The organism is Mesorhizobium sp. B2-5-7 (genome assembly GCF_006440875.1).
Classification (GTDB): domain Bacteria; phylum Pseudomonadota; class Alphaproteobacteria; order Rhizobiales; family Rhizobiaceae; genus Mesorhizobium; species Mesorhizobium australicum.
On record NZ_VFUO01000002.1, the window covers coordinates 758,038 to 982,044 of the forward strand.

Here is a 224,007-nt window from a genome sequence, read left to right on the forward strand (position 1 = left end):
CTTGGTCTTGCGGCCCGAAGCCGTCTCGACGATCAGTTCGAAGATCTCCCGGCCCATGCCGGCAATGGTCTTTTCGCCGGAGGCAATGACGCCGCAATTGACGTCCATGTCCTCTTCCATCTGGTGATACATGGTCGAGTTGGTGGCGACCTTGATCGAGGGGGTCGGCCGGCAGCCGAAGCAGGAGCCGCGGCCGGTGGTGAAGACGATGACATTGGCGCCGCCCGCGACCTGACCGGTGGCAGAGACCGGGTCGTAGCCGGGCGTATCCATGAACACCAGCCCATTGCCGGTGACCTTCTCGGCGTAGCCGAAGACGCCGTTAAGCGGCGTCTGGCCGCCCTTGGCGACCGCGCCCAGCGACTTTTCCAGGATGGTGGTTAGGCCGCCGCGCTTGTTGCCAGGCGACGGATTGTTGTCGATCGAGGCGCCATGCTTGGCGACGTGATCCTCCCACCATTTCACGTAGCCATCGAGCTTCTTGGCGACCTCGGGGCTTGCGGCGCGATAGGCGAGCAGGTGCTCGGCGCCATAGATTTCCGTCGTCTCGGAGAGGATGCCGATGCCGCCGACGCCAGCGAGGATGTCGACGGCCGCACCCAGCGCCGGATTGGCGGTGATACCCGACATGCCATCGGAGCCGCCGCATTGCAGGCCGACGACGATCTCGCTGACGGGGATCGGCTCGCGCTTCAACTGACCGACTTCCTCGGCGATCTCGGCCAGCACGCCCATCGCCTTTTCGACCGATTTGCGCGACCCGCCGGCATCCTGGATGTTGAAGTGGCGCTTGCCGGCGGCGGCACCCTTCTGGCCGTAAAGCGTGAGCTGGTTGACCTCGCAGCCGAGCCCGACCATCAGCACGCCGCCGAAATTCGGGTGGCGGGCATAGCCGGCCAGCGTGCGGTGCAGCACCATCATGCCGTCGCCGGTGCCGCTCATGCCGCAACCCTGGCCATGGACGATGGGCACGAAGCCATCGATCCCGGGATATTTCGGCAAAAGGGTCCGGTTGGCGGTGTCGGCGATCGAATGGCAGACGGTGGCCGAGCAATTGACGCTGGCGATGATGCCGATGAAGTTGCGCGTGCCGGCGCGGCCGTCGGCGCGGCGATAGCCCATGAATGTCCGGGCGCGGTCCGCTTCCGTCGCATGCTCGGCCTCGCTTGGCGGCACCACGGGGAGGCGGCCGGCCTCGAAGACCAGATTGTGCGAATGGACATGCTCGCCGGGCGCGATGTCCTGCGTGGCGCGACCGATCGCCTGAGCGTATTTGACCACGGCTTCACCCGCGGCAATCGGCTTGATCGCCACCTTGTGGCCGGGCTCGATGACGGTGACGGCGAGCGCACCGCCCGGCAGCGCGGTGCCGATCTCGATGCGCCCATTGGCAACGGCGACATTGTCGGCGGGGGACAGAAGAATGGTATTCGAGACGTTCACGGGCGGTTTCCTGGGTGATCCTGGGATGCGCGGATTGACACGCGCTTGTTAAGAGTTAATGTCTTTTATCGTGAAAAAACAGTTTTGCGTCAATTGTTTTTTCACGGCGGTTCCGCCTGGGTAAGTGGTGGCGCTGCGGACGATGGAACGTCATATTGCGCTTCAAGCCGGCCGCCGCAAGCGCTGGCGTGCAACGGGTCAGGGGATGTCGAAGAGCAACAACGTCTACAAGGACGCCTATAACCGTTGTCTGAGGCTGCTCGATGAGACGCGCAGCCTGCCTTCGGAACCGGAACTTGGCGCGTTGCTGGGAGTCAGCCGCACCACCGTGCGCAGCATTCTTGCACGCATGGAAGAGACCGGGCTGATCGCCTGGAACAAGCGCGCCAAGACGGTGCTGCGCGACCCACGTGCGGATGATTTCTTTCCCGAGGAAGAGACCGACACGCTGGCCGAGATCATCGAACGGTCGTTCATGCGCAGGCTGCTGGCCGGCGGCGCCGAGGCCGGCATGCAGATCAACGAGCTCGAACTGGCGCGCGAGATCGGCGTCGGCACCACCAGCGTACGCGAGTTCCTGATCCGCTTCTCCCGCTTCGGCCTGATCGAAAAACGCCGCAACAGCCATTGGGTGCTGAAAGGCTTCACGCGGGCCTTCGCGCTGGAACTGACCGAGATCCGCGAAATGTTCGAATTGCGCTCGGCCGCCGCCTTCACAGCGCTGCCGCAGGACAGTCCGGTATGGGGTGATCTCGATCGGCTGGAAGGGGAACACCGCGTTCTGGCACGCGAGATCGCGACGCGTTTCAATGAGTTCTCGGAGCTGGACGAGCGCTTGCACCGGCTCATTCATCGCGCCTCGCGCAACCGCTTCATCGTCGATTTCTACGACGTCATCGCCATGATCTTCCACTACCACTACCAGTGGAACAAGGCACAGGAACGCGAGCGCAACGAAGTCGCGATCGGCGAGCATCTTGCCTATATCGAGGCGCTCAAGTCGCGCGATCTCGGCAAGGTCGATGCCGCCTGCCGCAAGCACCTGAAGTCGGCCCGCCAGACATTGCTGACCTCCATCCCGGAAAGCCGGCCATCCCAAAAGAACTGATCCTGCCGTGTTGCCGCAGCATGGAATTGACGATTTTCGACCTCTGGCTGCCGTGGTAGGGATAGTCATCGATTTGAAGAGGCAAATGGTGAACCGCCGGGAGAGACGCTGGAGCATGCCGGTCGCGCTTGTCGCGGCCTGTCTGCTGTTGCTCCAGTCGACACTTGGTACGTTCGCCTTCAGCATCAGGCCTGATACCGCGCAGCTCGATGCCTTCGGCAACGTGATCTGTACCCATGACGGCGCCACACAGCTTCCCGGCGGCGACCAGCACCCGTCCCATCCGCCGGCCTGCTGCACACTCGGCTGCAGCATGTTTTCGCCGGCCTTTGCGCCGCCGGCCGATGCCGGGCTTGCGCTTGCGTCCCTTTCCTTCGAGACCGTCGCCTTCGTCTTCCCGGCGACCACGCATCTCGACTTCGCCCGCGAACGCTCCCCATCGAACCCGCGCGCGCCGCCATTGGCGGCTTGAGCCTGCTTGCTTGCGGAACGTTTCGCGAGCGTACTCATCCAAGATCAAGCATTCGCGACCAGCGACGGCGCGATCATCACGTCATGGAGCAACCATGTCCCATTCTTTCCGTATATCGGCGGGCACTTTGTTCGGCCGCACCCTGTCTCGCTTCAAAGCCGATCTCGGCATTGCCGCGTTGGCCCTCGCGCTTGTCTTCCTGGGCGCCCAGGCCGTCCTGGCGCATAAATTCAAGGTCGGCGATCTCGAAATCGAACATCCCTGGTCGCGCGCCACGCCGGCCGGCGCCAAGGTGGCCGGCGGCTATTTCACCATCGTCAACAAGGGCAGTACACCAGACCGGCTGCTGTCGATTTCCTCCGACGTCTCGGAAAAGGCCGAGCTGCATCAAATGGGCGTCAAGGAAGGCGTCATGACCATGCGGCCGGTGGATGGTGGCCTGGAAGTCCCGGCAGGCGGCAAGGTGGCGCTGGCGCCGGGAGGCTACCACCTGATGTTCATCGGCCTGAAGCGGCAACCCAAGCAGGGTGAAAAATTCGCCGCCACACTGACCTTCGAGAAGGCCGGCACGGTTAATATCGAGTTCGCCGTCGAAGGCATGGGCGAAATGGGCGGCATGGACGACCACGCCAATTGATCGCGCCGATCACCAATTTTGAAATCAGAGGGACCATCATGAACAAGTATCTTTTGGCGGCCGGCGCGTTTCTCGTGCTGGGGACAAATGCCGCCTTCGCGCACATCACGCTGGAGACCCAGGAGGCGGCAGTCGGCTCGACCTACAAGGCTGTACTGCGCGTGCCGCACGGTTGCGACGGCAAGGCCACGACGGCGGTGCGCGTGCAGATCCCGGAAGGGGTGATCGCGGTGAAGCCGATGCCCAAGTCGGGCTGGACGCTGCAGACCAAGAAGGGCAAGTACGAGAAATCGTACCAGCTCTACGGCCAGGCGGTTGCCGATGGGGTCAAGGAAGTCGACTGGAGCGGCGGCAATTTGCCGGATGAATTCTACGACGAGTTCGTCTTCCGCGCGACGCTGACGGCCGACCTGCCCGCCGGCCAGAAGCTGTACTTCCCGGTGGTGCAGGAATGCGGCGATGCCGCGGCCCGCTGGATCGAGATTCCGGCGGCCGGACAGGATGAGGACGCGCTGGAGAACCCGGCGCCCGGCATCAAGCTCACGCCGAAGAAATAGCTTTGTCCCTGGCGCTCTGCTTGTCGGAGCGCCGCATCCCCATGGCATGGCATGATCGCAATACCTTCCTGGATAGCCGATACGAACAGCAAGCTCGTCGGCTGGATTGCCGGCGGGCTGCTCGCCGCGGCCATGGCGTTCATCGTCATGGCCTCGACAAGCCCGGCCCTTGCCCATGCGGCGCTGATCAAGACCGATCCGGCCGACGGTGCGGTGCTGGCGCAGGCCCCGGCGCGGTTCTCGCTGACCTTCAGCGAGCCGGTCTCGCCGCTGGTGCTGACGCTGGTGACGCCCGACGGCACCCCGGTTCCGCTGACCGACTTCCGTCTCGGCGACCAGACGGTCGAGATCGACAATCCGCGGGCGCTCAAATCCGGCACGCACGTGCTGAGCTGGCGTGTCATTTCCGCCGATGGCCATCCGGTCGGCGGCTCGCTGCTGTTTTCCATCGGCGCGCCAAGCGAGCCGCCGACCGTGTCCGAGGCGACTGACTGGCCGCTGCGGTCGGCGATCTGGATCGGCAAGGTTTTTCTCTACATAGGCCTTTTCCTCGGCATTGGCGGCGCGTTCGCCTTTGCCTGGCTGGCCGGGGATGGCCGTGCCGGCCAGCGCTTTGTCGCGGCCGCGATCTTGTGCGGGCTGGTGGCGGCGCCCTTGTCGCTGGGCTTTCAGGGTCTCGATGCGCTGGGGGGGCCGCTCTCCCATCTGGCGCAGCCGGTGATCTGGCGCACCGGGCTCGGCACCAGCTTCGGCTGGACGGTGCTGATCGCCCTGGTCGCCTTGGGACTTGGCCTGCTGTCGCTGGCCGGACCGCGCGCGGCCGCCAGGCCGCTTGCCCTTGCCGGGCTGGCTGGCGTCGGCGTCGCACTCGCCGCCAGCGGCCATGCGAGTGCGGCCGAGCCGCAATGGCTGATACGGCCGCTGGTCTTCGTGCATGGCGTCGGCATCGCTTTCTGGGCCGGCGCCTTGGTGCCGCTCGGTCTCGCGCTGAAGCGTCAAGCGGCGGGCGCCGTCGAATTCCTGCACCACTTCTCATGGGCAATCCTGCCTGTGGTGGCCTTGCTTGCCGCGGCAGGCATCGTGTTGGCCGTGATCCAGGTGCAGATACCCTCGGCGCTGGCCGACACAGCCTATGGCCGGCTGCTGCTGGTCAAGCTCGCGTTGCTGGTCTTCCTGTTCACGCTCGCTGCCGTCAATCGCTGGAAGCTCACTGCTTCGGCCGAGGCGGGAGCGACCGAGGTGCAACGCAGGCTCACCCGCTCGGTCGGCGTCGAAGTGCTGATCGTGCTGGCGATCTTCGGGGTCGCCGCGGGCTGGCGCTTCACGCCGCCGCCACGAGCACTGGCGATCGCGGCGGCGCAGCCGGTTTCGGTCCACATCCACGCGCTGCAGGCGATGGCCGATCTCAGCATCACGCCAGGCCATGCGGGGCCGGTGGTCGCCTCGATGATCATCATGACCGGCGATTTCGGACCGCTCGACGCCAAGGAGGTGACGCTGGTGCTGTCGAAGCCCGATTCCGGCATCGAACCGCTGAAGCGCGCGGCGACCAGGCCCGGCGACGGCAGCTGGCGTGTCGACAACCTCATCATCCCGGTACCCGGCCGCTGGATGGTGCGCATAGACATCCTGGTCTCGGACTTCGAGATGGTGAAGATCGAGGCGCCGGTCGACATCAGACCGTAACGTCCCAGCCACACAATTGGGCGAGGCGGTTGACGCGGGCCTGAAGGGCCGTCAATCATTCAAGCAACAATGAGCGCAAGCTCGAAAACACCAGATCCGAAAGCAGGGAAGAAACGATGGAAAAAGCCGAAATCGGCCTGATCGGCCTTGGCACTATGGGCTCCAACCTGGCGCTGAACATCGCCGAGCACGGGCACCGCATCGCCGTCTTCAACCGCACAAGGGCACGCACCGACGCTTTCGTCGAGAATTCCGGTGCGCTCAGGGACATGGTCGTCCCCTGCTACAGCCTGGAGGAACTCGCCGCCGCGATCCGGCCGCCGCGTCCGATCATCATCATGGTGCTGGCCGGCAAGCCGGTCGATGAGCAGATCGAAGCGTTGCGTGGCGTGCTGTCCGACAACGATATCGTCATCGATGCCGGCAATGCCAATTTCCGCGATACGATGCGGCGCTTCTCCGAGCTCTCTGGCTCGGGTTTGACCTTCATCGGCATGGGTGTCTCCGGCGGTGAGGAGGGCGCGCGCCACGGACCCTCGATCATGGTCGGCGGCACGGAAGACTCCTGGAAGCGCGTCGAGAAGGTGCTGACCGCGATCTCCGCCAAGTTCAAGGAGGAACCTTGCGCCGCATGGCTCGGCACCGACGGCGCCGGGCATTTCGTCAAGACCATCCATAACGGCATCGAATATGCCGACATGCAGATGATCGCCGAAATCTACGGCATCCTGCGTGACGGCCTGGGCATGGGGCCGAAGGAGATCGCCACGGTATTTTCCAACTGGAACAAGGGCCGGCTCAATTCCTACCTGATCGAGATCACCGCCAAGGTGCTCGCCGCCGACGATCCGAAGACCGGCAAGCCGGTGGTCGACATCATCCTCGACCGCGCCGGCCAGAAGGGCACCGGCAAATGGTCCGTCATCGAGGCGCAGCAGCTCGGCATTCCGGCAACCGCGATCGAAGCGGCGGTGGCGGCGCGCGTGCTGTCGTCGATCAAGGACGAGCGGCAGGCGGCGGAAAAGGCCTATGGCAATATCGGCGTGACCAGGATTTCCGGCGACAAGGACGCGCTGCTGAAAGACCTCGAACTGGCGCTGTTCGCCGGCAAGATCGCCGCCTACGCGCAGGGCTTCGCGGTGATGAGCGGCGCTTCGAAGGAGTTCAACTGGAACCTGCCGATGCCGACCATCGCCAAGATCTGGCGCGCCGGCTGCATCATCCGCTCGCAGATGCTCGACACGATGGCCGAGGCTTTCAGTGGTGGCGCTTCCACCAACCTGCTGATGGCGCCTGCCTTCATCAGCCTGATGCAGGAGGCGCATCCGTCGCTGCGGCGCGTCGTGGCGAGGGCTTCCGAAGCCGGCGCGCCGGTGCCTGCACTGTCTTCGGCTCTTGCCTATTTCGACAGCTACCGCCAGGGCCGCGGCACCTCGAACCTGATCCAGGCGCAGCGCGACTTCTTCGGGGCGCATGGTTTCGAGCGCATCGGCGAGCAGGGCGCGTTCCACGGACCGTGGGGCAGCGGCGCGGCTGGCTAGATCACGCTATGAAGACATCCGGCTTAGCTTGGCTGCCGTGCCGGAATACTCACCGCTCCACATGTGGCTTCTCGATTCCGGGGATGCCGCCGACCTGTTGGGCAAGAAAATCGACCAGCAGCCGGACCCGGGCGATGCCCGCCCGTTCGGGGACGATCAGCATGCTGAGCGGAACCGAAGGCAGCGCATAGTCCGGCAGAATCGCTTCAAGCCGGCCGGACGCCAGGAGATCGCCGACAAGCCATTGGTGGGCGGGCGCAATGCCGCGTCCGGCGAGCAGGGCTTCGCGTGCGGCAAGCCCGTGGTCGACCCGGAGGCGCCCTGCAAACGGCACTGTATGGCGGTTGCCGTCTGGTCCTTGCAGCACAAGGGTGTCGCTGCCGGCAACGTTTGACATCCGGATACCTTCGTGATCGGCCAGGTCCCCGGGACCTTCAGGCCTGCCGCGTTCAGCGAGATAGTCGGGCGCCCCCACGAGCAGTCGCCGGGATTGGCCGAGCGCTCGCAATTTCATGGAACTGTCGGTGAGCGGGCCGAGACGAAGCGCGATGTCGACGCCTTCCATGACGAGGTCGATGCGTTCGTCGGTGAGGCTGAGATCGACGCCGATGTCGCGATAGCGGTCCTGAAACGCGAAGATAAGCCGGCTGACATGCAGCACCCCAATGGCGGCGGTGCAGGAGAGCCGGATCGTGCCCGCGGGCGCCGCGCGCGTGCCGCGAACCTCGTCGCCCGCCTGTTCGACAAGGCGCAGGATCTGCACGCTGTCTGCATAATAGCGGCTGCCCTCATCGGTCATCGTGACACGCCGGGTGGTCCTGCTGAGCAGGGCGACGCCGACGGCCTCCTCCAGTTCCCTCAAATGGCGCGTGACTGTCGACTGGCCGATCCCGAGTTCACGCGCGACCGCCGACAGACTGCCTCGTTCAGCAACGCGCACAAAGGTGCGCATGCGCTCGAGCGTGACAGCTGATTTATCCATTAATCGGCAGAATATTATGCATTCTCGACATGTAGCGGATGATGCGGCTGTTGGCTATCTCAGGGTCAATGTTTCCAACAGAGGATCGACGAATCATGAAAGTCCTACTTGTCTTTGCCCATCCCGAGCCACGGTCGCTCAACGGCACGCTGCGTGACGTCGCCGTCAAGGAACTCAAGGCTCAAGGCCACGAGGTTCGGGTGTCCGACCTCTATGCGGACGGTTGGAAATCGGAGGTCGACCGCGCTGACTTCCCCGAGCTTTCGCCAGACGCGCGGCTGGTGCCGGTGGGGGCCTCCAAACAAGCATACGAGTCCAATGCTCTGACCGCAGACGTCAAGACCGAGATCGAGAAGCTGCTTTGGGCCGACGCGCTGATCCTGCAGTTTCCGCTGTGGTGGTTCACCATGCCGGCGATTTTGAAAGGCTGGGTCGATCGGGTCTTCGCCTACGGCTTCGCCTACGGCGTCGGCGAACATAGCGACAAGCGATGGGGTGACCGGTACGGCGAGGGCACACTCGCGGGCAAGCGAGCGATGCTGATTGTGACAGCCGGCGGTTGGGAGGATCATTATTCCCCGCGCGGCGTCAACGGACCGATCGACGACCTGCTGTTCCCGATCAATCACGGAATCCTCTATTATCCGGGGTACGACGTGCTTCCGCCGTTCGTGATCTACAGCGCGGACCGTCTCGATGCAGCTGGCTTCGAGCTTGTCGCCGAGCGCCTGCGCGAACGGATGCGGACACTGGCGACCACTGCGCCTATTCCCTACCGGCGGCAGAATGGTGGCGATTATCTGATCCCGAGCATGCGGCTTCGTGCCGAACTAGCCGATCCGGGAGCAACCGGCTTCGGACTTCATGTGAACCGCGGGGCTACCGACCAGAACGGTTCCTGGTTTGACGGGATGCATGTGGACTTGCCCGATCAGATCCGGGCAGACGCTCAGTCAGAGCGCCTATAGGCCACGACGCCCTTCGGTTCGCTCAGGCTCTGCAGCGAGCCGGGCGCGGCGCCGCCGATCCAGCCGAGCACCGAGCGGGCGAGTTCGGACCCGGCCAGGCGGAAGTCTTCGTTGACGACCAGCAATTCATGCCTGAACAGATGCAGCAGTTCCGACGACTGCTTCGACACCACGTCTACGTCGCGGCCGAGCTTCAGGCCGGCGTCCTCGATGCCGGCGACGATGGCGAGGGTCGCGGCGGCGGCGCTGCTGACGATGCCGTCCGGCCTGATGTCGCGCCGCATCAGCTGCGCGGTCCTCGTCCTGATCTGTTCGATCGAATGGTCGATCGAAACGGTGTTGAACGGCACCTCGCTGGCGCCGACTTCGCTCAGCGCATCGGCAAAGCCGTCGACCGTGTGGCGGTAGTAGCTCAAACCCACCGGCGGCGTCACCAAAGCGAGCCGGCGGCGGCCCAGGCCGGCGAGATGGCGCACCGCCTCGGCCGCGAAGGCGTAATTGTCGAAATCATGATAGGGATGCACGAGCCCCATATCGGTGCGGCCGTGGGTCGCGAAGGGAATGCCGCGCTCCAGCATGTAGCGGGCCCGGGGATCGTTCGGCTGCGTGCGTGAAATGATGACGCCGTCGGCGGAGCCGGTCTCCACGAGATAGCGCACCGGATCCAGCGGATCCTGCGAGCGCGAATAGGGCGTGACGATCAGGTGGTAGGGCGTGTCGGCGATGACTTCCGTGACGCCATAGATGATGTCGGAAACAAAGCTCATGAGTTCGTGCTCGGTGTTGAGCACGAGGCTGATGACATTGGTCTTGCCGGTCCTGAGGCGCACGCCGGCGCGGTTCGGCCGATAGCCGATCTGCTTGGCAACGAGCTGGACTCGGCGCCTGGTCTCGGCGCCGATCTCGGGCGCGTCCTTCAAGGCCCGCGAGACGGTGGTGACGCCGAGCCCGGTCATGAAGGCAAGCGTCTTCAGCGTCGGCCGCTCCTGTGCCGTCGCCTCGTCACCCTTGGCCGTGCGCTGTCTGTTCATCCGTCCCGCCCATCAGGCGCATAGCAGCCGCCGGGCAGCCCGGCAATGTTGCGGCCGCTCCCCATGGCGCGTCACCTGCAGTGGAAGTAGTATACTGAAACGTTACAGCTTGTCACGATCGGTGTAAACGGGCGCGGGCGGACGCAAAAAGACGCCGTCAACCGCGAGGCGAAAAAGCGTTGGGATTCAGAGGGAAGCGTGCTCTTGGCAAGTTTCTTGCTGCTTTTGCCTAGAGGGCGGTGCAGTTTTGCATATTGCGTCGCACAATGCCGCGGCAGCGAGATGATTTTGTTCGCAGCTCGAAAAATGTCAAAGTGACACTTGCCGGAAGGGTTGCGTATCGTCTTCAATTGCCGTATCGAAAATCTGTAACGTTTCAGATTTCTGGGAGGAAGCCGAAATGCGATACAAATTCCTGACCGCTGCCTTTGCCGCGACGGTTGCTTTCAACTTTGCCGGGCCGGCGGCCGCGACCGATCTGGAAGTCACCCATTGGTGGACCTCCGGCGGCGAGGCGGCGGCGGTCGCCGAACTCGCCAAGGCATTCGACGCCACCGGCAATCACTGGGTCGACGGCGCCATCGCCGGATCCGGCGGCACGGCGCGGCCGATCATGATCAGCCGCATCACCGGCGGCGATCCGATGGGGGCCACGCAGTTCAATCACGGCAGGCAAGCGGAAGAGCTGGTTCAGGCTGGCCTGATGCGCGATCTCACCGATGTCGCCACCAAGGGCAAGTGGACGGAAGTGGTACGGCCCAAGAGCCTGCTCGACTCTTGCACCATCGACGGCAAGATCTATTGCGTGCCGGTCAACATCCATTCCTGGCAGTGGCTGTGGCTGTCGAACGCGGCGTTCGAGAAGGCCGGCGTGCCGGTGCCGAAGAACTGGAACGAGTATGTGGCCGCCGCTCCGGCGCTGGAGAAGGCAGGCATCGTGCCGCTCGCGGTCGGTGGGCAGGCCTGGCAGGCATCGGGCGCCTTCGACGTGCTGCTTGCCGCGGTCGGCGGAACCGACACCTTCCTCAAGGTCTACAAGGACAAGGACGCCAAGTTCGCAGCCGGTCCTGAAGTCGCCAAGGTGTTCAAAGCGGCCGACGATGCGCGCAAGATGGCCAAGAACACGAATGTGCAGGACTGGAACCAGGCTACCAACATGGTCATCACCGGTAAGGCCGGCGGCCAGATCATGGGCGACTGGGCGCAGGGCGAGTTCCAGGTCGCCGGCAAGACCGCCGGCAAGGATTACACCTGCCTTCCCGGCCTCGGCCTGAACGAGGTCATCGCTACAGGGGGCGACGCCTTCTATTTTCCGCTGCTCAAGGACGCCGACAAGGCCAAGGCGCAGGAGGTGCTGGCCGAGACGCTGCTCGATCCCAAGACCCAGGTCGCCTTCAACCTCAAGAAGGGCTCGCTGCCGGTGCGCGGCGACGTCGATCTCAACGCGGCCAACGATTGCATGAAGAAAGGCCTCGCTATCCTGGCCAAGGGCGCGGTCATCCCATGGACGGACCAGCTGCTCTCGCAGGACAGCCAGAAGCAGAAGGAGGACCTGTTCTCGGAGTTCTTCGCCAAGCCCGACATGAGCCTCGAAGAGGCGCAGAAGCGCTTCGCCGACATCATCGCTTCGGCTGATTGACGACCGACGAGCCGTCCGCTCCCGACCTTGCCAGGCAGGGCCGGGAGCCAAGGCGTGCTGACTTTCCGCCCTTATCCGATCCAGCACGGCTGTACCGATGAGCAAGAGCGAACGCCCGAGCCAACTCTTCCGCAATCTCAACGCGAAGGTCGCTTCGATCCCGATGATCCTCACCGCAATGGTGGTCTTTGTCGGCGGCACCGCGTGGACGGTGCTCTACTCCTTCACCAATTCGAAGCTGCTGCCGCGGCTGAATTTCGTCGGGCTCGACCAATATTACCGGCTGTGGGCGACGCCGCGCTGGCTGATTTCGATCGAGAACCTCTTGATCTACGGTGTGATCTCACTGGTGTTCTCGCTGGTGATCGGTTTTCTGCTGGCGGCCCTGCTCGACCAGAAGATCCGTTTCGAGGACACGTTCCGCACCATCTTCCTCTACCCCTTCGCGCTCTCCTTCATCGTCACCGGCCTTGTCTGGCAATGGCTGCTCAATCCGGATTTCGGCGTCCAGGGCGTGGTACGAAGCCTTGGCTGGACCAGCTTCGATTTCAATCCGCTCTACAATTCCAGCATCGTCATCTACGGCATATCGATCGCGGCGCTTTGGCAAGGCACGGGGCTGATCATGTGCCTGATGCTGGCGGGCCTGCGCGGCATCGACGAGGACATCTGGAAGGCCGCACGGGTGGACGGGATTCCCATGTGGAAGACTTATCTGTTCATCATCATCCCGATGATGCGGCCGGTTTTCATCACCACGCTGGTGATCATCGCGTCCGGCATCGTCAAGGTCTATGACCTCGTCGTCGCGCAGACCAGCGGCGGGCCGGGCATCGCCTCCGAAGTGCCGGCCAAATACGTCTATGACTACATGTTCTTCGCCCAGAATCTCGGCCAGGGCTTTGCCGCCTCGACCATGATGCTGCTGTCGGTGATGATCGTCATCGTGCCGTGGGCCTATCTCGAATTCGGAGGCCGCAAGCGTGTCTGATCATGCCGTCTCCTTGTCCGCCACGTCGTCAAACCTCCGGGCTGGCGCCTCCGGCCCGAGCGGACCAAAGCCGCGGCACATGTTCTCGCGCCGTAACATTTTCCTGTACGGCACGCTCATCGTGGTGGCGCTCTACTATCTCCTGCCGCTCTATGTGATGGTCGTCACCTCGCTGAAGGGCATGCCGGAGATCCGCCTCGGCAACATTTTCTCGCCGCCGCTCGAGATCACCTTCGAGCCCTGGGTCAAGGCGTGGTCGCAGGCCTGCACCGGCCTCAATTGCGACGGGCTCTCGCGCGGGTTCTGGAATTCGGTGCGCATCACCGTTCCCTCGGTGATCCTGTCGATCGCAATCGCCTCGGTGAACGGCTACGCGCTGGCCAACTGGCGCTTCAAGGGCGCCGACACCTTCTTCGTCATCCTGATCGTCGGCGCCTTCATTCCCTATCAGGTGATGATCTATCCCATCGTCATCATCCTGCGCGAGATCGGCCTCTATGGCAGCCTTACCGGCCTGGTGATCGTGCATTCCATTTTCGGCATGCCGATCCTGACGCTTCTGTTCCGCAATTATTTCACATCCATGCCGGAGGAACTGTTCCGGGCGGCGCGCGTCGATGGCGCCGGCTTCTGGGGCATCTACCTGCGCATCATGCTGCCGATGTCACTGCCGATCTTCGTCGTCGCCATCATCCTGCAGGTGACCGGCATCTGGAACGACTTCCTGTTCGGCGTCGTCTACACCCGTCCCGACACCTATCCCATGACGGTGCAGCTCAACAACATCGTCAACTCGGTGCAAGGCGTGAAGGAATACAACGTCAACATGGCCGCCACCATCCTGACCGGGTTGGTGCCGCTGATCGTCTATTTCATTTCCGGCAAATTGTTCGTGCGCGGCATCGCCGCCGGCGCGGTGAAAGGGTGATGGCGATGGCGGCGAACGGCACCAGCGTTTCGATCCAGGACCTGTCGCTGAACTTCGGCGCGGTCTCGGTGCTGCAGACGCTCAATCTCGATGTCGCCGAAGGCGAGTTCATCGTGCTGCTCGGACCCTCCGGCTGCGGCAAGTCGACCTTGCTCAACTGCATCGCCGGCCTGCTCGACATTTCGGAAGGCCGCATCTTCATCAAGGGCAAGAACGTCACCTGGGAAGAGCCCAAGGACCGCGGCATCGGCATGGTCTTCCAGTCCTATGCGCTCTATCCGCAAATGACGGTGGAGAAGAACCTGTCCTTCGGGCTGCGTGTCGCCGGCATCGCCAAGGACGAGATCGCCAAGCGCATCGCGCGCGCCGCCGAGATCCTGCAGATCGAGCCGTTGCTGCAGCGCAAGCCGGCGGCCCTTTCCGGCGGCCAGCGCCAGCGCGTGGCGATCGGACGGGCGCTGGTGCGCGATGTCGACGTCTTCCTGTTCGACGAACCGCTGTCCAATCTCGATGCCAAGCTGCGTTCGGAGCTGCGTGTCGAGATCAAGCTTCTGCACCGCAAGCTGCAGAACACGATGATCTATGTCACCCACGACCAGATCGAGGCAATGACGCTGGCCGACCGCATCGCGGTGATGAAGGGCGGCGTCATCCAGCAGCTCGACGCGCCGCAGACCATCTACAACCGCCCGGTCAACCGGTTTGTCGCCGGCTTCCTCGGTTCGCCTGCGATGAATTTCGTCGAGGGGCAGCTGGAGACCGGCACGACGGCGGTGTTCAAGACCGGGGATTTGGCCATCCCGCTCGAGCGCTATGGCTTCGATGGCGCCGGCAACAAGAGCGGGCCTTGCGTGTTCGGGATTCGCCCCGAGCACGTTGCCTTTGGCGAGGCCGCGAATTCCATGCCCTTCGCCACCGATGCCGCCGTCGAGATCGTCGAGCCGATGGGCTCCGATACGCTGGTGTGGACGAAGCTCGGCGGCCGCATTTTTTCCTTCCGTGTCGAGGCGGAAAAAACGCTGCGCAATGGCGACCCGATCAGGATCGGCTTTGATCCTGCCCGCGCCTCGCTGTTCGATACTCCATCCGGCAACCGCATGTAGCTCCCAAGAAAACCATCCTCCCAAGGACAATCCCCAAGCAGAACGGACAGAGACGATGAACTGGTCATTCCAACTTTACAGCGCCCGCAATTTCTTGCCCTGGACCGATGTGCTCGAAATGCTCGGCAAGCTCGGCTATGCCGAGGTCGAAGGGTTCGGCGGCGTCTATGACGATCCCAAGGCCTTCCGCGCCGAGCTCGACAAGAACGGCCTTGCCATGCCGACCGGGCATTTTTCCATCGATGCGCTGGAGAATGATTTCGACGGTGTGCGCCGGATCGCCGAAACGCTCGGCGTCAAGCTTTTGATCTGTCCCTATCTGATGGCCGAGGACAGGCCATCCGACGCCGCCGGCTGGCGCGCCTTTGGCGAGCGCCTGGCCAAGGTCGGCGAGGTCGCGTCGAAGGCCGGCTATGGCTTCGCCTGGCACAACCATGATTTCGAGTTCAAGACACTCGCCGACGGCTCGGTGCCGCAGGACCATATCCTGTCGTCCGCGCCCAATATAGGCTGGGAAATGGACGTCGCCTGGGTAGTGCGCGGCGGCTCCGACCCGCTGCCCTGGATCGAAAAGCAGGGCCAGCGCATCGTCGCCGTCCATGTCAAGGACATGGCGAAGGCGGGCGAGGGGCTGGATGAGGATGGCTGGTCGGATGTCGGCCACGGCACGATCGATTGGGCCGGCCTGATCAAGGTGCTGCGGGCCAAGAGCGCGGCGAAATACTTTGTCATGGAACAGGACAATCCCAACGACATCGAGCGCTTCGCCCGCCGCTCGATCGCAACCGTCAAGAGCTACTAGGAACAACCACCATGGCAAAGAAGCTGGGTACTGGGAAATTGGGTGTTGGCGTCATCGGCTGCGGCAACATCTCGAAGGCGTATTTTTCGCTGGCGCCGTTGTTTCGCGGCATCGAGATGCGCGCCTGCGCCGACATCAACATGGACGCGGCCAGGGCGCGGGCGAAGGAATTCAAGCTGCGCGCCGAGACCGTCGAGGATCTGCTCAAGGCCGACGATATCGACATCATCGTCAACCTCACCATTCCGGCCGTGCATTACGAGGTGTCGAAGCAGGTGCTCGATGCCGGCAAGCATGTCTATTCCGAAAAGCCGTTCGTGCTGTCGCTCAAGGAGGGCCAGGACCTCAAGGCGCGGGCGCAGAAGAGGGGGCTGCGCATCGGCTCGGCGCCGGACACGTTCCTCGGCGGCGCGCACCAGCTGGTGCGCGAACTGATCGACGAGGGGAAGCTTGGCAAGATCACCAGCGGCACCTGCCACGTCATGGGCCACGGTATGGAGCATTGGCACCCCAATCCCGACTTCTTCTTCCAGCCCGGCGCGGGACCAGTGCTCGACATCGGACCGTACTACATCACCAATCTCATCCAGCTGATCGGGCCGGTGAGGCAGGTGGCGGCCTTGGCGACGACCCCCGCCAAGGAACGGACCATCAGTTCAAAGCCGCGCGCAGGCGAAAAAATCCCGGTCAACACGCCGACCACCATCCATGGCCTGCTGGAATTCGAGAACGGCGCCGTGGTGACGCTGAACACCAGCTGGGATGTGTGGGCTCACGGCCACGCGCCGATGGAACTCTATGGCGAGGCCGGGACGGTGTTCGTGCCGGATCCGAACTTCTTCGGCGGCGACGTGCGCTTCACCGAAGAAGGCAAGCCGGTCAAGAAGCTGCCGAAATGGAAGCATCCGCTTGGCGTTCCCAATGAGATGCATGGCCAGGGCATGATGGCCAATTACCGCACGGCGGGCCTGGCCGACATGGCGCTGGCGATCGCCGAAGGGCGACCGCACCGCTGTTCAATGGAGCTCGCGCTGCATGCCGTCGATGTCATGACCGGCCTCCTGCGCTCCGGCGAAACCGGCAAGTTCGTCGCCATGCAGACCACTTGCGAGCGTCCGGCCGCGCTTGGCGTCAAGCAGGCCAAGGAGCTGCTGGCCAAGAAGACGTAGTCGCATGGATTATCGATAATTTTGCCTTACCCCTCTCCCCGTTCCTCCGGGGAGGGGGTAAAGGATGGGGTACGGGCATGCTCATCGCCTCTGCGATGACGGTGCCCTGTCCGTTCAAATTCGAGGATTTCCCCATGCCCTATATCGCCGCTGAAAACCGCTACGAGAAAATGATCTACAACCGCTGCGGTCGGTCCGGCCTCAAGCTGCCGGCGATCTCGCTCGGGCTGTGGCACAATTTCGGCGACGACACGCCGCATCGGACCAAGCAGGCGATCGTGCGAAAGGCCTTCGATCTTGGCATCACCCATTTCGACCTCGCTAACAATTATGGGCCGCCGCCCGGCTCGGCCGAGACGGCTTTCGGCGAGATACTGCGTACTGATTTTGCCGCCTATCGCGACGAACTGATCATCTCGACCAAGGCCGGCTACGAAATGTGGGCCGGCCCCTACGGCGAATGGGGCGGGCGCAAATACATGCTGGCCAGCCTCGACCAGAGCCTGAAGCGGATGGGCCTCGACTATGTCGACATCTTCTATTCGCACCGCTTCGATCCCGATACGCCGCTCGAAGAAACCATGGGCGCGCTCGACCATGCGGTGCGTTCGGGCAAGGCGCTCTACGCCGGCATCTCGTCCTACAATTCGCAGCGCACCCGCGAGGCCGCCGACATATTGAGGCAACTCGGTACGCCCTGCGTCATCCATCAGCCGAGCTATTCGATGCTGAACCGCTGGGTCGAGGAGGACGGACTGCTCGACACGCTCGAGGGGCTCGGCGTCGGCTCCATCGTGTTCTCGCCGCTGGCGCAAGGCATGCTGACCGACAAATATCTCGGCGGCATTCCCGATGGCAGCCGGGCCTCCCAAGGCAAGTCGCTCAAGACAGCTTTCATCAACGACCGCACCATTGCCAACATCAAGGCGCTCAACGCGATCGCCGGCAAGCGCGGCCAGACACTGGCCCAGATGGCCTTGGCCTGGGTGCTGCGCAGGGGCCGGGTTACTTCGGCGCTGATCGGCGCCAGCCGGCCCGAGCAGGTCGAGGATTGCGTCGGCGCGCTGAAGGTGCTCGACTTCAGCGACTCCGAACTTGCCGAAATCGATACATACGCGCGCGAGTCCGACATCAACCTGTGGGCTGCTTCCGCCGAGCGCAAAGGCCCGCCGAGGAAATAGCTGAAGCCGGCTAATAAAGGCTGGCGGAATTGCTGGCGCCGGCCTTCGCGGATGAAGTCAGGTCAGGGCGTGGCCGGCCTCCCTGAGGCGGCGTTGATCGCCGCGTGGGTCGGCAGGCCAACGGTGCCGGGCACACCCTTGGCTACCCTCGTCGAGATTTCTGCCAATGTGCCCGCGCGTCATCGATTGGCCCGGGACAACAACAGAAGAGTAGCAAAGAGGGCGGTTCGTCGCTATCTGAATGGGATCGGGCCGTTTGCATGCGCAGACAGCCCGCCAACAGTGCAGGACAAGTGGAACAGGACCATGGCGGCAAGGGATGTGCTGACGAAAAACCAGTTGTGCGTGCTCGAGAAACTCGAGATCGCCAGCGGGCCGCTCAGCGCCTACACCTTGCTCGATCAGCTTCGCGAGCGCGGTTTTCGCGCCCCATTGCAGGTCTATCGCGCGCTCGACACGCTGGTGAAATCAGGTTTCGTGCACCGGCTGGAAAGCATTAATTCCTTCGTCGCCTGCGCCGAGCCGCACGACCATAGCCACTCGATGACCGCCTTCGCCATATGCGATACTTGCGGGCAGGTGACCGAAATGTCTGATCACGACGTCGACCACCGGCTGAACGAATGGGTCAACTCGACCGGCTTCGCCGCCAAGAAGGCGGTGATCGAATTTCGCGGGACCTGCGCGAAATGTTTGGCGCAAGCGGCCTGAGGGCCTCGCTAGCGCGTCAGTGTGCCTCGTCCCAGTTGTTGGCGGCCCGCGCGTCGACATGCAGCGGCACCGACATCGAGACCGCCGGCATCGCCGCGTTTTCCATGACATGGCGCACGACGGGGATCGTCGCCTCGACTTCCGCCTCGACCGTTTCGAAGATCAGTTCGTCATGCACCTGCAGGAGCATGCGGGCCGACAGCTTGGCCTTGTCCAAGGCTTCCTCCATGCGGATCATGGCGCGGCGGATGATGTCGGCGGCGGTGCCTTGCAGGCGGGCGTTGATCGAGGCGCGCTCGTTGAACGCGCGCAGCGACGGGTTCGAGGACCTGATGTCGGGATAGTGGATGCGGCGGCCGAAGATCGTTTCGACGAAGCCGTGCTCGCGGGCATAGGCCTTGGTCTCCTCGATATAATCGCGGATGCCGGGAAAGCGCTCGAAGTATTTCTTGATGTAGGCGCTCGCCTCCTCGCGCGGGATCGACAGCTGGTTGGCGAGACCGAAGGCCGAGATGCCATAGATGATGCCGAAATTGATCGCCTTGGCGCGGCGGCGCACTTCCGACGGCATACCCTCCACGGGCACGTTGAACATTTCAGACGCTGTGATGGCGTGGATGTCGGCGCCATCCGCAAAGGCCTGCCGCAATTGCGGGATTTCAGCGACATGGGCGAGCACGCGCAGTTCGATCTGGCTGTAGTCGGCTGACACCAGCCGGAGGCTCTTGTCGGTGATGAAGGCGGTCCGGATCTTGCGGCCTTCAGCCGTGCGCACCGGAATGTTCTGCAGGTTCGGGTCGGAAGACGACAGACGGCCCGTCGTCGTCGCGGCGAGCGCGTAGGAGGTGTGGACGCGTTTCGTGTCGGGATTGACGAAGCCGGGCAGGGCGTCGGTGTAGGTCGATTTCAGCTTGGTCAGCTGGCGCCAATCGACGATCTTACGCGGCAGTTCGTGCCCTTCCGCGGCAAGGTCTTCGAGCAGCTGCGCCGAGGTCGACCACTGGCCGGTCTTGGTCTTGGAGCCGCCGGGCAGGCCCATGCGGCCGAACAATATGTCGCCGAGCTGCTTGGGTGAGCCGATGTTGATGCGCTCGCCGATGAGCAGGTAGATTTCCTCCTCGAGCCGGGCCGCACCTTGCGCCAGTTCCCCCGACAGCCGCGACAGGATCTGCCGATCGACCGAAATGCCGCGCTGTTCCATGCGCGCCAGCACCGGCACCAGTGGCCGCTCCAGGCGTTCATAGACCGAGACCAGGCCCTTGGCGGCAAGCCGGGGCTTCAGCACCCGCCACAGCCGCAACGTCACGTCGGCATCCTCGGCGGCGTGAGCGGTCGCCCTGTCGATATCGACCTGGTCAAAACCGACAGAGTTCTTGCCGGAACCGGTCACGTCCTTGAGTTGAAGAGGTTTATGGCCAAGCCATTTGTCGGCAAGGGCATCCATGCCGTGGCCATGCGGCGTGCCGGCGTCGAGCACGTAGGAGATCAGCATGGTGTCGTCGAACGGCGCGACATCGATGCCGTAGCGGCTCAGGATGACCAGATCATATTTCAGGTTCTGCGCGATCTTCAGCACCGACCTGTCCTCGAACAGGGGTTTGAGGACCGCCAGAGCCTCGCGAAGCGGAACCTGGTTTTCGAGCGTGCCGCCGCCAAGCAGGTCGCCATTGCCGCTCTTATGGGCGAAGGGAATATAGCCGGCGCGGCCAGGCGCTGTGGCCATGGCCAAGCCGATCAGTTCGGCCTGCATCGGATCGGTCGAGGTGGCCCTGACGTCGAAGGCAGCGATACCGGCCTCCCGCGCCTCCGCGACCCAGGCTTTCAGCGTCGCGATATCGCGGATGCACTGATAGGCCGCGGTATCGATCTTGGCGGTCGCCGCTCTCTCCAGCCGCAATGCGGCCAGGAGGGATGGGGTGTCACCTTGTTTTGGCGTCTCCGTCGTCTCGATTTCAGCAGCCTGGCCAGGCTCGGAGCCCGTCCCGTTCCGGGCAACGGGCGGTGTTCCGGCGCCGACATCGGGGCCATGGGCGTTATCGGCGCGTTCGACGGGCACCGCGACAGCCTGGACGTCGCCGGCCTCGGTGCCGGTCGCTTCCGCCACACGACGGGTCAGCGAGGTGAATTCCATGGTCTTGAGGAAGCCGATCAGCTTCGGTCCGTCGGGGGCATGCAGGACGAAATCGTCCAATCCTTCTGCCACCGGCACATCGTTCTTCAGCGTCACCAGCTGGCGCGAGATGCGCGCCTTGTCGGCGTTGGCGATGATCGATTCCCGCCTTTTCTCCTGCTTGATCTCGCCGGCGCGGGCGAGCAATCCGTCGAGGTCGCCGAACTGCTCGAGCAGTTGCGCCGCGGTCTTTGGCCCAATGCCGGGCACGCCAGGCACATTGTCGACGGAGTCGCCCGTCAGCGCCTGCAGGTCAATCATCTTTTCCGGCGGCACGCCCCATTTCTCGACGACTTCGGGGATGCCGATCTGCCGGTCCTTCATCGGGTCGTACATGCCGACGGTTTCGCCAACCAGCTGCATCAAGTCCTTGTCGGAGGAGATGATGGTGGTGTCGCCGCCGGCCTCGCAGGCCAGCCGGCAATAGGTGGCGATGAGATCGTCGGCCTCGAAGCCTTCCATCTCGACGCAGGGCAGGTTGAACGCCCTGGTAGCCTGGCGGATCAGGCCGAACTGCGGGATCAGATCCTCGGGCGGAGCCGAACGGTTGGCCTTGTATTCGGGATAAAGGTCGTTTCGGAAGGTTTTCGAGGAATAGTCGAAGATGACGGCGAAATGCGTCGGCACAATGCCCACATCGGTGTTGCGCGCATCCTGCATCAGCTTCCACAGCATGTTGCAGAAGCCGGAAACGGCACCGACCGGCAGGCCGTCCGACTTGCGGGTCAGCGGCGGCAGCGCGTGATAGGCGCGGAAGATGTAGCCGGAGCCGTCGATGAGAAAGAGATGATCGCCTTTTTTCATGCGGGCAGGGATAGCGCGGCGCGATGGCTTGGTCCATGCCAAAGACAGCGCCAGATACAACACCCTGACAGATCGCGACCCTGACGGATCAAAGGCATACAGGCCCGCTCACGGGCACGTTACAAAAGTGTAACGTTGACGCCCTTGAATCGCCACGTTCACAGACCCAAATACACGTCATCGGCAGTTTTCGCCGAAGTCCGGAGCAAGGCCCGTCCCCCGCCTATACCGGACAATTGCGGCAGCCTATCCCCCCTCTCCGGGCTGCCGCATCGTTTCGAGTAAAAGGCCGCCGTGGTTCCCCCTCCACCACGGCGGCATTTTTTTGCCCGCGGCGGCCATCCGGGTCGTGGTCCAATCGTCCCGGGCTTTTCGTTTCGCCGCTCTGCCTTTACGGTTCCGACACTGAACCGAAAGGCTATTGCAAATGTCCGCAGTCTCCCCCGTCCTCAACCGTCTCGACAAGAATCTCGACCAGAGCCTGGAACGGCTCTTCGGCCTGCTCGGGATCAAGTCGATCTCCACCGATCCAGCCTACGCCGCCGACTGCCGCAAGGCGGCGGAATGGCTGGTGGCGGAACTCAAACTGATCGGCTTCGACGCCAGTGTGCGCGACACGCCCGGCCACCCCATGGTGGTTGCGCATCATGATGGGCCGGCTGGCGCGCCGCATGTGCTGTTCTACGGCCACTACGACGTGCAGCCGGTCGACCCGATCGAATTGTGGGAAAACGATCCCTTCGCCCCCGCGATCAAGGAGGTGGGACCTGGTCACAAGATCATCACCGGGCGTGGCTCGGCCGACGACAAGGGCCAGCTGATGACCTTCGTCGAGGCATGCCGTGCCTGGAAACAGGTGCACGGCAGCCTGCCGTGCCGGGTCACCATCCTGTTCGAAGGCGAGGAGGAATCCGGCTCGCCCTCGCTGAAGCCGTTCCTCGAGGCCAATGCCGAGGAGCTCAAGGCCGACTTCGCGCTGGTCTGCGATACCAGCATGTGGGACCGCGACACGCCGTCGATCTGCGTCGGGCTACGCGGTCTGGTCGGCGAGGAGATCACGGTGAAGGCCGCCGACCGCGACCTGCATTCGGGCCTGTATGGCGGGGCTGCCGCCAACCCGATCCGCATCCTAGCCAAGGTACTGGCCGACATCCACGACAAGGACGGCCATATCACCATCCCGGGCTTCTATGACGGCGTCGAGGAAACCCCCTCGCAGGTGCTGAAATCATGGGAGACGCTGGGCGAGACGGCCGAGACCTTCCTTGGGCCTGTCGGCTTGTCGATCCCATCGGGCGAAAAAGGCCGCTCGGTGCTGGAACTGACCTGGGCGCGACCCACCGCCGAATTCAACGGCATCATCGGTGGCTATACCGGCAAGGGTTTCAAGACGGTCATCGCGGCGGAGGCCTCGGCAAAGGTCTCGTTCCGCCTTGTCCACAAGCAGGATCCGGCCAAGATCCGCGCGGCCTTCCAGAAATTCGTCAAGGAACGCATCCCGGCCGATTGTACGGTCGAATTCCATGCTCATGGCGGCTCACCGGCAATCCAGCTCTCTTACGACTCCCCCTTCCTGGCCAAGGCCAAGATGGCGCTTTCCGACGAATGGCCAAAGCCCGCGGTGACGACCGGCAGCGGCGGCTCCATTCCGGTGGTGGGCGACTTTCAGACCTATCTCGGCATGGAATCGCTGCTGGTCGGGTTCGGCCTCGATGACGACCGCATCCACTCGCCCAACGAGAAATACGAGCTTAGCTCCTTCCACAAGGGCCAGCGCTCCTGGGCGCGCATTCTGGATGCGCTGACACGCTGAGCGCGGAAAACACGTTTTCTTGTTGATTTTTCACTGGATCGCGGCGAGGACGGGTAACGCCGCGACCCGGAGAAAACGATGAGCGATATCCGCTTCCATAAAAACGATCTGCCCGACCTTTCGCATTACGATGTCGCGGCGGTGGCGATCGATACGGAGACGCTTGGCCTCAACCCGCACCGAGACCGGCTCTGCGTGGTGCAGATCTCGCCTGGCGACGGCAGCGCCGATGTCATCCAGATCGTGCCGGGCCAGAAGGAAGCACCAAACCTGGTCAAGCTGCTGGCAAACGACAGGGTGACCAAGCTGTTCCACTACGGTCGCTTCGACCTCGCCGTGCTCTACCACGCGTTTGGCGTGATGGCCGAGCCGGTGTTCTGCACCAAGATCGCCTCGCGGCTGACGCGCACCTACACCGACCGGCACGGGCTGAAGGACATCTGTTTCGAGCTTCTCGGCGTCGGTCTGTCCAAGGCGCAGCAATCGTCGGATTGGGCGGCCGAAACGCTGTCGCCCGAACAGCTCGAATACGCCGCCTCCGATGTGCTCTATCTGCATCGTTTGCGCGATGCGCTGGCGGGACGGCTGGCGCGCGAGGGCCGGACGAAGGAGGCGGACGCCTGTTTCCGTTTCCTGCCGACGCGGGCCAAGCTTGACCTGATGGGCTGGGGCGAAGAGGATATCTTCGCTCACAGTTGAGAAAAGGGATGAGATGGCGGACAGAAAGCCGATATCGACCGCGCCGACCGACGGCTCCAAGGTCACCGTCACCTGGAAGGACAGCGACGGCGTCCTCAATGAATCCATAGCGCAATACCGCGACGGCGGCTGGTGGGTCTACACCGACAGCCATACCCAGAAGAAGGTCGAGCCGACCAGCTGGCGGCCCGCTGCCAGCGACGACGACGACCAGTGAGCGCCGCTGGCGAGGCCGGCTGCTTTCGACTAGCCTGAAGCCGTTGATATCGGGCCGATTCGGAGCCTTCCGCTCCGCACCCGCCCTCTTGCACGGAGGAACCCGCCATGGGTGTCGAAAGCCTTCTCGTCTTCATCCTCATCGGTGCCATCGCCGGCTGGCTCGCCGGTCTCATCGTTTCGGGTTTCGGCTTCGGCCTGATCGGCAACATCATCGTCGGCATTATCGGCGCGTTCATCGCCGGCTGGTTGTTTCCGCGCATCGGCTTCTCGATCGGCGGTGGCATCATCGCCTCCATAATCCACGCCACGATCGGCGCCATCATCCTTTTGGTTCTGGTCAGGGTGCTGAAACGAGCCTGAGGTTCGGCACGACAAAAGGCGCGCCATGAAGCAGAATACGCTCTATCTCATCATTGGCGCGCTCATCGTCGTGGTCGTCGCGCTGGGCGTCTACGTCTACCGCGAGCAGGCCAGGCCGAAAGGCGTCGAACTCAAGATCGACGACAAGGGCATTTCAATCCAGCAGAACTGAACCCGCCGGGATCCAGGAGCGTGACATGGGGGCTTCCGACGCGTGGCAGAGCGGAGAGCGGCCCAGGATTACCGTGGCGGAATGGGAGAGGCTGAACCGGCCGCCACGACGCGAGGCGTTGCTGCGCTATTACTGGCGGACTTTTCGCTTCCTGAGGACATCCGCGCCGGTCAGCGAATTGCAGGGACGACAGCAATCGTTCCGTGACGCGATCGTCGCCAGCGTTGCCTTCAACCGGCCTGATGTGATCGCATGGCAGATCCACCTCGTGCGCCGACACCTGGCCGAGCACGAGAGCTATATCGTCTTCGACAACAGCAAGAAGGAGGAGGCGAGGGAAGCCATCCGCGACCTCTGCCTGCGCCAGCACGTCCCCTATGTAGCGTTGCCGAGGAACAGGCTGACGGTCAGCAGATCGCACGGCCAGGCGCTCAACTGGATCGTGCGCAATTTCATGACCGGCTTGGCCCCGAAGGTCTTCGGCTTCATCGACCATGACATCTTTCCGACGGAATCTTTTTCAATCCGCGACCGGCTGAAGGGCAAGAGCGTTTACGGCAGTGTCCGGCGCGACACTCCGACGCCGGGCGGCTGGTTCTTGTGGCCCGCCTTCTGTTTTTTCGACGGAAGCCTGTTGCGGCAGCGGCTGGATTTCGCGCCGAGCTACAAATTCCGTATGGACTCGGGTGGCGGCAACTGGCCGCTGCTCTACCGCACGATCGACCAGGCGCTGGTCAGATTTACCGAGAACAAGTTGCTGCGCTGCGGCGAGGGCGATGACGAGCACGAGGATTTCTTCATGTCGGTCGACGGCTGGCTGCATGTAACCAATGCCTCGAACTGGCGAAGGCAGCCGGTTGACAGGCGCGAACAACTTGTCGCCTTGTTGCGGCAAGCTGCGGGTCCTGACCATCTGGATGTGAAGTTCGAGCCGATCTAGAAGGATCGGGGTCCGTCGACCGCTCGAACAATGTCGTTGCGGTCACCTGCGAGGAGCAGGCGCTGGCCTTCTATCCGCCGGCGTCGATTGTCGGAACGGCAGGCTCGGGGATCGAGCCAGGCTTCGGAGAGAAGAGGATTAACAAATTCCTAACGGAATTCAGAGGTTTGGCCGAAGGCCTGCTTAACCCGCCCTTAAATCGCCGCATCTACTCTTCAACCCGAGCGCCATTGGCACCGGGGACATCAAGCGCAGCGCATGGCGAACCGCAGAGACAGTCGCATCGAGCCCAGCTTCGAGGGACCGCCGCGAGCGAGATCCCAGACGGGTCTTTCGGTGAGCGAGGAGGACCGCGTCGTGCCGAGCAACCGCAAAGCCTCCGCCAAACGCAAATCATCGAAGGCGAAATCGCCGCGGGGGAGGCGCGGCGGAGGCGGGCGCGGGCTGTTCGGCGTGCTCGGCCGGCTGTTCTACTGGTGCTTTGTGCTCGCCATCTGGGGTGGCATCGCCGTGGCCGGCGTCGTCATCTACTACGGCGCCAAGATGCCGGCGGCCACGACCTGGTCGATCCCCGATCGAGCGCCCAACATCAAGATCGTCTCGGCCGATGGACAATTGCTGGCCAATCGCGGCATGAGCGGCGGCGAGGCGGTCGGCCTGCACGAAATGTCCGCCTATATTCCCGAGGCGGTGATCGCCATCGAGGACCGCCGTTTCTATTCGCATTTCGGTGTCGATCCGATCGGCCTGTCGCGCGCCATGGTCACCAACCTCATCGGCGGGCATTTCTCGCAAGGCGGTTCGACGCTGACGCAGCAATTGGCCAAGAACCTGTTCCTGACGCCGGACCGTACACTGGAGCGTAAAGTGCAGGAGGTGCTGCTGGCCCTATGGCTCGAGCACAAGCACAGCAAGGACCAGATCCTCGAAATGTACCTCAACCGGGTCTATTTCGGCTCCGGCGCCTATGGCGTCGAGGCGGCCTCGCGGCGCTATTTCGGCAAGAGCGCGCGCGACGTCACGCTGTCCGAAGCCGCCCTGCTTGCCGGCCTCTTGAAGGCGCCCTCGCGGCTGTCGCCGGCGCGCGATCCCAAGGCCGCCGAGGAGCGTTCGCAGTTGGTGCTCGGCGCCATGCGCGAGGAGGGCAAGATCAGCGAGAAAGAGTTGAAAACGGCGCTCAGCGCACCGGCGACGCGCTCGCCATCCTACTGGACCGGTTCGGAAAACTATGTCGCCGACACCATCATGGAAGAATTGCCCGACCTGATCGGCGACGTGCGCGGCGATATCGTCATCGATTCTACCGTGGACCTGAACCTGCAGAAACTTGCCGAAAAGTCGATACGCCGGCTGATCGACGACAGCCGCAAGAAGCTCAACGTCACCCAGGGCGCGCTGGTATCGATCGACGATTCCGGCGCGGTACGCGCCATGGTCGGCGGCTACGACTATTCGACCAGCCAGTTCGACCGTGCCTCGGAGGCGCGCCGGCAGCCGGGCTCGGCGTTCAAGCCGTTTGTCTATATGGCGGCACTTGAGGCCGGCCGCACGCCTGACAGCATCCGCAACGATGCGCCGATCAAGATCGGCAACTGGACGCCGGACAATTACGGCGGCAAGTACTTTGGCAAGGTCACCTTGGCGACAGCGCTGGCAAAATCGCTGAACTCGGTTGCCGCGCAGCTGACCATGGAAGTCGGCCCGAACGCGGTGGTGGAAGCCGCGCACCGCATGGGCATCCAGTCCGACCTGCAGGCCAACACCTCCATCGCGCTCGGCACCTCGGAAGTGACGCCATTGGAGCTGACTTCGGCCTATGTGCCCTTCGCCAATGGCGGCTACAAGCCGGACATCCATTTCATCCGCCGCGTGACGACGTCAGACGGCAAGGTGCTCTACGACAGCGCCGGCGGCAGCGCACCGCGCGTGATCAAGCCCGAGATCGTCGGCATGATGAATTCGATGATGACCGGCACGGTCGAGGTCGGCACCGCCAGGAAGGCGGCTTTCGCCTGGCCGTCGGCCGGCAAGACCGGCACCAGCCAGAATTCGCGCGACGCCTGGTTCGTCGGCTACACCGCCAATCTGACCACCGGCGTATGGTTCGGCAATGATGACGGCACGGCGATGAAGAAGGTCACCGGCGGCGCGCTGCCGGCGCAGGCCTGGCACGAATTCATGGTCGCCGCGCATGAGGGCGTGCCGGTGCGGCCGCTGCCCGGCACCTGGAAATCGACGCCGGCCGACACCATCGTCCCCGACGAGATTCCCTCTGCCAGCAACAACCAGCCGGCACCGGTTCCGTCGGCGTCCGTCGGCCAGCAGGCGCCAGCCGCGCAGGCCGCGGCACAGGCGACGCCAGGGCCGGTCCGTGCGGCGCGGCCTGCCCAGACCGTCGATGCCGATGGCTTCGATATGCCGGCGGATGACGGCACCACCGCTTCGGTCGGACATCCGGTGCCGCCAGGCAGCGTCGGCGGTCGGCTCAAGAAACGGCAGACGTCGATCCTGGATATCCTTGGCGGCGGCTGAGCAGCCGGCTGGCGGCGTCAATCCGCCTCTCGCCACCTCGGCGGCATTCGGCTACATGTCCAGCCCGGAGACCGCGACATGACCGAGACCGACACCAGAAAAACCATCGTGCTGACCGGCGCCAGCCGCGGTATCGGCCATGCCACTGTCAAGCGCTTTTCGCGCGAGGGCTGGCGCGTCATCACCTGCTCACGCCAGGCCTTTGCCGAGGATTGCCCGTGGCCGGCAGGGCCGGAAGATCACATCAAGGTCGATCTCGCCGACCAGGAGGATGTCGGCATCGCGGTCTCGGAAATCCGCCATCGGCTGGAAGCACATGGTGGCCAGTTGCACGCGCTGGTCAACAATGCAGGCATTTCGCCCAAGCTCAAGGACGGCAACAGCCGCATGAACTCGATCGACACGCCGATGCATGTCTGGCGCGACGTGTTCCAGGTCAATTTCTTCGCGCCGATCATGCTGGCGCGCGGCCTGTTCAAGGAATTGGCGGCGGCCAAGGGCTCGATCGTCAATGTGACGTCGATCGCCGGCACCCGCGTGCATCCCTTCGCCGGCACCGCCTATGCGACGTCGAAGGCCGCGCTCGGCTCACTGACGCGCGAGATGGCGCATGATTTCGGCCCGCACGGCATCCGTGTCAACGCCATCGCGCCAGGCGAGATCGACACCGCGATCCTGTCGCCGGGTACGGAAAAAATCGTCGAGACCATCCCACTGCGGCGCCTGGGCACCACGGCTGAGGTCGCCGACATCATCTTCTTCCTGTGCTCGAGCCAAGCGTCCTACGTGACCGGCTCGGAAATCCACATCAATGGCGGCCAGCACGTGTGAACTGGTCGAGCCAAGGCCCGCTCATCTGGCCAGGGTGACAACAGCCTTCGCAGTTCATTCGTGGCTTGATCAACGCGCCTGTGGGCAGCGCCGGCTCAGGCAGCGGACGGTTCAGCGACCCGCGGCTTGTGGCCAAGCACCTCTTCGACAATGCCGCGCGCGATCTCGCGTTCGCCCATGATCACCGTATCGGCGCCGAGCCCCTTGAGATGCTCGACCTCGGCGTCGGAGTGGGCGCGGGCGACGACGTTGATGTTGGGATTGGCGGCGCGTGCCCGCAGCACGATCTGGCCGGCCTCGAACGCGTTGGGAATGGCAAGGATCAGCCGCGTGGCGCCTTCGGGATTTGCGGCGGCGAAGACTTCGGCGTTGGCGGCGTTGCCGGCGACGGTTTCGATGCCGTCTGCTTTCAGCTTCGCCAGCGTCTTGTCAGCATCCTCGATGACCAGGAAAGGCCGTGCTGCTTCTTTCAACGCGGCGCCGACGAGGCCGCCGACGCGGCCGTAGCCGATCAGGATGGCATGACCGGTGAGCACCGTCCTTGGTGGCGGGCCGTCTTCCTTTTTGGATGCCACGGCGACCGAGGCGACATGGCCCGGTTCCGTCGCAGGACCAACCGGCTTGGCGTCCGCCGGCGGCGCCGTCCTGGCAGCGCGGGCCTCGAGCCACGGCTTCATCCAATCGATGACCAGGAACATCAGCGGGTTGAGCACGATCGACAGGATGGCGCCGGCCAGGATGAGGTCCCGTCCCTGTTCGGGCAGAAGCTTCAGCCCGACGCCGAGTTCGGCCAGGATGAACGAGAATTCGCCGATCTGGGCGAGGCTGGCCGAAATCATCAAGGCCGTGGCCAGCGGATAGCCGAAGGCGACGACGATGACGAACGCCGCCAGCGACTTGCCGATGACGATGATGGCCAGCGTCGCCAGGATCGGCAGGCCGTTGCTGAACAGGCTGAGGGGGTCGAACAGCATGCCGACGGAGACGAAGAACAGCACCGAGAAGGCATCGCGCAGCGGCAGCGATTCTTCCGCGGCGCGGTGGCTGAGCTCGGATTCGCTCATGATCATGCCGGCGAAGAAGGCGCCCAGCGCCAGCGAGACGCCGAACAGTTTTGCCGCGCCGAAGGCGACGCCGAGCGCTATTGCCAGCACCGAGAGACGGAACAGTTCGCGCGACCCGGTATGGGCGACATAGTGCAGGATCCAGGGAATGACCCTGCGGCCAACCACCAGCATGACGACGACGAAGGCGGCGACCTTCGCCAGCGTGATGCCGACGACACCCCAGATGCCGTAACTGGCCGGCAGCGCCAGCAGGCCGCTCGAATGGGCCTCGGCCTGTTCCTGGCCGCCGAGTACGCCGGCAAGGGCCGGCAACAGCACCAGCGCCAGCACCATGGCCAGATCCTCGACGATCAGCCAGCCGACGGCGATGCGGCCGCGCTCGGTCTCGATCAAGCGGCGTTCCTGAAGCGCGCGCAGCAGCACCACGGTCGAGGCGACCGATAGCGCCAGGCCAAACACCACGCCCGCCCCCATCGACCAGCCGAGCATCCAGGACAGCCCGGCGCCGAGCGCCGTGGCAAAGCCGATCTGGACAATGGCGCCCGGCACGGCAATGGCGCGGACCGACAGAAGGTCCTTCAGCGAAAAATGCAGGCCGACGCCGAACATCAGGAGGATGACGCCGATTTCGGCCAATTCGTTGGCAAGGCCGGCGTCGGCGACAAAACCGGGTGTGTTCGGCCCAACCAGCACGCCGGCTACGAGATAGCCGACCAGTGGCGGAATGCGGAACCGATTGGCGAGGGCGCCGAAGACGAAAGCCAGCCCCAGACCGGCGACGATGGTGGCGATAAGGGGCGTGTCATGCGGCATTGTCTATGGAGCGCCTTTCAAGCCAGCGATGTCGGATATGCGCCGCCCTAAGCCGCCGCCTGTTTGCAATATGGTGGACGGGGTGTCGGCGATGCAACCCGCAAAGCCGCGAATCAACGTCGAGACGGCAAAAATCTGACCGGCAGCTGAGTGACTGCCGGTCAGGTGCCTGGGATCAGTGGCGACCGTGCTGCGACCCGATAGGCGCCTTCGCCGCGCGTGGTCAGGCTGCCTGCAGCAACGCCTCGATCTCGAAAATGGCGTGGTTGGTCATGGTCTTCGGGATTTCGGCCGTCACCTTGTCGCCAACCTCCTTATGCAGCTTCTTGCGCATCGCGCCGAGCACCATGGGCGGGGCGACAAGCACAAGGCTGTCGAATGCACCCTCATGTGCAAGCTTGTAGAGGCGGGCGGCAATCTCCTCGGCGAAGCGTTCCTTGCCGATGCGATGCCAGTCGGTCTCCTCGACCGCGCTGCGATGCACGGATGGGCCGTCATTGTATCGACCGGGGCTGTCGCTTCCCTGTTCGCGTGTGGGCGGGTTCTCCTGTTCCATCACCTGCACGACTTCAAGGTTGGGAAACTTGGTGTCGCCGGCGTTCTTGAGCAGGAGCGCCTTTTCGCCGTCGGCCACCAAAACCCAAATGCCATGCTTCAGTTTGATCGTGTTCATAGGGACGCTCCTTGTTGAGTGGTGGCTATACCGGGAACGCATTTTGACCCGTCAACGTTCCACCCGAAGGGAGGACCGAGTGGCCGTGCAGACAGGCGCTGAAGACGAAATCACCACCGGACGACTTAATCTACTGAATTGGTAGAAATTAGAAAAAACTGTTTTGTGGGATCGGTCGCCGGCAGCTAAAAGTGCCTGAAATCAAGGCGCGTTTCAGCAGCCCGGGCGCTCCCGGTGCGTGGGCATGGAATATTTTTCTCCCGCCCTTCGCGGTTGCGGAAAAGCGATTGCCTGCCATCACCGGATGCGCGAGTGCTTTGCTTCTGCTTTTTTGCGCTTGGGCGTAAAACTGCGACCCTGTCCCCGGATCTGCTTTGTCATGTCGCAAGCCACCACCAAGCTCAACGCCTTCCCCGTCTTCATGCGGGTCGAGGGCGAAGCCGTGGCCATTGTCGGGGGCGGCGAGGAGGCTTTGGCCAAGGCGCGGCTGATCGCCCAGTCGAGCGCGGTCCTGCACATCATCGCTGGGGATGCCGAACCGGATCTGTTGGCCTTCATCGCCGAGACGGGCGCGAACCATATGCCCGGCGCGTATGATGCTTCGCAGCTTGAAGGCGCCGTGATGGTGTTTGCCGCCAGCGGCGACGAGGCGCTCGACCGTCGCGTCGCCGCCGACGCGCGCCGGCTGGGCATTCCCGTCAATGCCGTCGACCGGCCGGACCTCTGTGATTTCTTTACTCCGGCGCTGGTCAACCGCGCACCGGTCGCCGTGGCGATCGGTACCGAAGGCGCGGGCCCCGTGCTTGCCCAGATGCTGCGCAGCCGCATCGACCGCATGCTGTCGCCCTCGCTCGGGCCACTGGCAGCGCTTGCGGCGTCGTTCCGCAATGCCGCCGAGAGATTGCCCAGGGGCAATGTACGTCGCCGTTTCTGGAGCGACTTCTTCGGCGGAGCGCCAGCACGCGCCGTCGAGGCCGGCGAATTTTCCCAGGCGCGCGAAGCCGCCACCGATCTGCTGTTGTCCGACGCGCCCATTCGCGGCCACATCGCCCTGGTGGGCGCCGGTCCCGGCGCCGAGGACCTCCTGACCCTGCGGGCGCATCGTCTGCTGATGGAGGCCGATGTCATCGTCCATGACGCGCTGGTGCCGGAGGCGGTCGTCGCCATGGGCCGCCGCGATGCCGAGCGCCTGCCGGTGGGAAAGCGCAAGGGCTGCCATACCAAGAGCCAGGCCGAAATCAATGCGTTGCTGGTGGATCTCGGTCGTCAGGGCAAGCGCGTCGTGCGGCTGAAATCGGGCGATCCGCTGGTGTTCGGCCGCGCCGGCGAGGAGATGGCCGCGCTTCGTGACGCCGGCATTGCCTATGAGGTGGTTCCAGGCGTCACAGCGGCCTTTGCCGCTGCCGCCGATTTCGAACTGCCGTTGACGCTGCGCGGCGTTTCCTCCTCGATGGTGTTCACCACCGGCCACGATCTCAAGGGCAATTCACTGCCGGATTGGGCCAAGCTCGCGATTTCCGGCGCTACCGTTGCCGTCTACATGGGCCGCTCGGTCGCGGCCGAAGTTGCCGGCCGGCTGATCGAGGCGGGCTTGTCGCCGGACACGGCGGTCGCCGTGGTCGAGAATGCCAGCCTGGCGAATCGCCGACGCTTCCACGGCACGCTTGCCGACCTGCCGTCGCTGGAAGCGCGCGCCGATCTGTCGGGCCCGGTCATGACCATCATCGGCGACGCCGTCGCCGGCGCCAATTTCGAGCGGTCCGAGCCGCTCGCGGCACACAGGCACGAGAGCGTGCCCGTAGCAGCCGCCGAGGGAGTTCAGCCATGAAGATACTGACCGCCAATCGCCTCGGCGACGGCATTGCCGTGTGGTACGCCGATGGCGGCTGGGCCGAGACGGTGGACCATGCGGACCCTGCCCACGACAAGGCGGCCGAGGATCGGCTGGAGGCGATCGGCGCCAAGGCCCATGCCGACAATGAAGTGGTCGACGTCAATCTGATCGACGCGGACATCGTCGACGGCGTTGTCGAGCCGGTGCGGCTGCGCGAGAAGATCCGCGCCGCTGGCCCGACCATCCGCAACGACCTCGGCAAGCAGGCCGAGCGGGCGGCATAGCCAGGACACCAGGTGAACGGGCGGACGCGCCCTGAAAGACGAAGCATGTACCGTTACGATGAGTTCGACCACGATTTTGTCCAGGCCCGCGTCGCCGAGTTCAGCGACCAGGTCGAGCGCCGGCTGTCCGGCGAGATTACTGAGGACCAGTTCCGGCCGCTCCGGCTGATGAACGGCGTCTATCTGCAGCTGCACGCCTACATGCTGCGCATCGCGGTGCCCTACGGCACGCTGAACGGCAAGCAGTTGCGCATGCTCGGCCACATCGCCCGCAAATACGATAAGGGCTACGGCCATTTCACCACGCGCCAGAACATCCAGTTCAACTGGCCGGCGCTGTCGGACATTCCAGCGATTCTGGCGGACCTGGCCAGCGTGGAGATGCACGCCATCCAGACCAGCGGCAACTGCATCCGCAATGTCACCGCCGATCATTTTGCCGGGGCTGCCGCCGACGAGGTCGCCGATCCGCGTCCCTATGCGGAAATCCTGCGGCAGTGGTCCTCGGTGCATCCGGAATTCTCGTTCCTGCCGCGCAAGTTCAAGATCGCGGTGACAGGAGCCGAGCGCGATCGTGCCGCCATCCAGACGCACGATATCGGCCTGCACCTGAAGAAGAACGCCGCCGGCGAACTCGGCTTCGCCGTCTATGTCGGTGGTGGCCAGGGCCGCACGCCGATGGTGGCGAGGAAGATCCGCGACTTCTTGCCCGAAGCCGACCTTCTCTCCTACTGCACGGCGGTCCTGCGTGTTTACAATCTCTATGGCCGCCGCGACAACAAGTACAAGGCGCGCATCAAGATCCTGGTCCACGAGACCGGCGCCGAGGAAATCACCCGGCAGGTCGAGGCCGAGTGGCAGGAATTGAAGGACGCGGAGCTGAAGCTGCCCGAGGCGGACATCCGCGCAATCGAGGCTTATTTCGCACCGCCGGCGCTGACCGGGCGGCCGGACGGCGACGCTGCCGTCAAGGTGGCGCGGCTGGATTCCAAGGGCTTCTCGGACTGGCTCGACCAGAACGTGGTGACGCACCGCCACCCCGACTACGCGGCGGTGACGATCTCGCTCAAGGGTATCGGCGAGGTGCCGGGCGATGCGACCGACAGCCAGATGGAAGCGGTCGCCGACATTGCCGAGAAATATGCCTTCGACGAGCTTCGCGTCAGCCACGAGCAGAACCTGATCCTGCCGCATGTGGCGCGTGCCGACCTCAAGGCGGTCTATGACGCGCTGGTCGACATCGGGCTGGCGACGGCTAATTCCAACCTGATCTCGGACATCATCTCGTGCCCGGGCCTCGATTATTGCGCGCTGGCGACGGCACGCTCGATCCCGATCGCACAGGAAATCTCGCGCCGCTTCGCCTCGCTGGAGCGGCAGCGCGAGATCGGCGAATTGAAGCTGAAGATCTCCGGCTGCATCAATGCCTGCGGCCACCACCATGTCGGCCATATCGGCATCCTCGGTGTCGAGAAGAAGGGCTCCGAACTCTACCAGGTGACATTGGGCGGTTCGGCCGACGAGAACACTTCGGTCGGCGAGATCATCGGCCGTGGCTTCTCTTCGGAAGAAATCACCGACGCCATCGAGCAGATCGTCGACACCTATCTCGGCCTTCGGCTCAACCCGCAGGAAAAATTCATCGACGCCTACCGCCGTGTCGGTCCCGCGCCGTTCAAGGAGGCGCTCTATGCTGGCGAAGCCAAGGCCGCTTGACCATATTGCCGATGTCGATGACGGCATCGCCGCCAAAGCGGCGGGGTTTGACGCGCTCTACGGTCATCTCAGCCCGATCGAGATCATCGAACGATCGGCCAACGATCTGTTTCACGACGAGATCGCCGCCGTGTCTTCGTTCGGCGCGGATTCGGCGGTGCTGCTGCATATGATCGCCAAGATCGACCGCACGCTGCCGGTCATCTTCCTCGATACCGGCAAGCATTTCGAGGAGACGCTCGGCTATCGCGACGCGCTGGTCGCCGATTTCGGATTGACCAACATCCGGGTGATCAAGCCGGACGAGGCGGCGCTCGAACGGATCGACCCGACCGGCAATCTGCACCAGAACAACACCGATGCCTGCTGCGACGTGCGCAAGGTCGAGCCGCTGGCACGTGGCGTCGCACCCTTTCGCGCCTGGTTCACGGGCCGCAAACGCTTCCAGGCCTCGACACGGGCCGCACTTCCGGTGTTCGAGGCGGTCGGCCCTCGCATCCGCATCAATCCGCTGGCGCACTGGACGACGTCGGACCAGGCCGACTACATGCGCGCGCATGCGCTGCGCGAAAACCCGCTGGTCGCCTATGGTTATCTGTCGATTGGCTGCTTTCCCTGCACGCAGCCGGTGCAGCCGGGCGAGGATGCGCGCAGCGGCCGCTGGGCCGGCCACGCCAAGACCGAGTGCGGCATTCACCTGTCGGGACTGGAAGTGTCGCTGACCGACGCATCACTATAGGGTATGTTGCCATTCAGGTGAGGCCGGGCTGCAAACGGCGGCTTCCTGCGCTTCCGGTGCTCACGGACTGCAAGTACGTTCCGCTCCGGTTCTCGCAAGCCGCCGTTTTCGACACAGCCTGACCTGAATTTCAACACACGCTCGAGCTCTTCGAATTTTAGGAATTTTGATGACTGGACTGACGACACCGGAGACCCGGCTCTGGACCCCGGAGGGTTTTCGCGAGGACGAGTGGAGCCATGCCGAGAGCGCCGACGCGCTTTCCGGCAATGGCCGATTCATCCTGCCGCTGCAGGCGTTCCTCGATCTCGACCCGGAGGTGCGCCGCTCGGCGAAGGAGCGGCTCGGCGTCGTGCTGCAGCCCGGCGACCAGCTCGAGAAGATCGCCGACCTGCTCGACCAGCTGTCGCTGGTGGCGCTGGCCTTCCCGGCTTTCGGCGACGGCCGCTCCTTCTCCAAGGGCGAACTGCTGCGCAGCCGTTATCATTTCACGGGCGCGTTGCGTGCCACCGGGCAGGTCCTGGTCGACCCGTTGCCGCACATGCTGCGGCTTGGCTTCGATGAATTCGAGATCTCGAATCCAGTGCTCATGAAGCGCCTGGAAGAAGGCCGCACCGGCGGGTTGGGGCTTTATTACCAGCCGGCCGCCATAACGGAGACCAAGGGACCGAAATATTCCTGGCGGCGCCTTCGCAACAGCTGACGCTTTTTCTAGCAAGGTCGAAGGCCTCTACTCCAAAAACTGGTCGTACCAATTGTGCGATTTGCGCTTTTCCTCCCGGCATCTTGCTCTTAGGATATCGCTGTTATTTCGCAACCCGAAATAAATGGCCACAAAGGGAGGAACCGGGAATGGCTGGCAAGAAGATATTGATGCTCGTTGGCGAGTTCAGCGAGGAATACGAGATTTTCGTCTTTGAACAGGCCATGCATGCCGTCGGCCATACCGTGCATGTCGTTTGCCCGGACAAGAAGGCGGGCGATGTGCTGAAGACATCGCTGCACGATTTCGAGGGCCACCAGACCTACACCGAGAAGCCCGGACACGATTACATCCTCAACAAGACGTTTTCCGAGGTGGATCCGGCCCAGTACGATGCCGTCTACGCGGCGGGCGGGCGCGGTCCCGAATACATCCGTATCGACAAGCGCGTGCAGACGCTGGTGCGGCACTTCCATGAGACAGGCAAGCCGATCTTCACCATCTGCCATGGCGTGCAGATCCTGATCGCGGTCGACGGCGTGGTGCGGGGCAGGGAAGTGGCGGCTCTTCACTATTGCGAGCCGGAAGTCACGCTGGCCGGCGGCATCTATATCGACGTCGCGCCGAATGGAGCCCATGTCGACGGCAATCTCGTTTCGGCCAAGGGCTGGCCGGGCCTGTCCAATTTCATCCGCGAATGCCTGAAGGTGCTGGGCACGGAGATCCGCCATGGCCAGATCCTGATGCGCGACGAGCGGCAAGCGGCCTGAGAAAGGTTTGGGAAATACCGCCGCGCGCTGGCGCGGCGGTATGCTCTACGCCGCCATCCGCGCTTCGCGGAACGACACCAGTTTGTGGCTGCTTTCGTCCCACAAGGCCAGTTTGACGCAGCGCAGGCTCTCGAGGAGCGTGACGCGGCCGATGCCGCGCAACTCGGGATAATCCCGCAGCACTTCCTGCAGCCGGTAGCCGGGCACCTTGGCGGAGAGGTGGTGGACGTGGTGAACGCCGATATTGCCGGTGAACCAGTTCAGCACCGGCGGGAGGTCGTAATAGGACGAGCCGTGCAGGGCGGCGCGCTGGAACTCCCATTCCTCATCCTTCGCCCATTCGGTCTCCTCGAACTGGTGCTGGACATAGAACAGCCAGATGCCGGCCGAACCGGCGAGAATGACGATCGGCAGATGGACGATCAGGAACGCGCCGGGGCCGATGACCCAGATGAGGATGGCCGCGGCAAGCGCGATGCCAAGATTGGTGGTCATTGACGACACCCAGGGCGTCAGGCCGCCACGCATCATGCCGATAGGCAGCCTTTGCGAGAAGATGAACAGCCAGATCGGCCCCAGGCCGAACATCACCAGGGGATGACGGTAGAGGCGATAAGCCAGGCGACCCCGCCAGGACATCCGCCGGTATTCGGCGACGGTCAGCGTCCTGATGTCGCCCATGCCGCGTTCGTCGAGATTGCCGGCGCTGGCATGATGGGTGGCATGGGCACGCCGCCAGCAGTCGTAGGGCGTCAGCGTCAGGATGCCCAGCGCGCGGCCGATCCAGTCATCGGCAATGCGATTGGCAAAGAAGGAGCCATGGCCGCAATCGTGCTGGATCATGAAAATCCGCACCAGGAAGCCGGCCGCGGGCAGGATCAGCACCAGTCCCCACCAATGACCATAGGCATAGGCAGCGGAAGACAGAGCCCACAGAGTGGCGAAAGGAATGAGGGTGATGGCGAGTTCGAGTGTGCTACGCCGCCTGTCAGGCTTCTTGTAGCGCGCCAGGATCTTGAGCCAGGCGCGCTTGCTGTTGGCAGCTGCCTCGGGGGAAATCATGTTCATCAGGAAGCATAGGCAGGGTGTGCCGCCACCGCAAGCCAATGATCACGCAAAGTTACTGTGCGTAATTGTCGCGTAAAGCCCGGGCGGTCCTACTGCCGTCGCCAGCCGGCGTCGCCATCCTCGACCCGGTCGAGATGCTCGAGCAATTGCTCAAACCGGTCCGGGATGTCAGGTTCGATGCGGAAGGCTGGCAAGGTGCGCAGAAAGCGCGTCACTGCCTCGGCGCCGAACTGGCGCCGAACCTCCGCAGCGAGCCTTTCTCCTTTTTCAAGCTTGTTGCGGGTCATCATTTCAAAAATCCTGCGTCGGCTCCGAAACTCCCCCAGCAGCGGAATGGTTCCCGCATCACCGCCTCGTGGCAAGCAAAGCCGGCAAGTACGGTAAAATTTGAATTAAAATCGAAGCGTCCCCACCGTGCTTTCCTGGTCGGGTCGCAGGCGCCTGCGGTCTCTTTCCCCTTGATTTTTGGCCTGCGAACCTCGATATCGGGCACAAAATCCATACCATTCGAGATGACGGGAAACGGCGATGAGCGACCAGGCAAAAGACGAACGCACGCCCAATGAAGCCGAGGCGGCCGAGGCCAATGCCGAGCGCACGGAAGGCAGCACCGATGGCGACTACGAAGCGCTTGTACGGCTGCTGAAGGAAAATGAAGAACTGAAGGACCGCGCGCTGCGGGTCGCGGCCGAGATGGAAAACCTGCGCCGCCGCACCGCGCGCGACGTGCATGACGCGCGCACTTATGCGGTGGCGAATTTCGCCCGCGACATGCTGTCGGTGTCGGACAATCTGCGCCGCGCCCTGGATGCCATTCCGGCCGAGGCCAAGGCATCGGGGGATGCCGGCTTCAAGGCGCTGATCGAAGGCGTCGACCTGACCGAGCGCGCCATGCTGTCGGCGCTGGAGCGGCATGGGGTCAAGAAACTCGCTCCCGAGGGCGAGAAGTTCGATCCCAATTTCCACCAGGCAATGTTTGAAGTGCCCAATCCCGATGTTCCGGCCAACACCGTGGTCCAGGTCGTGCAGCCGGGCTATTCGATCGGCGAGCGGGTGCTGCGCCCGGCCATGGTCGGCGTCGCCAAGGGTGGTCCGAAAATCGCCGCCGACGCGCCGGTCGAGCCAGGGCCGGTCAATGAGCAGGCCGAGAAGGATGCGTGATTAGTGGGGTAGCGATAGAGAGTTGTGAGTAGCAAGGACTGGGCCGGGTAGGCGCCTGCTTCGCCAATTGCCATTCACTACTGACTACTTCACTACTCACTCCATGAACCCGATCGCCCTCCTCGACTATGCCGGCGTTGCGGTCTTCGCGGCGACGGGGGCGTTGGCGGCGTCGCGCAAACAGCTCGACATTATCGGCTTCCTGTTCCTGGCCAGCGTCACCGGCATCGGCGGCGGCACGCTTCGCGACGTCATCCTCAATCTGCCGGTTTTCTGGGTCGCCAACTCCAGCTACGTGCTGATCTGCGCGGCGGTCGCTGTGCTGGTTTTCTTTGCCGCGCACCGTATCGAATCCCGCTGGAAATGGCTGCTCTGGCTCGACGCCATCGGGCTAGCCGCTTTTTCGGTGATGGGTGCGGCCAAAGGACTGGCCATTACCGGTTCTCCAGTCGTCTCCGTCATCACCGGCGTGCTCACCGCCACGTCCGGCGGCATCCTGCGCGATCTGCTGGCCGGCGAACCCTCGGTGCTGCTGAGGCCGGAAATCTATGTTACGGCCGCTCTCACGGGCGCTGCCATCTTCACGGCTGGCGACGTCACAGGATTGCCGCCGATCGTTTCAGAGCTGGCCGGCTTCGCCGCGGCGTTCGCCGTGCGCGGCGGCGCGCTCCGTTTCGGCTGGACCTTTCCAGCCTACAAGAGCCGGCCCGGCCGGCGGCCGGAAGACATTCCGTGAGGAGAGGGAGTAGGGGAGTGGTCAGTAGTCGCCGAAGCGCGAATCGTGTCGTCTTGACTACTGACTACTGACTACTGACTAATCGCTCACGCGGCGAAGCGCTGCGCTTCCCCGCCATAATAGTTGACGTAGCGGGCACCGATCTCCTTGACCGGCATCACGACGAAAATGTCGACCGTGGAGAATTCGCGGTCGATGACGCAACCATCGCCGATGCGAGCGCCGACCCGCAGATAGCCCTTGACCAGAGGCGGCATCGCCGCGATCGCCGCCTTGGTGTTCACCGCCTCGATCGGCATCAGATCCATGGAGCAATAGCGCCCCGACACAGCGCGCACGTCCCAGGCCGAGTTGGTGCGGCAGTGATGGGCAAGATAGGTGAGCGCCTCCGCATGCGCGGCCGGCACGGTGCCATGGAACGAGGCGCAGCCGGTCATCACCCCGATCTCGTAGTGATTGATGTACGCCCAGATGCCTTGCCATAGCGCTTCGATGGTGCGCTTCGAACGGTATTCCGGCAAGACGCAGGAACGGCCGAGTTCAAGGAAACGCTGGCTGGGATGGCGGGCGATGAGCTTGGTCAGCTCGAATTCGCCTTCGGAATAGAAGCCTCCGGCGGTTGCCGCGATTTCTTGCCGCAGCAAGCGATAGGTGCCGACGATACGGCGGTGCTCAGGGCCGGAAAGCGTGGTGTCGAGGACGAGCAGATGGTCGCAGAGCGGGTCGAAGCGGTCGGCGTCGCGGCGGTCCTGCGCCTGGAACAGATCCTTCCTGGCGCCAAGCTCGTCATAGAATACACGGTAACGCACTTCCTGCGCGGCCGCGATTTCGGCCTCGTTGCGGGCGAGCCGCACTTCGAGATTGCCGATACGGCCGAGCGCCGCGCCCTTTATGACGGAATCGACATTACGTCCGGCGAGCAAGGCGCTGCTGGCGTTCGGCCGAGTGTCACATTCCGGCATAACTGTATGCACGAGTGATTCTCCTTCGAGCCATCCCTCTCGGCACGGGGATACGGTGTAGGTGCAACAGGATTGTGACAGTACCGTGATACGGCGTCGCGGGCAATACTTCGTCGGCTGGCGAAAACGGTCAACCGGCTACGTTGCGTCACAAGACCCCAGGCGCGTCGCGTTCGCGGGCGCCGAAAATGGGCTGGTTTTTGGCGGCCTTGACCAGCCACGCACCCCGGAAAAAGCTGGCTCAAGCGGCGACCTGGCCCTCGACGGCACTGACCAGCGCATCGGGGTCGAGCGGCTTGGTGACGAAGCCGCTGGCGCCGTGGGCGAGCACCGCATGGCGGGTCTTTTCCTGGCTGTCGGCCGACAGCACCATGATCGGCACCGGCGGCACGGAGGCCTCCTCTTCATGGCGGCGGATCGCGGCAATGGCGTCCAGTCCGTCCATGACGGGCATATGAAGATCCATCAGCACCACGTCGAAGCGGTGCTTGTGGCCGGCACCGGTGACCGCCTCGACGGCGGCCTTGCCGTTGCCGACCACCTTGACGCGATGCCCGGCCTTCAACAGCGTCGCGCGGGCCAGCATGGCATTGATGTCGTTGTCCTCGGCGATCAGCACGGACAGGCCCTGCTGGCGTTCGCCTGAGGCACGAAGCGCCGGTGCGCGGCGTTTTTCCGGCTGCGGCTGGGCCAGGACCGGTGCGTGGCTGCTCAAAAGGACACGCAAAAGTGTTCCTCCGCGCACTGGCCGGGCAAGGAAAGTCGCGTAGCCGCTGGCACGAAACTCGCCCAGCATGCCGCGGTCGGTGGGTGCGATCAGCGTGACGGCTTCGCAATCGGAAAACCCATGCTGGCGAAGCCGCTTGAGCAGCCTTCCGTCACTCTCTTCCATGGCCGCGTCGACCAGAAGCACGTCGCAGCCGTCGGCAAAGGATGCGGCCTGAGCCACGGTGGTGGCGATTCCGGCCGCGCCGCCATTGGAGCGGATGGTGCGGGCGATGGCGTCGGCCTCGACGGTGTTCTTGGAGACGATCACGGCGCGTCGCCCGGCAAGCGCGTTCAACCGGCCCTGCGGCGGCTCGGTGGCTGATGTGGCGGGAATCTCGAAGACGAATTCCGATCCCTGGCCAAGCCGGCTGGAAACCGAAATCGTGCCGCCCATTGCGGCCACCAGGCGCTTGGAGATGGCAAGTCCCAGTCCAGCACCGCCATGCGTGCGCGTCGAGGTGCCGTCGGCCTGCTCGAACTCCTCGAAGATGCGCTCCATGTCCTCGTCGCGCAGGCCGGGACCGGTATCGGCGATGGTGAAGCAGATGCGGTCGCTGGTCTCGGTTCGGGCGCGCGCGACGCTGACCAGCACGCCCCCACTGTCGGTGAACTTGATGGCGTTGCCGATGAGGTTGAGCAGCACCTGCCTGACCCGGCCCGGATCGGCGGTGATCAATTGCGGCACATCCGGTTCGACATGGCAGCCGAGGCCGATATTCTTGGCGAAGGCGCGCGCGGCCATCAATTCGATGATGTTGTCGGCGATCTCGCGCACCGACATGGGCTGCGGTTCAGGATCGAAGCGTCCAGCCTCGATCTTGGAATAGTCGAGCAGGTCCTCGATCAGGGCAAGCAAGGCGCTGGCCGAGGTCGAGATGGCGCCGACATAGGTCTGCTGCTCCGGCGAAAGGCTGGTGTCGGCGAGCAGCCTGGCCATGCCCATGATGCCGTTCATCGGCGTGCGGATCTCATGGCTGACGGTGGCGAGGAAGCGCGACTTGGCCTGGCTCGCGAATTCGGCCCGCTCGCGCGCGGTGATCATGGACGACTCTGCGCGCTTGCGTGCTGTGATGTCGCGGGCGATGGCGCGATGCGAAACGGCACCGCTGTCCTTTTCGCGCACCGACAGCTCGATCCAGGAGAACCAGCGCGGGCCCGTCGGCGTGCGGATGGCAACGTCGGTGGAACTCAGGCATTCATGATCCGAGAAAGCCGCATCGGGAACGATACCGACCTCGATGCCGAGTTCGGCCAACGTCTTGCCGGCAAGATCGCGCGGATCGGTTTCGACGAGGTCGGCGAACACCTTGTTGGCGTAGACGATGTAGCCGTCGCGGTCGCGATGGATGACGAGATCGCCGAGCGCGTCGATGAGACCGCGAAAGCGCTCCTCGCTTTCCTGCATCTCCCACATGCGGTCGGCCAGCGTCTCGATCTCGGCGCGGTTACGGGCGGTGGTTTCGTCGAGCAGGACGGCAGTGCGGCGTACGCTGCGTCTGGCGCGCAGATGCATGGCCAGGCCAGCAAGGCCGGTTGCCAGCAAGGCAAGGCTGATGAAGACTGGCGCCCCCGTCAGGGATGAGAGGCCGGCCAGCAGCATGACGGCAACGAAGGTCAGGATCGGCAGGCCTTCGCGCTTGGCCGGTTGCTGATCAGGGACAAGCGGCGGCGCGGCGATAAACCGCCGCGCCGATACCGGCGGTTGCACCGATGCCGCATCGATGTCGTCGCCGGCGTCGGCCTGTTGGCTGTCGGATTCCGCGATCATGCGAAATCCTTTGCCAGACAGAGATTATGGAAAATTGCGGGGGATCGTTCGAATTTTAGCGGATCGGGCGTTTTTGGCCCGGCGGCGACGGATTTGCCAGCCAATGTGGCAATTCCGCCCGGCGCCTGCCACCCCTGAACCGGGTCACATGTCGACGACGACGCGGCCGCGGATCTTGCCGTCGACGATGTCGTGTGCCGCACCGATGATGCCGTCGAAGCCGATGGTCGTGGACAGGCTGGCGAGCTTGTCCACATCGAGATCGGAGCCGATGCGCCGCCAGGCCTCGAGGCGCACGGCTTTCGGCGCCATCACCGAATCGATGCCGAGCAGGGAGACGCCGCGCAGGATGAAGGGGGCGACACTCGACGGAAAATCCATGCCGCCGGCCAGGCCGCAGGCCGCGACCGCGCCGCCATAGGAGGTCATCGACAGCACATTGGCCAGCGTGTGGCTGCCGACCGAATCGATGCCGCCGGCCCAGCGCTCCTTGGCCAACGGCTTGGCGGGCTGGTTGAGCTCGTCGCGCGATATCACCTCGGCGGCGCCGAGGTTGATCAGATAGGGGCTTTCGGCGTTGCGGCCGGTCGACGCGATGACATGGTAGCCGAGGCTGGACAGGATCGAGACCGCGACCGAACCGACGCCGCCCGCAGCACCCGTCACCACGACAGGTCCGCGCTCAGGCAGGATGCCGTGCCGCTCCAGCGCCATGACGCAGAGCATGGCCGTGTAGCCGGCGGTGCCGACCGCCATGGCATCATGCGCGCTCATGCCCTCCGGCAGGGGCACCAGCCAGTCGCCCTTGACGCGGGCGCGCCCGGCATAGGCGCCGAAATGGGTTTCGCCAACGCCCCAGCCATTCAGGATGACCTTGTCGCCCTTGCGCCAGTCGGGATTGGAAGAGGAGATGACGGTCCCGGCAAGGTCGATGCCCGGCACCAGCGGCCATCGACGGATCACCGGCGCCTTGCCCGATATCGCCAGTCCATCCTTGTAGTTCACCGTCGTTGCCTCGACCGCGATGGTGACGTCGCCCTCCATCAGATCGGCGTCGGTGAGATCGGTCACGGCGACCGACTGCTTTTTCTCGGCATCGCGCGAGACGAGGATGGCTTTGAAGGTTTCGGTCATCTTTTTCTCCGCGAACTTGCTCGGCGTGACTGTGCGGCGATGGCCGCGCGGGGTCAATCCTCGGAAGGCTTGGCGTTCGGAGGCGTGGGTTCATGCCGCCAGCCGATGAGTTCGTCGAAGACGACCAGGGCCGCGCCCACCGAAATGAAGGCGTCGGCAAGGTTGAAGACGGCGAAGGACCAGACCGGCGTGTGGAACAGGATGTAATCGATGACGTGGCTATGGACGGCGCGGTCGATCAGATTGCCCAGCGCGCCGCCGATGATCAGGGCAAAGCCGGTGCGGGCGATGACATGGCCCGATGGCGTGCGCGTGGCGAGGTAAAGCACGAAAGCGACGACCAGCACCGCGATGACAACCAGGCCGATGTCGCCGAAGGAGGAGAACATCGAGAAGGCGATGCCGGTGTTGTAGGTGCGGAACAGCGCCAGGAAGGGCAGGAGGTCGAGCTTTTCCTGGAAGGGCAGTCCGGCTTCGACCAGTGTCTTTATCCACTGGTCGAGCGCGATGGCCACGATGACGAGCAGCGCGTAGGGAGACCATGATTTCACGATTGGGCAACCCTCATTGCTGGTCCGAAATTGGTTCGAGCTTCAGCGCGCCGCGCCGGATCTCGAACAGCATGATGCCGGTGGCGACCGCGAGATTGAGCGAATCGGCACGGCCCGCCTGCGGAATCCTGAGCAGCCTGTCGCAGCTTGCCGCCAGGCTTTCGGGCAGGCCCTGCTGCTCATTGCCCATCATCAGCAGCACCGGCCCGCGGGAAAAATCGACCGAGCGGTAGTCGACCGCGCCTTTCAGATGCGTGCCGGCAACCAGCCCTGAAAAGCCGCCGCGCCAGGCAAGGAATGCCTCCGTCGTTGCCTTGGCCACCGGTATGGCGAAGATCGACCCCATGGTGGCGCGCACCGTTTCCACTGAAAACGGATCGGTGGTGTCGCCGACCAGGATGACGCCCTTGGCGCCGACGGCATCGACGGTGCGGATGACGGTGCCGAGATTGCCGGGATCGCGCACCCGGTCGAGCGCCACCCAGACATCGCCATTGTCGGCACGGATGTCCTTCAGGGCCAGGAATTTCTGCGAGAAGACGCCGACCACCATTTGCGGATTGTCGCGGCGGGTGATGGCGACAAGCACCTTTTCCGATACTTCGAGCACGGTGCCGCCGGCGGCGACCGTGCGTGCCGCGACCTTTTCCACGGCCGCGTTGCCGCGTCCGGCCTTGGCGAAAACCAACGTCCTGATCTGCCAGCCCAAGTCGAGCGCATCGATGACCAGCTTCAGCCCCTCGGCCATGAAGGCGTTCTGCTGGTCGCGGAATTTCTTCAAGGCAAGAGCCTTGATGTCCTTGACCAGCGGATTGGCAAGGCTGGTGACTTCCTTCACCTGACCGGGCGCGCCGGCATGCCGTTCGTTCATGTCAGGCCACCCAGCGCGAAAACAGTGACGTCGAAAGCGCCCGGCCGGCGGACTTTTCACGGATGATCAGCTCACCCGATTCAACCCTGCCGCCCATGCCGGCAAAAGTGTCGCGCATGAGAGCATGGATGGCGAAGAAGGAGGCGCGGATCGAATAGGCGGTCAGCACCACGGCAAGCGGTTTCGGGGTCAGGATCGATCGGCAGAGATCGGTCAATGCCGGCAGGTCCTCGAATAACTGCCAGACCTCGCCCTTGGGGCCGCGGCCATAGGCGGGCGGATCAAACAAAACGATGTCATAGCGGCTGCCGCGGCGCTCCTCGCGCTCGGCGAATTTCACCGCGTCTTCGACGATCCAGCGGATCGGCTTGTTGCCAAGTCCTGATATCTCCTGGTTTTCGCGAGCCCAGCCGATCGCCTTCTTCGAGGCGTCGACATGGGTGACCTCAGCGCCGGCGCGCGCCGCCACCAGCGAGGCAAGGCCGGTATAGCCGAACAGGTTGAGTACCTTGACTGGCCGCCTGGCGGCCGCGATCAGCCCGGCCATATGGTCCCAGTGCGACGCCTGCTCGGGAAAGACGCCGACATGGCGAAACGAGGTGAAGCGGCCGAGATAGTCGATGCCGTCATGCTTCATCGGCCAGGTTTCGCCGAGCGGCGTCCTGGGAAAACGCCAGCGGCCGATGCCTTCCTCGTCGGTGTCGCCGGTGAAGATCGCGTCGGCACGCTCCCAGTCCCTGGCCGGCAGAGCCTTCTGCCAGATCGCCTGGCCCTCGGGCCGCACGATGCGATAGGGTCCATATTGTTCAAGCTTTTGTCCAGCGCCGCTGTCGAGCAGCGCGTAATCCGCGTTGGGTGCCACTTCGAGGATTACCGGAAGTTGCTCAGCGGGCAGGACGCCGCCGCGACGGGCAAGGTTGCGGGGCGTGGATTTCGGTGCGGGCTGGTCCGGCTTCAGGTCTTGCCGCGGCCTGACCTCCGGCCTGGCCACGCCGCGGCCTTCCGGTGGACGCGATTGCGCGGCTTCGCCTTTACCCGGCTGGTGCGGGCGGCCGTCGCGGCGTTTGTCGCGAAAAGACTTCAAGAGACAGCTTCTCCGGCGGTTCGGCCCGCTTCTGCCACAGCTATGCCCATCGGCGCAACAAACCCGCGCGACATTGCGATAGCAACGATTGGAGCAGTTGCGGCGATTGGGGCGATTGCGGATGGCTTAGCCGCCACGCCCGATCGAAAGCAGTGCGACAACCAGCGAAACGAAGCCGGCAGCCTTGGCCGCCGTGACGGCCATGTGGCCGGTTTCCCAGCGCAGCCGTATGGCTTCGAAATTGTCTGGAATTGGCCCTGGCACCCAGGTGGCGAGAATTTTATTGGCCGGTTTGACGAGAACGAACCAAAGCACGAGGGATAGCGCATAGAGCAAGGTGGCGGCGAGTGCGAACCAGAACGCCGGCCGATCCTGGCGCAGCAGCCACGCCAGCAGTCCCGGGCAGATGATTGCCGCGATATCCAGCGGCGCGCCAATGATTGCGAAGAGCAGGAACTGGCCGTTGAAAACGGTGGCCTCGCGCCAAAGCGCCGGGGACCATCGGGTGAGCCGGGGCGCCGATTCCAGAACGTGGGCGAAAGACGGCCCGAGGCTGAGCGCGGCGACCATGGTGGCCAAGACAGACCAGAACAGCAGGAAGCCATATAGTCGCATGACGCAACAACGGTTCCCGGCCGAAGCCGTTCCGAACGGCCGCACTTGCCATTGCCGCGGCCCCAGCCCTATCGTTTGGCGCTCCGGCACTGCGGGCCGATTAGCGGGCAAGCGTTGGCCGACGGACAACTGGCCAATTAGGAACAGAAATGAGCGCGTATTGGATCGCCGTGGCGTCGGCCGAACATGTCCGGCGCGGCCGCAAGGGCGGCTTCATGCAGGTCAACCATGGCAAGGCGGCACCGCTGCGCCGCGTCAGGCCCGGTGATAGCATCGTCTATTATTCGCCGACCACGGTTTTGGGGGAGAAAGACGGTCTGCAGGCGTTCACGGCGATCGGCATGGTGCGGGAAGGAGAGCCCTATCAAGGCGACATGGGCGGCGGCTTCACGCCGTTCCGTCGCGATGTCGACTGGGCGCAGGCACAGGAAACGCCCATCAAGCCATTGCTTGAGAGGCTGGAGTTCACCTCAGGCAAATCGAACTGGGGTTACCCGTTGCGCTTTGGCTTGTTCCCTATCAGCGTGGCAGACTTCGCTTTGATCGCGGAGACGATGGGCGCCAAACTCGCCTCGACTAGCCCCTGAGCGCCTTGTAGACGGCAATGCCGGCGGCCAAGTCCTCCAGCGCGGCACCGACCGACTTGAACAGCGTAATCTCGTCCGGGCTGCCGCGACCTTCCTTTTGGCCGCGCGCCAGTTCGTGCAGGTCGGCGACGATGGCTTGTGGTTTCAGCACGCCTGAGGCCAGTGGCTGGACGATGTCGCCGGCTTCCTTGGTGGCGCCGGCGCGGGTGTCGACATAGACGCGGGCGCGCATGACCGCGTCGTCATCGCTTTCGCGCATCGCAGGCGTAAAGCCGCCGACCAGGTCGACATGGGTTCCCGGCCGCAGCAACGTGCCCTTGATCAGCGGCGTGGTGGTGATTGTCGCCGAGGAGACGATGTCGGCCTGGCCAAGCTCGGCATCGAGATCGGTCGCGGCGCTGGCCGCGAAGCCCTCGGCGCGCAGATCGGCCGCGACTTTCTCGGCGTTGGCCGGGGTGCGGTTCCAGATGCGGATGGTCTTGATTGGCCGCACGGCGCTGTGCGCCTTGGCCAGGAAGGGCGACAGCGCGCCGGCGCCGACCACGAGCAGCCGCGAGGCATCGTCGCGGGCGAGATAGGACGCCGCGAGGGCCGAGGCGCACGCCGTGCGCCACTGCGTCAGCCGCTGGCCGTCGATCAGGGCTTCCGGCTCGCCGGTGCTGCCATCGAGCAGGAGATAGAGCCCCATCACGGCGGGCTTGCCGACGGCGTTGTTGTCGGGAGAGACGGTGACGATCTTGACGCCGATATGGCCGCCGGCGGAACGGCCCGCGGCGTGAAAATCGGTCCATGCGGGCATCAGCAGCAAGGTCGACGCCGCGCCGTCAGGCCTTTCGACCGTGTGATGATGCCTGACCGGCTGCACCGCGCCCTCGCGAAATGCCGTGCGCAACGTCTCGACCAGTCCAGGAAAGGTCAGCGCACGATCGACCTCAGCGGCCGAAATGGTCAGCATGAAAAGCTCCGTGAAAAGAAACGCGCCGACCTGCGGCTCAATTGGTCGGCTTCGGCAACGCCGACCCTTGGGCCGACCCTTGGGCTCACGCCTGCGGCACCGAGGGCGTGCGGCTGACTGCCTGGCGCAGGTTTTCGGCCTCGACACCGCGCTGGCGCGCCAGTTTGCGGTAGTGGCCCTGCTTCACCCATGTCGCCAGGCTGCCGACGACCATGCCGATGGCGAGCGCCAGGAACAGGAAGATGAACAGCGGCAAGGTGAGCGTCAGCTTCGGATTTCCGGGATTGAACGGGTCCAGCGTGAAGGCGACGAGTTCGCGGTTGGCGACTGCCAAAGCGATCAGGATGGTCGCCAGGGGCACGAAGACCACGATGAGTATGAAGCGATTGAGCATGATGTTTTCCGTCGCAAGCGGGCCGATAAGGCCGTCCAGCGCTGACGCGCCTACTTGCCGCCGTTCAGCCTTTCACGCAACTCCTTGCCGGTCTTGAAGAACGGCACCCATTTCTCCTCGACCTCGACGGATTCGCCGGTGCGCGGGTTGCGGCCGGTGCGGGCAGGTCGGTTCTTCACCGAAAAAGCGCCGAAACCGCGCAATTCGACCCGGTTGCCCTCGGCAAGCGCGTCGGTGATTTCATCGAAGATCGCGCCGACGATGTTTTCGACGTCGCGCAGGAAAAGATGCGGATTGCGCGTGGCAATAATCTGCACAAGCTCGGACTTGATCATCAGACGGGTCCCCGTGAAAGCAGTTCGGCCAAAATTATCAGGATGATTTTATTTGCTTTTTTAGCTGTCCCAACGCGTCTCAAGGGTGCCAGACGGAAACGAGACCGTCAAGAAACAAGCGGTCGGCGCCAAGTTCATGGATCACGTCGCCGCCGGAGTCCGGCAGGCCGAGCGCGCCGGCGATCGTGCGTGCCATCGCCTTCGAGAACAGGAAACCGCCGCGCCGTTCCGTGTCCTTCCACTCGACCACCTTGAGCTTGGCATCGACACCCTTGGTCGCCAGCCAGTCGATCGCCACGGACTCGCCGCCGACGGCGTCGATCAGCCCGTTGGCAACACCCTGGCGGCCAGTGAAGATCGAACCGTCGGCCAGCGCCAGCGCCTGTTCGTGGGTCATCTTGCGACGTTCGGCGACGATGCCGACGAACCAGTCGTAGCTGTCCAGAATGAGCTTGCGGACCATGGCGCGCTCGTCGTCATTGGTCGGCTTGAAGGGCGAGGGTGAGGCTTTCAGCGGCGAGGACTTGACCTCCTCCAGCTTGACGCCGAGCTTGTCCATCAGGCCGCTGACGTCGGGATACTGGATCAGCACGCCGATCGAGCCGACGATCGAGGTCTTGCGGGCGACAATATGGTCGGCGGCACTGGCGATCATGTAACCCGCCGACGCGGCGAGCGTGCCGACCTCGGCCACGACAGGCTTGTCGGCGGCCAGCTTGCGCACCTCCTCGTAGATCGATTCCCCGCCGACGGTGGTGCCGCCAGGAGAATCGACCACAAGGATCACGCCTTTTACTTTCGGCGACTGGCGAATAGCCTCCAGCCGCTTGATCAGTTCGTCGTCCTCGGTGATGGTGCCTTCGATCCTGACCTTGGCGATGTGGTCGACGGCGGAGCCGCCGAAATCGTCGCCATAGAACCAGGCCGACACCGCAATCACCCCGAGCGCCACGATGCCGAAGGCCGCGACACGCCAGAAAGTCAGCTTGCGCCGCAAGCGGCGGCGGTCGATCAGGTCGTCGGCTCTCAATGCCATCGTCAGCCTCACAGTCATCGGGAAGAGACGCTTTTAGACCATGATGTCTTGATCGGGAAGCAGTTCCGTTCCGCACATGGCGCGGCAATCCGCGCGCGGCGGTCCGTGTTGTCTGTTTTGTGACTGGCCTGTGCGGGCGACGCAAGGTAAGTGGGAAGAACTTCGGTGGTGAAAAAAGACGCAAGGGCGTCTATTTCTGCTATGAAGCACTGGCTGTTGCGCTGACCCGGGTTTCGTTTGTGCACGGCAGCTGTCACATTTTTGCGGTTTTCGTCGGCTTGTGCTTGCGCGAGGGCGCTGGCGTCCCACCTATAGGCGGTGCTCCCGGGGCAGGGTTTTAGAAGAAAGCAGTCATGTTAGCGCGACCGAATGAACCGACCAGCCCGGAGACGGAGTTGGCTCCCCCGGCGGATGACTGGACGCGGGGCGAAGCTTTCGACCGCGCCCAGCGTCATTCACGCCGCGTGCGCGTACTCAAATTCGCCGTGCCCTTGGCCGCGGCATTGATCGCCGTCGCCTTCCCAGTCTATTCCTACCTCGCCGCGCCCGTTTCCGTCGCGGTGCAGGCCGAAGGCACCGCCTTCTCGAACGGTAAGCTGGTGATGGCCAATCCCAAACTCAATGGTTTCACCAAGCAGAAGCAGCCCTATTCGATGACGGCGCTGCGCGCCATCCAGGATGTGAGCGCGCAAGGCATCATCGAACTCGAAGGCATCGACGCCAAGGTGCCGATCGCCCCCGACAATGTCGCGGCGATTAAAGCCTCGCGCGGTACCTACGATCGCGACGGCAATACGATGAAGCTGAACAGCGACGTCACCATCAGCACCACCGACGGCATGCAGGCCAAGTTCAAATCCGTCTTCCTCGACATGGGCAAAGGCACTATGAAGACGGATGATCCCGTCGATGTCAGCCGTGGCGGGTCGCAGATCAGGGCGGATTCGATGTCGGTCCAGGACAATGGCAAGATCCTGGTGTTCGAGAACAAGGTTCGTGTCAACATCGATCCCGCCGTTCTGAAGGCGGCTGAGGCAAAGGGCGAAGAAGCGAATGTGGCTCAATAATTCGACACGGCTTGCGGCCGCAACTTCGGCGCTGTTCCTGCTCAGCCTGGCGCCGTCGCTGGCGCAGTCGGGAGCGGCCAGCCAGGTGTCGGGTCTCAAACTGGCCGGCGACAAGCCGATCCAGATCGAAAGCGACAAGCTGGAAGTCCACCAGGCCGACAGCGTCGCGATCTTCACCGGCAATGTCACCGTCGTCCAGGGGCCGACGCTGATGAAGGCCGGCAAGATGATGGTCTACTACGTCAAGGACCCCAATGCGGGCGCCAAGGGCGCCGAAGCCGCCGGGGCGGCAGCCATGACCGGCTCGGCCAACATCGATCACCTGGAGATCTCCGACAAGGTCTACATCAAGTCGGATCAGCAGGTCGCGACCGGCGATCAGGGCAGTTTCGACATGAAGAGCCAGGTGCTGGTGCTTTCGGGCAAAAAGGTCGTCCTTTCGCAAAACGACAATGTGCTGGTCGGCTGCAAGCTCACCGTGCAGATGAAAACCGGGCTGGCCCAGGTCGATCCATGTGCTGGGCAGCGTGTGCAGATGTCGATCACGCCGCCGCCGAAATCGGGAGCGACGAACCCCTGATGGTCAGCCTGTCGTCGCTGACGGCACGTCTTCCGGGACGGGCCGCAGGTAAGCTTTCGGCGCCGGCCACGGTCGACAAGGCGAAGTTCAAGGGAACCTTGATCGCCAAGGGTCTGACCAAGAGCTACAAGGGCCGCAAGGTCGTCAGCGGCGTCACGCTTGGCGTGCGCGCAGGCGAGGCCGTCGGGCTGCTCGGCCCCAACGGCGCCGGCAAGACGACCTGTTTCTACATGGTCACCGGCCTGGTGCCGGTGGATGAAGGCACGATCGAGATCGACGGCTTCGACGTCACCTCGATGCCGATGTATCGTCGCGCGCGCCTCGGCATCGGCTATCTGCCTCAGGAGGCCTCGATCTTTCGCGGGCTCAATGTCGAGCAGAACATCCGCGCCGTGCTCGAAGTGGTCGAAAAGGATCGCAAGGTCCGCGAGCGCAACCTCGACGAACTGCTTGAGGAATTTCACATCAGCCATCTGCGCAAGGCGCCATCCATGTCGCTCTCGGGCGGCGAAAGGCGGCGCCTGGAAATCGCGCGCGCGCTGGCGACGCGCCCGGCCTACATGCTGCTCGACGAGCCCTTCGCCGGCATCGATCCGATCGCCGTCGCCGATATCCAGCAATTGGTGCGTCACCTGACGGCGCGCGGCATCGGGGTCCTCATCACCGACCACAATGTGCGTGAGACGCTCGGCCTGATCGACCGCGCCTACATCATCCACGCCGGCCAGGTGCTCACTCATGGCCGCGCCGACGAAGTGGTGGCAAATCCCGACGTGCGGCGGCTTTATCTCGGCGAGGGTTTTACGCTCTGAGCGTGAAATTTGTTTTCTGATACGATTTTTTGCGCGCCGGCGACCTGTTTTCCGCGATTTTGCTCCGGGATAACGCTCCGGTAAGCGGGTTTTGCTAGGCTTTGCCTTGACAAGCAAAAGCCGGGCCAGTTTCTATGGCCGGCCGTGAAATTGATTTCCGGAAGTTGGGGACGCGTAGAGGAGGCGTTTGAAACCGAACCATGGCATTGGCGGCCAAACTACAGCTCCGACAGTCGCAGTCGCTGGTGATGACGCCGCAGCTGATGCAGTCGATTCGGCTGCTGCAGTTCACCCATACCGAGTTAGAGCACTTCATCGACGAGGAGATCGAGCGCAACCCGCTTCTGGAGCGCGCCGAGCCGCAGGATGATGCCGCGAGCGACCAGGCGCAGAAGCTCGACGTAGAGCCGCAAGCGGCCGCCGATGGTGACTGGTTCGAGAACGAGGTGGGATGGAGTGCCGAGGCCATCTCGGAAAAGCTCGATACGTCCCTGGAAAACCTGTTTCCCGACGATCCCGGCACCAGCGAGCGATTGGGCCCCGACCTGACGGCGCAATGGAAATCGGCTTCGGGCAGTGGAGGCTCCTCGTCCGAGGGGCTCGACGCCGGCGACATGGCTGCGAGCGGGATCACGCTGCGCGACCATGTCGGCGAGCAGGTCGCGCTCGCCTTCATCGATCCCGTCGCGCGGCTGATCGCCGGAGAACTTGCCGATGGGCTCGACGAGACCGGCTATGTCAGGGCCGATCTGGCGGAGATCGCCACGCGGCTTGGCACCGACGAGGTGGCGGTGGGCAAGGTGCTGGCCGTGTGCCAGACCTTCGAGCCGGCCGGCCTGTTTGCCCGCGACCTCGCGGAATGCCTTTCGCTGCAGCTTGCCGTGCGTGACCGTCTCGATCCGGCCATGAAGGCCCTGGTCGCCAATCTCGAACTGCTGGCGCGCCGCGATTTCCAGACGCTGAAGCGGCTCTGCGGCGTCGACGAGGAGGATTTGCTGGACATGCTGGCCGAAATCCGGGCGCTCGACCCGCGGCCGGGCATGGCGTTTTCTGGCGGCGCCAGCGATGCGATCGTCGCCGATGTCGAGGTGCGGGCGGCCAATGACGGCAGCTGGACCGTCGAACTCAATGCCGAAACGCTGCCGCGCGTGCTCGTCGACCACATCTATTTCGCCCAGGTGTCGCCGCACGCGAAGAACCAGGCGGAAAAGGATTTCCTGGCCGAGTGCCTGCAGAACGCCAACTGGCTGACACGGAGCCTCGACCAGCGGGCCAAGACGATCCTCAAAGTGGCCTCGGAAATCGTGCGCCAGCAGGACGCCTTCCTGGTCCATGGCGTGCGCCAGCTGAAGCCACTCAACCTGCGCACGGTGGCAGACGCCATCGGCATGCACGAATCGACGGTCAGCCGGGTGACCGCCAACAAATACATGCTCACCCCGCGCGGCGTGTTCGAGCTGCGCTATTTCTTCACGGCCTCGATCGCGGCATCGGGTGGTGGCGATGCGCATTCCTCGGAAGCGGTGCGTGATCGCATCAAGCAAATGATCGACGAGGAGAAGCCCGTCGATGTGCTGTCGGACGATGCTATTGTCGACATGCTCAGGGAAAGCGGCGTCGATATCGCCCGGCGCACGGTCGCCAAGTACCGGGAAGGCATGAATATTCCCTCCTCGGTACAGCGCCGGCGCGAGAAACGGGCGCTCGCCAGCGCCGGCCGCTAGGCGTTCACGATTTCCACAGCTTTCAAGTTTCATTGACAAGCCACGGTGAAGTGGCTAGAAGCCCGCCCGCATGAGACGGGCTCGATGCCCGCTAGCGGATGGTCCGTCACGACAATGACCCGGGACGGTCAAGAAGGCGGCTTGTGATCAACCGGAAAGTTCGGATTTAAATCGGCGCGAGTGACGCCGCAAAGCTTGTGCGCACGGATCACGAGTATAAACTCGGGCCAGTTTGAAGCCTGAGCAAGGAAGGTCAGTTTTCAGATGAATCTGCGCATTTCGGGAAAGCACATGGATATCGGCGATGCGTTCCGTACACGCATCAACGATCGTGTCGGTGAAGCGATCGGCAAATATTTCGATCGCGGCTTCGCGGGGCATGTCACCGTCATCAAATCGGGCTCGCGCTATTCCGCGGATTGCATGATCCGGCTGGATTCCGGCGCCTCGCTGCAGGCCACCGGCGATGCCCAGGACCCGACACTCGCCTTCGAGGCCGCGGCCGATCGGCTGGAGACCCGGCTTCGGCGATACAAGCGCCGTCTGAAATCGCACAATTCAGGCAATGGCAACGGCGAGTTGACCGACATCGCTTACACGGTGATGGCACCGCTTGCCGATGACGATGAGGAAATCCCGGAGGATTTCGCACCGGCCATCGTCGCCGAATCGACCATGACGCTGAAGACCATGTCGGTGGCCTCGGCGGTCATCGAACTCGATACCAAGGACAGTCCCGTGCTTGTTTTCCGCAATGCCGGAACCGACCATCTCAACATCGTCTATCGCCGGCCCGACGGAAACATCGGCTGGATCGATCCGTCCACGACCAAAGTCGCACAGGGATAAAAGCCAGCCGCACGAGGGGTGGGGACTGGCGCGGCAGGCGAACAAGGATTTTCAAGCATGGATCTGAGCGATCTTATCAGCGTTCCGGCGATTTTGCCGGCGTTGAAGGCGAACTCCAAGAAGCAGCTACTGCAATTGCTGTCCGAGCGGGCAGCGACGATTTCGGGCATTCCGGAACGGGAGGTGTTCGACACCATCCTGCAGCGCGAGCGCCTGGGCTCGACCGGCGTCGGCAACGGCATCGCCATCCCGCACGGCAAGCTCGCCGGCGTGAAGCGCATCGCCGGCGTTTTCGCCCGGCTGGAGACGCCGGTCGATTTCGAATCGCTGGATGACCAGCCGGTCGATCTGGTGTTCCTGCTGCTGGCGCCCGAAGGGGCGGGTGCCGATCATCTCAAGGCACTGTCGCGCATCGCGCGCGTGCTGCGCGACGCCGACACCGTGGCCAAGGTCAGGGGCACGCGCGACGCCGCGGCGATCCATGCGCTTTTGTCGGATACGCAGGCCTCGCACGCGGCCTGAAGCCATCTTTTTAAATATTGTACCAAGGGCCGCCATGAGCGGCCCTTTTCAGTTCAGCCAACCAATTGTCTTTAATGAATGGCGACGGTGGTCAGGTCGTTTTCCATGGCGCCGGCCAGCGCGCGGTCACGCGCGTCGGAAAGCAGGATCGGCTGGCCATTGGCCCCAAACAGGGCCCACAGCTCCATGCCGGGAGCGATTTCACCGATGTTGGGGAAGCGGCCGAGCAGTTCGTCGCTCGAGACCTTGCGCAGATAGGCGACAGAGCCTTCGCCGAGATGGGCGAATTCGCCGCTGGTCATGGTGATGGTTTCGTCAGTTCTGGTCATTTCAAGCCTCCTTGGCGCGAGGACGCCGCTCAAGGCCATCCCGCATGAGAGCCATCGGTGAAGATCAGTCTTTCACCGATATGTTTATTTTCCGTACCAGCCGTTCCGACTCCGGCCGATCAAGGTCGATCGACAAAAGGCCGTTCTTCAGCTCCGCCGCGATCACACGCATGCCGTCGGCCAGCACGAAGCAGCGCTGGAACTGGCGTGCGGCAATGCCGCGATGAAGGAATTCGCGCTCGGTATCGTCGGTCTGGCGACCGCGCACGACCAACTGGTTTTCCTCCGTTGTCACATCGAGATCGCTTTCGGCGAACCCGGCGACGGCGAGTGTAATGCGCAGCCTTTCGGCCTTGCCGTCGGCACCGCTCAGGCGCTCGATGTTGTAGGGAGGGTAGCTGTCACCGGACTTCGCCAGACGCTCCAGGGTCTTTTCCATGGCGTCGAAACCCAGGAGAAGCGGGCTGGAGAAAGGCGTCATTCGGCTCATGTTACACTGTCCTCTCAAGAGCGACATAAACTGGAAAAACCCAAATGGCATTTTTCCCGATGGTCTTGATATGGTCCGCCCCGCGACCAAGTTCAAGCCACCAAAAGACCCGCCCAAGGAGACCATGTCGCGGACCCACGGAAATAGCCCAGGATCATCGTGGACTCACAGGAATAATCGACATGGCGCTTGAATCGACGCGCGGATGCAAGGAGAAGCGCGCAGGCCGGAACCGTCCCCCGTCAAGCGGTTCAGCAGCTTTGCAGCCGGTTGGCGTCTTTCGGGCGCAGGACCGGCCCGGTGAGCTGATGGCCAGCCAAACAAGGAATTGAAATGCCCCAACCACGCAAGATCATCATCGACACCGATCCCGGCCAGGACGACGCCATCGCCATTCTGCTGGCGCTTGGCAGTCCTGAACTGGAGATCGCCGGCATATCGGCCGTCGCCGGCAACGTGCCGCTGAAGCTCACCGAAAAGAACGCCCGCAAGATTTGCGAACTGGCCGGCCGGCCCGAAATCAAGGTCTACGCCGGCGCCATCCGTCCGTTGGCGCGCGAACTAGTCACGGCCGAGGAGGTCCATGGCAAGACCGGCTTGAACGGACCGGATTTGCCCGAACCGACAATGAAGCTGCAGGACCAGTATGCCGTCGATTTCATCGTCGAGACGCTGATGAAGGAAGAGAGCGGCACCATCACGCTCTGCCCGCTCGGACCGCTCACCAATGTTGCGCTGGCGCTGATCCGAGAGCCCCGGATTGCGCCGCGCATCAAGGAAATCGTGCTGATGGGCGGTGGCTTCTTCGAGGGCGGCAACGTCACGCCCACGGCCGAATTCAACATCTATGTCGATCCGCATGCCGCCGACGTCGTCTTCCGGTCCGGCATCCCGATCGTGATGATGCCGCTCGATGTCACCCACAAGGCGCTGACCACGTCCAAGCGCATCGAGGCGTTCCGCAAGCTCGGCACCAAGGTCGGCATCGCCGCCGCCGAGATGTTGGAATTCTTCGAGCGCTATGACGAAGGCAAATACGGCACGGATGGAGGGCCGCTGCACGACCCCTGCGTCATCGCCTATCTCCTGAAGCCCGACCTGTTCAAAGGCCGCCATTGCAACGTCACCGTGGAAACCGCCTCCGAACTGACCATGGGCATGACCGTGGTCGACTGGTGGGGGGTCACCTCCAGGGAAAAGAACGCCATGGTGATGCGCGACATCGACCATGATGGGTTTTTCGCGCTGCTGGTGGAAAGGCTGGGGCGGCTTAACTGACGTTTGGAATCGCCGACAAGCGCGCGGTGTCACCGGCGCGCGTTGTCACCCATTGAGCAATCGATAGGTGTCGACGCCGCGCTTGTGGTGTTGACGTTCAATAGGAACGAGTGAGCCAACAAGATGCGGTCGCTCGACGTCGTCGTCGATCGAAATCCGCGTGTTGCCGTCATCAAGGCGCACGTCGTAGGTGTAGTATAGATTGTGACCTACCATGGCATACGGGCTGACAGGTTTCACTCTGATGTATTCTACCACGGCCATCACGCGTTGAGTGGTGACGACCGGATTGGCCTGGAGCCCTACAACCGCAATGGATTTCATCAGTGCAAAGGCGCAAAAGAAAGCGGTGCCGATCACTGCGTCGCTGTACTCGTATTGCCAAATAAGCAAGCGATCCCGAAAGGAAACGTTTGATTTGCGCATAGTGAAGAGTTGTGCAGCAGCGTACAATTCTTCAATATGTCTCCGCAAAAATTTATGGAGAAGGCGCTTTCGCCGTTACTTTGCCTTCGAAAACGCCAGCCACAGGCCGCCGCCGACCATGAAGCTGCCGCTGATCCGCGACAGGAGCTTGATGCGGCTGGCTGACAGCATGCGCCCGGCGCGGCCGGCGGCGAGCGCATAGGTCGAGTCCGACATGGCGGCGAAGATCATGGCGGTCAGGCCCATGATGACGATCTGCAGTGGGTAGTTGCCGGCGGGAGAGATGAACTGCGGAAAGAAGGCGCCGAAGAAGATCAGCGTCTTTGGATTGCTCAGCGCCACGGCCAAGCCCTGCAGGAAGAAGCCGCCGCGTGGTTTGCGGGCGGTTCCGTCGGCGTTCAGCGTGCCCTTCGAGCGGAACATCTGCACGCCCATCCAGATCAGGTAGGCCGCGCCGATCAGCCTGACCCACTCGAACCAGTGGCCCATGCCCGAAATCAGCGTGTTGAGGCCGATGCCGACGATGACGATCATGACTGCTAGGCCGGCTTGCGTGCCGACGACGTTGGCGAGGCCGGCGCGGGAGCCGTGGCGGATGCTGTTGGCGATGATCAGGGTCACCGTCGGCCCAGGCACCAGGATGATCACGATGCAGGCAAGAACATAGGCGGCGTAGAGTTCCAGCGACATGATTTTCCTCGCAATGCCGCCATCGCGGCCTAGCATGCAACAATCAATGCATGACGGCGAGGACGACGCAAGCCGGCGCGCCGGTCTGGCTCAGGCTCCGGCGGGCCAGGGCAGCGTCGTCTCATAGGCAGCCGCAGCCTTCAGCACGGCGAGGTCGCCGCGTGGCCTGCCGACCAGCTGCATGCCCATCGGCCGGCCCCTGTCGTCGAAGCCGACGGGAACATTGACCGCCGGGCAACCGCCCAGGGTGGCGAAGGCCGAAACCTGCATCCAGCGATGATAGCTGTCCATTGCCCGCCCCCCGACCTCGCGCGGCCAATGGGTGCCGACATCGAACGGAAAGACCTGCGCAGTCGGCAGCGCGATGAGGTCGAAGCGGTCGAAGATCGACAGCAGCGTGCGGTACCAGGAGGTTCGGACGACCGAGGCCGCGCGTATCTGCGGCGCCGTCAGCCGCATCGCGTTTTCCACTTCCCATACGGCTTCCGGCTTCAGCAGGCCACGCCTGGCGGGGTCGTCATAGTGTACTTTCAGGGCGCAGCCGCTGCTGGCCTGGCGCAGCGTCACGAAGGCCTGCCAGAGTGTCTCGAAATCGAAATCCGGTCGCAAGGGCTCGGTCAGGAAAGATACATCCGTGAACCGTGCGAGTGCTGCCTCGCATAAGTCGAGGATGCCGGGCTCGATCGGCAGATGGCCGCCGAGATCGCCGAGCCAGGCGATACGGCCACCGGTCGCCGCCGTCGCCAGGCCTTCGAGGAAGGAGCCTTGCTTCTCATAGGAGAGAGGCGCCTGCGGATGGTAGCCGGCCTGCACGTCGAGCAAGAGCGCCATGTCGGCGACGTTGCGGCCCATCGGCCCCTCGACGCCCATCTGCGCGTGGAAGACCTCGAAGTCGGGACCGCTGGGCACGAGCCCCTGTGACGGCCGGAAACCGTAGACGTTGTTCCAGGCCGCCGGGTTGCGCAGCGAGCCGCCGAAGTCGCTGCCATCGGCGATGGGCACCATGTCCAACGCCAGCGCCACCGCCGCTCCGCCGCTCGAGCCGCCGGCGGTCAGCGCCGGATCGAAAGCGTTCAGCGTCGGCCCGAAAACATTGTTGTAGGTGTTGGAGCCGAGCCCGAATTCGGGAACGTTGGTCTTGCCGATGATGATGGCGCCGGCGTCGCGGATGCGTTCGACGAAGAAATCGTCTTCCCGCGGCACGAAATCGGCGAAGATCGGCGAGCCGAACGAGGTCCTGAGGCCGGTGGTCGAGGCAAGGTCCTTGATGGCGATGGGTAGGCCAAAGAGCGCGCCGGTGCCATCGGTCCGGCTGATATCGGCGGCATCGGCCTCGCGCTGTATGTCGGCACGGTCGCGCAACGAGACGATGGCGTTGACCAGCGGGTTGACCGCATCGATGCGATCGAGGAACGCCGTCACCACCTCGCGCACGGAGAGCTTCTTCCGGCGGATCGCACCGGCAAGTTCGACAGCCGACAGGCGGCAGATGTCGCTGGCCGCCGGTACGGCATGCTTCGTGCGGGGACGCATCATTTCAACCGGCCTCTTGCAGCGCCTGGTCGACATCCTTGGCCAGTGGGATCGCCGGTTGGGCGCCGGGCTTAAGGCAAGCCAGCGAGCCGGCGGCGCCGGCACGCGCCAATGCCTGTTCGAGCGTGAGGCCCGACGACAGGCCGGCGGCGAAATAGCCGCAGAAAGTGTCGCCGGCCCCGACCGTGTCGACCGGCGTGATCTGCAAAGCAGGGAGGGTCAGGAATTCGCCTGGCGTTGCCGCCATCACGCCGTCGCCGCCGAGCGTGACGACGATGATGCGTCCAGTCTTGCTGGCATAGTCGCGCATGCGCGCTGCACGATCGCGGCCTTTCAGGGCAAGGGCTTCGCCATAGAGGTCGAATTCGGTTTCGTTCGCGACCGCATAGTCGGCCTTGCCGAGGAAGGCGGCTGCCCCGCCATGGAAAGGGGCCGTGTTGAGGACAGTGATCGCGCCGGCCACCCTTGCCTGGTCGAGGGCCGCATCGACCGTCGCGAGCGGAATCTCGTGCTGCAGCAGCACGACGTCGCCCTTTGTCAGAAAAGCCTTGGAGAGGTCGCCGGGCACCACGGAAGCGTTGGCGCCGGGCACCACGGCGATAATGTTTTCGCCGTCATCGCCGACCATGATCAGCGCCGTGCCGGTCGAGGCAAAGGTCTCTCCCACGCCCGACAGGTCGACCTTGGCCTCGCGCAGCAAAGCCAGTGCCTCGGGGGCGAAATTGTCCTTGCCAACGGCGCCGACCATGCGCACCTGAGCGCCGGCACGCGCGGCGGCGAGTGCCTGGTTGGCGCCCTTGCCGCCGGGGGCCGTCGTAAAGCTGGAACCGCTCACCGTCTCACCGGGGCTCGGCAAGCGGTCGACACTGGCGATAAGGTCGAGGTTGATCGAACCGACTACGATAATCAAGAAATGCCTCCTGCTGATGCGCGGAAGCTATCCTGCCAAGCCGTTCGATGCCAGACCACGCGAATGGTCCAGCGTGATTTGCCGCGTCATTCACAAAGCACAGTGACGATGCCCTGATAGTTGCCGGCGGGAAAGATACCGCTCGACTTGGTGGCGGTGAGGTCGATCTGCACGGCGTGGGTGCCATTGGCGACCCTTTGCGGCACGCCACCATTATTGTCGACCCCCGAGCCATCGAGGCGGAAGACCGAGGCGAAGGTCACGTTGGTGCCGCCGCCGCTCGGCGCGGACGAGAATGCGGCAGGCGCCGATGCTGAAACCGAATAGCAGTCCAGCAAATTGAGCAGCGAGCACAGCAGGGAACTTGCCACCACGGTGGCGCTGGCGCTTGATCCGCCTGCCTGCTTGGAGCCCAGTATGCCGATGGCCGGATTTGCGGTCATCGTGCCCGATGCCCCGACCATGATGGTGCAGGTGCCGATGATCGCGGCCTGCGCCGGAAGGCAGCAGCCGGCGAGCGCGGCCATCGCGAGCAGCGCGCGGCTATTTCTTCTTCTTTTTCTTGCCATCGCCGCTTCCGGTTCTGATGCTCCAGCCTTCGTTGGCCCATCCGGGTGACGCGGCCACGGGCGTAGGTGCGCTGGCGGCCACGCTCGCGGTCGGCCCGTCACCGCCCAGGCCCATCTTGAGGAGCTTCAGCTCCAGCTGCAGGCGCTCGACCTCAAGCTCGTAGAGGCGGCTGCAATCGACGCGCTTCGGCGTACGCCCGATCGGAATCACCACGCGGCCGTAGGTGGCGACGTCGTTGTTCGCCTGATTGTTGCCTCTGATGACGCCCAGGTCGAGATAGGCACCGGTGCCCGATACGGCGGAGCGGCAGGTGGTTCCGTCGGAAGCGTGGACCTCATCCTGCCCTTGCGGCAAGGTCACGCCGGGCAGGTTGAAGCCGCTCTCATTCTGATTGAGGTTGTAGACATCCTCGGCCAGAACCGGCGAGATCCCTGCCCAGGTTGCCGCAAACGCGACTGTCAGGACTTGCGGTGCCCAAAAAACTTTCCGCATATCTGTGCCCTTATCTGCGTCTGTTGATTGGGAAAGGGGATGCTCTCGGTACAGATACGCACTTTACGCTCGGCAGCGCCGCCGAAGGGCACGACCACAAGGACAGGACGGGAAGCCTGCGAGCCCAGTTGGAAAACGCTCGGAGAGATCTTGGCATCCACTGGCTGAAAATTCTGATCGTAAACGTGGATTTCGACCTTGATCTTCTGGCCGTAGGGATTGGCGGGAAACACGCGGATCGCGAAGGCGTCGGTGAAACTGTTGACCTCACCCCGCATCGGCGACATCGACTGGGCGTTGGCGGCAAGGGCCGGCAGGCCGACGGCCAGCGCCGCCGCCAGGATTCGTGCATGTTTCAAGGACCCCTCCTTCGCGACGGCTATTCGCAGCGCAGTGTTACCGTTGCCTGATAGTTTCCGGTGGCGAAGCGGTTGCTGCCGCCCTTGGTGCCAGCGAGATGGACCGAGACAAGGTCGGCGCCGGGGACAGCGAGGGCGGTGGCGGCCCCCGTTTCAGCGGTCGTGTGGGCGCCGCTGGCCGAATAGGTCGGTGTCCAGGTGGTGGCGGTGCTGTCGGCGGCGGGCACGGTGGTGAGGGTCACCGGATCGACGCTAAGTGAAACACCTCCGGTGGTGGTGAGCGTGACTGTTCCAGCCGAACCGCCGCTGTTGTGGGAGCTCAGCGACTGAAGGTCGGCGCTCACCGTCATGGTGCCGTTGGTGCCGACGACAAGCGTACAGGTCGCGGTGACCGTGCCATTGAAGATGACATTCTGCGTTGTGGCCATCGCCGCGTGGTTCAGGCACGTGACCAGCAAGGCTGCACCAAACACGGTGCGGAACAACTTCATCGAGATTCTCCTATTAAGTCGGATCGCCCGAATTAATATGGGTCATCATCGCTTTATCGTGGTTAATTTAGCGTAAACTTAAATAAGATATCGAAATAACGCTCGTGAAGAAACCGGCGGTTGTCCACGGTTGTATCCAGAAGTTTCAAAACCAAGCGCAATAATACTGCGTATTTCCAAATATAAGTATATTCTCCGGGGCAGGAAGAAAAAATCGACATTTCACGACGAAATCTGCCCCGCCTCCCAGCCGAGGATGGCGCGCTTGCGGGTCAGGCCCCAGTGATAGCCGGTGAGATCGCCTGATTTGCCGATGGCGCGGTGGCAAGGCACCACGAAGGAGAGCGGGTTGGCGCCGTTGGCGGCGCCGACCGCGCGGCTGGCGCTCGGCGCACCGATGCTGGCCGCGATCGAGGAATAGGTACGGGCCTTGCCCATCGGAATCTGGAGCAGCGCCTCCCAGACGCGGACCTGGAAGTCGGTCCCGATCATGACGACATGAAGCGGCTGATCGGCGCGCCACAGCGTCGGCTCGAAGATGCGCGCGGCATAGGGCCCTGTCGCTTCCCTGTCCTCGATATAGAGCGCGTTCGGCCAGCGGCCGGACATGTCGGCAAAAGCGGTGCGTTCCTCGCCCCCGTCGCAGAAGGCGAGGCCGGCAAGCCCGCGGTCGGTGGCCATGATCAAGGCAGTGCCGAACGGGGAGGTGTGATAGCCGTAGCGGATGGTGAGGCCAGCGCCGCGCGTCTTGTAGTCGCCCGGTGACATAGCCTCATGGGTGACGAACAGGTCGTGCAGCCGGCCGGGGCCGGACATGCCCAGTTCGAAGGAGGTTTCGAGCAGAGGCATGCCGGAATCGAGCAGCCTGCGCGCATGGTCCAGCGTCACCGCCTGCAGGAAGGCCTTGGGCGACAGGCCGGCCCAGCGGGTGAAGAGTTTTTGCAAGCCGGTCGGCGTCTCGCCGACCTCCTCGGCCAGTTCTTCCAGCGATGGCTGGTCGCGATAGTCGAGACTGATCTTTTCGATGGCGCGGCGTACGATTTCGTAGTCGCTGCCCTCAGGCGTGATGTCCTTCTTGAGGACTGCCGTGTGTGTGCTCATGGACTGTCTCCTTGGGCTGGAATATCGCCCCTCGGGGCGCCGATCGCCACCCGAAACCTGCCTTCTTGCAGCACTTGCCCAGATAGACTCGGGATTCGAGCCAGGGAGCCGCTGATGGCTGGCGAAAAAGTCCATCTGACAGGGGCAAAAGAGACCTTGCTCATGACACTCTACGGCAAGGCTTTCCCGGAAATTCCCTGGAATTGCTTTTAGCGCGCCTTGGCGGTCGCCAGCGCGCGCGAGAAGGCGGTGGCGAAGCTCTCGCGCGAATCGGGGTCGAGGAAGCCGCCGATCGGCACGTTCTGGCCTTGTGCCTCCACGGTCATTCTGATGATGCCGATCTCGGCGTGCCGGGCGATCGAAAACCGTACCCAGAACGGATTGAAGCGATGCGCTTCCGACCTTCCCGAGGGGGCCGTCTTGCGAATGTCGAGGCTGGTGCGCGAGACCGACACTTCCTCGCGGGCGCGTGCAGCCCGGTAATTGACGCGGAAGGCGATGTAGACGGCCACCACGTCGAGGCCGAAGAAGCCGAACACCGGCCAGGCACCGCGCGACAGGAAAAACGCACCCGTCACCAGCCAGCCGACCATCAGTGCGCCCATCAGGATCAGGAAGCCCGTCCTGCCCAGCGACCGGTGCGGGGTCAGCAACGCGTGAAAGAAGGGCTCGTCAGCCTGAAACGAGGCGTTTGTGTCACTCATGACAGACTATTATAGGAGGGAAATGGCGCGTCCCAAGTCCAATGAGTCTTCCATGCCCGAAAAAGAGCTGCCGGCCGGACGCCGTGATGGCTCCAATGCCAAGGCGCGCCCTCGGCCGGCGCGGCGCTCGTCCCGCTACAGCCCGGCTGAAGTGCATGAGATTTTCCGGCGTTTTTCGGTGCAGCGGCCGGGGCCGAGGGGCGAACTCGAACACGTCAATGCCTTCACGCTGCTGGTGGCGGTGGTGCTTTCGGCGCAAGCGACCGATGCCGGTGTCAACAAGGCAACGCGGGCTCTGTTCAAGGTTGCGGACACGCCGCAAAAGATGCTGGCGCTCGGTGAAACCAAGGTCGGCGACCATATCAGGACCATCGGTCTCTGGCGCAACAAGGCCAAGAACGTCATCGCCCTATCGCAGGCGCTGATCCGCGACCATGGCGGCGAGGTGCCGGATGACCGCGATGAACTGGTCAAGTTGCCCGGTGTCGGGCGCAAGACCGCCAATGTCGTGCTCAACATGGCCTTCGGCCAGCATACGATGGCGGTCGACACGCATATCTTGCGCATCGGCAACCGGCTTGGCCTGGCGCCCGGCAAGACGCCGGAACAGGTAGAGCAGGGGTTATTGAAGATCATCCCGGACGAATATATGCGCCATGCGCATCACTGGCTGATCCTGCACGGACGCTATGTCTGCAAGGCGCGCAAGCCGGATTGCCCGGCCTGCGTCATCGCCGATATTTGCAAGGCAGAGGTGAAGACGACCAGCATTCCGGCGCCCCTGGTGCCGATCGCCCCGCTTGAAACTGTCGCCGCCGAAGATCAGGCGCCGTAGCCGCGCGCCATCGCCGCCGCGAACACCGGGATCAGGCTCGGCCGGACTATCAGAAGAACGACTATCTCGGCTGGATCGGCCGCGCCAAGCACCCGGATACCAGGCGAAAGCGGCTCGACCAGATGCTGGATGAATTGCAGCGTGGTGGTGTCTACATGAATATGGTTTGGCACGGCTGAAGTTCTGCTTCGATTACTAGGCCTTCCCTGGATGATGGCGCGTATCGCCCTGGCCCTTGCACCGCACCAGCGATTTGCTAAGCGCTGAGGATCAGCGAGGCATATCGTCATGAAAAATCCGCACGGTGTTCCGGTCATCGAGACCGAGCGAACCATTCTAAGGGCGCACCAACTGGAGGATTTCCACGCCTATACCGCCATGTGGGCCGACCCCGTCGTCACCCGCTTCATCGGCGGCAAGCCGCGCACGCGTGAGGAAAGCTGGATGCGCTTCCTGCGCCATGCCGGCCTGTGGTCGCTGCTTGGCTACGGCTTCTGGGCCATCGAGGAGAAAGCGACCGGCCGTTTCATCGGTGAGGCCGGGTTCCACGATCTGAAGCGCGACATGGAGCCGTCGATCGAAGGCATCCCCGAGGCGGGGTGGGCGCTCGCACCGGCCGCGCACGGCGCCGGCCTTGCCACGGAGATCGTCAGCCGCGTGCATGGCTGGGGCGACGAGACGTTCGGACGTGCCAGAACCGTCTGCATCATCGATCCCGAAAATACGGCTTCGCTGAACGTCGCCAGGAAGTGCGGCTATATCGAGCTGACGCAGACCCTCTACCATGATGCGCCGACCATGCTGCTGGAGCGGCTGCCCTGAGGGGTGTCAGGCGAGGCGAGGGCGCCGACAATCACCCGGCCAGGCGCTACAAACGCGCAATCCGGACGGAAAACCGCTGCACACCTTGACCTGCCGCAACCGGCCTTGGGCGCGCAGCTTCCTTACAGGGGCGGCGAGCGGAAGTTGGAGGCCTTTCCGACGCCATAACCGCGGAGCTAGGGCTAAGCCTCCGTCGCGAGGCTCGCCTGCTCCAGCATGGAGGCATCCTCGCCGAAGGCGCGAGTGGCGCGGGCCGCCGCCTCGAGCAGCGGGCGCTTCATGCGCTCAAGGAACGCAGCGTCGACGCGCGTGCTTGGACCAGCCAGCGTCAAGGCGCCAAGCAGCGCGTGTCCCGGCCCGAAAACCGGCGCCGAGACGCCTGCCGTTTCGGGGTCGCGGTCACCCACAGCGAGACAATTGCACGTTTTGCGGATGGTTTCGTAGGGTTCGCCCTGCTGTCCCGAAAACGCCGCCAGCACGCGCCCGCCCGAACCGGCCAGCAGAGGCAATACGTCGCCTTCGCGTATCGTGTAGCGGATCGGATGCTTGGATTCGACCCGGTAAAGACAGGTGCGCACGTCTCCTGAGCGGACGTAGAAGGCAACACTCTCCCAACTTCGTTCGGAGAGATCGCGCATGATCGGCAACAGGATGTCCACCGCCACCACCGAACGCTGGTAAAGCGCGCCCAGCCGAAAGGCGGCGGGTCCGACGCGATAGCGCCCATCGTCCAGGCGCTCGAGCAGTTGCCCGCGCAACAGCGAATTGGCGAGCCGCAGGATCGTGCTTTTGTAAAGACCGGTGCGCATCGCGATTTCAGCAAGACTTAGCGAGCGGTCGGCCGTGCTGAAGGCATCGAGGATGGCGATCGCCCGGTCGAGTGCCGCAACACCTTCGACGGAGGTACGCCGGATTTCCGCATCAGCCGAGTTGCCTGGTAAGTCCATTGCGGTTCCCAATTCGGTGAAGCCCGAGCGGAACCACTCTGTCGCGCCACCGGACCGTTCTGTCCAGTAGAATGTCGTTCCTGTTGACGGAACAAGGTAAAATCTGCTTGAACTTGATCACGGGTCTGTGAACAGGCGCGTTTTGGCAGGCACCGGAGGAGGTGTCGTGATCTGGAGGAATCCCATGCTGAACAGACGCAGATTTTTGATGAGTACGGCGGCGGCTGGCGCGGCCGGGCTGGTGGCATCGCATTTCTCACCCGCCTTCGCCGAAGGTGCGCCTCAAGTCCAGATCTTCGTGCCGGCGGCACCTGGCGGCGGCTGGGACCAGACGGCGCGCACGATGGATCAGGTGCTGCGCGGCGAGAAGCTCATCTCCGGCTCGCAGATCACCAATGTCGGTGGTGCCGGCGGCACGGTAGGGCTGCCGCAGTTCATCAATCAGTGGAGCGGCAAAGGCAATGCGCTCATGGTCGCGGGCATGGTCATGGTGGGCGCCATCATCGCCAACAAGGCGGCCAACAACCTGACCCAAGTCACGCCCATCGCCCGTCTCACCGGGGAATTCGAGGCGCTGGTGGTGCCGGCGGACTCGCCGTTCAAGACGGCCGCCGATTTCGTCGCGGCACTCAAGGCCGATCCGACGAAGGTTCCTGTCGCGGGCGGCTCGGCCGGTGGGTCCGACCACATCCTGTTCGGCCTGATCGCCAAGACGGTCGGCGTTCCGGCTCCCAGCCTCTCCTATGTACCGTTCGCGGGCGGCGGCGAAGCTCTGTCGGCATTGCTCGGCAACCAGGTGGCGGCCGGCATTTCCGGCTTCGGCGAGTTCTCCGAGCAAGTCAAGGCGGGCGCGCTCAGGCTGCTCGCCATTTCGGCCGACAAGCGCCAGGACGGCATCGACGCGCCGACGCTCAAGGAAGCCGGCATCGATGTGGAACTGTTCAACTGGCGCGGCGTCTTCGCGCCGCCCGGCATTTCCGACGCCGACAAGGCGGCCATGATCACGCTGGTCGAAACCATGGCCAAGAGCGATGCATGGGCGACCGAATGCAAGAACCGCAACTGGACGTCCATCCTGCTCACCGGCGACGACTATGCCAAATTCGTCACTGAGGATTCGGCTCGCATCGAGGCCATCCTCAAGGACCTCGGTCTCGCCTGATTTCCCCCAAGGGGGCGGCTCGTGCCGCCTCCTCCTTTTCTCGACGCATCGATCGCATGCGGCCATGCAGCGTGAAGGTACGACGAAGCCGGCTGCTGGAGGCGGCTGTTTTGGCCACCAGATCGTAGCCATCCATAGCGGGGAGGACATTCATGAGCACCACCGACCAGCAGGCAGTGCCGCCGCGACTCGCCGTACCGGAATTGTTGATCGGCGTCGGCCTCCTGGCCTGCGCCGGGGCCGTGGCCTGGCAGACGCTGGCGATCCCGGTCTCGCCGCTCTATTCCAAGGTTGGTCCGACCGTCTTTCCCTATCTGACCATGGTCGGCCTGATTGTGCTTTCCCTGCTGCTCATCCTCGCCGCGCTTCGCGGCGGCTGGCAGCCGGAGGAGGAAAAGGAAACGCCGACCGACTGGAAGGCGATGGGCTTCGTCGTCATCGGTCTGCTGGCCAATCTTGTGCTCATCCAGCCGCTCGGTTTCACCGCCGCGTCGGTCATCATGTTCGTTCTCGTCTGCTACGGCTTCGGCAGCAGGCATACGCTGCGCGATGTGCTCATCGGCCTGGTGCTGGCGCTGGCTGCTTATTTCGGCTTTGCCAAGGCGCTCGGCGTCAACATCGGCGCTGGTGTCGTCGAGAACCAGCTGAACATGGTGATCGACGCGTTCACCAGCACGCTGGGAGGCTGACGCCATGGATACGCTCGGCCATCTCGCACACGGTTTCGCGGTCGCTTTCAGCCCGACCAATCTTTTGTGGTGCCTGCTCGGCACGACGCTTGGCACCGCCATCGGCGTGCTGCCTGGCCTTGGGCCAGCACTGACCATCGCGCTGCTCTTGCCGATCACCTATCAGGTGGCGCCGGAGGCGTCCTTCATCCTGTTCGCCGGTATCTATTACGGCGCCATGTATGGCGGCTCGACGACGTCGATCCTTCTCAACACGCCCGGCGAGAGCGCAACCATCGTGACGGCGCTGGAAGGCAACAAGATGGCCCGCTCCGGCCGCGGCGGCGCAGCACTCGCCACCTCGGCGATCGGCTCTTTCGTCGCTGGCACACTCGGCACGCTGGGCGTCGCCTTCCTGGCGCCTATAGTGGTCAAGTTCGCGCTGGCCTTCGGCCCGGCGGAGTATTTCTCGCTGATGGTGCTGGCATTCATCACTGTTTCGGCGGTGCTTGGGTCGTCGTCTGTGCGAGGCCTGACCAGCCTGTTTGCCGGCTTTGTAATCGGGATGATCGGCGTCGATCTGCAGACGGGCCAGCCGCGCTTTACTTTCGGCATGACCGAATTGCTCGACGGCGTCGACGTCATCATCGCCGCCGTCGGCCTGTTCGCGGTTGGCGAGACGCTCTACATGGCCTCGCGCCGCTATGCCGGCAAAGACGAGATCGTGCCGCTGAAAGGCTCGCTCTACATGACGGCGGCCGAATGGGGGCGTTCGTGGAAGGCCTGGCTGCGGGGAGCGGCGATCGGCTTTCCGATCGGCGCCATGCCGGCCGGCGGCGCCGAGATCCCGACCTTCCTGTCCTATGCCATCGAAAAGAAACTGTCGAAGCACAAGCAGGAGTTCGGTACGGTCGGCGCCATCGAAGGCGTTGCAGGGCCGGAAGCCGCCAACAACGCGTCCGCCGCCGGCGTGCTGGTGCCGATGCTGACGCTTGGGCTGCCGACCTCGGCGACGGCGGCGATCATGCTGTCGGCCTTCCAGAGCTACGGCATCAACCCGGGGCCGTTGCTCCTGACGACACAGGCCGACCTTGTCTGGGGCCTGATCGCCAGCCTGTTCATCGCCAATGTCATCCTGGTTATCCTCAACCTGCCGCTGATCGGCCTGTGGGTGCGGCTGCTGAAAATTCCCGCGCCGCAGCTTTATGCCGGGATCCTGGTGTTCGCCACTGTTGGTACCTATGGCATCTCGCAGTCGCCGATCGATCTCGTCATCCTCTATCTCCTGGGCGCCGCGGGCTTCCTGATGCGGCGGTTCGATTTTCCGACCGCGCCCGTCATCATCGGCATGATCCTGGGACCGCTCGCCGAAACCCAGTTCCGCCGGGCGATGACCATCTCGAACGGCGACTGGTCGGTGTTCTACAAGCATCCGTTGTCGCTGACCCTGCTGACGCTCGCCTTCATCGGCCTGGTCGGGCCGCATGTCTGGGCCTTCATCGAAAACCGGCGGCGGCGCGGTCCCGAACATGTGCCGGGCGATGCCTGAGCGATCTGAAAAGATATGACAGACTTGCTTTCCGGTATCCGCGTCCTCGACCTGACCAATGTGCTCGCCGGGCCTTACTGTGCCTATCAGCTGGCCTTGCTGGGAGCCGACGTGATCAAGGTCGAGGGGCCGCAAGGCGGCGATCTGGCGCGCCAGCTCGGCGGCTCTCCAAAGCTCAACAATGCCGGCATGGGCGCATCCTTCCTGGCCCAGAACGCCGGCAAACGATCGGTCATGCTCGACCTCAAGAAGGACACGGATCGCGGGCGCTTCCTGGACCTGGTCGCCAGCGCCGATGCGCTGGTGGAGAATTTTCGGCCCGGCGTGATGAAACGCCTCGGGCTTGACTACGAGATGCTGAGGGCGGTCCGCCCGGGCCTCGTCTATTGCGCGATATCGGGTTTCGGGCAGAGCGGGCCGATGCGCGACAACCCGGCCTATGACCAGATCATCCAGGGTCTTTCCGGGATCATGAGCATAACCGGCACGCCGGAAACCGCGCCGCTGCGCGTCGGCTATCCCGTCGCCGACACGCTGGGAGGCTTGGTCGGCGCGTTCTCGATCGCCGCGGCGCTGGTCAGGCAGAAGACATCGGGCGAGGGCGCGTTCCTCGACGTGTCGATGCTCGAATGCACGCTTTCCGCGCTTGGCTGGCCTGTTTCCAATTACCTGACGGCAGGGGTCGATCCCAAGCCGATGGGCAATGAGAACATGACGGCGGCTCCCTCCGGCGCCTTCCGCACCGGCGACGGGCTCATCAACATCGCCGCCAACAAGCAGGAGCAGTTCGTGACGCTGTGCCGGCTGATCGGACGGCCGGAACTGGCGTCGGACCCGCGCTTTGCCGAGCGCGAGACCCGCAAGCAGAACCGTGCCGCGCTCAAGGTCGAGATCGAGGATGCTCTGGCAAGCGATCCGGCGGCAATTTGGGAAGAGACGCTCAACCGAGCCGGCGTGCCGGCGGGCCGGGTACTGACGATCCCGCAAGTGCTGACCGAACCACAAGTGCTCGAACGCCAGGTGACGGCTCGTTTCGAGGATGTGGCTGGCATGGATGGGCCGCTGACCGTCCTGCGCGGCGGGTTCATGGTAGACGGTACGGCACCGTTGCCGACGCGGCCGCCGCCTGTGCTGGGCGAGCACATGGACGAGGTGTTCGCCAGCCTGCCGCCGCGCGCCAAGGCAAAGGCCCTGACATGAGCGGCGTGGAGAAGAAAACAGGCCGCGCGCGCGGCGAGGAATGGTGGCAGACCGGCATCATCGAGATGAGCCCCGGTGTGATCCGGCTGCGCGGCTACGAGATCCAGGACCTGATCGGCCGCGTCAGCTTCCCGGCTGTCATCTGGCTGATGCTGCGTGGCGAATTGCCCAGCGAGGACGAGGCGGCACTGCTCGGCATTGCCTTGGGGGCGGCCGTCGACCACGGGCCGCAGGCGCCGTCGATCGCCATCGCCCGCATGGCGGCGACCTGCGGCGTCGGCATCAACAGCGCCATGGCCTCGGCCATCAACGTGCTGGGCGACGTGCATGGTGGCGCCGGCGAGCAGGCGCTTTCCTTCTATGGCGATATTGCCGTGGCGCTCGATGGCGGCATGGGCCTCAACGAAGCGGTTTCGACACGTCTCGACCGGCTCTTCGGGCAGGAGAAGGGCTATGTGCCGGGGCTTGGCCATCGCTTCCATCCTGTCGATCCGCGCGCGCCGCGCCTGCTGGAACTGGTCAGAGATTTTGCCGCGCGTGGCGTGGTCAACGGCCGCTTTGCCGACATTGCCGAGGCGATCGAGGCCGACGTCGCGCGGCGCAAGGGCAAAAAAATCCCGCTCAACATCGATGGCGCCACCGCCGTCATCTATGGCGAACTCGGCTTTCCGCCGCCGCTGACGCGCGGACTCTTCGTGCTGTCGCGTTCCGTCGGCATCCTGGCGCATGCCTGGGAGCAATCTCAGCAGTCCGAGCGCAACAAGGGGCCGCTGCCGCGCGAATGGCTGTGGGCCTATAGCGGCCCGCCGGCACGGCCGCTTCCTGAAGATGAGGGCGCGGACAATTGAGGCTTATGCCTGCTCGAGCGGCGCGGGTCCGGGAAACTTCAAGGTGTTCACCAGCGTCGAGAGATCGGGCTCGTCGATGAGCATCGCGGCGTCGGCCGGCGCCAGCCAGGCCCGCTGCCGCCGCTTGGCTTCCTGCCAATCGGCAAGCTCTTCCGTCACTTCCAGCAGAAACACGACGACGTCGACGCGGACAAAGCGGTTGGCCAAGCGTTTCCAGTAGGAATAGGTGCCCGCCGGCTGCTTCAGCGTCTTGCCGAGCACGCCGGCTTCCTCCAGTGCCTCGATGGTGGCTGCCTTGCGTCCGCTCTTGCCTTTCATCGGCCATCCCTTGGGCACGATGAAGCGTCTCGTGGTTCTCGATGTAACCAGCATCACCTCGATGCCGCCATGCGCATTCAGCCGGAAGGGGATCGCCGCCACCTGGCGGATCCTTTCGCCTTTACTGGCCAGGCGTACGGCCTTCTTCTTGGTGGCTGCCATCTCAATAATCCAGTCGCTGCAATGCCCCTTAACGTGCTGCGACGCCTTTGCAAAATCCAAACTGCCGCAGGGGCACCTGAAGTGCCCTATCATGTAAGTCGGCTAAATAAAAGAAGCTGCCGTTCGTCAGCGGCAGGTGCTCACGGCGGTGTTGCCGATTATCTGCGTCTGGCAGCTCGGCCTAACCTGCGGCACGACCGGCGGCGGTTGCTGGACGATGATGCGATCCTGGGCACGATACTGCTGTTGCTGCTGCTGAAACTGCTGCCGCTGAACCCGGTTTTGCAAGGCCTGCAGATCGTTCTGCTGGATGACTGTGTTGTTTCTGACCGTGGGATTGAGCACCTGCGCGGAAGCGGGCATCGCAAAGCCGGCGCAAACCGCTCCAGCCAGCACCACCAATCTTGATATCATCGATGAACGACGCGCACACATCCATCTATTCCTGCAAAAAAATCTCATCACACCAGATATATAGGGCTTTTGCCCGACGATGCCATGCGAGAATGCCGATCACCCTCACACCAACCGCGCCCGCTCAAGGGCTGCCACCCGCGCAGGCTGCGTGTTTCCGGCAAGGAAGAAGGGTCGGTTGCAGGTTTCAACTTTTTTCCACCAAGGAGTGGGAGATCGAAGGCCGCTTCGGCGCGGCGGAGAATCTGCTGGCACCCCCTGCATTGCACTTGACGGAGGCGATCGATTCGCCGCTCTATCGGGTCGGCGCCGGCCTCGAGCTGAATTGCGTCGATGGCGTCGGCATGTCCGTCAGGTATAATGGCGCCTTCGGGGAAACGGTCAAACAGAATGCAGTCAGCGCGTCTTTCAAGGTCAGTTTCTAGGCTGGCTCGAGGCGGAGCCGGGCGGGAGAGATCTTGATGAGGAAATACGCGTATTTTGCAGCAGTGCTGGGTGCTGCCTGCATCGCAGGCCTGCCGGCCATGGCGGCGCAAACCAAGGGCGACAAGGTGGCGGCAACGCCGCCCGCCGCAGCTGACGTGCCGAAACTGCCGGGTGGTGCTTCGGCCTTGTCCGAAACCCATGGCGACTGGACGGTCAATTGCCAGATATCGGGCACGAACAAGGTCTGCAGCCTGTCGCACCAGCAGTTCAACAAGCAAAGCAACCAACGGCTTTTGGCGATCGAGCTGTCGAGCAAGACCGGCGAGGATGCGACCGGAACGCTTGCCCTGCCTTTCGGTCTGGCGCTTGCCAAGGGTGTCGCGCTGACCATCGACGATCAGAAGCTCGACGGCAGCCTGCCGTTCAGCACCTGCCAGGTGGTCGGCTGCCTGGTGCCGGTGGCGTTCGATGCCAATGTCACGCCGCTGCTCAAGAACGGCACCACGCTCAAGATCGATGCGTTCGCGGCCGACACGGGGCAAGTCGTAAGCTTTTCCATTCCGCTCAATGGCTTCGGCGGTGCGCTTGCTCGCACGGCGGAGCTTTTGGCCAACTGACGGCTTGGCTCACCGCAAGCGACAGGGTGTTGGCGGCAAACGCTTCCGCCGGCACTTGTCAGACGACGATGGTTTTCAACCGCTCGGCGATGAGCGCGGCAAGCCGTGCCGCCACCTCGTCCTTGGTCATTTCAGGCCATTCCTCGACGCCGGCCTTCGACACGATCCGCACCCGGTTGCGATCACCCCCCATCACGCCTGAAGGACCGATGCCGCTTTGGTGCGACACATCGTTGGCGACGATGAGATCGGCCCCTTTCTTCGTGAGCTTGGCCTCGGCGTTGCGCAACAGATCCTGCGTTTCGGCGGCAAAGCCGACGACCAGGCCTGGTCGATGCTTGTGATGGCCGACACCCGCCAGTATGTCGGGGTTTTCGACCATGCGCAGCACCGGCGGGCCTTCGCCCACGACCTTCTTGATCTTCTCACCGGCTGAATTCTCGGTGCGCCAGTCGGCAACGGCGGCGACGAACACCGCGGCGTCGGCGGGCAGAAGCTGTTCCACAGCGTCGCGCATTTCCTGCGCCCGTTCGACATGGAGGGTCTTCACTCCGGCCGGATCGGCGATGGTGACGGGACCGGAGACGAGGCGCACATCGGCGCCGAGCCTTGCCAATGCCGCGGCGATGGCGTGGCCCTGCTTGCCGGACGAGCGGTTCGCGATATAGCGCACCGGGTCGATTGGCTCGTGCGTCGGGCCCGACGTGACGATGATCTTGCGCCCCGCCAGTGGCCTGGGGCCGGCATCGAGCAGCGCCTCGACCGCGGCGACGATCTCAAGCGGTTCGGCCATGCGGCCTTCGCCGGCCTCATTGCTCTCTGCCATCTCACCCTTGGCAGGGCCGACGAAGGTGATGCCGTCCTTGCCCAAGCTCGCGCGGTTGCGGCGGGTGGCGGGATGCGACCACATCCTGGGGTTCATCGCCGGGGCCATCAGCACCGGCTTGTCGGTGGCGATGAGCACGGTCGAGGCCAGATCGCTGGCATGGCCATTGGCGAGCTTGGCCATCAGGTCGGCGGTGGCGGGCGCCACCACCAGGAGGTCCGCCTCGCGCGACAGCCTGATGTGGCCGACATCGTGCTCATCATTGCGGTCGAACAGGTCGATGAAGACATGGTCGGCGGAGAGCGCACCGACCGAAAGCGTGGTGACGAACTCCTGCGCCGCCGATGTCATGACGACGCGCACCGCCGCGCCGCGCTCGCGCAGCCGGCGAATGAGATCGAGCGCCTTGTAAGCGGCGATGCCGCCGCCGATTATAAGCAGGATGCGCTTGTTGGAAAGCGTGCCTCGCGGCAAGCTCTTGCCTGCTAATGCTGACGCCGGGGTCGGGGTGCCTTGCGAAGTGGCCAGTTTGTGCAGCGCTTTCTCGATCTGGTCGAGACGGCCAACAGGGCCGACCTGGCCGTGGACGGCGGCCCGGATCATCACCCGCGCCTGTTCTTCCATGGAGCGATCGTTTTCCGCCGCCAGGCGGCGCAGCAACTCCTTGACCTCATCGTCCAGGTTGCGGATCGTGATGCTGGCCATGTGATTGCACTCTACTCATCCTACTTGATGGCGATGATAGCAATGCAATCAAATTGCCGCAAGCAGCTGGCTTGCCGCGATTGCGGGTCTAATGAAGCTTCCAGGCAATGTAGACCAGCGTCAGCGCGATCACCCATAATGCAACACGGCCGGAACGGCTGTAGCGCGCTTCGGCCTTGCCTATAGCGCGGGCGGTCGCCTCATCGAAGCGCAGGCCGTGCTCGGCCATCAGGTCGATCTCTCGCGACAGCCGTTCCGTACGGGCCGCGAGTTCCGGCGCCTGGCGGATCAGCGTCAGTATTGCCTTGCCGCCGTCGCGCGCGTCGGCCAGCAGGCCGCGCGGCCCGAGGTTCCCGGCTATCCAGCCGCCGACCACCGGTTCGGCGGTCTTCCACATGTTGAAAGCCGGATCGAGCGTGCGCGCCACGCCCTCGACAACCACCATGGTCTTCTGCAGCAGGATCAATTCCGGCCGTGTCGCCATGTCGAAGAGTTCGGTCACCTCGAACAGCAGCGTCAGAAGCTTAGCCATCGAAATAGTTTCGGCGGGTTGGCCGTGGATCGGCTCGCCGATGGCGCGGATCGCCTGCGCGAAGGCAGAGACATTGTGCTGGCGCGGCACATAGCCGGCCTCGAAATGGACTTCGGCGACGCGCAGATAGTCGCGTGTGATGAAGCCGTAGAGGATTTCCGCGAGGAAGCGGCGCTCCTTCTTGCCGAGGCGCCCGGCAATGCCGAGATCGACGGCGACGATGGTGCCGTTCGCCTCGACGAACAGATTGCCCGGATGCATGTCGGCGTGGAAGAAGCCGTCGCGCAGCGTATGGCGCAGGAAAGACTGGATGAGGTTGGTGGCGATTGCCTTCAGGTCATGGCCGGCGCTTTGCAGGCCGGCGATGTCGTTCATCTTGACGCCGTCGACCCATTCCATGGTCAGCACGTCGCGGCCGGTGCGTTCCCAGTCCACCGAAGGGACGCGAAAGCCAGGGTCTTCCCTGGTGCTTTGGCCAAGTTCCGAGAGCGCGGCCGCCTCGAGGCGCAGGTCCATCTCGATCCTGGTGGTCTGCGCCAGCGTCTCGGTCACCTCGACCGGCCTCAGCCGGCGCGACGACGGTATGTATTTCTCCTGCAGGCGGGCGGCGAGGAAATAGCTTTCGAGGTCCTGGAAGAAGCGGCGGCGCACGCCCGGCCGGATGACCTTGACCGCTACCTTCCTGGCGACGCCACCATCGACGGTTTCAGCGGCATGGACCTGGGCGATGGAAGCCGCGGCGACCGGGTCGCCGAACTGCTTGTAAAGATCGCCGAGTTTGCGCCCGAGCGAGGCTTCGACGGCGGCCACCGCTTCGGCCGTCGGGAAGGTGTGCATCTTGTCCTGCAGCATGGCGAGATCGAGCGCCATGTCGTTGCCGACGACATCGGGCCGCGTTGCCAGGAACTGACCAAGCTTGACGTAGGATGGGCCGAGCCGGACCACCGCCTTGGCCAGCCGATCGCTGCGCTCATAGGCGAGCGCGCGGCGGCGGGTGAACAGCCGCGCCAGCCGCCAGCCGAATTTCGGCAGGCCGGATAGTTCCTCGCCGGGCAAGGCGGCAACGACGCCCTCGCGCACCAGCACCCAACCGGCCCGTACGAGCCGGAACGCCGCGCTGACGGTGCTCATGGCCGCGTCCGCCCTACCGGTTCATCGAGCTGGCGCAAGGCTCGTCGCGTGAGGAAGATCGGCGACGGCTTCAAAGCTTCCAGCCCGAATGCAGGGCCGCTATGCCGCCGGAATAGTTGCGGAAGGAGACGCGGTCGAAGCCGGCCCGAGAAATCATCGCCGCGAAGTTTTGCTGATTGGGGAATTTTGCGATCGATTCGACCAGATAGGAATAGGGCTCGCCGTCCCCGGTGACCAACTTGCCGATCCTGGGGATGGCATTGAACGACCAGGCTTCGTAGACCTTGTCGAGCAGCGGCATCTCGACCTCGGAGAACTCCAGGCACAGGAGACGGCCGCCGGGCTTCAGCACGCGCAATGCCTCGCCCAGGGCCACGTCGATATGCGGGACATTTCGAATGCCGAACGCGATGGTGTAGGCATCGAAGCTGGCGTCAGGGAAGGGCAGTTCCTCGGCATTGGCCTCGACGAAATCTGTGTTGCCGGACAACCCCTTCTTATCGGCCCTGTCGCGACCGACGGCAAGCATCGAGCCGTTGATGTCGAGCACGGTGGCATGGGCATGGCCATGGCTGGCATCGACGATGCGAAAGGCGATGTCGCCGGTACCACCGGCAACATCGAGCACGCGCCAGCCCGCGCGCTTAGGCGGATTGAGCCAGGCGACCATGGCATCCTTCCACAGCCGGTGCAGGCCAGCAGACATCAAATCGTTCATCAGGTCGTAGCGGTTGGCGACCTTGTGGAAAACATCGTTGACCAGGGATTGCTTCTCGCCTTCCCCTACACGCTTGAAACCATAGGAGGTTTCCATGCCGCCGGCGGCCGTGGCTCTCTCAACTGACATTTTTTTGATCCGTCATAAAACCGGCGGGACCATAGCCGATCGATGATGCGGGCGCTATTGTTTAAGGCGCGGTGTTCAGCCGCGCTTCCAGGTGGTGGGTTTCAAGACCTGGACTGACCGACGGGATGTTTGAATGCCTCTGAAAGCGGAACTGCACTGCCACATCGAAGGGGCAGCGGCGCCCGATCTCGTCATTCGCCAGGCGCAGAAATACGGCAAGGACACCTCGCCTTATATCCAGAACGGTTCTTTCGTCTGGCACGATTTCACCTCCTTTCTCGCCGCCTATGACTTCTCCGCCGACCTGTTCCGGACCGAGGAGGATTATGCGCGGCTGGCCGACCACTATCTGACCAGCCTGGCCCGCGATGGCGCCATCTACTCCGAGGTGTTCACCTCGCCCGACCACGCGACGAAAGCCGGGCTGTCATCCAAGGCCTACACCGATGCGCTCGGCGAAGGCATGCTGCGCGCCAAGGCAAAGACCGGCATCGAGGGCCGCATGATCGTCACCGGCGTGCGCCATGTCGGTGTCGAGTCGATCGAGCGCGCGGCACGCTTCGCGGCGCGTTGCGGCCATCCGCTGGTTACCGGGTTCGGCGTCGCCGGCGACGAGCGCATGGGCGAGATGGAGGACTATGTCAGGGCTTTCGAGATCGCGCGCGAGGCCGGGCTCGGCATCACCGTCCATGCCGGCGAATTGACGGGCTGGGAAACCGTCCAGGCGGCACTCGACCATATCCGCCCGTCGCGCATCGGCCATGGCGTGCGCGCCATCGAAAACCCCGACCTTGTCCGGCGCATCGCCGACGAGGGTGTCGTGCTGGAATGCTGCCCCGGCTCCAATATCGCGCTCAAGGTGTTCGACAGTTTCGCCGACCATCCCTTTCCCGCCCTGCAGGCGGCCGGCTGCAAGGTGACGCTCAACTCCGACGACCCGCCCTATTTCTGGACCTCGCTGAAGCGCGAATACGATATCGCCGCCGAACATTTCTCGATGAGCGAAAAGGCGCTTGCCGCCGTCACCAGGACCGCCATCGAAGCCGCCTTCGTCGACAGGAAGACCAAGACAGCGCTTCTTGGTCGGTTGGACGCGAAAGTTCGATGAACAGTGAGTAGTCAGTAGTCGGTAGTGACGGTGCACGCATCGAGCGGTTGAAGGCCGGCGCTTTCACTGACGCAGGGACTCGCAAATCGGCTCACTATTCACTACTCACTGTTCACCACTCACTATTCCGTCGGAGCACATCATGAAGGGCGTCACCGTCGTCGATCATCCGCTTGTCCAGCACAAGCTGACCATCATGCGCAAGAAGGAGACCTCGACGGCCGGCTTCCGGCGGTTGCTGCGTGAGATATCGCTGCTGCTCGGCTATGAGGTCACCCGCAATCTCGAACTGACGACGACAACGATCGAAACGCCTATGGAGACGATGGAGGCTCCGACGCTGGAGGGCAAGAAGCTGGTCTTCGCCTCGGTGCTGCGCGCCGGCAACGGCTTGCTCGAAGGTTTGCTCGACCTGGTGCCGGCGGCCCGCGTCGCCCATGTCGGCCTCTACCGCGATCATGAAACGCTGGAGGCCGTCGAGTATTTCTTCAAGGCGCCGAGCGACCTCGCCGACCGGCTGGTCATCGTCGTCGACCCGATGCTGGCGACAGCCAATTCGGCGATCGCGGCGATCGACAAGTTGAAAGAGCGCGGCGCCACCAACATCCGCTTCCTGTGCCTGCTGGCGGCGCCCGAAGGCATCGAGCGCTTTACCAAAGCGCATCCGGATGTTCCGGTCTTCACCGCGTCCATCGACCGCCAGCTCAACGAGAAGGGCTACATCATGCCCGGCCTTGGCGATGCCGGCGACCGCATGTACGGGACGAAGTAATACCCGAGCAATGTGCTTGGTATTTTTTACCAGGCGTTTACGCAAAGACGTGGTTCCGGCGCGCGTTAAAGCGGCAAACACCATCCGGCGCTAATGATCAGCTCTTCACAAAGGCCGATCCATGCTGCGCAAGCTTCTCATTCTCAGCGTCTTTGCCGGTGCGTCGGCATCGATCCCGGTCGTCTACCAGTCGAATCCGCGAATATTCGAAAACCTGCTGAAATCGGCGGTGACGGCCAAGCCAGCGGCCGAGACGCAACCGGATGTCAGCCTGGCCTCCGTTCCCGACAAGCCGGTAGCGCCGCTGCCGACCGGCCGGAAGGTCGTGGTCGCGGCGGACGGGCGCGGACACTTCTCGTCGACCTTCAGGCTCAACGGCCGTCAAGTCGACGGCATGATCGACACCGGTGCGACGCTGGTCGCGGTCAATATGTCGACGGCACGCCGGATCGGACTGTCGCTCAATCCCTCCGATTTCAGCCACGAAGTCAACACCGCCAACGGCACCATCAAGGCAGCCGTGGTGACGATTGATCGTCTGCAGATCGGCAGCATCAGCGTCGAAGGTGTGCAGGCGATCGTACTCGACGACAGGGCACTGCGCACCAACCTGATCGGCATGAGCTTTCTCAACAGACTCGGCAAATACCAGGCCGAAAACGGCACATTGCTGCTGGTTCAGTAGGTCCACTCAGCCACGCGGCAGAATCCGCCGGATGACCGACTTGTCGGCGGCCGGCTTCGAAGCGCCGATCGCATAGGCTGAAAGCACGGTCGCGGCTGCCGTCTCGGCATCGGACGGTGAGCGGGCGTGGATCAGCGCCAGCGCATCTCCGGCGCGTACTTCCGCGCCTATGGGCAGCAGCCTGGTGATGCCGACCGAGGGGTCGATCCTGTCGTCGGGCCGGGTGCGCCCGCCGCCCAGGCCGACGACCGCGAGACCGATGTCGCGGGTGGCGATGCCAGTGACGAAACCCTCCGACGTCGCCTTCACCGCGATTTCCGTTGCTGCTTCCGACAGATATTTCTCTGGCTTCTCGATGAAATCGGCGGGGCCGCCAAGCACCGTCACCATGCGCGCGAAGGTGGCGGCTGCGCGGCCGCTGGCGAGTGTCTCGGTGGCGCGGCGCATGCCGTCCTGGTTCGACGACACCAGTCCCGCCGACTGCAGCATTTCGGCTGCCAGCGCCAGCGTCACGTCCTCCAGCCGCCGGTCGCGCAGGCGGCCGGTCAGGAAATCGACGGCATTGCGCACCTCGACGGCATTGCCGGCGGCGGAGGCAAGCGGTTCGTTCATGCCGGTGATTAGCGCCGAGACTTTCAGTCCGGCGCCGCTGGCGACCTCGACGAGGCTATTGGCAAGCGCGGTCGCATCTCGGGATTTCTCCATGAAGGCGCCATTGCCGACCTTGACGTCGAGCACCAGCGATTGCAGGCCCGCCGCGAGCTTCTTCGACAGGATCGATGCGGTGATCAGCGGCACGGACTCCACGGTTCCGGTCACGTCGCGGATGGCGTAGAGCCGGCGATCGGCAGGTGCCAGGTCGGCGGTTTGGCCGATGATGGCGCAGCCGGTTTCAAGCACGGCTTTGCGGAACAGCGTGATGTCGGGTTGGCTGATATAGCCGGGAATGGCATCCATCTTGTCCAGCGTGCCGCCGGTATGGCCGAGGCCACGGCCCGAGATCATCGGCACATAGGCACCGCAGGCGGCAACGATCGGCGCCAGCATCAGCGAGACATTGTCGCCGACACCGCCCGTGGAATGCTTGTCGGTGACAGGGCCTGGCAAATCCGACCAGTCGAGCACGTCGCCGGAATCGCGCATGGCCAGCGTCATCGCCACCGCCTCGTCGCGGTTCATGCCGTTGAAGAACACCGCCATGGCAAAGGCCGCGACCTGGCCGTCGGTGACGGTACCCGACGTCACGCCGTCGATGAAGGCGGCGATCTCGTGAGGCGCCAGCCTGTGGCCGTCGCGCTTGTGACGGATGATTTCCTGTGGAAGCATCAGCTCTCCAGCAGCCCGTCACGGAACACGCGCTGCAGCACCGTTGCCAGCCGCGATCCGCCAACCGGCGCCATGTCCTTGGTTTCCTGGTGCGAAAGCTCGGCTCCGGTCATGCCGGCGGCCAAATTGGTGATGACCGAACAGGCAGCGACGCGAAGGCCGAGGAAACGCGCGAGAATCACTTCCGGCACGGTCGACATGCCGACGGCGTTGGCGCCCATGATGCGCGCCATGCGGATTTCGGCCGGCGTCTCGAAGCAGGGGCCCGAGAACCACATGTAGACGCCCTTGTGAAGCGCAGTGCCGGTCGCCTTCGCCGCGCCTTCGATCGCGTCGCGGATGCCGGCATCATAAGCTTCGGTGAGGCCGACGAAACGGCGGTCGCTGGGCTCGCCGATCAGCGGGTTGGTGCCGGAGAAGTTGATATGATCAGTGAGCAGCATCACCGAACCCGGCGGCATATCCGGATCGACCGAGCCGGCCGCGTTGGTGAGGATCAGTTTCGTGATGCCGATGCCGGCGAGCACTTCCAGCACCGGACGCATCGCCGCGGCGTTCCCATGCTCATAGTAGTGGGCGCGGCCGGACAGCATAAGCACGGGAACGCCGGCAAACAGCCCGGCGACCACTTGGCCGGCGTGGCCGCTGACACCGCTCCCGGGAAAGCCGGGCAGGTCGGCATAGGAGACGCGGATCGGATTCTCGATCCGGTCGACCAGGCCGCCCAGGCCCGAACCCAGCACAAGCGCGGTCGACGGCGCCAGGCCGTCCAGCCTTTCGATAAGGTGGTCGACCGTTTTTTGCGTCATATCAGCCAGCTCTTCATTTCAGAATGTCGCCGCGGAAGCCGTAGGGCAGCATGTCGCCCATGGTCACGGTTTCGGCCACGCCGGTGTTGTCGCAGAGATAGAGCTTCGTTTCCGGGCGGCAGAATTCGGCCAGTCGCTGGCGGCAGCCGCCGCAAGGCGAGCATTTGGCCATGCGTTCGGCAAGGACGGCGATTTCAACGATCTTGCCGCCGCCGCCCATGACATAATGGCCAAGCGCGGTGGTCTCGGCGCACCAGCCTTCCGGATAGGAGGCGACCTCGATATTGGCGCCGGTGAAGACGCGTCCGTCCTCGGTGCGTATGGCGGCACCCACCGGGAACTTGGAATAAGGCGCATAAGCCTTGGCCATGGCAGCCTTGGCCGCTTCGAACAGATCATGCGACATTCAGGTGTTCTCTCCGATGATCGTGTCCAAAACCCGGCGCTTCGTCTGCGCCGAACTGTCGACCTTTAGCGTTCCTTGACATAGGGCACGCCGCCGGCGCGCGGCGGGATGGCCTTGCCGATGAAGCCGGCAAGCAGGATGACGGTGAGGATATAGGGCAGGGCCTGCATGAACTGCACCGACACCTTGCCGACTATGGGCAGCGGCGTTCCCTGCAGGCGGATCGACGCCGCGTCGAGGAAGCCGAACAGCAGACAGGCGAACATGGCGTTGACCGGCTTCCATTTGGCGAAGATCAGCGCGGCCAGCGCGATGTAGCCCTTGCCCGCGGTCATGTCCTTCACGAAGCCGCCATTCTGCACCATCGAAAGATAGGCGCCTGCAAATCCGGTCAGGATGCCCGTGCAGATCAGCGCGCGATAGCGCAGCCAGGCGACCGAGATGCCGGCGGTGTCGACCGCGGCCGGATTCTCGCCGACCGCGCGCAGCCTGAGGCCAAAACGCGTGCGAAACAGCACCCACCAGGTGAACGGCACCATCGCAAAGGCGAAATAGACGAGGATTGAATGGCCGGAGATCAGTTCGGCATAGATCGGACCGATGATCGGCACGCCCCTGATTGCATCGGCGCCGGGCCAGATGATCGCCTCGAATCGTTCGCCCGGTTGCAGCGCCGGCGTGCGGCCACCCTGCTGGAACCATGCCTGGCCGAGAATGATGGTCGATCCAGCGGCGACGAAGTTGATCGCAACGCCCGAAACGATCTGGTTGCCGCGATGGGTGATCGAGGCAAAGCCGTGCACCAAAGCGAAGGCGACAGAGATCAGGATCGCCATGCCGAGACCGATAAGCGCCGAATGGAACACGGAGGCAGCGGCAGCACCCGCGAAGGCGCCGACCAGCATCTTGCCTTCGAGGCCGATGTCGAAAATGCCGGCCCGCTCCGAATAGAGGCCGGCGAGGCAGGCAAGCAGCAGCGGCACCGACAGGCGGATGGTAGAGTCCAGCACCTGGATGATCGCGTTGAAGATATCCATCTCAGGCGCCCTTCCCGTTGACAGCCTGCATGCCCACCGATTTCGGGCTGAACGAGGCGAACAGAGCCTGGATATAGGGCCTGAACATATGCTCCAGCGCGCCGGCGAAGAGGATGACCAATCCTTGAATGATGACGATCATGTCGCGGCTGATTGCCGGCATCTCGAAGGCGAGTTCGGCGCCGCCCTGGTAAAGCATGCCGAACAGGATCGCCGCCAGCACGATGCCGACCGGATGCAGGCGGCCCATCAGCGCCACGGCGATACCGACGAAACCGGCGCCAGAAACGAAGTCGATCGCGACATTGTGCTGGTCGCCCATCACCGGGTTGAGCGCCATCATGCCGGCCAGCGCGCCCGAGATCATCATCGCAGTGATGATGATGCGGGTTTCCGAAATGCCGGCATAGCGGGCCGCTTTCGGGCTGTGGCCATAGGTGCGCATCTCATAGCCGAGCTTGGTACGCCAGATCAGCAGCCAGACCAGGAAAGCCATCACCAGCGCCAGCAGGAAGCAGATGTTGAGCGGGGCCGAGCGGATCTTGGCGCCGAACAATTCGATGATCCAGTTCAGTTTCGGCAGCTCCGCGCCGGCGAGGAAGTTACGCGTCTGCGGCGCCTGCGACCCTGCCGGCTTCAGCGGGCCGACCAGCAGGTAGACCATGATCGAGGCGGCGATGAAGTTGAACATGATCGTCGTGATGACGATGTGCGAGCCCCGCTTGGCCTGCAGATAGGCGGGAATCAGGGCCCACAATGCGCCCACGAGCGCCGAAGCGACGATGGCCAGCGGAAATGTCAGCCACCAGGGCAGTGTGCTGTCGAAGGAAAGGCAGACGATGGCGATGCCGAGGCCGGCGATGTAGGCCTGCCCCTCGGTGCCGATGTTGAACAGTCCGCAATGCGCCGCCACCGCCACCGAAAGCCCGGTGAATATGAAGGTCGTGGCGTAGAAGAGGGTGAAGGCGATGCCGGTGCCCTTGCCGAAGGCGCCTTCGACCAGGATGACGGCGGCACGGAAGGGGTTTTCGCCGACCAGCATGACGACGAAGCCAGCGACGATGAAGGCGACCGACAGGTTGATCAGCGGGATCAGCCCGTAGTCGGCCCAGGCCGGCAATTTGGCGTAAGGCGTGCTCATTGCGCCGCCTCCCGATGCTCGACACCGGCCATCAGCAGGCCAAGCTCGCCTTCGGTCGCGTCGGGGCCGCGCTCGCCAACGACCCGGCCGGCAAACATCACCAGGATGCGGTCGGAGAGCGAGCGGATCTCGTCTAGCTCGACCGATACCACCAGCACCGCCTTGCCCTGGTCGCGCATGGCGATCAGGCGCTTGTGGATGAACTCGATGGCGCCGACGTCGACGCCACGCGTCGGCTGGCCGACGATCAAGACGCCGGGGTCCTGCTCTATTTCACGCGCGAGCACGATCTTCTGCTGGTTGCCGCCGGAAAAATTGGCCGTCTTCAGGCGCGGATTGCCGGGACGAATGTCGTATTTCTCGATCTTGCCCCTGGCATCGTCCATGATGGCATCGATGTTGAGAAACGGTCCCCTGAGGTAACGGGGATCGTCGTGGTAGCCGAGGATGGAATTCTCGTTCTCCTCGAAGGCCAGCACCAGCCCGACATGGTGGCGGTCTTCCGGTACGTGGGCGAGGCCACGGTCGCGCAATTCGCCGGGATCGGCCTTGCCGGTGAGATCGATCGGCTTGCCGTCGAGCGTCACGGAACCGGAAACGGCATGCCTGATGCCGGAAATCGCCTCAAGCAACTCGGATTGCCCGTTGCCGGCAACGCCGGCGATGCCGACGATCTCGCCGGCGCGCAAATCGAAGGAGACGTCGTCGACCATGGTGACGCCACGGGAATCCCTGACCGTCAAGTTCTTGACCGCGAGCTTGACGGCACCGGCCTCGGCTTCGCCCTTTTCGACCCTCAAGAGGACACGCCGCCCGACCATCAGTTCGGCCAGTTCCTCGACAGTGGTTTTCCTGGTCTCCCGGGTCGCCACCATCGTGCCCTGACGCATCACCGACACGGTGTCGGTGATGGCCATGATCTCGCGCAGTTTGTGGGTGATCAGCACCACCGTCTTTCCCTGTTCCTTCAACTGCCTGAGGATGCGGAACAGGTGGTCGGCCTCGGCCGGCGTCAAAACGCCTGTCGGCTCGTCGAGGATCAGGATTTCGGCGCCGCGATAAAGCGCCTTCAGGATTTCCACGCGTTGCTGCAGGCCGACCGGCAGTTCTTCGATAATCGCATCGGGATCGACTTCCAGCCCGTATTCGCGCTCCAGCCGGTCAAGCTCGGAGCGCGCCTTGGCGATGCTGCTCTTCAGAAGCGCATCGGTTTCGGCGCCGAGGATGATGTTCTCCAGCACGGAGAAATTGTCGACCAGCATGAAATGCTGGTGCACCATGCCGATGCCGAGCGCGATCGCGTCGTTGGGTGTCTTGATCGATGCCGGCTTGCCGCCGACGCGGATCTCGCCGCTGTCGGCCTGGTAGAAACCGTAGAGGATCGACATCAGCGTCGACTTGCCGGCGCCGTTCTCGCCGACGATGCCGTGGATGGTGCCGCGCGCGATCTCCAGATTGATGTCGCGGTTAGCGCGCACCGCGCCGAAACTCTTGTTGATGCCGATCAGTTCGATTGCGGCTTGCGCCATGCAGCCTGTCCCACTCTTATTTTTTTATCGCTTGGTCAAAACGCCTAGCATGGCACTCCGCCCATGCCAATTGTCCGGAGCAGCATCCACTCTCGACAAATCCCCGCGCGCTTGTCAATTTCGAACGTGGCCGAAGCTCTCACATTCGCTACTATGGCGAGGTCGATTTGACGTTGCGGCGCAAGGTGTCGCGGTACAAACTGGGGACTTTGCATGATCATGCCCGCCGACCGGCTGACGACGCTGGAAATCCGCGCCGCGGAGCAGGAGAAGACCATCGAGGAACTGTCGGGCCAGATCGCCGAGCAGTGGAAGGTGATCGAACGCATGCAGCGCAAGCTTGATGCGCTGACAGACCGCTTCCTGGCGCTTGAAGAGCAGGCGGCACCGGATGTGCCGGTGACCAAGCCGCCACACTGGTGAGGAGAGGGGGAGGGCACGGATCATGGCCGGTGAGAGCGATCGTATCGCAAGGGCCGGCGACTATGTGCTGGGCCTGATGAACGATGCCGAGCGCGAGCGGGCCGAGCGCGATCTCGAGATCGACCCTGCGTTCCGCGACGCGGTGGTGCAACTGGCCGAGCGCATGCATGTCTTCGATCGCGCCGAAAAACCAGCCGGCGTCAATCATTGGGAACTGGTTACGCAGCGACTCGCCGAATTGCCGCAGATGCAAGGCGTTGGCCTGGGCGGCAATGATGCCAAGTCGCCGACAGTGATCCGAAGCTTGTCCCGTCAGCCGTACGGCGTTGGTGTGCATTCGCTTGGCGGTAGGCGTGGACTTGTCGTCATGGCCGGGCTGATTGCGGCCTTCGCGCTCGGCTATCTCCTGGGCACATTGTGATGGAGCCGGCGCGACATCAGCATCATCGTGTCGCCGTCCTGCTCGCACAGCTCGATCGTGTCCCAGCCCGAGCGCCGCGTAGAACTCGCGCGCTTGCCAAGTGTAGAGGTAGAGCGTCTCGACGCCGGCTGACGCTGCATGCGCTTCGATCGCCTCGACCAGCGCGGTGCCGGTTCCCTTGCCTCGATGGCCGGCGTCGACGACAAGCCCGGCCAGCCACGGTGTCAGATCATGCGCCGGTTCCAGTTCGTGGCGGACCAGCAGGCAGGTGCCTATCGGCACATCGTTCACACGGGCAACCAGAGCCTTTTCGAGGCCGTCGCTGGTCAGCAGGTTGCGGAGCCCTGCCGCATCCTCTTCCAGCGTCCTTCCCGTGCCCTCGAAGAAGGCGGCAATCCGCAGTCGCGCGACGACTTCGATGTCATGCCCGCGCATGGGTTCGATCGTTGGCTGCATTCCTCGCTCCATGCCATTTGCGAGCTTCGTTCAATCGGCAAAAGCAAAACCGCCGGGCTTTCGCCCGGCGGTTGCAGATCATGGCCGTACGCTGCCGCCGATCAATAGGGGCAGGCGTTGTCGGCTGTGTAGTCGTGCACCTTGACCGTGCCGGCGATGATGTCGGCCTTGGCTTTTTCGACGGCCGCCTTCATTTCGTCGGTCACCAGTGCCTTGTTGTTGTCGTCCATGGCGTAGTCGACGCCGCCTTCCTTGAGGCCGAGATTCTCGACGCCACCCTTGAAGGTGCCGTTCTTGCCATCCATGAAGGCGGTGTAGACGGCAACGTCGACGCGCTTCAGCATCGAGGTCAGCACCTTGCCGGGCTGCAGGCCGTTCTGGTTGGAATCGACGCCGATGCCGAGCTTGCCGGCATCGGCCGCCGCCTGCAGCACACCGACGCCGGTGCCGCCGGCGGCCGCGTAAACCACGTCGGCGCCCTGGTCGATCTGCGTCTTGGCGATCTCGCCACCCTTGGCCGGATCGTTCCACGCCGCCGGCGTATCGCCAGTCATGTTCTGGATGACGTCGGTCGCGCCAGCGGACTTGGCGCCGCCGACATAGCCGCATTCGAACTTGCGGATCAGCGGGATGTCCATGCCGCCGACGAAGGCAACCTTCTTCGACTTCGACGCCATCGCGGCCATGATGCCGACGAGATAGGAGCCTTCATTCTCCTTGAACACCAGCGAGCGGACATTGGGCAGGTCGACCGCATCGTCGATGATGGCGAAGTTGAGGTCCGGGTATTCGGCCGCGACCTTCTTCAGCGCATCCTCCCAGGCAAAGCCTGCCATGACGATCGGGTTGTGGCCGTCCTCGGCGAAGCGGCGCAGCGCCTGCTCGCGCTGCGAGGCGTTGGACACTTCGAACTCGACATAGGCGACGCCGGTCTCGGTCTTGAATTTTTCGGCGCCATGGTAGGCAGCCTCATTGAAGGATTTGTCGAACTTGCCGCCCAGATCATAGAGGATGGCCGGCTGGACATCCGCGGCGAAAGCCGGAAGAACCATTGCGGTTGCGGCCAGAAGGCCGAGAACGATACGTTTCATGTGATCCACACCCTGTCGGTTATTTTTTCCGTTGCACACCGCCTGCAGCCCGGTTCTCCGGCAAGCAAACGACGTTAGCCAGGAGTGTATTGCCCTCCCGCTCCCGGGCAATCTGGCACGGCCCGAAACAAAATTCACGCGGAATTTTGACCTTTTGGAAAAGCGTGCCACGGGCAAGCCACGCCGCGATCCGATCTTGCGTGCAGCTTTCAGCAGCCGGCCGGAATGGTGCGGGAGATGGGTTCAGTTCGCGGCGAACTGTCCCGTGCGCCGCTGCCGCCGATAGCCGATGGCGTACAGCAGGAAGGCCAGCACCGCGAAGACGGCAAAGCCCGGCTGGTTGAGCACCCAGGCGATGACTGTGTCCCACAGCAGCGGACTGGCCTTGGCGCGGACGAAGGTTTCGAAGGCGGCCCGCGTGTCCGGCGAGACGGCCAGCCAACTGGCGTTGAGCGGGGTCAGCACAAGGGCCGAAGCCGCCACCGTGCGCGTCGTGTCGAGCACCGCCATGATGACGGAAACCGATAGCGCGACCATGGCCGCAAGACGAAAGACGAAGCGAAACATCAAGGCTCTCCCCCGGTTCCCCCTGGACGCTGACCAGAAGACCGCCGGCACATGTCCGAACAGAAATAGAATGCGTGCGGTTCAGCTGCAATCGCGATACGCGAATTTAAGGCCCGCGCTTTTCTGGGCCCTATGCGACCGGCTCGCGCCTGGGGCGGTGAACGAGCCAGACGGCAAGAATGCCTCCGGCAATGGCGCCGACCACCAGCCCGGCCAATCCGATGAAGGCGGCAAAGTAGCCGCAGCCGCCCTCGAAGCAACTGACCTCGGCGACATCGGCGATCACCGAGCCAGCCAGGAAGCCGCCAACCGCGCCAATGATCGCGCCCAGGACGATGCCGAGCAAGGCAGCCACGATGGAAACGAAGACCGACGGCGCTTCGATCCGCGACCTGGCATAGACGCCCTCGGCGCCGGACCCACGGCGCAGCAGATAGATGCAGAGCAGGCCGATGGCGATTTCGACGCCGCCGATAAGCAGGCTCCTGGCGGAAAAGACGAAATCGGGCACGGCGAGCACATAGGCCTGCCTCGCCAGCACCCAGGCGATGGTCGCCACCTGCCAGATGATGAACTGGCGCGGGAAGCGCGCCGAGCGGCCAAAGGCAAGGCCGAGCAAATAAAGCCCCCACAGGATGGTGATGATGTCGACGGCAAGCCCGCCAAGGAGGAAATAGAAAATCCTGTCCGGCAGGCCGGAATTGCCGGTCAGCCACCAGGCGGAGGCCAGGCCGTAGACCGACCACGCCATGACGAAGATGAGCCAGCCCACCGGCACGTAGGACAGCCCGCTGTCCGGGCGCCCGATTGGCGCCTGCCCCGGCATCCCGCCGCCCGGTTGTTCACTGCCTGATGTCATGCCCGGACGATGCCCCCCCGCAAAGCCTCCGTTTCACTCGACAGGTGGCCCGCGACGAAGTCAAGCGCGGCCGGCCTTGCGGGCTCGCCTGTGCACATCATTCGGGGCGTCGGCACCTCGAAACGGATGCCGCGGCGGCCTCGCGAAGCGCTGTGTGGCCGGCAAAGCGAATAGACTGTCGTTATGGCTTGGCATTCGGCGCGGGATCGACTAGATGAGCCCCGCGCCTGTTGCTTTGACGGCTCAGGTGCCGGGGAGAGGTGTCCGCTGGTTGGCGGCACCCATAGCGCGGAAATCGCTACTCCTCCCTGAAGGGACTGCATTGTCCCCAACCCGCGCGGCGAAACCGGCCGTCGCGAAAAATGCAAGGACGGAGAGGTGGCCGAGTGGTTGAAGGCGCACGCCTGGAAAGTGTGTTTACGGGAGACCGTAACGCGGGTTCGAATCCCGCTCTCTCCGCCAGTTCCCTTTTCGCCGGGCGCTTCTGGGTGCAGTCTAGCATACTAGCATCTCGACTATCGAACCTTAATCCGTCTTCTCGCCGGTCCGACGGAGTAGCAGTCATGGCCGGTGGATCAGGATGCAAGATTTCCGGCGCACTCAGGCGTGCGTTCCGCAAAAGGTCCTGTTTGCTCCGGAACCTCCCGGCTCGCGATGCGTTACCCGGCGTCTCATCATAGATCCCCGCCAGGATTTTCTCCGAGAACCCGCGTCCAATCAGGAGCCCGCTTCATGCACGACAAGCTGTTTCATTCGCCCGTCGCACTGACCGTCGGTCTCGGCTTCAAGCGCGAAATCGCCTCGCTGGCCGAAATGCACGATTTCCTGACCAACTGGACGACCTCCCGACGTGGTCCGCTTTATCGCAATGCCGTCGAGGCGTGCAGCCTGGCCTTGGAAGGCTGCATCACGAGGGACGAGGCGCGCCATGCGCTTGTTGAATTCGCGGAAGCCACCGGTATTCTCTGGCCCGAGATCGAGCCGGTCATCGTGGCGCGCGCCGTCGCACGCGGCCATGGCGGCTACGCCGCCTGATCGTTCGAGCTGTCATTGCGATGGCCGGTTCGTACGGCCGCTCCCCCGAAAGCCCGGCTTGGCCCTCCGAGCCCGGCTTTTCCGTTCCATCTTGCGGAGGGTCCGCAGACCAGGCCGCGGTCAATCGCACCAACTCGATGAGATGACGAGCGATGCTTCGAAGACATGGCGCCCGCTCTCGTCGCGCACCTTCACGGTGATGGCCGTTCGGTCGTTTTCGATCATCTCGTCGCGAATGATGTCGGGCAGGATAAGGATTGCCTCGCGCCGCAGACGCTCGCGCGAGTCGAACACCTGACCATGGTCATCCACCGTCAGGCCATCGCCATTGTAAAGGTCGAGAAAGTATCTGGGCATGATGCGGCCGGATCCCGAGCTGATGAAATTTCCAAAAGAGACTTGAGCGACAATTCGCGGGCTAAGCCGTTGTTCCATCAGAGATGATCTTCGTTGGCGAATAAGCGCCTTCTAACAAATGTTAATGCCCGCCGGCGCCCGACGACCTAGTGCTTCGGTAGCCGCCCCTTGCTTCGACAGTTGGCGATCGGCTCTGAGCCCTTTCGCTGGAGATAGCGGTGCTGGAATCCCTGTATCTGAATCTCGCCCAGCACGACGCGCTTTCCGATGCCGAAAAGGCGCTGCTGGCTGAGGCCATGACTTTCGAGCGGCATTTCGCGGTCGGGCAGGATATCGTCGCATCGGGCGCGCGGCCCACCTATTCGACCCTGATCCTCGACGGTTTGGCGGCGCGCTACAAGGTGCTCGAGAACGGCGGCCGGCAGTTCACCTCGCTGCAGGTACCTGGCGATTTCGTCGATCTCCACGCCTTCCTCCTGAAGACGATGGATCACGGCATCGTTGCCATGTCGCCCTGCCATGTCATGTTCGCCGATCACAGCCGGCTTCGTGCCATCACCGAGGAAGCGCCGCATCTGACGCGGCTGCTGTGGCTGGACACGCTGGTCGACGGCGCCATCCATCGCGAGTGGATCGTGGCGATGGGCCGCCGCTCCAAGACCTCACACCTGGCCCATCTCCTCTGTGAGCTTTTCGTACGGCTGCAGGTGGTGCAGCGCACCAACGGCATGAGCTTTCACCTGCCGCTCTCACAGGCCGAGCTGGCCGATGTGCTCGGTCTTTCCGTCGTACACATGAACCGCGTCATCGGCGCCTTGCGCAAAGTCGGCGTCGTCACTTGGGCAAATCACACGGTGACCATCCTGGATTGGCACAGGCTCCAGGAAATCGCCGAGTTCGATCCGACCTATCTCAGCCTGACGCGGGAGCCGCGGTAGAGCGTTCCCAGCAAGGCCGCAAAGCGCGGCGGCATATCCTTCCCGGCAATCCGCGTCGACAAGCTGCTCTTCGACGGCGAGCCGCGCCGGAAACCTTTATAGAATTCCTATTTCTTTCCCATCCGCCCCGTCTCGAACCTTTATGGCGATCGGGTCCATATTCACGTCGAGCAAAGCCGTCGACGCCGCCTAGTGCGGCGCGCCGTCTCACAGTATTGCCCCCTGTCTTTGGCAGGAGACCAGTAAAAAATTGGAAGCAAGGAAAACAGAATGGACACCATTGTTCTTGGGGTCGGGGCTTTGTTCTTCGGTCTGTCCATCGTCTACGTCAAAGTTTGCGACAGGATTTAGGCTGAAGGATCGAACCATGCTTGTCGATTACATCCTCGGCGGTGGCGTGACCTTGTTCCTGCTCGCCTATCTGACATACGCCCTCATTCGTCCAGAACGCTTCTGAAGGCAGGGAAAGCCACAGCCATGACACTGAACGGATGGATACAGATCCTCCTCTATTGCGGGATCCTTGTTTTGCTGGTGAAGCCGCTTGGCTTCTACATGCACCGCGTCTTCAATGGTGATCGCACGCCGCTTTCACCGATCCTCGGCCCGCTTGAGCGCGGGCTCTACCGCATTTGCGGAACCAGCGAGCGCGAGGAGCAGCACTGGACCACCTATGCGGTGGCTCTCCTGCTGTTCAACCTGGCGGGCTTCCTGGTGCTCTATGTCCTGCAACGCCTGCAAGGCAGTCTGCCCTACAATCCGGTCGGCATGAGCGCGGTCGACCCAGCGCTCGCCTTCAACACCGCCGCCAGCTTCATGACCAACACCAACTGGCAGAACTACGGCGGCGAAAGCACGATGTCCTATCTCGTGCAGATGGCCGGGCTGACGGTCCAGAATTTCGTTTCGGCCGCCACCGGCATCGCCATTGCAATCGCGCTGATCCGCGGCTTCGCCCGGGCGTCGGGCAAATCCATCGGCAATTTCTGGGTCGATATGACGCGCGCCACACTTTATGTGCTCTTGCCGCTCTGCGTCGTGCTCACCCTGGTCTATGTCTGGCTCGGCATGCCGCAGACGCTGGGGCCTTACGTCGACGCCACGAGGCTTGAGGGCGCCAAGCAGACCATCGCGCTGGGGCCGGTCGCCTCGCAGGTCGCCATCAAGATGCTCGGCACCAATGGCGGCGGTTTCTTCAATGCCAACGCGGCACATCCCTTCGAGAATCCCGACGCCATCTCCAACCTGATCCAGATGCTGTCGATCTTCGTCGTCGGCGCCGCATTGACCAACGTCTTCGGCCGCATGGTCGGCAATCAGCGCCAGGGCTGGGCGATCCTCGCCTCAATGGGCGTGCTGTTCATCGTTGGCGTCGCCGTCTGCTACTGGGCGGAAGCCGCGGGCAATCCGCTGGTGCATGCGCTGGGCATCGACGGCGGCAACATGGAAGGCAAGGAGACCCGCTTCGGCATCGCGCTCTCGGCTTTGTTCGCCGTCATCACGACGGCCGCTTCCTGCGGCGCGGTCAACGCCATGCACGATAGCTTCACCGCGCTCGGCGGCATGGTTCCGCTCATCAACATGCAACTCGGCGAGGTCATCGTCGGCGGCGTCGGCGCCGGCTTCTACGGCATGCTGATGTTCATCCTGATCGCCGTCTTCGTTGCCGGCCTGATGGTCGGCCGCACGCCCGAATATCTCGGCAAAAAGATCGAGGCGAAGGAGGTCAAGATGGCGATGCTGGCGATCCTGTGCCTGCCGCTGGCGATGCTGATCTTCACGGCGATCGCGGTGGTGCTGCCGAGCGCGGTGGCGTCGATCGCCAATGGCGGGCCGCACGGCTTCTCCGAGATTCTCTACGCCTACACCTCGGCGGCGGCCAACAACGGTTCGGCTTTCGGCGGCCTCAGCGGCAACACGCCCTGGTACAACATCACGCTCGGCATCGGCATGCTGATGGGCCGCTTCCTGGTCATCATCCCGGCGCTTGCCATCGCCGGCGCGCTGGCGGCGAAGAAGACCGTCCCCGCCTCAGCCGGCACCTTCCCGACCGACGGTCCGCTGTTCGTCGGGCTGCTGGTCGGCGTCATCGTCATCGTCGGCGGCCTGACCTTCTTCCCGGCGCTCGCCGTCGGACCTGTCGTCGAGCACCTGGCGATGATCCATGGACAGACATTCTGAGGCAGACATGTCCTGGTTCAGCAACAAGCGCCGCAATATCAGGCATCGGGCCGATCCGGGGAAGGAGGGGCTGCCGCCTCCCTTCCCGACCATGTCGACGTTTCTTGGGCTTGCCGCCGCCATGATCGCGCTTTGGCTGCTGGCCTACGGGCTTCCTCATCTTTTTTCGGCATCCGACCAGTCGCCGCCGCACACCAACACTGAAGCCGGAGCTTCAAAATGAGTCAGTCAAAGTCAGCCAGCATCATGGATGGCGGCATCCTGTGGCCCGCCATCGGCGGCGCCTTCCGCAAACTCGATCCGCGCACGCTGGCCCGCAACCCGGTGATGTTCGTCGTCGCCGTCGTCTCGGCGCTGACATCGGTGCTGTTCGTCAAGGACCTCGTCACCGGCGGCGGTGATTTGCTGTTCACGCTGCAGATCATCATCTGGCTGTGGTTCACGGTGCTGTTCGCCAATTTCGCCGAAGCCGTCGCCGAAGGGCGCGGCAAGGCGCAGGCGGATTCGCTGCGCAAGGCTCGCACCGAAACCCAGGCCAAGCTTTTGACGGGCGAGGACCGCACCAGGTTCAGGCTGGTACCCGGCACCAGCCTGAAGGTCGGCGATATCGTTCTCGTCGAAACCGGCGACATCATCCCGTCCGATGGCGAGGTGGTGGAGGGCGTCGCCTCAGTCAACGAGGCGGCGATAACGGGCGAATCCGCGCCGGTGATCCGCGAATCCGGCGGCGACCGATCGGCCGTCACCGGCGGCACGCAGGTGCTGTCGGACTGGATCCGCGTGCGCATCACCGCCGCCGCGGGCCACACATTCCTCGACCGCATGATCTCGCTGGTCGAAGGCGCCGAGCGCCAGAAGACGCCCAACGAGATCGCGCTCAACATCCTGCTCGTCGGCATGACGCTGATCTTCGTGCTGGCCACAGCGACCATCCCGAGCTTTGCCCACTACTCGGGTGGCTATATTTCGGTGACCGTGCTCGTCGCGCTGTTCGTGACGCTCATCCCGACCACGATCGGCGCGCTGCTGTCGGCCATCGGCATTGCCGGCATGGACCGGCTGGTGCGCTTCAATGTGCTGGCCATGTCGGGTCGCGCCGTTGAAGCCGCCGGCGACGTCGACACGCTGCTCCTCGACAAGACCGGCACCATCACGCTCGGCAACCGCCAGGCGACGGAATTCCGCCCGGTCAAGGGCGTCAGCGAGCAGGAACTGGCGGACGCGGCACAGCTTGCCTCGCTCGCCGACGAGACGCCGGAAGGCCGCTCGATCGTGGTGCTGGCCAAGGAAAAGTATGCCATCCGTGCCCGCGACATGGCGACATTGCATGCTGCTTTCGTGCCCTTCACCGCGCAGACCCGCATGAGCGGCGTCGACATCGACGGTTCGTCGGTACGCAAAGGCGCGGTCGATTCCGTGCTCGCCCATGTCAGCCAGACGACATCGGCCAGCCGCGCGACGCGCCCGAACAGCGACACGATCAGGGATTTGCAGGCGATCGCCGACGACGTCGCGAAATCCGGCGGCACGCCGCTGGCGGTCGAGCGGGACGGGCGCCTGCTGGGTATCGTGCACCTCAAGGACATCGTCAAAGGCGGCATCCGCGAGCGTTTCGCCGAGCTGCGCAAGATGGGCATCCGCACGGTCATGATCACCGGCGACAACCCGATGACGGCAGCCGCCATCGCGGCCGAAGCCGGCGTCGACGACTTCCTTGCCCAGGCGACACCGGGGGACAAGCTGAAGCTGATCCGCGACGAGCAGGCCAAGGGCAAACTGGTCGCCATGTGCGGCGACGGCACCAACGATGCGCCAGCCCTTGCGCAAGCCGATGTCGGCGTCGCCATGAACACCGGCACGGTCGCTGCTCGCGAGGCCGGCAATATGGTCGACCTCGACAGCGATCCGACCAAGCTTATCGAGATCGTCGAAATCGGCAAGGCGCTGTTGATGACGCGCGGCTCGCTGACCACCTTCTCGATCGCCAATGACGTGGCCAAGTATTTCGCCATCATCCCGGCCATGTTCGCCGTCTTCTACGTCGCGCCCGGCCAGACCACAGGTCCGCTGCAAGCGCTCAACATCATGCATCTGGCGACACCGCAGAGCGCCATCCTGTCGGCCATCATCTTCAACGCGCTGATCATCATCGCCCTGATCCCGCTGTCGCTGCGCGGCGTGAAGTACCGGGCGATCGGCGCGGGTGCGTTGCTCAGCCGCAACCTTCTCGTCTACGGTCTCGGCGGTATCGTCGTGCCGTTCGTCGGCATCAAGATAATCGACATGGCCGTCACGGCCCTTGGCCTTGCATAAGGATCATTCCGATGCTCAAGCAGATCAGACCCGCGATCATCATGATCGTTTTCTTCACCGTGCTGACCGGGCTCGTCTATCCCATCGGGATGACCGGCATCGCCCAGGCGCTGTTCCCGCGCCAGGCCAATGGCAGCCTGATCGAGAGGGACGGCAAGGTGATTGGCTCCGAACTGATCGGCCAGGCCTTCGCCAGCGACACGTATTTCCACGGACGGCCGTCGGCCGCCGGCAACGGCTACGATGCCAGCGCCTCCGGCGGCTCCAACCTCGGCCCAACCAACCCGAAGCTGATCGAGCGCATCAAGGGCGATGCGGAAAAGCTGAAGTCTGAGAACCCGCACCAGCCGGTTCCGATTGACCTGGTGACGACGTCCGGCAGCGGCCTTGATCCGCAGATCAGTCCCGAGGCCGCTTATTTCCAGGTTCCGCGCGTGGCCAAGGCAAGGCGCATCGACGAGGCCAAGGTCAAGGCGCTCGTCGACGGCCAGGTGGAGGACCGGGAATTGGGCGTGCTCGGCGAGCCGGCGGTTAATGTGCTGGCCCTCAACCTGGCGCTGGATGCCGCGAAGTAGGTGATGTCCGGCGCCAGGGATCGACACGGTCCCCGGCGCCATTCATGATCGGACCCGATGCCGGACGACAGAAGCTACGTCGAAAACAGACCATCTCCCGACGCGCTGCTAGAGCATGCCGAGCGGGAAGGGCGCGGCCGTCTGCGCATATTCCTGGGCGCGGCACCTGGTGTCGGCAAGACTTACGAGATGCTGATGTCGGGTCGTGCCAGGGTGGCCGACGGTGCCGACGTGGTGATCGGCGTGGTCGAGACGCATGGCCGCAAGGAAACACAGGCCCTGGTCGAGGGGTTTGAAGTCATTGCCCGCCGCAGGGTCGACTACAAGGGGCGCGTCCTCGACGAGATGGATATCGATGCCATCCTTGCCCGGCGTCCGGCGCTGGTCCTGGTCGACGAACTCGCCCACACCAACGCGCCCGGCAGCCGCCACCCCAAGCGCTATCTCGATGTCCAGGAAATCCTGGCGCGGGGCATAGACGTCTATACGACGCTGAACATCCAACATGTCGAAAGCCTGAACGATGTCGTCGCCCAGATTACCCGGGTCAGGGTGCGCGAGACGGTTCCAGACTCCATCATCGACCAGGCGGATGATGTCGAGATCATCGATCTGACGCCCGACGACCTGATCAAGCGGCTGGAGGAGGGCAAGGTCTATTTCCCCAACACCGCGCAGCGCGCCGTCGAGAACTATTTTTCGCCCGGCAATTTGACGGCGTTGCGGGAACTGGCGCTGCGCCGAACCGCCCAGCGCGTCGACGAGCAACTGCTCAACCACATGCAGTCCCACGCCATCCAGGGTCCGTGGGCGGCGGGGGAGCGGGTTCTTGTCTGCGTCGATGCCCGTCCGGGCGGGGCAGCCCGCATTCGCTACGCACGCAGGCTGGCCGACAGGCTTCGTGCGCCATGGACGGCGCTTCATGTCGACACGCCTCGCTCCGCCGGCATGTCCGAGGACGACAAGGACAGGCTCGCCACACTGCTGCGCCTCGCCGAGCAGCTCGGTGCCGAGGTGACGACCATCCCGGGCCAGAGCGTCGCGCAGGACATCGTTCGCCATGCGACGGCCAACAATTTCACCCACATCGTGGTCGGCAGGCCGACCCGGTCGCGCTGGCGCGAACTGATCGAAGGGTCGCTCACCTATGATCTGATCCGCAATGCCGGCGACATCAGCGTCCATGTCATCTCCGGAACGGAGCGGGACACCGAAACGTCTTCCAGGAGAGTGAACGCGGCAGCCGAGGAAAGGCATTTCCAGGCCAAGCCGTATTTGCTCGCCACGGCTTACGTTGCCGGATCATTGGCCGTCAGCACCGTTCTCGACCAGTTCCTCGACGTTCGCAATCTGGCGATCGTCTTCCTGCTCTCCGTGCTGACGTCGGCGGTGGCTGGTGGTCTCTGGCCGGCGCTTTACGCCTGTTTCCTCAGTGTCCTTGCCTTCAACTATTTTTTCCTCAAGCCACGCTACACGCTGACGATCCGCGATCCCGAGAGCATCGTCGCGATTGCCGTCTTCGTCGCCGTTGCCGTCATCGCCAGCAACCTGACGGCGCGCGTGCAGCGTCAGGCCGCCGCCGCCCGCTCGCGGGCGCGGGCAACCGAGGACATCTATCTGTTCTCCAAGAAGCTCGCGGGCGCCGGCACGCTCGACGACGTGCTCTGGGCCACCGCCTTCCAGATCGCCTCGATGCTGAAGCTGCGCGTGGTGCTGCTGCTGCCGGAAGACGGCACGATCACCGTCAAGGCAGGCTATCCGCCCGACGACACGCTGGCCGAGGCCGACATTGCCGCCGCACGCTGGGCCTGGGAGCACAACCGTGCCGCCGGACGCGGCGCCGACACGCTTCCTGGCGCCAAGCGCCTCTATCTTCCCTTGCGCACGGGACGCACCGCAATCGGCGTGGTCGGCCTCGACAATGACAAGCAGGGCCCGCTTCTGACGCCCGAGCAGCAGCGGCTGCTCGACGCGCTGGCCGATCAGGCGGCGGTGGCGATCGAACGCATCCAGCTCGTCGCCGATGTCGACCGCGCCAAGCTCGCGGCCGAAGCCGACCGGCTGCGCTCGGCGCTGCTGACCTCGATTTCGCATGACCTGAAAACGCCGCTCGCCGCCATCATGGGCGCGGCCGGCACGCTCAAGGAATTCGCGCCCGACCTCCCCGAGCAGGACAGGGCCGAGCTCCTGTCGACCGTGATCGACGAATCGGAGCGGCTGAACCGCTTCATCGCCAACCTGCTCGACATGACCAAGATCGAATCCGGGGCGATGGAGCCGAACTACGCCCTCCATTATGTCGGCGATATCGTCGGCACGGCGCTCGACCGTGCCCGCAAGATCACCAGCGAGCACAAGATCGAGGTCGATATTCCGCCCAACTTGCCGATGCTGCGGCTCGATCCCGTGCTGTTCGAACAGGTCCTGTTCAACCTTCTCGACAATGCCTCGAAATATTCGCCGCCCGGCTCGACGATCCGCGTCCAGGCCTGGGCGGACAATGGCTCCGTCATCGTGCGGATCATGGACGAGGGACCGGGCATTCCGGCGCAGGACCTGGAACGCGTCTTCGATACCTTCTACCGGGTGCGCAAGGGCGATCAGGTGCGCGCCGGCACCGGGCTCGGCCTGTCGATCTGCCGTGGCTTCGTCGAGGCGATGGGCGGCACGATCGCGGCCACCAACCGGACCGACCGCCCCGGCGGCGCCTTCACCATCAGGATGCCGGTGCCGGCGCAAGCGCGCGATATCGGCAACCGCGGCGACGAGCCCGGCATGGATCAGCCTCGATGACCAATTCGAATGTCAGGATACTGGTCGTCGACGACGAGCCGCCGATCCGCAAGCTGCTGCGGGTCGGCCTTGGCAGCCAGGGTTACGCGGTCAGCGAGGCGCCGAACGCCAAGGCGGCGATCGAGCTGATGGAACAGGAGACGCCGGATCTCGTGCTGCTCGATCTCGGCCTGCCCGGCATGGGGGGCCATGAACTCCTGCGCAAATGGCGGGAGGAGGGCGTCGACGTTCCCGTCGTCATCCTCTCCAGCCGTACCGACGAGGCCGGCATCGTCAGCGCGCTCGAACTCGGCGCCGACGACTATGTCACCAAGCCGTTCGGCATGAACGAACTGGTGGCACGCATCCGGGTGGCGCTGCGCCACAAGTTCCAGCAACAGGGTGAGAAGCCGATATTCCAGAGCGGTGACCTCAGCGTCGATCTGGTCAAGCGCGTCGTAAAGGTCGAGGACAGGGAGGTAAAGCTCTCGCCGAAAGAGTACGACATACTGCGCATCCTGGTGCAGCATGCCGGCAAGGTGCTGACCCACCACTTCATCCTGAAGCAGATCTGGGACGACTCGACAGACGTGCAGTACCTCAGGGTCTATGTCCGCCAGCTCAGGCAGAAGATCGAAAAAACCCCCGACCAGCCGCGCTACATCACCACCGAGACCGGTGTCGGCTATCGCCTGCGTGTCGAGTGAAATAGCCTGTCCGATAAACCTGCGTCAGCCGATCGCCTCCAGAGGCCGATTTGCCGCCGCCGATATCCGCAAGGCGGCGAGACAGCCCAGAATGCCGAACGGCACGAAGGCAAGGAACAGCCAGCTCGCGACATTGGCCGCCGCGTCGTGATTCAGGCCTTGCGAAAAGCCGCTGGCATTGGCGACGATGCCGGCAATAGCGGCGCCCACGGCATAGCCGATGCGCTGCATGGTCGGCACCGCCGCCGAGGCGATGGTCTGCTCGTCGTCCGGTGCGGAGGCGACGATGACGCGGGTCAGGAACGGCCAGGCAATGCCGAAGCCGCCGCCCTGCAGCAGGGCGCAGACCAGGATCAGCGGGATCGAGCCCAGCGGTATCGTGTAGGCGAAGCCGGCGATGCCCGCCGCGATCATCAGCGCGCCGCAGACAATGATCAGCCTTTCGCGCCGCGGCGGCGCGTTGGCGACGAGGATCGACAGGATCGACCAGGCGATCGATTCGGCGGCGATGATGTAGCCGGTGGTCAGCAGCGGAATGTCGTGCAGGCTGGTCAAGAGCAGCGGCCCGTAGACGCCGAAGGAGCAGGTCGCGATGGAAAAGGCGGCCACCATCGTCATGCCGGCGCCGACCGGCGTGCGCCAGGAGAACAGCCGCGCCGGGAACAGCCTGGAGCGCGGCTTCAGCGCGTCTACGTAGAAAAACAGCGCGAGGCCCGTCAGGCCCAGCACGATCAGCAGCGAGGAACGCAACAGGGCGATGTCGACGCCGGCCGAGGCGACCAGCACCACGGCGACGGCAAGACAACCAAGCGCCACGAAAGGGAAGGGCGGCGCCTTGCCGGCACTCGTGCTGGGTTTCTTCGCCTCCGGCGTGTTGAGTACGAGGAAGCTTGCCAGCGCCATGGCGGTGCCGCCGAGTGTGAAGACGCCGAAGGCCCAGCGCCAGGACAGCAATTCGGTCATAACAGCGCCGAGCAACGGGCCGCTGAACGCGGCGACGCCCCAGATAGCCGACATGATGCCGAAAAGCTGCGGCCAGATGGCACGCGAAAACAGCCGCTCCACGGAGACGAAGGCCAGCGACACCAGCGCGCCGCCGCCGAGGCCCTCGATCAAGCGGCCGGCAAGGAACAATTGCATCGAGGGCGAGGTGGCGCAGATCAGCGCCCCGGCGGCATAAAGCAGGGCCGCGACCACCATGTTGGTGCGCAGCGGAACATAACTCACCAGGCGTCCGGCGGCGGCACCGGCGACGATGGCGCCGAGTTCGTAGATCGCCAGGGACCAGCCGACGAGCTGTACGCCGGCCAGTTCGCCGACCATGGCCGGCATGACCGTCGCCACCATCGTCTCATTGGTGGCGTGCAGCAGGATGCCGAGGCTGATGAAGCAGAAGCGGGCGAGATCGCCGCTTGCCCACAATGCGCGCCAGTCGACCTTGTTGCTGGTGATTTCAGTCATGTTCACCCCTGCCTTTGCCTATCTCGCTTGTAGCGCATGGCGCCAGAGGCCAGTGCGGGCTTCCGGCAGGACCATAAGGATCGACAGCGCCGTACCAGGCGCTGCCTACCCAAGGGCAGGCTTCTAGAACCTCAAGTATGGTTGAGTTCAAGCGGCTTTTTTGCAGACGTTCGCGAAGCCTCTCAATTTCGCCATCCACGGGCGGAGCAGCCGCGTAGCGGCGTCGCGAAGACCCGAGGATCCATGCCGCGACCTAGCTGAGGGGTGCAGCGGTGCTGGGTCCTGGACCGCTGCAGCGCTTCGGAGCCCCGGCATGGATCCTCGGGTCTGCGCCGCGTCGCTACGCTCCTAGCTCCGCCCGTGGATGACGAATCGCTGCGGAAGCCGCCCTCATGGCCCAGTCAATTCTCGGTGCTGCGCAACTGGAATTGGCTGACGCCGATGGCGAGATTGATGCCGGTCTGCGTCTGCAGGCTGAGCGGCTGCAGGGTAAAGGCCTGCGAGGAGCCGCCGACCAGGAGATTGGCGCCGGCGCCGACGGCGGCGGTCACTTCGGCGCTGGCGCCGATATAGTCGCCCGCCAATGCACCCGGCGCGTAGATGTTCTTCAGCGGCGTCAGCACCAGCCAGCGCATCACCGCCTGCTTGGTCGTGCCGATATCGAGTCCGTATTTGTTGACGGCGCCGAAATAGGCTTCCGGCGCGAAGCTCTTGTCGGCCGGGGTGAAGGTGCAGCTCAAATCCTTGCTCGAGCCGAAGATGAAGCCGGTGCCGCCCGATATGGCGCATTCAAGCGCACCGAGTTCGATACCCTGGTCCTGCGCTCGTGCAGCGCCCGCAAGCATGATCGTGGTCGCGGCAGCGGCGATGGCTGTCCTGAACATGGCGGTCCCCTCAAAATCAAACGGCGCGGAACCATACTATCTGGTTCCGCGCCGCAGGGTGAGGGTCGTGGGAGCGCGTGGCTCCCTGCAATCACTTGAGCGAGTGGATCAGCTCCAGCGAGGTGACGGCGACCGCCAGGTTGACGCCGGTCTGCGCCTGGACGCTGAGTGGCTCCAGCATGAAGGCGCTCTCGAAGCCACCGACCAGCAAGTTGGCGCCGCCACCGGTGACGACGCTCGCCTCGGCGTTGACGCCGTAGTAGCTGCCGGCAAGGTCGCCCGCGTCACGGTCGCGGGTCGCGGCAAACACCGCCCAGACCAACTGGCCCTGGTGCGTCTTGCCGAGATCGACGCCGAGCTTCGAGATGACGCCGGTGTAAATTTCAGACGGCCCGTGATGATAGGGCCGGAACACACAGGACACGCCCTTGTTGGAGGTCACGAGATAGCCGGTGCCGCCATCGATGGTGCAGTCCAGCGTGCCGAGCTGCAACCTGCCGGCGCTGGCCGGGGCGGCAGCGAACATTGTCGTTGCAAGGGCGGCAGCGCAGACGAGTTTCTTGATCATGGGAGGGTCCTTTCGCAATCAGTCTTCAGTAACGTCTCGAGCGCCGCGACCGTTCCGCCGAAAACTTGGCGCGAACAAGGCGAGGGTTAACGGCTTGTCGCGGGGGTTAATACAGGGTTGCCGGATTGGCGGCGATCTTCAACGCCGCGTGTCCTTTCGGATACGCACGATGCAGTGCGCACCTTGCCGTGGGCCTGATGAGCCGACGTCAGCTGACGCGGGCGAGGCCGTCCTTGGCCGGCTGGTAGCTGGGGTTGAGGCGCACAGCCTCGCGATAGGCCTTCGCCGCCTTTGCCTTGTCGCCGCGCCGTTCGTAGATCAGCGCCTGGTTGGCCCAGGCCTCGGCGTTCTGGCCGTCGAGCTTGATGGCCATGTTGAAATCGGAGAAGGCGTTATCCTCGTCGCCGGTCGCCAGATAGGAGAGGCCACGGCCGTTGTAGGGTTCGGCGGCGTCGGGGGCCAGCGAGATAGCGGTCGAGAAATCCTCAATGGCGAATTTGTGCTGGCCCTGGCTCTGATAGATCAGGCCGCGATTGTGATAGGCGCGGGCGTCCGTCGTGTCGAGCTGGATCGCCTTCTGGAAGTCGTTGAACGCATCCTGGGTGCGGCCCGCCTTACGGTAGAGATTGCCGCGGCCGATATAGGCGGCGTCATAATTGCCGTTGATCTGGATCGAGCGATTGTAGTCGGCAAGGGCTGCTTCCTGGTTGCCGAGGAAACGCTGGATGAGGGCCCGGTTCGAATAGGCCTGGTAGAAATTCGGATTGAGCTGGATGGCCTGGTTGAAATCCTTGAGCGCCGCCTGATACTGGCCGCCGCGGCCATAGGCCGAGCCGCGGACATTATAGCCTTCCGGATCCTGGGGATTGCGCTGGATGACCGCCGACAGCGAGGAGATATTCTCGCTCGACCCTTGCGCCTTGTCGATGTTGTTGAATTCACCGGCCGGCCCCGATGTCTGGCAGCCGGCAAGCATCAGTCCGGAAAGCAGGGCCGCTGTCAGGGCGAAACCACGCAATGCGGTCCCGCGCTCCACGCTTGTTGCGTTCATGTCTGCCCTGTCCTCACTTGCGCCGTCGTTCAGGTCCGGTTCCCCCCTCCGGGCCGGTCACATCAAAATAAAAGGGTGGCGGCGATTCCGCATCGCGCCACCCTGGTATCCTTCGAAAAGGACGAAATATTGGCGATAGTCAGCGCGGCGGACGCGCTGCACCGGCGGCACCGCCAGCAGCGACCGGACGTGGGGTCATTGGCAGCAGGCCTTCGCGCTGTGCGCGCTTGCGGGCCAGCTTGCGGGCGCGGCGAACGGCTTCGGCCTTTTCACGGGCGCGCTTCTCGGAAGGCTTCTCGTAGTGGCCGCGCATCTTCATTTCGCGGAAAATGCCTTCGCGCTGCATCTTCTTCTTGAGCGCGCGAAGCGCCTGATCAACGTTATTGTCGCGGACGAGTACCTGCACGGGCAATCCTGTCTTTCGGGTTTGATATCAACAGGCAAGCAGCCATAGCCGCAAGCCTCCGCGGCGCTCGACACCACGAATTGTGGCGGCTGATAGCAGAATCAAGCCTCGCTGTCCACAGTCGAAATGAGAGACGACAGCCAAATTGCCACGTCGCCTTGAGATAGTGTGCCCGTTACGCCGTCGCCAGGTGCAGCCGCTCGAAATCCTCGAAGAACTCACCGTAGTCGCAGGTGATCTCCTCGTCGACGGCGATATCCCGGGTCGCGGTCGCACCGCCATATTGCGAAAAGTCGGTGTTCGGTGTCGCCGAATGGTTCATGAAGCGGCCATTGTCGACCTCGTAGACCATGAAACCGGGCTTGTCCGGGCTCGGATAGGCATAGCGGTCGAGCAATTCCTTCAGGGGCTGGGGTGCGGCCTCATATTTGTCCATCGGAATCAGCCGGTCGAAATCCGGATCCAGGCGCCAGATCGAGGCGCCCTTCCGGATTGGTTCGGCGGCGAACATGCCGACGCCTTCGATTGCGCTCTGGGCGACATAGGTTCGGACCAGCATCATGGTTTCACAACCCGTCTTGGCAAGAAGACCCGTTTCGACAGGAAACGGAATCGCCAAATCGCGCCGAAAAAGCAAGAGCGGCGGCCTGCGTCACAACGACGAACAGGCCCGTTCACCGCAAAAATCCTTCACGTCCGGTTGATCGACACACCGCCATCGGCAAACAACGCGGTACCCGTGGTGAAGCTCGAGGCGTCAGAGGCAAGGTAAAGCGCCGAGCGGGCGATCTCTTGCGGCTGGGCCATGCGTTTCAGGGCATGGAGGCCCTCGACGAAGGCGCGGGCCTCGGGTGTGGTCGTCGTCGCACCGGGTGTGTCGGTGCCACCCGGCAGCAGCGCGTTGACGCGCAGTCCCTTCGGTCCATATTCGGCGGCCAACACCTGCGTCAAACCGATCAGGCCTGCCTTGGCGGCAGCGTAGGCGGCCATGCCGGGCATGCCGGCGGTGTAACCGACAAAGCTCGATGTGAAGATCAGCGAGCCGCCGCCGCGCTCCAGCATGGCCGGTATCTGATACTTCGCGCCGAGAAAGGCGCTGGTCAGATTGGTATCCATCGTCCCGTGCCATGTCTGTGCCGACATGTCGGGGACGGAGCCCATCAGTCCGACGGAGCCGGCATTGTTCAATGCGATGTCGAGGCCGCCGAAGCTGCCGACCGCCAGCTCGACGAGGGCTTTCGCATAGGTCTCGTCGGTGACATCTCCCGCGAGAGCGACGGCCGTGCCGCCGGCGTCCTCGATTTCGACTGCGAGTGCATCGAGCTCCGCTCGGCGGCGAGCGGAAATGACGAGCCTGGCGCCTTCCTCGGCGAACAGCTTTGCCGTGGCGCGGCCGATGCCGGAACTGGCACCGGTGACGATGGCGATCTTGTTGGCGAGTGCGAGCATGTTTGGCATCCTTGTCCTTCGCGCCAGCTTCGCCGGCGATCGGATGCTTGGTCGCAAATCGGCAGAACAGCAGCCACCCGAAAGCTGCAGAGATCCGCGCCACTACTGCCGCAGCAGCCATGCCAGACGATCCAGCGAGAACGCGTAGCTGATGACGATCAGCAAGGCCATGATGATGGCCGTAATGGTATGGCCCGCCAAATGGAAACCCGCGGCGCCGCCGAACAGGACGATGAATTCCAGCGCCAGCCTGATAGCGCCCGGTACAGGCACCGGTGCCCGGCCCGACCGGCTTGGATCGTTGAGGACCGCGAAGATACCCCATGCCGCGGCTGCGGCGAGCGGCAGGGCAATGGCGAGGACCCAACGCCACGCTTCGTCCGAAAGGCTCCAGCCTGCCGTGCCGAGGCCAAGCAAGGCGGCAAGCTCCAGCAGGAAGCGCAATGTGAGATTCCACCAGGCGTTGCCCATCATCATCCTCCGAACCCCAGCGCCGAGAAGTGTGACTGAAGGCAATCATGGGGGCCAGGCCGGATAGCTCTTTTTCAGCGCGGCGCAAAACGGCAAGCGCCGTCGCAAACAGCGCAAGGGTGGCAGCGCTGTTTCGCTAGTGATACACCTCGCGCGCCGGGGCTTGATGATGAATGCCCGGCTGCCATTTGCGAGGCTGGAACGTGAAGAAATATTCGGTATTCGCCATCGCCCGCGAGGCCATGCGCGGCCACAAGGGCTGGGAGGAACAATGGTCCTCGCCGGAGCCGAAGAAGGAATACGACGTTATCATCGTCGGCGCCGGCGGCCATGGGCTGGCAACCGCCTATTACCTCGCGACCGTGCACGGCATCACCAATGTCGCGGTGCTGGAAAAGGGCTGGCTGGGCGGCGGCAATACCGGCCGCAACACCACCATCATCCGTTCCAACTATCTCTATGACGAGAGCGCCGGGATTTATGACCATGCGCTGAAGCTCTGGGACGGGCTCTCCCAGGAGCTCAACTACAACGTCATGTATTCGGCGCGTGGCGTCATGATGCTGGCGCACAATGTGCACGACATCCAGGTGCTGAAGCGCCATGTGCACGCCAACCGGCTCAACGGCATTGACAATGAATGGCTGACACCCGAGCAGGCGAAAGCATTCTGCCCGCCGCTCAACACCTCCAAGGACGCACGCTATCCGGTGGTCGGTGCGGCGCTGCAGCGTCGTGGCGGCACGGCGCGCCATGACGCGGTCGCCTGGGGTTATGCGCGCGGCGCCTCGGCGCGCGGCGTGCACATCATCCAGAACTGCGAGGTGACCGGCGTCAAGCGGGCCGCCAATGGCGCGGTGACGGGCGTCGACACGACGCGCGGCTTCATCGGCGCCAAGAAGGTTGGCGTCGTCGCCGCCGGACACTCCTCCGTCATCATGAACATGGCCGGCGTGCGCATGCCGCTGGAAAGCTATCCGCTGCAGGCGCTGGTGTCGGAGCCGATCAAGCCGGTCGTGCCTTGCGTTGTGATGTCGAACACGGTGCACGCCTATATCTCGCAGTCCGACAAGGGCGAACTGGTGATCGGCGCCGGCACCGACCAGTATGTCTCCTATTCGCAGACCGGTGGGCTGCACATTCTTCAGCATACGCTCGACGCCATCTGCGAAATGTTCCCGATCTTCACGCGCATGAAGATGCTGCGGTCGTGGGGCGGCATCGTCGACGTCACACCCGACCGCTCGCCGATCCTGGCCAAGACGCCGGTGCCCGGCCTCTACGTCAATTGCGGCTGGGGCACGGGCGGCTTCAAGGCGACGCCGGGGTCCGGGCATGTCTTTGCCCACACCATTGCCAAGGACGATCCGCACCCGATCAACGCGCCCTTCACCATCGAGCGCTTCCGCACAGGCCGCCTCATCGACGAGGCGGCGGCCGCGGCGGTGGCGCACTGATGATGATGGCCGAGGTGGCAGTCGCGGTGCCGCTGATGCTGGCGGGGGAACAGGGCATGTTCCATGTTCCGACGGCGCACGAAGTGCGGCTGCAGCCGATCAGCCGTGCGGGAAACGAGACCGGCTGGCCGTTTTCTGTCGACGAGGGAATGCTCGCCTGCGTCTGGAGTGTCGGCCAGAAAGTGGTGATGTTCTTCGAAGGCAGGCCGCATGGGCTGGATGAAGACGAGGATTTCCAGCCGCGTGGCGTCATCGTTACGACAGATCCGATGCAGCTGACGCTCGGCAACATGGCCAACCGCGATCTGTTCAGCGCGGCGACGAGCGTCGAGGAGCGGCTGCGGCTCGTCGCTCCCTTCATGACCATGGGCCAGAAGCTTTGCGATCAACCGGCTGGCGCGCGCGTCGGCCACGGCGAATTGTAGGAACAAACACGATGCTTCTCATCCGCTGCCCCTATTGCGAGGAAGAGCGCCCGGAACTCGAATTCCGCAACGCCGGCGAGGCGCACATCGCACGCTCGGCCAACATATCAGGCGAGAGCGACGACGACTTCGAGAAGTTCTTCTTCATCCGCTCCAATCCAAAGGGCATTATCTATGAGCGCTGGCGCCACATGCATGGCTGCGCGCGCTTCTTCAACGCGGTGCGTGACACCGTGACTGACAAGTTCGTCATGACCTACAAGGCCGGCGAACCGAAACCCTCCAAGCTGCCCGGAGTAGCGAAATGAGCGGCGCGTTGCGCATTCCCGGCGCCGGACGCCTTAGCCAGGCCAAGACCGCGCGGTTCAGCTTCGACGGCCAGTCCTACGCGGGCATCGAGGGGGACACTCTGGCATCGGCGCTGCTCGCCAATGGCGTGCATCTGGTCGGCCGATCGTTCAAGTACCACCGCCCGCGCGGCATCCTGTCGGCCGGCGCGGAGGAGCCGAACGCGCTGGTGCAGATCGTGCGCGACGACGCGCGCAAGACGCCGAACGTGCGCGCCACCGTGCAGGAGCTCTATGACGGGCTCGCCGCCAATTCGCAGAACCGCTGGCCGTCGCTGTCCTTCGATGTCAGCGCGGTCAACGACCTGGCCTCGCCGCTGTTCTCGGCCGGCTTCTACTACAAGACCTTCATGTGGCCGAAGGCGGCCTGGAAGAGCCTTTACGAACCCAAGATCCGCGAAGCCGCCGGCCTCGGTGTTTCGCCCGACAAACCCGATCCCGACCATTATTCCTCGCGCTACGCCCATTGCGACGTGCTGGTGCTGGGTGGCGGCGCGGCCGGCATCGCGGCGGCACTTGCCGCGGCGGAGACCGGCGTGCGCGTCATCCTGGCCGACGAGCAGGCCGAGTTCGGCGGCAGCCTGCGCTTCGAATCTGGTGCGAAGATCGACGGCCAGGACGGCTTTGCCTGGGCACAAGCGGCGATCGCCAGACTGAGCGCGATGGACAATGTCCGGGTGCTGCCGCGCACCACGGCGTTCGGCTATTACGCGCAGAATTTCGTCGGTCTGGTCGAGCGCGTCAGCGATCACCTGAAGGTCCCCGGCCACGATCTGCCGCGCGAACGGCTCTGGCAGGTCCGCGCCAAGCGCGTGGTGCTGGCCTCCGGCGCCATCGAGCGCCACATGGTGTTTGCCAACAATGACCGGCCTGGCATCATGCTGGCGGGTGCGGCGCGCACCTTCCTCAACCATTATGGTGTCGCGGTCGGCCGGAATGTCGGCGTCTACACCGCCAATGATTCGGCTTACGGCGCCGCGATCGACCTGAAGAAGGCCGGCATCAACGTGGCGGCGATCGTTGATTTGCGTGACAACCCGACCGGCCCGGTGATCGATGAGGCCAGGGCCCTCGGCATCGAGATCAATTTCGGCCGTGCAGTGATCCGCGCCGGCGGCAAGCTACGCGTGTCGTCGATGACGGTGCAGCCGAAGAATGGCGGCGGCGAACGCACTATTCCCGTCGATGCGATCCTGATGTCCGCCGGCTGGACGCCGTCGGTGCATCTGTTCTCGCAATCGCGCGGCAAGGTTGCCTTCAACGACGAGACCAAGCGCTTCGTGCCCGGCACCTACGCGCAGGACTGCGTGTCGGTCGGCGCCTGCAACGGCACCGACGGCCTGACGACGACCGTGGACGAGGCCTATGCGGCGGGCGCCAAGGCGGCGAAAGAAACAGGCGGCAAGGCGTCCAAGGGCGCCAAGCCGAAGGTCGAAGCCTCGGAAAGCTGGTCGCGCGGCATGCTGGGTGCTGGCCCCGGCGCCGGGCCGGACACGACGGTGAAAGCCTTCGTCGATTTCCAGAACGACGTGACCGCCAAGGACATCCGCCAGGCGGTGCATGAAGGCATGCGCTCGATCGAGCATGTCAAGCGCTTCACCACCAACGGCATGGCGACCGACCAGGGCAAGACCTCTAACATGCACGGACTGGCGATTGCCGCCGAAACGCTGGGCAAGCCGATCCCGGAAGTCGGCCTGACCACGTTCCGCGCGCCCTACACGCCTGTCACCTTCGGCGCGATCGTCAGCCACGCGCGTGGGCCGCTGTTCGACCCGACACGCAGAACCGCGATCCATCCCTGGGCCGAGGCGCAAGGCGCGGTGTTCGAGGATGTTGGCCAGTGGAAGCGCGCCTGGTACTTCCCCGAGGCAGGCGAGGACATGCATGCGGCGGTCGACCGCGAATGCGTCGCGGTCCGCAACCAGGCCGGCCTGTTCGATGCCTCGACGCTGGGCAAGATCGAAGTGGTCGGCCCCGACGCGGCGAAGTTCATGGAACTGCTCTACACCAATCCGTGGGAGAAGCTGGAGCCCGGCCGCTGCCGCTATGGCATCATGCTGCGCGAGGACGGCTTCATCTATGATGACGGCGTCGTCGGCAGGCTGGCGCCGGACCGCTTCCATGTAACGACGACGACGGGCGGCGCGCCGCGCGTCATGAACCACATGGAGGATTACCTCCAGACCGAGTTCCCGCATCTTAATGTCTGGCTGACCTCGATCACCGAGCAGTGGGCGGTCATTGCCGTTCAGGGGCCGAAGTCGCGCGACATCATCGCGCCGCTGGTCGAAGGCATCGACATGTCCGACGAGGCGCTGCCGCACATGTCGGTGCGCGAGGGCAAGATCTGCGGCGTGCCGACGAGGCTGTTCCGCATGTCGTTCACCGGCGAGCGCGGTTTCGAGGTCAATGTGCCGGCCGACCATGGCCAGGCGGTCTGGGAAGCGTTGTGGGCCGAGGGCCAGAAGCATGGCGCCGCCGCCTATGGTACCGAGGCGATGCACGTGCTGCGCGCCGAGAAGGGCTACATCATCGTAGGCCAGGATACGGACGGTACGGTGACGCCAAACGATGCCGGCCTCGACTGGGCGGTCGGCAAGAAGAAGGCCGATTTCGTCGGCATTCGCGGCCTGACGCGGCCTGATCTCGTAGCCAAGGGGCGCAAGCAACTGGTCGGCCTGAAGACCAAGGATCCAAAGGTGGTGCTGGAAGAAGGCGCGCAGATCGTCGAGGATCCCAAGCAGGCGATCCCGATGAAGATGCTCGGCCATGTCACGTCGAGCTATTGGTCGCAAAATTGCGGCCGTTCCATCGCGCTGGCGCTGGTCGCCGGCGGGCGTGACCGGATGGGCGACACGCTCTATGTGCCGATGCCGGACGGGGTGATCGAAGTGGAGGTTACCGGCATGGTGTTCTTCGACGAGACGGGAGGGCGCCTCAATGGCTAAGGCTGCTGCAAAGACGGCCACGATGGCTTCATCATCAGCAGAGCGGCGTCCGGCATTGGCCGGGCGCACTGTCTCCGCAACGAGTGTCAAGGTCGAAGTGCTGCCGCCGGCCGAGCGTATCTCGCTGCGCGCCCCGGAGGCTTCAGTCGCCGCTTTGTCGAAGGCGCTCGGCCTGACCTTGCCGAAGAAGCCGAAAACCTCGGCGTCGAAGGGCGGGCGTACGGCGTTGTGGCTTGGCCCGGACGAGTGGCTTGTCATCGACGAGGCCGGCAAGGACCCACTCGCCGATTGCGCAGGAGTTTCCGCCTTGCATTCGTCGGTCGGCATCTCGCATCGCAACATCGCGATTTTAGTCGCCGGTCCGGCGGCGGAAGCCGCGATCAATTCGGGCTGCCCGCAGGACCTGTCGCTCGACGCCTTCCCGGTGGGCGCCGCTTCGCGCACCATTCTCGGCAAGGCCGAGATCGTGCTGCTGCGCACGGCCGACGAGGCCTTCCGGGTCGAGTGCTGGCGTTCCTTCTCGGACTATGTCTTTACTTTCCTGTCCGAGGGAGCCCGCGACGCCGCCGGCTGACCCCGGAACGTTTGCCGCCCGCGTCCGTTGAGCGGCGACAGTCGAGGGAGAGATGCCGATGCCGTCGAAGTCCGCGCCGAAATCGCCGAAAACCGCGGCGGTCCGTTCGCTCGAACATGAGCGGCATTACGAGGCCAACGCCGAAGAGGAACTTGAGGAAGGCCTCGAGGACACGTTCCCGGCCAGCGATCCCGTGTCGATTACCGGGTCGTCCATTCCTGGAGCACCGGCGAAACCCGGCAAGGCCAAGACCGTCCCCGGCCGCAAGACCCGCAAACCCTGATTTCAGAATTTTTGGCTGACGGCCTCTTCCCAAGACCTCCGTGGATGCGATATTCAAAGCGCTTTGGAGAGGAAAAATGCCTGTTAGAGCCGTTGTCTGGGGTGAAAACGTCCATGAACAGACCAATGCCGCCGTGCGCGACCTCTATCCGCTGGGTATGCATGGCACCATTGCCGCCGCACTCAACCAGGACAAGGGCGTCGAAGCGACCACCGCCACCTTACAGGAACCCGAGCATGGCCTGAGCGAGACGCGCCTAGCCGCCACCGACGTGCTTTTATGGTGGGGCCATGCCGCCCACGGCGAGGTCAAGGACGAGATCGTCGAGCGCGTGCAGAAGCGGGTCTGGGAAGGCATGGGGTTGATCGTGCTCCATTCCGGCCACTACTCGAAGATCTTCAAGCGGCTGATGGGCACGCCCTGTTCGCTGAAATGGCGTGAGGCGGGCGAGCGCGAGCGTGTCTGGGCGATCAACCGCGGCCACCCGATCGCGCAAGGCATCGGCGAATGCCTGGAGATCGGCGAGACGGAAATGTATGGTGAGCCGTTCGCGGTGCCGGAGCCGCTGGAGACGGTATTTATCTCCTGGTACGAAGGCGGCGAGGTGTTCCGATCGGGGCTGACCTATCAGCGCGGGGCGGGAAAAATCTTCTACTTCTCGCCGGGCCATGAGACCTATCCGATCTATCACAATGAAGGCGTTCAGCAGGTGCTGCGCAACGCCGTGCATTGGGCGCATAACCCGGCCCCGGCCTGGTCCGGCATCACCAATGCGCCAAACGTGCCGACGGACAAGGCCAAGGAGAAGATCGTCCAGAAAGGCCTGCGCCTGCATGCGGACGGTGACAGGGGGCTGAGCTGATGCACCGCCTGCTCTTGCTCGGCACCGGTTGGATCGCGGCGCATCATATCGAGGAGTTCGGTCAGGTCCCGGGCTGCGCCATCGTCGCATGCGTCGACCACCTGCCGGGCCGCGCGGCGGCGTTCGCAGCCGCCAACAAAATAGGCACTTTCTTTGAAAGCCTCGATGCGGCGATCGCTTGGGGCGAGTTCGATGCCGCCATCAACGCCACGCCCGACCGGGTTCACAAGGCGACGACGCTGGCCCTGCTGGCCGCCGGGAAACATGTGTTCTGCGAAAAGCCGCTGGCGCCGAACCACGCCGATGCGCTTGCGATGAGCGATGCCGCCGAGGCGGCCGGGCTCGTCAACATGGTCAACCTGACCTATCGCAACACTCCGGTGATCCACGAGGCGCGGCGCATGGTGCAAGCCGGCGAGATCGGCGAGTTGCGCCATGTCGAGGCGAGCTACCGGCAGAGCTGGCTGGTCAGCAAGTTCTGGGGCGATTGGCGGATCGACGACAAATGGCTGTGGCGCCTGTCGGGCCGGCACGGTTCGACAGGTGTTTTGGGCGACGTCGGCATCCATATCCTCGACTTCGCGACCTATGGGGCGGCCGAGGATATCGTCAGCCTGCATGCCGATCTGGTGACGTTTCCGAAGGCGGAGGGCGACCGCATCGGCGACTATGTGCTAGACGTCAATGACAGCTTGGCGATAACGGCGCGGCTCGGTTCAGGCGCGCTGGCCACGATCATGGCCAGCCGCTACACGACAGGCCACGGCAATGATTTGTCGCTGGCCCTGCACGGTACCAAGGGCGCGATCAAGGTCGAGACCGACGGCAAGGTTTCGAAACTGTCCGCTTGCCTGGGTGACGACGTCGATCAGCACCGTTGGCGGACGCTGACGCCACCTGGCGTCAAGCACAACGCCCGGCGCTTTGTCGATGCGCTGGACACGGGACAGAACGGCGATCCGTCGTTCCGGCGGGCCGCCGACATGCAAAGGCTGATCGACGCGGCCTTCGAAAGTTCAGCGACCAAGCTGCCGGTCTCGATCGGCTGAAATCATCATCTGGCCGGCTGAGCCGGCCAGAACCGACTCTCCGAAAATCTCAGTAGGCGCTCGGCATGATCCACGGGTTCACCGTGATGCCGAGCCGGGGACCCTTGCCGTCGGTCGTGGCTTCCGTGGAGGCCTTCTTGCCGACCGAGCCGGTCGAAGCGCAATCGAGCTTCACATTGGTCTTGGTGTCGACGCAGGTCGCGGCGGGAACGTGCTTGACCGCGTGGGTGGCGTCGGCGGCAAAGGCGGAGCCCGAAAGTGCCAGCACGGCGGCGAGGGTGAGGAGTGTCTTTTTCATGGTCTGTCTCCGGTTTCGGCGGGTGAATTCTTTTCCGTACATGTACGCTGGTTCGTACAAATACGTCCGTCGATCGCGAAGTTCAAGAGAAAATCGTACGCGTACGGTAGTTTTTTGTTAACCAAGAAACTCGCCGCGGCGGGCTCGGGGCTATGCGGAATCTGGGAGAACAAAGGATATAGCGCTCAGCAGTTGACCGGTGTCTCGGTCAGTGGCGGCACATATTGCGTGCTGAGCGTGGCAAGGGTGAAGTCGCACATCCGCTTCACGAAAGCCTGCGGGTCGCCGAACGGGTAGAAGGGGAAGGTGATCAAAAGCGAGATCGTGCCATGGCCGACGGCCCACAATATGGTGGCGATGGCGCGTGGATCGCCATGCAATTTGCCGGCGGCGACACAGGCCTCGACCCTGCTGATCAGCGCCTTCATTGCGGGGTTGCTTTCCTCCATGTCCTCGTAGCTCCTGCCTTCCGGCAGCTTGGTCTTTTCGGTCATGAAGACGGTGCGGTATTCGTTGGGGTTGCCGAGCCCGAAGGCGGCATATTCGGTCATGACCGCCTGCAAGGCCTCGATCGGATCGTCGGACGGGTGCTCCTCGATGCGTCGGGCGAGCGTTTCGAACGCGTCCTCGGCCAGGGCGAACAGGATGTCCTGCTTGTCGGCGAAGTAGGAATAGACCGACATCGGCGCATAGCCGACCCGCTTGGCCAGCTTGCGGATGGTCAAGCCTTCATAGCCTTCTTCCTGGACGAGCTTGTGCGCGGCCGCGACAAGCTCCGAGCGCAGTTCGGCCTTTTGTTTCTCGCGGCGTTTCCGGACGCTCAGCGGCAAGTCCGTTGCCCTTGTCTGGTTGGTGCCTGGCTAAATTATATACGCTGTACGGAAACGGACAAGGGCGCCGCGGGTTCCCATGCGGCAGGCGTCAGATCGCGCCGACACCGCCATCGATGGCCAGCGCATGGCCGGTCATGAAGGAATTGGCTGGGTCGGCGGCAAACAGGATGGCCGTGGTGATCTCGTCGACTTCCGCCACGCGCTTCATCGGTATGCCACGGGTCAGCTCGGCCAACGCCTCTGCCTCCGGAATGCCGGAGACGCTCACGAAACCGTCTATCATGCCCGTTCTGGTGTGGGCGGGGCAGATGGCATTGATGCGCAGACCCTTGCTGGCATATTCGACCGCCGCCGACCGGGTCAGGCCGATCACGCCATGCTTGGCGGCTGCATAGACCGAAAGCTTCGGCGCGCCCGAAAGGCCGGCGGCCGAGGCAATGTTGACGATGGCGCCGCCCTTGCCGGTCGCCTTGAACTGCCGCTCCATTTGCGGGATCTGGTGCTTCATGGCGTAGAAGACGCCGAGCAGGTCGATCTCGAGCACCCGGCGGGCTTCGTCCGATGGAACCTGCGGCAGGCGCACGAAACTCTGAACGATGCCGGCATTGTTGACGGCGACATCCAGGCGGCCAAATTTTTCCAAGGCCAGCGCCACCAGCGCTTCCGACAGTGCCTCCTCGGCAATGTTGCCTGCCAGCATCGCGGTCCCGGTATCGAGCGTCTCGGCGAAACTCATCAGGGCCGTTTCATCCAGGTCCGAGAGAACCAGCCGGGCGCCTTCGGCGGCAAAGCCCTTGGCGGCGCCACGGCCGAGGCCGCCGGCCGCGCCCGTGATCAGCACCGTGGTTCCATCAAAGCGGCCCATTGCTTAGTCTTCCTTGTCGATCAGCTCGGCGGCGAGGTGCGACAGCAGCTTCACCGCCTCGCCATAGGTCCTGGCTTTTTCCGGATTGGAAGCATTGCCGTCCAGCGCCCGCTTGTAGACACCCTGGCAGATTGCCGCCAGGCGGAAGAAGGAGAAGGCGAGGAAGAACGTCCAGTTGCCGATGCCGGCGAGGCCGCGCCGCCGGCAATAGGCAGCGACATAGTCTTCTTCCAAGGGCAGGCCGAGGGCCGGGCGATCGATGCCGCCAAGGCCGCGAAAGCCGGAGGCATGCGGCAGGCGCCATTGCATGCATTGATAGGCGATGTCGGCGAAGGGGTGGCCCGATGTCGACAATTCCCAATCGAGCACCGCCAGTACCCTCGGCTGGTCCGGCGCAAAGATCAGATTGTCCAGCCGATAGTCGCCATGCACCAGCGATATCAGGCCGTCATCGACCGGCAGGTGGGTTTCCAGCCAGGCGATCAGCCGGTCCATGTCGGCAATGATACCGGTTTCGGAAGCACGGTACTGGCTGGTCCAGCGTGCCAGCTGCCGCTCGAAGTAATTGCCGGGGCGTCCGAAATCGCCAAGACCCACGGCCTTGACATCGACATCGTGCAGGGCGGCGAGCGTGGCGTTCATGGCGTCGTAGATCGCGGCGCGTTCCTCGTTGCCGTACGCCTCCGGCAGTGCCGGATCCCAGAAGATGCGGCCGTCGAGGAAATCCATGACGTAAAACATGCGGCCGATGGGCGAATCCTCGGTCGACAGGTGCAGCATTTCGGGCACTGGTACGGCGGTGCCGGAAAGCGCCTTCATCACACGGAATTCGCGGTCTACCTGGTGAGCCGATTTCAGGAGTTGGCCTGGCGGCTTGGCGCGCAGCACGTAACGGCCGCTTGCCGCCGTCAGGAGATAGGTCGGGTTGGATTGGCCGGATTTGAATTTTTCGATGGCCGCGAGTCCGAAAAAACCCGGGATATGCGCGTCGAGGTAAGGCGCGAGCGTCGCCTGGTCGAGCGCGTTGGCGTCGTTCATGCTGTCTCGGGCTGGCGTTCAAGCAAGGTCAGCGTCAGCCAACGGGCGGTGAGCGCCGGTTTTTTGGAGCCTTCGATCTCGATGGTCACGTCGTGCGCCGTCTGCACCCAGCCCGACGGCCTGACCTTGACGTCGGCCAGCACGAAACGGGTGCGGATGCGCGCGCCGGTCTTCACCGGGGCGAGGAAGCGCAGCGAATCGAAACCGTGATTGACGCCCATCTTGCCGTTTTCCAGCGGCGGCATGGTTTCGAACGTCATCGCCGACAGCAGCGACAGCGATAGGAAGCCATGCGCGATGGTGCCGCCGAACGGCGTTTCGCGCTTGGCCCGCTCCGGATCGCAGTGGATGAACTGGTGGTCGTCGGTGGCGTCGGCGAACTGGTCGATCATGCGTTGCGTGACCACCCGCCAGGGCGAAACGCCGACCTCCTTGCCGACACTGGCCAGAAGCACATCGAGACTGATTGGTTCCACGCTCATGTCCTCCAGTTCACCTCCGGCTTCTGCGGCCGGAAAATGTCATTCCTTGAACAAGGTCAACCCATGCTGCACCGACTGCCCGCCGTCGATCGGAAGGATGGCGCCGGTGACATAGCTGCCTGCACGGCTGCACAAATAGAGCGTTGCGCCGGCAATGTCATCCGGTGTGCCGATGCGGCCGATCGGGACATGGCCGCCGACATGCCTGGCCTGCTCGTCCGTGCCGGTGGCAAATGCGGTCATGCGGCTCTGGAAGGGACCGGGGGCAAAGGCGTTGACGGTGATGCGGCGGCCGGCGAATTCGAGCGCCAGCGTGCGTGTCAGGTGATGAACGGCCGCCTTGGAGGCGGTGTAGGAATAGGCGTCGTCGGCCAGCGGCTGCGTTCCCATCACCGAGCCCAGATTGATCACGCGGGCAGGATCTTCGTCGCTGGCGGCGGCATCGAGCAGCGGCAGCAATTCGCGCGTCAGATGGAAAACCGCGGTGACATTGACGCCGAACACCTTGGCCCATGCCGAATAAGGGAAGCTCTCCAGCGGCGCACCCCAGGACACGCCGGCATTGTTGATGAGGATATCGAGTTTGCCGGTGCGCGCCTTGACCTCGCCGACCAAGGCGGCAATGCCGGCCTCGCTGGAGACGTCGCCGGCAAAACCTTCCGCTTGGCCCGAAGCGCCAAGCCCGTTCAACTCACTGGCCACCTTGATGCAGTCCTCGCCCTTGCGCGAGGCGATCATCACGCTGGCGCCGGCCTTGATCAGCGCGGTCGCCGCCATGCGGCCGATGCCGGTCGCGGCTCCCGTCACCAGCGCGGTCTTGCCGGTGACCGAAAACAGCTCGTCCAGATAGCTCATGACAATCCTCCGCACGGCCTGCGGGCAAACAGTTCGCGTTGACAAGGCTATCCGAAGTACGGTCATCCTTGCCACTGACAAAATGCCCGGCCTGCATGAAGGGTTAGCGACCGATGACGGAGATGAATCTCGGCATGACCGAACGGTTGAAGCCGATCCACGCCCGCGTCGCGGCCATGGTGCGCGACGAGATCATGCCGCTCGACAAGGAATTCCTGAGCGAGGTCGGCAAGGCCGGCGACCGTTGGGTCTACAGCAAGCGCCAGGGGGAGATCCTTGAGGGGCTGAAGAAGACCGCACGGGAGCGCGGCCTGTGGAACTTCTGGCTGACCGGCTCGGAGCGCGGCTACGGCCTGTCCACCGTCGAATACGCCTATTTGGCCGAGGAGATGGGCAAGGCGCATCTGGGCGCCGAAACCTTCAACTGCTCGGCACCCGACACCGGCAACATGGAGGTTCTGGAACGCTACGGCTCGGCCGAGCACAAGCGGGAATGGCTCGAGCCGCTGCTGGACGGAAAGATCCGCTCGGCCTATCTCATGACGGAGCCGGACGTCGCCTCCTCCGACGCCACCAACATTTCCATGCGCTGCGAGCGACAGGGCGGCGACTATCTGCTCAACGGCGAGAAATGGTGGGCGTCGGGTGCCGGTGACCCGCGCTGCGCCATTTACATCGTCATGGTGCGGACCGCCGGCGATGAAGAGCCACAGCACCGCCGCCATTCGATGATCCTGGTTCCCTCGGGCGCGAAGGGTGTGACCAAGGTCCGGGCGATGCAGGTCTATGGCGACGATGACGCGCCGCATGGCCACATGCATCTTCGCTTCGACAATGTGCGGATATCGACGTCGAACCTGATCCTCGGCGAGGGCAGGGGCTTCGAAATCGCGCAAGGCCGGCTCGGCCCCGGCCGCATCCATCACTGCATGCGCGCCATCGGCCAGGCCGAGATGGCGCTGGAGATGCTATGCCAGCGTTCCCTACGCCGCGAGGCCTTCGGCCAGAAGCTGGCGAAACTCGGCGCCAATCTCGACATCATTGCCGAATGTCGCATGGAGATCGAGATGGCCCGGCTGCTCTGCCTCAAGGCGGCATGGATGATCGATCAGGGCGACTCGCGGGCCGCGGCCCCCTGGATCAGCCAGATCAAGGTCATCGCGCCGCGCGTGGCGCTCAAGGTCACCGACGAGGCGGTGCAGATGTTCGGCGCGCAAGGCATCAGTCAGGATACGCCTCTCGCACGCTCGTGGACGCATCTCAGGACGCTGCGCCTCGCCGACGGGCCCGATGCAGTGCATCGGCGGCAGGTGGCACGCATGGAGCTGAAGAAATACACGCATGAAAAGATCTGAGCGCTGCCCGGCAGCGTTGCCGCTGACAAACAAGGAATACCGTCAATGACGATCCCCTCCGAAATGAAGGCGCTGCTCTTGGTCGGTGACGGCTATACGAGCACGCCGAGCGGCAGTGCGCTCGAGGCGATGGAGCCGTATCTCGAGCCGGGCAGCATCCCTGTGCCTGCGCCCGGACCTGGCCAAGTGCTGATCAAGGTCAGCCTCGCTTCGATCAATCCATCGGATGTCGCCTTCATCAAGGGCCAGTACGGCCAGCCGCGCGTTATGGGCCGTCCGGCCGGCTTCGAGGGTGTCGGCACGGTCGTCGCGGGCAGCGAGGAGCCCTATCCCAAGAGCCTTGTCGGCAAGCGCGTCGCTTTCGCCACCGGTCTGAGCAATTGGGGCTCGTGGGCTGAATATGCCGTCGCCGAGGCGGCGGCCTGCATTCCGCTTCTCGATACGGTTCGAGACGAGGATGGCGCTGCGATGATCGTCAATCCGCTGACCGCGATCGCCATGTTCGACATCGTCAAGCAGGAAGGCGAAAAGGCCTTCGTCATGACCGCCGGTGCGAGCCAGCTCTGCAAGCTGATCATCGGGCTGGCGAGGGAGGAAGGGTTTCGGCCTGTTGTCACGGTGCGCCGTGACGAGCAGATCGCGTTGCTGAAACAACTTGGAGCGGCGCATGTCCTCAACGAGAAGGTGCCTGATTTCGAGGCCACGCTGCGCGAGGTGATGAAGGCCGAACAGCCGCGCATCTTCCTCGATGCCGTCACCGGGCCGCTGGCGTCAGCCATCTTCAACGCGATGCCAAAAAGGGCGCGCTGGATCATCTACGGCCGGCTTGATCCCGAGGCAACGATCATCCGCGAGCCTGGCCAGCTGATCTTCCAGCACAAGCACATCGAAGGCTTCTGGTTGAGCGAGTGGATGCGGCAATCCAGGGATCGGCGAGGTCCGGCGGTCCTCGAGGCACAGAAGCGTTTTTCCGACGGACGCTGGTCGACCGACGTGACGGCGGTCATTCCGCTGGCCGAGGCAATGGCGCGAATGCCGGCGGAACTGGCCAAGCCCAACGGCAAGGTGTTCATCCGGCCCTGATGCCGTCTTATGCGGCGCCGGAAGGGCGATCGCAGGCTTTCTGGACGCTTTTTCCAGTTCGGTCGACCATCCTTGACAATCCCCGAAATTGATCGCCGCGTCTTTCGGCCCCTATGCCTCGTCGCTTTGTCCGTGATATGTCGCCGCCATCGAATGCCGGGACGGCGCCAAGGCTGAGGCGTCTTCCCCAATGGCGTGCGGGGTGAATTGATGACGATTTCCAAGCCGGTTTTCGATCGTTTGGGGCTGGGCATATGGATCGGGGCATTCCTGATCGTTCTCGGCCTGGTGCTATGGTCGCCCGGCACGCGCACGGTGACGCAGGCCTATGGATATGGCAGCGAAGCGTTCCTGACCGGGCGGCCGCTGTACAATCTTCAATCCGAGATGGGGTACCTGTATGCACCAGCCTTCGCCGCGCTTTACCTGCCGGTGCTGAAGCTCGGACCCTATCTGGGCGGCGTGGTGTGGCATGTGGTGGGCTTCGCAGCGCTCACCTTCGCGGCGATGCGGCAAGTGCGCAAAATCGGCGGTGAGGAATTGCCATGGCTGCTTTCCTTCGGCCTCTTCCTTGCCCTGCCGATGGCGCTGGGTGCCATCCGCAACGGCCAGGCGACGATCCTTTTGACCGCGGCCTGCTGGCTCCTGACCCTGTCGGCGCTCGAAGGGCGGCGCGCCGAAACCTTCTTCTGGGCTTCGGTCGCCATCATCGCCAAACCGACCGCGATCATCATGCTTTTGCTGGTGGGAGCCCTGCGCCTGCGGCTGATACCCGTGCTCGTGCTGGCAGTGCTGTTGGTACTGGCCATACCGTACGCGTTCGCGCCTGCCGGGTACCTCAACCAGCAGTACGGTGATTTCGCCCGCATGTTGACCTCCATGGCCGTCGACAAGTCCGGCCACTTTGTCCCTACCGACTTCACGGCGCCTTTCACCTCGGCCGGGCTGCCCATGCCTGAGTTCGCCGCCACGATCGTGCGCATCGTCGGGGCATTGCTTACGCTGTCGACCGTCCTCTGGTTCGACCGCAAGCTCCAGCCTGGAATAGCCGCACTGGCGATCTTCCTGGCGGCTGCCTTCTACATGTGCGTCTTCAATCCGCGTGTCGAGCCAAATACCTATGCCATGATCGCCGTGCCCGCCGGCCTCGCTATCGCCACACTGTGGCGGGAGGAGCGTGGCGGCGTCCTGGCCTCGGTGCTGTCGACGGTATTGTTCCTCACAGGTTTGACCAGCGTCGAGCGCCACATGCATGATTTCTTCTACCCTTGGTTCCGGCCGATCGCGGTCACCTTCATCGCCTGTTCGCTGATCTGGTGGTTCTGGGCCAAGGCGCGCGAAAAGATCGTGAGCGTCGGACCCGTTGCACATGGCTGATCCGCGTCAAAAACTCGACATCGTGGCGCCCTTCTTCAACGAGGCGCAATCGGCGCCGGCCTTTGCCGCCCTGCTCGACAGGCTCGAGGAAGCGGTATCAAGCCGTTTCGGCATGGCCGTCCACAAGATCCTGGTCGACGACGGCAGCCTCGACGATGGCGCCAGGCGATTTTCGCAAGCCCTGTCGGGATCGTGGGAGATCGTTCGCCTCAGCCGCAATTTCGGCAAGGAGGTCGCGGTGCTCGCCGGCCTCGACCAGTCGCGGGGCGACATGGTGCTGATCATGGATTCGGATCTGCAGCATTCCATGGATATCAGCTTGAAGATGATCGCCGAGCTGGTGGAAAGCCCAGACATCGACGTCGTATACGCGCAGAACGACCGCCGCGAGGCGAGCTGGCGGCGCAGCCAGCTGGCGCGACTTTTCTACAGCCTGATCAACAGCAGCCAGCGTTTCGACATTCCGGAGAACGCCGGTGATTTCCGCGTCATGCGCGGTCCCGTGGTGCGCGCGCTGACCAGCCTGCGCGACAAGCGGCGCTTCAACAAGGGCCTGTTCGCCTGGGCCGGTTTCCGTCAGAAAGCCATACCCTATTCGCCGGAAAACCGCGCCATCGGCACGTCGAAATGGAGCCGGCTCAACCTGATCGCCTTTTCGCTGGAAGGGTTTACATCGTTTTCCGTCATTCCGCTGCGCATCATCAGCTTGAGCGGGATGCTGGCGGCGCTGGCGGGCGTCGTTTACGGCGCCAAAGTGTTCTTCGAGGTGATGTTCTACGGCGTTGCCGTGCCTGGTTACCCCAGCTTGATGGTCGCCGTCGTGCTGCTCGGCGGTCTCAACCTCACCTTGCTCGGCCTGATCGGCGAATATGTCTGGGTCACGCTGTCGGAGAGCAAGGACCGTCCGGTCTATCTGGTGCGCGATGTGGTGCTCAGCGAGACCGCTCCCGACAAGCCGCCGGGCGCGTCCCGCGGATGACGCGGCGCATTCGCCTGATCGCCGATGACTACGGGCTGGCACCAGGGGTTTGCGCCGGCATTCTCGACCTGCTCGACCGCGGACGCCTGACCGGCACCAGCTGCATGACCGGTTTTCCGGAATGGGCCGAGGCGGCAGCGCGCATAAAGCCGCTGCGCGGCCGCGCGGCGATCGGGCTGCACCTGACCCTTACGGACCAGCCAGCGGTCACAGGCAAATCGAGCCTGGCGCCCGAGGGCCGGTTGCCGCCGCTTCGTTCGCTGGCCCTGCCGATCCTGCGCGGGCGGATCGACGAGCGCGACGTCCATGCCGAACTCGACGCGCAATATAGCCGTTTCGTCGAGGCGCTGGGCCGCAAGCCCGACTTCGTCGACGGTCATCAGCACGTGCATTTCCTGCCTGTCGTGCGCGGCTGGCTGCGGACACGTTTTCCCGACACTGCCGGCAGGCCGGTGCTGCGCGGCGCTCCGGCGCTGAGCGATGCCGCCGCCGCACCGAAAATCGCGGCAATCGCTGCCCTGGCCGCCGGCTTCAACCAATCGATGCAGCGCGCCGGCTTTGCCGTTTTGAAGCCGCTCGCCGGCATCTATGACTGGCGGCAACCCGAAAAGTTCGCCCCCCTGCTGGAGGCTGCCGTCGAGGCGCTGTCGGACCGTGGGCTGTTCATGTGCCACCCCGGCCATGTGGACCAAACGCTCTGCGCGCGTGACCCGATGCAAGGCGTGCGCGAAGTGGAATTCGGCGTTCTGGCTTCGGATGCGTTCGGCGCGAGCCTGGCCCGAGCCGGTGTCGAGATATTGGACGGCAGGGAATGAATGGCGTTCAGCGGCGTTCGACCGGCAGTAAGATCGTCCGTTTTGCGCTGGTCGGACTGGCAAATACGACCATAGACCTTGCCGGTTTTTTCCTGCTGCTCAAGCTGCACGCCCCGCCGCTGTCCGCCAATGTCATCTCGTGGTCGATTGCCGTCGTCTTCTCTTTCGTGGCGAATGGCTTCTGGTCGTTCGAACGCAATCACGCCATTCGGCTGCATGATGCCTTCCTGCGCTTCGTCTCGGCTGGGGCGTTAATTTCGCTCGGCGTGTCCAGCCTGTCGATCGCACTCTTCGCCGGCATCGGCGGTGTTTGGCCGGCAAAGATCGGCGGGGTCATCGTGGCGGCCGTGCTGAACTTCCTTGCCGCGCGTTGGTCGATCGAGGGCCGGCTGCTGAAATAGGTATCTCTATTCCGCCGGTTCCACATTGGTGTAGGCGGCTTCCTCGAGTTCGCGCTTCAGCCGTGCTTCCTCATGGGTCTTCGGCGTGACGAAGCGGCCAAGCAGGAGATAAGCGACCGGGGTCAGGAACAGTGTCGAGATGGTGGCCAGGCCAAGCCCGCCGACAATGACCCAGCCGAGCGCCACGCGTGCCTCGGCGCCCGCGCCGGCGGCCAGCACGAGCGGCACACCGCCAAGTATGGTGCAGATCATCGTCATCATCACCGGCCGCAGGCGGATGGTGGAAGCCTGCTCGATCGCTTCGCGCACGCCCAGGCCCCGATCTCGTAGCTGGTTGGCGAATTCGACGATCAGGATGCCGTTCTTGGCCATGACGCCGACCAGCAGCACCAGGCCGATCTGGCTGTAGGCGTTGAGGCTGGTGCCTGAAAGCAGCAGCGCGAAAATGGCGCAGGCAAGGCCGAGCGGCACCGTCGCCATGATGATGACGGCGCTGACGAAACTCTCGAACTGGGCGGCCAGCACCAGGAGGATGATGACCAGGGCGAAGCCGAAGATGGTGACCATGGCGCTGTTGGTTTCACCCAAAGTCGCAGCCTCGGCCAGGGGCAGGATGCGGCTTCCGGGCGGCAGGAGCGGCGTGGCGATCTGCTCGGCGCGTGTCAGCGCATCGCCAAGCGCGAAATTGCCAGAGAGGTTCGAGGTGATCGCCACCGAAGGCTGCTGCTGTTCGCGCGACAGCGACGGTGGTACGGCGCGCTCGGTCAGGGTGGCGATGGTCGACATCGGCACGAAGCGGCCATCCGCCGTCTTGAGAAAGACATTTTCCAGGTCGGTCGGATCGTTGATCGGATTGGTGGTCGAGACCAGTTTCACGCCGTAGCTGCGGTCGGCGATGTAGACATCGACGACGTCGTTGCCGTCGAGCATGGCTTGCATGGTGTTGGCGAGCCCCGTGATGTCGATGCCGAGATCGGAGGCGCGCTCACGATCTATAGCTACGGCCAGTTGCGGCTGCGTCGGGTCGATCGACAGGCGCGGCGTCTGAAAGCGCTCATCCTTCTGCATTTCGGCGATGATCTTGATCGCTGCATCGCCAAGCGCCTTCCGGTCGTTGCCAACCAGAGCGAATTGCAGGCCGTTGCCGGCGCCGCGGATGCCGAGACTGTTGGGTTGGACCGGGAAGATCCGCACGCTGGGCACCTGCCTGGTCAACTGACTGATCTCGGCCATGATCTCCTGCTGGCTGCGGCTGCGCTCGTCCCACGGCGCCAGCGTCATCACCATGAAGCCCGAATTGTAGGAGCCGTTCTGGCCGGCGTTTTCGAAGGTCGAGCGGATCTCGCCGGAATCGCGCATCGGCTGGATCAGCCGCTCGATCTTCTGCATCTGCTGCGTCGTGTAGTCGAGGCTGACGCCTTGCGGGGCGTTGATACGCAACAGCACGGCGGCGCGGTCCTCGGTCGGCGTCAGTTCCTGGCGGATGGTGCCGAACAGCGCGAAGGCGACGCCGGCAAACAGCACCGCGACCAGAACCACGATCCAGGGCGCGTCGAGGCAAGCGTGCAGCGCGCGCTTGTAGCCGGCATTCAAGACGCCGCCGATGCGAGCGCCGACGCCTTCGCCGCCTTCGTGGTGAAGCGGCGCGCTGGTCAGCATGCGCGAAGCAAGCATCGGGCAAAGCGTCAGCGCGACCACGCAGGACAGAAGCACCGACATCGCAAGCACGAAGCCGAATTCGCGGAACAGGCCGCCGGTCTGGCCGGGCAGGAACGAGATCGGCACGAAGACGGCGACAAGCGTCAGTGTCGTGGCGACGACGGCGAAGAACACTTCCTGCGCGCCGAGCACGGCCGCCGCACGCGGCCCCATGCCTTCGTTGCGGCGTCGCACGATGTTTTCCAAGACGACGATGGCGTCGTCGACGACAAGGCCCGTCGCCAGCACCAAAGCGAGCAGCGTCAGGATGTTGACGGAGAAGCCGGCCAGATAGATGGCGGCGATGGTGCCGATCATGGCGACCGGCATCGACAGGCCGGGGATGAGCGTGGCGCGCCAGTCGAGCAGGAAGATGTAAATGACGATCAGCACCATGGTAACCGACAGCCCAAGCGCGATCTCGACCTCGTGCACCGCACCCTTGACGAAGACAGCGTCGTCGCTGGTGATCTTGATCGACATGCCCTTGGGCAGGTTCTCCTGCAGCTTGGCGACGGCGGCCTGGACACCCGTCGAAATGTCCAGCGTGTTCGATTCCGCCTGGCGGATAATGCCGAGGCCGATTCCGGTCTTGCCGTCCGAACGCAGCGTCGTCTGGCCAACATCGGGGCCGAGCGTGACGGTCGCTACATCGCGGATGCGCGTCGTGCCGCCGATGATGATGTTTTCGAATTCCTCGGGCGTCGTCACGTCGGCCGTGGTGCGGACGATCAGGTCCTGGTTGGTCGTTGTGATCGACCCGGCCGGGGAATCGAAGGCGACGGAGGCAAGCGCCGCCCGGAGGTCGGCGACCGTGAAGCCGAGGCTGGCGAGCTTGTTCTGGTCGACATCGATGCGAAAGATCTTGTCGCGGTCGCCATAAACCTGGACGTCGGCGACGCCGGGCACGGCGGCCAGTTCGTCCTCGATCTGGTCCTGGACCACCACCGTCATGTCCTGGATCGACATGGTGTCCGAAGTCACCGCCAGCCGCATCACCGCGTCGGAATTGGCATCGGCCTTGACGATGCGCGGCGGATCGGCGGTATCGGGCATCTGGTTGGCGACCCGGCCGACGGCATCACGCACATCCGAGGCGGCGACATTGAGATCGACACCGTCGTTGAACTCGATGGTGACGCGGCTCGAGCCGAAGGAGGAGGAAGATGAGATCGACTTGACGCCGGAGACGCGGGCGACGGCGCCCTCGATCGTGTCGGTCAGTTCGCGGTCGACGGTTTCGGCGGCCGCGCCTTCGAAGGTCGTGGAGACCGTGACGACGGCGCGGTCGACGTCGGGCAGTTCGCGGATCTCGACACCGTAGAAGGCAGCGAGGCCGGCAACGGCTATAAGGGTGTTCAGCACGAACGCCATGACCGGCCTGCGGATGAACAGTGCGGTGAAGCCGGTATCGCTGGCGGCGTTGACGGAGCCGGTCATGAGCCTTCCGCGGCGTTGGTGGCGCGCTGCTCCTGGCCCGCGATGCGAACCTCGCCGCCTTCGCTGACACTTTGGGTGCCTTCGGTGACCACCATGTCGCCGCTGTCGATCTCCGCGTCGATCAATACGGTCTCGGTGTTGCGCTGGATGATGCGCACCGGCACGCGCCTGGCCTTGCCGTCCTCGACTTGCCAGACATAGGCGCCGTCCGAACCCCAGAGGATCGCCAGCGGGCTGACGGCCGGATAGGTCTCGCCGGGGAATTTCATGGTGATGGAGAACGACATGCCGGCGCGCAGCGAATCGGCCGGATTGGCGATGGTGGCCTTGACCAGAAGTGTGCGGCTCTTTTCGTCGATATGATTGTCGATCGCCGAAACCGTGCCGGTGTATGCGTTGCTCGGATTGGCGATCGGCGTCGCCGTCAATTGCGCGCCGACCTTGACGGCGGCGGCGAAGCGCTCGGGCACCTGGAAATCGACCAGGATAGAGGACCGGTCGTCAAGCGTGGCTATCGCCGACTGGTTGGTGACGTAATTGCCGGCCGAGATCGGCAGGATGCCGACCGTGCCGGTGATCGGCGCCAGGATCGAGCGGCGCTGCAGTGCAAGCTCGGCATCCTGAAGCGCCAGCTTGGCGCCGGCCAGAACCACTTCGGCATCGGCGACCGCGACCGGTGTCGCCGCGTTGGAGGCACGCAGCGACTTGACGCGGTCGAGCTTGGACTGAGCATCCTGCAAGGCAAGCTTGGCGCGGTCCTGTGCGATGATCTCCGTCTCGGAATCGAGCGTTGCGATGATCCGTCCCTTGTCGACATGAGTGCCGGATTCGACCAGCAACTCGGCAAGACGGCCGGAACTGTAGGGATTGACGGTCACCGAGGCGTTGGCACGGCCGGTGCCGATCGCTTGCAGGCGGTCGTTTATGGTGGCCGTACCGGCAGGCAAGGCGACGACGTTGACCTGCCGGACTCCATTGCGATTGCCAGCCTGTTTCGCGCCGTCCGCACCGCTTCCGGCGGGAGGCGTTGCCGCGTAGGCCCAATCCATCCCCCAGCGCGCCAGCACTGCCGGCGCGCCTGGATAGAAGCGTGCCCAGGCGGCCGCGGCGGCGACCACGATCACAAGCGCAACGACAATTTGCTTCCAGGTCCGCATCGACACTCCGGTTTCAGAAATCGTCGGCCATTCGCAAAGGAACGGCACAGCGACGATGCGGGCGGGCGGCAAAAATCCGGCCACGCCACACCCCGATATCAGCGGTTTATGGCAATTATCACGCAATCGTGCACATTAAATCTCGGTAACGTGAAACCGAGACGGCCGCGAAGCCGATGCAGTGATCCGGAGGATTCTGCTTATCGCAGGCCTTCCATCTCGCGGATGCGCCGGGCGCCGTCGGCCTCGAGTTGCCTTGTGACGGCGCCGATCAGCGTTTCGGCGACGACGAAAAGTGCCGCCGAGGAATCCCATGCGGAAGGCACGGCGGTTCGTCCGGCGATGACATGGCGAGCAAAGCGGGCGATCGGCGACAGCCACTGGTCGGTGAACAGTACGATCTGAACGCCGCGCTGATGCGCCTTCTCGGCGAAGCGGACGAGGCTGTCCTGGTAGCGCCTGATGTCGAAGATCACCAGCACGTCGCGCTTGCCCATGTCAATCAGCCGGTCACGCCACATGCTCTCCTGGCCGGCGAGGTGAAAGACATCGGGCTGGATGACGGCGAGATGGGCGGCCATGTAGCGCGCCAGCGGGTCGGTAAAGCGGCCGCCGATCAGGAATGTCTTGCCACGCCGCTCGGCCAGCCTGGTGGCAATGTCGGCAAGCTGCTTGTCGGACAGGTGCCTGAAGGTCTCGCGCATATTGTCGAGCGTTGCTTCCAGCATGGGCGACACCGTGCCGCCACTAGGCGAGGGCGGGTTGAGCGTTCGTATCGCCGGCGATTGCAATTGCGCCGCCAGTTCATCCTGCAGGCTCGACTGGAACTCGGGGTAATTCTGGAAGCCCAGCCGGGCGACGAAACGCAGGATCGTCGGCGAGGAGACGCCGGCCGCGGATGAGAATTCGGCGACTGTCTTGAGGCCGATCATCGGATAGCTCGCGATCAGCGTCTGCGCTGCGCGCCGTTCGCCGGCGGGCATCGCGCCGATACGGTCGGCAATCAATTCGGCAATGTTGGAAATCATCTTTTCCCCACCCTTGGCCCGCCGACCGTCTTTTCCCCAGATCGCATTTGACAAAGCCAAACAAACTGTATGAAATCATCCACCGGGACGCAATGAAACAAAATACGTAACATACGATACAGCGCTCCCAGGGGACGGCAGGACTATGGAGACAGCGCGGCCCGCCAGCCTTGCATCGTCTGATACCGTGAGGGTGACGAACCCCGGCGGATCGAGCCCCTTCGTGCTGACCTGCGATCACGCTTCCAATTTCCTTCCGGCTGAATTCGGCACGCTCGGCCTTGCCGTCGACGACCTGTCCCGCCATATCGCTTGGGATCCCGGTGCTTTGCCGGTTGCGCTGCGGATGGCGCAGGCGCTCGATGCGACGCTGGTCGAAGCCCGCATTTCGCGTCTCGTCATCGACTGCAACCGGCCGCTCGATGCGCCGGACCTGGTGCCGCCGGTCAGCGAAACCACTGCCATACCGGGCAATACCGGCTTGTCGGAAAAACAGCGCGCGGCGCGGGTCGCCCTGTCATGGCAACCGTTCCATGGCGCCATCGAGCGCATCGTCGAGGACCGGTTGGCGCGCGGCCAGGAGACCCGCCTGGTTTCCGTTCATTCCTTCACGCCGGTCTATAAAGGCCGCAATCGGCCCTGGCATATCGGCATCATCCATGACGATGATCGCCGGCTGGCGTCGCCGCTGATATCGGCGCTGCAACGGCTCTCAGGCATCACCGTCGGCATCAACGAACCCTATTCGCCGGCCGACCGCGTCTATTTCACGCTGGAACGGCATGCGCGCTCGCGCGGGCTACCCTGCGCGATGATCGAAATCCGCAACGATGAAATCTCCGGCGAAACCGGGCAGCGGAAATGGGCGGATATGCTCACGGGCATTTTTTCGGATCTGAAGCCAGAGGAGGCCAAGGGCTCTCGACGAAGCGCAGTCGGAAAGTCAGTTCAATCGGCCAGCTAAGAACCAACAGGGGAACTCTGACATGACAACACCTGATCACTCTGACAAGTCGGAGGACACAAAAATCCTCCACAGTATGGGCTACGCCCAGGAACTAGCGCGCCGCATGAGCGGCTTCTCCAACTTCGCCATTTCCTTCTCGATCATCTGCATTCTGGCGGGCGGCATTACGTCTTTCCCGCTGGCCATGGCGACCGGCAGCGGTTTCGAGGCGACCATCGGCTGGGTCATCGGCGGCGTCTTTGCGCTCGTGGTCGCGGCGTCTCTCGGCCAGATTGGATCGGCCTATCCGACAGCCGGCGGCCTCTATCACTGGTCCTCGATCCTAGGCGGACGCGGCTGGGGCTGGGCCACGGCCTGGATCAACTTGCTCGGCCTGATCTTCGTCGTCGCTTCGGTGAATGTCGGCGTCTACCTGCTGTTTCAGGGGCTCGTTGCTGGCCCGATCTTCGGCTGGGACACATCGGCCTGGGGCTTCTGGCAACAGACGGCGGCAGTCGTCTTGATTACAGTTACCCAAGGTCTGTTCAATCATCTCGGCATCAAGACGACGACGATGTTGACCGATTTTTCCGGCTACCTCATCCTCGTTGTCGCGGTCGTGCTGACGCTGACCTTCCTGATCTGGGGCGCGCATGGCTTCGACCTCGCGCGGCTGACGACTTTCGTCAACACGACCGGCGATCTCGGTGGTGGCTATGTTCCGACGGCCCGCACCGCACTCGTGGCCTTCCTGATTGGCCTTCTCTACCCGCTTTACACGATCACCGGCTTTGACGCCTCCGCGCATACCGCCGAGGAAACGCACAATGCCCGCGTCGCTGTGCCCAGAGGCATGATCCACGCGGTCCTCTGGTCTCTCGTCTTCGGTTTCGTCATGGCGGTCTCCTTCGTCCTTGCCAGCCCCGATCTCGTGGCGACCGCCAAGGACGGCGGCAATGCCTGGTTCAACCTGTTCAACAATCTGCCGGCGCCAACCTGGCTCAAGGCTCTGCTCGGCATCGCCATCGTGCTGTCGAACTATCTGTGCGCGCTAGCAGGGCTCACTTCGACCTCGCGCATGATCTTTGCCTTTTCGCGTGACGGAGGTCTGCCAGGGTCATCTTTATGGAAGCAGGTTTCGCCGACCTGGCGCACGCCCGTCCCGGCCATCTGGCTCGGCGTCGTTCTGTCGATTGCCGCCACGCTCTATTCGCCGGCTTTCGCGGCGCTGGCAGCCGGCTGCGCACTCTTCCTCTACGTCTCCTACGCCATGCCGATCGCGGCCGGACTTCTTGCGGAAGGAAAGAGCTGGACCGAGTTCGGACCATTCCGGCTCGGCATCTGGTCAAAGCCGTTCGCGGTCATCACCGTGCTTGGTGTTCTGGTGTTGATGTATGCCGGCATCCAACCGCCCTTCGACATCTTGATCAACTATGCGATCGGATTGATCGTTCTGCTCGTCGTTTTGTGGTTCGCCGTTGAGAACCGCCGCTTCCAGGGGCCGCCCATCGGCGAGACGGCAATCGCCAAGCGCAGGGCGACCATCGCAGCGGCCGAAAAGGCCGTCGGCGAATCCGCCTAAACAACCAATCAAGCCGTGGCGGGTTCGCTCGCCACGGTTTTTTGTTCTCGTTCATGTGACAAGCCCGAAACGCCAAGCACTGGAGTGCCAAAGGAATGGCCGGAAGTTTCTCGTTCGATCAGTTGAAGAAAGCGGTCTCCAGCGGCGAGATCGACACGGTGCTGGCATGCATTGTCGACATGCAGGGCCGGTTGGCGGGAAAGCGGTTCCTGGCGCAATACTTCGTCGATTCCGCGCATGACGAGACGCATGGCTGCAACTACCTGCTGGCGGCCGACATCGATATGGAGCCGGTGCCGGGCTACAAGGCGGCAAGCTGGTCGAAGGGCTATGGCGACTTCGTCATGAAGCCGGACCTGGCGACGCTGCGGCGCATTCCCTGGCTGGAAAAGACGGCGCTCGTCATTTGCGACGTGCTCGACCACCACACCCACGACGACCTGCCGCATTCGCCGCGCGCCATATTGAAGAAGCAGGTCAAGCGGCTGAGCGAGCGCGGTTATATCGGCTATTTCGCTTCCGAGCTCGAATTCTATCTGTTCAACGAGACCTACGATTCCGCCCGCAAGAAGCATTGGCAGGGGCTCGATACAGCCTCGCCCTATATTGGGGACTACCAGATCGGCATCACTACCAAGGAAGAAGGCGTCATGCGCCGGCTTCGCAACGAGATGGAAGCCGCCGGTATTCCGATCGAGAATTCCAAGGGCGAGTGGGGGCCGGGCCAGGAAGAGATCAATGTGCGCTACGCCGAGGCGCTCGACATGGCCGACCGCCACGTCATCCTGAAGAACGGCGCCAAGGAGATTGCCGAGTCCGAAGGCAAGGCGATTTCCTTCATGTCCAAGTATAATTACGGTCTCGCCGGCAATTCGAGCCACATCCACAATTCGCTGTGGAGCGCGGACGGCAAGACGCCGCTGTTCTTCGACAGACAAGCCGACTGGACCTTGTCGACGCTCGGCCAGCAATGGGCGGCCGGGCAGCTGAAATACGCCAAGGAATTCACCTGGTTCCTGGCGCCCTACATCAATTCCTACAAGCGCTTCCAGGCCGGCACTTTCGCGCCGACCAAGATCATGTGGAGCGAAGACAACCGCACCGCCGGCTTCCGCCTGTGCGGCGAGGGCACCAAGGGCATCCGCATGGAATGCCGCATCGGCGGCGCCGACCTCAATCCCTATCTCGCCTTCGCGGCGCTGATCGCGGCCGGCCTCGCCGGTATCGACGAGAAGCTGGAATTGCAGAAGCCTTTCGTCGGCGACGCCTATCAGGCTTCTCGTTTGCCGGAAATTCCAAAGACGCTGCGCGATGCGACCGAGACGCTGGCGAAATCGAAGATGCTGAAACAGGCGCTCGGCGAGGATGTGCTCGAGCACTATGTCCACACAGCGAAGTGGGAGCAGTTCGAATACGATCGGCGTATCACGGATTGGGAACTGCACAGAGGGTTCGAGCGTTACTAAAGCTGTATGCAGCTTTATTGTTGACAATGTAGTTAATGTAGCTCATATGAAGGCTGCAAACTGCAATTGTTGGGGAGTTCGCAATGTCCAAATATGCGCCGCTGAAGGAATTTCTGGTCGCCCAGAATGCCGACCGTGTGCCTATGTCGTTCGATCAGATCGAAAGCGTGCTTAGTCTGCCGTTGCCGGCATCGAAGCGATACCCCGCGTGGTGGAGCAACAATCCGAGCAACAATCCCATGACCAGGGAGTGGCTCGAGGCCGGCTTCGAGACCGAATCCGTCAACGTAGGCACTGGCAAGCTTGTCTTTCGCCGCGTTCGCAAGATGCCGACCGGTGACGGCGCACCCGCGGTCCGTACGCACCGTCACCCTGGATTTGGTTTCATGAAGGGCTTGATAGCAATCGAGGCCGGGTTTGATGTCACCAAACCGTTCGATGATGAGCCTTGGGATCGGGGTTATCTGGGCGGTGAAACTCAGGCTCAGCATGGCAAACACATGATGCGCAAATGAGTGAAGAGCCGAGCCTGCTGCTGGACACGTGCGCGATGATCTTCATTGCAAACGACAGCAAAATCGACCCTCAGGCAAGCCAGGAGATTTCCGACGCGGCCTATGATGGCCGCCTCTATCTCTCGCCGATGTCAGCATGGGAGATCGGCATCGGTGTGGCCAAGGGCCGGCTCAACTTGCCCATAGCGCCGCTCGATTTCGTAGAGCGATTCATTGAGCGCATGTCCGCGAAACTCAGCGCGATTTCGCCGGCCATTCTGATCGCGTCCTCCAACTTGCCGGGTTCGCCCCATGGCGATCCTATGGATCGAATACTGATTGCCACTGCAAGGGCCTTGGACATGGTTCTTGTGACGCGAGACGAGCCCATCCTTCGCTACAGCCGCAATGGCCATCTGCGTACATTAGCCTGCTAAATGGAGCACCTTTGGAAACCGTAAAACTCAAATCCCCCATCGACGGCTCGATCTATGCGGAGCGGCCGGTCGCTACCGACCAGGCGATCAACGCCGCGGTCGAGCGTGCCAAGGCGGCGCAGGAGAAGTGGGCGCAGTCGCCGATCGTCGAGCGCGGCAAGTACATGCTGGCGATGCTGGAAGCACTGGTCGCGATGACCGACGAGATCGTGCCGGAGATCGCCTGGCAGATGGGGCGTCCCGTTCGTTATGGCGGCGAGTTCGGCGGCGTCAAGGAGCGTACCAACTATATGGTCGAGATCGCGGAAGCGGCGCTCAAGTCCGTGCCGGCCTCCAACCCGAAGGACGGCTTCCGGCGCTATGTGAAGAAGGATCCGCTTGGGGTGGTCATGGTGATCGCGCCATGGAACTATCCCTATCTGACAGCGGTCAACACCATCGTGCCGGCGCTGATGGCCGGCAACGCCGTCATCCTGAAACATGCCGCGCAGACGTTGCTGGTCGGCGAGCGCTTCCAACAGGCCTTCGACGAGGCCGGCCTGCCAAAGGGCGTTTTCCAGAATGTCGTGCTCAACCATGCACAGACGGAAAAACTGCTGGGTTCCGGCAAGATCGACCATGTCAATTTCACCGGCTCGGTCGCTGGCGGCCGTGTTATCGAAAAGGCGGCGGCAGGCACCTTCATGACGCTTGGGCTCGAACTCGGTGGCAAGGATCCGGCTTATGTGCTGCCCGACGCCAAGATAGACCATGCCGTGGCCAATCTGGTCGACGGCGCCTTCTTCAATTCCGGCCAGTGCTGCTGCGGCATCGAACGCGTCTATGTGCACGAAAAAATCTATGACGAGTTCGTCGAAGGCTTCATCGCCGAGACCAGGAATTATGTCGTCGGCAATCCGCTGGAGCAGGCGACGACGATGGGACCGATGGCGCAGGCGCGCTTTGCCGACCTGATCCGCGAGCAGAAGGCCGAAGCGCTGCGCAAGGGTGCCAAGGCGCACATCAACATGAAGGTGGCTAACGACAAGGCCGGCTCGCCTTACCTGGCGCCGGAGGTGTTGACGCAAGTCGACCATCAGATGAGCGTCATGCGTGAGGAAAGCTTTGGCCCGATCGTCGGCATCATGAAGGTGCGCAACGATGAGGAGGCGATCGCTTTGATGAACGACAGCCCCTACGGGCTGACGGCCTCGATCTGGACGCGCGACACCGAGCATGCGGTGGCGATCGGCGACCGCGTCGAGACCGGCACGGTGTTCATGAACCGCTGCGACTATCTCGATCCCGCGCTGGTCTGGACCGGCGTCAAGGACACCGGCAAGGGCGTTGCCCTGTCGGCGCTGGGCTATGACAATCTGACCCGGCCGAAATCCTTCCATCTGCGTGAAGCCATCTAATTTTCGAAAGATAAAAATGTCCAAGCTCATCTCCAAATGGAACTACCCCACCACCGTTCGCTTCGGCGCCGGGCGCATCAAGGAACTGCCGGAGGTGCTCGCGGCCACCGGCATCAAGCGGCCGCTTTTCGTCACCGATCCGGGATTGGCGAAACTGCCGGTCGTCGCCTCGACGCTCAGGATTCTCGACGAGGCCAAGGTGCCCTATGGCGTGTTCTCCGAGGTGAAGCCGAACCCGGTCGAGTCCAACCTCACCGCCGGCATCGGGGTGTTCAAGAGGGGCAAGCATGACGGCGTCATCGCCTTCGGCGGCGGCTCGGCGCTCGACCTCGGCAAGCTGATCGCCTTCCAGGCCGGCCAAGTCAGGCCGGTCTGGGACTTCGAGGATGTCGGCGACTGGTGGACGCGCGCCAACTCTGACGCCATCGCGCCAATCATCGCTGTGCCGACCACCGCCGGCACCGGCTCGGAGGTCGGCCGCGCCGGCGTCATCACCAACGAGGAGACGCATACCAAGAAGGTCATTTTCCATCCGAAGTTGTTGCCGGCGATCGTCATCGCCGATCCGGAGCTTTCGGTCGGCATGCCTTCCTTCATCACCGCCGGCACCGGCATGGACGCGCTCGCCCATTGCCTCGAGGCCTATTGCGCGCCGGGCTACCATCCGATGGCCGACGGCATTGCCGTCGAAGGCATACGCCTGGTGTTCGAGAACCTGCCGAAGGCTTATGCCAATGGCAAAGATCTCGTCGCCCGCGCCCACATGATGAGCGCGGCCGCCATGGGCGCCGCGGCCTTCCAGAAGGGGCTGGGTGCCATCCACTCGCTGTCGCATCCGATCGGCGCGCTCTACGACACCCATCATGGCATGACCAATGCCGTGTTCATGCCATATGTGCTGGCCTTCAATCGCGACTCCATCGAGGAGCGTATCGCCCGGCTCGCCGCCTATTGCGGCATCAAGGGCGGTTTCGACGGCTTCGCCAAGGCTGTTATCAAGCTGCGCAAGGAGTTGAAGGTGCCGCACGCGCTGCCGGGCCTGATCAAGGGGCTCGACATGGACAAGAAGCGCAAGGGCCTGATCGCCGACATGGCGGTGGTCGATCCGACGGCCGGCGGCAACCCGGTCAAGCTGACCAAGAAGGCGGCGCTGACACTGCTCGAAAACGCCATCGCCGGGACGGTCTGAGGCCGGTTCCTGGATGCGGAAGTTGATCGGGAAACGAGGGGAAAGGAGAGGGGAGGGGGCGATATAGGGGCGGATTAATGATTAGCCGGAAAATTAAGTGATGGCTAATTGCTACAGTCCGTTAAAAAGAGTTAACTTTTCACGCTGCGAGGCGCCGGTTTCACAAAGCTTTCATCTGGCTGTCACACGAAAACGATACCGCATCGCAGACGTCCAACGGCGTCAGTTCAATGGAGAGAACACATGTTCAAATTCACGGGGAAAGTGCTTTCCCTTTCGGCCGCGACCCTGATGGTGTCGTCGGTGATTTCGTCCGCCGCTTCGATGGACGATCTCATCAAGGCCGCCAAGGCCGAAGGCCAGCTCACCACGATCGCCTTGCCGCATGACTGGTGCGGCTACGGCGACGTCATCGCCGGTTTCAAGGCGAAGTATCCGGAAATCACCGTCAACGAACTCAACCCCGACGCCGGCTCCGGCGACGAAGTCGAGGCGATCAAGGCCAACAAGGAGAACAAGGGCCCGCAGGCTCCTGATGTCATCGACGTCGGCCTGTCCTTCGGCCCGACCGCCAAGGCCGATGGCCTGTTGATGCCATACAAGGTGTCGACCTGGGACTCGATCCCGGACAGCGCCAAGGATGCCGATGGCGCCTGGTACGGCGACTATTATGGCGTGCTGTCGTTCATGGTGAACAAGGACCTGATCAAGGAATCGCCGAAGGACTGGGCCGATCTCCTCAAGCCCGAATTCGCCAACGCGGTCGCCGTCGCCGGCGATCCGCGCGCTTCGAACCAGGCCATCCAGGCCGTCTACGCCGCGGGCCTTTCCGGTGGCGCGGCTGCTGGTGAAGCCGCTGGCACCGCCGGCCTCGACTTCTTCAAGAAGCTCAACGCCGCCGGCAATTTCGTGCCGGTTGTCGGCAAGCCGGCAACGCTTGCCCAGGGCCAGACCCCGATCCTGATCAACTGGGACTACAACGCGCTCGCCGGTCGCGACACGCTGAAGGGCAACCCGCCCGTCGACGTCATCGTGCCGAAGACCGGCGTTGTCGCCGGTGTTTATGTGCAGGCGATCAGCGCGTTCGCGCCGCATCCGAATGCAGCCAAGCTGTGGATGGAATATCTCTATTCCGACGAAGGCCAGATCGGCTGGCTGAAGGGCTATTGCCACCCGATCCGCTTCAATGATCTTGCCAAGAACGGCAAGATCCCCGCGGACGTTCTGGCCAAGCTGCCGCCGGCGGAATCCTACGCCTCGGCCGCCTTCCCGACGCTCGACGAGCAGGGCAAGGCGAAGGAGACCATCAGCAAGAACTGGGACGCCGTTGTCGGCGCCAACGTCAAGTAAGGCTTGAAATCCACCGGGCGGCCGCGAGGCCGCCCGGTTTCCCCTCGAAGACGGTAGCCGGCGCATGACCGATCTTACGCTTTCAAATCAGTCCGTCACCACCAAGCCCGCGCCGCCGAACGAGGCGACCACTTTCCGCTTTCCGATGCAGTGGATTGGCGTGGCGCCTTTCTTCATCTTTGTCCTGATGTTCCTGATCCTGCCGACGATCTATCTCGTCCTGGGCGCTTTCCAGAATGGCGACGGTCAGCTGACGCTTGATAATATACTGCAGCTGGTCAGCGATCCCTCGATCAGCGCTTCCTACTGGGTTTCGATCAAGATCAGTTTCTGGTCGGCTGTCATCGGTGCCTTTGCCGGGCTCGCGATTGCCATCGCCATCGTGCGCGGCGGGCTTCCCAACTGGACCCGCTCGGCGACCCTGACTTTTTCGGGTGTCGCCTCGAATTTCGCCGGCTTGCCACTGGCCTTCGCCTTCCTGGCGACCCTCGGCCGCGTCGGCATCGTCACGACGCTTCTGCGTGACGTTCTCAATGTGAACATCTACGCGATGGGCTTCAACTTCCTCACGACATCGGGCCTGATCGCGGTCTATCTGTTCTTCCAGATTCCGCTGATGGTGGTCATCATCGTGCCGGCCATCGACGGCTTGAAGAAGGAATGGGGCGAGGCCGCCGCCACACTCGGGGCCACCCAGTCGCAGTATTGGCGCATGGTGGTCATCCCGGTCTTGTGGCCGAGTTTCCTCGGCACCGTTATCCTGTTGTTCGCCAATTCCTTCGGCGCCATCGCCACGGCTTATGCGTTTGCCGGCCCGGCACTCAACATCGTTCCCATCAAGCTCTATTCGCAGATCAACGGCGACGTGCTGCACAACCCGCAGCTCGGCTATGCCATCGCCTTCGGCATGATCGTCATCACGGGCTTGGCTAACGTCTTCTACATCTGGTTCCGGACCCGGTCCGAAAGGTGGCTCAAATGAAGTCGGGCAAATTCTGGGCCTGGGTCGTCTTCATTGTCGGCGCGGCCTATTTCTTCATTCCGCTGATGGCGACTGTCGAGTTCTCGTTGCGCATGCGCCGCGGCGTCCATTCCTTCGATGCCTACCAGATCGTGCTGGGCGACGCTCGCTTCCAGTCGACCTTCCTGTATTCGGTGGTAGCGGCCGTCTTCACCATCATCCTCGGCGTGCTGATCGTGGTGCCGGCGGCATACTGGATCCGGCTGCGCCTGCCGCAGCTCAGGCCGATCGTCGAATTCATCACGCTGTTGCCGCTGGTCATTCCGGCCATCGTCATCGTGTTCGGCTATATCAGGATGTACGGCTCGAATTCCCCGCTGCCGTTCCTGGGCAGCAATATGGGCGCCAATGCGCTGCTGGTGATCGGCTATGCGACGCTGGCTCTGCCCTACATGTATCGCGCCGTCGATACGGGGCTGCGCACCATCGATGTGCGGACATTGACCGAAGCAGCGCAGATCCTGGGCGCCGGCTGGGGCACGATCATTGGCCGGGTGATCCTGCCCAATGTCCTGATCGCCGTGCTGTCGGGCGCCTTCCTGACCTTCGCCATCGTCATCGGCGAGTTCACCATGGCGAGCCTTCTCAACCGTCCGGCCTTTGGCCCGTATCTGCAAAACGTCGGCGCCAACCGCGCCTATGAACCGGCAGCCCTTGCCATCATCGCCTTCGCCATTACCTGGGGCTGCATGTCGCTCATCCAGATCCTGTCTCGCTTCGCGCCGAAATCGGCGAACCGCCCGAATTGATCGAAAAGCACTGACCTGAGAGAAAAAGCCATGGCCGAGCCATTCCTGTCCATCCAGCATGTGCGAAAGTCCTACGGGTCCAACACCGTGGTGCAGGATTTCAGCCTCGACGTCGAGCCGGGCGAGTTCGTCTCGTTCCTGGGGCCATCCGGATGCGGCAAGACGACGGTGCTGCGCATGGTCGCCGGCTTCGAGGAGCCGTCGGCCGGCAAGATCGTCGTCGCCGGCAAGGACATCACGCGGCTGAAGCCCAACCAGCGCAACGTCGGCATGGTGTTCCAGGCCTATGCGCTATTCCCGAACCTGACGGTGGCGCAGAACATCGCTTTCGGGTTGAAGGTTGCCGGCATGCCGAAGGCCGACGCGGACAAGCGCGTCGCCGAGATGCTCGACATGATCAGGCTGCCGCAGATGGCGGACCGCTATCCCTACCAGCTCTCCGGAGGCCAGCAGCAGCGCATCGCGTTGGCGCGTGCTATCGCGCCGAAACCAAAGCTCCTGCTGCTCGACGAGCCGCTGTCGGCGCTGGACGCCAAGGTGCGTGTGTCGCTGCGCGAGGAAATCCGCTCGATCCAGAAGAAGCTCGGCATCACCACCATCTTCGTCACCCATGACCAGGAAGAGGCGCTGTCGATCTCCGACCGCATCGCCGTCATGTATGGAGGCAAGGCCGAGCAGGTCGCGACGCCCTTCGAGATCTACAACCGGCCAGCGACCAAGTTCGTCGCCAATTTCGTCGGCACGCTGAACGTGCTCGAAGGCAAGGTCACCGACGCCGCCTCCGGCAAGGTGCAGGTCAATACGCAGGAAGTCTCGCTCAAGGGCAAGCTCAACGGCTCGAAGTCCGGCGACACGCTGTCTCTGGCGCTGCGGCCCGAGGCGATTTCGCTCGGCCGCCAGCCCGGCCGCGACTCCAGCCTGACCGGAGAGATTTCCGAAGTGCACTTCCTCGGCTCGGTTATCCGGGTCCGTGTCGGCATCGGCGGCAACACGGTGTCGCTCGACACTTTCAACAACTCCGCCACCCCGCCGCCCGCAGTCGGGGAGAAGGCCGAGATTTCGTTCTCGTCGAGCGATATGCTGGTGCTGCACTAGGTAGTCCGCTGTCGGAAGGCGTCCCAAACGGGCGCGCTCCAGCCATCGGGATTTCTCATGCTGCCGACGGCGACACGGCCCGTGCCAGAGGTGTCCCTGTTGTTTCACGACCATGACTTTGGCACTGCCAATCGCCTCGTTCGGCGGCTACGATAGAGCATGGCTCTTTTCGAACTGACGCTTATCCTCCTGTTGATTGCAGTCGCGCTGACGGCGCTGTCGCGGCGGCTGCAAGTTCCCTATCCGTCGCTGCTGGCGCTGGCGGGCGCGGGCATCGCCTTCCTGCCCGGCATGCCCACCATCGAAATCGACCCGGAACTGGCGCTGGCCTTGTTCATCGCGCCGGTGCTGCTCGACGCCGCCTACGACACCTCGTTGCGCGATCTCAATCGCAACCGGCTGCCGCTCGCCCTGCTGGCCTTGGGGGCGGTCGTTTTCACCACCGCAGCGGTTGCGCTGCTCGGCTGGAAGATGGCAGGCCTGCCGATCGCCGCGGCCGTCGCCCTTGGCGCCATCGTAGCGCCGCCCGATGCCGTCGCGGCGTCGGCCGTGCTCGGACAATTCAAGGTGCCGCACCGCATCACCACCATCCTGCAAGGCGAGAGCCTGCTCAACGATGCAACCGCGTTGCTAATCTACCGTATCGCTGTCGCCGCCGCACTCGGTCCGTTCCTGTTGAGCAGCGCCGCGCCCATGGTCGTCTTGTCGACCGTTGGAAGCCTGCTGGCCGGCTATGTACTCGGCCGGCTGTCGCTTGCCACGCTGAGCCGCATCGAGGACGCCGCCAGCGGTACCGTGGTGCAGTTCGCCGGTACGTTCGGTGTCTGGATCCTGGCGGACAGGTTGGGTCTGTCGGCGATCATCACCATCGTCGTCTACGCCATGACCATCGCGCGGACCGCGCCACGCCGAATGTCGGCGAGAAAGCGTGTCAGTTCCTATTCGGTCTGGGAGACGGCGGTGTTCGTGCTCAACGTGCTGGCCTTCGTGCTGATGGGTCTGCAGGCGCGGTCGATCGTCGGACGGCTCGCCGGTACGGGAGAGCTCGACGCATTCGTCTTTGCCGCGGCTGTGCTGGCGGTCGTCATCGTTTCGCGCCTGATCTGGGTGCTGGGCTGCGGTGCAGTCATCAGGTGGTTTGCCCGCTTTGGCGGCGCCGAGCATCAGCCGGATACGCCGTCCTTTCGCGGCGGCGTGCTCATCGGCTGGTGCGGCATGCGGGGACTGGTAACCCTTGCCGCGGCATTCGCCTTGCCGGTCGAATTTCCTGCTCGCGACCCGATCGTGCTCGCCGCCTTCACGGTCGTGCTCGGCACCCTGGTGCTGCAAGGAATGAGCCTGAAGCCGCTGCTGCGCGTCCTGAAGCTGGATCCCGACGAAACGGTCGACCGGGAGGTAGCGAAGGCGCGCGTCGTGGTCATGCAGGCCGCGCTTGATGTATTGAGCGGCAAAACCTCGAGCGCCGCAGCCGCGGTGCGCGAGCAATATGCCGCCCAGCGCAAGATCGCCAAAAATCCCGAGGATGCCCAGGCCGCGACCGAATATGACAGGCTGCGTCTCTATGCCATCAAAAGCCAGCGCGATGCCCTGGAGGAGCTGCGCCGCAACGGCACCATCGGTGACGAAGCCTATCACCGTCTGGAGGAAGAGATCGACTGGACGGAACTTGCGGCATCGCCGGCAGGCCGGTTCCAGCCGCTGACCACCGACTAGCAGATACCGCGTCTCGGCCGCTGCCCTGCTGGCCCAAGCCCCGTCCGTCCTCCTGCACATTGCAAGCGATCGGCCGAACCGTTACTGCCAACACCGAAAAGTGAGCCGGATAAGCAATGAAGCTGGTCAGCTACAACATCCAGTACGGATTCGGCAGCGACGGGCGCTACGATCTTTCGCGTGCGGCACGCCTTGTCGCTGGCGCCGACATCATCGCCTTGCAGGAGGTCGAGCGGCACTGGCAACGCAGCGATTTCGACGACCAGCCGGAGCGGCTTTCCCAATTGCTGCCTGGGTATCACTGGGTCTACGGCCCAGCCTTCGACATGGATGCCAGCGAGCTGCGCGACGGCCGCCTGGTCAATCGCCGCCGGCAGTTCGGCACCATGGTTATGTCGAAGCTGCCGATCGTCTGGTCGCGACTGCACGCGCTGCCGATGCGCCGCACGCTGCGGCCGCTCAACACCCGCAACGCCGCCCTCGAATGCATGATCCGCACGCCGGCCGGGCCGGTCAGGGTGCTGTCGCTGCATCTCGCGCACATCGCGGCGGAAGAGCGGCTGGAGCAGATTGACTATCTCATGGCCGAGCACCGCCGGGCACCATCGGAAGGCGGACCGTGGAGCGGCGCGGACGACGAACCTTCGCGGAACTGGACACATGGGGAAGTCGAGCCGGAAAATCCGCTGGCGACGATCTGGATGGGCGATTTCAACATGGAACCCGGCAGTGCCGAATATCGCCGCGTTGTCGGCAGCACGCCCTATCATCGGGGCGCTGCCTATCTCGACGGCTTCGTCGATGCCGCTTCTGTCGCCAGCGAGCCGGTAGCGGATTTCCATACGCATGAGAAGATCATCGACGGCAGGCTGGCAAAGCGCCGGCTTGACCATTGCTTCGTCGGCGGCATGTTGGCCGGGCGTGTGCGTTCGGTTGGATCAGACATGGGCGAGGTGGCTTCCGACCACTTCCCGGTCCGGGTCGACATCGATCTCGAGACGCCCTTCGGCTTGGGAGGTCGATGAGCTCCCCATGACGCTTTTCGTCTTCTTCGCGGTGCTTGCCGCGGCCGCCATGCACGCGATCTGGAACGCACTGGTCAAGGTGCATCTCGACCGCTTCCTGTCGATCACGCTGATGACGCTCGGTATGGGCACTGCTGCCCTCGTCGTGCTGCCCTTCGTCGAGTTGCCGAAGGCGGAGGTCTGGCCCTACATCATCGCTTCGGTGATCTTCCACATGGGCTATCGCACCTTCCTGATCGGCGCCTACCAGGCCGGCGATTTCGCCCAGACCTACCCGCTGGCGCGTGGCACGGCACCCCTGCTGGCCGCGATTGGCGGCATGTTCGTCGTCGCCGAAGTGCCGGCGCCGCTTGCCATCCTTGGCATCCTGCTGTTGTCGGCCGGCACGCTGGTGATGTCGTTTCGCGGTGGCGCGCATCTGGAGAAGCTGAACCTGCGCGCGGTCGGCTATGCGCTGGGCACGTCGATCTTCATCGCCAGCTACACGCTGTCCGACGGCAGCGGCGCGCGGCTGGCGGCAACGGCGCAGAGCTATGCCGCCTGGCTGTTCATCTGCGATGCATTTGGGGCGCTGGTGCTGTGCCTCGTTTTCCGAGGGCCCAAGGCGCTGCCCGTTCTGGCGCGCGACTGGAAAACGGGACTGTTCACCGGTGTGCTTTCCGGCGCCGCCTACTGGATCGTCATGTGGGCGATGACCAAGGCGCCGATCGCCTCGGTGGCGTCGCTGCGCGAGACCTCGATCCTGTTTGCCATGATGATCTCGGTCTACGCCCTCGGCGAAAAGATGACAGGCTGGCGCGGCGCTGCCGCGCTCAGCATTGTTGCAGGCGTCATCGCGTTGAGGATGGGTTGACCTCTCAGCCGAGCACCGTCATTACCTGGCCGCGCCGCTCCGGACTGAAGCGGATGACGACGATGATGCAGACGGCGACCACACCGGCAAAAAGCGCCAGCGCATAGCCATAGCTGCCGCCGGGGGCTTCGGCGATCCCGGCCTGATATGGACCGCCATAGGAAGCGGCGAGATTGCCGGCCTGATAGATGAAGCCGGGCAAGGTGGCGCGCACCGCACCGGGAGAAAGCTCGTTGAGGTGGACCGGGATGACACCCCAGGCGCCTTGCACCGCGACCTGCATGACGAAGGCGCCGATGGCCAGCATGAACGGCGTTGAACTGTAGGCCCATAGCGGGATCGCCGGCAGGGCGATGATGCAGGCGAGTGTAATGGCGTTGACGCGGCCGATCTTCTCTGACAGCGCACCGAATGCCAGGCCGCCGACGATGGCGCCGATGTTGGCAACGATGGTGATCCAACTCACCGTGTGTGGGTCAAAGCCGTGCTGTTTCTTCAAAAAGGTCGGGTAGAGATCCTGCGTGCCATGGCTGAAGAAGTTGAAGAACATCATCAGCACGACAGCATAGAGCGCGACGCCCCAGTGCTTCTGCAAGGTCTCCAGCATCCCCGGTCGAGCGGTTTTCTGCGCCTCGACGAAGGCAGGAGATTCCGGCACATGCGAGCGGATGAACAGGACGATCAGCGCCGGGACGAAGGAGAGCAGGAACATGGCGCGCCAGCCGATCGTGTAGCCGCCGATCGTCTGTTGGTAGAGCAGACCATAGACCACCGCCGCCAGCAGGTAGCCGGCCGGATAGCCGCATTGCAGGATGCCCGAGACGATGCCGCGGGCGCTCGGCGGGACGGATTCCATGGCAAGCGAGCTGCCAAGGCCCCATTCGCCGCCCATGGCGATGCCGAACAGCGCGCGCAGCGCCAGGAAGATGCCGAGATTGGGCGAGAAGGCGGCGAGCGCCCCGATCACCGAATAGCTGACGATGTTGAGCATGAGAATGGGCTTGCGCCCGTATTTGTCGGCTAGCATGCCAAAGAAGAACGCGCCGATGAAGCGCGTGGCCAAGGTCAGGAACAGTGCCTTTGAGACTGCCGGGACATCCGTCTGGAATTCAGTCGCAATATCGGTGAGCAGGAATGTCAGAAGGAAGAAATCAAAAGCATCGAGGGTCCAGCCCAGGAATGAGGCCAGGACGGTTTTCTTCTGCTCTGTAGTGAGGTTCAAGGCGTCCTCCTTTGCATCCCCCAAAGAAACGATATGTCGCCTTGTCGGCAAAAGAGAACAGCGATCGGCCGGCTTTCGAAAAGCCGGCGGTCACTTTTTCGTAAGATCGAGATCGAAGACCATCAATCCGTCCGTGCCGCCTTCGAGAGCCGCGACCAGCCGGGCGCCGGCACGCTGATGCGCTTCATGCACGAGGTAGGCGTCGCGCGCCGCGGTATCGCGGAAATCGATGGTGAAGCCATAGGTGAACCCGCGCGCGAAAGGCTCTGGGCTGACATTGGTGCTGAACTGGACCGTGTCCATGCCTTCGACCACCTGTCGCAACGCCTCGAGGTCGGCGTGGATGGCCGTGCGCTCGGTCGACGACACATCGCTACGAAATCTGGCGAAAACGCAGTGCCTGATCATTTTACCACTCCCTAAGCAGCACGATTGCCGGAAAACACCGCCGGCGGCAGCGGCTCGCGGCCGAGGATCAGGTCGGCACCCTTTTCGCCGACCATGATCGTCGGCGCATTGGTGTTGGAGGAAGGCACGCGCGGCATCACAGACGCATCGCAGACGCGCAGCCCCTCGATGCCGCGCAGTCTCAGGTCCGGCGTCACCACCGCCATCTCATCATGGCCCATGCGGCAGGTGCCGACAGGATGGTGATCGGTCTTGGAGGTGCGGCAGGCATAGTCGATCAGCTCATCGTCGCTGGCGAGCGACGGGCCGGGCAGCACCTCGCGCAGCACGTAAGGGGCAAGCGCCTTCTGCCGCATGATCTCGCGCGCCAGCCGCAGCCCTCTCAGCGACATGTCGCGGTCATAGGGATCGGACCAGTAGTTGGGGTCGATCAGCGGGTGGTCGGCGGGATCAGCGCTTTTCAGCCGCACCGTGCCGCGCGAGCGCGGGCGCAGGAAGGCCGAGTTCAAGGTGACGCCCGGGTTTTTCAGCTTCTCGACGCCAGCCTCGATGCCGGAGCCGAGGCCCAGATGGAACTGGATATCGGGCGAGGCGGCGGTCGGGTCGGCGTACCAGAAGCCGCCGGTCTCGAACAGGCTGGAGGCCACCGGCCCCTTCTTCAACAGCAGATATTGCAGGCCAGCCCAGGCCGTGCGGTGCAGCTTGGCGTAATTGTCATAGGTGTGGTCGCCGGTGCATTCGGCGATGACGAACAGGTCGAGATGGTCCTGCATGTTGGAGCCGACGCCGGGCAGGTCATGCACGGGCGTGACGCCGACCGATTTCAGATGGTCGGCCGGGCCGATGCCCGACTGCATCAAAAGCTTAGGCGAACCGATGGCGCCGGACGAGACGATCACCTCGCGGTCGGCGCGCAGGATTTTTGTCTCGCCGCCCGGCCTGTCGACCACCTCGACGCCGATGGCGCGACCGTTCTCGACGACGATGCGGGTGACCAGTACGTCGGTCCTGACGGTGAGGTTCTTGCGAGCGCGGATCGGCCTGAGATAGGCGACCGAGGCGGAGGAGCGCCGGGCATCCTTCTGGGTCAGCTGGTAATAGCCGACGCCTTCTTGGGCAGCGCCGTTGAAATCCGGATTGAAGGGAATGCCCATCTCCTGGCCGGCGCGGAAATAGGCTTCGCAGATCGGCAGCGGCGCAATCGGGTTCGAGACGCCGAGCGGGCCCTGGTCGCCGTGGAAATCGTTGGCGTAGCGCTGGTTGTTTTCGGCCCGTTTGAAATAGGGCAGCACGTCGCGGTAGCCCCAGCCGGCCAGCCCTTCCTCCTTCTCCCAGGCGTCGTAGTCGCGCGCATTACCGCGCGTGTAGATCTGGGCGTTGATGGAGGAACCGCCGCCGACCACCTTGGCCTGAGTGTACCAGAAGATACGGTCGTTCATGTGCCTTTGCGGCACGGTCGACCAGCCCCAGGACGCAATGCCCTTGGTCATCTTGGCAAAGCCCGCCGGCATGTGGATATAGGGATGCCAATCCTTGCCACCGGCTTCGAGCAGCAGCACGGAATTGGAGGGATCCTCGCTCAGCCGGTTGGCCAGCACGCAGCCGGCAGGGCCGGCGCCCACGATGATGTAGTCGGTCATTGTCTCATCCGTTCATAGCCGAGGCACGGAAAGCGCGCCGTCGACATTGATGATCGAGCCGGTCGAAAAGCCCAGTCTCCCGGCAGCGAGCGCGGCCACCATGGCGCCGATGTCGGACCCTTCGCCCCAGCGTTTCGCCGGCACCAGGCCGCTGTCTATCAAAGCGTCGTATTTGGCGGTCACGCCCGCCGTCATGTCGGTGCGGATAATGCCCGGCCGCAGCTCGAACACGCCGATTTTTTCCGGGGCGAGCCTGAGCGCCAGATTCTTCACCCACATCGAAAGCCCTGCCTTCGACATGCAATATTCGGAGCGTTCCGGCGAGGCCATCTCGGCGCTGACCGATGTGATGGTGATGATCGATTTCGCATCATCGCTGGGCTGGCGGAGCATCGCCTTGGCGACCGCCTGGCTGAGGAAGACGGTGCCCCGCAGGTTGACGCCGAGCGCGCGGTCGAAATTGTCGGGTTTGAGGTCCAGCAGGTCGCCCCGCACCACGGCGCCGACGCCGGCATTGTTGACCAGGCAATCGATGCGGCCGAAGGCGCGCATGGCGGTTTCGACCAAGGCGGCGTGGCTGGAAAGATCGGCGATGTCGCAGCTGACATAGGCGAATTTGGCGCCGCGTTTGGCGACGTCTTGCGCAAGCTCGTCAGCGGGTTTCGCGGCAACATCGGCGACAAGGATGTCAAAGCCGGCATCAGCGAGTGCCTGAGCGCAGGCAAGACCAATTCCGCGCGCGCCGCCGGTGACGATGGCTGCGGGGCGGGTCATCGGATACTCATCCTTATGTCAGCGCCGCCCCTCATCGCCCTGCCGGGCACTTCTCCCCGTATAGTGACGGGGAGAAGGACGCTGTTATCGCCTGCTTCACCATGCGCCAGCATTGCAGAAAAAGCGCCGAGATTGCGGCCAGCGTGCTTCTCCCCGTTTACGGGGAGAAGGTGCCGGCAGGCGGATGAGGGGCGGCGCTGACCGATCATGCGGCGAGGTCCGTCTTGCGGATGTGCTCGGCGACGCGCAGCGCCTGGGCGGCGATCGACAGCGCCGGGTTCACGGCGGCCGAGTTCGGCAGAAAACCGGCGTCGACGACGAACAGGTTCCGGTGATCGAAGGCACGGCAGAACGGGTCGAGCGGCGACGTCGCCGGATCATCGCCCATTTTCACCGTGCCGCACTGGTGCGAGGGCGTGCGTTTGTCGAAAGGGCGCGACAGCACCACGGGATAGCCGCAGGCGCGAAAATTCTCGCGCATCACCTTGGTCAGCCCGTCGAGCGACTGCATGTTGGAGCGCCGCCATTGCATGACGATGTCCTTACCGTCGACCATGATGCGGCTTTCGGGGTCGGGCAGGTCCTCGCACATCAGGTACCAGTCGACGGCATGGCCGGCCATGAAATCGAGCGCGAATTTCGGCACCCGTTTCACATTGGCTTTGAGCATGTTGCCGTCGATCTTGCCGAGAAGCTGGACATTGCCGAGCGGCTTGCCGCCCTTGCCGCCCGTGAGATAGTAGTCGTTCAACATCAGCGTCTTCTGGTAGACGGCATCGTTCCTGCGGCGCGGATCGATCGCCAGCATGGCGCTCGAATTGTGGTTCATGAAGTTGCGACCGACCTGGTCGGAGCGGTTGGCCAGGCCTTTGCCGCCCCCCTTGCCATTGCTGGGAGAGGGCGAGCGCAGCAGGATGACCGCTGAATTGACCGCACCGGCCGACAGGATGACCAGTCTTGGCGACAGTTTTTTCAGCTCGCCGTTCTGGCGGTAATGAACCGCTGATATGGTTTTACCGTCCGGAGAAGTATCGAGATATTCGACATGGGCGCCGGTTTCGAGCTTGATGTTCGGATCGTTCAGTGCCGCTGCCAGCGGTGCGGTCTGGGCGTCCATCTTTCCCTGGCCAGTGTTCGGAAAAGCGTCCCAGCCGGTCCTGCCTTCCCCGAGCCAGGTGTCGATGTCGACGCCGAGCGGCAGCGAGGCCGGATGCAGGCCCAGCCGCTTGAGCTCGGCACGGGCACGGGCGATCGGCGCCTCGTCGGGCACAGGCTTATAGGCATAGGGTACCGAGTGGAACGGCTCGGTCGGATCCTCGCCGAGCGTGCCGCGCACGCGGAAAAGCTGCTCAGCCCTGGAATACCAAGGCTCGAATTCGTCATAAGAAAACGGCCAGGCCGGCGAGACACCGCCGAAGTGCTCCATGGCGGAGAAATCCTCTTTGCGGTAGCGGATCAGCACCGCGCCGAAGAATTTCGAATTGCCGCCGACATAGTAGTAATTGCCCGGGTTGAATGCGGCGCCACCGGCCTCGCGCCACATCTCCTTCGGCCGGTAGTGGCCGTCGACGAAGATCGAGCGCGTGTCGCGCGCATGCGGCGTTGCCGGCAACGGCTCGCCGCGTTCCAGCATCAGGATCGAGGCGCCGCTGCCGGCCAAGCCGGAGGCGATCGTGGCGCCGCCGATGCCGGAGCCGATGATGACGATATCCGGGTTTGTCATGGCCTAAAGGTCTTTGTTCTGATGCATGTCGTTGCCCCAAAACCGGACCCACTTTTGGGCGACACACATCAGCGGATACGGCTCTCGGTCGCCGGATCGAAGAACACTGCCTTGGTCAGGTTGAAGGCGAGCGGCGTGTTGGTGCCGGGCTGGATGTTGGCATCTGCGCGCAGCCGCGCCACCACGCCTTTGCCGCCGAGATTGGTGACCGCGAAGGTATCGGAGCCGGCCGGCTCCACAACCTCGATATGGCAATCGGCGGTGGCGATTTGCGAGGCGTTGCGCTCGGCGCCTTCCGGATCGGTGAGCGCCTCCGGACGAACGCCGAAGATGACCGGCTTGCCCTTGAACGCCGACAATCCGGCAGGGGCGTTGGCCATCGGCAGAGTAATCGGCTGGCGTGCCTCGCGATCGAGCACGACGGCCAGGTCGCCACCATTGCCGTCGATGGTCGCCGGGATCAGGTTCATCGCCGGCGAACCCATGAAGTCGGCGACGAAGACATTGCTGGGGTTGTTGTAGATCTCGGCCGGCGTGCCGAATTGCTGCACCTCGCCATCGCGCATGACGGCGATTTTGGTCGCCAGCGTCATCGCCTCGATCTGGTCGTGGGTGACATAGACGATGGTTGTGCCGGTGGTGGCATGCAGGCGCTTGATCTCGATGCGCATGTCGACGCGCAGCTTGGCGTCGAGGTTGGACAGCGGCTCGTCGAACAGGAACAGCTTGGGGTCGCGCACCAGCGCCCGGCCCATGGCGACGCGCTGGCGCTGGCCGCCCGAAAGCTGGCTCGGCTTGCGGTTCAGCAGATGGCCGATCTGCAGCACCTTGGCCACCTTGTCGATCGCCTTCTGGCGTTCGTCGGCCGGCACGCCGCGCATCTCCATGCCGAAGGAGATGTTCCCGGCGACCGTCATGTTGGGGTAGAGCGCGTAGCTCTGGAATACCATGGCGATGTCGCGCTTGGACGGGTGCAGATCCGTGATGGTGCGGCCATCGACGCGGATATCGCCGGAGGTGATGGTCTCCAGTCCGGCGATGGTGTTGAGCAAGGTGGATTTGCCGCAGCCGGAAGGACCGACGAGCACCAGGAAGCCGCCCTTTTCCAGTTCGAGATTGATCCCCTTCAGGATCTCGACCTGGCCGAAACGCTTCCTCAGACCATCAATTTCCAGAAAAGCCATTGGGTTATCCTTTGACCGCGCCCGCCATCAGGCCACGCACGAAGTAGCGGCCGGCGAGCACGTAGACGAGAAGGGTGGGCAGTGCCGCGATCATCGCGGCCGCCATGTTGACGTTGTATTCGACGACGCCTGTCGAGGTGTTGACGACGTTGTTGAGCGCCACCGTCATTGGCATGGCGTCGCCGGTGCCGGCATAGGCGGAGGCGAACAGGAAGTCGTTCCAGATGTTCGTGAACTGGTAAATGACGGTGACGACGAAGATCGGCATCGAATTCGGCAGCATGATGCGCCGAAAGATCTGGAAGAAGGAGGCGCCGTCGACCTGCGCGGCCTTGACCAGTTCGGTCGGGAACGCCTCGTAATAGTTGCGGAAGAACAGCGTGGTGAAGCCGATGCCGTAGACGACGTGGACGAACACCAGGTTCACCGTCGGGTTGCCGAGGCCGAAGCTGGTTCCGACCGTGTTCTGCAGCGTCACGCCGAACCGGCCGAGGCTGCCCAGGATCGTCGCCATCGGCAGCAGTACCGACTGGAACGGGATGAAGCAGGCAAACAGCATCAGCCCGAATACCAGGGTCGCGCCGCGAAAACGCCATTTGGTCAGCACGTAGCCATTGAGCGCACCGAGCATGGTCGAGATCAGCACGGCCGGAACCACCATCTTTATGGAGTTCCAGAAATAGCCCTTGATGCCGGCGCAGGTGAGGCCTACGCAGGTCTCACCCCAGGCCTTCAGCCAGGGGTCGAAGGTCGGCGCCTTTGGCAGCGCCAGCATGTTGCCGTTCTGGATCTCGTCCATGGTCTTGAACGAGGTCACCAGCATGACGAACAGCGGCATCAGGTAGAACAGCGCGAACAGCGCCAGAAGCCCGTAGATGACGATGCGATTGACAATCTTGACGTTGACGCCGCCGCTGACCCGGCGGGCGGGAGTGGTCACGGCGCTCATCGCGACTTCTCCCTGAGTTCCGAATAGAGATAGGGCACGATGATGGCGACGATGGTCATCAGCATGATCACGGCGCTGGCCGAGCCGACGGCCATTTCGTTGCGCTTGAAGGTGTATTCATACATGAAGTTGGACGGCAGCCAGGCCGAGCCGCCGGGACCGCCGCTGGTCAGTGCCACGACCAGGTCATAGGATTTGATGGCAAGGTGCGCGAGCACGATGAAGGCCGACAGGAAGATCGGCCGCAAGAGCGGAATGACGATGCGGCGATAGAGCTGGAAGGTGGTGGCGCCGTCGATCTGCGCCGCCTTCATGATCTCGCCGTCAATACCGCGCAGGCCGGCCAGGAACATCGCCATGATGAAGCCGGAGGCCTGCCAGACGCCGGCGATGACCACGGTGTAGATGACGAAATCCTTGTTCTTGATCCAGTCGAAATGGAAGCTCGTCCAGCCCCATTGATGCAGCGTCTGTTCGAGACCTAGGCCGGGGTCGAGGAACCATTTCCAGGCAACGCCGGTGACGATGAAGGAGAGCGCCATCGGATAGAGGTAGATGGGGCGCAAAACGCCTTCGCCGCGAATCTTCTGATCGAGCAGGATGGCCAGGAACAGGCCGAGCGCCAGGCAGATCAAGATGTAGAGAAAGCCGAAAATGCCCATGTTGGTGATCGACGTGTACCAGCTCGATGGCGGGTCGGTGTCGAAGGTCCAGCCCCACAATCGCTGATAGGCGCGTGCGCCTGTTATGGCATAGGACGGGAAGGTCTTGGAGTTGGTGAAGGACAGATAGATCGTCCACAGGATGAAGCCGTAGACGAAGACGATGGTGATGGCGAAGCTCGGCGCCAGCACGATCTTGGGCAAGGCATCCTGCAGGCGCGAGCGCACCGAGGTGCGCGACCGCTCCGGCGTCAGCTTGATCTGGGTTGTCGCTACACTGCTCATGGGGTTCCTCCCGTCGGCATCCGGCCGATCGGCCTCACGGACCGGACCTTCCCCGCCGGAGCGGGGAAGGTGTTTGTGGCCGGCGCTTACTTGGCGTCGTCGATCGCCTTGACCAGTTCGGTCACGGCTTCGTCCGAGGTCTTGATCTGACCGTGGACAAACTTCGAGATGACGTCCTTGTAGGCATTGGCGACAGCCGGAGGCGCGCCATAGCCCTGGGCCAGCGAGCCGAACAGCGTGCCGCCTTCATTGGCCTTCTTCAGGTCGGCGATACCCTTCTTGCCGCAAGCGTCGAAGTCGGTGTCAGGCACGTCGGTGCGGGCCGGAACCGAACCCTTGACGACGTTGAAGGCCGACTGGAAGCTCTTCGACAAGGTGGCGGTGGCCAAAGCGATCTGGGCGGCCTTGCGGTCGTCCGGAACGTTGAACATGCCGAACATGTCGGAGTTGTAGATCACCGAGCCGTCGGTGCCCGGGAAGCGATAGCAGAGGAAGTCCGTACCCGGTGTCTTGTTGGCGGCGTGGAACTCGCCCTTGGCCCAGTCGCCCATGACCTGCACCAGCGCATCGCCCTTGATGACCATGGCGGTGGCCAGGTTCCAGTCGCGGCCAGAGAAGTTCGGGTCGACATAGGTGACGAGCTTGGCCAGATTGTCGAACGACTTCTTCATCGTGTCGGACTTGAGCGACGCGTCGTCGAGGTCGTTCATCGCCTTCTTGTAGAACTCAGGTCCGCCGGTCGACAGCACGACGGAATCGAACATGGTCGCTTCCTGCCAGTTCTGGCCACCAAGCGCGAGCGGGGTGACCCCGGCCGCCTTGGCCTTGTCGAGCAGGGCGATGAAATCGTCGAAGGTCTTAGGCTCGGTGCCGCCGATCTTGTCCATCACCGCCTTGTTGATCCACAGCCAGTTGACGGAGTGGACGTTGACCGGAGCGGCAACCCACTTGCCGTCATAGACGGAGAACTTCTGCAGCGCGGCCGGAACCGACTTGTCCCAGCCTTCCTTCTTCGCCGTCTCTGTGAGGTCGCCCATCACGCCGGCAGCGGCATAGTCGAGGACGGTGTAGCCGAGCATCTGCGAGGCGGTCGGATAGTTGCCGGCCGCGACCATCGCCTTCAGCGCGGTCATGGCGGCATCGCCGCCGCCGCCGGCCACGGGAACGTCCTTCCAGGCATAGCCTTCCTTGGCCAGATCGCCCTTGAGCACGTTGAGAGCAGCCGCTTCGCCGCCCGACGTCCACCAATGCAGCATCTGCACTTCCTTGACGTCCTCGGCATGGGCCGCGAAAGCCAGGCCCGAAGCGAGCGCCGTTCCGATAAGCAGTTTGCGCAACATGTACTTCCTCCCTTGTTGCATTACACGACCGGTGGCAGCCCACCGGGTTCTTCCCAACTCAGCCGACCCACCAACCGGTGCGCTGGCCGCGATGAAACTGGATTGTCTTTTCCTCGGTATAGTCCTCGACAGCGCGTTTGCCGAGTTCGCGGCCCAAGCCCGACTGCTTGTAGCCGCCGAACGGCAGTTCTGGATAACCTTCCATGAACGTGTTCACCCAGACAGTCCCCGAACGCACGCCCCGCGCCACCGACATGCAGGTGTCGATGCTGGCGCTCCACACACCCGCCGACAGACCATAGGGCGTGTTGTTGGCGATGCGCAACGCCTTTTCAATCGATTCAAAAGTCAGCACCGAGAGCACCGGCCCGAACACTTCCTCGCGCGCGACCGTCATGTTTTCGGTGACGTTGCGTAAGATCGTCGGATCGAGATATTGGCCGGCATTGGAAGGGCGTTGCCCGCCGCCGCTGTAGATACTGCCGCCCTCGCTCGCGGCAGCCGCGACGTAACCCGTCACCTTGGCCAGATGGTCTGACGAAATCATCGCGCCGACCTTGGTTAGGTCGTCGAGCGGATCGCCCACGGTTACCCTGGCGGTCAATGCCTTCACGGCGCCCAGGAAGTCGTCGGCGATCGCCTCATGCACGATCAGCCGGCTGCCGGCATTGCAGCACTCGCCGGCGTTGAAGAAGCCGCCGAATACCGCGGCATCGGCAGCCGCTTTAAGATCGGCATCGGGGAAGACGATCTGGCCGTTCTTGCCGCCGAGTTCCATCGAAACTCTCTTAAGGGAATTCGAGGCCGCGGCCATGGTCATCTTGCCGACGCGGGTGGAACCGGTAAACGAAACCATCTCGACCAGCGGATGGCTGACCATCGGCGCGCCGACATCGGCGCCGAGACCTGCGAGGATGTTGACGACTCCAGCGGGAACGCCGGCTTCCAACAGGATATCGCCAAGCACGAAAGTCGAGGCCGACGTCATTTCGCTTGGCTTGACCACGGCCGTGCAGCCGGCGGCGAGCGCGAAAGGCAGTTTCTGGCTGACGATGAGGAATGGGAAATTCCACGGCGTGATGATCGAGACGACGCCGATCGGCTCACGCAGGACGACGCCCAGCATGGCATCGCCAAGATTGGCGTAGCTTTCGCCGTGCAACGTTCGGGCCAGTGAGGCGGCATAGCGCCAGATGTCGACGGCGCCGCCGATCTCGCCGCGCGCCTGGGCGATCGGCTTGCCGGATTCCAGCGCATCGAGCCGGGCGATGTCTTCCAGCCGGATCTCGATCAGGTCGGCGGCCTTAAGCAGGATCGCGGCGCGTTCGGACGCTTGCATGCGCGGCCAGGGGCCGGTCTCGAAGGCCCTGTGCGCCGCCTGCACCGCGGCTTCCACTTCGGCGGCACCCGCCTGAGCATAGTGTGAAACCATGAAGCCGTGGCCGGGGCTCTTGCGTTCCAGCATGCGGCCATCGCGGGCATCGACATGCTTGCCGTCGATCAGAAGCTTGTATGCCTTGGGGGCCACGGAGGCCTCGGCAGGCATGGAAATCTTCAGAGGTGCATTCATGTGATTTCCACTCTGTCCTACGAACGCGAAAACACGGGCTTCTGCTTGGTCTTGAAGGAGCCGACGCCGGCCTTGAGATCGCCGGTGAGCGCCATGAAGCCGCTGGCCAAGGCTTCTGTCGCAGCGGCACTTTCCTCGCCTTCCGCCACCGCAATCATCAGCTTGGCGGCTTCGGTGGCCAGTGGTCCGCGTTCGGCGATTTTTTCAGCCCAGATCCTGGCTTCATCCGACGCCTTGCCGGTTTCGACGACGCGATCGACGACGCCTAGCGCAAGCGCTTCCGGCGCCAGAAAAATCTCGCCACCGACAGCCATGCGACGCACCGTCTGGGCGCCGAAGCGACGCACCGCGCGCTGCGTGCCGGACCAGCCGGGGACAACGCCGATCGAGGTCTCGGGGAAGCCGAGCTTCACCTGCGTTTCCGCGACGCGGAAATCACAAGCCACGGCCAGTTCCAGCCCGCCGCCGAGCGCATGACCGGACAGAACGGCGATGGTCGGTTGCCGCAGCCGCGCCAGCCGGTCGAAGACACGGTGGCCGTAGCGCACCCATTGCACCTGGAAATCGGCGGCACTCATGCTCCCCCAGGCCTCGACGTCGCCGCCGGCGCAAAATCCCTTGCCTTGGCCGCATATGAGGACGACGCGGACATGCTGAGCGCTTTCCGCCTCGTCCAGCGCCGCTTCCAGCGCGCGCAGCATCGGGATATCGAGCGCATTGAACTTTTCCGGACGGCGCAAGGTGACAATGCCGATCGCGCCATCCTGCTCGAAGGTGACGAGGCGCTCAGCCATGCGCGCCTCCGAGCGAGGCGCCGCCATTCAGCGACAGGCCGATCGGCCGATCCTGGTAGAGTGCCGCCGGCGTCACCTTGAGGTCGTTGGCTACGTTGAGCGGGATCTCGGCCTGCGCCAGCACATCGCGCTCGAGGTCGATGCCCGGCGCCAGTTCCATCACCATCAGCCCATCGGGCGTCAGCTTCATGACGCAGCGCTCGGTGACATAGGTGATGTCCTGTCCCTGCGCGACGGCGCGCTTGCCGGAGAAGGAGATGTGCTCGACCTCCTCGACGACTTTCTTGACCTTGCCTTCCGCGTCGATGCGGATGCCGCCATTGGCGAGCGACAGCTTTGCCCCGGCATTGAAGAAGCCGGAAAAAACGATCTTCTTCGCCCGTGACGTGATGTCGACGAAGCCGCCGGCGCCGGCGGTGACATGCGGCCGCGCCGAAAGCCTGGACACGTTGACCGAGCCGTGGCGGTCGATCTGCAGGAAGGAGAGCAGCGAAGCGTCGAAGCCGCCGGCCTGGAAATAGGTGAACTGGTGCGGCGAGGGCATGATCGCCTCGGCGTTGGAGGCGCAGCCGAACTTGAAGTCGAGCAACGGCACGCCGCCGACCGCGCCCTGTTCGATCAGCCAGGTGACCTTGCCGTGCTGGCCTTCTTCCAGAAGAATACGCGGCACGTTGGCCGAAATGCCGAAGCCGATGTTGACGGCCATGCCGTCGCGAAGCTCCATGGCGACCCGGCGCGCGATCACCTTTTGGACATTCATCTCGGCATTGCGGAAGCTCGACAGCGGCCGGAAGATCTCGCCGGAGATTGCGGGATCGTAGGGCGTCAGCGTCGTCTGCAACTGATCCGGCGCAATGACGATATGGTCGACCAGCACGCCCGGCACGCGCACATCATGCGGCTTCAACGTGCCGTTCTCGACGACGCGTTTGACCTGCGCGATGACGATGCCGCCATTGTTGCGGGCGGCGAGCGCCTGCTCCAGCCCGCCGAGATAGGCCCCCTCATGCTCGTAGGTAAGGTTACCGCGCTCGTCAGCCGTGGTGGCACGGATGATCGAGACCTGCGGCACGATGGCGCGGAAGTAGAGCCATTCTTCGCCGTCGAATTGCTGCACCGACACGATCGGCTCGGCGGCGGCGGCGTTCATGGCGCAGCCCTGGTGGCGCGGGTCGGCGAAAGTGTCGAGGCCGACCTTGGTCAGCACGCCCGGTCGCTTGGCGGCGGCCTCTCGGTGCATGTCGAACAGGATGCCGGACGGCACGTTATAGGCGGCAACCGCATTGTCGCCGATCATCTTCCAGATTTGCGGCGGCTCGGCGGAGGAGGGACCTGACGGATAGGAGCCGCACAGCGTACGCTTCAAGAGGCCGGGCTTCGCCAGATGATCGATGCCCTTGATGCCATACATGTCGCCGGCGGCGATCGGGTGCAGCGTGGTGATATCCTTCGGATGGCCCTCGCCATCGAAGCGTTCGCCGATCGCGGCGAGCACGGCGTCTGGACAGCCGAGGCCGCTCGACGAGGACACCGAGACGACCATGCCGTCCTTGATCAGGCTGGCGGCCTGCGCCGATGAGACGACCTTGCTCAATTCATGCTCCCGAGTTTCGGGTCGATCTTGACGGTCCTGCCGGAAGCCGCCGATAGCAATGCCGCCTCGGCCGCGGCGAGCGACCAGATGCCGTCTTCTCCGGTGGCGGAAGGCTGGCCCTCGCCACGGACCGCGGCATGGAACCCGCGTACCGACCTGGCGTATAGATCCTCGCGGTCGAAGCTCAACTGTTCTTCGCCGCTGGCGGTGCGCAGGAGGACCGAGCCGGCCGGCTTCTGCGTCATCACATCGCGGGCGATGAGCGAGCCCTGCGAGCCGTGCACCTCGAAGCCGGTGTCGGCAAACCTGGTGGTGAACCCCTCATGCGATTGCGCGATAAGGCCCGATTTGAAGCGCCAGACGCACATGGCGCCATCTTCCAGCCCGCTCCCGGCCATGCCGGCGGATTGCGTGAAAGCGGAAACCTCGACCGGATCGTCGCCAAGCACGAAGCGCAGCGTGTCTGCATCGTGCACGGTGATGTCGAGCACCACCCCGCCGCCCGCCTCGGGCCTGGCGATGCGCCAGCCCTGCAGGTTTTCGGGCAGGTAGACGGAATGGAAGACACGCGCGGCAATGGGGTTGCCGATGCGGCCCGCGGCAACGGCGTCGCGCATGGCACGGTGCACGCCGGCATTGCGCAGATGATGATTGGTACCGAGCACGATGCCAGCCTCCTTGGCCGAAGCGACCATCTTGCGCGCGTCATCGCTGGTCAGCGCCAGCGGCTTCTCGCACAGCACATGCTTTCCCGCCTTGGCGGCGGCCAGCGCCTGTTCGAAATGCAGTTCATTGGTGGTGGAGATGTAGACGGCGTCGATGTCCGATCCGAGCAAAGCGTCGAGATTCGATACGGCGGCTGGAATGCCATTTTCCCTTGCATAGGCCGTGGCGCGTTCCGCGCTGGAACTCATGACAGCCGCGATCTCGCCATCGGGTTGAGCGCGAATGGCATCGATCATGAATTGCCGGGCGATCGTGCTGGCGCCGATCAGCCCCCATTTGACGCTCATGTCGCGGTTCCCGCTGCCACGGGCCTTTTTCGCGTGCGGCGATCCGGGCCGCAGCTTTCCCTGACCACGAGATTGACGGCGCCGACATGATCCTCGGCCCGCGTGGTGCGCGACTGGATCATCTTGATCATGACGTGGGCCGCGCGTTCGCCGAGACCGGCGGAGTCCACCGCTACGCTGGTCAGCGGCGGCATATAATGTTCGGCCTCGACCACATCGTCGAAGCCGACGACAGCGAAATCCGCGCCCGGCTCAAGTCCGCGCTTGCGCAGCGCCAGCATGACGCCAAAGGCAACGGCATCGTTGAAGCACAGCGCCGCGGTCGGCGGCTCGGCCATTGCCAGCGACGTTTCCAGACAGGCCATGCCGCCCTTGCGGTTGGTCTCGCCCTCGATGATAAGCGCATCGCGGGCGTCGATGCCGAGCGTCTCGCAGGCCTCGCGAAAGCCGCCCAGGCGCTCATGATAAACGACGAGGTCGGACGAACCGCCGAAGAAGGCCAGGCGGCGATGCCCCTTGCCGACGAGATGCGAAGTCGCGAGATAGGCGCCCCGATGATTGTCGGGAGCAATCACCGGAATGCGGCTTTCAGGCAGCCGGCGCATGGCGAAGGCAATCGGCAGACCGGCTATTTCCAGCCGCCGGAACGCCCCTGGCGTCGTGCCGCGCGCCGGGGAAACGATGAGCCCGGCGACGCCCTGTTCCATCAGAGACTTCAGCACTTCTTCCTGGCGCACCGGATTTTCGGCAGTGTTGGCGATGAAGGGCACGATGCCGGCCGACTGGAAGACCCGCTCCATGCCGACCGCCATCTCGGCGAAGAACGGATTGGTGAGGTCGTTGATGACCATGCCGATGACGTTGGAGTGGGCCTTGCGCAGATTGGCGGCGCCGCGGTTATAGACATAGCCGACATCCTCGATCGCCTTGCGCACCTTGACCGCGGTTTCGGGGCGGATCAGGCCGCTGCCCTGGAGCACGAGCGACACCGTCGATTTGGACACGCCTGCTTCGCGGGCGATGTCGAAGATCGTCGCCTTCGGCCGGCTGGCCATCCAGATATCCTCCCCGGTTTTTTCAATCGAATTTATTGGAACGTTCTAATCCTTGCTCCGAGGATGAGTCAATCAGGATTTTTCTCTAGCAAGAGCAGCAGGTCATATGTGGTCAAACGATTGCTACCCAAGGGGTCGTTGTGTGCAACGCAGCATCGCTGGCCGTCCATCTCAAACCTTAAAGGTTCTTGATTTATTGGAACGTTCCATTTAGGAGACACGAAAGGGAGAGATCCATGGACATTGCCTTGCCTGGCGAGGGTGGCCGCAGCACACCCTACGCGCTTGTCGGACAGCCGGTCCAGCCGGTGACCGGCGCGCGGTTTTCGCGCATCGCCTATGCCGCCGCGCATGTCGTCGCCGATCCGCTGGGAATGACAGATCCATGGTCGCGGCCCGTTGTCGATTGGGACAGGACGATGGCGTTTCGTCATCATCTATGGCGGCTCGGCTTCCGCATCGCCGAGGCAATGGACACGTCGCAGCGCGGCATGGGTTTCGATTGGACGAATGCGCAGGAATTGATCCGCCGTTCAATCGCGGAGGCGCGGACCGTCGCTGGCGCCGATCTCGCCTCGGGTGCGGGCACCGACCATCTGGCGCCGTCGAAGGCCCGGACGGTCGACGACGTGGTCGCCGCCTATGAGGAGCAGTTCGCTTTCATCGAAGGCCAGGGCGGCAAGGCGATCATGATGGCCAGCCGCGCGCTGGCGGCCGTGGCGAAGGGGCCGGACGATTACGCCCTGGTTTACGACCGCATATTGGGCCAGGCCTCCGGCAAGGTCGTCCTGCACTGGCTGGGCGACATGTTCGATCCGACCTTGAAAGGCTACTGGGGCAGTGACGATTTCGAGACCGCGCTCGATACGGTGATCGGCATCATGGAGCGCAATGCCGGCAAGGTCGAAGGCATCAAGATATCGCTGCTCGACGCCGGCAAGGAAGTGGCGCTCAGGAACCGGCTGCCGGACGGCGTGATGATGTTCACCGGCGACGACTTCAATTATCCCGAGCTGATCGCCGGAGACGGCAAGCGGCACTCGCATGCGCTGCTCGGCATTTTCGACGCGATCGCACCGGTCGCCAATGCCGCGCTGGCGAAGCTGGCTGCCGGCGATCGTGCCGGCTACGACGCGCTGATGGCGCCGACCGTGCCGCTGTCACGAAAAATCTTCGAGGCGCCGACTGAATATTACAAGGCCGGCATTGTCTTCATGGCCTGGCTCAATGGCCACCAGGACCATTTCTCGATGGTCGGCGGCATGCAGTCGGCGCGCGGCATCCGCCATTATGCCGACGTCTTTCGCCTCGCCGACCAGGCAGGATTGCTGGCCGACCCCGACCTTGCCATTTCGCGGATGAAAAACCTGTGTGCCGTCGCGGGGGTCTAAACGCGTTTCGCGATCGGATCACCCGTCGTCCATTCCGGTGAGCGCCAGGACGCTCGCGCCATTATGCAAGGTCCGAATATCTGGGTTGGATGGTGGGCGTGACAGGGATTGAACCTGTGACCCCTGCAATGTCAATGCAGTGCTCTCCCGCTGAGCTACACGCCCATCCGAAGCCGCGCATACACCATTTTTGGTCAGGCGCGTCAATAGCAGGAAAAGAGGAAAAACACGTCTTCCCGCCGCGGCTGTGGACCGACGCCGGCGGCTTGCGAAAGGCGGTTCAAGCCGCCTGCAGCATCTTCTCGACCTCGTTGACCAGATCGCGCAGGTGGAAGGGCTTGGACAGCACCTTGGCGTCTTTCGGCGCCTTGGAATCCGGGTTCAGCGCGACGGCGGCAAAACCGGTGATGAACATGACCTTGAGGTCGGGATCGATTTCGGTGGCGCGACGCGCCAGTTCGATGCCGTCCATCTCCGGCATGACGATGTCGGTCAGAAGCAGCGAGAACGGTTCCTCGCGCAGCCGCTCATAGGCGCTGGCGCCGTTGTCGAAATCGCTGACCTGATAGCCGGCGCGCTCCAGCGCCTTGACGAGGAACCGACGCATATCGTCGTCGTCTTCCGCCAGAAGAATGCGTGCCATGTTATCCCGTCCGAATCACCCGCCGGAGACTGCCGTGGGGCAGGCCCGTTAACCATCCTGTATATGAGGAGGTGAGAGTAAACATCAAGTGAACGCGGACGCGCCTGACCCACATTTGCCCAGCCGCACGACCGCCGAAATGCTGGACATGCGGCCAGCAAGGTGGCAGTTTCATGCCATGATGCACTGGTGTTTTCGGGTTCGTTCAAATTGAAGACGGCAGCCGAGGATTTTTCGGTCTTTCCACCCTTCGAAATCCGGTCGGGCGCCGAGCAGCGCGTCCCCTTCCTTTTCAACTCGCCGCATAGCGGCCGCTACTATCCCGAACGCTTCCTTGCCATGGCAAGGCTCGATCGCAATGCCATCCGCCGCTCGGAGGATTGCTATGTCGACGAGTTGTTCGGCGGCGCCGTGGCGCTCGGCGCGCCGCTGCTGGCGGCGAATTTCCCGCGCGCCTATCTCGACGTCAACCGCGAGCCCTGGGAACTCGACCCGCGCATGTTCGCCGAGCCGGTGCCGTCCTTCTGCAACATCCGCTCCGCGCGCGTGGCCGGCGGGCTCGGCACCGTGCCGAAGCTGGTGGGCGAGGGGCTCGACATCTATTCGGGCCGCTTGCCGCTCGCCGAGGCGGTTGCCCGCATCGAGGCCGTCTACAAGCCCTATCACGAAACGCTGAAGCGGCTTTTGACCAGGACCCACGCCCGGTTCGGCTTTGCCGTGCTGATCGATTGCCATTCGATGCCGGCGAGCATCCGTGTCGGGGACAACGGGCTGCGGCCGGATTTCATCATCGGCGACCGTTTCGGCATCTCGGCCACCGCGGCCCTGACCGAAACCGCGATCGGCCTGTTGACCGCGATGGGCTATACGGTTGCCCACAACAAGCCTTACGCCGGCGGGTTCATCACCGAGCATTACGGCCGTCCGGCGCGTCATTTGCACGCGCTGCAGATCGAGGTCAATCGCGGGCTCTACATGAATGAGCGGACATTCGAGAAAGCCGCCGGCTTCGACGCGCTGGCCGACGACCTGACGCGGTTTTCAGCCGACCTGATGGCGATGCCGGACCATCATTTCATCGATCTGCCGCTGGCCGCGGAGTGAAGACCACGCCTTGTCTCATGCGTGCCACCGCCCAAGATTTTTTGTGTGCTTCTTTGGACGGCCCGCTCCAGGAGCGGCCGTGAAAAAAAGACCGCATCGTTTGCACGATACGGTCGAAGTCTAGGGAGGAAACGCCCAAGGAGGGCATGGACAGGAAACCCTGTCCGAGATTGAGGGTATTGTGCAGCGCACAAATGTCAAGCGACGTTTAGGCTTTTTTAATTCAGAGTGATGTGGAAATTGCGTTTCGATGACGTGGGAGTGACATTCCGGCAACAATTGTCGCGACGGATAGATCGATAGACAAGCTTGTCTTGGCGGGGAAGTCGCGGCAAGCCCCGGCTCGGGCGCGCTGCAAAGCGGGAGAATCAGTTGGACATCAGCATCGATTTCATGCGCCGTATCGCGCAAGCGGCGGCGGCGGAGACCTTGCCGCGCTTCCGCGCCCAGGGCGCGGTCGCCAACAAGGAAAAAGGCAGTTTCGATCCGGTCACGGAGGCCGACCGCGAGGCCGAGCGCGCTATCCGGGCGCTTATATCGGCTGAGTATCCCGACCACGGCATCCTGGGCGAAGAGCACGGCAGCGAGAACATCTTCAGCCGGCATGTCTGGGTGATCGATCCGATCGACGGCACCCGTGCCTTCATCTCCGGCCTGCCGGTGTGGGGGACGCTGGTCGGGCTGACGGTCGATGGTGACGCGGTCGCCGGCATGATGGCGCAGCCCTTCACCGGCGAGCTGTTCTACGCCAACGCCTCCGGGTCACATTATGAGGGGCCGGGAGGGCCCCGCAAGCTGACGACCCGCAAGACGACGAAGCTGGCCGAGGCCACGTTGTTCACCACAACGCCGGCCCTGTTCAAGGGCGAGGCACGCAATCGCTACGACGCGTTCGAGCGGCAAATCCAGCTCGCCCGTTATGGCGCCGATTGCTATGCCTTCGCCATGATCGCCTCGGGGAGCGTCGACATCGTCGCCGATCCTGGATTGAAGCCCTACGACATCGTGGCGCTGATCCCGATCATCGAGAAGGCAGGCGGGGTCGTCACCACCTTCGACGGCGGGCCCGCGGAGAATGGCGGCGATGTTCTAGCGGCCGCGACACCGGAGCTTCATGCCGCCGCCATGGCTGCCCTGCGCGGCTGACATCGCCTCCGGTCGGCGGCTCTCGACCGCTGGAATGCCGCCAGCGTACGCCCATAGGTCTGCCTGAACGCCGCCAGCGCCTCCTTCCTGAAAAAGGGAGTGTCAGCTACACCCTCTCGCGGAAGAGCCGCGGCCCGTCAGGCTGTCGGGTCATCTGAGCCGGGGACGAAGGCGTCGAAGGCAGCGAGGAATTGTTCGCGGTAGAGATCGGCTTCCTGCAGGATTTCGTGCTTGGCACCGTCGATCATCAACAGCGAACCCAGCCGTAGATTTCTCGCATATGCCTCCACCGCCCTGGTCGAGACGACCTGGTCGGCGCCGGCGGCGATGATCAGCAGCGGCACCTGAATGCGGGCCATGAAGTCGGGGTCGCTGATGGCTGCCGACGCCTTCGCCGCCGCCTGCAGCCAGCGGATCGTCGGGCCGCCGAGCGCCATTTGCGGATATTCTTCATAAATGCGCGTGTTACGGCGATAGCGTTGCGGATCCGATGTCACCTTGTTGGCTTCGAAGGGCAGCGTGTGTCTCGGCCTTGGACCCCAGGCGGCATAGAGCCAGCCGAGCCCCAGGGCGCAGAAAAACGAACAGATCCGGCGCACCGTCCCTATCGAGACCGGCAGGTCGGGCAATGTCAGGAACGGCGCGATCAGCACCATGCGCCGCACGCGGTTTACCATCGACGGCGCGGCAAGCAGCGCGATCACAGCGCCGGCCGAATGGGCGAGGATATAGTACGGTCCGCGGCAGTCCGGCAGCACGATCTCTTCGAAGAACTGCTCCAGGTCAGCCGTATAGTCGCGGAACGACCTGACATAGCCACGCTGGCGATCGCGGATCAGCCTGTCCGAACCGCCCTGACCGCGCCAGTCCAGGATGGCGACACCAAAGCCACGCGCGGCAAGGTCACGGATGGTCTCGAAATATTTCTCGATGCACTCGTTGCGGCCGCCAAGCAGCACCACGGTGCCCCGCATCGGCCGCGCCACCGCGGCGAACAGGCCATAACGTATTTTCTTGCCGTCACGCGTGGTGAAAAAGCCGCCGGTGGCGTTTTCCGGTCGCGGATTGCCCTCGGTTTCGTGGAAGAGCGGAGTGTCGTGAAAAAGATCCGTCATTCGGCGCTTTGTGCTCGGCGTCCTTGCGCGCCAGCCGGTCGCGGCTGGCCTCGTCACGGTGATAGACGCCAACACATCAAAAGCAAAGCAAATCCGGGTTATGGAGGACTGCGACGGGTAAGGCCGGAAGCGGCTTTGAGCGCGCTTCCGGCCCCTGTCGATCCGGGAGGAAGGGACGTTAACACCCGGTTCGGCCTCGTTGCGGCACCTTCGCAGATCCGGCGCCGCCAATCCTTGATCTTGAAAGCCACTTTAGCGCTGGCTGTCTGAACGGGCGCCGAAGCACCGGTTCATCTGCCGTTCATTAAAGGTTGGCTGCCTCGTTCTTTTTTGCCGTCAAACGAAACTTGAAATGCTTTCGAGCGCTCCCCAGATGTGGGTTGCGGTCGCCAATCGGGGCCGCTGGTCCTCCCGAAACGCCGCTCGCGGGTTTCGCACCGACCATACGCAAACCATGTTGCTCAACAGGAGAACACCTCATGCGTCACGTTGATTTCTCCCCGCTTTACCGTTCGACCGTCGGCTTCGACCGTCTCTTCACCATGTTGGATTCGCTTGCGCAGCCCGACGGCGCGCAGACCTACCCGCCCTATAACATCGAGCGCACCGGCGAGGATTCCTACCGGATTTCGATGGCCGTCGCCGGCTTCTCGGACGAGGAAATCTCGATCGAAGCTCACCGTAACGTGCTGACCGTGAAGGGCGAGCGCAAGGACGAGGGCACCGGCGAGGGTTCCGAACTGCTCTATCGCGGCATTGCCTCCAGGGCGTTCGAGCGCCGCTTCCAGCTTGCCGATCACGTTGAAGTCGTCGGCGCCGCGCTGAAGAACGGCCTGCTCTTCGTCGACCTCAAGCGCAACATTCCCGAAGAGCTGAAGCCGCGCAAGATCGCGATCACCTCGGCTCCGGCCAAGGCCAAGCAGATCGAGGCCAAGACGGCAGCCTGACGACCGCATAAAATCTAAAGTCTCCTCCCGAGACGGAAGCGGCGCCGCGAGGCGCCGCTTTTTTGTCCGAAGATTGACTGTTATCCGGCGATCAGCTGGCCAAAGCGGTCGACTTCCTCAGTCGTCGTGGCAAAGCTGGTGACGAAGCGATAGAGCAGTTCGTCCTCGCCGATATGGCCGTCAAAACCATGCGGCCTGTGCCAGTCATAGAAGGCCGCGCCTGCCGCCTGCAGCCTGTCTGCTTCGGTTTTCTCGATCACCGCGAACACCTCATTAGCCTGCGGCAGCCAAGCGAGCTTTGCCGTGGCCGAATCCTCGATCGCCGCCGCCAGGCGCGCGGCCATGGCATTGGCATGCCTGGCGGTGTCGAGCCACAGCCCGTCCTTGAAATAGGCTTCGAACTGCGCCGCGACGAAACGCGACTTCGAAAGCAGCTGTGCGGCACGCTTGCGCAGGAAGGCCAGTTCCTTGGCACGGTCGAGGTCGAACAGCACGATCGCCTCCGCGCACCAGCAACCGTTCTTGGTACCGCCGAAGGACAGGACATCGACCCCGCGTTTCCAGGTCATTTCGGCCGGCGTGGTGTCGAGCGCGGCCAGCGCATTGGCAAAGCGGGCGCCATCCATGTGCAGTGGCACGGAATGCTGTTTGGCGATGGCCGAGATCGCGTCAATGTCGTCCAGACCATAGACGGTGCCGACCTCGGTCGACTGGGTGATCGAGACCGCCATCGGCCGGCCCCAATGAACGACCTCGCTTGCGAAACGGCCGATCGCCCTGCCCAGATTGGGCGGGTCGATCTTGCCCAGGGGACCGTCGACGGCGTGCAGCCGCGAGCCGCCGGAAAAATACTCCGGCGCGCCACATTCATCCTCGATGACATGCGATTCTCGGTGAGCGAAGGAAATGCCGCCCGGTTTGTTGAAGGTGGTCAACGACAGCGAATTGGCGGCGGTGCCGGTTGCCACGAAGAACACCGCGACCTCGCGTTCGAATATTTCACTGAAGCGCTGATAAACCGCCTCGTCGAGGGCGCTGTCACCATAGGCGGTGGCAAAGCCGCCAGCCGCGGCCGACAGGCCGGCAACGATATTGGGATGGGCGCCTGCCCAATTGTCGGAAGCGAAGAACATGTATCTGCCTGTGTTGGGGAAATCAGCCGGAGTTGACCGGTTTAACGCGCCGACCGCAAGGGCCAGGCGCCGGAAAACCGTTGAAGCCAGCCAACGTGGCGGCAAGCCTAGCCGATTTAAGCTTACGTTTTTCCTCAACTCCGCGTAATTTTGTGTCGCTAAAGCTCCAAGTTTTTTGTGAATCGGTCTTGTGCGCGTTTGGGAATTCTGCCATAAAAATTTAGGACAGTAGTGCTGTCTTATTTTGTCGCACAAAACAGGCCGGATTGGCGTAACATATTGGCCTCTCCGGCTGTTGCCGCGAGCGACAGGTGGACGGCCGGACGCTGGCCTGTACGATACCAGATGCGAAGCATGCGAAAAGCCGCATGGTTCGAAAAGGATTTCGCAAGACGTGCCGCAAGGATCAGGGTGAGCCAAGCGCTTGCCGAGGCAAACCAGCGCTTGAAGGGCTGGAATGGAGGACAGGACAATGACGGAATTGACGCTCTCTGCGACGAACGGCCAGGCCGCGCAGACGAAAGCGGCCGCCGTCAAAAATACCTCCGCCAAAAATCGCGCGACTGCCGGCGGCTTGACCGCCCAGGGCCTCTACGATCCGCGCAACGAGCATGACGCCTGCGGCGTCGGCTTCATCGTCAACATGAAGGGCGTAAAGTCGCATCAGATCGTCAAGGACGGGCTTGCCGTGCTCGAGAACCTGACGCATCGCGGTGCCGTCGGCGCCGATCCGCTGGTCGGCGATGGCGCCGGAGTGCTGGTGCAGCTTCCGGATCTTTTCTTCCGTGAGGAGATGGCGGCCCAAGGTATCGAACTGCCACCGGTAGGCCAGTACGGCGTCGGACACTGGTTCATGCCGCAGGATGCTGCCCTTCGTGCACATATCGAGGAGATCATCGCCGAATCGGCGCAGTCCGAAGGGCTGCCGCTGCTCGGTTTCCGTGACGTGCCGGTCGACAATTCGTCGCTATCGAAGGCGCCTGACATCGTCGCGTCCGAGCCGTTCCACCGCCAGGTCTTCATCGGCCGCACGGCCGACATCACCGACGACGAGGAATACGAGGCAAGACTTTATCTGCTGCGCAAGGTCATATCGGGCCGCATCTACGCGGAGAACGACAACAAGGACATCGGCGCCTACTGCGTGTCGCTGTCGGCGCGCACCATCGTCTACAAGGGCATGTTCCTGGCTTATCAGGTCGGGGCCTACTACAAGGACCTCAAGGACCCGCGTTTTGAGACCGCGCTGATCCTCGTCCACCAGCGCTTCTCGACCAACACCTTCCCGTCGTGGAAGCTGGCGCATCCCTACCGCATGGTCGCGCATAATGGCGAGATCAACACGGTGCGCGGCAACAACAACTGGATGGCGGCGCGCCAGGCGTCGGTCGATTCCGAACTGTTCGGCAACAACATCTCGAAGCTCTGGCCGATCTCCTATGACGGCCAGTCCGATACCGCCTGTTTCGACAATGCGCTCGAGTTTCTGTTCCAGGGCGGCTACAGCCTCAGCCACGCCATGATGATGCTGATCCCGGAAGCCTGGGCCGGCAACAAGCTCATGGATGCCGATCGCAAGGCCTTCTACGAATACCACGCCGCGTTGATGGAGCCTTGGGACGGGCCGGCGGCGGTCGCCTTTACCGACGGACGCCAGATCGGCGCCACGCTGGACCGCAACGGCTTGCGCCCGGCACGCTATATCGTCACCGATGACGACCGCGTCATCATGGCTTCCGAGGCCGGCGTGCTGCCGGTGCCGGAGGAGAAGATCGTCCAGAAGTGGCGGCTGCAGCCCGGCCGCATGCTTTTGATCGACCTTGCCAAGGGCCGCATCGTCCCCGACGAGGAAATCAAGTCGGAGATCGCGACCAAACACCCCTACAAGACCTGGCTTGCCAATACGCAGCTCATCCTGGAAGATTTAAAGCCGGTCGAGCCACGCGCGCTGCGCAAGGATGTCAGCCTGCTCGATCGCCAGCAGGCGTTCGGCTACACCCAGGAAGACACCAAACTATTGATGTCGCCGATGGCGACCACCGGCCAGGAAGCCGTGGGCTCGATGGGCACCGACACGCCGATCTCGGCGATGTCGGACAAGTCGAAGCTGCTCTACACCTACTTCAAGCAGAATTTTGCCCAGGTCACCAACCCGCCGATCGACCCGATCCGCGAGGAACTGGTGATGAGCCTAGTGTCGTTCATCGGACCGCGGCCGAACATCTTCGACCTGGTCGGCAATTCGCGCCGCAAGCGGCTCGAAGTGCGCCAGCCGATCCTGACCAATGGCGATCTCGAGAAGATCCGCTCGATTGGCCACACCGAGGACCGTTTCGACACCAAGACGATCGACATCACCTATGGGTCGAGCGAGGGTGCTGCCGGCATGCAGGGGGCCATCGACCGGCTGTGCGAGCGGGCGGAGGCGGCAGTCGCCGGCGGCTACAACATCATCATCCTGTCCGATCGCCAGCTCGGACCGGACCGCATCGCCATTCCGGCGTTGCTGGCCACGGCCGCCGTGCACCACCATCTGATCCGCAAGGGGCTGCGCACCGCGGTCGGCCTGGTCGTCGAATCGGGCGAGCCGCGCGAGGTGCATCATTTCTGCTGCCTTGCCGGCTACGGCGCGGAAGCGGTCAATCCCTATCTCGCCTTCGACACCTTGCTCGACATGCACAAGCGCGGCGAACTGCCCGAGGAGGTCGACGCCTACGAAGTGGTGTCGCGCTACATCAAGTCGATCGGCAAGGGCATCCTCAAGGTGATGTCCAAAATGGGCATCTCGACCTATCAGTCCTATTGCGGCGCGCAGATCTTCGATGCCATCGGGCTGAAGACCGATTTCGTGCAGCAATACTTCACCGGTACCGCGACACTGATCGAAGGCGTCGGACTGGATGAGGTCGCGGGTGAAACCGTCAGCCGTCACACGGACGGTTTCGGCAGCGATCCGGTGCTGCGCAACAGCCTGGAGGTCGGTGGCGAATACCTGTTCCGCATGCGCGGCGAGGCGCATATGTGGTCGCCCGACGCGGTCGCCACCTTGCAGCACGCCGTGCGCCAGGGATCGTGGGAGACGTTCAAGGACTATTCGGCGCAGATCGACAGCGAGACGGCCCGCGCCCAGACCATACGCGGCTTGTTCAAGATCAAGCTGGCGGATGAGACCGGCCGCACGAAGGTCGCCCTCGACGATGTCATGCCGGCGGCCGACATCGTCAAGCGCTTCTCGACCGGGGCGATGTCGTTCGGCTCGATTTCCAGGGAAGCGCACACCACGCTGGCGCGTGCCATGAACCAGATCGGCGGCAAGTCGAACACCGGCGAGGGTGGCGAAGAGGCCGATCGCTATCTGCCGCTGCCAGGTGGCGGCAAGAACCCCGAACGTTCGGCGATCAAGCAGGTCGCGTCGGGGCGTTTCGGCGTGACGGCGGAATATCTCGTCAACTCCGACATGATGCAGATCAAGGTGGCGCAGGGCGCCAAGCCCGGCGAGGGCGGCCAGTTGCCCGGCCACAAGGTCGACGCAACCATCGCCAAGGTTCGGCATTCGACGCCGGGCGTCGGCCTGATCTCGCCGCCGCCGCACCACGACATCTATTCAATCGAGGATCTGGCGCAGCTGATCTACGACCTGAAGAACGTCAATCCGGCGGCCGACGTCTCGGTCAAGCTGGTGTCGGAGGTTGGTGTAGGCACGGTCGCGGCCGGCGTTGCAAAGGCGCGCGCCGACCACATCACCATCTCTGGCTATGATGGCGGCACCGGTGCGTCGCCGCTGACCTCGCTCAAGCATGCCGGCAGCCCGTGGGAAATGGGTCTTGCCGAAACGCACCAGACGCTGGTGCTGAATGGCCTGCGCTCGCGCGTGGCGCTGCAGGTCGATGGCGGCCTGCGCACCGGGCGCGACGTCATCATCGGCGCGCTGCTCGGCGCCGACGAGTTCGGCTTCTCGACCGCGCCTTTGATCGCGGCCGGCTGCATCATGATGCGCAAATGCCATCTCAACACCTGCCCGGTCGGCGTCGCGACGCAGGATCCGGTGCTGCGCAAGCGCTTCAAGGGTACGCCCGAGCACGTCATCAACTTCTTCTTCTACGTGGCGGAAGAGGTTCGGGCGCTGCTCGCCGAAATGGGCTTCACCCATATCGACCAGATCATCGGTGACGCCGACCTTCTGGAAAAGCGTGACGTGATCCAGCACTGGAAGGCGCGCGGGCTCGATTTCTCGAAGATGTTCTACAAGCCCGATGCGCCGCATGAAGCGGTGCACTGGACCGAGCGGCAGAAGCATCCGATCGACGATGTGCTCGACCGCAAGCTGATCGAACTGGCCAAACCCGCGCTGGAGGCCAAGCAACCGGTCAAGATCGAGGTCGACATCCGCAATGTCGACCGTTCGACGGGCGCCATGCTGTCGGGCGAGGTCGCCAAGCGCTTCAAGCACAAGGGCCTGCGCGAGGACACCATCCAGGTAAAACTCACCGGCACGGCCGGCCAGTCCTTCGCCGCCTTCCTGGCACGTGGCATCTCGTTCGAGCTCGTCGGCGCCGCCAATGACTATGTCGGCAAGGGCCTGTCGGGCGGGCGCATCGTCATCCGGCCACCGGAAGAGGCAAGGATCGTCGCGGCCGACTCCATCATCGTCGGCAATACGGTGCTCTATGGCGCGACCGAGGGCGAGGCCTATTTCGCCGGCGTCGCCGGCGAGCGCTTCGCGGTGCGCAATTCGGGCGTCGCTGCGGTCGTCGAGGGCGTCGGCGACCATGGCTGCGAATACATGACCGGCGGCGTCGTCGTCGTCATCGGCAAAACCGGCCGCAACTTTGCCGCCGGCATGTCGGGCGGTGTCGCCTATGTGCTGGACGAAGCAGGTGATTTCGCCGAGCGCTGCAACATGGCCATGGTCGAGTTGGAGCCGGTCCCAGAAGAAGACGACCTGATGGAAAAGCTGCTGCACCATGGCGGCGACCTCGACCACAAGGGCCGCGTCGACGTATCCGGCGACATGACCAGTCATGACGAAGAACGGCTTTACCAGCTGATCTCGAACCACGTGCACTATACGGGTTCGGTGCGCGGCCGCGAGATACTCGACGACTGGGCTATTTTCCGGCCGAAATTCCGCAAGATCATGCCGGTCGAATACCGCCGCGCGCTGATCGAGATGGAACGCATGCGCATGGGCGTCGCGGCCGAATAGATTTGAGAATTGCCGGGGGGCCCAGGCTTCCCGGCCCCTTCATCGACAGTTTGACCTCGGGCTCAACGTTGCCACGGCTGCCTCAAGAGGTTAACGGGTGCGGCGAAAACCGCACCATCTGGACAGCAGGAACTGGACTATGGGCAAGGTAACAGGCTTTCTCGAAATCGACCGGCAGGTGCACAAGTACCAGCCGGCCTCCGACCGCATCCGGCATTTCCGCGAATTCACGCTGCCGATGTCAGACAAGGAAGTCGAGAAACAGGCCGCGCGCTGCATGGATTGCGGCATTCCGTTCTGCCATGGGCCAACGGGCTGTCCGATCCACAACCAGATCCCCGACTGGAACGACCTCGTCTACAACAGAGACTGGGATAACGCGATCCGCAACCTGCACTCGACCAACAATTTCCCGGAGTTCACCGGCCGCATCTGCCCCGCGCCTTGCGAGGAAGCCTGCACGCTGAACCTCGAGGACATTCCGGTCGCCATCAAGACGGTGGAGCAGGCGATCGCGGACAAGGCTTACGAGACCGGCCACATCAGGCCCTATCCGCCGGAGAAGAAGACCGGCAAGCGGGTCGCCATCATCGGCTCCGGCCCAGCCGGCATGGCGGCCGCCCAGCAGCTTGGCCGCGCCGGTCACGACGTGCATGTCTATGAGCGCGAGAGCCGCCCCGGCGGGCTGATGCGCTACGGCATCCCCGACTTCAAGATCGAGAAGCATTATATCGACCGGCGCATCGAACAGATGCAGGGCGAGGGCGTCACTTTCCATTGCGGCGTCAATGTCGGCATCGACAAGCCGGTGGCTGAACTCCTCGCCGAACATGACGCCGTGCTCTATTGCGGTGGTTCGGAAACGCCGCGCGCTGCCGGCATTCCCGGCGACGATCTCGGCGGCGTGCATGACGCGATGCCCTATCTGGTGCAGCAGAACCGCCGCGTCGGCGGCGAACCGATCCAGTCGGTGGCATGGCCGTCGCATCCAATCATCGCCGGTGGCCAGCACGTCGTCGTCGTCGGCGGCGGCGACACCGCGTCCGACTGCGTCGGCACCGCCTTCCGCCAGGGTGCGGTGCGCGTCACCCAGCTCGACATCCGTCCGCAGCCGCCCGAGAAGGAAGACAAGCTCTCCGTCTGGCCCTACTGGGCGACCAAGATGCGCACCTCGTCCTCGCAGGCCGAGGGCGCCGAACGCGAATTCCAGGTGGCGACGCTCGAATTCATCGGCGAGGAAGGCCAGCTTACAGGCGTGAAGTGCTGCGAGGTCGACGACAAGCGCAAGCCGATCGCCGGCACTGAATTCGTCATCCGCGCCGATCTCGCCTTCATCGCCATCGGCTTTGCTGGCCCGGCGATGGCGGGCGTTGCGGCGGAACTCGAGGGGGAGATGAAGATCACCACCGACAGCCGCCGTTCCAGGAATGTCGAGGCCAATGACCGCGATTACAGGACGAGCGTCGACCGGCTCTACGCGGCGGGCGACGTACGCCGTGGCCAGTCGCTGGTCGTCTGGGCGATCCGCGAAGGCCGCCAGGCGGCACGCTCGATCGACGAGGCGCTGATGGGGACGACCGTCCTGCCGCGTTAAGGGCTGATCGCCGTGGTGGTGTCGGACGCTGCCGCTGTCGCCGGACTTGCCTTCGGCGGCCGGGAAAAGTCGTCGGCGCGGCCTGGGGAAGCCTCCGGCGCCTTGCCCTCGATCACCAGCCTTTCGCCAGGAAGAGCCGGATTGGCCTTCGGCGGTGGGGCGGCGCCGAGCAATTCTGTGCCGCCGTCGAGCGCGGGATCGCTGAGCAGCATGGGTTGGGTGCGATCGATGACGATAGGCGCGGCCGCCGGAGCGGGGGTCTCGACCGGTGCGCCCGCCGGCGCCGTCGTCGGTGCCACGCTTCCCGGCGCGGCCAGTCCAAGGATCTTAAGCAGCGGCTTTTCGGTGTAGAAGGCGAGCTTGCGCTTGCCGGCTTTGGACACGTTGATGCCGTCATCGGCGCGCAGTCGCACCGGCTGACCGTTCATGTCGGGGCCAGAGGTGACGAAGGCGCCGTTCTCGTCGACGAAGCCGTCCCAGACATCGACGAATTCGCCGCCGTGGCTTTCGGCGGCCTTGTGGTAGATGTCGTTGAAGGCCAGCATGTCGGAGGTCATCTTCGGCACCCGGAAGGCAGGCATGCCGACCCACAGGAAAGGCACCTTGGCGGTGGCGATTGCCTTGCCGAGCTCATCGGTGCGGCGCTCGTATTCCTTCGTCCAGTTTTCGGAGCGGGGCTGTTCGCGTACGTCGCCGACCTTCATCTGCTGGCGGTCGTTCGACCCGAGCATGACGACCACCGCGGCGGGTTTTTCGGTGTCGATCAGCGATTTGATCTGTTCGGGCCAGTTGTAGAAATCATCGCGCACGAAGCCTGACGAGCCATTGCTGCGGACCACGATCCTGACGCCGGTATTCTCGGCGAAGGCTTCGTCCAGACCCTCGGCGAGGCCGGCCGCCATGAAGTCGCCGACCACCAGGACGGTGCGGGCGTCCGGCGCTTTTTCGACCACGGGCGTTGCCGGCTCCTCTGGTGGGCGAGGCGCACGCGGTTTCTTCTTCGGCTTAGGTCTCGCCTTCTGGATGTCCTGCGGCGGCTCGACCCGCTCGCTGCGGCGCGGAAACAGAAGGTCGCGCAATGACCAGCCCCGGCTTTGCTGCGGCTGTTCCTGCGCCATGGCTGGGGCATGGACAGCTCCGGCCACGGCAATGGCGAGCACGGCGAAGGCCAGGATCAGCACCGGCATGCGACGGACGAACGTCCCGATGCGCGTAGGCCAAACCAATCGCTCCCTCCCTACTCAACTTCGTCAGGCTCTATTTCTGCCTGAGCCATTTCAGCACTTCCAAGCTCGGATAGCCATCCTGGGTCAAGCCAACCTTGGCCTGATAAGCCATGATGGCCGTCTTCGAGCCGTCGCCGATCTTGCCGTCGAATTTGCCGTCGTAAAGGCCGTGCTGGGAAAGTCGCTTCTGCAACTCCTGCCGTTCCTCGAAGCTGAGCTTGGTAAAAGGCCGGTTCCAATCCTGGACCAGGCCGCTGCCACCCGCGATCTCATCGGCAAGCAGACCGACGGCGAGCGCGTATTTGTCGGCATTGTTGTAGGCCTTGATGACCGAAAAATTCCTGACCATCAGGAAGGCCGGCCCGCCACGGCCGTCCGGCACTTTCAGCGTTGCCTTGTCGGTGAGGTTCTTGAACGGCTTGCCGCTGGCGCGGCCCACGCCGAGCGCCTGCCATTGCGCCAGGGTCTTCGACCCGGCGGGAAGTTTGCCGGCCGGCAACGCGACCTCGTAGCCCCAGGTCTTGCCGGCCTGCCAGCCATTCTTCTTGAGCAAATTGGCTGATGTCGCCAGCGCATCGGGAATGGAATTCCAGATGTCGCGCTTGCCATTGCCGTCCATGTCGACGGCATAGTGCTGGTAACTGGTCGGGATGAACTGGGTCTGGCCCATGGCGCCCGCCCAGGAGCCCATCAGGTGGCTTTCGTCGATATCGCCGGTCTGCAGGATCTTCAGCGCCGCTACCAGCTGGGTGCGGGCGTATTTCGACCGTTTCGCGTCGCCATAACCCAAAGTCGCCAGCGAACGGATGACGTTGCGCATGATGTCGTCGCGCTTGAGAATTTCGCCATAGTTCGATTCCATCGACCAGATGGCCAGGAGAACGTAGCGGTCGACGCCGAATCTCGCCTCGATCCTGTCCAGCCAAGGCTTCCATTTCTTCGCCATCTGCTGCCCGACGGCGACGGACTGGTCATGGACGCGGTTGTCGAAATAATCCCAGGCGGGCGCGGTGAATTCGGGCTGGGTGCGGGCCTTTTCCAGCACCACCGGATCGGGCTCGTTGATGCCCCGGAAAGCCTGGTCGTAAACGGCGCCGGAAACGCCACCCGCCACGGCGGTGGCGCGGAAGCCGGCGACCCATTGCCGGAAACCGGCGTCGGCGAAGGCCGGCCCGGTGGGGACAAGCAAAGCGAGCGAGAGGCTGGCCGCCGTCATGACGCTGGCGAAACGTTTTGCGGCATTGCGAACGGACATTTTTTCCTCCTTCTCTGTCCCAGGAAAGACCATTCTTCGCCGAACCGGGTTAGGAATTAGTTTACCATAGGCGTCGCCTGGAACGAAAAGACACCTCGATGCTTTAACCGGCGGGAGTTTCCCTCAGCCGCCCCACTAATCTTCAATTCCGGCGCGAAAATGTCGTGGGACGGGGATTGCGGAGCTGGCCAGCAAACGGATAATTTAAACTATGAAGAGAGTTCGCAAGGCAGTTTTCCCGGTCGCCGGTCTCGGCACGCGGTTTCTCCCGGCCACCAAGGCTGTTCCCAAGGAGATGCTGACCGTCGTCGACAGGCCAGTCATCCAGTATGTCGTCGATGAGGCGCGCGAGGCGGGCATCGAGCATTTCATCTTCGTCACGGGCCGCAACAAGGCGGTCATCGAGGACCATTTCGATATCCAGTTCGAACTCTATGACACGCTGGCACAACGCGGCAAGGACGAGCAGCTTGCCCGCCTGCAGCGGCTGCAGCCGGCACCGGGGCAGACCAGCTTCACCCGCCAGCAGGTGCCGATGGGTCTTGGCCATGCCGTCTGGTGTGCGCGCGAACTGGTCGGCGATGAGCCGTTCGCCCTGTTGTTGCCCGACATGATCATGCAGTCGGAAAAGAGCTGCACGAAGGCGATGGTCGAGCTCTACGAGGAGACCGGCAACAACATCATCGCGGTGCAGGAATGCGACCCGGCGGAGGCTCATAAATACGGCATCGTCGGGCGCGGCGAAGACACGCATCACGGCTTCCGCATCACCGAGATGGTCGAGAAGCCGAAGTCGGGCACCGCGCCGTCCAACCTCTACATCAACGGCCGCTACATCCTGCAGCCCGAGATCTTTAGGATTCTGGAAGGCCAGGAAAAGGGCGCCGGGAACGAGATCCAGCTGACCGACGCGATGCTGAAGCTGGAGAAGCAGCAGGCCTTCTACGGCTACCATTATAAGGGCCGCACCTTCGATTGCGGCTCGCCGGAAGGTTTCGTCGAGGCCAATGTCGCTTTCGCGCTGTGGCGCAACGACATGAACCAGAGCATGGCCGGCGTCATCCGCACGCTGCTCGACGAGATGAAGCCATCAGAACGGCGCGGGGCAGCCTTCTAGGGTATGCCTGATATTCAGGTGATGCCTGCCTGCGAATGGCCGCTCCTACGCTTCCCAGTTCTACTGCGTCGCAGTAGAATTGTGCTCACGTACATAAAGTACGCTCCGCTGCGGTTCTCGGTATCAGCCATTCTCGACTCGGCCCGACCCTGACTCTCGCCATACCTTGGCGCACACGCCTTCAGCGCTGCACCTTCACGCCGACGAAGATGCTGTTGGCGGTGTAGTCGCGGCCGGGCAGGTTACTGGTCAGCTTTTCGGTCCTTACCCTGCTGGTGAGGCCCGCATAGCGGTTCAGCCACCAGGTCAGCCCGGCCTCGGCGCTCAAGATCCTGTCATGGCCGTCAATGCCGACATAATCGCGCCAATCCAGGCCCAAGGCCGCATTCGCGGTAAGATTGGATCGGATCACGCGCTCGCCCGTCAGGCGTCCGGAGTAGAGGATATCGCCGCTTTCGCCCGATGTGGTCGTGGTCTCGACGGTGGTCTTGCCGGTCAAGCCGATGATGGTGTCGCGCTGCGGCGACCATTTGAGGTCGGCATTGACGGTGGCCCCCGAAATCGCTTCCAGGCTGTTGTCGTCGATCGCCTCTCTGAGCCAACCGGCCGAGAATTCGCCCGACAGCTTCTCGCCCATGTCGAGTTGCAAGCCGGCGCGGGCGCCAAGACGCGTCGAGGAGCGCTCGAAGCCTTCATTGTCGATGCGCTGGTCGTAGGCCCGGCGGCCGACCTCGATCTCGGTGAAGGGCGTGAGCGCGGGGGAGATCTCGTAGCCGGTGCGCAAGGTTGCAGTGTAGAGCGTATTGTCCTGATCTTTCTGCGACAGCGAGGTGCCGTCCGAGAGCTTGGCGTCACCATAGAAGTCGTGCGAGACCGCCCCGGTCAACGTATACTGCATCTTGCCGACGGCCTTTTCGACGCCGATGCTGCCGTCGATGGTCTGCCGCAGCGGCTGGGTGCTGACGCCGGCGATGGCATCGGGCGAGGACGCGGATTCCGGCACGGCTTCGTAGCCGAGCTTGGCGATGGCGCGCAAGTCATTGTCGAGGTCGACATTGAGCTGGCCTTCGATGCGGCCCTGCGCGTCGTGAACCGGGTAGCCCGACACGGTTTCACGGAAAATTCCGTAGCCGTCGATGGTCGCGGCGTTTTCACGCCAGTCGGAAGCGGCGGTAAAGCGAAGCGCCGTCTCGGACAGCAGCGCCGATGTGCCGGCACTGCTCGAATCGCCGTTCGTCGTCGCCGTCAGCCCCTGTTCGATGGTCGGCCGGATGATGAAGGAGCCCCATTTGACGCCGGTTGCGGCGAACGGATCGTCCTCGGGTTTCTTGTTCTGACCCTCGATTGCAGCGGTGCGCTCGGCGCCGGGGTCGAGTTTCTGCCTGTCCGCACTGTCGATGGTGAGTGCACGGCGATTGGCCGCTTCCTGATCCGCCGCGATATCGGCGGTGTCGTCCGTCGCGGCCGTCGTGGCGGTGGTGGTTGGATCCGTAGCCGCCGTGGTGTTCTTTTTCTTCTTTTTTTTGTCGGCGACCTTGTCCTTTGCCTTATCGGCCGCATTCTGCCTGGCGGTCGAAGCGCGGCGTGGCTTGGGCGGCGTGGGCGCGTCGGCGGAGGCATCGTCGCCGGCCTGGGGCGGGTCGAAGACGCTGGTGGTCGAGTTCGCGGCGTCCGCGTCGTCAGGCACGGCGCCGGCGCTGGCCGGCAGATAGGTTCGCGCCGGCGCGTTGTCCTGCGCGGCCGCGTTGGCCGCCGCTTGCTGTGCAAGAACCAGGTTTCTCGCCTTGCGCTGCTGGTCGGACAGAATCGCCGATTCCGACACTTCTCCGCGCAATTCCGTTTCCTGGGCATGGAGTGGCGTGGAACGCAGCAAGGCAAGGATGCTGGTCGCCAGCAGCAAGGCGCAGATCGCCTTGCCCTGTCGTCCTCTCAATTTTTCTGGCTGGACCCCGGACATCGCCACCACTGCCTGCGCGGCGCACGCGCGCCATACTTACCGAACCGTAAATGGGGATGGTTAACGGAGGGTTGAGGCCGCGCGCAGGACTGGCTCCAAACGCGGATTCCGCGGGCGCCAATGCGGGTCCGCGTCGTGCCTTCTATTTTGATCCTTGTCGTCGTCCCCAACGACCGCACACATCCGGCCGTCATGCAGAGGCCGTTTCTGTTGGACAGGCGGGCGGCAAAGCGCTAATCGCATCACCCATGCATGCGAGATCTCTCGATAAGAAGCCTCTGGACAGGCAAGCGTCGATCGAATCGGCGCTGAGAACGGTAACAACCGAACAGGCGGGAATCGCGGCCCTTGCCGAGGCGCTTGAGAACGGACTGGCGGCACCCTTTGCCCAGGCCGTCGAGACGATCTCGAAGATCGAGGGCCGGCTCATCGTCACCGGTGTCGGCAAAAGCGGCCATATCGGTTCGAAGATCGCCGCTACGCTGGCCTCGACCGGCACGCCGGCCTTCTTCGTCCATCCCGTCGAGGCCAATCATGGCGATCTAGGCATGATCGCCAGGGACGACGCCATCATCGCGATCTCATGGTCGGGCGAGAGCAAGGAGATGATGGGCATCGTCGCCTATTCCAGGCGCTTCTCCATTCCACTCATCGCCATCACCTCCGGAGAAACCTCGGCGCTGGCGCGCGCGGCCGACGTCGTGCTGCTTTTGCCGCGCACCCCGGAAGCCTGCCCGCACGGCCTGGCGCCGACGACGTCGACGCTGCTGCAACTGGTCATCGGCGATGCGCTGGCGATCGCGCTGCTCGAGGCGCGCGGCTTCACGCCGGACCATTTCCGCACCTTCCATCCCGGCGGCCAGCTCGGCGCCAACCTGACCATGGTCTCCGAGATCATGCGGGTCGGCGAGCAGATGCCGCTGGCTTCGCTCGGCACCAAGATGCCGGAAGCGGTGATGACGCTGTCGCAGAAGAAGGTCGGCTGCGTGCTGATCGTCGACGCCAATGGCGAGTTGGCCGGGATCATCACCGATGGCGATGTCGCGCGCAACCTGCACCGCAACCTGGCCGACGTCATCGTCGACGAGGTGATGACCCGCACACCCAAGACGGTCGACCCGCAGACGCTTGCAGGCACTGCGATCGCGCTGCTCAACGAGCACAATGTCGGTGCGCTGGTGGTGACCAGGAACAACATGCCGCTGGGCGTGGTGCATTTCCACGACCTGCTGCGCATCGGCGCCGCCTAAGATATTGATCTTCAGGTGAGGCCGGCCTGCGAGCGAAGGCTTCCTGCGCTTCCGGCGTAGGCCGGAGCGCACGGACTTAATGTCCGCCCTGCTCGTCGCAAGAGCGACCCCGAAACCCATCGTTCACGACTTGGCCTGACCTGAATCTCAATACTTTAGCACGTTGGCACTCGCTGGAATTCAGACCCGCTCCACCGTCAGTTCCAGATCCGTGTCCGCGGCGCTTGTCACACGAACCTGAGTGCCGGCGGGCAGATCGGGGCCGGAGACACGCCACAGCGTGTCGCCGAGCTTGATGCGGCCACGGCCGTCGCGGATCGGTTCGGCGAGCGTCGCCATCCTGCCGACCATCTGGGCGCCACGGCGATTGAGCAGCGGCTGATCGGTTGGCTGGTCATGTCCGCCCATGAGTTTCTTGCCGGCAAAGGCTGAAACCAGCGACAGCACGAGGAATAGCAGCACCTGGACCTGCCATGTCCAGATGGCGACATCCCAGATCAGCAGCGACACCGCGCCGACGATCAGAGCGGCGATGCCGATCCAAAGCATGAAGAAACCCGGTGCGATGACCTCTACCACCAGCAGCACGAAGCCCAGAACCATCCAGTTCCACGGCCCGAGTTCAGAAACGATGCGGTCGATCATGAGAGTGGCCTATCTCAGTTGTCGGAGGGCCTGACGACAGGCGGACGTGCCGCCTGCCTTTGCGCGCCGGTCGTGCCTTCGCTGCGAAAGACTTCCTTGGCGATTTCGCCGATACCCCCGAGCGAGCCGATCAGCGACGATGCCTCGAAAGGCATCAGCACGATCTTGCTGTTGGTGGCGGTGCCGATCTTGCCCAGCGCCTCGGTGTATTTCTGGGCGACGAAGTAGTTCAGTGCCTGGACGTCGCCCTTGGAGATCGCTTCCGACACCACCTGGGTGGCGCGGGCTTCCGCTTCGGCGGAGCGTTCGCGCGCCTCGGCGTCGCGGAAGGCGGCTTCCTTGCGGCCCTCCGCTTCGAGGATCTGCGACTGCTTGAGGCCCTCGGCGGCCAGGATCTGCGCGCGCTTGTTGCGCTCGGCGGTCATCTGGCGGCCCATCGATTCGATCAGGTTGGCGGGCGGGTTGATATCCTTGATCTCGACGCGGGTGATCTTGATGCCCCAAGGATGCGCGGCCTCGTCGACGACGCGCAGCAGGCGCTCGTTGATGGCGTCGCGGTTCGACAACAGCTCATCGAGGTCCATCGAACCCATGACGGTACGGATGTTGGTCATCGTCAGGTTGAGGATGGCGTTCTGCAGGCCGGCAACCTGATAGGCGGCCTGTGCCGCATTGAGGATCTGGTAGAAAGCGATGCCGTCGACACCGACGATGGCATTGTCGCGGGTGATGATCTCCTGGCTCGGAACGTCGAGCACCTGTTCCATCATGTTCATCTTGGCGCCGATGCGATCGACGAACGGAAAGATGAGGTTCAGGCCGGGGCTCAGTGTCTTGGTGTAACGACCAAAGCGTTCGACGGTATAGTTGTATCCCTGTGGGATTGTCTTGATGCCCTTGAACAGCACCAGTACGACAAGCGCCACCAGAACAACGACCGCAATATCGAAACCACTGAAATCCATCTGGCCCTCCCTCAGAGGCAGGCCACGCGAGCCATTCCCGCGCAACCGGCTTCACCAAAGACTTAAGTGTGTTTCAGGAGCGTTACAATCAGGTGATGAGCGATTGTTTGTGGGTATGCACTCAGCGGTTGAAGGCAAACAGGCTTGCATCCGTGTCTTCAAGCCCGCCAATGGAAGCAGAGATGATCTCGGCGGCGATGCGCGAGAAGGTGATGCCGTTGCCGCCATAACCCATCACGGCATGGATGCGCGGGTGCCTGGGAATGGCGCCGATGTAGGGGAGGCCAGTGGTCGTGGTGCCGAAGGAGCCGGTCCAGGCAAAGTCGGGCCGGGTGTCGAGGTGCGGAAACATCAGGTCGAGTTTTGCGGCAATGCGGGCGCTTTTGTCGGCTATCAGCTTATCGCGCCGCGTCTCGTCAAGGAATTCCTCGTCCTCGCCGCCGCAGATGACCCGGCCATCGGCGGTTGCCCTGACATAGAGGTAGGGATCCGACGCCTCCCAGATGAACGCCGCGCCCGGCCAGAGCTTCCGTGGTTGCGGACATGTCGCAATCGCCCATGTCGAGATGACCCGGTGAGCGGCCGCCGGCACGATGTCGATCAGCTCGTAACCGGTGGCCAGGACAACATGCCGTGCCGTGATGGTGGGGCCGTCCGTGGTTGCCACCACCACCTCATCGGCGCTGTCCTCGATCGCCGTCGCTTCGACGGGAGCGTATAAACGTGCCTTGCGCTCCAGCGCCTTGAGCAGCAGCCCTGCCGTCAGCTTGCGAGGGTCGAGCGCGATGTTGCCATGGCTCAGGATGGCGCCACCCCGATCGATGCCGAATGCTCCGGCCAATGGCGCCGATGTAAGATAGGTCGCGCCGATGCCGGCCATCTGCCGCGCCTCGGCTTCGTCCCGGAGTTCCGATGGGCCGAGCACGGTGCCAGCCAGATAAAGCGATTGGGTGCGGCTTATGCCGCAGTTGATGCCGAGTTCGGCGATGCGGGCGGCAAGGTTGGAAACGGCTAGCCGGGAGCGTCGCCAGGCCTGCCGTGCCTGGCCCTTGCCGATCATCCTCGAGAGCGTTGAAAGCGGCTGGTCGATCTCGAATTGCACAAGCGCGGTTGTTGCCGCCGTCGATCCTTTCAGCGGCCCACGCCGGTCGATGCAGATCACGGCGTGAGCGCCGGCTGTCAGTGCCTCGGCCATCATGGCGCCGCTGATGCCCATGCCGACGATAAGCACATCGGTCTTGACGTCCCGGGTCAGACTGCCAGTCGGTACCGCGGGCGCCCGATAGGCGGACCAGACGGGCCGGCCAGTGCTGAGGTCAAGTTTGCGGAGCATTGAGTTCTCCGGAGGCGCTGCTCAACGCTCCGGAGCTGGTGTTGTTCCGGCATCAAGCCCAGCCTGACAGCTCGCGCCGTACCATCGCTTCGATCACCGCCATGCCTTCAGGGCTATCATTCAGGCATGGTATGTGGGCGAAGTTCTTGCCGCCGGCATGGTGGAAGGTCTCGGCCGCTTCGCGGCCAATCTCATCCAGCGTCTCGATGCAGTCGACTGAAAACCCCGGATTGACGATGGCGATCGACTTGACGCCGTCCTTGGCCAGTTTCTCCACAGTCTTGTCGGTGTAGGGCTGCAGCCATTCTTGCGCCCCGAAGCGTGATTGGAACGTGGTGATCAGTTTTCTTTCGTCCCAGCCGAGCCTGTCGCGCAGCAGCCGCGTCGTCTTCAGGCAATGGCAATGATAGGGATCGCCCTTCTCAAAATAGGGTTTTGGAATGCCGTGATAGGAGGCGATGACCACCTCGGGCTGGAAATCCAGGGTCGCCAGGTGCCGTTCGATCGAACTGGCCAGCGCCTCGATGTAGACTGGCTCATCATAATAGGGCGGCACGCTGCGGACGGCAGGTGCCGCCCGCATCTTCATCAAGGCGCGAAACAGCTGGTCGTTTGCGGTGGCGGTCGTCGTCGCCGAATATTGCGGATAGAGTGGAAAGCTCAGGATGCGATCGCAGCCTTGTGCGACCAGCCTTTCGGCGACGCTCGACGTCGAAGGGTTGCCGTAGCGCATCGCCCAGTCGACGACCACGTTGGGCAGATCGCGTAACGCCCCGGCCAATTTTTCACCTTGTGCGCGGGTATAGGTTCGCAAAGGCGACTCGTTCTTCTCCCGGTTCCAGATCCTGGCGTAGTTGGCGCCCGACTTCTTCGGTCGCGTGGTCAGCACCAGTCCATAGAGGATGGGATACCAGATCGCCTTGTTGAGTTCGATAACGCGTGGATCAGACAGGAACTCCCTGAGATAACGCCACATCGGCCTGAACTCGGTGCCGTCGGGTGTTCCAAGGTTGACCAGCATGACCCCTATCTTGCCGGTCTTGACGGGCGGATGCCCGACCGGTCGTGGGCCAGGGGCTTTCGCGGCTTTGGGATCGACAATAGTGGAAAGCGGCATATGGGTCTCCGAGACGTGAACCTAACGATCCTGCAGGAGCTTTCAATGCCGCGTCTGGCCGCACCTTACAGCATGTCGCGGCGGATAGGATTCGCCCGACCTGCCGTAAGCTTCTGATAATCGAGGACACCTCCGGGCGACATGCATCAGGCCATGGAAATATAAACCCGCCCGGTTCCCCGGGCGGGCGATGTGGCGGAGCTGGACGAAATTACTTCGCCGGGATGGTCAGTGTCGCGCCCGGCATAAGCCGATGCGGCCTTTGGCCCTTGTTCGCCTCATAGATGAGCTTCCACTTGGTCGCATCGCCATAGGCCTTCTTCGCCAGATCCCAGTAGGTATCGCCGGTCACGACGACATGATTGCCGGTGGCTGGTGTGGCTTCAGCGGGCTTTGCCGGCTCGGCGGGCGCGGGCGTCGCAGGCGCAGGAGTGGCCGGCGCGGGAGTGGTCTCGGCAGGCTTCGCCGGTTCGGCAGGTGCCGGCGGGGCCGGTGGTGCAGGCGCGTTTTCCGTCGATATGGCTGGCGGCGTGTTGGCGATATCGCCTGAGTTGGCAGGCAATTCCGGCATTGCCGGTGCAGCCGGTTTGGCAGCCTCGGCCGGTGCCGGCGCTGCCGGTGCGGTCTCCGCCGGCTTTGCTGGTTCGGCGGCGGGAGCTGCCGCTGTCGTCGCTGCGATCTCGGTGATGCGGCCGTCGAGCTTCGGCGTATAGGGCCGGTGCGCGCCGAGATAGTCGGCCACGACCTGTTCGAGGCCAGGGCCGTAATCATAGGCGTTCTTGGCCTTTTCGGCGAAGACCTTGTAGCCATCGCCGCCCTGGCGGACATAGTTGTTGGTGGCGACCAAATAGTCCTTGGTCGGACTTATCGGCGTCCAGGCGCCGTTTTCCATCACCTCCACCGACTTGACGCGGCCGGCATTGGGCGCGACCGATTTGTCGAAGGAATATTTGAGGCCCGCCACCTGCGGGAAGCGGCCGGCGCCGTCCTCGATCTGGCTGAGCCCGCCTTCGAGGCCGGCGACCAGGTCCTTGCCGGAAATCTGGAAGGTCGCCAGCGTGTTTTGAAACGGCAGCACGGTCAGCACCTCGCCCATGGTGACGGTGCCCTTGTCGATGGAGGCGCGCAGGCCGCCGCCATTTGAGATGACGATCTCGACGCCCTGTCCCTTGACGCGGTCGAGGATGGCGTCGGAGACGAGATTGCCCATCGCACATTCCTTGGCGCGGCAGCTTTCGCGGCTGCCGTCGATGACGTCGGTGGTCTCGGCCACTTCCTTGTTCTTCAAGGCCTCGATCGGCGCGCCAAGCTCCTTGATGCGGACGAGCACGGCCGGGTCCGGTGTGATCGACTTGTCGAGATAGATCGGGTCGCCGCTTGCCGATTTGACGACGCCATTGTCGTCGAAAACCACCTTGAACTCGCCGAGATATTTCGAATAGGACGCCGCCTGCACCACCGGCACCTTGTAGCCGCCGGGGTTGTCGACCATGGTCGGGTAGGGACCAGCCGCCTTCGGATCGGTATTGGACAGAAGCGTGTGGCTGTGGCCGCCGACCACGATGTCGATGCCAGGGATCTTGGCAATGACGTCGCGCTCCCTGTTGTAGCCGATATGGGTCACGGCGATGATCTTGTTGACGCCTTCTCCCTTGAGTTTCTCGACCTCGGCCGTGATCGACTTGACATCGTCCTCGATTTTGATGTTGGGGCCGGGGGAGGCGAGTTCGGGCGTGTCGTTGGTGACGGCGCCGATGATGCCGATCTTCTGGCCGCCGACCTCGACGACAACAGACGGCTTGACGCGGTCGCCGAGCTTGGACTGCGCGTTGGCCTTGACGTTGGCGCCGAGCACAGGGAACTTGATCATGTCGAGGAACGGCGCCAGCGCCGCCTCGCCGTCGTCGAATTCATGGTTGCCGAGTGCCATGGCGTCGAACTTCATGTCATTGAGGAACTCGCCTTCGACCTTGCCCTTGTAAGTCGTGTAGAACAGCGAACCCTGGAAATTGTCGCCGGCACTGAGCAGCAACACGTTCTGGCCTTCCAGCTTCTTGCGTTCCTGGGCAATGGCGGTGATCAGCCGGCCGGCGCCGCCGATGCATTCGCCCTTGGTCTCCTCCTCGGCCGAGCAGGTCGATTCGTATTTGTTGTTGCCTTCGATGCGGCTGTGCCAGTCATTGATGTGCAGGATGTTCAGTGTGTAGTCGGCAAAGGTTGCGCCGGCCGACAGGCCAAGCGTCGACGCGGAAAGGGCGGCAATGGCGGCAAGCTTCTTCATCTTCGTCTCCCGGTAGGCTGATCAGAGGCGTCTGGCGCCCTTGCTTGACTGGGTATTACAGCCAGCGTTTCGATCATGTTCCCATCGCGTCCGGGCCGACGCAAGGGGAAATGCGGCGGTATCTCCAGGCGCGAAACCCGGGGTATTTGCCGGCACAAAAAAAGAACGGCGGCCGAGGGGCCGCCGTCTTATGTGACTGGAATGTTCGCCGAGTTCAGGTGCGCCGCGTCAGCACGAAATTCTGGCCGGCGGAGCTGGTGCAGTTGAGCTGGCTGGTCGACACCATCAGGCAATTGAAGCTTACCGGGGTTTGGCGGATCAGCGAGGTGCCGTTGATCTGCACCGACGTGGCGCCGGTCATCGTGTAGCTGCCATCGGCAAGCTTCTGTCCCGTGTCGGTGGCGACGGTCGTGAAGGTGCCGCCGGTGAAGGTCGACAGGCCGGTGCCCTTGGCATCGATCCAGGAACCTTCGACCCCTTTCGGGGCGGCGGCCATGGGCGGCGTATCTGGGCCGCTGGTGGCACAGGCAGCAAGCATCGAGGCAAGGGCGCCCGCCAGGCCTGTCGAAAGAACTTTGCGCGCAATCGTCATATGAAATCCTCTCCAAACGCGTCGTCCCAGAAATCGGGCCGATTTCTGGGAATTGACGCGAACGTCCAAAGTGCCGGGGTATGCTTTAAGCGTTCAACGGACGCACATCGCCACCCCAGGCCGCCTCCCTTCAATCGCCCGATTTCCGGGCGATTGCAAGGCAATGGAGCATGGTCCGGGTGGTGCTATCGGACGAGGATGTTGCGGAATTGCCACGGGTCGCTGCGGTCGAGGTCCTCCGGGAAGAGACCCGGGCGTCTGTCGAGCGGCGTCCAGTCGGTATAATAGCCCTTGACCGGTCCGAGATAGGGCGACTGCACGTCCAGGCAGCGTTTGTAATCCATCTCGTCGGCCTCGACGATGCCGGCGGCGGGATTCTCCAGTGCCCAGACCATGCCGGCCAGGACAGCCGAGGTGACCTGCATGCCAGTGGCGTTCTGGTAGGGGGCCAGCTTGCGCGCTTCGGCGAGTGACAGCTGCGAACCGTACCAGTAGGCATTCTTGTCATGGCCGTAGAGCAGGACGCCGAGCTCGTCGACACCGTCGACCAGTTCGTTCTCGTCGAGCACGTGGTGCACCGGCTGCGGCTTGCCGGCGGCACCGAACATCTCGTCCAGCGACAGCATCGCATCGTTGCAGGGATGGTAGGCGTAGTGGCAGGTCGGGCGGTATTGAACCTTGCCCTTCTTGGAGCGCACTGTGAAGAAATCGGCGATCGAGATCGCCTCGTTGTGGGTTACCAGCAGGCCATATTGCGGTCCCGGCGTCGGGCACCAGGAGCGTACGCGGGTGTTGGCGCCGGGCTGCTCCAGGTAGATCGCGGCCTTTGAACCATGCTTGTGCTTCTTGCCGTTCTTGGGCATCCAGGTCTCATGCGTGCCCCAGCCGAGCTCGGCTGGCTGCAAACCCTCGGAGATGAAGCCCTCGACCGACCAGGTGTTCCAGAACACATCCATAGGCTTGGGCTTCTTGGTCCGCTGGGTGTCGCGCTCGGCGATGTGGATGCCCTTGACGCCGGCCTTCTTCATCAGCTTGGCCCAGCCCTCGCGATCGTCCTGCGATGGCTCGGAGAATTCCATGCCAAGATCGGTGGCGAGGTTGACCAGCGCCTGCTTGACGAACCACGACACCATGCCGGGATTGGCACCGCAGGTGGATATCGCAGTGGCGCCGCCCGGCTTGTCGTGCTTTTCCTTGATCAGCGCCTCGCGCAACGCATAGTTGGTGCGGCTGGCGTTGTCGGCCTTGGCGTCGAAATAGAAGCCAAGCCAAGGCTCGACGACGGTGTCGATATAGAGCACGCCGAGCTTGCGGCAGAGCCGCATCAGGTCCACCGAGCCGGTATCGACCGACAGGTTGACGCAGAAGCCCTGGCCACCGCCATTGGTCAGAAGCGGCGTCAACAGCTTCTTGTAGTTCTTCTCGGTCACCGCTTCCTGGACGAAGGCGATGCCGCGCTCGTCGAGCAGCTTGCGATCGGTATCGCGCGGGTCGAGGACTGTCATGCGCGACTTGTCGAACTTGAAATGGCGCTCGATGAGCGGCAACGTTCCGCGTCCGATCGAGCCGAAGCCGATCATCACCACGGGGCCGGTGATCTCACCGTAAACGGGCCAGTTTTCGTTCGCCATTTTATCGAGCACTCCTTCAACTACGTCCAAAAGCCGGGCAACTGCGTTCAAAAGCTGGGCAACTGCGTGCAAAAACCCGGCATTTTCGCCCAACGGCCATGCGCTACATCACAGATCATTGTCACAAACCAGCGAAAAGCGCCAACCAGCGACTACGCGTCCTTGGCCATTTGGTTAAGGACAGCGATCAGCCGATCGCGATCCGATGTCAGGCCCTTGTAGTCGAGCTGGGCGACATCGAGTGCTTCGAGCTGCGCGGCAAAGGACGCTGCCAGCGTCGCCCGGTCCGGGTGCCGCGCCAGCACGGCGAGCGGGTCGAGATGGATGCGGATGGTGAACAGGATGTCGCGTGAGGCGGGCAGTTTGCGCAGCGTCTGGCGCTCGACCCGGATGAAGGCGTGCGTCTTCACGTCACCGTCGGGGAAACGCGTCGGCCGGCTGATGGCGCGGTCGATGCGCTCGATATTGGACAGCGGATGGTAGAGTGCATCGCCTGATTGGATCGACCAATTGTAGCGTTCGACGGCCTGGCCCTGCAGGCCATCGAACATCCGGTTGATCAGATCGGCCGGCCTTGTGCCTGGGCCGAAGCCCGGCACCGGCTCGTGGATCTGCTGAAGCGGCTTGCCGAATTTTTCGACAAGCGACCAGGACGAGGGAAAGCACAGCGAACCCGCCGCGAGCCGCCAGCCATCTTCGCCCCGCCGCATGAGGATCAGGTCTTCCTGGACCAGCAGCGAGGCCGCGACGAGGGGCGCTCCGGCGAGGCTGGAGGGGATCGTGGGACGGCTCGTCGCACCCACGACCGCAACGCCCGCATCGCTGCGCCGGTGGGTGTCGGGAAATCTTTCCGGCAGGTAAGCGCCGAGCAGTTCGAGCACTTCCTGCTGGGCGTCACGCGTACCGTCCTGCTCGAGGAAGACGCGTTCAGGGATTTCGGCATAGAGCCGGCGCTTTTTAGCGAGGTAGGGCAGCAAATGGCCGTCTACCTCGATCCAGTTCGCGGGGTCGAGCGGCTTCAGCCCGATGGTGAAGAGTTTCGACGAGCCGTCATACGGCGTGTGGGCGGGTAGGGACGTCATGCCTCAGATCAGTTTGACTTCAGATTAGTTTGGCCGGGATCAGCCCGCGCAGCGAATTGCCGACGAACAGCGCCTTGGCGGATTTCAGGTCATTCAAGCTGTAGATCGCTTCACTGGCGCGGCCTTCATCCAGAAGCGCGCCGCGCAGTACGCCAGGCAGCAGGCCGCAATCGAGCCGGGGCGTTGCCAGCACGCCGTCGCCGAAATCGGCGAAGACATTGGTGATCGTGCCTTCGCAGATCTCGCCGCGCTCATTGGCCAGCAGCACCTCATCGGCCTGGGTGACGAGGTATTCGGAGCGGGCATGGGTGTAGGGCTGCCGCCGGCTGGTCTTGTGGCGCAGCAGCATGTTGCTCGAATCGAGCCTCGTCCGCGCCAGCCGCAGTGCCCACACCTTGTCGGCGGCAAGCGGTTCATAGGGCTGCGCCGAGGCGTTGGCCTGGCCATTGCGCGACAGGGCGAGCCGCGTGCGCATGGCGACGGGCGATCGATCGACCGCATCGCTCAGGGCCTCGCCAACCCTTTGCGGATCATAGCTGAAGCCCAGTTCCGCCGCCGAGCCATAAAGGCGGGCAAGATGGCGATCGAGGCGCAGGAAGCCCGAGGCGGGCTCCCAGCGCATGGTCTCGATCAGCTCGAAACCGGCGGTGTCCCCGTCGCGAAACGGGCTTTGAGCAGACACTCCTGGTACTCCTCTTCCGCGACCGAATCGAAGACGATGCCGCCGCCGACATTGTAGACGGCCTCGCCGCTGGCAAAGAGCGAGATGGTGCGGATCGCCACGGAAAAGCGCATCGTGCCGCCGGGCGCGATCCAGCCAATGGCGCCGCAATAGACATCGCGCGGCGTGGCCTCCAGATCGTGCAGGATCTCCATGGCGCGGATCTTCGGCGCGCCGGTGATCGAGCCGCAGGGAAACAGCGCCGCGAATACCTGTCGTATCGAGAGGCCGGGCAGCAGCTTGGCCCTGACGTCGCTCACCATCTGGTGCACGGTCGGGTAGGTCTCGATGCGGAACAGTTCCGGCACCTCCAGCGTGCCGACCTCGCTGATCAGCGATATGTCGTTGCGCAGGAGGTCGACGATCATCCGGTTCTCGGCCTGGTTCTTCTCGTCATTGCGCAGGAAATTCTTCTGCCGCTCGTCCTCGTCCCCGGTTGCGCCGCGCGGTGCGGTACCCTTCATCGGATGCGTCTCGATCATCCCCGCCGCATCGATCTCGAAGAACAGTTCGGGCGAGCGCGACAGGACGATCGGGTCGCCCAGCGCGATCAGGGCGCCATATTTCACGGGCTGGCGTTCGGTCAGCGCGTCGAAGGCGGCGAGCGGATCGCCGGACCATTGCGCGTGCACCGGAAAGGTCAGGTTGCCCTGGTAGCAATCGCCTTGCCTGATGTGCCGATGCAACCGCGAGAACCGCTTCTCGTAGTCCTCGAACGACCACGTTGCCCTTGCGTCGAAGATCGGGCCGTTGGTCGGCGTACCTAGCGGCGGCACCGCTTCTTCATCAGGAGCATCGAAGACCCCGAGGCAGACCAGCGGGGCCCGGCGCCGGCCCGGCAGCAAGGGAACGAGTTTCGATTCGAGCAGGTAACCGGCCTCGTAGGAGAAATAGCCGGCCAGCCATTTGCCGGCATCGTGCGCGGCCTGCGCCGCTTGCAACGCCGCCGGGAAGTCTTTGGGCTCATGCGCAACGATGACATCGGCCGGCCGCTTGAAAACGAGCTGGCGCGCGCTTTCGTCGTTGCGGAAAATTGCTGCGGGCAGGGACATGGGAACCGGGATCGATGGAGCTGACGATCGCTCTATATAGGGGGCCGGGCGCGCGCAATCGAGGGAACGGCACCCTGTCCCTCAAAGCCGACCTTTGCCGGATCGAACCTTGCCGACAAAAGAAAGCGGCGGCGCCCTTGGCGCCGCCGGTCGCATGGCCTCTGTATCCGTCGTTCAGGTATTGCTGGCGGTTCCGGCCGTCGGAAACTGCTTGGCGAATTCGGCCTCGTTGCCAGCGGCGAGCAGCTTGGCCTGCTCGATCCAGCGTTCGCGCGCGATGCGGCCGTCGAAGTTCATCACCTCCTCGATCCGCTTGATGTCGGCTGGTGTCCAGCCGGCGATCTGGGCGTATGTGGTGACGCCTTGCGCCTTGAGCAGCTTTTCGTTGACTGGGCCGATGCCGATCAACCGGCGCAGATTGTCGGGCTTGCCCGACGCCGGCTTGGCCGCTGCCGGTGCGGTCTTCTTTGCAGCGGGTGCTGCCTTGGGCACGGTCGAAGTCTTCGCCGGAGCCTTGGTCGCCGGAGCCTTGGTCGCCGGAGCCTTGGCTGCCGGTGCCGAAGCAGTTGCGAGTTTGGCGGCCGCGGGCTTCGGTGCTGCCTTTGCCGGGGCCGCCTTCGCGGCGGCTGGCTTGGCTGCCGCCGCACCGGATTTTGCAACGGCTGGCGTCGACATCAGGGCTGCCGGTGGCTGACTTGACGCCTTTGCTCCGCCGGTGCCCGACGAGGCCTGGGCCTCGCGCAGCTGACGCTCGAGGTCGGAGCGGCTCTTGCCGCATGCACTGAGTTCGCCGGTCAGGCGGTCGCTGTCGGCGCGCAGCTTGTCGCGCTCGCTGCGGGTGCGATCGAGGTCGCCGCGAAGACTGTCGAGCTCACCGCGCAGGCGCCCCCAGATGAACCAGCCGACCAACACGCCTACCAACAACGCCAGGACCACGTAGAAAAAAGTGCCCATTGTCTCTCTCCAGTCAGATCCGTCTGCCGTGGGTCATGGCCTTCGGCGCAGGACTACTCGATGATGGTTCCGCGGTTCGCGGAACAGCCGGCTTCGGTCAAGCTGTCGGCGATCGGCTTTGCCTGCCCATGGCCAACGGCCGTTGTCGCGTTCGCCTGATCGCCACCGCCGGCTGAGATTTCCCTCGCCGATCCGCATGCGCTCCGGCTGAGCTTAAACGGAAAGCTACCATAGAGCTTGCGGAAAGCTATGGGAAAACGTCGATGTAGAGTTCTTCAAGAACAAATATTTAGGGCAAGAAAAGCGCGGCCCGAACATGCATTCCGGCTAAACTGTTCTTGCCGGGCGAGAGGCGTCTCAATCGTCGAGCGTTTCCAGTTCGTCAATCAGACCGCCGATGACGCCGAGCCCGATCTGCCAGAAGGCCGGATCGGTGGCGTCGAGGCCGAAGGGCGCCAGAAGCTGCGAATGATGCTTGGTGCCGCCGGCACGCAGCATCTCGAAATATTTGTCCTGAAAGCCGCGTTCGGCATTCTGGTAGACGGCATAGAGCGAGTTCACCAGGCAGTCGCCGAACGCATAGGCATAGACGTAGAAGGGCGAGTGGATGAAGTGCGGAATGTAGGTCCAGAACACCTCGTAGCCCTCGCGCAACTTGATCGCCGGCCCCAGGCTTTCGGCCTGCACCTCCAGCCAGAACTCGCCCAGCCTGTCGGATGTCAATTCGCCGTTGCGGCGCTCGGCATGCACCTTGCGCTCGAATTCATAGAAGGCGATCTGGCGCACCACGGTGTTGATCATGTCCTCGACCTTCTGGGCGAGCATGGCCTTGCGCTCGCGCCGGTCGGTGGTCCGCTCTAGCAGCGAGCGGAAGGTCAGCATCTCGCCAAAGACGGATGCCGTCTCCGCCAGCGTCAGCGGCGTCGAGGCCATCAGCGCGCCCTGGCCGGCGGCCAGCACCTGATGCACGCCATGCCCGAGTTCATGCGCCAGCGTCATCACGTCGCGCGGCTTGCCCATGTAGTTGAGCAGCACATAGGGATGAGCCGAGGGTACGGTCGGATGTGCGAAGGCGCCCGGCGACTTGCCCGGACGCACCGGCGCGTCGATCCAGTTGCGGTCGAAGAAGGTGCGCGCGATCTCGGCCATCTCGGGCGAGAAGCGGTGATAGGCCGACAGAACCGTGTTCCTGGCCTCATCCCAGCCGATCACCGCCTGCGGCGTCTCCGGCAAAGGCGCGTTGCGGTCCCAGTGGTTCATCACCTCCATGCCGAGCCAGCGCGCCTTCATCGCGTAATAGCGGTGCGACAGGCGCGGATAGGCCTCGCGCACGGCGGTGGCGAGCGCATCGACCACGCCGCGTTCGACGCGGTTGGCGAGGTGGCGTGAATCGGCAATGTCCTCGAAGCCGCGCCAGCGGTCCGAAATTTCCTTGTCCTTGGCAAGCGTGTTGGTGATCAGCGTAAAGGTGCGCAGGTTCTTGCGGAAGGTCGCGGCCAACGCCTCCGAGGCGCGGCGGCGGACCTCGCCGTCGGCATCCTGCAAGCGATTGAGGGCCGGCTCCAGCGTCAGTTCCTCGCCGTCGATATCGAAGCGAAGATCGGTCATCGTCTCGTCGAACAGGCGGTTCCAGGCGCCGCGCCCGGTTATCGATTTCTCGTGGAAAAGCTGCTCGACACGGTCCTCGAGCTGATAGGGCTTGTCCATTCTGAGATCGAGCACCCACGGGCGGTAATGCCCGAAGGCGGGATCGGCGGCCAGCGCGCCCTCGATCGCCGCATCGTCGATCAGGTTCAGCTCGAGCGCGAAGAACAACAGATGCGCGCTGGCGTCGGTCATCTTCTCCTGGATGTCGCCATAGAGCTTGGCGCGCTGCGGATCGGCGGTATTGCCGGCATAGACGAGGCCGGCATAGGAGACGATGCGGCCGATCAGTTCCTCGAGCGCCTCGTATGCGGCCAGTGCCTCGCCCAGCCTGCCGGTAGTTCCACGCCCGGCCTCGGCGGCGAGCGTGCCTTTCCAGCGGGCCTCGAATGCGACGGCGTCGGCCGCCGCCTTGGCAATGTCACGCTTCAGTTCCGGCGCGTCCATGCCGGCATAAAGGTCGGCGAGGTTCCATTCCGGCAGATCGCCAAGCCCGGCAGCGCCCTGACCGGACGCTGGCGCTGCAATCCGCCGATCAAACATCATGCGCATCGAGATACCTTCTTTGAATCAAATGGCCTGAGTTGAATCACGTGGCCGCAATCACGGAGCCGGACTCAACGGGAATGGAGAAGCCGGTCAAATCCTAAGGAATTCGTTCACCGGGTTTTTTGAAACCTTATTTAGAACCCTGTGCCAAGATGATCCACGGGTTTTCGGGCGCGGGCGAAGCAAGACAGTCATGACAGGTTCCATACTCATAGTCGATGACGATCCCGTGCAGCGCCGGCTGCTCGAGGCCGCGGTGACGCGGTTCGGCCATACCGCGATCGTTGTGGATGGCGGTACCGCCGGCCTCGAAGTTCTCGACGGGCCTGGCGCCCGCGATGTCTCGGTCGTGATCCTCGACCTGGTCATGCCCGGTCTCGACGGCATCGGCGTGCTGAAGGCGATGCGCGAGCGCGACATCAGCGTGCCGGTCATCGTGCAGACCGCGCAGGGCGGCATCGAGACCGTGGTTTCGGCGATGCGCCACGGCGCTTTCGATTTCGTCGTCAAGCCGGCTTCGCCCGACAGGCTGCAGGCCTCGATCTCCAATGCGCTCAAGGTCGAGGCGGTAGAGGGCGAGGTCAAGCGCACGTCGCGCAAACGCGGCGGGCTGCTGACCTTCAGAGACATGATCACCCACAGTCCGGCCATGGACCGGGTGATACGTCTCGGCCAGAAAGCGGCGGCCTCTCACATCCCGATCCTGATCGAGGGCGAGTCGGGCGTCGGCAAGGAATTGGTGGCGCGCGCCATCCAGGGCAGCGGCGACCGCCGCTCGAAACCCTTCGTCACCGTCAATTGCGGCGCCATTCCCGACAATCTGGTGGAATCCATCCTGTTCGGCCATGAGAAAGGCTCGTTCACCGGGGCCACCGACAAGCACACCGGCAAATTCGTCGAGGCGCATTCCGGCACGCTGTTCCTCGACGAGATCGGCGACCTGCCGCTCGACGTCCAGGTCAAGCTGCTGCGCGCCGTCCAGGAAGGCGAGGTCGATCCGGTCGGCGGCCGCTCGACCGTCAAGGTCGACATCCGGCTGATTTCGGCGACGCACCGCAACCTCCTGCAACAGGTCAAGGACGGCAAGTTCCGCGAGGATCTGTTCTACCGGCTGAACGTCTACCCAATCTTCGTGCCGCCTTTGCGCGACCGCCGCGACGACATTCCTCATCTGGTCACGCATTTCATGGAGAAGGTGGCGCCGGCCGACCCGCGCCATCGGCTGAAAGGCATTTCGGCGGCAGCACTTGCGGTGCTGCAGGCTTATGACTGGCCCGGCAACATCCGGCAGCTCGAAAACGCCGTCTTCCGCGCCTCGGTGCTGTGCGAAGGCGATGTGTTGACCGCCGATGACTTCCCGCAGATCCGCGCGCAGGTGGAAGGCACCGTCAATCTCGACGCGGACGACACGTTGGAAGCAAGCAGCGTTGCGCCGCCGCCGTCGCTGGAGCCGCGCGACGAGGACGTCGTGCCCGACGAGACCGCTCCGGCGGCTGTGCCGCCGGCCGGGGTCCAGGCCCGCTTCGGCACGCTGCGGGCGCTCGACGAGCGCGGCAATGTGCGTGCGCTGGCCGATGTCGAGCTCGAAATGATCAAGCTCGCCATCGATCACTACAATGGCCAGATGAGCGAGGTCGCCCGCCGGCTCGGCATCGGTCGCTCGACGCTTTACCGCAAGCTCAAGGAATATGGCATCGACCCGGAAACCGGCCGCGTCGACAGGCTTGCTTCCTGAGCCGCAAGGCAGGCACCAGTTTCCCTCGTCATTATATGGTTCGACAGAGCGCCGTCGACGGATAATGGCGGCGCTCGACGGGGTATTGTTCACGCATTGAGGCCGGCGGTAACAGATCGTGTTCGGCCCAAGCCGGAATCCTGATCTAAACCAGCGGTTTACCAAGAAACCTTGCGGACAATTTTTGACGGGATATCGCCATGGTCTTACCGCATTTTGGCTTCAATAAGCGATGATTAACCATTAGGATCGATATTCGGATGTGAAAACGACACGTCCGTTTGGGCAAATCCGGGGACAAACGGCAGCCTGCAAGGCCTTTTGATTTGAACAGAATCGAACGACTCACAAACGGGCGGCACTATCATTTGAGCGTCTGGCCGAGATGGTTGGCGGCGGTGATTGTCGCATTTGGTTTTGTTGCCGCGGCCGCCACGGGCGCCCAGGCCGAAGTTCGTTCGCTGAAGCTCTACCATCTCCACACGCATGAGAAGGCGGAGATCGTCTACAAGCGCAATGGTCGCTACGTTCCCGAAGGCCTGAGGAAGATCAACATCATTCTGCGCGACTGGCGTCGCAACGAGCCGACCAAGATGGACCCGCGCCTGCTGGATCTGGTCTGGGAGGCGTATCGGGAAAGCGGCGCCACCGATTATATCCAGGTCGTCTGCGGCTACCGGTCGCCGTCCACCAATTCGATGCTGCGCAGCCGCAGCCGCGGTGTCGCCGAGAAGAGCCAGCATATGCTTGGCAAGGCGATGGATTTCTACATTCCCGGCGTACCGCTGAAGAAGCTGCGCAACATCGGCCTCAAGATGCAGGGCGGTGGTGTCGGCTATTACCCGACCTCCGGTTCGCCATTCGTCCACATGGATGTCGGCAATGTGCGCCACTGGCCCGGCATCAGCCGCCAGGAACTGGTCAGCCTGTTCCCCAATGGCAAGACGCTGCATGTGCCGAGCGATGGCCGGCCGCTGCCCGGCTATGAACAGGCGCTGGCCTCCTACAAGTCGCGCAAGGGTTCGGGCACACCGAATATCGAAGTGGCCAGCGCCGGCGGCAGCGGCAAGAAATCCGGCGGGTTCCTCGCTGCCTTCTTCGGCGGCGGTGGCGATGACGAGGCCGACGACAGCGCAGACGTCGAGACCGCTTCGGCCGCACCCGCGCCCAAGGCTAGAAATCTGAAGCCGGCCGCGACAGCCAAGAGCGGCAACCTGCCTGGCATCGCCATCGTGGCCCCCGAGAATGCCCAGCGCGCCGACATTCCGCAGATTGCCGACGAGCAGGCTCCGGAACCGGAGAAGGACACGCCGGAGACAATCATCGCGGCGCTGCCGGCCAAGGAAATCCCGCTGCCCGATTTCGCGCCTCGGCCGAAGGCCGATGTCGGCGCACAGACGCCTGAAAACGTTCCCTTCGCCACGGCGGATGCGACGACCACCACGGAACAGGCCGTGGCGACCGCGCAGGCGCCGGCGAACATGCCTTTCGGCAAGGCCGATCCGGCGGCGCTGGCAGCGGCGGCCGATCCGGCGCAGGTCGCCGTCAACAATATCCCCTTGCCGACATGGCGTCCCGAACGCACGCTGCCGGCGGATCTCGCGCCGCCGCCCAGCAAGGATGTGCTGATGGCGCTGGCCGAAACGGCTGACCAGGGCAAGACCGCGACGGATGCGTTCTCCGTGCTGCCGACGGCGCGTCCCGAGCCGGCCAAGCCGGATGCCGTCAAGGCCGTGCTCGACGAGGCCAATGCCAAGGCCGGCACGGCCGACGAATATCAGCTCGCCTCGCTGGCCGTGGAACCGCGTTCAGCCTTCAACGATCCGTCCGGCGTCGATGCGGCATCGCCGCGCCAGGCTGTTGCCGGCCGGCCGGCCGGTTCGGATCCGGCCGCCGCGATCGGCGCCGGTGTGAAGACGACCCGCAAGGAGGCCAGGGCCACCGCCCGCGATCAGAAGCCTGGCCCCAGGGCCGTGGTGGTTGCCGCAGCGCCGCAGGCCGCCCGCTGGGCACTGACCAGCGGCGAGAACGTCGCCACCGTTTCGAGTGCGACGACCGCGCCGGGTTACGCCTACAACATCGTGCATACGCCGCCGAGCGAGGTCTATACGGCCGGCTTCCAGCAGGACAATCAGGTGGCCGACGCCAATCGCTTTACCGGCAACGCCGTCAAGTTCCTGTCTGTCGCCCGCTTCCAGACGAAGTAACGAACAGGCCGCAGTATGCCGAGGCCGCGCCGGGCGATCCGCGCGGCTTCTTGTTGTCCCAGGGTGCGATGCATGCGGTCTCCGATCCCTGAGGATCACGCGCGGCTGAACTTCTCGTGAAGCGGGAACGGCCCACTCATTTCCGGTTTAGTGTGGGTACGCTCCAACCCGAGGATATTCATGAAAAAGATTCTACTGGCATCAGTTATGGCGCTGGCGGCAGCATCGGCCGCGATCGCGCCATCACAGGCGGAGACCGTTGTCGTCAAGACCGACAATCATATGCACATGATGAAGAAGCACTGCCGCACCAGGGTGGTGACGCACTGGCGGCACCATCACAAGGTGACGGAGACGGTCAAGGTCTGCAACTGATCGCAGTCTGGATTAGCCAGTCAAAAAGGCCCGGTCGACGCTCGTCGGCCGGGTTTTTCATGCCGTGCGGAAAGACGCTATTTCCCGAGTTCGCTGGCAGCGCGTGCGAGCGCTTCGATCTGGTCCCACTTGCCGGCCTTGACCATGTCGTCAGGCGCCACCCATGAGCCGCCGACGCAGATGACATTGGACAGGCTGAGATAGTCGGCCGCGTTCTTGCCGGTGATGCCGCCAGTCGGGCAGAACTTGACGTCCGCCAGCGGCGAGGCAAAAGCCTTGAGCGAAGCGATGCCGCCGGACTGTTCGGCCGGGAAGAATTTCAGGAAGCGAAGGCCGGCTTCGCGCGCGGCCATGATCTCGCCGGGCGTGATGGCGCCGGGCAGCAGCGGAACCTCGCTGTCGGAGGCGGCAGCCAGAAGCTCGCGGGTGATGCCGGGGCTGACGATGAAGCGCGAACCGGCCGCGGCCGCTTCGTCGAACTGGCTGGCATCCAGAACGGTGCCGGCGCCGACGATGGCTTCCTCAACTTCGCCCGCCACTCGACGGATCGCTTCGAGCGCATCCGCGGTCCTCAGCGTGATCTCGATCGCCGGCAAACCGCCACGCGCCAGGGCACGGGCCAGCGGCACCGCATCGGCAACGTTGGCGATCTTCAACACCGGAATGACCGGCTGGCCATTGAGGAGCGACAGGAGGTTCTCGGTCTTGCTGGACATTCGGTCTCTCCTTGTCGGGGGCGTATCGAAGGGAATTTCAACCGATTAGCAGACAGGTATTGCCCTGTCCACGGAACCCATCGCGGCGCGATGTCACGCGTTGCCGCTCAGCTTAAAGGTTCTTTCCCGACAGGGCCATGACAGACGGATCGAACCCGTTTCACTTGAATCGGCTTCTACTAGCGTCTAGTTGCTCTGGCAATGACAACACTGCCCGCGCCATCCCAGCCAGCCCGCGTCGCCGCGCTCTACCGTTTTGCCCGGCTCGATGCTTTCGAGGCGTTGCGCGCGCCGCTTGCGGCCTTCTGCTGCGGGCGCGGCATCAAGGGCACGCTGCTCCTGGCGCATGAGGGCATCAACGGCACCGTCGCCGGCAGCGACGAAGCGATCGCCGCGCTGATCGAACACATCGAAGCGATCGACGGCCTATCGGGTCTCGAGGTCAAGTACAGCAGTGCCGCGGCCATGCCTTTCCACCGCATGAAGGTGCGGCTGAAGCGCGAGATCGTCACCATGGGCGTCGAGACCATCGACCCGGCGGCAAGTGCGGGCACCTATGTGGAGGCGGGCGACTGGAATGCGCTGATCTCGCAAGCCGACACGATCGTCATCGATACGCGCAACGCCTATGAGGTCTCGATCGGCAGCTTCAAGGGCGCCGTCGACCCGGCGACGGCGAGCTTTCGCGAATTCCCGGCCTGGGTGGAAGCGCATCGGGCGGATCTCGAAGGACGCAAGGTGGCGATGTTCTGCACCGGCGGCATTCGCTGCGAAAAGGCGACCGCCTATATGAAGTCACTCGGCTTCGAGGACGTGTTCCACCTCAAGGGGGGCATCCTCAAATACCTTGAGGAGGTTCCAGCGGAGCAGAGCCTGTGGCAAGGCGAGTGCTTCGTCTTCGACGAGCGGGTTTCGGTGTCGCACGGCCTCACCGAGGGTGATGCGGAGCTTTGCCGTGCCTGCCGTCATCCGCTGACGGCAAGCGAGCTGGCTTCGCCTCGATATGCCGCCGGCGTTTCTTGCCCGCATTGTTTTGACGCCCGCTCGGACGAAGACCGGAAGCGCTACGCGGAGCGGCAGCGACAGGTCGAACTCGCGCAAGCGCGGGGCAGGGGACCGCACATCGGGTCCTGATCGAGGGCGCCGGGGCCGGGCAAACCGGGGCACTGTCATTGCAATGTCAAACTTCGGGACCTACGTCTTCGGCGTTCGAAACCTGCCCGTTCGGCTGGGCAAATCCTGGAGGCATCGATGTTCGATCCCAAGAAGCTTCTCGACGATCTGCTCGGCTCGCAAGTTCCCGGTGCTAGCGGCACGGTCCGCGACAAGGCCGGCCAGGCGGTGCAGATGGCCAAGGACAATCCGCTGGCCGCCGGTGCGCTGGCCGCCGTGCTGCTTGGGACCGGCGCCGGCCGGCAGGTGACGGGTGCCGCGGTGAAGCTCGGCGGACTGGCCGCCATCGGTGGTCTCGCCTACAAGGCCTACCAGAACTACAAGGCCGGCAACGCACCGGAACAGGCGCCCGCGGCTGGCGAGCCGGAATTGCTGCCGCCGCCCAAGGACACCGCCTTCCACCCGTCGCAGGCGCCGCAAGGCGAGGATGAGTTCACGCTGACCCTGGTGCGGGCGATGATCTCGGCGGCCAAGGCCGACGGCCATGTCGACGACGAAGAACGGCGGAAGATCGCCGGCAAGCTCAGCCTCGCCGGGATCGGCACCGATGCGGAAAAATTCCTGATGGCGGAGCTGGAGAGGCCGCTCGACCTCGACACGCTGGTGGCCGGCGCCAAGACCGACGCGCAGAAGCTCGAACTCTATACGGCGTCGCGCCTTACCATCGATCCCAACACGCGCGCCGAGCGCGGTTACCTCGACCTGCTTGCCGGGCGGCTCGGCCTGCCGGATCCGCTGATCGACCATGTCGAGGCGACGGTTTCGGCGGCGAAAGTGCCCACGGCCGAGGGTACGCCACCCAATCCGCAGTGGTAACCCGGATTGGCACACAGGCCGCGGAGGCGTTAACCTTTCGTTAACTCAGGAAGCGCATGATTCTACACAGTCGGATCGGCTTTTCCTCCTCCCAAGCCCGGTTCAGATCAGGGCGGTCGCCAATGACCGCCCTTTTTGTCCGTCCTCGCCGGCTGCCCTCCAAATAAATGGGTTCACTTTTCGAGGCCATGTCCCAGTGGCCGCGCTTGCCATCGCTGCCATCATTTGCGATGCCTTCTCCACCCGAACCAAATTTGTAGATCAGGCGAGCACGCACATCGCTGCCGGAGGACATCAGCCATGACCGAGCAAAAGACCGCCATCGTCACCGGGGCCGGCACCGGGATCGGCAAGAGCGTAGCCACGGCATTGCTCAAGGCCGGCTGGAATACGGTGTTCTGCGGGCGCCGCAAGCCGGTGCTGGATGCCGCGATCGCCGAGATCGGGCCGACGACCGAGGCCAGAGCGTTGGCGGTTGCCTGCGACATCAGCAAGGCCGGTGAGGTCGACGATCTGTTCGAGACCGTGGCGGAGGCTTTCGGGCGGGTCGATCTGCTCTTCAACAATGCAGGCATGGGCTACAAGTCGACGCCGATCGACGAGATCCCGGTCGAGGTCTGGAACGATATCGTCGGCGTCAACCTCACCGGATCTTTCTTGTGCGCGCGCGCGGCCTTCGGCGCCATGCGCAAGCAGAAGCCGATGGGCGGCCGCATCATCAACAATGGTTCGGTGTCGGCCTATGCGCCGCGCCCGGGCTCGGTGCCCTATACGGCGACCAAGCACGCCATCACCGGGCTGACCAAGACGCTGGCGCTCGATGGCCGCCCCTATGACATCGCCTGCGGACAGATCGACATCGGCAATGCATTGACCGACATGGCGCAGCCGATGACCGTCGGCGTGCCGCAGGCCAATGGCTCGATATCAGCCGAAGCGGTGATGGATGTCCAACGCGTCGCCGACGCGGTCGTGCACATGGCCAGCCTGCCGCTCGACGCCAACGTGCTGTTCATGACCGTGATGGCGACCAAGATGCCGTTCGTGGGGCGTGGGTGAGCAGCGCGTCCCGGCAGCGCTTTCGCCCGGGCCTCATTTTTCCGCCAGCGGCACGCCGGGCTTGAAGAGTAGAATGGGCCTGATCTCGTAAACGGCGGTCGGATTGACACGACGAAGATCGCGGGCGATCGCGATGGCGTCGTCCCTGGTGACGCAGTCGACGACATAGAGGCCGAGCAACTGTTCCTTGGTCTCGGCGAAGGGCCCATCGATGATCATACCGTCGCCCGGGCCGCGCAAGGTGCAGGCATCCCGTGTCGTTCCCAGACGCGCTGACGGCCCAAGCGTGCCTTCCGCATGAAGCCTGGTGTTGATCTTGAGCAACTCGGCCATCAGCGCCGCATCTTCCTGCGGCGTCAGCGCCTCGATCGCATCTTCCACGTGATAGGCAAGGATTGCATAGAACATGCGAGATTCCCCCATTGGTCCTGATACGGGAATTCGTAGCCGTTTTCGGTATGCCCGCACAGCCTTGGCTACGCGCCTCCGGACGGCTCATGACACCGTCATGGAATGCGGTGGCAAGCTATCCGGCTCGCGCGGCGACGCTGATGCTCACTTGGCCAGGAACGTTCCGATCCTGTCCAGCGCGCGCAAAATGTTTTCCTCGGAATTGGCGTAGGAGAGCCTGACATAGCCTTCGCCGAGAATGCCGAAATCGGGGCCGCCGATCAGCGCCACGCCGGCGTCGTCGAGCAGGGCCGAGGCCAGCTTCTTTGCCTTCCAGCCGGTCTTCGACACGTTGGGGAAGGCATAGAAGGCGCCCTTGGGCGTGATGCAGGAAATATTGGGCAAGGCGTTCAGCCCTTCCACCACGACCTTCCTGCGGCGGTCGAAGGCGCGCATCATGGTGTCGACGTCGTCCTGCGGGCCGTCGATCGCCGCGATGCCGGCGAACTGGCTTGGCGCGTTGACGCAGGACCAGCAATTGACCGCCAGCTTGCGCACCTTGTCGTAGAGGTGGGCGCCCTTGTCGCCGTTCGGCCAGATCGACCAGCCCATGCGCCAGCCGGTCATCGCCCAGGTCTTGGACCAGCCGTTGAGCACGATCAGCCGGTCGCGGATCTCGGGAAAGCCAAGCAGCGAGCAATGCGTCTCGCCGTCATAAGTCATGACATCGTAGATTTCGTCGGAGAGAACGGCCACGTCTGGATGCTTCTCAAGCCCCTTGACCAGCTTCTCGATCTCGGCGCGCGGCGTGACGCCGCCGGTCGGGTTGGCCGGCGAGTTGAGGATCAAGAGCCTGGTCTTCGGCGTGATCAGCCCCAGCGTCTCTTCGGCCGAGAAGGCGAAGCCGTTCTCCTCGCGCATCGGCACGGGAATGGGGGTTGCACCGGTGAACTCGATCATCGAGCGGTAGATGGGAAAGCCGGGGTCGGGATAGAGGATCTCGGCGCCGGGCTCGCCGAACATCAGGATGGCGGCGAACATGGTTGGCTTGCCGCCGGGCAGGATCATCACCGCCTCCGGCGAGACCTCGACGCCGGTGGTCGTCAGCGTGCGCCGCACCACCGCCTCGCGGGTCGCCAGCAGGCCATTGGCCGGCGTGTAGCCATGGTGGCCGTCACGCAGCGCCTTGATCGCCGCCTCGACGATGTGCTGCGGCGTCTTGAAGTCGGGCTGGCCGATGCCGAGATTGACGATGTCGCGGCCCTGGCTCGCCAGCGCCGTTGCCCGGGCCAGCACGGCAAAAGCGTTTTCCTCGCCGAGACGGTCGAAGGCCGAAATCGTGTGGAGCATTTTTCCCGTCCCTGTGGTTCTTACTGTTGGCGAGCGTTTTTGTGAGCGTCCGCCCGCAAAAGTCAAACGGATTGGAGTTTTCGGTGTCGGAAAATCTCAAAGACTGGCAGCCGCGCCCGCGCCCGGAGCGCAAGGTTCTGGAGGGCCGCTATGTCAGGCTCGAGCCATTGAGTGCCGCAACACATGGCGACGGCCTCTACGAGGCGTCCTCCGTGGCCGACGTCGACGGCCGCTTCGCCTGGCTGCCCGACTATCCGCCGGAAACCCGCGCCGCCTTCCAGCCCTGGCTGGACAAGGTGGAGGCGAGCGAGGATCCGCTGTTCTTCGCTATTGTCGACAAGGCAAGCGGCAAGGTCGCCGGCCGCCAGACGCTGATGCGCATCGATCCGACCCATGGCGTCATCGAGATCGGCAACATCTACTGGGGACCCCTCATCTCGCGCAAGCCGGCGGCGACGGAAGCACAGTTCCTGTTCATGAAATACATCTTCGACGAACTCGGCTATCGCCGCTACGAATGGAAGTGCAACAACCGCAACGGGCCGTCGAAGCGCGCGGCGGAACGGTTCGGCTTCAAGTTCGAGGGTATTTTCCGCCAGCATCTCATCGTCAAGGGTGAAAACCGCGACACCGCGTGGTATTCGATCATCGACAAGGAATGGCCGGCTCTGCGCAAGGCTTATGAAGCCTGGCTCGATCCGGCCAACTTCGACGCCAATGGCCAGCAGAACCGCCGGCTCGAGGATTTTCGCGCGGAATTCGGCGCCTAACGGGAGTTTGCCATTTGGCGCATATCCACGATCACAGCGGGCACGATCACGGCGGCGGCCATGTGCATGGGTCGACGGACCAGAAGCGCGTCCTGATCGCGGCCTGCCTGACCGCCGGCTTCATGGTGGCCGAGGCGCTCGGCGGCCTGTTTACCGGGTCGCTGGCGCTGCTGGCCGATGCCGGCCACATGCTCGCCGACGCCATTGCGCTCGGCCTGGCCTGGTATGCCTTCCATCTGGCGGGCCGGCCGGCAACCGGCCAGCTCACCTACGGCTTCGGCCGCGTCAAGACGCTGGTGGCCTACACCAATGGCATCGCCATTTTCGTCATCGCTCTGTGGATCGTCTACGAAGCGTGGGATCGCCTGCTGACACCGGCGCCGGTGCTGGGCGGGCCGATGCTGGTGGTGGCGATCCTCGGCCTGCTGGTCAATATCGGCTCCTTCCTGGTGCTGCATGGCGGCGATAGAGACAACCTCAACATGCGCGGCGCCATCCTGCATGTGCTCGGCGATCTGCTCGGCTCGGCAGCCGCGATCGTCGCGGCACTGGTCATCCTGGCGACCGGCTGGACGCCGATCGACCCGATCCTGTCCGTGCTGGTATCGCTGCTGATCCTGTCCACCGCGTGGTCGCTGATGCGCGCCGCCGCCCACGTCCTGCTCGAAGGCGTGCCGCCAAGCCTCGATCGCGACCTGATCGCCGGGGACATTCAGGCAACGGTCCAGGGCGTGCGCGAGGTGCACCATATGCACATCTGGTCGCTCGACGGGTCGAGCAGCATGGCGACGCTGCATGCCTGCCTCAACGAGGGCGTCGATGCCCATCAGGCGGTCAGCGCCATCAAGAAGCGGCTTGCCAGCGAGCACGGCATCAGCCATGCCACCGTGGAACCGGAATTCGGCCGGTGCGCCGACGATGGCGACGACCATCATCACGAGCATGAGCACGATGCGGCCGCGCATCACGGCCACTATCACTAGGATCGATCGATGACCATTGATCGGACCCTCAGGAGTCCTCCAGCTTTGCAACTCAGCTCGATGAACGACCGCCGTTCCGGTGCGGCATGATGGACCGTGACACGCGCAATGCGGCCATTGCGTCGGTCTGGATCATGCTTCTGTTCGGCATTGCCGCTTTCTACCTGCCGACCGTGATGTTGGCACTCGGCAGTTATTCGACCGTGCTGGCGGGTATCTTCGGCACCGTCTTCGTGCTGGCGTTTTTCCTGGTGTTCTGGTTGCGCGCGCGCACCCAGCGCAAAAATCGGAAGTAAGGGATATCGGACATGCGCATTTTGATCACCGGCGCCGCGGGCATGGTCGGCCGCAAGCTCATCGCCCGGCTGGCCAAGGACGGCACGCTGCGCGGCGAGAAGATCACCGCGCTCGACCTGCACGACATCGTGCCGCCGCAAGCGCCAGCCATGGACGGCGTCAGCGTCGCGCTGCACACGGGGGACCTTGCCGAAGCAGGCGCCGCGGAAAGCCTGGTTGTGTCGCGCCCCGATGTCGTCTTCCACCTCGCCGGCATCGTGTCGGGTGAGGCGGAAGCGAATTTCGACCTCGGCTACCGCGTCAACCTCGACGGCACGCGTGCGCTGTTCGACGCCCTCCGCCTGGCAGGGTTTGCGCCGCGCGTCGTCTTCACGTCGTCAATCGCCGTTTTCGGCGCGCCGTTCCCGGATGTCATACCGGACGAATTCCACCCGACGCCGCTGACCTCCTACGGCACGCAGAAGCAAATGAGCGAAGCGCTGCTGGCAGACTATTCCAGGCGCGGCTTCTTCGACGGCATCGGCATCCGGCTGCCGACGATCTGCGTGCGGCCCGGCAAGCCCAACAAGGCGGCGTCCGGCTTCTTCTCCGGTATCATTCGTGAACCCTTGAGCGGGCAGGAGGCGATCCTGCCGGTGCCGCGCTCGGTCGTGCACACCCATGCCAGCCCGCGCTCGGCGGTGAGTTTCCTGATCCATGGCGCGGAGATCGAGGGCGCAGCCGTGGGGCCGCGCCGCAACCTGACGATGCCGGGTGTCGCCGTCACCGTTGGCGAGCAGATCGAGGCGCTGGAACGGGTGGCTGGATCGCAGGCGACAAGCCTGATCCGCGAGGTGCCCGACGAGACGATCTGGGCAATCGTCAAGGGCTGGCCGACCCGCTTCGAGGCGCGGCGGTCAAGGGAACTTGGCTTCAGTGCCGAAAAGAGTTTTGACGAGATCATCCGCGCGCATATCGAGGATGAGCTGGGCGGCAAGATTCCCGGTCAGTAGCGCACGGTGCCTATCCCATTCCAACGGAATGGTAGGGTCTAAACGCTGCCCGTCAGGCTCGCGGACAGCAGCAGCAGTCCGAACAGGAAGACGAAGGCCGCGCCGCCGATCTCGACGATCGAGTGGATGCGGTTGCCCATGCGGCCGTCGCCGGCGAAATACACCGCCCAGTTCTTGGCGGTCACCGCGAGTGTGGCCAGGGCCGAGACGGTGATCGCGGTTCCGATCGACATTGCCAGCACCGACAGCAGGCCGCCGAGCCAGAGCCCGTTGAGCAGCGCGAAGCTGAGAACGATCAACGCACCGGAGCAAGGGCGGATGCCGACGGCGGCCACCGCCGACCAGGCGGTGCGCCAATCGAAGCGGTCACCCGACAGCAGCGCCGGATCGGGCGCATGCGAGTGGCCACAGGTGTCGCAGACCTCGCCGCTGGCGTGGTCGTGATGCGCATGATCATGCGCGCCGTGGCCGTAATGATCGTGCGAATGGCCATGCCCATGGTCGTGATCGCCATGCCCGTGCAGTGCGTGGGAATGAGCGTGCGCCGCATGGTCGTGAGCGCCATGCGAATGGCCGGCATGGGAATGACCGGCGTGAGCCGCCGACAGGCTGTAGGCCGGGCCCTTGCCAAACAGGCGCAGGACGGCTGGGCCGAGCTTGCGCCACAAAAGCCAGGCGCCAAAGAGGGTGACCAGGGCAAAGCTCATGATCTCCATGAACCAGGCCGCATCGGTCATCGAGATGGTGGTGCCGCGCAGGACGAAATAGGCCAGCAGCATCACCAGGATCGCCGTCAGGCCCTGCAGCAGCGCCGAGACGAAGGACAATAGGATGCCGCGCTTCAGCGCCACTTCGTTGGCCACCATATAAGACGAGATCACCGCCTTGCCGTGGCCGGGGCCGGCGGCGTGGAAAATGCCATAGGCGAAGGACAGGCCGATGAGTATCCAGATCTTGCTGTTGTCCTGGCGCATTGCCTTCATGGCGGTCGCCAGCGCGCGGTAGAATTCCTGCTGCCTCAGATTGATCCACATCAGGATATGGGCGAACGGACCGGTGGTGGGTGCCATGCCGTCATTGACGCCGATGCCGAGCGAACTCTGGGCGTGCGCGGCATTGGCGAAATGCATCATGGCAAAGGCAAGGGCCAACAGGCCGACTGCCAAACGCAGGGACGGTTTCGAACAGTTCCCGATCGGGTTCACCGGATCTATCCTTCTGGCTGACAGGTCAGTTCGAGTTTGGTGGCGAAGATCTTGCTCATGTCGGTGCCTGTCGGATCGTTGAAGAAGGCATCCGTCAGGGTCTTCTGGTTTTCCTTGATCGCTTCGTCCGGGTCCGGCCGGACGACCTTGCTCGTGCAGTTCGACGGCAGGCCTTCCACAGTGATGTTGGAATCCTCGGTGAAGTCGATCGCCGTGTAGAAGGTCGGATCGTAGACGCCGATGTCGATCTTGCCGGACAGCTTGATCGGCGCCTTCGGTTCGGACTCGAACAGGATGATCAACTGGTCATTGTCGAAATTGGCCATCAGATGCGGCGGCGGCGTCATCGCCACGTCCTTGCCGTCCTGCGTGACGAGCTGGAAATAATTGAACTCGGCCAGCGAGGCATGGACGGTGTCGGCGACCTCCTTCAGCTCCTTGTCGTCAAGCTTCAGGTCGGAGTTCTTGTCGAACTCCATCATCACCGTACTCGAAAACAGATCGTCGAAGCGCCATAGATGACGCAATGCTTTCACACTTTGGTGATCCGGGGACAGGATTACGTCGAGGCGCGCCTCGGCGAAGACGTGCGGATGCACCTCGGCCGGTCCTGTCGCGGCACAGATCGCCGCCAAGGCTGAGGCCAGCATGATTGCTTGGCGTTTCAAATGCATTCGCGGTCGCGATTCCTTGGCTTTCGAGAGCGTTGTCGAAGGTTACCAGAAAGGGGGCGAAATTGGGACTGCGGGCGCATGTCACCCAAAAGTGCGCGAGGCTTTGGATAGCGCCACGCATGCAGGAGAGCTCAAAAGCGTGCGGTATCCGGGCCGCTGGGGCAGGTCAGGCGCTCTCGCGCGTCCTGAACCACTGCACCAGGAAATCGACGAAAACGCGGACCTTCGCCGGGAGGTAACGGCGATGCGGATAGACGGCGAAGATGCCGCCGCCCGACAGGATGCGGTCGTCGAGCACCGCCACCAATTGGCCGCTCTTGAGGTCTGGGGCGGCGATGAAATCCGGCAGGATGCAAAATCCAAGCCCCGACAAGGCCGCGGCGCGCGCCGCCATCGGGCTGTTGACCTCGATCGGGCCGGAGACGGCGATGCTTACCGGATCGCCATTGTCGCCCTTGAAGGGCCAGTTGTTCAGTCCGCGGCCATTGGTGTCGACGATGCAGGGCATGTGGCCGAGATCCTGCGGTCGCGTCGGCATGCCATGCTTGGCGATCAGTTCTGGAGAGCCGCAGAGCTTGATCGAAAACGGCGCCAGCCGCCTGGCGATCAGCGACGAGTTCTCCAGCCGCGAGATGCGCACGGCAAGGTCGAAGCCTTCCTCGACCAGATCGACAAAGCGGTCGTCGAGCTGGATGTCGAGCACGATGTCGGGATACTGCTTAGCGAAGTCGATCAGCGACTGGCCGATCGGCGCGTCGGCGAAGGTGCGCGGCGCCGACAGCTTGATGCGGCCGCGCACGTCGCCGGAGGACTCGCGCACGGCGTCGGCCAGGCTATCGACCTCGCGCACGATTTCCGAGGCGCGGCGGTAGTAGGTGTGGCCGGCCTCGGTCATCGAGAACTGGCGCGTGGTGCGGTTCAGCAGCAGAGCGCCGAGCTCGTCCTCCAGCTCGCGCACATATTTCGACAGCAGCGCCTTGGAGCGGCCGATCTTGCGCGCCGCCGCCGAAAAGCCTTCGGCCTCGACGACGTCGATGAAGGCGCGCATGCGGGTCAGTGTGTCCATTGTTCAGGCTCTTTGTGCTGCGTCGAGAAGTTTTCGGCCGAGCCGTATCAGGGCAATGTCGCTGCCGGAAGGGCCAAGCAGCGACAGGCCGAACGGAGCGCCGGCGACCGAGCCGATCGGCAAGGTGATCTGCGGAAAGCCGGAGAGCCCGGCCAGGCATAGAAGATGGAGCGCGCGTTCGCGGTAGGCCTGGAATTGCTCCGGTGTGCTGTCGACATAGGGTGCCGGACCCGGCACCGTCGGCAGGACAAGGAAGCCGTCCTTGCCAAGCAAGGCGCTGAGTTCGCCGCGAAAGGTCAGCCGGCGCACCTTCTCGGCCTGTGCTGTCCGGTCGTCGACCGCACGGCCAAAGCCGAACCGTTCCTCGACGCCGGGCCCGAGCTCGCGCTCGCCGCTGGTGATCCATTCGCCATGCACTGTCCAGGCCTCCTTGGCCTGCAGGCGGCGAAAGCACCAGTAGAGTTCGTCCGGGGACGAGCTGAAGCGCGTCGCTGGCGTCGCCGGCGTGCCGAACACCGTGCCCACCAGCGCCTTCATTCCGGCATATTCGGCGGCCGCCGGCCGGGCGACCATCTCGTCCAGCCAGCCGAGCGCCAGCGGACGGTCCAGGGAATGCTGGTGCGGATCGCGGCCAAGCAACAGCTTGCCGACAGTCTCATAGGTTTCGATGTCGTCGGCGAACCAGCCGAACGTGTCGAAACTCGGCGCCAGTTGCATGGTGCCGTCGAGGGAAATGCGGCCATGCGTGGTGCGCAGCCCGATCAGCCCGCAGAAACTCGCCGGCGCGCGGATCGAACCCCCGGTGTCTGACCCCGTGGCGATGTCGGCCAATCTGCCCGCCACCGCCGCCGCCGACCCCGACGACGAGCCTCCGGTGACACGGTCGGGAGCCGCGGGGTTCACCGGAAACGGAAAATGCGCGTTCTGGCCGAACAGAGCGAAGGCGAGTTCGTCGGTCTGCGTCTTGCCGATGAAGCGCGCACCGGCGTCGAGAATTGCCTGCACGGCCGGCGCCGTGCGCGAAGCGGCGTGGCCATTGGCGAATTTCTGCAAATTGCCGCAACCGGTGCGGTAGCCGGCAACGTCGTAAATATCCTTGACCGCCAGCCGCAGGCCGGCCAGGGGTCCAAGTTCGGCATGCGCCACCGGCATCTGGCGAAGGTCGAGAAAGGCGTTGAAAGGGCCGTGCGTGCCTGTCATCGTTCGATATCCGTATACGGTTGGCCAACATTGTTCGATGGCAGAAATTTTACAACCTGCGATAAGATTTTTATTGATTGTGAAATGCTTCGCTCTTATATCGCGCTTGCCCAAAGTCGCACGTGCCTGTGGGTGTCCGCCGATCCTCGAATGGTGAGGGAAATCGGTAAGGTAACTGGAGCTAACCCCTCCAGTCGGTTTAGCGGCCAACCGCCAGACCGAGGACACCTTGAAGCAACGACGGTGCGGGCCTTTCTGGTTCTCTGCCGGTTGTCCAAAGACCGGGGTTACTGAAGAGGCACACCTTCATTGCCGGCAGTGCGGAACGGGGTTCTCCCAATCCAAGCCAAGGCAGACAAAGCGAACCGAAGCCGGGCAAGGCTAAGGTTCATCGCCGCGAGACGGCGTTTCATGGTTCCGGGGTCTCCACCGGCTGGTTCCATGGATTTTCCGTCCCGCCTTTGTTTGACCGCGTGTTCGCGAGGCCGACAGCCCGCGCCCGCACCCTTGTGCGCGCCGAAAGGCGCGATGGAGAAACCCGATGGCCACACAGCGCATCCTCGACTTCCTCGCCACCCGACGCCCGTCCGGCCCCTGCCTCGTCGTCGACCTCGACGTCGTGCGCGACAATTTCCGCGCCTTCGAGAAGGCTCTGCCCGATTCCAAGATCTATTATGCGGTGAAAGCAAACCCGGCGCCGGAAATCCTGCGCCTGCTTGCTGCGATGGGCTCGTCCTTCGACACCGCTTCCGTTGCCGAAGTCGAGATGGCGATGGACGCCGGTGCGCCGGCGGACCGCATCTCCTTCGGCAACACCATCAAGAAGGAGCGTGACATCGCACGCGCCTACCAGCTCGGTATCCGGCTGTTCGCGGTCGATTGCGTCGAGGAAGTCGAGAAGATCGCGCGCGCCGCTCCAGGCTCCCGCGTGTTCTGCCGCGTGCTGACCGATGGCGAGGGCGCCGAGTGGCCGCTGTCGCGCAAGTTCGGCTGCGTGCCCGACATGGCCGTCGACGTGCTGCGCCATGCCAGGGGCCTCGGCCTCGACGCCCATGGCGTGTCGTTCCATGTCGGCTCGCAGCAGACCGACCTGACCGCGTGGGACCGTGCTCTGGCCGACGCCAAGAAGGTGTTCGCGACGCTCGCGGAAGAAGGCATCGTCCTCAAGATGGTCAATATGGGCGGCGGCTTCCCGACGCGCTATTTGCGTGACGTGCCGGCGGCCCAGGCCTATGGCCAGGCGATCTTCTCGGCGCTGCGCAAGCACTTCGGCAACGCCATTCCCGAGACGATCATCGAGCCGGGCCGCGGCATGGTCGGCAATGCCGGGGTCATCAAGTCGGAAGTCGTGCTGATCTCGAAGAAGGCCGACAACGACAATGTGCGCTGGGTGTTCCTCGACATCGGCAAGTTCGGTGGTCTGGCCGAGACGATGGACGAGGCGATCCGCTATCCCCTCGTCACCCGCCATGACGGCAGCGAGACCGCGCCTTGCGTGCTCGCCGGCCCGACCTGCGATTCGGCCGACGTGATGTACGAGAAGACGCCCTATCCGCTGCCCTTGTCGCTGACCATCGGCGACGAGGTGCTGATTGAAGGCACCGGCGCCTACACGACCACCTACTCGGCGGTCGCCTTCAACGGCTTCGAGCCTCTCCGATCCTACGTGATCTGACGGCTCATTAGAGCTGTTCAGATCATCCCAGGTGGGCGCCCGTCGCCCACTTGGGCTCGCCTGTGGAACATATCTCCGCTCGTGAAGGGATCGCGGAAATGGAAATGTCAGTCGAATTCGTAGCTCATGCGCCGGCCTTCGCCATGGTCGCCGAAACCGCTGCCGACGTGGCGGCGCGCGAAGCCTTGCTCGATCGCGCCATGGGGCCGAAGCGCAAGACCAAATCATCGGAGAAGCTGCGCCGCGGCCGCCGGCCCTCGGAGGGGCTTGCCTTCGTCGCACGCGATGCCTCGGGCGGCGTGGCCGGCACCGTGCGGCTATGGGATGTCACGCTGGGCGAGGGCGGTCCGCCAGCGCTGCTGCTTGGCCCGCTCGCCGTCGACCCGTCGCTCGAGAGTGCCGGCATCGGCTCGGCGCTGATGCGGCATGCCATCGCGGAAGCCGCGCGCCTCGGCCACGCTGCGATCCTGCTGGTTGGAGACGAGCCTTACTATGGCCGCTTCGGCTTTTCGGCCGCCAGGACCGGGGCGCTCGCCATGCCGGGGCCTTACGAACGGCACCGTCTGCTGGCCTTGGAACTGGTGGAGGGCGTGCTTGACGGCGCCAGGGGCACGCTGAAGGCGTCCGGCCGCAAGCTCAAGGCACAGGCGCCGACCTTGGCCGCATGAGGCCTTAAGCGCGACTGCCCTTCAAACGAAACGCCGCCTGAAAAGGCGGCGTTTCGTTTACCTCGAAGTCGCTTCTGGCGGCCGCGCCTGTCAACCGATCAACTGGCTCAGCGCCATGGCGACGGTCATGTCGCCCTCGACCTTTATCTTGCCGGTCATGAACGCCATGGTCGGGTTCAGGTCGCCCGCGATCAGCGAATCCAGATCGTCGAGCGACAGCTTGATGGTGCAGTCGGCGGGAGCGTCCGTGGTCGAGACGGTCGCGCCGTCGATAACGATGACGCCGTCGCTGCCGGTGTCGAACTTCACGGAACGGTCGAAGCCGCTGCTGGCCACGCGCGACTTGATCTTCTCGGCTATATCCTGAACGCTCACGCTGTTCTCCCTGTCTGGTTGCATCTGTCACGCTACGCACTTCGGTCCAGCCGAAGTTCATGCGGCATCACTGGCGATCATGATCGCTGCCGCATATAGCTTCGGATTGACGTTTACGTCAACGCGAATTGCAGGGATTGGCCCCAACGCCGACTGCTCTAGGGCCACCGGCACCGGGCCGATGGCTTAGTGCGCGCTGACCGGCTTGGGAGTCTCGGTCGCCTGGGTGCTGGCATCCTGCCGCCGACGCAGCCAGTTGTCGCGGATCTCATCCTTGCTCAGGAAATTGACCTGGTCGATCAGGACCTCATGGACCAGGGTTGCGCCGACCCGGGTGTTGATCGTGTCGCGGATCGTGGCGCGAAAGGCATCGAGGTCGAGCGTCGCCTTCTTGGTGAAGTCGATCTGGGGGTTGGCGTAGAGATAGGTGTAGACTTGGTCGGTGATGAGCGCCTCGGCCGGGATCGACAGCTTCTTTATCTGCTCCGGCTCGACGGTGTAGACGAGCTTGGCCAGAAAATAGCCGTCGATCTTGGAGTCGTGGATCAGCGGCACCGAAATGATGTCGGTCTTGACGTAGTCCAGCCCGCCCAGCATCGGCTTGGGTTTCTCACCGACGCCCTGTTCACCGGCGGCCTGGAACGAATAGAACACCGCGCCGAGCGTGGCGGCGCAGATCCAGACCGCTATGGCGATGACCTTGATCATTCTGAACGCGAGCCCGGCATTGCCGCGCTCTAACCTTTCATCCTGCCGAACTCGCCGGCGGAGTAGGTGCCGTCGGTCTCGGCGCGCTGGATGGCACTGCGCAGCAGGCTGGCGACCTCGTTGACGGCGCTCAGATGCGCCAGGATAGCGGCTTCGTTCTTCGCCAGCTTCTGGCGCAGCCGGGTCAGGCCCTCGCGGTGCTGCTCGAGGAATTCGGCTTCGCTGCCGCCCTTCATGGCCCGGGTCAGCTCGTAGAGATAGCGGCTCTTGCGGGCGTTCGACGCCTTGAGGTCATAGCTTGTATCGCTGCGGATGCCGGCGGTCTCTTCCTCGACCACCTCCTCGATGCGGCCGATGATGGCGGCAAGGTTTCCAGGCCGCGCGAAAGGAGTCGGTGCGTCCGACGCGGTGGTGCGCGCGGGCAGCTTGGCGGTGAATTCCGAAGAGTCGGCCATGTGTTTCCCAGTCCTAGATCTTGATGTCTGTTTTTTTGGTTGTCTCGTCGCCGGTCATCGACTTGGCGGCTTTGCGCTGCAGCTCCTGGACGAGCGACGTGGACAGACGGGTCTGCTGATCGATCTCGGTTTTTTCCGGCCCATTCGAGACCGGGCCGATCGGAATCTTGCGCTTGCCGTCCATGTAGTGGTCGGCGAGCAGCGACTTGGCGATGCCGATGCCGCCGCGGTCAGCCATGACGTCGGCGACACGCTCGGCGAGCTGCGATTTCCACATGTCGCCTGCGAGACCCGTGCCATAGACGCCCTCGGTGTCCTTGGGCAGCATGTTCTGGATGAAGGTCTGCAGGACCATCGCCTCGAACTTCTTGAACTTCTTGGCCGGGTCGGCTGTTGCGGCGGCCTTGTCCGCCGTCGCGCGCGACAGGATCGAGCCGGCATCGACCGAAGCCGCGGTGTCGACCGAAAACGTGCCGGCGACGCTGCCGGCGCGCTTGGTCAGCGCGGCGCGGGCAGCCTCGATATCCATTGGATCGGCAGCTCGGACGACATCCATCACGATGTCGCTGGGTGGAGAAATCGCCAAGAAGGTCCGCCTTTTGCCGGGTTTCCTTAGCCAGGACCATGCCTCAACAAGCTTGTGGCAGGCTTGCGGGGAGTGGGAAGCCTATTCATCTGCTTTCGGATGCCGCTTCTGCGCGATCAGGTCCAGCCGCTCGCGGTCTGATCTCTCGCGCTCGTCGCGGTTGCGCAGGTCCCTGTAGGCGCGCTCGACCATGTTCGTGCGGGCGCTTGCCGCGGCGATGAGGCCGGCTTCTTGTCTCGCGCCTTCCAGGCTCTCCTCCTGGCGCACGACGGCTTGGGCGATGCGGCGATGATAGAGATCGGGGAACAGGCTGGAGAGGGAATTTTCCTGGTCGAAATGGCCGATCAATTCGCGGGCTTCGGCCTCGGCGGCGCTTGCCGCGGCGACGAAGGTGGCGTGGCGGGTTTCGTGCAGGGCTTTCAGCTGCCCCTGCACCTTGACCAGTTTCCTCAGACGATCCTTGCGCGTGCTCATGTCACCTCGCCAGCGTGAGGTCGACGAAGCCGTCGACGAACAGCGACAGCATGGTGCCGGCGGCGAAATAGAAGATCAGCATGCCGCCGGCCATGACGAAGGGCTGCGAGATGAAATAAATCGGGATCTGCGGCGTCAGCTTGTTGACGAAGCCGATCGTCAGATTGACGAGAATGGCGTAGGCGACGAACGGGCTGCCGAGGCGGATGACCAGGAAGAAAGTGTCCGACACGGTGTCGGTGATGTCGACCAGCGCCGCCTGCGGGTTGAAGAAGACGTTGACCGGCGCGACCGTGTAGGACGCCACCAGGGCGCGGACGATCTCGTGATCGAAGTCGAAGACGAACAGCATCAGCAGCGCCGAGAACGAAATGATGGC

Annotated in this window: 221 protein-coding genes, 2 tRNA genes and 1 pseudogene (2 of these 224 cut by a window edge); 112 read left to right on the forward strand and 112 right to left on the reverse strand. The window is 63.6% G+C overall.

Features of this window, described 5'->3' with window-relative positions; genetic code table 11:
• Positions 1-1,443, reverse strand: the 5' portion of a protein-coding gene (locus FJ543_RS11160) for an altronate dehydratase family protein (RefSeq protein ID WP_140618930.1). The gene continues 63 nt to the left of window position 1, outside the view; the window shows 1,443 of its 1,506 coding nt (coding positions 1-1,443); it begins with the start codon at positions 1,441-1,443; its stop codon lies off the left edge, out of view.
• Between the two features lie 205 nt (positions 1,444-1,648).
• Here FJ543_RS11160 and FJ543_RS11165 point away from each other — a divergent pair, with 205 nt between their 5' ends.
• The 6 genes from FJ543_RS11165 to gndA all read left to right on the forward strand — a co-directional run bounded on the left by FJ543_RS11165 (position 1,649) and on the right by gndA (position 7,444).
• Positions 1,649-2,551 (forward strand): GntR family transcriptional regulator, encoded by a 903-nt coding sequence (locus tag FJ543_RS11165; protein WP_140618928.1) that lies wholly within the window; start codon positions 1,649-1,651, stop codon positions 2,549-2,551.
• Between the two features lie 115 nt (positions 2,552-2,666).
• Positions 2,667-3,023 carry a DUF2946 family protein gene (locus tag FJ543_RS11170; protein WP_140618927.1) on the forward strand — a complete coding sequence of 119 codons (357 nt, stop codon included), beginning with the start codon at positions 2,667-2,669 and terminating at the stop codon, positions 3,021-3,023.
• Positions 3,024-3,117: 94 nt separating this feature from the next.
• Complete coding sequence (locus tag FJ543_RS11175; RefSeq protein WP_140875071.1) at positions 3,118-3,660, forward strand: copper chaperone PCu(A)C; 543 nt, start codon at positions 3,118-3,120, stop codon at positions 3,658-3,660.
• A 38-nt stretch (positions 3,661-3,698) separates the two neighbouring features.
• Positions 3,699-4,217 (forward strand): YcnI family protein, encoded by a 519-nt coding sequence (locus FJ543_RS11180; protein ID WP_015315669.1) that lies wholly within the window; start codon positions 3,699-3,701, stop codon positions 4,215-4,217.
• Between the two features lie 51 nt (positions 4,218-4,268).
• Positions 4,269-5,903, forward strand: coding sequence for a copper resistance CopC/CopD family protein (locus tag FJ543_RS11185; RefSeq protein WP_140875073.1), 1,635 nt, complete (start codon positions 4,269-4,271; stop codon positions 5,901-5,903).
• Between the two features lie 116 nt (positions 5,904-6,019).
• Entirely contained in the window at positions 6,020-7,444 is a 1,425-nt protein-coding gene (gene gndA / locus FJ543_RS11190; RefSeq protein ID WP_140875075.1) for an NADP-dependent phosphogluconate dehydrogenase, read from the forward strand.
• A gap of 49 nt (positions 7,445-7,493) precedes the next feature.
• On the opposite strand, the gene FJ543_RS11195 is transcribed toward gndA, so the two are convergent.
• On the reverse strand, positions 7,494-8,426 hold the full coding sequence (locus FJ543_RS11195; protein ID WP_015315672.1) for a LysR family transcriptional regulator: 933 nt from the start codon (positions 8,424-8,426) through the stop codon (positions 7,494-7,496).
• Positions 8,427-8,521: 95 nt separating this feature from the next.
• On the opposite strand from FJ543_RS11195, the gene FJ543_RS11200 reads away from it, so the two are divergent.
• Positions 8,522-9,394 (forward strand): NAD(P)H-dependent oxidoreductase, encoded by an 873-nt coding sequence (locus FJ543_RS11200; protein WP_140875077.1) that lies wholly within the window; start codon positions 8,522-8,524, stop codon positions 9,392-9,394.
• Here the strand turns inward: FJ543_RS11200 and FJ543_RS11205 are convergent.
• On the reverse strand, positions 9,376-10,425 hold the full coding sequence (locus tag FJ543_RS11205; protein ID WP_140875078.1) for a LacI family transcriptional regulator: 1,050 nt from the start codon (positions 10,423-10,425) through the stop codon (positions 9,376-9,378). The genes FJ543_RS11200 and FJ543_RS11205 overlap by 19 nt on opposite strands.
• Positions 10,426-10,825: 400 nt before the next feature.
• Between FJ543_RS11205 and FJ543_RS11210 the strand changes: the two genes are divergently transcribed.
• The 8 genes from FJ543_RS11210 to FJ543_RS11245 all read left to right on the forward strand — a co-directional run bounded on the left by FJ543_RS11210 (position 10,826) and on the right by FJ543_RS11245 (position 18,949).
• Positions 10,826-12,064, forward strand: coding sequence for an ABC transporter substrate-binding protein (locus tag FJ543_RS11210; RefSeq protein ID WP_140875080.1), 1,239 nt, complete (start codon positions 10,826-10,828; stop codon positions 12,062-12,064).
• Between the two features lie 97 nt (positions 12,065-12,161).
• Complete coding sequence (locus tag FJ543_RS11215; RefSeq protein WP_015315676.1) at positions 12,162-13,055, forward strand: sugar ABC transporter permease; 894 nt, start codon at positions 12,162-12,164, stop codon at positions 13,053-13,055.
• Entirely contained in the window at positions 13,048-13,983 is a 936-nt protein-coding gene (locus tag FJ543_RS11220) for a carbohydrate ABC transporter permease (protein WP_140713180.1), read from the forward strand. Before FJ543_RS11215 ends, FJ543_RS11220 begins: the two co-directional genes overlap by 8 nt.
• Complete coding sequence (locus tag FJ543_RS11225) at positions 13,983-15,086, forward strand: ABC transporter ATP-binding protein (RefSeq protein WP_041163319.1); 1,104 nt, start codon at positions 13,983-13,985, stop codon at positions 15,084-15,086. The genes FJ543_RS11220 and FJ543_RS11225 overlap by 1 nt, the downstream gene beginning before the upstream one ends.
• 55 nt (positions 15,087-15,141) lie before the next feature.
• Positions 15,142-15,888, forward strand: a complete 747-nt coding sequence (locus tag FJ543_RS11230; RefSeq protein WP_015315679.1) for a sugar phosphate isomerase/epimerase — start codon at positions 15,142-15,144, stop codon at positions 15,886-15,888.
• An 11-nt stretch (positions 15,889-15,899) separates the two neighbouring features.
• On the forward strand, positions 15,900-17,057 hold the full coding sequence (locus FJ543_RS11235) for a Gfo/Idh/MocA family oxidoreductase (protein WP_140875082.1): 1,158 nt from the start codon (positions 15,900-15,902) through the stop codon (positions 17,055-17,057).
• Between the two features lie 134 nt (positions 17,058-17,191).
• Positions 17,192-18,238 carry an L-glyceraldehyde 3-phosphate reductase gene (gene mgrA / locus FJ543_RS11240; protein WP_140875552.1) on the forward strand — a complete coding sequence of 349 codons (1,047 nt, stop codon included), beginning with the start codon at positions 17,192-17,194 and terminating at the stop codon, positions 18,236-18,238.
• Between the two features lie 306 nt (positions 18,239-18,544).
• On the forward strand, positions 18,545-18,949 hold the full coding sequence (locus tag FJ543_RS11245) for a Fur family transcriptional regulator (RefSeq protein ID WP_015315682.1): 405 nt from the start codon (positions 18,545-18,547) through the stop codon (positions 18,947-18,949).
• 16 nt (positions 18,950-18,965) lie between these two features.
• Here the strand turns inward: FJ543_RS11245 and polA are convergent, their stop codons facing one another.
• Complete coding sequence (polA, locus tag FJ543_RS11250) at positions 18,966-21,923, reverse strand: DNA polymerase I (protein ID WP_181173957.1); 2,958 nt, start codon at positions 21,921-21,923, stop codon at positions 18,966-18,968.
• A 427-nt stretch (positions 21,924-22,350) separates the two neighbouring features.
• Between polA and FJ543_RS11255 the strand changes: the two genes are divergently transcribed.
• The 8 genes from FJ543_RS11255 to FJ543_RS11290 all read left to right on the forward strand — a co-directional run bounded on the left by FJ543_RS11255 (position 22,351) and on the right by FJ543_RS11290 (position 29,489).
• Entirely contained in the window at positions 22,351-23,736 is a 1,386-nt protein-coding gene (locus FJ543_RS11255; RefSeq protein WP_140875086.1) for a M20/M25/M40 family metallo-hydrolase, read from the forward strand.
• A gap of 78 nt (positions 23,737-23,814) precedes the next feature.
• The gene (locus FJ543_RS11260) at positions 23,815-24,435 is read left to right on the forward strand and encodes a ribonuclease D (protein ID WP_140875088.1); all 621 of its coding nucleotides are present in this window, start codon (positions 23,815-23,817) and stop codon (positions 24,433-24,435) included.
• A gap of 13 nt (positions 24,436-24,448) precedes the next feature.
• Positions 24,449-24,652, forward strand: a complete 204-nt coding sequence (locus FJ543_RS11265) for a hypothetical protein (protein WP_023770648.1) — start codon at positions 24,449-24,451, stop codon at positions 24,650-24,652.
• Positions 24,653-24,759: 107 nt separating this feature from the next.
• A complete protein-coding gene (locus FJ543_RS11270) occupies positions 24,760-25,014 on the forward strand; it encodes a GlsB/YeaQ/YmgE family stress response membrane protein (RefSeq protein WP_015315687.1) in 255 nt (84 codons plus the stop codon).
• A gap of 25 nt (positions 25,015-25,039) precedes the next feature.
• The gene (locus FJ543_RS11275) at positions 25,040-25,186 is read left to right on the forward strand and encodes a hypothetical protein (protein ID WP_015315688.1); all 147 of its coding nucleotides are present in this window, start codon (positions 25,040-25,042) and stop codon (positions 25,184-25,186) included.
• A gap of 25 nt (positions 25,187-25,211) precedes the next feature.
• Positions 25,212-26,126 carry a hypothetical protein gene (locus FJ543_RS11280; RefSeq protein ID WP_015315689.1) on the forward strand — a complete coding sequence of 305 codons (915 nt, stop codon included), beginning with the start codon at positions 25,212-25,214 and terminating at the stop codon, positions 26,124-26,126.
• A gap of 258 nt (positions 26,127-26,384) precedes the next feature.
• Entirely contained in the window at positions 26,385-28,658 is a 2,274-nt protein-coding gene (locus tag FJ543_RS11285; RefSeq protein ID WP_140875090.1) for a transglycosylase domain-containing protein, read from the forward strand.
• Positions 28,659-28,736: 78 nt separating this feature from the next.
• Complete coding sequence (locus FJ543_RS11290; protein ID WP_140661696.1) at positions 28,737-29,489, forward strand: SDR family oxidoreductase; 753 nt, start codon at positions 28,737-28,739, stop codon at positions 29,487-29,489.
• Between the two features lie 95 nt (positions 29,490-29,584).
• Here FJ543_RS11290 and FJ543_RS11295 read toward each other — a convergent pair whose 3' ends face one another.
• Both FJ543_RS11295 and FJ543_RS11300 read right to left on the reverse strand, forming a co-directional pair.
• Positions 29,585-31,369 carry a cation:proton antiporter gene (locus FJ543_RS11295; RefSeq protein WP_140875092.1) on the reverse strand — a complete coding sequence of 595 codons (1,785 nt, stop codon included), beginning with the start codon at positions 31,367-31,369 and terminating at the stop codon, positions 29,585-29,587.
• 223 nt (positions 31,370-31,592) lie between these two features.
• Entirely contained in the window at positions 31,593-32,042 is a 450-nt protein-coding gene (locus FJ543_RS11300) for a host attachment protein (RefSeq protein ID WP_015315693.1), read from the reverse strand.
• A 379-nt stretch (positions 32,043-32,421) separates the two neighbouring features.
• On the opposite strand from FJ543_RS11300, the gene cysG reads away from it, so the two are divergent.
• The 6 genes from cysG (at position 32,422) to FJ543_RS11330 (ending at position 38,088) form a co-directional block, all read left to right on the forward strand.
• Complete coding sequence (cysG, locus tag FJ543_RS11305; RefSeq protein ID WP_140875094.1) at positions 32,422-33,870, forward strand: siroheme synthase CysG; 1,449 nt, start codon at positions 32,422-32,424, stop codon at positions 33,868-33,870.
• Positions 33,867-34,160: a DUF2849 domain-containing protein gene (locus tag FJ543_RS11310; RefSeq protein WP_140875096.1), complete on the forward strand. Its 294-nt coding sequence runs from the start codon at positions 33,867-33,869 to the stop codon at positions 34,158-34,160. The genes cysG and FJ543_RS11310 overlap by 4 nt, the downstream gene beginning before the upstream one ends.
• A 45-nt stretch (positions 34,161-34,205) precedes the next feature.
• A complete protein-coding gene (locus tag FJ543_RS11315) occupies positions 34,206-35,876 on the forward strand; it encodes a nitrite/sulfite reductase (RefSeq protein WP_140875098.1) in 1,671 nt (556 codons plus the stop codon).
• Complete coding sequence (locus tag FJ543_RS11320) at positions 35,851-36,615, forward strand: phosphoadenylyl-sulfate reductase (protein ID WP_023770638.1); 765 nt, start codon at positions 35,851-35,853, stop codon at positions 36,613-36,615. Before FJ543_RS11315 ends, FJ543_RS11320 begins: the two co-directional genes overlap by 26 nt.
• Before the next feature lie 169 nt (positions 36,616-36,784).
• Positions 36,785-37,318, forward strand: a complete 534-nt coding sequence (locus tag FJ543_RS11325) for a DUF934 domain-containing protein (RefSeq protein ID WP_140875100.1) — start codon at positions 36,785-36,787, stop codon at positions 37,316-37,318.
• Positions 37,319-37,467: 149 nt separating this feature from the next.
• A complete protein-coding gene (locus tag FJ543_RS11330) occupies positions 37,468-38,088 on the forward strand; it encodes a DJ-1/PfpI family protein (protein WP_140787889.1) in 621 nt (206 codons plus the stop codon).
• 45 nt (positions 38,089-38,133) lie between these two features.
• On the opposite strand, the gene FJ543_RS11335 is transcribed toward FJ543_RS11330, so the two are convergent.
• Complete coding sequence (locus tag FJ543_RS11335; protein ID WP_140618886.1) at positions 38,134-39,156, reverse strand: fatty acid desaturase; 1,023 nt, start codon at positions 39,154-39,156, stop codon at positions 38,134-38,136.
• Positions 39,157-39,245: 89 nt separating this feature from the next.
• Positions 39,246-39,446, reverse strand: coding sequence for a hypothetical protein (locus tag FJ543_RS11340; RefSeq protein WP_023781176.1), 201 nt, complete (start codon positions 39,444-39,446; stop codon positions 39,246-39,248).
• Positions 39,447-39,684: 238 nt separating this feature from the next.
• Between FJ543_RS11340 and grpE the strand changes: the two genes are divergently transcribed.
• Together grpE and FJ543_RS11350 are read left to right on the forward strand one after the other, a co-directional pair.
• Positions 39,685-40,317 (forward strand): nucleotide exchange factor GrpE, encoded by a 633-nt coding sequence (gene grpE, locus FJ543_RS11345; protein WP_015315702.1) that lies wholly within the window; start codon positions 39,685-39,687, stop codon positions 40,315-40,317.
• Between the two features lie 103 nt (positions 40,318-40,420).
• Positions 40,421-41,053, forward strand: coding sequence for a trimeric intracellular cation channel family protein (locus FJ543_RS11350; RefSeq protein ID WP_140787891.1), 633 nt, complete (start codon positions 40,421-40,423; stop codon positions 41,051-41,053).
• Positions 41,054-41,139: 86 nt separating this feature from the next.
• Here the strand turns inward: FJ543_RS11350 and FJ543_RS11355 are convergent, their stop codons facing one another.
• The 7 genes from FJ543_RS11355 to FJ543_RS11385 all read right to left on the reverse strand — a co-directional run bounded on the left by FJ543_RS11355 (position 41,140) and on the right by FJ543_RS11385 (position 48,806).
• On the reverse strand, positions 41,140-42,015 hold the full coding sequence (locus FJ543_RS11355; protein WP_041163320.1) for a GNAT family N-acetyltransferase: 876 nt from the start codon (positions 42,013-42,015) through the stop codon (positions 41,140-41,142).
• 241 nt (positions 42,016-42,256) lie between these two features.
• A complete protein-coding gene (locus FJ543_RS11360; protein ID WP_140875102.1) occupies positions 42,257-44,551 on the reverse strand; it encodes a PAS domain-containing hybrid sensor histidine kinase/response regulator in 2,295 nt (764 codons plus the stop codon).
• Between the two features lie 144 nt (positions 44,552-44,695).
• Positions 44,696-45,685 (reverse strand): MDR family oxidoreductase, encoded by a 990-nt coding sequence (locus tag FJ543_RS11365; RefSeq protein ID WP_140875104.1) that lies wholly within the window; start codon positions 45,683-45,685, stop codon positions 44,696-44,698.
• A 53-nt stretch (positions 45,686-45,738) separates the two neighbouring features.
• Complete coding sequence (gene lspA, locus FJ543_RS11370; protein WP_140875106.1) at positions 45,739-46,236, reverse strand: signal peptidase II; 498 nt, start codon at positions 46,234-46,236, stop codon at positions 45,739-45,741.
• A 13-nt stretch (positions 46,237-46,249) separates the two neighbouring features.
• Positions 46,250-47,107 carry an RNA methyltransferase gene (locus tag FJ543_RS11375; protein WP_015315708.1) on the reverse strand — a complete coding sequence of 286 codons (858 nt, stop codon included), beginning with the start codon at positions 47,105-47,107 and terminating at the stop codon, positions 46,250-46,252.
• 1 nt (position 47,108) lies between these two features.
• The gene (locus FJ543_RS11380) at positions 47,109-48,191 is read right to left on the reverse strand and encodes a class I SAM-dependent rRNA methyltransferase (RefSeq protein WP_140875108.1); all 1,083 of its coding nucleotides are present in this window, start codon (positions 48,189-48,191) and stop codon (positions 47,109-47,111) included.
• A gap of 126 nt (positions 48,192-48,317) precedes the next feature.
• Positions 48,318-48,806, reverse strand: coding sequence for a DUF1772 domain-containing protein (locus tag FJ543_RS11385; protein ID WP_140875110.1), 489 nt, complete (start codon positions 48,804-48,806; stop codon positions 48,318-48,320).
• A gap of 149 nt (positions 48,807-48,955) precedes the next feature.
• Between FJ543_RS11385 and FJ543_RS11390 the strand changes: the two genes are divergently transcribed.
• On the forward strand, positions 48,956-49,393 hold the full coding sequence (locus FJ543_RS11390; protein ID WP_140875111.1) for an EVE domain-containing protein: 438 nt from the start codon (positions 48,956-48,958) through the stop codon (positions 49,391-49,393).
• Here FJ543_RS11390 and FJ543_RS11395 read toward each other — a convergent pair.
• The 4 genes from FJ543_RS11395 to sppA all read right to left on the reverse strand — a co-directional run bounded on the left by FJ543_RS11395 (position 49,383) and on the right by sppA (position 52,113).
• The gene (locus FJ543_RS11395; RefSeq protein WP_140618875.1) at positions 49,383-50,348 is read right to left on the reverse strand and encodes an ornithine cyclodeaminase family protein; all 966 of its coding nucleotides are present in this window, start codon (positions 50,346-50,348) and stop codon (positions 49,383-49,385) included. The two genes, FJ543_RS11390 and FJ543_RS11395, sit on opposite strands and share 11 nt — an antisense overlap.
• 85 nt (positions 50,349-50,433) lie before the next feature.
• A complete protein-coding gene (locus tag FJ543_RS11400) occupies positions 50,434-50,742 on the reverse strand; it encodes a DUF1049 domain-containing protein (RefSeq protein WP_140875113.1) in 309 nt (102 codons plus the stop codon).
• 50 nt (positions 50,743-50,792) lie between these two features.
• Positions 50,793-51,077, reverse strand: coding sequence for an integration host factor subunit beta (locus FJ543_RS11405; protein ID WP_006200394.1), 285 nt, complete (start codon positions 51,075-51,077; stop codon positions 50,793-50,795).
• Positions 51,078-51,156: 79 nt separating this feature from the next.
• Positions 51,157-52,113, reverse strand: a complete 957-nt coding sequence (sppA, locus tag FJ543_RS11410; RefSeq protein ID WP_140713206.1) for a signal peptide peptidase SppA — start codon at positions 52,111-52,113, stop codon at positions 51,157-51,159.
• 353 nt (positions 52,114-52,466) lie between these two features.
• Between sppA and lptC the strand changes: the two genes are divergently transcribed.
• From lptC to ptsN, 6 genes are all read left to right on the forward strand, one after another.
• Entirely contained in the window at positions 52,467-53,180 is a 714-nt protein-coding gene (gene lptC / locus FJ543_RS11415) for an LPS export ABC transporter periplasmic protein LptC (protein ID WP_140875115.1), read from the forward strand.
• On the forward strand, positions 53,167-53,760 hold the full coding sequence (locus tag FJ543_RS11420; protein ID WP_015315716.1) for an LptA/OstA family protein: 594 nt from the start codon (positions 53,167-53,169) through the stop codon (positions 53,758-53,760). Before lptC ends, FJ543_RS11420 begins: the two co-directional genes overlap by 14 nt.
• Positions 53,760-54,572 (forward strand): LPS export ABC transporter ATP-binding protein, encoded by an 813-nt coding sequence (gene lptB, locus FJ543_RS11425; RefSeq protein ID WP_015315717.1) that lies wholly within the window; start codon positions 53,760-53,762, stop codon positions 54,570-54,572. The genes FJ543_RS11420 and lptB overlap by 1 nt, the downstream gene beginning before the upstream one ends.
• 200 nt (positions 54,573-54,772) lie before the next feature.
• Positions 54,773-56,296: an RNA polymerase factor sigma-54 gene (gene rpoN, locus FJ543_RS11430; RefSeq protein WP_140721166.1), complete on the forward strand. Its 1,524-nt coding sequence runs from the start codon at positions 54,773-54,775 to the stop codon at positions 56,294-56,296.
• Between the two features lie 264 nt (positions 56,297-56,560).
• Positions 56,561-57,145 (forward strand): ribosome-associated translation inhibitor RaiA, encoded by a 585-nt coding sequence (gene raiA, locus FJ543_RS11435; RefSeq protein ID WP_015315719.1) that lies wholly within the window; start codon positions 56,561-56,563, stop codon positions 57,143-57,145.
• Positions 57,146-57,202: 57 nt separating this feature from the next.
• Positions 57,203-57,667 (forward strand): PTS IIA-like nitrogen regulatory protein PtsN, encoded by a 465-nt coding sequence (gene ptsN, locus FJ543_RS11440; RefSeq protein WP_015315720.1) that lies wholly within the window; start codon positions 57,203-57,205, stop codon positions 57,665-57,667.
• Between the two features lie 71 nt (positions 57,668-57,738).
• Here ptsN and FJ543_RS11445 read toward each other — a convergent pair whose 3' ends face one another.
• Together FJ543_RS11445 and FJ543_RS11450 are read right to left on the reverse strand one after the other, a co-directional pair.
• Positions 57,739-57,996 carry a DUF1150 family protein gene (locus FJ543_RS11445; RefSeq protein WP_015315721.1) on the reverse strand — a complete coding sequence of 86 codons (258 nt, stop codon included), beginning with the start codon at positions 57,994-57,996 and terminating at the stop codon, positions 57,739-57,741.
• Positions 57,997-58,060: 64 nt separating this feature from the next.
• Positions 58,061-58,486 (reverse strand): Hsp20 family protein, encoded by a 426-nt coding sequence (locus FJ543_RS11450; RefSeq protein WP_013893014.1) that lies wholly within the window; start codon positions 58,484-58,486, stop codon positions 58,061-58,063.
• 333 nt (positions 58,487-58,819) lie between these two features.
• Here FJ543_RS11450 and FJ543_RS11455 point away from each other — a divergent pair, with 333 nt between their 5' ends.
• Entirely contained in the window at positions 58,820-59,764 is a 945-nt protein-coding gene (locus FJ543_RS11455; RefSeq protein ID WP_015315722.1) for a nucleoside hydrolase, read from the forward strand.
• Positions 59,765-59,809: 45 nt separating this feature from the next.
• Here the strand turns inward: FJ543_RS11455 and FJ543_RS11460 are convergent, their stop codons facing one another.
• The 10 genes from FJ543_RS11460 to FJ543_RS11505 all read right to left on the reverse strand — a co-directional run bounded on the left by FJ543_RS11460 (position 59,810) and on the right by FJ543_RS11505 (position 67,040).
• A complete protein-coding gene (locus FJ543_RS11460) occupies positions 59,810-60,217 on the reverse strand; it encodes a hypothetical protein (RefSeq protein ID WP_181173958.1) in 408 nt (135 codons plus the stop codon).
• Positions 60,218-60,265: 48 nt separating this feature from the next.
• Complete coding sequence (locus FJ543_RS11465) at positions 60,266-60,880, reverse strand: LysE family translocator (RefSeq protein WP_140875117.1); 615 nt, start codon at positions 60,878-60,880, stop codon at positions 60,266-60,268.
• A 90-nt stretch (positions 60,881-60,970) separates the two neighbouring features.
• The gene (locus FJ543_RS11470; RefSeq protein WP_140875119.1) at positions 60,971-62,416 is read right to left on the reverse strand and encodes an amidase; all 1,446 of its coding nucleotides are present in this window, start codon (positions 62,414-62,416) and stop codon (positions 60,971-60,973) included.
• A gap of 1 nt (position 62,417) precedes the next feature.
• Positions 62,418-63,323, reverse strand: a complete 906-nt coding sequence (locus FJ543_RS11475) for a ribokinase (RefSeq protein ID WP_140721175.1) — start codon at positions 63,321-63,323, stop codon at positions 62,418-62,420.
• An 86-nt stretch (positions 63,324-63,409) separates the two neighbouring features.
• Positions 63,410-63,892 (reverse strand): hypothetical protein, encoded by a 483-nt coding sequence (locus tag FJ543_RS11480; protein WP_140875121.1) that lies wholly within the window; start codon positions 63,890-63,892, stop codon positions 63,410-63,412.
• Positions 63,867-64,385 (reverse strand): hypothetical protein, encoded by a 519-nt coding sequence (locus tag FJ543_RS11485; protein WP_015315727.1) that lies wholly within the window; start codon positions 64,383-64,385, stop codon positions 63,867-63,869. The genes FJ543_RS11480 and FJ543_RS11485 overlap by 26 nt, the downstream gene beginning before the upstream one ends.
• Positions 64,352-64,744, reverse strand: coding sequence for a hypothetical protein (locus FJ543_RS11490; protein WP_140618856.1), 393 nt, complete (start codon positions 64,742-64,744; stop codon positions 64,352-64,354). The genes FJ543_RS11485 and FJ543_RS11490 overlap by 34 nt, the downstream gene beginning before the upstream one ends.
• A gap of 20 nt (positions 64,745-64,764) precedes the next feature.
• Positions 64,765-65,235 carry a hypothetical protein gene (locus FJ543_RS11495; RefSeq protein ID WP_140661716.1) on the reverse strand — a complete coding sequence of 157 codons (471 nt, stop codon included), beginning with the start codon at positions 65,233-65,235 and terminating at the stop codon, positions 64,765-64,767.
• A 222-nt stretch (positions 65,236-65,457) separates the two neighbouring features.
• Positions 65,458-66,336: a bifunctional helix-turn-helix domain-containing protein/methylated-DNA--[protein]-cysteine S-methyltransferase gene (locus FJ543_RS11500; RefSeq protein WP_015315730.1), complete on the reverse strand. Its 879-nt coding sequence runs from the start codon at positions 66,334-66,336 to the stop codon at positions 65,458-65,460.
• 209 nt (positions 66,337-66,545) lie between these two features.
• The gene (locus FJ543_RS11505; protein WP_015315732.1) at positions 66,546-67,040 is read right to left on the reverse strand and encodes a DUF2244 domain-containing protein; all 495 of its coding nucleotides are present in this window, start codon (positions 67,038-67,040) and stop codon (positions 66,546-66,548) included.
• Positions 67,041-67,062: 22 nt separating this feature from the next.
• Here FJ543_RS11505 and nth point away from each other — a divergent pair, with 22 nt between their 5' ends.
• The 3 genes from nth to FJ543_RS11520 all read left to right on the forward strand — a co-directional run bounded on the left by nth (position 67,063) and on the right by FJ543_RS11520 (position 68,697).
• On the forward strand, positions 67,063-67,875 hold the full coding sequence (gene nth / locus FJ543_RS11510) for an endonuclease III (protein WP_140875123.1): 813 nt from the start codon (positions 67,063-67,065) through the stop codon (positions 67,873-67,875).
• 74 nt (positions 67,876-67,949) lie between these two features.
• Positions 67,950-68,054 carry a YdeI/OmpD-associated family protein gene (locus tag FJ543_RS11515; RefSeq protein ID WP_140824007.1) on the forward strand — a complete coding sequence of 35 codons (105 nt, stop codon included), beginning with the start codon at positions 67,950-67,952 and terminating at the stop codon, positions 68,052-68,054.
• Positions 68,055-68,163: 109 nt separating this feature from the next.
• Positions 68,164-68,697, forward strand: coding sequence for a GNAT family N-acetyltransferase (locus FJ543_RS11520; protein ID WP_140875125.1), 534 nt, complete (start codon positions 68,164-68,166; stop codon positions 68,695-68,697).
• 182 nt (positions 68,698-68,879) lie between these two features.
• Here the strand turns inward: FJ543_RS11520 and FJ543_RS11525 are convergent, their stop codons facing one another.
• The gene (locus FJ543_RS11525) at positions 68,880-69,644 is read right to left on the reverse strand and encodes an IclR family transcriptional regulator (protein WP_140823877.1); all 765 of its coding nucleotides are present in this window, start codon (positions 69,642-69,644) and stop codon (positions 68,880-68,882) included.
• Between the two features lie 184 nt (positions 69,645-69,828).
• On the opposite strand from FJ543_RS11525, the gene FJ543_RS11530 reads away from it, so the two are divergent.
• From FJ543_RS11530 to FJ543_RS11550, 5 genes are all read left to right on the forward strand, one after another.
• Complete coding sequence (locus tag FJ543_RS11530) at positions 69,829-70,806, forward strand: tripartite tricarboxylate transporter substrate-binding protein (protein ID WP_140661721.1); 978 nt, start codon at positions 69,829-69,831, stop codon at positions 70,804-70,806.
• 152 nt (positions 70,807-70,958) lie between these two features.
• A complete protein-coding gene (locus FJ543_RS11535) occupies positions 70,959-71,495 on the forward strand; it encodes a tripartite tricarboxylate transporter TctB family protein (protein ID WP_140875127.1) in 537 nt (178 codons plus the stop codon).
• Between the two features lie 4 nt (positions 71,496-71,499).
• Positions 71,500-73,023: a tripartite tricarboxylate transporter permease gene (locus FJ543_RS11540; protein ID WP_140618847.1), complete on the forward strand. Its 1,524-nt coding sequence runs from the start codon at positions 71,500-71,502 to the stop codon at positions 73,021-73,023.
• A 15-nt stretch (positions 73,024-73,038) separates the two neighbouring features.
• Complete coding sequence (locus FJ543_RS11545; protein WP_140661723.1) at positions 73,039-74,223, forward strand: CoA transferase; 1,185 nt, start codon at positions 73,039-73,041, stop codon at positions 74,221-74,223.
• A complete protein-coding gene (locus tag FJ543_RS11550) occupies positions 74,220-75,071 on the forward strand; it encodes a citryl-CoA lyase (RefSeq protein WP_140661724.1) in 852 nt (283 codons plus the stop codon). The genes FJ543_RS11545 and FJ543_RS11550 overlap by 4 nt, the downstream gene beginning before the upstream one ends.
• 3 nt (positions 75,072-75,074) lie before the next feature.
• Here the strand turns inward: FJ543_RS11550 and FJ543_RS11555 are convergent, their stop codons facing one another.
• Both FJ543_RS11555 and FJ543_RS11560 read right to left on the reverse strand, forming a co-directional pair.
• Entirely contained in the window at positions 75,075-75,551 is a 477-nt protein-coding gene (locus FJ543_RS11555) for an NUDIX hydrolase (protein WP_015315741.1), read from the reverse strand.
• A gap of 126 nt (positions 75,552-75,677) precedes the next feature.
• Positions 75,678-75,965, reverse strand: coding sequence for a hypothetical protein (locus tag FJ543_RS11560; RefSeq protein ID WP_224596499.1), 288 nt, complete (start codon positions 75,963-75,965; stop codon positions 75,678-75,680).
• A 92-nt stretch (positions 75,966-76,057) separates the two neighbouring features.
• Between FJ543_RS11560 and FJ543_RS11565 the strand changes: the two genes are divergently transcribed.
• Complete coding sequence (locus FJ543_RS11565; protein WP_015315743.1) at positions 76,058-76,390, forward strand: hypothetical protein; 333 nt, start codon at positions 76,058-76,060, stop codon at positions 76,388-76,390.
• A 36-nt stretch (positions 76,391-76,426) separates the two neighbouring features.
• Complete coding sequence (locus FJ543_RS11570) at positions 76,427-77,008, forward strand: invasion associated locus B family protein (protein WP_015315744.1); 582 nt, start codon at positions 76,427-76,429, stop codon at positions 77,006-77,008.
• A gap of 58 nt (positions 77,009-77,066) precedes the next feature.
• Here the strand turns inward: FJ543_RS11570 and coaBC are convergent, their stop codons facing one another.
• From coaBC to ubiE, 3 genes are all read right to left on the reverse strand, one after another.
• Positions 77,067-78,539, reverse strand: a complete 1,473-nt coding sequence (coaBC, locus tag FJ543_RS11575; RefSeq protein ID WP_210243702.1) for a bifunctional phosphopantothenoylcysteine decarboxylase/phosphopantothenate--cysteine ligase CoaBC — start codon at positions 78,537-78,539, stop codon at positions 77,067-77,069.
• Between the two features lie 88 nt (positions 78,540-78,627).
• Positions 78,628-80,202: a 2-polyprenylphenol 6-hydroxylase gene (ubiB, locus tag FJ543_RS11580; protein ID WP_140875129.1), complete on the reverse strand. Its 1,575-nt coding sequence runs from the start codon at positions 80,200-80,202 to the stop codon at positions 78,628-78,630.
• 70 nt (positions 80,203-80,272) lie between these two features.
• Positions 80,273-81,049 (reverse strand): bifunctional demethylmenaquinone methyltransferase/2-methoxy-6-polyprenyl-1,4-benzoquinol methylase UbiE, encoded by a 777-nt coding sequence (ubiE, locus tag FJ543_RS11585; RefSeq protein ID WP_140875131.1) that lies wholly within the window; start codon positions 81,047-81,049, stop codon positions 80,273-80,275.
• 133 nt (positions 81,050-81,182) lie between these two features.
• Between ubiE and FJ543_RS11590 the strand changes: the two genes are divergently transcribed.
• From FJ543_RS11590 to FJ543_RS11600, 3 genes are all read left to right on the forward strand, one after another.
• On the forward strand, positions 81,183-82,157 hold the full coding sequence (locus FJ543_RS11590) for an adenosine deaminase (RefSeq protein WP_140875133.1): 975 nt from the start codon (positions 81,183-81,185) through the stop codon (positions 82,155-82,157).
• Positions 82,158-82,299: 142 nt separating this feature from the next.
• The gene (gene upp, locus FJ543_RS11595; protein WP_015315749.1) at positions 82,300-82,929 is read left to right on the forward strand and encodes a uracil phosphoribosyltransferase; all 630 of its coding nucleotides are present in this window, start codon (positions 82,300-82,302) and stop codon (positions 82,927-82,929) included.
• Between the two features lie 121 nt (positions 82,930-83,050).
• Positions 83,051-83,614, forward strand: coding sequence for a TIGR02281 family clan AA aspartic protease (locus tag FJ543_RS11600; RefSeq protein ID WP_015315750.1), 564 nt, complete (start codon positions 83,051-83,053; stop codon positions 83,612-83,614).
• A gap of 6 nt (positions 83,615-83,620) precedes the next feature.
• On the opposite strand, the gene deoA is transcribed toward FJ543_RS11600, so the two are convergent.
• The 6 genes from deoA to FJ543_RS11630 all read right to left on the reverse strand — a co-directional run bounded on the left by deoA (position 83,621) and on the right by FJ543_RS11630 (position 89,862).
• The gene (gene deoA, locus FJ543_RS11605; RefSeq protein ID WP_015315751.1) at positions 83,621-84,940 is read right to left on the reverse strand and encodes a thymidine phosphorylase; all 1,320 of its coding nucleotides are present in this window, start codon (positions 84,938-84,940) and stop codon (positions 83,621-83,623) included.
• Complete coding sequence (locus FJ543_RS11610; RefSeq protein WP_140875135.1) at positions 84,940-85,749, reverse strand: purine-nucleoside phosphorylase; 810 nt, start codon at positions 85,747-85,749, stop codon at positions 84,940-84,942. The genes deoA and FJ543_RS11610 overlap by 1 nt, the downstream gene beginning before the upstream one ends.
• Positions 85,750-85,762: 13 nt before the next feature.
• On the reverse strand, positions 85,763-86,155 hold the full coding sequence (gene cdd / locus FJ543_RS11615) for a cytidine deaminase (RefSeq protein ID WP_140618828.1): 393 nt from the start codon (positions 86,153-86,155) through the stop codon (positions 85,763-85,765).
• Between the two features lie 65 nt (positions 86,156-86,220).
• Entirely contained in the window at positions 86,221-87,192 is a 972-nt protein-coding gene (locus tag FJ543_RS11620; protein WP_015315754.1) for an ABC transporter permease, read from the reverse strand.
• A gap of 1 nt (position 87,193) precedes the next feature.
• Positions 87,194-88,333: an ABC transporter permease gene (locus FJ543_RS11625; protein WP_015315755.1), complete on the reverse strand. Its 1,140-nt coding sequence runs from the start codon at positions 88,331-88,333 to the stop codon at positions 87,194-87,196.
• Positions 88,330-89,862 (reverse strand): ABC transporter ATP-binding protein, encoded by a 1,533-nt coding sequence (locus tag FJ543_RS11630; protein WP_140875137.1) that lies wholly within the window; start codon positions 89,860-89,862, stop codon positions 88,330-88,332. The genes FJ543_RS11625 and FJ543_RS11630 overlap by 4 nt, the downstream gene beginning before the upstream one ends.
• Positions 89,863-90,078: 216 nt before the next feature.
• Between FJ543_RS11630 and FJ543_RS11635 the strand changes: the two genes are divergently transcribed.
• Both FJ543_RS11635 and FJ543_RS11640 read left to right on the forward strand, forming a co-directional pair.
• Entirely contained in the window at positions 90,079-90,285 is a 207-nt protein-coding gene (locus FJ543_RS11635; protein WP_123151274.1) for a SlyX family protein, read from the forward strand.
• Positions 90,286-90,307: 22 nt separating this feature from the next.
• Positions 90,308-90,706, forward strand: coding sequence for a hypothetical protein (locus FJ543_RS11640; RefSeq protein WP_140618821.1), 399 nt, complete (start codon positions 90,308-90,310; stop codon positions 90,704-90,706).
• A gap of 126 nt (positions 90,707-90,832) precedes the next feature.
• On the opposite strand, the pseudogene FJ543_RS31820 reads toward FJ543_RS11640, so the two are convergent.
• The 4 genes and pseudogenes from FJ543_RS31820 to FJ543_RS11660 form a co-directional block, all read right to left on the reverse strand.
• Positions 90,833-91,174: pseudogene (locus FJ543_RS31820) on the reverse strand (GNAT family N-acetyltransferase); the annotation flags it as partial.
• Between the two features lie 89 nt (positions 91,175-91,263).
• Positions 91,264-92,253, reverse strand: a complete 990-nt coding sequence (locus FJ543_RS11650; RefSeq protein WP_015315759.1) for a BMP family ABC transporter substrate-binding protein — start codon at positions 92,251-92,253, stop codon at positions 91,264-91,266.
• A gap of 243 nt (positions 92,254-92,496) precedes the next feature.
• Positions 92,497-92,820, reverse strand: coding sequence for a hypothetical protein (locus FJ543_RS11655; protein WP_015315760.1), 324 nt, complete (start codon positions 92,818-92,820; stop codon positions 92,497-92,499).
• Positions 92,821-92,950: 130 nt separating this feature from the next.
• Positions 92,951-93,679, reverse strand: a complete 729-nt coding sequence (locus FJ543_RS11660) for a DUF2569 domain-containing protein (protein ID WP_224622286.1) — start codon at positions 93,677-93,679, stop codon at positions 92,951-92,953.
• 372 nt (positions 93,680-94,051) lie between these two features.
• Here FJ543_RS11660 and FJ543_RS11665 point away from each other — a divergent pair.
• A tRNA-Ser gene (locus FJ543_RS11665) sits at positions 94,052-94,141 on the forward strand.
• 270 nt (positions 94,142-94,411) lie between these two features.
• Positions 94,412-94,714 carry a DUF982 domain-containing protein gene (locus FJ543_RS11670; protein ID WP_140875139.1) on the forward strand — a complete coding sequence of 101 codons (303 nt, stop codon included), beginning with the start codon at positions 94,412-94,414 and terminating at the stop codon, positions 94,712-94,714.
• 120 nt (positions 94,715-94,834) lie between these two features.
• Here the strand turns inward: FJ543_RS11670 and FJ543_RS11675 are convergent, their stop codons facing one another.
• Positions 94,835-95,071 (reverse strand): hypothetical protein, encoded by a 237-nt coding sequence (locus tag FJ543_RS11675; protein WP_140721227.1) that lies wholly within the window; start codon positions 95,069-95,071, stop codon positions 94,835-94,837.
• 218 nt (positions 95,072-95,289) lie between these two features.
• Between FJ543_RS11675 and FJ543_RS11680 the strand changes: the two genes are divergently transcribed.
• The 8 genes from FJ543_RS11680 (at position 95,290) to FJ543_RS11715 (ending at position 104,557) form a co-directional block, all read left to right on the forward strand.
• Positions 95,290-96,009, forward strand: coding sequence for a Crp/Fnr family transcriptional regulator (locus FJ543_RS11680; RefSeq protein WP_140875141.1), 720 nt, complete (start codon positions 95,290-95,292; stop codon positions 96,007-96,009).
• A gap of 367 nt (positions 96,010-96,376) precedes the next feature.
• On the forward strand, positions 96,377-96,466 hold the full coding sequence (gene kdpF, locus FJ543_RS11685) for a K(+)-transporting ATPase subunit F (RefSeq protein ID WP_015315765.1): 90 nt from the start codon (positions 96,377-96,379) through the stop codon (positions 96,464-96,466).
• A 20-nt stretch (positions 96,467-96,486) separates the two neighbouring features.
• Positions 96,487-98,190 (forward strand): potassium-transporting ATPase subunit KdpA, encoded by a 1,704-nt coding sequence (gene kdpA, locus FJ543_RS11690; protein ID WP_140875143.1) that lies wholly within the window; start codon positions 96,487-96,489, stop codon positions 98,188-98,190.
• Positions 98,191-98,197: 7 nt separating this feature from the next.
• Entirely contained in the window at positions 98,198-98,413 is a 216-nt protein-coding gene (locus FJ543_RS11695; RefSeq protein ID WP_015315767.1) for a hypothetical protein, read from the forward strand.
• Positions 98,410-100,503 (forward strand): potassium-transporting ATPase subunit KdpB, encoded by a 2,094-nt coding sequence (kdpB, locus tag FJ543_RS11700; RefSeq protein ID WP_140875144.1) that lies wholly within the window; start codon positions 98,410-98,412, stop codon positions 100,501-100,503. The genes FJ543_RS11695 and kdpB overlap by 4 nt, the downstream gene beginning before the upstream one ends.
• A gap of 11 nt (positions 100,504-100,514) precedes the next feature.
• The gene (gene kdpC / locus FJ543_RS11705; RefSeq protein ID WP_140875146.1) at positions 100,515-101,078 is read left to right on the forward strand and encodes a potassium-transporting ATPase subunit KdpC; all 564 of its coding nucleotides are present in this window, start codon (positions 100,515-100,517) and stop codon (positions 101,076-101,078) included.
• 57 nt (positions 101,079-101,135) lie between these two features.
• A complete protein-coding gene (locus FJ543_RS11710; protein ID WP_140875148.1) occupies positions 101,136-103,871 on the forward strand; it encodes a sensor histidine kinase KdpD in 2,736 nt (911 codons plus the stop codon).
• Entirely contained in the window at positions 103,868-104,557 is a 690-nt protein-coding gene (locus FJ543_RS11715; RefSeq protein WP_140713324.1) for a response regulator transcription factor, read from the forward strand. Before FJ543_RS11710 ends, FJ543_RS11715 begins: the two co-directional genes overlap by 4 nt.
• 24 nt (positions 104,558-104,581) lie before the next feature.
• On the opposite strand, the gene FJ543_RS11720 is transcribed toward FJ543_RS11715, so the two are convergent.
• The 8 genes from FJ543_RS11720 to FJ543_RS11755 all read right to left on the reverse strand — a co-directional run bounded on the left by FJ543_RS11720 (position 104,582) and on the right by FJ543_RS11755 (position 110,820).
• Positions 104,582-106,018, reverse strand: coding sequence for an MFS transporter (locus tag FJ543_RS11720; protein ID WP_140875149.1), 1,437 nt, complete (start codon positions 106,016-106,018; stop codon positions 104,582-104,584).
• Between the two features lie 401 nt (positions 106,019-106,419).
• Complete coding sequence (locus FJ543_RS11725; protein ID WP_015315773.1) at positions 106,420-106,902, reverse strand: DUF992 domain-containing protein; 483 nt, start codon at positions 106,900-106,902, stop codon at positions 106,420-106,422.
• A gap of 91 nt (positions 106,903-106,993) precedes the next feature.
• Positions 106,994-107,470, reverse strand: coding sequence for a DUF992 domain-containing protein (locus FJ543_RS11730; protein ID WP_140721248.1), 477 nt, complete (start codon positions 107,468-107,470; stop codon positions 106,994-106,996).
• Positions 107,471-107,678: 208 nt separating this feature from the next.
• Positions 107,679-108,521 (reverse strand): tetratricopeptide repeat protein, encoded by an 843-nt coding sequence (locus tag FJ543_RS11735; RefSeq protein WP_015315775.1) that lies wholly within the window; start codon positions 108,519-108,521, stop codon positions 107,679-107,681.
• Between the two features lie 139 nt (positions 108,522-108,660).
• On the reverse strand, positions 108,661-108,927 hold the full coding sequence (rpsU, locus tag FJ543_RS11740) for a 30S ribosomal protein S21 (RefSeq protein ID WP_010911429.1): 267 nt from the start codon (positions 108,925-108,927) through the stop codon (positions 108,661-108,663).
• Positions 108,928-109,102: 175 nt separating this feature from the next.
• Positions 109,103-109,489, reverse strand: a complete 387-nt coding sequence (locus FJ543_RS11745; RefSeq protein WP_140661742.1) for an SET domain-containing protein-lysine N-methyltransferase — start codon at positions 109,487-109,489, stop codon at positions 109,103-109,105.
• A gap of 128 nt (positions 109,490-109,617) precedes the next feature.
• On the reverse strand, positions 109,618-110,376 hold the full coding sequence (locus FJ543_RS11750; protein ID WP_015315777.1) for an SDR family oxidoreductase: 759 nt from the start codon (positions 110,374-110,376) through the stop codon (positions 109,618-109,620).
• Positions 110,377-110,478: 102 nt separating this feature from the next.
• On the reverse strand, positions 110,479-110,820 hold the full coding sequence (locus FJ543_RS11755; RefSeq protein WP_224622283.1) for a DUF2568 domain-containing protein: 342 nt from the start codon (positions 110,818-110,820) through the stop codon (positions 110,479-110,481).
• 230 nt (positions 110,821-111,050) lie between these two features.
• Between FJ543_RS11755 and FJ543_RS11760 the strand changes: the two genes are divergently transcribed.
• The 8 genes from FJ543_RS11760 (at position 111,051) to FJ543_RS11795 (ending at position 118,795) form a co-directional block, all read left to right on the forward strand.
• Positions 111,051-112,304: a sarcosine oxidase subunit beta gene (locus FJ543_RS11760; protein ID WP_140661744.1), complete on the forward strand. Its 1,254-nt coding sequence runs from the start codon at positions 111,051-111,053 to the stop codon at positions 112,302-112,304.
• Positions 112,305-112,306: 2 nt separating this feature from the next.
• On the forward strand, positions 112,307-112,729 hold the full coding sequence (locus FJ543_RS11765; RefSeq protein ID WP_140875554.1) for a hypothetical protein: 423 nt from the start codon (positions 112,307-112,309) through the stop codon (positions 112,727-112,729).
• An 11-nt stretch (positions 112,730-112,740) separates the two neighbouring features.
• Positions 112,741-113,037, forward strand: coding sequence for a sarcosine oxidase subunit delta (locus FJ543_RS11770; protein WP_015315781.1), 297 nt, complete (start codon positions 112,741-112,743; stop codon positions 113,035-113,037).
• Positions 113,034-116,027, forward strand: a complete 2,994-nt coding sequence (locus FJ543_RS11775) for a sarcosine oxidase subunit alpha (RefSeq protein WP_140875153.1) — start codon at positions 113,034-113,036, stop codon at positions 116,025-116,027. Before FJ543_RS11770 ends, FJ543_RS11775 begins: the two co-directional genes overlap by 4 nt.
• Positions 116,020-116,601 carry a sarcosine oxidase subunit gamma gene (locus tag FJ543_RS11780; protein ID WP_015315783.1) on the forward strand — a complete coding sequence of 194 codons (582 nt, stop codon included), beginning with the start codon at positions 116,020-116,022 and terminating at the stop codon, positions 116,599-116,601. The genes FJ543_RS11775 and FJ543_RS11780 overlap by 8 nt, the downstream gene beginning before the upstream one ends.
• A 58-nt stretch (positions 116,602-116,659) precedes the next feature.
• Entirely contained in the window at positions 116,660-116,884 is a 225-nt protein-coding gene (locus FJ543_RS11785) for a hypothetical protein (RefSeq protein ID WP_140721260.1), read from the forward strand.
• A gap of 76 nt (positions 116,885-116,960) precedes the next feature.
• The gene (locus FJ543_RS11790; RefSeq protein ID WP_140875155.1) at positions 116,961-117,746 is read left to right on the forward strand and encodes a ThuA domain-containing protein; all 786 of its coding nucleotides are present in this window, start codon (positions 116,961-116,963) and stop codon (positions 117,744-117,746) included.
• The gene (locus FJ543_RS11795; protein WP_140875156.1) at positions 117,746-118,795 is read left to right on the forward strand and encodes a Gfo/Idh/MocA family oxidoreductase; all 1,050 of its coding nucleotides are present in this window, start codon (positions 117,746-117,748) and stop codon (positions 118,793-118,795) included. Before FJ543_RS11790 ends, FJ543_RS11795 begins: the two co-directional genes overlap by 1 nt.
• A gap of 49 nt (positions 118,796-118,844) precedes the next feature.
• Here FJ543_RS11795 and FJ543_RS11800 read toward each other — a convergent pair whose 3' ends face one another.
• The 6 genes from FJ543_RS11800 to FJ543_RS11825 all read right to left on the reverse strand — a co-directional run bounded on the left by FJ543_RS11800 (position 118,845) and on the right by FJ543_RS11825 (position 123,166).
• Entirely contained in the window at positions 118,845-119,093 is a 249-nt protein-coding gene (locus FJ543_RS11800) for a DUF680 domain-containing protein (protein WP_140875158.1), read from the reverse strand.
• A gap of 185 nt (positions 119,094-119,278) precedes the next feature.
• The gene (locus FJ543_RS11805) at positions 119,279-119,923 is read right to left on the reverse strand and encodes a TetR/AcrR family transcriptional regulator (RefSeq protein ID WP_140875160.1); all 645 of its coding nucleotides are present in this window, start codon (positions 119,921-119,923) and stop codon (positions 119,279-119,281) included.
• A 91-nt stretch (positions 119,924-120,014) separates the two neighbouring features.
• Entirely contained in the window at positions 120,015-120,791 is a 777-nt protein-coding gene (locus tag FJ543_RS11810) for an SDR family oxidoreductase (protein ID WP_140618768.1), read from the reverse strand.
• Positions 120,792-120,794: 3 nt separating this feature from the next.
• The gene (locus FJ543_RS11815) at positions 120,795-121,829 is read right to left on the reverse strand and encodes a phosphotransferase (RefSeq protein WP_140875162.1); all 1,035 of its coding nucleotides are present in this window, start codon (positions 121,827-121,829) and stop codon (positions 120,795-120,797) included.
• On the reverse strand, positions 121,826-122,311 hold the full coding sequence (locus tag FJ543_RS11820; protein WP_023770549.1) for a MaoC family dehydratase: 486 nt from the start codon (positions 122,309-122,311) through the stop codon (positions 121,826-121,828). Before FJ543_RS11820 ends, FJ543_RS11815 begins: the two co-directional genes overlap by 4 nt.
• A gap of 39 nt (positions 122,312-122,350) precedes the next feature.
• Positions 122,351-123,166: an SDR family oxidoreductase gene (locus tag FJ543_RS11825; protein ID WP_140618764.1), complete on the reverse strand. Its 816-nt coding sequence runs from the start codon at positions 123,164-123,166 to the stop codon at positions 122,351-122,353.
• A gap of 113 nt (positions 123,167-123,279) precedes the next feature.
• Between FJ543_RS11825 and FJ543_RS11830 the strand changes: the two genes are divergently transcribed.
• From FJ543_RS11830 to FJ543_RS11855, 6 genes are all read left to right on the forward strand, one after another.
• Positions 123,280-124,521: an acyl-CoA dehydrogenase family protein gene (locus FJ543_RS11830; RefSeq protein WP_015315793.1), complete on the forward strand. Its 1,242-nt coding sequence runs from the start codon at positions 123,280-123,282 to the stop codon at positions 124,519-124,521.
• 45 nt (positions 124,522-124,566) lie between these two features.
• A complete protein-coding gene (locus tag FJ543_RS11835) occupies positions 124,567-125,604 on the forward strand; it encodes a zinc-binding dehydrogenase (protein WP_140875163.1) in 1,038 nt (345 codons plus the stop codon).
• Between the two features lie 210 nt (positions 125,605-125,814).
• Positions 125,815-126,981 (forward strand): glycosyltransferase family 87 protein, encoded by a 1,167-nt coding sequence (locus tag FJ543_RS11840; RefSeq protein WP_140661753.1) that lies wholly within the window; start codon positions 125,815-125,817, stop codon positions 126,979-126,981.
• A complete protein-coding gene (locus tag FJ543_RS11845) occupies positions 126,974-127,960 on the forward strand; it encodes a glycosyltransferase family 2 protein (protein ID WP_140618757.1) in 987 nt (328 codons plus the stop codon). Before FJ543_RS11840 ends, FJ543_RS11845 begins: the two co-directional genes overlap by 8 nt.
• Positions 127,957-128,775: a ChbG/HpnK family deacetylase gene (locus FJ543_RS11850; RefSeq protein WP_140618756.1), complete on the forward strand. Its 819-nt coding sequence runs from the start codon at positions 127,957-127,959 to the stop codon at positions 128,773-128,775. Before FJ543_RS11845 ends, FJ543_RS11850 begins: the two co-directional genes overlap by 4 nt.
• Complete coding sequence (locus FJ543_RS11855) at positions 128,772-129,176, forward strand: GtrA family protein (protein ID WP_140875165.1); 405 nt, start codon at positions 128,772-128,774, stop codon at positions 129,174-129,176. Before FJ543_RS11850 ends, FJ543_RS11855 begins: the two co-directional genes overlap by 4 nt.
• 6 nt (positions 129,177-129,182) lie before the next feature.
• Here the strand turns inward: FJ543_RS11855 and FJ543_RS11860 are convergent, their stop codons facing one another.
• The 3 genes from FJ543_RS11860 to FJ543_RS11870 all read right to left on the reverse strand — a co-directional run bounded on the left by FJ543_RS11860 (position 129,183) and on the right by FJ543_RS11870 (position 134,499).
• On the reverse strand, positions 129,183-132,314 hold the full coding sequence (locus tag FJ543_RS11860; protein WP_140875167.1) for an efflux RND transporter permease subunit: 3,132 nt from the start codon (positions 132,312-132,314) through the stop codon (positions 129,183-129,185).
• Positions 132,311-133,471: an efflux RND transporter periplasmic adaptor subunit gene (locus FJ543_RS11865; protein WP_140618750.1), complete on the reverse strand. Its 1,161-nt coding sequence runs from the start codon at positions 133,469-133,471 to the stop codon at positions 132,311-132,313. The genes FJ543_RS11860 and FJ543_RS11865 overlap by 4 nt, the downstream gene beginning before the upstream one ends.
• A gap of 200 nt (positions 133,472-133,671) precedes the next feature.
• Positions 133,672-134,499, reverse strand: coding sequence for a MurR/RpiR family transcriptional regulator (locus FJ543_RS11870; protein ID WP_015315801.1), 828 nt, complete (start codon positions 134,497-134,499; stop codon positions 133,672-133,674).
• 145 nt (positions 134,500-134,644) lie between these two features.
• Between FJ543_RS11870 and FJ543_RS11875 the strand changes: the two genes are divergently transcribed.
• The 14 genes from FJ543_RS11875 to FJ543_RS11940 all read left to right on the forward strand — a co-directional run bounded on the left by FJ543_RS11875 (position 134,645) and on the right by FJ543_RS11940 (position 149,816).
• Positions 134,645-135,463 carry an N-formylglutamate amidohydrolase gene (locus FJ543_RS11875; protein WP_140875169.1) on the forward strand — a complete coding sequence of 273 codons (819 nt, stop codon included), beginning with the start codon at positions 134,645-134,647 and terminating at the stop codon, positions 135,461-135,463.
• Positions 135,464-135,485: 22 nt separating this feature from the next.
• Positions 135,486-137,027, forward strand: coding sequence for an amino acid permease (locus FJ543_RS11880; RefSeq protein WP_140618746.1), 1,542 nt, complete (start codon positions 135,486-135,488; stop codon positions 137,025-137,027).
• Positions 137,028-137,122: 95 nt separating this feature from the next.
• Positions 137,123-138,493, forward strand: coding sequence for a glutamine synthetase family protein (locus tag FJ543_RS11885; protein ID WP_015315804.1), 1,371 nt, complete (start codon positions 137,123-137,125; stop codon positions 138,491-138,493).
• Positions 138,494-138,576: 83 nt separating this feature from the next.
• A complete protein-coding gene (locus FJ543_RS11890) occupies positions 138,577-139,008 on the forward strand; it encodes a hypothetical protein (RefSeq protein ID WP_140661762.1) in 432 nt (143 codons plus the stop codon).
• Positions 139,005-139,424 (forward strand): type II toxin-antitoxin system VapC family toxin, encoded by a 420-nt coding sequence (locus tag FJ543_RS11895; protein WP_015315806.1) that lies wholly within the window; start codon positions 139,005-139,007, stop codon positions 139,422-139,424. The genes FJ543_RS11890 and FJ543_RS11895 overlap by 4 nt, the downstream gene beginning before the upstream one ends.
• Before the next feature lie 11 nt (positions 139,425-139,435).
• A complete protein-coding gene (locus FJ543_RS11900; RefSeq protein WP_140875171.1) occupies positions 139,436-140,821 on the forward strand; it encodes an aldehyde dehydrogenase family protein in 1,386 nt (461 codons plus the stop codon).
• 16 nt (positions 140,822-140,837) lie between these two features.
• Entirely contained in the window at positions 140,838-142,010 is a 1,173-nt protein-coding gene (locus FJ543_RS11905; protein WP_015315808.1) for an iron-containing alcohol dehydrogenase, read from the forward strand.
• Between the two features lie 243 nt (positions 142,011-142,253).
• Positions 142,254-143,360: an ABC transporter substrate-binding protein gene (locus tag FJ543_RS11910; protein WP_140875173.1), complete on the forward strand. Its 1,107-nt coding sequence runs from the start codon at positions 142,254-142,256 to the stop codon at positions 143,358-143,360.
• A 145-nt stretch (positions 143,361-143,505) separates the two neighbouring features.
• Positions 143,506-144,342 carry an ABC transporter permease subunit gene (locus FJ543_RS11915; protein WP_181165828.1) on the forward strand — a complete coding sequence of 279 codons (837 nt, stop codon included), beginning with the start codon at positions 143,506-143,508 and terminating at the stop codon, positions 144,340-144,342.
• A complete protein-coding gene (locus FJ543_RS11920; RefSeq protein ID WP_015315811.1) occupies positions 144,339-145,130 on the forward strand; it encodes an ABC transporter permease in 792 nt (263 codons plus the stop codon). The genes FJ543_RS11915 and FJ543_RS11920 overlap by 4 nt, the downstream gene beginning before the upstream one ends.
• A gap of 30 nt (positions 145,131-145,160) precedes the next feature.
• Positions 145,161-146,225 carry an ABC transporter ATP-binding protein gene (locus FJ543_RS11925; protein ID WP_015315812.1) on the forward strand — a complete coding sequence of 355 codons (1,065 nt, stop codon included), beginning with the start codon at positions 145,161-145,163 and terminating at the stop codon, positions 146,223-146,225.
• A gap of 159 nt (positions 146,226-146,384) precedes the next feature.
• Entirely contained in the window at positions 146,385-147,938 is a 1,554-nt protein-coding gene (locus FJ543_RS11930; RefSeq protein WP_140875175.1) for a sodium:proton antiporter, read from the forward strand.
• A gap of 116 nt (positions 147,939-148,054) precedes the next feature.
• Positions 148,055-148,963 (forward strand): endonuclease/exonuclease/phosphatase family protein, encoded by a 909-nt coding sequence (locus tag FJ543_RS11935; protein ID WP_140875177.1) that lies wholly within the window; start codon positions 148,055-148,057, stop codon positions 148,961-148,963.
• Between the two features lie 7 nt (positions 148,964-148,970).
• Complete coding sequence (locus FJ543_RS11940; protein ID WP_140793306.1) at positions 148,971-149,816, forward strand: EamA family transporter; 846 nt, start codon at positions 148,971-148,973, stop codon at positions 149,814-149,816.
• A gap of 4 nt (positions 149,817-149,820) precedes the next feature.
• Here the strand turns inward: FJ543_RS11940 and FJ543_RS11945 are convergent, their stop codons facing one another.
• The 14 genes from FJ543_RS11945 to FJ543_RS12015 form a co-directional block, all read right to left on the reverse strand.
• The gene (locus FJ543_RS11945) at positions 149,821-151,038 is read right to left on the reverse strand and encodes an MFS transporter (RefSeq protein WP_181173959.1); all 1,218 of its coding nucleotides are present in this window, start codon (positions 151,036-151,038) and stop codon (positions 149,821-149,823) included.
• 90 nt (positions 151,039-151,128) lie between these two features.
• Positions 151,129-151,446, reverse strand: coding sequence for a Dabb family protein (locus FJ543_RS11950; RefSeq protein WP_140875181.1), 318 nt, complete (start codon positions 151,444-151,446; stop codon positions 151,129-151,131).
• An 11-nt stretch (positions 151,447-151,457) separates the two neighbouring features.
• Positions 151,458-153,086 carry a choline dehydrogenase gene (locus FJ543_RS11955; protein WP_140875183.1) on the reverse strand — a complete coding sequence of 543 codons (1,629 nt, stop codon included), beginning with the start codon at positions 153,084-153,086 and terminating at the stop codon, positions 151,458-151,460.
• Positions 153,087-153,098: 12 nt separating this feature from the next.
• Positions 153,099-153,860: a 3-ketoacyl-ACP reductase gene (locus FJ543_RS11960; RefSeq protein WP_140875184.1), complete on the reverse strand. Its 762-nt coding sequence runs from the start codon at positions 153,858-153,860 to the stop codon at positions 153,099-153,101.
• A gap of 205 nt (positions 153,861-154,065) precedes the next feature.
• Positions 154,066-155,583 (reverse strand): GMC family oxidoreductase, encoded by a 1,518-nt coding sequence (locus FJ543_RS11965; RefSeq protein WP_140875186.1) that lies wholly within the window; start codon positions 155,581-155,583, stop codon positions 154,066-154,068.
• Between the two features lie 68 nt (positions 155,584-155,651).
• Entirely contained in the window at positions 155,652-156,767 is a 1,116-nt protein-coding gene (locus FJ543_RS11975) for an ABC transporter ATP-binding protein (protein WP_023781265.1), read from the reverse strand.
• A 4-nt stretch (positions 156,768-156,771) separates the two neighbouring features.
• Entirely contained in the window at positions 156,772-157,716 is a 945-nt protein-coding gene (locus FJ543_RS11980; RefSeq protein WP_140875188.1) for a carbohydrate ABC transporter permease, read from the reverse strand.
• Complete coding sequence (locus tag FJ543_RS11985; RefSeq protein ID WP_015315823.1) at positions 157,713-158,663, reverse strand: sugar ABC transporter permease; 951 nt, start codon at positions 158,661-158,663, stop codon at positions 157,713-157,715. The genes FJ543_RS11980 and FJ543_RS11985 overlap by 4 nt, the downstream gene beginning before the upstream one ends.
• An 86-nt stretch (positions 158,664-158,749) precedes the next feature.
• Complete coding sequence (locus FJ543_RS11990; protein WP_140789006.1) at positions 158,750-160,003, reverse strand: ABC transporter substrate-binding protein; 1,254 nt, start codon at positions 160,001-160,003, stop codon at positions 158,750-158,752.
• 58 nt (positions 160,004-160,061) lie between these two features.
• Positions 160,062-161,573 carry an aldehyde dehydrogenase family protein gene (locus tag FJ543_RS11995; protein WP_140875190.1) on the reverse strand — a complete coding sequence of 504 codons (1,512 nt, stop codon included), beginning with the start codon at positions 161,571-161,573 and terminating at the stop codon, positions 160,062-160,064.
• Positions 161,574-161,590: 17 nt separating this feature from the next.
• Positions 161,591-162,367 (reverse strand): enoyl-CoA hydratase/isomerase family protein, encoded by a 777-nt coding sequence (locus FJ543_RS12000; protein ID WP_140875191.1) that lies wholly within the window; start codon positions 162,365-162,367, stop codon positions 161,591-161,593.
• Positions 162,360-163,961 carry an acyl CoA:acetate/3-ketoacid CoA transferase gene (locus FJ543_RS12005; protein WP_140875193.1) on the reverse strand — a complete coding sequence of 534 codons (1,602 nt, stop codon included), beginning with the start codon at positions 163,959-163,961 and terminating at the stop codon, positions 162,360-162,362. The genes FJ543_RS12000 and FJ543_RS12005 overlap by 8 nt, the downstream gene beginning before the upstream one ends.
• Positions 163,958-164,974 carry a Gfo/Idh/MocA family oxidoreductase gene (locus FJ543_RS12010; protein ID WP_140875195.1) on the reverse strand — a complete coding sequence of 339 codons (1,017 nt, stop codon included), beginning with the start codon at positions 164,972-164,974 and terminating at the stop codon, positions 163,958-163,960. The genes FJ543_RS12005 and FJ543_RS12010 overlap by 4 nt, the downstream gene beginning before the upstream one ends.
• Positions 164,971-166,029: a LacI family DNA-binding transcriptional regulator gene (locus tag FJ543_RS12015; RefSeq protein ID WP_140875197.1), complete on the reverse strand. Its 1,059-nt coding sequence runs from the start codon at positions 166,027-166,029 to the stop codon at positions 164,971-164,973. The genes FJ543_RS12010 and FJ543_RS12015 overlap by 4 nt, the downstream gene beginning before the upstream one ends.
• Before the next feature lie 236 nt (positions 166,030-166,265).
• Between FJ543_RS12015 and FJ543_RS12020 the strand changes: the two genes are divergently transcribed.
• The gene (locus tag FJ543_RS12020; RefSeq protein ID WP_140875199.1) at positions 166,266-167,420 is read left to right on the forward strand and encodes a dihydrodipicolinate synthase family protein; all 1,155 of its coding nucleotides are present in this window, start codon (positions 166,266-166,268) and stop codon (positions 167,418-167,420) included.
• A gap of 90 nt (positions 167,421-167,510) precedes the next feature.
• Here FJ543_RS12020 and FJ543_RS12025 read toward each other — a convergent pair.
• Positions 167,511-167,585: transfer RNA gene (locus FJ543_RS12025), tRNA-Val, on the reverse strand.
• A 115-nt stretch (positions 167,586-167,700) separates the two neighbouring features.
• On the reverse strand, positions 167,701-168,063 hold the full coding sequence (locus FJ543_RS12030; RefSeq protein WP_006199474.1) for a response regulator: 363 nt from the start codon (positions 168,061-168,063) through the stop codon (positions 167,701-167,703).
• Positions 168,064-168,225: 162 nt separating this feature from the next.
• Here FJ543_RS12030 and FJ543_RS12035 point away from each other — a divergent pair, with 162 nt between their 5' ends.
• Positions 168,226-169,167 (forward strand): N-formylglutamate amidohydrolase, encoded by a 942-nt coding sequence (locus tag FJ543_RS12035; RefSeq protein ID WP_140721345.1) that lies wholly within the window; start codon positions 168,226-168,228, stop codon positions 169,165-169,167.
• Between the two features lie 372 nt (positions 169,168-169,539).
• Positions 169,540-170,313: a histidinol-phosphatase gene (hisN, locus tag FJ543_RS12040; protein ID WP_140713397.1), complete on the forward strand. Its 774-nt coding sequence runs from the start codon at positions 169,540-169,542 to the stop codon at positions 170,311-170,313.
• A gap of 137 nt (positions 170,314-170,450) precedes the next feature.
• On the opposite strand, the gene FJ543_RS12045 is transcribed toward hisN, so the two are convergent.
• Positions 170,451-171,428: an alpha/beta hydrolase gene (locus FJ543_RS12045; protein WP_140661780.1), complete on the reverse strand. Its 978-nt coding sequence runs from the start codon at positions 171,426-171,428 to the stop codon at positions 170,451-170,453.
• 479 nt (positions 171,429-171,907) lie between these two features.
• Between FJ543_RS12045 and FJ543_RS12050 the strand changes: the two genes are divergently transcribed.
• Positions 171,908-172,375 (forward strand): Hsp20 family protein, encoded by a 468-nt coding sequence (locus FJ543_RS12050; RefSeq protein ID WP_013893124.1) that lies wholly within the window; start codon positions 171,908-171,910, stop codon positions 172,373-172,375.
• Between the two features lie 80 nt (positions 172,376-172,455).
• Here the strand turns inward: FJ543_RS12050 and FJ543_RS12055 are convergent, their stop codons facing one another.
• On the reverse strand, positions 172,456-173,508 hold the full coding sequence (locus tag FJ543_RS12055; protein WP_140875201.1) for a low specificity L-threonine aldolase: 1,053 nt from the start codon (positions 173,506-173,508) through the stop codon (positions 172,456-172,458).
• Positions 173,509-173,980: 472 nt separating this feature from the next.
• Between FJ543_RS12055 and gltB the strand changes: the two genes are divergently transcribed.
• Positions 173,981-178,714 carry a glutamate synthase large subunit gene (gene gltB / locus FJ543_RS12060; RefSeq protein ID WP_140875203.1) on the forward strand — a complete coding sequence of 1,578 codons (4,734 nt, stop codon included), beginning with the start codon at positions 173,981-173,983 and terminating at the stop codon, positions 178,712-178,714.
• Positions 178,715-178,853: 139 nt separating this feature from the next.
• On the forward strand, positions 178,854-180,308 hold the full coding sequence (locus FJ543_RS12065) for a glutamate synthase subunit beta (RefSeq protein WP_015315836.1): 1,455 nt from the start codon (positions 178,854-178,856) through the stop codon (positions 180,306-180,308).
• On the opposite strand, the gene FJ543_RS12070 is transcribed toward FJ543_RS12065, so the two are convergent.
• The gene (locus FJ543_RS12070) at positions 180,305-181,495 is read right to left on the reverse strand and encodes a DUF459 domain-containing protein (protein WP_083882972.1); all 1,191 of its coding nucleotides are present in this window, start codon (positions 181,493-181,495) and stop codon (positions 180,305-180,307) included. The two genes, FJ543_RS12065 and FJ543_RS12070, sit on opposite strands and share 4 nt — an antisense overlap.
• 70 nt (positions 181,496-181,565) lie before the next feature.
• Entirely contained in the window at positions 181,566-182,789 is a 1,224-nt protein-coding gene (locus tag FJ543_RS12075) for a lytic murein transglycosylase (RefSeq protein WP_015315838.1), read from the reverse strand.
• Positions 182,790-183,000: 211 nt separating this feature from the next.
• Between FJ543_RS12075 and galU the strand changes: the two genes are divergently transcribed.
• Positions 183,001-183,906, forward strand: coding sequence for a UTP--glucose-1-phosphate uridylyltransferase GalU (gene galU / locus FJ543_RS12080; RefSeq protein ID WP_015315839.1), 906 nt, complete (start codon positions 183,001-183,003; stop codon positions 183,904-183,906).
• A gap of 181 nt (positions 183,907-184,087) precedes the next feature.
• Here galU and FJ543_RS12085 read toward each other — a convergent pair whose 3' ends face one another.
• Positions 184,088-185,863, reverse strand: a complete 1,776-nt coding sequence (locus FJ543_RS12085) for an outer membrane beta-barrel protein (RefSeq protein WP_181173960.1) — start codon at positions 185,861-185,863, stop codon at positions 184,088-184,090.
• A 248-nt stretch (positions 185,864-186,111) separates the two neighbouring features.
• Between FJ543_RS12085 and FJ543_RS12090 the strand changes: the two genes are divergently transcribed.
• Entirely contained in the window at positions 186,112-187,113 is a 1,002-nt protein-coding gene (locus FJ543_RS12090) for a KpsF/GutQ family sugar-phosphate isomerase (protein ID WP_140619376.1), read from the forward strand.
• A gap of 180 nt (positions 187,114-187,293) precedes the next feature.
• On the opposite strand, the gene FJ543_RS12095 is transcribed toward FJ543_RS12090, so the two are convergent.
• The 12 genes from FJ543_RS12095 to FJ543_RS12150 all read right to left on the reverse strand — a co-directional run bounded on the left by FJ543_RS12095 (position 187,294) and on the right by FJ543_RS12150 (position 201,682).
• Positions 187,294-187,758, reverse strand: a complete 465-nt coding sequence (locus FJ543_RS12095; protein WP_140875205.1) for an NfeD family protein — start codon at positions 187,756-187,758, stop codon at positions 187,294-187,296.
• Between the two features lie 14 nt (positions 187,759-187,772).
• Positions 187,773-188,723 carry an SPFH domain-containing protein gene (locus FJ543_RS12100; RefSeq protein ID WP_015315843.1) on the reverse strand — a complete coding sequence of 317 codons (951 nt, stop codon included), beginning with the start codon at positions 188,721-188,723 and terminating at the stop codon, positions 187,773-187,775.
• Positions 188,724-188,844: 121 nt separating this feature from the next.
• Positions 188,845-190,056, reverse strand: coding sequence for an FAD-binding oxidoreductase (locus FJ543_RS12105; protein WP_015315844.1), 1,212 nt, complete (start codon positions 190,054-190,056; stop codon positions 188,845-188,847).
• Between the two features lie 52 nt (positions 190,057-190,108).
• Positions 190,109-191,173, reverse strand: a complete 1,065-nt coding sequence (hemH, locus tag FJ543_RS12110) for a ferrochelatase (protein WP_140875207.1) — start codon at positions 191,171-191,173, stop codon at positions 190,109-190,111.
• Positions 191,174-191,384: 211 nt separating this feature from the next.
• Positions 191,385-193,454: a bifunctional metallophosphatase/5'-nucleotidase gene (locus tag FJ543_RS12115; RefSeq protein ID WP_140875209.1), complete on the reverse strand. Its 2,070-nt coding sequence runs from the start codon at positions 193,452-193,454 to the stop codon at positions 191,385-191,387.
• 214 nt (positions 193,455-193,668) lie between these two features.
• On the reverse strand, positions 193,669-194,046 hold the full coding sequence (locus FJ543_RS12120) for a hypothetical protein (protein WP_023770500.1): 378 nt from the start codon (positions 194,044-194,046) through the stop codon (positions 193,669-193,671).
• 185 nt (positions 194,047-194,231) lie between these two features.
• Positions 194,232-195,677 carry a homospermidine synthase gene (locus tag FJ543_RS12125; protein ID WP_140661790.1) on the reverse strand — a complete coding sequence of 482 codons (1,446 nt, stop codon included), beginning with the start codon at positions 195,675-195,677 and terminating at the stop codon, positions 194,232-194,234.
• A gap of 152 nt (positions 195,678-195,829) precedes the next feature.
• Complete coding sequence (locus FJ543_RS12130; protein ID WP_140875211.1) at positions 195,830-196,759, reverse strand: DUF3445 domain-containing protein; 930 nt, start codon at positions 196,757-196,759, stop codon at positions 195,830-195,832.
• Between the two features lie 19 nt (positions 196,760-196,778).
• Positions 196,779-197,441: an aminotransferase class IV family protein gene (locus FJ543_RS12135; RefSeq protein ID WP_140875213.1), complete on the reverse strand. Its 663-nt coding sequence runs from the start codon at positions 197,439-197,441 to the stop codon at positions 196,779-196,781.
• A complete protein-coding gene (locus tag FJ543_RS12140; protein WP_140619392.1) occupies positions 197,390-198,532 on the reverse strand; it encodes an aminodeoxychorismate synthase component I in 1,143 nt (380 codons plus the stop codon). Before FJ543_RS12140 ends, FJ543_RS12135 begins: the two co-directional genes overlap by 52 nt.
• A gap of 174 nt (positions 198,533-198,706) precedes the next feature.
• A complete protein-coding gene (locus tag FJ543_RS12145) occupies positions 198,707-199,486 on the reverse strand; it encodes a proton-conducting membrane transporter (protein ID WP_140619394.1) in 780 nt (259 codons plus the stop codon).
• A 357-nt stretch (positions 199,487-199,843) separates the two neighbouring features.
• The gene (locus FJ543_RS12150; RefSeq protein ID WP_181173961.1) at positions 199,844-201,682 is read right to left on the reverse strand and encodes a M3 family oligoendopeptidase; all 1,839 of its coding nucleotides are present in this window, start codon (positions 201,680-201,682) and stop codon (positions 199,844-199,846) included.
• Positions 201,683-201,872: 190 nt separating this feature from the next.
• Here FJ543_RS12150 and FJ543_RS12155 point away from each other — a divergent pair, with 190 nt between their 5' ends.
• The 3 genes from FJ543_RS12155 to FJ543_RS12165 all read left to right on the forward strand — a co-directional run bounded on the left by FJ543_RS12155 (position 201,873) and on the right by FJ543_RS12165 (position 205,996).
• The gene (locus tag FJ543_RS12155; protein ID WP_140875214.1) at positions 201,873-203,414 is read left to right on the forward strand and encodes a sigma-54 dependent transcriptional regulator; all 1,542 of its coding nucleotides are present in this window, start codon (positions 201,873-201,875) and stop codon (positions 203,412-203,414) included.
• Positions 203,415-203,812: 398 nt separating this feature from the next.
• Complete coding sequence (locus FJ543_RS12160) at positions 203,813-205,621, forward strand: DUF882 domain-containing protein (RefSeq protein WP_224530292.1); 1,809 nt, start codon at positions 203,813-203,815, stop codon at positions 205,619-205,621.
• A gap of 180 nt (positions 205,622-205,801) precedes the next feature.
• A complete protein-coding gene (locus FJ543_RS12165; protein WP_140721389.1) occupies positions 205,802-205,996 on the forward strand; it encodes a hypothetical protein in 195 nt (64 codons plus the stop codon).
• A 77-nt stretch (positions 205,997-206,073) separates the two neighbouring features.
• Here the strand turns inward: FJ543_RS12165 and FJ543_RS12170 are convergent, their stop codons facing one another.
• On the reverse strand, positions 206,074-206,712 hold the full coding sequence (locus tag FJ543_RS12170; protein WP_140619401.1) for a 2-dehydro-3-deoxy-phosphogluconate aldolase: 639 nt from the start codon (positions 206,710-206,712) through the stop codon (positions 206,074-206,076).
• Positions 206,713-206,913: 201 nt separating this feature from the next.
• Between FJ543_RS12170 and FJ543_RS12175 the strand changes: the two genes are divergently transcribed.
• Both FJ543_RS12175 and FJ543_RS12180 read left to right on the forward strand, forming a co-directional pair.
• Positions 206,914-207,846, forward strand: coding sequence for a rhodanese-related sulfurtransferase (locus FJ543_RS12175; protein WP_140875218.1), 933 nt, complete (start codon positions 206,914-206,916; stop codon positions 207,844-207,846).
• Between the two features lie 117 nt (positions 207,847-207,963).
• Positions 207,964-208,701 (forward strand): tellurite resistance TerB family protein, encoded by a 738-nt coding sequence (locus FJ543_RS12180; protein WP_140875220.1) that lies wholly within the window; start codon positions 207,964-207,966, stop codon positions 208,699-208,701.
• A 40-nt stretch (positions 208,702-208,741) separates the two neighbouring features.
• Here the strand turns inward: FJ543_RS12180 and FJ543_RS12185 are convergent, their stop codons facing one another.
• Positions 208,742-208,996 (reverse strand): hypothetical protein, encoded by a 255-nt coding sequence (locus tag FJ543_RS12185; RefSeq protein ID WP_140619405.1) that lies wholly within the window; start codon positions 208,994-208,996, stop codon positions 208,742-208,744.
• Positions 208,997-209,001: 5 nt separating this feature from the next.
• Between FJ543_RS12185 and FJ543_RS12190 the strand changes: the two genes are divergently transcribed.
• The gene (locus FJ543_RS12190) at positions 209,002-209,760 is read left to right on the forward strand and encodes an SDR family oxidoreductase (RefSeq protein ID WP_140875222.1); all 759 of its coding nucleotides are present in this window, start codon (positions 209,002-209,004) and stop codon (positions 209,758-209,760) included.
• Between the two features lie 33 nt (positions 209,761-209,793).
• Here the strand turns inward: FJ543_RS12190 and FJ543_RS12195 are convergent, their stop codons facing one another.
• On the reverse strand, positions 209,794-210,168 hold the full coding sequence (locus tag FJ543_RS12195) for a YciI family protein (RefSeq protein WP_140875224.1): 375 nt from the start codon (positions 210,166-210,168) through the stop codon (positions 209,794-209,796).
• A 147-nt stretch (positions 210,169-210,315) separates the two neighbouring features.
• Positions 210,316-211,500, reverse strand: a complete 1,185-nt coding sequence (locus tag FJ543_RS12200) for a pyridoxal phosphate-dependent aminotransferase (protein ID WP_140875225.1) — start codon at positions 211,498-211,500, stop codon at positions 210,316-210,318.
• 83 nt (positions 211,501-211,583) lie between these two features.
• Between FJ543_RS12200 and FJ543_RS12205 the strand changes: the two genes are divergently transcribed.
• From FJ543_RS12205 to denD, 4 genes are all read left to right on the forward strand, one after another.
• Positions 211,584-212,270: a GNAT family protein gene (locus FJ543_RS12205; RefSeq protein ID WP_140789059.1), complete on the forward strand. Its 687-nt coding sequence runs from the start codon at positions 211,584-211,586 to the stop codon at positions 212,268-212,270.
• 14 nt (positions 212,271-212,284) lie between these two features.
• Positions 212,285-213,253 carry a cation diffusion facilitator family transporter gene (locus FJ543_RS12210; RefSeq protein ID WP_015315869.1) on the forward strand — a complete coding sequence of 323 codons (969 nt, stop codon included), beginning with the start codon at positions 212,285-212,287 and terminating at the stop codon, positions 213,251-213,253.
• Positions 213,254-213,339: 86 nt separating this feature from the next.
• Positions 213,340-213,549 carry a hypothetical protein gene (locus FJ543_RS12215; RefSeq protein WP_140875227.1) on the forward strand — a complete coding sequence of 70 codons (210 nt, stop codon included), beginning with the start codon at positions 213,340-213,342 and terminating at the stop codon, positions 213,547-213,549.
• A 12-nt stretch (positions 213,550-213,561) separates the two neighbouring features.
• On the forward strand, positions 213,562-214,542 hold the full coding sequence (gene denD / locus FJ543_RS12220; protein ID WP_140875229.1) for a D-erythronate dehydrogenase: 981 nt from the start codon (positions 213,562-213,564) through the stop codon (positions 214,540-214,542).
• Between the two features lie 38 nt (positions 214,543-214,580).
• On the opposite strand, the gene FJ543_RS12225 is transcribed toward denD, so the two are convergent.
• The 4 genes from FJ543_RS12225 to FJ543_RS12240 form a co-directional block, all read right to left on the reverse strand.
• Positions 214,581-215,675 carry a nickel/cobalt transporter gene (locus tag FJ543_RS12225; protein ID WP_224622467.1) on the reverse strand — a complete coding sequence of 365 codons (1,095 nt, stop codon included), beginning with the start codon at positions 215,673-215,675 and terminating at the stop codon, positions 214,581-214,583.
• 77 nt (positions 215,676-215,752) lie between these two features.
• Positions 215,753-216,421: a DUF1007 family protein gene (locus FJ543_RS12230; RefSeq protein WP_140875231.1), complete on the reverse strand. Its 669-nt coding sequence runs from the start codon at positions 216,419-216,421 to the stop codon at positions 215,753-215,755.
• A gap of 166 nt (positions 216,422-216,587) precedes the next feature.
• Positions 216,588-217,487, reverse strand: coding sequence for a LysR family transcriptional regulator (locus FJ543_RS12235; protein WP_015315874.1), 900 nt, complete (start codon positions 217,485-217,487; stop codon positions 216,588-216,590).
• A gap of 3 nt (positions 217,488-217,490) precedes the next feature.
• A complete protein-coding gene (locus tag FJ543_RS12240) occupies positions 217,491-218,687 on the reverse strand; it encodes an amidase (RefSeq protein WP_140721404.1) in 1,197 nt (398 codons plus the stop codon).
• 541 nt (positions 218,688-219,228) lie between these two features.
• Between FJ543_RS12240 and odc2 the strand changes: the two genes are divergently transcribed.
• Both odc2 and FJ543_RS12250 read left to right on the forward strand, forming a co-directional pair.
• Positions 219,229-220,362, forward strand: a complete 1,134-nt coding sequence (gene odc2, locus FJ543_RS12245) for an ornithine/lysine decarboxylase (RefSeq protein ID WP_015315876.1) — start codon at positions 219,229-219,231, stop codon at positions 220,360-220,362.
• A 98-nt stretch (positions 220,363-220,460) separates the two neighbouring features.
• Complete coding sequence (locus FJ543_RS12250; protein ID WP_140789065.1) at positions 220,461-221,030, forward strand: N-acetyltransferase; 570 nt, start codon at positions 220,461-220,463, stop codon at positions 221,028-221,030.
• Between the two features lie 90 nt (positions 221,031-221,120).
• On the opposite strand, the gene FJ543_RS12255 is transcribed toward FJ543_RS12250, so the two are convergent.
• From FJ543_RS12255 to fliR, 6 genes are all read right to left on the reverse strand, one after another.
• The gene (locus FJ543_RS12255; RefSeq protein ID WP_015315878.1) at positions 221,121-221,405 is read right to left on the reverse strand and encodes an SCP2 sterol-binding domain-containing protein; all 285 of its coding nucleotides are present in this window, start codon (positions 221,403-221,405) and stop codon (positions 221,121-221,123) included.
• A 186-nt stretch (positions 221,406-221,591) separates the two neighbouring features.
• Positions 221,592-222,113 (reverse strand): hypothetical protein, encoded by a 522-nt coding sequence (locus FJ543_RS12260; RefSeq protein WP_140721409.1) that lies wholly within the window; start codon positions 222,111-222,113, stop codon positions 221,592-221,594.
• A 29-nt stretch (positions 222,114-222,142) separates the two neighbouring features.
• Positions 222,143-222,568 carry a hypothetical protein gene (locus tag FJ543_RS12265; RefSeq protein ID WP_015315880.1) on the reverse strand — a complete coding sequence of 142 codons (426 nt, stop codon included), beginning with the start codon at positions 222,566-222,568 and terminating at the stop codon, positions 222,143-222,145.
• A 13-nt stretch (positions 222,569-222,581) separates the two neighbouring features.
• Positions 222,582-223,154 carry a rod-binding protein gene (locus FJ543_RS12270; protein WP_181171429.1) on the reverse strand — a complete coding sequence of 191 codons (573 nt, stop codon included), beginning with the start codon at positions 223,152-223,154 and terminating at the stop codon, positions 222,582-222,584.
• An 81-nt stretch (positions 223,155-223,235) separates the two neighbouring features.
• Positions 223,236-223,628, reverse strand: coding sequence for a hypothetical protein (locus FJ543_RS12275; RefSeq protein WP_140875232.1), 393 nt, complete (start codon positions 223,626-223,628; stop codon positions 223,236-223,238).
• A 1-nt stretch (position 223,629) separates the two neighbouring features.
• On the reverse strand, positions 223,630-224,007 hold the 3' portion of the coding sequence (gene fliR, locus FJ543_RS12280; protein ID WP_140875234.1) for a flagellar biosynthetic protein FliR. The gene runs 375 nt beyond the window's last position; only the last 378 of its 753 coding nucleotides appear in the window; its start codon lies off the right edge, out of view; it ends in the stop codon at positions 223,630-223,632.

Bases quoted from the DNA above. Each gene is read 5' to 3' on its own strand.
- FJ543_RS11165 (WP_140618928.1), top strand. From the start codon at position 1,649: ATGTCGAAGAGCAACAACGTCTACAAGGACGCCTATAACCGTTGTCTG.
- FJ543_RS11170 (WP_140618927.1), top strand. From the start codon at position 2,667: ATGCCGGTCGCGCTTGTCGCGGCCTGTCTGCTGTTGCTCCAGTCGACA.
- FJ543_RS11175 (WP_140875071.1), top strand. From the start codon at position 3,118: ATGTCCCATTCTTTCCGTATATCGGCGGGCACTTTGTTCGGCCGCACC.
- FJ543_RS11180 (WP_015315669.1), top strand. From the start codon at position 3,699: ATGAACAAGTATCTTTTGGCGGCCGGCGCGTTTCTCGTGCTGGGGACA.
- FJ543_RS11185 (WP_140875073.1), top strand. From the start codon at position 4,269: ATGATCGCAATACCTTCCTGGATAGCCGATACGAACAGCAAGCTCGTC.
- gndA (WP_140875075.1), top strand. From the start codon at position 6,020: ATGGAAAAAGCCGAAATCGGCCTGATCGGCCTTGGCACTATGGGCTCC.
- FJ543_RS11195 (WP_015315672.1), bottom strand. From the start codon at position 8,426: ATGGATAAATCAGCTGTCACGCTCGAGCGCATGCGCACCTTTGTGCGC.
- FJ543_RS11200 (WP_140875077.1), top strand. From the start codon at position 8,522: ATGAAAGTCCTACTTGTCTTTGCCCATCCCGAGCCACGGTCGCTCAAC.
- FJ543_RS11205 (WP_140875078.1), bottom strand. From the start codon at position 10,425: ATGAACAGACAGCGCACGGCCAAGGGTGACGAGGCGACGGCACAGGAG.
- FJ543_RS11210 (WP_140875080.1), top strand. From the start codon at position 10,826: ATGCGATACAAATTCCTGACCGCTGCCTTTGCCGCGACGGTTGCTTTC.
- FJ543_RS11215 (WP_015315676.1), top strand. From the start codon at position 12,162: ATGAGCAAGAGCGAACGCCCGAGCCAACTCTTCCGCAATCTCAACGCG.
- FJ543_RS11225 (WP_041163319.1), top strand. From the start codon at position 13,983: ATGGCGATGGCGGCGAACGGCACCAGCGTTTCGATCCAGGACCTGTCG.
- FJ543_RS11230 (WP_015315679.1), top strand. From the start codon at position 15,142: ATGAACTGGTCATTCCAACTTTACAGCGCCCGCAATTTCTTGCCCTGG.
- FJ543_RS11235 (WP_140875082.1), top strand. From the start codon at position 15,900: ATGGCAAAGAAGCTGGGTACTGGGAAATTGGGTGTTGGCGTCATCGGC.
- mgrA (WP_140875552.1), top strand. From the start codon at position 17,192: ATGCCCTATATCGCCGCTGAAAACCGCTACGAGAAAATGATCTACAAC.
- FJ543_RS11245 (WP_015315682.1), top strand. From the start codon at position 18,545: ATGGCGGCAAGGGATGTGCTGACGAAAAACCAGTTGTGCGTGCTCGAG.
- polA (WP_181173957.1), bottom strand. From the start codon at position 21,923: ATGAAAAAAGGCGATCATCTCTTTCTCATCGACGGCTCCGGCTACATC.
- FJ543_RS11255 (WP_140875086.1), top strand. From the start codon at position 22,351: ATGTCCGCAGTCTCCCCCGTCCTCAACCGTCTCGACAAGAATCTCGAC.
- FJ543_RS11260 (WP_140875088.1), top strand. From the start codon at position 23,815: ATGAGCGATATCCGCTTCCATAAAAACGATCTGCCCGACCTTTCGCAT.
- FJ543_RS11265 (WP_023770648.1), top strand. From the start codon at position 24,449: ATGGCGGACAGAAAGCCGATATCGACCGCGCCGACCGACGGCTCCAAG.
- FJ543_RS11270 (WP_015315687.1), top strand. From the start codon at position 24,760: ATGGGTGTCGAAAGCCTTCTCGTCTTCATCCTCATCGGTGCCATCGCC.
- FJ543_RS11275 (WP_015315688.1), top strand. From the start codon at position 25,040: ATGAAGCAGAATACGCTCTATCTCATCATTGGCGCGCTCATCGTCGTG.
- FJ543_RS11280 (WP_015315689.1), top strand. From the start codon at position 25,212: ATGGGGGCTTCCGACGCGTGGCAGAGCGGAGAGCGGCCCAGGATTACC.
- FJ543_RS11285 (WP_140875090.1), top strand. From the start codon at position 26,385: ATGGCGAACCGCAGAGACAGTCGCATCGAGCCCAGCTTCGAGGGACCG.
- FJ543_RS11290 (WP_140661696.1), top strand. From the start codon at position 28,737: ATGACCGAGACCGACACCAGAAAAACCATCGTGCTGACCGGCGCCAGC.
- FJ543_RS11295 (WP_140875092.1), bottom strand. From the start codon at position 31,369: ATGCCGCATGACACGCCCCTTATCGCCACCATCGTCGCCGGTCTGGGG.
- FJ543_RS11300 (WP_015315693.1), bottom strand. From the start codon at position 32,042: ATGAACACGATCAAACTGAAGCATGGCATTTGGGTTTTGGTGGCCGAC.
- cysG (WP_140875094.1), top strand. From the start codon at position 32,422: ATGTCGCAAGCCACCACCAAGCTCAACGCCTTCCCCGTCTTCATGCGG.
- FJ543_RS11310 (WP_140875096.1), top strand. From the start codon at position 33,867: ATGAAGATACTGACCGCCAATCGCCTCGGCGACGGCATTGCCGTGTGG.
- FJ543_RS11315 (WP_140875098.1), top strand. From the start codon at position 34,206: ATGTACCGTTACGATGAGTTCGACCACGATTTTGTCCAGGCCCGCGTC.
- FJ543_RS11320 (WP_023770638.1), top strand. From the start codon at position 35,851: ATGCTGGCGAAGCCAAGGCCGCTTGACCATATTGCCGATGTCGATGAC.
- FJ543_RS11325 (WP_140875100.1), top strand. From the start codon at position 36,785: ATGACTGGACTGACGACACCGGAGACCCGGCTCTGGACCCCGGAGGGT.
- FJ543_RS11330 (WP_140787889.1), top strand. From the start codon at position 37,468: ATGGCTGGCAAGAAGATATTGATGCTCGTTGGCGAGTTCAGCGAGGAA.
- FJ543_RS11335 (WP_140618886.1), bottom strand. From the start codon at position 39,156: ATGAACATGATTTCCCCCGAGGCAGCTGCCAACAGCAAGCGCGCCTGG.
- FJ543_RS11340 (WP_023781176.1), bottom strand. From the start codon at position 39,446: ATGATGACCCGCAACAAGCTTGAAAAAGGAGAAAGGCTCGCTGCGGAG.
- grpE (WP_015315702.1), top strand. From the start codon at position 39,685: ATGAGCGACCAGGCAAAAGACGAACGCACGCCCAATGAAGCCGAGGCG.
- FJ543_RS11350 (WP_140787891.1), top strand. From the start codon at position 40,421: ATGAACCCGATCGCCCTCCTCGACTATGCCGGCGTTGCGGTCTTCGCG.
- FJ543_RS11355 (WP_041163320.1), bottom strand. From the start codon at position 42,015: ATGCCGGAATGTGACACTCGGCCGAACGCCAGCAGCGCCTTGCTCGCC.
- FJ543_RS11360 (WP_140875102.1), bottom strand. From the start codon at position 44,551: ATGATCGCGGAATCCGACAGCCAACAGGCCGACGCCGGCGACGACATC.
- FJ543_RS11365 (WP_140875104.1), bottom strand. From the start codon at position 45,685: ATGACCGAAACCTTCAAAGCCATCCTCGTCTCGCGCGATGCCGAGAAA.
- FJ543_RS11375 (WP_015315708.1), bottom strand. From the start codon at position 47,107: ATGAACGAACGGCATGCCGGCGCGCCCGGTCAGGTGAAGGAAGTCACC.
- FJ543_RS11385 (WP_140875110.1), bottom strand. From the start codon at position 48,806: ATGCGACTATATGGCTTCCTGCTGTTCTGGTCTGTCTTGGCCACCATG.
- FJ543_RS11390 (WP_140875111.1), top strand. From the start codon at position 48,956: ATGAGCGCGTATTGGATCGCCGTGGCGTCGGCCGAACATGTCCGGCGC.
- FJ543_RS11395 (WP_140618875.1), bottom strand. From the start codon at position 50,348: ATGCTGACCATTTCGGCCGCTGAGGTCGATCGTGCGCTGACCTTTCCT.
- FJ543_RS11400 (WP_140875113.1), bottom strand. From the start codon at position 50,742: ATGCTCAATCGCTTCATACTCATCGTGGTCTTCGTGCCCCTGGCGACC.
- FJ543_RS11405 (WP_006200394.1), bottom strand. From the start codon at position 51,077: ATGATCAAGTCCGAGCTTGTGCAGATTATTGCCACGCGCAATCCGCAT.
- sppA (WP_140713206.1), bottom strand. From the start codon at position 52,113: ATGGCATTGAGAGCCGACGACCTGATCGACCGCCGCCGCTTGCGGCGC.
- lptC (WP_140875115.1), top strand. From the start codon at position 52,467: ATGTTAGCGCGACCGAATGAACCGACCAGCCCGGAGACGGAGTTGGCT.
- FJ543_RS11420 (WP_015315716.1), top strand. From the start codon at position 53,167: ATGTGGCTCAATAATTCGACACGGCTTGCGGCCGCAACTTCGGCGCTG.
- lptB (WP_015315717.1), top strand. From the start codon at position 53,760: ATGGTCAGCCTGTCGTCGCTGACGGCACGTCTTCCGGGACGGGCCGCA.
- rpoN (WP_140721166.1), top strand. From the start codon at position 54,773: ATGGCATTGGCGGCCAAACTACAGCTCCGACAGTCGCAGTCGCTGGTG.
- raiA (WP_015315719.1), top strand. From the start codon at position 56,561: ATGAATCTGCGCATTTCGGGAAAGCACATGGATATCGGCGATGCGTTC.
- ptsN (WP_015315720.1), top strand. From the start codon at position 57,203: ATGGATCTGAGCGATCTTATCAGCGTTCCGGCGATTTTGCCGGCGTTG.
- FJ543_RS11445 (WP_015315721.1), bottom strand. From the start codon at position 57,996: ATGACCAGAACTGACGAAACCATCACCATGACCAGCGGCGAATTCGCC.
- FJ543_RS11450 (WP_013893014.1), bottom strand. From the start codon at position 58,486: ATGAGCCGAATGACGCCTTTCTCCAGCCCGCTTCTCCTGGGTTTCGAC.
- FJ543_RS11455 (WP_015315722.1), top strand. From the start codon at position 58,820: ATGCCCCAACCACGCAAGATCATCATCGACACCGATCCCGGCCAGGAC.
- FJ543_RS11465 (WP_140875117.1), bottom strand. From the start codon at position 60,880: ATGTCGCTGGAACTCTACGCCGCCTATGTTCTTGCCTGCATCGTGATC.
- FJ543_RS11470 (WP_140875119.1), bottom strand. From the start codon at position 62,416: ATGATGCGTCCCCGCACGAAGCATGCCGTACCGGCGGCCAGCGACATC.
- FJ543_RS11480 (WP_140875121.1), bottom strand. From the start codon at position 63,892: ATGGCAAGAAAAAGAAGAAGAAATAGCCGCGCGCTGCTCGCGATGGCC.
- FJ543_RS11485 (WP_015315727.1), bottom strand. From the start codon at position 64,385: ATGCGGAAAGTTTTTTGGGCACCGCAAGTCCTGACAGTCGCGTTTGCG.
- FJ543_RS11495 (WP_140661716.1), bottom strand. From the start codon at position 65,235: ATGAAGTTGTTCCGCACCGTGTTTGGTGCAGCCTTGCTGGTCACGTGC.
- FJ543_RS11500 (WP_015315730.1), bottom strand. From the start codon at position 66,336: ATGAGCACACACACGGCAGTCCTCAAGAAGGACATCACGCCTGAGGGC.
- FJ543_RS11505 (WP_015315732.1), bottom strand. From the start codon at position 67,040: ATGAGTGACACAAACGCCTCGTTTCAGGCTGACGAGCCCTTCTTTCAC.
- nth (WP_140875123.1), top strand. From the start codon at position 67,063: ATGGCGCGTCCCAAGTCCAATGAGTCTTCCATGCCCGAAAAAGAGCTG.
- FJ543_RS11520 (WP_140875125.1), top strand. From the start codon at position 68,164: ATGAAAAATCCGCACGGTGTTCCGGTCATCGAGACCGAGCGAACCATT.
- FJ543_RS11525 (WP_140823877.1), bottom strand. From the start codon at position 69,644: ATGGACTTACCAGGCAACTCGGCTGATGCGGAAATCCGGCGTACCTCC.
- FJ543_RS11530 (WP_140661721.1), top strand. From the start codon at position 69,829: ATGCTGAACAGACGCAGATTTTTGATGAGTACGGCGGCGGCTGGCGCG.
- FJ543_RS11535 (WP_140875127.1), top strand. From the start codon at position 70,959: ATGAGCACCACCGACCAGCAGGCAGTGCCGCCGCGACTCGCCGTACCG.
- FJ543_RS11540 (WP_140618847.1), top strand. From the start codon at position 71,500: ATGGATACGCTCGGCCATCTCGCACACGGTTTCGCGGTCGCTTTCAGC.
- FJ543_RS11545 (WP_140661723.1), top strand. From the start codon at position 73,039: ATGACAGACTTGCTTTCCGGTATCCGCGTCCTCGACCTGACCAATGTG.
- FJ543_RS11550 (WP_140661724.1), top strand. From the start codon at position 74,220: ATGAGCGGCGTGGAGAAGAAAACAGGCCGCGCGCGCGGCGAGGAATGG.
- FJ543_RS11555 (WP_015315741.1), bottom strand. From the start codon at position 75,551: ATGGCAGCCACCAAGAAGAAGGCCGTACGCCTGGCCAGTAAAGGCGAA.
- FJ543_RS11560 (WP_224596499.1), bottom strand. From the start codon at position 75,965: ATGATATCAAGATTGGTGGTGCTGGCTGGAGCGGTTTGCGCCGGCTTT.
- FJ543_RS11565 (WP_015315743.1), top strand. From the start codon at position 76,058: ATGCCGATCACCCTCACACCAACCGCGCCCGCTCAAGGGCTGCCACCC.
- FJ543_RS11570 (WP_015315744.1), top strand. From the start codon at position 76,427: ATGAGGAAATACGCGTATTTTGCAGCAGTGCTGGGTGCTGCCTGCATC.
- coaBC (WP_210243702.1), bottom strand. From the start codon at position 78,539: ATGGCCAGCATCACGATCCGCAACCTGGACGATGAGGTCAAGGAGTTG.
- ubiB (WP_140875129.1), bottom strand. From the start codon at position 80,202: ATGAGCACCGTCAGCGCGGCGTTCCGGCTCGTACGGGCCGGTTGGGTG.
- ubiE (WP_140875131.1), bottom strand. From the start codon at position 81,049: ATGTCAGTTGAGAGAGCCACGGCCGCCGGCGGCATGGAAACCTCCTAT.
- FJ543_RS11590 (WP_140875133.1), top strand. From the start codon at position 81,183: ATGCCTCTGAAAGCGGAACTGCACTGCCACATCGAAGGGGCAGCGGCG.
- upp (WP_015315749.1), top strand. From the start codon at position 82,300: ATGAAGGGCGTCACCGTCGTCGATCATCCGCTTGTCCAGCACAAGCTG.
- FJ543_RS11600 (WP_015315750.1), top strand. From the start codon at position 83,051: ATGCTGCGCAAGCTTCTCATTCTCAGCGTCTTTGCCGGTGCGTCGGCA.
- deoA (WP_015315751.1), bottom strand. From the start codon at position 84,940: ATGCTTCCACAGGAAATCATCCGTCACAAGCGCGACGGCCACAGGCTG.
- FJ543_RS11610 (WP_140875135.1), bottom strand. From the start codon at position 85,749: ATGACGCAAAAAACGGTCGACCACCTTATCGAAAGGCTGGACGGCCTG.
- cdd (WP_140618828.1), bottom strand. From the start codon at position 86,155: ATGTCGCATGATCTGTTCGAAGCGGCCAAGGCTGCCATGGCCAAGGCT.
- FJ543_RS11620 (WP_015315754.1), bottom strand. From the start codon at position 87,192: ATGGATATCTTCAACGCGATCATCCAGGTGCTGGACTCTACCATCCGC.
- FJ543_RS11625 (WP_015315755.1), bottom strand. From the start codon at position 88,333: ATGAGCACGCCTTACGCCAAATTGCCGGCCTGGGCCGACTACGGGCTG.
- FJ543_RS11630 (WP_140875137.1), bottom strand. From the start codon at position 89,862: ATGGCGCAAGCCGCAATCGAACTGATCGGCATCAACAAGAGTTTCGGC.
- FJ543_RS11640 (WP_140618821.1), top strand. From the start codon at position 90,308: ATGGCCGGTGAGAGCGATCGTATCGCAAGGGCCGGCGACTATGTGCTG.
- FJ543_RS11650 (WP_015315759.1), bottom strand. From the start codon at position 92,253: ATGAAACGTATCGTTCTCGGCCTTCTGGCCGCAACCGCAATGGTTCTT.
- FJ543_RS11655 (WP_015315760.1), bottom strand. From the start codon at position 92,820: ATGTTTCGCTTCGTCTTTCGTCTTGCGGCCATGGTCGCGCTATCGGTT.
- FJ543_RS11660 (WP_224622286.1), bottom strand. From the start codon at position 93,679: ATGACATCAGGCAGTGAACAACCGGGCGGCGGGATGCCGGGGCAGGCG.
- FJ543_RS11670 (WP_140875139.1), top strand. From the start codon at position 94,412: ATGCACGACAAGCTGTTTCATTCGCCCGTCGCACTGACCGTCGGTCTC.
- FJ543_RS11675 (WP_140721227.1), bottom strand. From the start codon at position 95,071: ATGCCCAGATACTTTCTCGACCTTTACAATGGCGATGGCCTGACGGTG.
- kdpF (WP_015315765.1), top strand. From the start codon at position 96,377: ATGCTTGTCGATTACATCCTCGGCGGTGGCGTGACCTTGTTCCTGCTC.
- kdpA (WP_140875143.1), top strand. From the start codon at position 96,487: ATGACACTGAACGGATGGATACAGATCCTCCTCTATTGCGGGATCCTT.
- FJ543_RS11695 (WP_015315767.1), top strand. From the start codon at position 98,198: ATGTCCTGGTTCAGCAACAAGCGCCGCAATATCAGGCATCGGGCCGAT.
- kdpB (WP_140875144.1), top strand. From the start codon at position 98,410: ATGAGTCAGTCAAAGTCAGCCAGCATCATGGATGGCGGCATCCTGTGG.
- kdpC (WP_140875146.1), top strand. From the start codon at position 100,515: ATGCTCAAGCAGATCAGACCCGCGATCATCATGATCGTTTTCTTCACC.
- FJ543_RS11710 (WP_140875148.1), top strand. From the start codon at position 101,136: ATGCCGGACGACAGAAGCTACGTCGAAAACAGACCATCTCCCGACGCG.
- FJ543_RS11715 (WP_140713324.1), top strand. From the start codon at position 103,868: ATGACCAATTCGAATGTCAGGATACTGGTCGTCGACGACGAGCCGCCG.
- FJ543_RS11720 (WP_140875149.1), bottom strand. From the start codon at position 106,018: ATGACTGAAATCACCAGCAACAAGGTCGACTGGCGCGCATTGTGGGCA.
- FJ543_RS11725 (WP_015315773.1), bottom strand. From the start codon at position 106,902: ATGTTCAGGACAGCCATCGCCGCTGCCGCGACCACGATCATGCTTGCG.
- FJ543_RS11730 (WP_140721248.1), bottom strand. From the start codon at position 107,470: ATGATCAAGAAACTCGTCTGCGCTGCCGCCCTTGCAACGACAATGTTC.
- FJ543_RS11735 (WP_015315775.1), bottom strand. From the start codon at position 108,521: ATGAACGCAACAAGCGTGGAGCGCGGGACCGCATTGCGTGGTTTCGCC.
- FJ543_RS11745 (WP_140661742.1), bottom strand. From the start codon at position 109,489: ATGATGCTGGTCCGAACCTATGTCGCCCAGAGCGCAATCGAAGGCGTC.
- FJ543_RS11750 (WP_015315777.1), bottom strand. From the start codon at position 110,376: ATGCTCGCACTCGCCAACAAGATCGCCATCGTCACCGGTGCCAGTTCC.
- FJ543_RS11765 (WP_140875554.1), top strand. From the start codon at position 112,307: ATGATGGCCGAGGTGGCAGTCGCGGTGCCGCTGATGCTGGCGGGGGAA.
- FJ543_RS11770 (WP_015315781.1), top strand. From the start codon at position 112,741: ATGCTTCTCATCCGCTGCCCCTATTGCGAGGAAGAGCGCCCGGAACTC.
- FJ543_RS11775 (WP_140875153.1), top strand. From the start codon at position 113,034: ATGAGCGGCGCGTTGCGCATTCCCGGCGCCGGACGCCTTAGCCAGGCC.
- FJ543_RS11780 (WP_015315783.1), top strand. From the start codon at position 116,020: ATGGCTAAGGCTGCTGCAAAGACGGCCACGATGGCTTCATCATCAGCA.
- FJ543_RS11785 (WP_140721260.1), top strand. From the start codon at position 116,660: ATGCCGTCGAAGTCCGCGCCGAAATCGCCGAAAACCGCGGCGGTCCGT.
- FJ543_RS11790 (WP_140875155.1), top strand. From the start codon at position 116,961: ATGCCTGTTAGAGCCGTTGTCTGGGGTGAAAACGTCCATGAACAGACC.
- FJ543_RS11795 (WP_140875156.1), top strand. From the start codon at position 117,746: ATGCACCGCCTGCTCTTGCTCGGCACCGGTTGGATCGCGGCGCATCAT.
- FJ543_RS11800 (WP_140875158.1), bottom strand. From the start codon at position 119,093: ATGAAAAAGACACTCCTCACCCTCGCCGCCGTGCTGGCACTTTCGGGC.
- FJ543_RS11810 (WP_140618768.1), bottom strand. From the start codon at position 120,791: ATGGGCCGCTTTGATGGAACCACGGTGCTGATCACGGGCGCGGCCGGC.
- FJ543_RS11815 (WP_140875162.1), bottom strand. From the start codon at position 121,829: ATGAACGACGCCAACGCGCTCGACCAGGCGACGCTCGCGCCTTACCTC.
- FJ543_RS11820 (WP_023770549.1), bottom strand. From the start codon at position 122,311: ATGAGCGTGGAACCAATCAGTCTCGATGTGCTTCTGGCCAGTGTCGGC.
- FJ543_RS11825 (WP_140618764.1), bottom strand. From the start codon at position 123,166: ATGAGCTATCTGGACGAGCTGTTTTCGGTCACCGGCAAGACCGCGCTG.
- FJ543_RS11830 (WP_015315793.1), top strand. From the start codon at position 123,280: ATGACGGAGATGAATCTCGGCATGACCGAACGGTTGAAGCCGATCCAC.
- FJ543_RS11835 (WP_140875163.1), top strand. From the start codon at position 124,567: ATGACGATCCCCTCCGAAATGAAGGCGCTGCTCTTGGTCGGTGACGGC.
- FJ543_RS11840 (WP_140661753.1), top strand. From the start codon at position 125,815: ATGACGATTTCCAAGCCGGTTTTCGATCGTTTGGGGCTGGGCATATGG.
- FJ543_RS11845 (WP_140618757.1), top strand. From the start codon at position 126,974: ATGGCTGATCCGCGTCAAAAACTCGACATCGTGGCGCCCTTCTTCAAC.
- FJ543_RS11850 (WP_140618756.1), top strand. From the start codon at position 127,957: ATGACGCGGCGCATTCGCCTGATCGCCGATGACTACGGGCTGGCACCA.
- FJ543_RS11855 (WP_140875165.1), top strand. From the start codon at position 128,772: ATGAATGGCGTTCAGCGGCGTTCGACCGGCAGTAAGATCGTCCGTTTT.
- FJ543_RS11860 (WP_140875167.1), bottom strand. From the start codon at position 132,314: ATGACCGGCTCCGTCAACGCCGCCAGCGATACCGGCTTCACCGCACTG.
- FJ543_RS11865 (WP_140618750.1), bottom strand. From the start codon at position 133,471: ATGCGGACCTGGAAGCAAATTGTCGTTGCGCTTGTGATCGTGGTCGCC.
- FJ543_RS11870 (WP_015315801.1), bottom strand. From the start codon at position 134,499: ATGATTTCCAACATTGCCGAATTGATTGCCGACCGTATCGGCGCGATG.
- FJ543_RS11875 (WP_140875169.1), top strand. From the start codon at position 134,645: ATGGAGACAGCGCGGCCCGCCAGCCTTGCATCGTCTGATACCGTGAGG.
- FJ543_RS11880 (WP_140618746.1), top strand. From the start codon at position 135,486: ATGACAACACCTGATCACTCTGACAAGTCGGAGGACACAAAAATCCTC.
- FJ543_RS11885 (WP_015315804.1), top strand. From the start codon at position 137,123: ATGGCCGGAAGTTTCTCGTTCGATCAGTTGAAGAAAGCGGTCTCCAGC.
- FJ543_RS11890 (WP_140661762.1), top strand. From the start codon at position 138,577: ATGTCCAAATATGCGCCGCTGAAGGAATTTCTGGTCGCCCAGAATGCC.
- FJ543_RS11895 (WP_015315806.1), top strand. From the start codon at position 139,005: ATGAGTGAAGAGCCGAGCCTGCTGCTGGACACGTGCGCGATGATCTTC.
- FJ543_RS11905 (WP_015315808.1), top strand. From the start codon at position 140,838: ATGTCCAAGCTCATCTCCAAATGGAACTACCCCACCACCGTTCGCTTC.
- FJ543_RS11910 (WP_140875173.1), top strand. From the start codon at position 142,254: ATGTTCAAATTCACGGGGAAAGTGCTTTCCCTTTCGGCCGCGACCCTG.
- FJ543_RS11915 (WP_181165828.1), top strand. From the start codon at position 143,506: ATGCAGTGGATTGGCGTGGCGCCTTTCTTCATCTTTGTCCTGATGTTC.
- FJ543_RS11920 (WP_015315811.1), top strand. From the start codon at position 144,339: ATGAAGTCGGGCAAATTCTGGGCCTGGGTCGTCTTCATTGTCGGCGCG.
- FJ543_RS11925 (WP_015315812.1), top strand. From the start codon at position 145,161: ATGGCCGAGCCATTCCTGTCCATCCAGCATGTGCGAAAGTCCTACGGG.
- FJ543_RS11930 (WP_140875175.1), top strand. From the start codon at position 146,385: ATGGCTCTTTTCGAACTGACGCTTATCCTCCTGTTGATTGCAGTCGCG.
- FJ543_RS11935 (WP_140875177.1), top strand. From the start codon at position 148,055: ATGAAGCTGGTCAGCTACAACATCCAGTACGGATTCGGCAGCGACGGG.
- FJ543_RS11940 (WP_140793306.1), top strand. From the start codon at position 148,971: ATGACGCTTTTCGTCTTCTTCGCGGTGCTTGCCGCGGCCGCCATGCAC.
- FJ543_RS11950 (WP_140875181.1), bottom strand. From the start codon at position 151,446: ATGATCAGGCACTGCGTTTTCGCCAGATTTCGTAGCGATGTGTCGTCG.
- FJ543_RS11955 (WP_140875183.1), bottom strand. From the start codon at position 153,086: ATGACCGACTACATCATCGTGGGCGCCGGCCCTGCCGGCTGCGTGCTG.
- FJ543_RS11960 (WP_140875184.1), bottom strand. From the start codon at position 153,860: ATGACCCGCCCCGCAGCCATCGTCACCGGCGGCGCGCGCGGAATTGGT.
- FJ543_RS11965 (WP_140875186.1), bottom strand. From the start codon at position 155,583: ATGACAAACCCGGATATCGTCATCATCGGCTCCGGCATCGGCGGCGCC.
- FJ543_RS11975 (WP_023781265.1), bottom strand. From the start codon at position 156,767: ATGGCTTTTCTGGAAATTGATGGTCTGAGGAAGCGTTTCGGCCAGGTC.
- FJ543_RS11980 (WP_140875188.1), bottom strand. From the start codon at position 157,716: ATGAGCGCCGTGACCACTCCCGCCCGCCGGGTCAGCGGCGGCGTCAAC.
- FJ543_RS11985 (WP_015315823.1), bottom strand. From the start codon at position 158,663: ATGAGCAGTGTAGCGACAACCCAGATCAAGCTGACGCCGGAGCGGTCG.
- FJ543_RS11990 (WP_140789006.1), bottom strand. From the start codon at position 160,003: ATGTTGCGCAAACTGCTTATCGGAACGGCGCTCGCTTCGGGCCTGGCT.
- FJ543_RS11995 (WP_140875190.1), bottom strand. From the start codon at position 161,573: ATGAATGCACCTCTGAAGATTTCCATGCCTGCCGAGGCCTCCGTGGCC.
- FJ543_RS12000 (WP_140875191.1), bottom strand. From the start codon at position 162,367: ATGGCTGAGCGCCTCGTCACCTTCGAGCAGGATGGCGCGATCGGCATT.
- FJ543_RS12010 (WP_140875195.1), bottom strand. From the start codon at position 164,974: ATGAGCGTCAAATGGGGGCTGATCGGCGCCAGCACGATCGCCCGGCAA.
- FJ543_RS12015 (WP_140875197.1), bottom strand. From the start codon at position 166,029: ATGGCCAGCCGGCCGAAGGCGACGATCTTCGACATCGCCCGCGAAGCA.
- FJ543_RS12020 (WP_140875199.1), top strand. From the start codon at position 166,266: ATGGACATTGCCTTGCCTGGCGAGGGTGGCCGCAGCACACCCTACGCG.
- FJ543_RS12030 (WP_006199474.1), bottom strand. From the start codon at position 168,063: ATGGCACGCATTCTTCTGGCGGAAGACGACGACGATATGCGTCGGTTC.
- FJ543_RS12045 (WP_140661780.1), bottom strand. From the start codon at position 171,428: ATGACGGATCTTTTTCACGACACTCCGCTCTTCCACGAAACCGAGGGC.
- FJ543_RS12050 (WP_013893124.1), top strand. From the start codon at position 171,908: ATGCGTCACGTTGATTTCTCCCCGCTTTACCGTTCGACCGTCGGCTTC.
- FJ543_RS12055 (WP_140875201.1), bottom strand. From the start codon at position 173,508: ATGTTCTTCGCTTCCGACAATTGGGCAGGCGCCCATCCCAATATCGTT.
- gltB (WP_140875203.1), top strand. From the start codon at position 173,981: ATGACGGAATTGACGCTCTCTGCGACGAACGGCCAGGCCGCGCAGACG.
- FJ543_RS12065 (WP_015315836.1), top strand. From the start codon at position 178,854: ATGGGCAAGGTAACAGGCTTTCTCGAAATCGACCGGCAGGTGCACAAG.
- FJ543_RS12070 (WP_083882972.1), bottom strand. From the start codon at position 181,495: ATGCCGGTGCTGATCCTGGCCTTCGCCGTGCTCGCCATTGCCGTGGCC.
- FJ543_RS12075 (WP_015315838.1), bottom strand. From the start codon at position 182,789: ATGTCCGTTCGCAATGCCGCAAAACGTTTCGCCAGCGTCATGACGGCG.
- galU (WP_015315839.1), top strand. From the start codon at position 183,001: ATGAAGAGAGTTCGCAAGGCAGTTTTCCCGGTCGCCGGTCTCGGCACG.
- FJ543_RS12085 (WP_181173960.1), bottom strand. From the start codon at position 185,863: ATGTCCGGGGTCCAGCCAGAAAAATTGAGAGGACGACAGGGCAAGGCG.
- FJ543_RS12090 (WP_140619376.1), top strand. From the start codon at position 186,112: ATGCATGCGAGATCTCTCGATAAGAAGCCTCTGGACAGGCAAGCGTCG.
- FJ543_RS12095 (WP_140875205.1), bottom strand. From the start codon at position 187,758: ATGATCGACCGCATCGTTTCTGAACTCGGGCCGTGGAACTGGATGGTT.
- FJ543_RS12100 (WP_015315843.1), bottom strand. From the start codon at position 188,723: ATGGATTTCAGTGGTTTCGATATTGCGGTCGTTGTTCTGGTGGCGCTT.
- FJ543_RS12105 (WP_015315844.1), bottom strand. From the start codon at position 190,056: ATGCTCCGCAAACTTGACCTCAGCACTGGCCGGCCCGTCTGGTCCGCC.
- hemH (WP_140875207.1), bottom strand. From the start codon at position 191,173: ATGCCGCTTTCCACTATTGTCGATCCCAAAGCCGCGAAAGCCCCTGGC.
- FJ543_RS12115 (WP_140875209.1), bottom strand. From the start codon at position 193,454: ATGAAGAAGCTTGCCGCCATTGCCGCCCTTTCCGCGTCGACGCTTGGC.
- FJ543_RS12120 (WP_023770500.1), bottom strand. From the start codon at position 194,046: ATGACGATTGCGCGCAAAGTTCTTTCGACAGGCCTGGCGGGCGCCCTT.
- FJ543_RS12125 (WP_140661790.1), bottom strand. From the start codon at position 195,677: ATGGCGAACGAAAACTGGCCCGTTTACGGTGAGATCACCGGCCCCGTG.
- FJ543_RS12130 (WP_140875211.1), bottom strand. From the start codon at position 196,759: ATGACGTCCCTACCCGCCCACACGCCGTATGACGGCTCGTCGAAACTC.
- FJ543_RS12140 (WP_140619392.1), bottom strand. From the start codon at position 198,532: ATGTCCCTGCCCGCAGCAATTTTCCGCAACGACGAAAGCGCGCGCCAG.
- FJ543_RS12145 (WP_140619394.1), bottom strand. From the start codon at position 199,486: ATGGGCACTTTTTTCTACGTGGTCCTGGCGTTGTTGGTAGGCGTGTTG.
- FJ543_RS12150 (WP_181173961.1), bottom strand. From the start codon at position 201,682: ATGCGCATGATGTTTGATCGGCGGATTGCAGCGCCAGCGTCCGGTCAG.
- FJ543_RS12155 (WP_140875214.1), top strand. From the start codon at position 201,873: ATGACAGGTTCCATACTCATAGTCGATGACGATCCCGTGCAGCGCCGG.
- FJ543_RS12165 (WP_140721389.1), top strand. From the start codon at position 205,802: ATGAAAAAGATTCTACTGGCATCAGTTATGGCGCTGGCGGCAGCATCG.
- FJ543_RS12170 (WP_140619401.1), bottom strand. From the start codon at position 206,712: ATGTCCAGCAAGACCGAGAACCTCCTGTCGCTCCTCAATGGCCAGCCG.
- FJ543_RS12175 (WP_140875218.1), top strand. From the start codon at position 206,914: ATGACAACACTGCCCGCGCCATCCCAGCCAGCCCGCGTCGCCGCGCTC.
- FJ543_RS12180 (WP_140875220.1), top strand. From the start codon at position 207,964: ATGTTCGATCCCAAGAAGCTTCTCGACGATCTGCTCGGCTCGCAAGTT.
- FJ543_RS12185 (WP_140619405.1), bottom strand. From the start codon at position 208,996: ATGTCCTCCGGCAGCGATGTGCGTGCTCGCCTGATCTACAAATTTGGT.
- FJ543_RS12190 (WP_140875222.1), top strand. From the start codon at position 209,002: ATGACCGAGCAAAAGACCGCCATCGTCACCGGGGCCGGCACCGGGATC.
- FJ543_RS12195 (WP_140875224.1), bottom strand. From the start codon at position 210,168: ATGTTCTATGCAATCCTTGCCTATCACGTGGAAGATGCGATCGAGGCG.
- FJ543_RS12200 (WP_140875225.1), bottom strand. From the start codon at position 211,500: ATGCTCCACACGATTTCGGCCTTCGACCGTCTCGGCGAGGAAAACGCT.
- FJ543_RS12215 (WP_140875227.1), top strand. From the start codon at position 213,340: ATGATGGACCGTGACACGCGCAATGCGGCCATTGCGTCGGTCTGGATC.
- denD (WP_140875229.1), top strand. From the start codon at position 213,562: ATGCGCATTTTGATCACCGGCGCCGCGGGCATGGTCGGCCGCAAGCTC.
- FJ543_RS12225 (WP_224622467.1), bottom strand. From the start codon at position 215,675: ATGATGCATTTCGCCAATGCCGCGCACGCCCAGAGTTCGCTCGGCATC.
- FJ543_RS12230 (WP_140875231.1), bottom strand. From the start codon at position 216,421: ATGCATTTGAAACGCCAAGCAATCATGCTGGCCTCAGCCTTGGCGGCG.
- FJ543_RS12235 (WP_015315874.1), bottom strand. From the start codon at position 217,487: ATGGACACACTGACCCGCATGCGCGCCTTCATCGACGTCGTCGAGGCC.
- FJ543_RS12240 (WP_140721404.1), bottom strand. From the start codon at position 218,687: ATGACAGGCACGCACGGCCCTTTCAACGCCTTTCTCGACCTTCGCCAG.
- odc2 (WP_015315876.1), top strand. From the start codon at position 219,229: ATGGCCACACAGCGCATCCTCGACTTCCTCGCCACCCGACGCCCGTCC.
- FJ543_RS12250 (WP_140789065.1), top strand. From the start codon at position 220,461: ATGGAAATGTCAGTCGAATTCGTAGCTCATGCGCCGGCCTTCGCCATG.
- FJ543_RS12260 (WP_140721409.1), bottom strand. From the start codon at position 222,113: ATGATCAAGGTCATCGCCATAGCGGTCTGGATCTGCGCCGCCACGCTC.
- FJ543_RS12265 (WP_015315880.1), bottom strand. From the start codon at position 222,568: ATGGCCGACTCTTCGGAATTCACCGCCAAGCTGCCCGCGCGCACCACC.
- FJ543_RS12275 (WP_140875232.1), bottom strand. From the start codon at position 223,628: ATGAGCACGCGCAAGGATCGTCTGAGGAAACTGGTCAAGGTGCAGGGG.